Here is a 223,123-nt window from a genome sequence, read left to right on the forward strand (position 1 = left end):
CGGGAGCGATAGGTGATCTGCGAATCGATCAGCTCGAGCAGAGTGTCGAGACTGTCGATGGTCGCGCCCTCGTCGGCGAATTGGCGGGAGAAGCGGCAGGCGTTGATCGCCCGCTCGACCCGCTTGCCGAGATCGAGAAAGCACCAGCCGGCGACGCGGTTGAAATTCTCGTCGATGAGGCCGGAGAGCGCCGCCAATATATGCAGCGATTGCTCGACGCCCTCGAGCACTTCCGGCTCCGAGGCCGGGCCGTGCGAGAAATCGTCGAGCCGCGCCTCCAGCAGGCGGACGAGATGCCAAATATCCTGCGACAGGCGCTCGCGCACGATCGAGGCGGCGTGCTTGGCCGCGCGGGCGATGGAGAGGGCGGAGCCTGCCGTCTCGGCGCCGCTGGCGGCGGCGAGGGCGAGCTCGGCCGCCGAGAGGCGCGGGTCGCGCGTCGGCGCAGCGCCCCAGGCGAGCAGCACGCGCTCCAGCCGCTCGATCGGCTGGCGGCCGCTGTAATTGGGAGCGTCCGCCTCGGTCAGGCGATTGCAGAGCGAGCGCACCAGCCGCAGCGTCGCCTCGGCCCGCTCGAAATAGCGGCCCATCCAGAAGAGATTGTCGGCGGCGCGGCTCGGCAGATCGCCGACCATGCGGACGATCTCTATGTCGTCGCTCGTCGGCAGGAGAGTGGAGTTGCCGGTCGGCCGATCGCCGAGCACCCAGACATCGGCCGATTGCGCGCCCGCCCCCATGGAGATGGCGCGCACATCGAGACGATCCGACACGCGGCAGAAACCGCCCGGCATCACGCGCCAGCCATCCGCCGTGGCGGCGGCGAAGACACGCAGCGCGAAGGGGCGCGGAACCAGCGCGCCATCCTTCCAGACCGGCGTCGTGGAGAGCTGCACGACCTCCTGGCCGACATAATCCATGCCGCGGGCGCGCATCGCCTCGGTGAGACGCGCCCGCTCGGCGGCGTCGAACTCGGCCCCTAGCGCCACGCGGCGGCCGGGAAAGCCGGCGAGATGCTCGCCGAAGGCGGGGGCGACGGCGCGGTCCTCGAGCGAGCCGAGCACGGCGTCGCGGGCCTCGTCCTGCCCGCACCACCAAGTGGCGATATTGGCGAGGCGCAGATCCTCGCCGAGCAGCCGGCGCGCGATGGCCGGCAGGAAAGAGAGCAGAGCGCGCGATTCGATGAGGCCGGCGCCCGGCATGTTGGCAATGGTGACATTGCCCTCACGAATCGTGTCGAGCAGGCCCGGCACGCCGAGCTGCGAGGCGGCGTTCAGCTCCAGCGGATCGCACCAATCGGCGTCGACCCTGCGCCACACCACATCGACGCGCTTCAGCCCGGCGATGGTGCGCACATGCAGCTTGCGCTCGCTGGTGACGAGATCGGCGCCCTCGACCAGCAGTAGGCCGAGATAGCGCGCGAGGCTCACCTGCTCGGAATAGGATTCGCTGAACGGGCCGGGCGTCAGCAGGCAGATGCGCGGGTCCTTCTGCTGCGCGGCCTTGGCGAGGGCGGCGCGGAAATCGCGGAAGAAAGGCGCGAGCCGCTCGACCTTCATGTCGCGGTAGAGGCGCGGGAAGGTGCGCGCCATCACCAGCCGATTCTCCAGCGCATAGCCGGCGCCCGAGGGCGCCTGGGCGCGATCGCCCAGCACCCACCAGCGCCCGTCCGGACCCCGGCCGATCTCGGCGGCGTAGAAGCGCAGCCAGCGGCCGCCGGGCGGAGTCGCGCCGCTCATGGCGCGGACATAATCGGGCGAGCCGGCGACGACCGCCGCCGGCAGCGCGCCTTCCTCGACGAGGCGCTGCTCGCCATAGACGTCGCGCAGCACCATGTCGAGCAGCTCGGCGCGCTGGGCGACGCCGGCGGCGATCTCCCGCCATTCGGCCTGCGGCAGCAGCAGCGGCAACCGGCTCAACGGCCAAGTGCGCTCCTTGGTCTCGCCGAGCACGCGATAGGAGACGCCCATGTCGCGGATGCGCCGCCCGGCGGCGGCGAAGCGATCGTCTATATCCTCGCGGCTGAGGCCCCCGAGCGTGTCGAGCAGGCTCGCCCAATGGGCGCGCACGCGCCCGTCCGGCCCGACGAGCTCGTCCGGCACGCCGTCCAGCGGCGCATAGCGGGCGATCCAGGAGGCGACGCGACGCGACGCTTCTCCCGTGCTCGCATCGATAAACCGCTCAGCCGGCACAACTCCTCCGCAGGTCCAAAGTCAGCGGGAACTCGCCCGCCGGCTCCTCGCGCGGCGGCCGCACCCTGCCGGGCGTATGGCCGTGATCCTGGAACCGCGACAGCCTGCGAGCCTCCGCCTCATGCGAGTTTACCGGAAAAGTGTCGTAGCTGCGACCGCCCGGATGCGCCGTGTGATAGACGCAGCCCCCTAACGAGCGCTCGCTCCAGCTGTCGATGACATCGAAGGTCAGAGGCGCGTGATCGGGGATGGTCGGGTGCATGCCGGAGGGCGGCTGCCATGCCTTGAAGCGCACGCCCGCGACCGCCTCGCCCGAGGCGCCGGCGCTGGCCATCGGCACACGGCGGCCGTTGCAGGCGATGACATGCCGGCCGGGGACGAAGCCCTTGGCCTTCACCTCGACGCGCTCCACCGAGGAATCGACGAAACGCGCGGTGCCGCCGGCGACGCCTTCCTCACCCAGCACATTCCAGGGCTCCAGCGCCTGCCGGATTTCCAGCTCCACTCCGCCATGCTCGACGCGTCCGGCGAGCGGGCAGCGGAACTCCTTCTGCGCCTCGAACCATTCCGGCTCGAAAGCGTAGCCCGCCCCCTGCAGATCACCGAGCACGTCGAGGAAATCGCGCCAAACGAAATGCGGCAGCATGAAGCGGTCGTGCAGCGCCGTGCCCCAGCGCACGAAGCCGCCGCTCTGCGGCTCGCGCCAGAACCAGGCGACGAGCGCGCGCAGCAGCAATTGCTGCGCGAGGCTCATGCGCGCGTCGGGCGGCATCTCGAAGCTGCGGAACTCGACGAGGCCGAGCCGGCCGGTCGGCCCATCCGGCGAATAGAGCTTGTCGATGCAGATTTCGGCGCGATGCGTGTTGCCGGTGACGTCCACGAGCAGATTGCGGAACAGCCGATCGACGAGCCAGGGCGGGAAATTCGTTTCGCCCGCCGGCGGCACATTGGAGATGGCGATCTCCAGCTCGTAGAGCGCGTCGTGCCGCGCCTCGTCCACGCGCGGAGCCTGGCTGGTCGGGCCGATGAAGAGGCCCGAGAAGAAATAGGAGAGCGCGGGATGGCGCTGCCAATAGAGCACGAGGCTCTTCAATATGTCCGGACGGCGCAGGAAGGGCGAATCGAAGGGCGTCCGGCCGCCGAGCACGACATGATTGCCGCCGCCCGAGCCGGTCTGGCGCCCGTCGATGAGGAATTTGTCGGCGGTGAGCCGCGACTGCCGCGCATCCTCATAGAGGCCGGTCGTCGTCGCCACGGCGTCGCGCCATGTGTCGCCCGGATGGATGTTCACCTCGATGACGCCGGGATCGGGCGTCACCTTGATGACCTCGAGGCGCGGATCGACGGGCGGCGGATAGCCCTCGATATGGATGGGAAGGTCCATCGCCTTCGCCGTCGTCTCCACCGCCGTCAACAGCTCGAGATAACCCTCCAGCGTTTCGACCGGCGGCATGAAGACGCAGAGCGCGCCCTCGCGCGGCTCGATGGCGAGCGCCGTGCGCACCGCGCCCTCGACGATGACCTGCTCGCTGGGCTCCTGGCGGTCCTTCGGCTCCTGACGTTTCTGGAGTTCCTGGCGGTTCTGCAGCGCCCGGCTCTCGTAGATCTTCCGGAAAAGGGCGGGGTCCGGCAGCGGACCGCGCGGCTCGGTCGGGTCCTGCGGATAGGAGTAGGGATAGGCGCTCGGCGGCACCCAGGGCAGCGAGCTGATCGGCAGGCGCAGGCCGATCGGCGAATCGCCCGGCGCCAGAAAGAGCCGTCCGCGCCGCAAAGGCCAGCGCTCCGAGACCCAACGACGCCGGTCGGCGCGCGCGTTCCAGCGCTGCACCGGCAGAACATAGCCCACCGGATTGGCCAGGCCGCGCTCGAAGGCGCGCAACATGCGGACGCGCTCCTCGGCGTCGTCGATCTTCGAATCGAACGGATCGACATTGATGGGCAGCGCGCCCTCCTTCAGCAGCCAGTGCGAGGGGTCCTCATAGGCGGGGATCACATAGCCCCGCTCGAGACCGAGCCGCTCGGCGAGATCGACGGTGAACGCCTCGCTCTGCTGCGCCGTCGGCGCCGAGGACGCGCCGATGCGGGCGGCGAGCTCGGGATCGCGCCAGACGGGCAGGCCGTCCTTGCGCCAATAGATGGCGAAGGCCCAGCGCGGCAGGCTCTCCCCCGGATACCATTTGCCCTGCCCGTAATGAAGGAAGCCGCCCTTGGCGAAGCGTTGCTGCAGGCGGCGCACGAGATCGTCGGCGCGCGCCTTCTTGGTGGGGCCGACGGCGGCGATCGTCCATTCCGGCGCCTGGAAATCGTCGATGGAGACGAAGGTCGGCTCACCGCCCATGGTGAGGCGCACGTCTTGCGCCCGCAAATCCTCGTCGACCTTCTCGCCGAGCGCGTCGAGACGCGCCCAGGCTTCGTCCGAGAAAGGCGCGGTGATGCGCGGCGCCTCGCGAATGCGCTGCACCCACATCTCGAAGCCGAACTGGACCTCCGCCGGCTCGACGAGGCCGGAGAGCGGCGCCGCCGAGCGATAATGCGGCGCGCTGCATAGCGGCAAATGACCTTCGCCGCAGAAGAGGCCCGAGGTGGCGTCGAGGCCGATCCAGCCGGCGCCGGGGATATAGACCTCGGCCCAGGCGTGCAGATCGGTGAAATCGTGGTCGGTTCCCTTGGGACCCTCGATCGGATCGACATCCGCTTTCAATTGGATGAGATAGCCGGAGACGAAACGCGCCGCGAGGCCGAGGCTGCGGAATATCTGCACGAGCAGCCAGGCCGAATCGCGGCAGGAGCCCGTGCCGGCGGCGAGCGTCTCGTCCGGCGTCTGCACGCCGGGCTCCATGCGGATCACATAGCGAATGTCGCGCTGCAGCCTGGCGTTGAGATCGACGAGAAAGGGAACGATCGCCATCGCCTGCGACGGACGCACGCTGTTCACGAACGCCTTGGTCAGCGGCCCGAGCGGCTCCACCTCGAGGCAGGAGGCGAGCTCGGTCCGCAGCTCCTCCGGATAGGCGAAGGGGAAGGTCTCCGCATAGGGCTCGACGAAAAAGTCGAAGGGATTGTAGACGGCGATCTCGGCATGGAGGTCCACCTCGATGCGGAACTCCTCCGCCTTCTCCGGAAAGACGAGGCGCGCCAGCCAATTGCCGTGCGGGTCCTGCTGCCAGTTGATGAAATGATTGGCCGGCGCGATCTTGAGCGAATAGCTCGGCACGCGGGTGCGGCAATGCGGAGCGGGCCGCAGCCGGATCACCTGCGGCCCGAGCGCGACCGGCCGATCATATTTGTAATGGGTGAGATGGTGGAGCGCGACCTTGATCGACACGGAGCTGCTTCGCCTCCTCATAACGACGCCGGGAAAGCGGCGACAGGCGATTAGCTTACGCGCTCGGCGGCGTGTCAATCGCGCGCGCCGAAAAGCTCGGCTCTTTGCCGGAAATTGCCGCATGACGCATTCTGCCGGGGCGGCGGGCGCCGCGGCTTTCGGCGCCCGCTCTCCCCGTCACGAATCATTGGCGGCGGAGGGCGGGAGCGGCGCGTCCGCGAAGACGACGCCGCCGCGGCCGCCGCGCTTCATCTGGTAGAGCGCCGCATCGGCGCTGGCGATGAGCTGCTCGAGAGCGGCGCCGTCGCGGGGCGCGAGCGCGACGCCGATGCTCACGCCGATCTGAATGCTGCGGCCCTCGATCTCATAGGGGGCGCCGAGAACGCGGATGATGCGGCGGGCGAGCAGCAGCGCCTCGTCCGGGTGGCGGACGCCGGTCTGGACGATGACGAACTCGTCGCCGCCGAGCCGCGCCGCCGTATCCTCCCGCCGCACCATGGTCAGCAGACGCGAGGTGGCGGCGCAGAGCAGGAGATCGCCGGTCAAATGGCCATAGGCGTCGTTGACGGCCTTGAAACGGTCGAGGTCGAGGCAGTGAATCGCCAAATATTCATTCGGTCCGAGGCGCGCCGAAGCCTCGTCGAAACGGTCGCGCAGCTCGACGCGATTGGCGAGGCCGGTCAAATCGTCATGACGCGCCATTTTCGCGAAATCGAGCTTGGAGATGATTTGCCGGCGCGTCGCCGCATGCGTGTCGGCCGCCCAAAAGAGACCGACGACGGCGAAAGCGGAAAGAAGCACCGCCTGCAGGACGAAGCCCAAGAGAACGTGGATGTCGCTCGCCTCCATCGCGCGATCGACGAGGCCGATGACCGTCGGCGTCGCCGACAAGGCGAGGCCGATCGCGCAGAGAAGCGGGCGGAAGGCGACATTGGACACGACCCCGCCGGCGAAGACGAAGGCCAGCCCGGATGTCAGCATCGGCACCAGCGACGAGTCGGGCGGATGCGCTATCATCAGGCCGCGCGCGTTGATCGCGCCGAGCAGAGCGGCGAAAGAGAAGAGGCCGATGGCGTAGCGGCGCTCCCAGACCCGCGCCTCATCGGCGAGAATCGTCGCCTGCGCCACGCGCCTCCGATAGGCGAGAACCAGGAAAACGCTCGTTATGTCGACGGCGATTCCGGCCAGCGTCAGAGCGAGGAGCAATGCATCCTGCTTGCGCGAGGCGAGCAGCAGGCCGACGCAGGCGAGCGCCATGCCCATGAACGCCACCGGCATGACCGGCCGGGCGACCATATCGACCAGCTCGACATAAGCGGCGTCGGGAAGCGGCGCCGAATTTCGAGACGTATGTCCTAGCCGACGCCACATGCTCACCCCAACGCGGTCTCATCTATGGCCGCCGGCTCGCATTTCCAGCTCGGCGCACTGGACGGGCCGCGTCTTGATTTCCCGCGAGACGACGCATATAGATATCTTTATATCTAATCAGCGAAGCCCGTGGCCGACGCGAAATGACCGATATGAGGCGACCTCTTCTTCTCGAACCCGCGCTCGCCGCCCTCAATGCGGCGGGCGAGGAGACGCGTCTGCGCCTGCTCGGCCTGCTGGCCGAGACGGAGCTGACAGTGAGCGAGGCCGTGGCCATTCTCGGCCAGTCGCAGCCGCGCGTGTCCCGCCATTTGAAGCTGTTGGTGGAAGCCGGCCTGGTGGAGCGCCGCCGCGAGGGCGCCTGGGCCTTCTTCCGCCTCGCCTCCGCCGACGCGCCCGGCGAGATCGCCCGCAGCGTCGTCTCCTGGCTCGATCCGCTGGACCCCCGCATCGCCGGCGATCGCGCCCGTCTCGCCGAGGTGCGGCAGGCCCGCGCCGACGCCGCCGCCCGTTATTTCGCCGAGCATGCGCCCGAATGGGACGCGATCCGCTCGCTGCATGTGCCGGAGGCGCAGGTGGAGGCCGCCATGCGCGAGGCGGTGGGCGAGAAGCCGCTGCGCCGCCTGCTCGATCTCGGTGCCGGCGCCGGCCGCATGCTGGAGCTATTCGCCCCGCAGGCGGAGCAGGCCGTGGGCGTCGATCTCTCCTCCGCAATGCTCGGCGTCGCGCGCGGACGGCTGGAAAAAGCCGGCGCGCGCAATGTGCAGCTGCGCCAAGGCGACATGTATGCGCTGCCGATAGAACGGGGCAGCTGCGATCTCGTCATCGTGCATCAGGTTCTGCATTATCTCGACGATCCCGGCCGCGCCTTGCGCGAGGCGGCGCGCACGCTCGCGCCCGGCGGCAGGCTGCTTGTCGTCGATTTCGCGCCGCATCGCGAGGAGACCTTGCGCGACGAGCATGCGCATCGCCGCCTCGGCTTCTCGCAGCAGGAGGTCACGACTCTGCTGGAGCAGGCCGGGCTCGAGATTCTGCGCCATCGCGATCTCGCGCCTTCCGCCGACGACGGCGCGAAGCTCACCGTTTCCCTGTGGCTGGCGCAAGATCCTCGCGTCATCGCCGATCCCTTGCCCAAAGCCAGCTTCGAGACCGCATGATGTCCGACAATCGCAGCCTGTGGCCTCCGGGCCATTTCGATATTTCTTACGAATTCTTCCCGCCGAAGACGCCGGAGATGGAGGCGCAGCTCTGGGATTCGATCGCGCGGCTCGCGCCTTTGAAGCCCAAATTCGTCTCCGTCACTTACGGCGCCGGCGGCTCCACGCGCGAGCGCACGCATAATATCGTCGCGCGCCTCGCCGCCGAGACCGATATTCTGCCCGCCGCGCATCTCACCTGCGTCTCCGCCGCGCGCGCCGAGATCGACGAAATCGTGCGCGGCTATTGGAACGTCGGCGTCCGCCATATCGTGGCGTTGCGCGGCGATCCGCCGACCGGCGTCGGCACGCGTTTCGAGCCGCATCCGCAAGGCTATCGCAGCTCCACCGAGCTGGTGCGCGGCATTCGCGCCATCCGCGATTTCGAGATTTCCGTCTCCACCTATCCAGAAGGCCATCCCGAGAGCCGCACGATCGACGACGATCTCGACGCGCTCGAGGCGAAGATCGACGCCGGCGCGACGCGCGCCATCACGCAATTCTTCTTCGAGAACGACGTCTATTTCCGCTTTCTCGACAAGGCGCGCGCGCGGGGAATCAAAATTCCCATCGTGCCCGGCATCATGCCGGTGCAGAACTTCAAGCAGACGGCGAATTTCGCGCGCAAGGCGGGCGCGAGCGTGCCTGATTGGCTCGCGCATCGCTTCGAGGGATTGGACGATGATCCCGTCACGCGCCGGCTCATCGCCGCCGCTGTCGCCGCCGAGCAGGTGCTCGGCCTCGCCGAAGGCGGCGTGAAGGAATTCCATTTCTACACAAACAATCGCGCCGATCTCGTCTTCGCGATCTGCCATCTTCTGGGCGTGCGCCCCGTCACCGAGAAAGTCGCAGCATGAGTTTCGACAAGAACCACGGACCGAAGATTCTCGCAGCGCTGGAGAAGGCGGCGAGCGAGCGCATTCTCGTGCTCGACGGCGCCATGGGCACGATGATCCAGCGCCACAAATTCACCGAGGCCGATTTTCGCGGCGAGCGCTTCAAGGATCATGCGAAGGATTTGCGCGGCGACAATGATCTGCTGACGCTGACGCAGCCGGCGGCGATCAAGGCGATTCATCGCGCCTATCTCGAAGCCGGCGCCGACATTATCGAGACCAACACTTTCTCCTGCACCTCTATCGCGCAGGCCGATTACGGGCTCGAGCACATCGTCTATGAGCTCAATTACGAAGGCGCGCGCCTCGCTCGCGCAGCGGCCGATGAAGTCGCGCGCGAGACGGGCGTGCCGCGCTTCGTCGCCGGCTCCATGGGGCCGACCAATCGCACCGCCTCCATCTCGCCGGATGTCTCCAATCCCGGCTTTCGCGCCGTCACCTTCGACGATCTGCGCGCCGCCTATCTCGAGGAGGCGCTCGGCCTGTTGGAAGGCGGCGCCGATATTCTCTTGATCGAAACCATTTTCGACACGCTGAACGCCAAAGCGGCGATCTATGCCGTGGAGGACGCATTCGAGAAGGTCGGCACGCGCTTTCCGGTGATGATCTCCGGCACCATCACCGATCTCTCCGGCCGCACGCTCTCCGGCCAGACGGCGGCGGCCTTCTGGAACTCGATTCAGCACGCGAAGCCTTTCTCCATCGGCTTCAATTGCGCGCTCGGCGCGCGCGAAATGCGCCAGCACATCGCCGAGGTCGCGCGCATCGCCGACACGCGAATCTGCGCCTTCCCCAACGCCGGCCTGCCCAATGAATTCGGCCTCTATGACGAGAGCCCGGAATATATGGCCGAGCTGGTCGGCGAATTTGCGAAATCCGGTCTCGTCAATGTGGTCGGCGGCTGCTGCGGCACGACGCCGCCGCATATCGCCGCCATCGCCGGCGCCGTGAAAGGCGTCGCGCCGCGCGCGATTCCGACCATAGCGCCGCTGCTGCGCCTCGCCGGCCTCGAGCCTTTCACGCTGACGAAGGACATTCCTTTCGTCAATGTCGGCGAACGCACCAATGTCACCGGCTCGGCGAAATTCCGCAAGCTCATCACCGCCGGCGATTACGCCGCGGCGCTGGATGTGGCGCGCGATCAAGTGGCCAATGGCGCGCAGGTCATCGACATCAATATGGACGAGGGCCTGCTCGATTCGAAAAAGGCGATGGTCGAGTTCCTCAATCTGCTCGCCGCCGAGCCCGATATCGCGCGCGTGCCGGTGATGGTCGATTCGTCGAAATTCGAGGTGATCGAAGCCGGCCTGCAATGTCTGCAGGGCAAGGGCGTCGTCAACTCCATCTCGCTGAAGGAAGGCGAGGAGAAATTCATCGAGGCCGCGACCAAGGTGCGCCGCTATGGCGCCGCCGTCGTCGTCATGGCATTCGACGAAGCGGGACAGGCCGACACTTTCGCGCGCAAGGTGGAGATCTCCGGCCGCGCCTATAAGATCCTCGTGGAGCAAGTAGGCTTTCCGCCGCAGGACATCATCTTCGATCCAAATATTTTCGCGGTCGCGACGGGCATAGAAGAACATTGCAATTACGGCGTCGACTTCATCGACGCCGCGCGCGCGATCAAGACGACGCTGCCGCATGCGCATGTCTCCGGCGGCGTGTCCAATCTCTCCTTCTCCTTCCGCGGCAATGAGCCGGTGCGCGAGGCGATGCACTCCGTCTTCCTCTATCACGCCATTGCGGCGGGGATGGACATGGGCATCGTCAACGCCGGCCAGCTCGCCGTCTATGAGAAGATCGACCCCGAGCTGCGCGAAGCCTGCGAGGATGTGGTGCGGAATCGCCGTCCCGACGCGACAGAGCGCCTCGTCGAGATGGCCGAGCGCTTCAAAGGCGCGGGCGCGAAGACGGCGGAGAAGGATGCGGCGTGGCGCGAGGCCAGCGTCGAAAAGCGTTTGGAATATGCGCTGGTCAATGGCGTCGCCGATTATATCGAGCAGGATGTGGAAGAGGCGCGTCTCTCGAGCACACGTCCGCTCGATGTGATCGAAGGTCCGCTGATGGCCGGCATGAATGTCGTCGGCGATCTCTTCGGCCAGGGCAAAATGTTCCTGCCGCAAGTGGTGAAATCCGCGCGCGTGATGAAGCAGGCGGTGGCGCATCTCCTGCCCTTCATGGAAGAGAACAAGGAGACGCGCTCCACCGCCGGCAAGATTCTTCTCGCGACGGTGAAGGGCGACGTCCACGACATCGGCAAGAACATCGTCGGCGTCGTGCTCGGCTGCAATAATTTCGAGATCATCGATCTCGGCGTGATGGTGCCGACCGCCAAAATTCTCGAGACGGCGAAAGCCGAAAAGGTCGATATCATCGGCCTCTCCGGCCTCATCACGCCCTCGCTCGACGAAATGTGTTTCGTCGCCTCGGAGCTGGAGCGCGAAGGTTTCGACGCGCCGCTGCTCATCGGCGGCGCCACGACGAGCCGCGTGCATACGGCGGTGAAGATCAGCCCCAATTACACCAAGGGTCAGGCCGTCTATGTGACCGACGCCTCGCGCGCGGTGGGCGTCGCCCAGGCGCTGATGTCGCAATCGTCGCGCGCCGATTATGTCGCCAAGACGCGCGAGGAATATGAGAAGGTCGCCGACGCTCATGCGCGCGCGCAGGCCGACAAGCAACGCGTCTCCCTCGCTTCCGCGCGCGCCAATGCGCTGAAAATCGATTGGGCCGCCTATGCGCCGCCCAAGCCGACATTCCTCGGCGCGCGCGTCTTCGCGTCTTACGATGTCGCGGAGCTGGTTCCCTATATCGATTGGACGCCCTTCTTCCAGACATGGGAGTTCAAGGGCCGCTATCCCGCTTTGCTCGACGATCCCGAGCGCGGGCCGGCGGCGCGGCAATTGTTCGAGGATGCGCAGGCGATGCTGACGCGCATCGTGGAAGAGCGCTGGTTCAATCCCAAGGCGGTCATCGGCTTCTGGCCCGCCAACGCCGTGGGCGACGATATCGCGCTCTATACGGGCGAGGGCCGCGTCGAGCGGCTGGCGACGCTGCATACGCTGCGCCAGCAGCTCACGCGGCGCGACGGCAAGCCCAATGTCGCGCTCGCCGATTTCGTCGCGCCGGAAGGCTCCGGCAAGGCGGATTACATCGGCGCCTTTGTCGTCACCGCCGGCGCGCAGGAGGCGAAGATTTCCGAGCGCTTCGCCCGCGCCAATGACGACTATGGCGCGATCATGGTGAAGGCTCTCGCCGATCGTCTGGCCGAAGCTTTCGCCGAGCGCATGCATCAGCGCGTGCGCCGCGAGTTCTGGGCCTATGCGGCGGATGAGACGCTGACGCCGGAGCAGCTGGTCGGCGAGGATTATCGCGGCATTCGCCCGGCGCCCGGCTATCCGGCGCAGCCCGACCATACGGAGAAGGCGACGCTCTTCGATCTGCTGGAGGCGACGAAGCGCACAGGCGTCACGCTGACGGAGAGCTACGCCATGACGCCGGCCTCATCGGTCAGCGGGCTCTATTTCGCGCATCCGCAGGCGCATTATTTCGGCGTCGCCAAAGTGGAGCGCGATCAGGTCGAGGATTACGCCGCGCGCAAGGGCGTCTCCGCCACCGAGATCGAGCGCTGGCTCGCGCCGGTACTCAATTACGAGACGCGCGTCGCCGAGCCGGCGGAGTGAGGAGTGCCCACCCTCCCCTTCAGGGGGAGGGTCGGACCGCAAAGCGGTCCGGGGTGGGGTTCACTGCAAAGACTCGGGGCGTCACCCCCTCCCGATCGCCTTCGGCGCTCGACCTCCCCCCTCTAGGGTGAGGTGGCAACGCCTCTCGTTCACTCGATTGCCCTACCCGCCGAGCGCCGCCTTGACCGCGGCGCTCGCCTTGCCGAAATCGATGCGGCCCGTGTATTTTGCCTTGAGCGCGGCGACGACCTTGCCCATATCCTTGATCGAGGCGGCCCCGGTCTCGGCTATGGCCGCCTTAATCGCCTCGGCGACCTCGGCCTCGCCGAGCTGCTGGGGCAGATATTCCGTGATCACCGCGATCTCGGCGCGCTCCTTCTCGGCGAGCTCGGGGCGGCCGCCCTTCTCGTAGATTTCCACCGATTCCTGGCGGCTCTTCACCATTTTCTGCAGCAGAGCGAGAATATCGTCGTCGCCGAGCGTCTTGCCCGTGGCGCGCGCCTCAATGTCGCGATCCTTGAGCCCCGCTGTAATCATGCGGATCGTCTCGACCTTTTGCTTTTCGCCGCTCTTCATCGCCGCCTTGAGGTCGGCCGTGAAACGTTCGCGCATTGTATTTCCACTTCGCAGTGAAATGTTCTAGACGTGCTTGCGATCTGAAAGGATCGCGGCAATCTAGATTTTTCGAGGGATGGCGGGCGCCCGATGGCGGCGCGCCGGCGGATGAGGGTGAGGCATAGAGCGCGGATGAGCCCGGATCAAGACGCAGCGACGGGTTGGACGGTTCCGGTCCACACGGGGGTTCTGGTTCTCGCCAGCGGCGAGGCGATTTTCGGCTTCGGCTTCGGCGCCGTGGGCTCGGCCGTCGGCGAGGTCTGCTTCAACACCGCCATGACCGGCTATCAGGAAATCCTCACCGATCCTTCCTACGCCGGGCAGATCGTCACCTTCACCTTTCCCCATATCGGCAATGTCGGCGTCAATGACGAGGACGTCGAGACCGTCGATCTCGACAGCCGCTCCGGCGTGCGCGGCGTGATCGTCGCCGCGCCGTCGAGCGACCCGTCCAATTATCGCGCGCTGCGGCCGCTCGGCGAATGGCTCGCCGCGCGCGGGGTCATCGGCCTCTGCGGCCTGGACACGCGCGCGCTGACGGCTCTGATCCGCGAGAAGGGCATGCAGAACGCCGTCATCGCCTTCGCGCCGGACGGCGTGTTCGACCTCGCCGCGCTGCGCGCCGAGGCCGCCGCCTGGCCCGGCATTGATGGCATGGATCTCGTGCCCTCCGTCACCGCGCCCGCGCGCTATGAGTGGGACGAGACCGTCTGGCGGCAGGCCTCCGGCTATGGCAGGCGCGACGGGAAGAAGCTCCGCGTCGTCGCCGTGGATTATGGCGTGAAGCGCAATATTCTGCGGCTGCTGGCCGAGGCCGGCTGCGAGGTGATCGTGGTGCCGGCCACGACCAGCGCGACGGATATTCTCGCGCTCTCGCCCGATGGCGTGTTTCTCTCCAACGGGCCGGGCGATCCGGCCGAGACCGGCAAATACGCCGTGCCCACCATTCGCGAGCTATTGGCGGCGAAGGTTCCCACCTTCGGCATATGCCTCGGCCATCAGATGATGGCGCTCGCCGTCGGCGCGAAGACGCAGAAAATGCCGCAGGGCCATCACGGCGCCAATCATCCGGTGAAGGATTTCACCACCGGCAAGGTCGAGATCGTCTCGATGAACCATGGCTTCGCCGTGGATCGCGACAGCCTGCCGGCCAATGTCGCCGAGACGCATCGCTCGCTGTTCGACGGCTCCAATTGCGGCATCGCCCTCGCCGATCGCCCGGCCTTCTCCGTGCAGCACCACCCGGAAGCCTCCCCCGGCCCGCAGGACAGCCATTATCTCTTTGCGCGCTTCGTCGATATGATGGAGAAGGCGCGGGCGTGAGCCCTGCGCCGAGCCGGATTCATTCGAACCAATCGACGACGGGGAACAGGCCGCCCGCGCAATATTGCCGTTCGGCCCAGCCACGAAAGGCGGGTTCCTCATGCGGACGCAAATAGACCGCAATGAGCGCCTCGTCATTGTCCGACAGCGCGACCACAAAGCGGCCCTTGCCCAAATGGGCCACGAGAGCATTCATGGCTTCGAAGAAAGGCGTGAGATCAGGCCGTTTCTCGTCGCTGATTTCGATATCGCCGGAATGGCCGTCCGCCAGAACGACATGGCCGATGAGCCGATCCTGTAGATGCAACTCCGTCACTGACTGAACGACGAAATCGCCGCACGCCAAGGATTCGAGCTCGCCCACATGCTGCGGCAAATAGTCTCCGGGCGCGTGTTCATCGACGATGCAAATCTCCATTGCGTTTTCGAAAATCGAAAAGCTATGCGCTTCGAGCAGATCGCTCAGCTGCTCGTCGTCCAAGCTCGATAGGCGCGGCAATATCTCGCCTATATCGTCGAAGCCATCGAATGCAGCCGTTTCGCCGGCCAGAGACCATAGCATCAGAAGGTCGAACGCATTGGTTCCCTCTCTCGCCTCACCGGAGATATAATTCGCGAATTCGTCGCCATCATAGGAGTCCGCGATACTCACTATGAACCGAGTGACGATCAGCTCTCGATCGAGATCGGGGCGTATCCGCAGGCTGGCCGCCTCGAGCCTCTGCAGCGATTCGCGCACGAATTGCTTGTTCGTCTCGCTCGACAAGAGCGCGAGCGCCGTAGCATTCCGCTTCGCGAATATCGCTTCGGACGAGGCCGCGGCCCGGGCAGGAAAAATGCGTCCGATCAGCTTAGCCCAAATCGACATAATCTAATCTCCCGATACGCGGGGGCCGAAAATGCAGTTTACACCCATATCGAGCCGACGTCATTGCGAGCGAAGCGAAGCGATCCAGAGTCGCGGGACGGCTACTGGGGATTGCTTCGTCGCTAGGCTCCTCGCAATGACGACCCGATCGCGATCGCCGACAACAGCCTCCCGTAATCCGGCTCCTTGCGATGCACGCTGCGGCGATAGCTGAAGCAGCGCGCCTCGTCCGCATAAGTGTCGATGCGCAAATTCTCGAAAGAAGCGACATTCGCCGCCTCGACGCGCCGCGTGATGAAAGCGGGCAGATCGAACATGGAATGCCCATCGCGCGTCGAAGGCGTGAAGAAGCGCGAGAAACCCGCATCCTCGGCGAGGAACCGCTCGACGAACTCGCCGCCCACCTCGTAGCTCTCGCGTCCGATGGCCGGGCCGAGCGCGACATGAATATCGGCGCGATGCGCGCCGCGCGTCTCCATCAGAGCGATCGTCGCCTCGATCATGCCGGTGAGCGCGCCCTTCCATCCCGCATGGCAGGCGCCGATGACGCCGGCGCGCACATCGGCGAAGAGCAGCATGCCACAATCGGCGCCGGTGACGCCGAGCGCCAAGCCTTCGACATTGGTGACGAGGCCATCGCAACGCGGCCGCTCCGTCTCGGTCCAGGGCTCAGCGACAAAGAGCGCGTCGCGCGAATGAATCTGATAGGGCACGAGCAGCCGATGCGTATCCGCGCCGAGCCGCTGCGCCATGCGCGCGCGATTCTCGGCGACGCGCGCGGACTCATCGCTGGAGCCGACTCCGCCATTGAGCGAAGCGTAAACGCCCTCCGACACGCCGCCCGCGCGCGTGAAGAAAGCGTGGCGAACGCCCGGCAGAGCGAGATTGCCGGCGCCGAGCGCACCCGGCGCCTCCATCGTCTCGGTCATTGGAAAAACCCTGGCAGAAGCGGCAGATCGGGATGCGTCACGGCGATGACCTTGAACAATTCGCCCATGTCGCGCTTGGGATCGCCGGCGCCGATGAGACGCGCGAGCGCAATGTCGATCTCGGCGCTCTGCTCTGTGGTCGCGCGTTTCTTCAACGCTTCGGCGCGCTCGACGACGCCGAGCTGGCGCAGAAAGGCGCCCTGCGTCACCGGCCCTTGCACTTTCGCGCCGGCGGCCGTCGCGGCGCGCGCGAGCGCGGCGAAATCGACATGGGTGGTGAGATCGGCCTCGCCCGGCGCCTCCAGCGGATCGACATAGGCGTGGCGCGACACCGCCTGCAATGTCTCGCCCAGCGCCGTCTGCGTATAGCCATAATCGATGACGAGCAGCGCCCCGCCTTGCGCGACGAGACGCGCGGCGATATCGCGCATGATGCGCGCGCCGATCGCGCCGATCTCTATGATCGAGCCCTCCGGCGCCGCGACGGTCAGATCGGCCTCGACGCTTTCGCCGACGCCGAAAGCGAGCGCGTCATTCTCGTCCATGCCGACGAGCCGCTCGCTCCAGCCGCGCTCCGTCTGCACGAAATGGCGCACCGGCAGCGCGTCGAAAAACTCATTGGCGATGATGATCGCCGGCCCTTCGGGAATGCGCGCGACATCCGCGCTCCAGGAGACTTGCGCCGGCGCATTGGCGAGCGTCTGCCGCTGCCGCGCCTCGAGCACAGGGCTCGTCTCGACGAGATGAACATCCAGAGCGGAGAGAAAATCCGGCGCGATGCGCGCGACGCGCAGCGCATCCGCCATCAGCGTGCCGCGGCCCGGACCGAGCTCGACCAGCCGCAGCGGCGAGGGCGAGCGCGCGGCGCGCCACGCCTCTTGCGCGAAGAGGCCGATAAGCTCGCCGAACATTTGGCTGATCTCCGGCGCGGTGATGAAATCGCCGCCCGCGCCGAAGGGATCGCGCGTCGTGTAATAGCCCTTGGTGGGGTGCGACAGAGCGAGCGTCATGTAGCGCTCGAGCGTGATCGGCCCCTCTTGCGCGATGAGCTCGACGATATCTTGGCGCAGAGCGCTCATGCTTCGACTCTCTGCGGGCGCAGCGCGTAGAGGATCAATCCCGCGCCGATCACGATCATCGGCGCGGACAGCGCCATGCCCATTGTGAGGCCATTGTCCAACGCCTCCGACAGTGGATCCGGCTCGCGGAAGAATTCGCTGACGATGCGCGCCGCGCCATAGCCGACGCCGAAGAGTCCGGTGGCGAGGCCCGGCCGCTTCAGCGCGCCGCGCTGCGCGGCGATGGCGAGCAGAATATAGAGCGCGACGCCCTCGAGCCCCGCCTCATAGAGCTGGCTCGGATGGCGCGGCGCATCGCCGGCGCCGGGAAACACCATGGCCCAAGGAACGTCGCTCTCGCGGCCCCACATCTCCGGCTTGATGAAATTGGCGAGGCGGCCGAAGAAAATGCCGATCGGCGCGACGGTCGCGCAAATATCGGCGACAGTGAGCGCGAGAATCTTCTCGCGCCATGCGAACAGCGTCATGGCCACGATCGCGCCGATGAGGCCGCCGTGAAAGGCCATGCCGCCTTTCCAGGTTTTGATGATCTCTTCCGGGTGCGCGAAGTAGAAAGCGCGCTCATAGAAGAGCACATGACCGAGCCTGCCGCCGATGATGACGCCGAGCGCGACATAGACGAGGAGATCGTCCAGGCTCTCGCGCGAGGGATGCGCGACCTCGCCCCACAAATGCTCGCGCGAGACGAGGCGCCGCGCATAGAGCCAGCCGAGCGCGAGCCCGGCGATATAGGCGAGCGCATACCAGCGTATGGGCAGCGGTCCGAGCTCGACCAGAACCGGGTCGATCATCGGAAAGGGAAGCGCGAGAATAGGCATGACGACTCGTCGTTGCATCCGATGGCGGCGAGATTAGAGCGCTTTTGGCGCAAACGGAATCGCCGCTGCGCTCGGAAAGCGCCTCGAAGCGAAAAATCAGCCGGGATTTCGGCTCCGAAAGGGCAAAAGGCCCCCGGTCACTTCGCCTCGAAGGGACCGGGGCGGCGAAAAGCGCCCTGACGCTCCAGCATCCACCCGGGATATTCCGCGGGGAGCGCGCTCACCGCATCGAGCCGCGCAAGATCGTCGGCTGTGAGCTGCAGCTTCACTGCGGCGAGATTTTGCTCGAGCTGATCGATGCGCCTGGCGCCGATGATGACGCTGGTGACGAAAGGCTTGGCGAGAACATAGGCGAGCGCCACTTCGGCGACGCTGACGCCGTGCTTCGCGCCGATCTCGCGCATGGCGGCGACGCAGGCCCAGGCGCGATCCTTTTCGACGGGCGGGAAATCGAAGGAGACGCGGCGGCCCTCGGCGCCCTCCGGCGCGCCCGGCCCATATTTGCCCGAGAGCAGGCCGCCGGCGAGCGGCGACCACACCATGAGGCCGAGTTTTTCTTCTGCGAGCAGCGGGACGATCTCGCGCTCGAGATCGCGGCCGGCGATGGAATAATAGGCCTGCACCGTCTCATAGCGCGCAAAGCCCAGCCGCTCCGAGACGCCGAGCGCCTTGGCGATGCGCCACGCCTGCCAATTGGAGAGGCCGATGTAGCGCACCAGCCCGCGCGAGACGAGATCGTCCAGCGCGCGCAATGTCTCCTCTATCGGCGTCACGGCGTCATTGCCGTGGATCTGATAGAGATCGATATGATCGGTCTGCAGGCGCTCGAGGCTCGCCTCGACGCTGTCCATTATATGTCCGCGCGAGGCGCCGCGATCATTGGGACCGGCGCCGGTCTCGCCATAGAATTTGGTGGCGATAACGACATCCTTGCGCTTCACGCCGAGATCGACGAGCGCCTGCCCCACCATTTTCTCCGAGCGGCCGAAGGAATAGACATCGGCCGTATCGATGAAATTGACGCCGGCCGCAAAAGCGCGCTCGACGATGCGCGTCGCCGCCTGCTGATCGACATCGGCGATCGCGCCCCATATTCCAGCGCCGCCCGCCTCGCCGAACGTCATCGCGCCGAGGCAGATTTCCGAGACGAAAAGGCCTGTTCGGCCGAGCTGATTGTAACGCATCACGCCGCCTTCGCTTGCGCGCCGAACTTCCCGTAGAAGCTCTCGCCCTTCTTCGCCATCTCGCGCAGCTCGGCGGGCGCGGCGAAGCGCTCGCCATATTTCTGCGTGAGCGCGTCACAAATTGCGACGAAGGCCGCGGTTCCGAGGCCGTCGATGTAAGACAAAGTGCCGCCGGTGAAGGGCGCGAAACCGAAGCCGAGAATGGAGCCCACATCCGCCTCGCGCGGATCGGTAACGACGCCCTCGAACAAGACGCGCGCCGCTTCCACCGCCTGCACGACGAGGAAGCGCTGCTTCAGCTCTTCCACATCTATGGAGTCGGGATCGAGCTTCTCGTCGGCGAGCGCGGACAGGCCCGGCCACAGGCTCTTCTTTCCGCTCGCCGGATAATCATAGAAACCCTTGCCGTTCTTGCGGCCGAGACGCCCTTCCTGCTCCACCATGAAATGCAGCACGCGCTCCTGCGTCGGATCGACGGCGGCCTCGCCGAGATCCTTCTTGGTCGCGAGATGGATTTTCCAGGCGAGGTCGAGCGCGATCTCGTCATTGAGCGAGAGCGGGCCGACCGGCATTCCGGCCATGCGCGCGGCGGTCTCGATCATCGCCGGCGGCACGCCTTCGGTGAGCATGATCTGCCCTTCGCGCACGAAATTCAGCACGCAGCGATTGGCGTAGAAGCCGCGTGAATCATTGACGACGATCGGCGTCTTCCTCAGCACGCGCACGAAATCGAGCGCCGTCGCCACGGCGCGGTCATTCGTCTTCTTGCCGCGGATCACCTCGACGAGCAGCATTTTCTCGACCGGCGAGAAGAAATGAATGCCGACGAAATTCTCGGGGCGAAGCGACGTCTCGGCCAGCGAGCTGATCGGCAGAGTGGAGGTGTTGGACGCGAAGATCACATCCGGCCCGACCACCGCTTGCGCTTTCTTCGTCACTTCCGCCTTCACGCCGCGCTCCTCGAACACGGCCTCGACAATGAGATCGGCGCCGGCGAGCTTCTCATAATCGGGCGTCGCGGTGATGCGCGCGAGCAGCGCCTCCTTGTCCGCCGCAGTGGCGCGGCCGCGCGAGACTTGGCCGGAGATGAGCTTGTCGATCACCGCCTTGCCCTTGTCGGCGCTCTCCTGATCGCGATCGATCAGCACCACCTCTATGCCGGCGAGCGCGCTGACATAGGCGACGCCCGCGCCCATGAAGCCGGCGCCGAGCACGCCGATCTTGGTGAATTTCGCGGGCGGAATTTCCTTCGGCCGATGCGCGCCCTTCTCCAGCTCATTCTTGGAGAGGAAAAGCGAGCGGATCATCGCCGCCGCTTGTTTGGAGCGCAGAATATGCGCGAACCAGCGCGCCTCGACGCGCAGGCCGAGATCGAAAGGCAATTGCAGCCCCTCGAACACGCTGTGCAATATGGCCTTGGCGGCGGGATAATTGTCGAAGGTCTCGCGGCGATAGATGGCGTTGGCGGCGGGCCACACCATCATGCCGCCCGGCGAGAACACACGGCCCGACGGCGGCTTGAAGCCTTCGACGTCCCAAGGCGCCTTGCCCTTGCCGCCATTGACGATCCACGCGCGCGCCCGCTCGACGATCTCGGCTTGCGGCGCGAGCTCGTGAACGAGTCCAGCGGCCTTGGCTTTGGACGCCTTCAATTGCTCGCCCTTGAACAGCAATTGCAGTGCGTCGCCTGTCTGCATCAGCCGCGCGACGCGCTGCGTGCCGCCGGCGCCGGGGAACAATCCCACCTTGATCTCCGGCAGGCCGACCTTGGTCTTGTCCGAGTCGGAGAGCACGCGATAATGGCAGGCGAGCGCCAGCTCGAAAGCGCCGCCGAGACAGGCGCCGTGAATGGCGATGGCGATGGGTTTGCCATTGGTCTCGAGCTTGCGATAGAGCAGCGACAGTCTGCGCGCGCCTTCGAAGAACTGCTTCATCGCAGCCTCTTCGCCCTGCTCGCGCACGGCTTTGGCGTATTCCACCGCGCTCTTCTGCAGCATGGAAAGATCGGCGCCGCCGGAGAAAGCCGGCTTGCCCGACGCGATCACGCAGCCCTTGATCTGCGGATTGCTCGCCACCTCGTCGATGACTTTTTCCAGCTCGTCCATCACCTCGAAGGTGATGACATTCATCGAGCGGTCGGGGCTGTCCCAAGTGAGCAGGGCGACGCCGTCGGCGCCGGTCTCGAAACGGAAATTGACGAGGTTCATCGGGTCGCTCCCTGAAAACTAGACACGTCTCGCGACGAAGCGATCCAGGAGCCGCCTCGCTGCTCTGGATTGCTTCGCTTCGCTCGCAATGACGGCGCGGCTTTGCACATTCACACGCGCTCGATGATCGTCGCGGTTCCCATTCCCGCGCCGATGCAGAGCGTCACCAGCGCCGTGGACTTGCCGCTGCGCTCCAATTCGTCGAGCGCCGCGCCCACCAGCATCGCGCCCGTCGCGCCGAGCGGATGGCCGAGAGCGATGGCGCCGCCATTCACATTCACTTTGGAATCGTCGAGGCCGAAAGCCTGCATGAAGCGCAGCACCACGGCGGCGAAAGCCTCGTTGACCTCTATGAGGTCGATGTCGGAAAGGCTCATGCCCGCCTTGGCGAGCAGCTTCTTCGTCACATCCACCGGGCCGGTCAGCATCAGCGCCGGCTCGGAGCCGATATTGGCGAAAGCGCGCACGCGCGCGCGAGGCTTCAGCCCATGACGCTCGCCCGCTTCGCGCGAGCCGAGCAGCACCGCAGCGGCGCCGTCGACGATGCCGGACGAATTGCCGGCATGATGCACATGGGTCAATTTCTCGACGTCAGGATGCGCCTGAATGGCCACCGCGTCGAAGCCCGCCTGCTCGGCGAAGAATGCGAATGACGGCTTCAACGCGGCGAGCGACTGCATATCCGTCGCGGGGCGCATATGCTCGTCGCGATCGAGAATGGTAAGGCCGTTGACGTCCTTCACCGGCGCGATGGATTTGGCGAAGCGCTTCTCCTCCCAGGCGCGCGCGGCGCGCTGCTGCGACTGCACCGCATAAGCGTCGACATCGTCGCGCGAGAAACCATATTTCGTCGCGATAAGATCGGCGGAGACGCCTTGCGGCATGAAGTAAGAGGGAATGGCGATGGTCGGATCGACCGGCCAGGCGCCGCCGGAAGCGCCGATGCCGACGCGGCTCATGCTCTCGACGCCGCCGCCGATCGTCAGCTCATGCTGGCCGGACATGATCTGCGCAGCGGCGAAATTCACCGAGTCGAGGCCGGAAGCGCAGAAGCGATTGATCTGCACGCCGGGAACCCCATAGCCATAGCCGGCGGAGATCGCCGCGGCGCGCGCAATGTCGCCGCCCGCCTCGCCGACCGGATCGACGCAGCCGAGGATCACATCATCGACCGGCGCGCCGTCGAGATTGTTCCTCTCCTTCAGCGCGGAAAGAGCGGTGACGGCGAGGCCGAGGCTCGACACCTCATGCAGCGAGCCGTCGGGCTTGCCGCGCCCGCGCGGCGTGCGCACGGCGTCGTAGATATAGGCTTCGGGCATGAGGAACTCCTCTCAGAGCGAATAGGGAGTAGCGAATAGCGAATAGTTGCCCCTCTATTCGCTACTCGCTACTCCCTATTCGCTAAATTCAAAACATCTCCGCCGGCAGACTCATCAGCGTATCGACCCCTGCCGTGATGCGCGCCAGACGAAAGCCCGTCTCGGGCAGCATCTTCTCCATATAGAATTTGCCCGTCGTGAGCTTGGCGTCGAGCCAGGCGCCGTCGCCGGGCGCCTCCTTTTTCTTGGCGAGCGCCGCGCGGGCGATGCGCGCCCATGTGTAGCCGAGCGCCACGCGGCCGAAGAGATGCATGTAATCATAAGATGCGCCGGCGCCATTGTCGGGCTTGGCGAGCGCATTCTGCATCAGCCAGATCGTGGCCTTTTGCAAATCGCCGAGCGCGACCTTCAGCGGCTCCACGAAGGGCTTCATCTCGTCGGAGCTCTCATGGGCGATAAACTCGCTCACCTCGGCGAAATAGGCCATGGCGGCGCGGCCATTGTCCTTGGGCAATTTGCGGCCGACGAGATCGAGCGCCTGAATGCCATTGGCGCCCTCATAAATCATGGTGATGCGCGCGTCGCGCACGAATTGCTCGACGCCATTCTCGTCTATATAGCCGTGCCCGCCCCATATCTGCTGCGCCTTCACCGCGCTCTCGAAGCCGAGATCGGTGAGCACGCCTTTCAGCACCGGCGTCAGCAGCCCGAGACGATCCTCCGCGATCTGACGCGCCTTGGCGTCCTCGGACCGATGCGCGATATCGCTGTCCAGCGCGGTGGCGAGAGCGAGGCCGCGCGCCGCCTCGTTGAAGGCCTTCATCTCCATGAGGCCGCGCCGAATATCCGGATGCACGATGATGGGATCGGCGCCGCCGCCGGCGTTCTTCGCGCCGGTGAGCGCGCGTCCTTGCAGGCGCTCCTTGGCGTAGGCCGCCGCATTCTGATAGGCGACCTCCGATTGCGCGAGACCTTGCACGGCGACGCCGAGCCGCGCCTCGTTCATCATCACGAACATCGCATTGAGGCCCCGATTGGGCTCGCCGACCAGAAAGCCCCTGGCGCCGTCATAATTCATCACGCATGTGGCGTTGCCGTGAATGCCCATCTTATGCTCGAGCGCGCCGCAGCGCACCGCATTGCGCGCGCCGAGAGTCCCATCGGGATTCACCTCGTATTTCGGCACGATGAAAAGGGAAATGCCCTTCACCCCGGCCGGCGCGCCGTCGATGCGCGCGAGCACGAGATGAATGATATTCTCGGAAAGATCATGCTCGCCGGCGGAGATGAAAATCTTCTGGCCGCTGATGGCGTAGGAGCCATCCTCGCGCGGGCTCGCCTTGGTGGTGAGCAGGCCGAGATCGGTGCCGCATTGCGGCTCGGTGAGATTCATCGTGCCGGTCCAGCGGCCCGCCGCCATGGGCGGCGCGAAGAGGCGCTTCTGCTCCTCGCCGCCATGCCGCAGAAGCGCGGCGAGCGCGCCTTGCGTCAGGCCCGGATACATTGCGAAGGACATGTTGGCCGCCGAGGCGAACTCGTTCATCACCACGGCCAACGTATAAGGCAGGCCCTGTCCGTCATATTCGGGCGGAACCGCCAGCCCCACCCAGCCGCCGGCGACGAACTCGCGATAGGCCTCCTTGAAGCCCGCGGGAGTCGCGACATCGCCCGAGGCGTCGAGACGGCATCCCTCCTCATCGCCGCTGCGGTTCAAAGGCTGCAGCCGCTCCTCGCAGATTTTGCCCGCCTCGCCGATGATCTGCGCCAGAACGTCGGGCGTGGCGTCGGCGAATCCGGGCAGATTGCCATAGCGCTCGAAATGCAGGACGTCGTTCAAGAGGAAGAGAGTGTCGTCCACCGGGGCCTTGTAGATCGGCATGAGAGCCCTCCCTGCGCGGATCGCTTAGGTGATATCTCGATATAGGCGTTTTCCCGGCGCTCGGCCGGCTCATCGACGATCATGCGCCTGTCTCGGTTACGAAAACGCAACGTCGAACGCGTTTGGACGCCGAAAGACAAGTCGTTCATAATGCGTGCGAATCAGGGGTTCGTTAGGTGCGTCCTGCGCAGCAATAGGTAGAGAGCCGGCCCCTCCTGCGCAATAGGGGAGCCACGCGGTCGGCTCCACGCAAGCGTTAACCATTTATTTACCTTCTTCGAAGGAAAGTCCCCGGCGACGGCGTACCCCGCCCTCACAGCGTTCCGGCGCGATTCGCGCCTCTCGAGTCGTCGCTCGTCCAGTTTTCCCCAGCCAACACGGGTCGAGCCCGCCGGATATCCGATGACAGAGGCATTTCCCTGGAGCTTCAAGGGTATAGATCACGAAACCCGCGATGTCGCGCGCGCCGCCGCACGACGATCGGGCAAGAGCCTTTCCGCTTGGCTCGATGATGTGATCCAAGAAAAAGCCAATTTCGACGACCGCTCATCCGGCGTCGATGACGAGGAGCCGAACGCTCCGGCGCGCCGACGTGCGCTGCGCTCGCGTCTCTACGGACGCAATGATCGCGGCCGCATGCGCCGCGACGCCGCGCCGAGACGCGACATCCGCGACGAGGAGCCGGAAGACGATTTCCGCTCGCTCGCGCCGCGCGGCCGCGCCGAGGTCGACGCCAAAGCCATCGTCGACGACGCCGTCGCGCTCTTCGAGCGGCGCTCCGCCGAGAGCGAGCGCAAGACGGCCAACGCCCTCTCCGGCCTCGCCAAGCTGATCGACCGCAATCATACGAGCCGCGCTCGCCTCGGCGACGATATCGGCGCGGTGATGGATCGGCTCGGCCACATAGAGGAGCGCATCGCCACCCGCCCCGACGAGAGCGTGCGGCCGATCCGCAACGCGCTGGCCCGGCTCGAGGCGCGCATCGACAGCCTCTCCAACGACGATCGCGCCTATGAGTTCGAGAATGCGCTCGGCTCGCTCGATCAGCGGCTCGCCGAAATTGCGGCGCGGCTGGACGAGGAAGCCGAGGAGCGCCGCGCCGTCGAGCTACGCCGGCGTCAAGAACGAGAAAAGCAAGAGCGCGAGAATTCGGAGCGCGAGCAGCAGCAGGAACGCGAGAGACTGGAGCGCGACAGCCGGCAGGAGCGCGAGCGTCGCGCCGCCGCGCGGCGTCCGCTGTCGGAGGCCGTCGCCGAAATCACCGAGCGCCAGCGCGCGCTCGAGGACCAGGCGGGCGGCGATTTCGTCGCCAGAGCGGCAATCGAGGCGCGGCCGGCGATCTTCGACGGTCTCGCCGAATCGATCGAGTCGCTGTCGCGCCAGCTGATGTCGGCCCGCGCCGAGCAGAGCATTCAGGGCGAGCAGCAGGCGGCCGTCGTCGCCCAGATCGACCTGTTGCGCTGCGATCTCGAAGGCCTCTCCCGCGCGCTCGTCGATCTCGCGCCGCGGGCCTCCGTCGCCGCCGTCGAATCGGCGCTGCGCGAGCTGACCGAGCGCGTCGAGGCGCAGCGTCTCTATGGCGTCGAGGAGATGGTGCTGGCGCCAGTCGAGCGCCTCACCGCCGATCTCGCCTCCATCCTGCGCGAGCTCGATCCGAGCCGCATCGTCGCCGTCCTCTATGAGGAAGTGCGAACGCTGAACGACAAGCTCGCCGAGCATCACGCCGCCGGCGGCGCCGATCGCGCCGCCATAGACGCGATCGCCGGCGAGACGCGCGAGATTCACGAGCTGCTGAAGGCGGTTTCCCGCCGTCCTCTGCCGATCGAGAAGCTCGAGGCCGGCATCGCCGCGCTGACCACGCAGGTCGACGAGCTGAGCGCCGTCGGCGCCAATGTCGCCACGGCCAAGGATGTGAGCGAGCTGATCCATAGCATTCGCTCCATCGTCTCGACCGAGATCGGCGGCTCCTTCGCCGCCTTCGAGCGCCGGCTGGAGGAATTCGCCGCCAAGCTCGATTCCGTCTCGACCAAATCCGGCGGAGCCAAGCGCTTCGACGAGATCCACGAGCGCATCGAGCAGGTCCACAAATCGCTCGCAGCCCGCATCGAGCGCAGCGGCTCGGGCGTCGACGCGAGCAAGGTCGAGCAGCTCTTCGCCTCCTTCGCCAAGAAGATCGACGCGGCCGCGCAATCGAAGATCGTCGATCCTGTGGGCGAGCTCGGCCGCAAGATCGAGAAGCTCGAGCAGAGGCTCCAGCCCGCCACGGCGGCGCAGACATCCGCTGATTCCGAGCAGCTGCGCGAGATCGCCGCGGCGATGAACGCGCTGCGCTCCGAGGTCGAGCGCAAGGGCAATAGCGGCGCCAGCGTCGATCCCAATCAGTTCGAGCGGCTGTTCAGCTCCCTCTCCAAGAAGATCGACGCGGCGAGCGAGGCCCGGATCGTTCATCCGGGCTTCGACGAGCTCGGCCGCAAGATCGAGAAGCTCGAGCAGCGGCTCCAGCCCGTCGCCGCCAGCGCGCAGAAATCCGCCGGCTCCGAGCAATTGCGCGAGCTGGCCGAGCGCATCGACCATGTCCACGCAGAGCTGGCCGCGCGCATCGATTCGAGCGCGCGCCGGCGCGGCGACGACGCCAATCTGCAATTGGCGGAGCTGGTCGGGCAGCTGGCGCAGAAGATGGATGCGGCGCTCGATCCGGAGGCCGATCGCAGCGCCTTCGGCGCGCTCGAGCAGCAGATCGGCCGGCTCGCGGAACGGCTCGACCACTCCGACATGAACGCCGATTCCTTCGCCGCCATAGAGCGGGCGCTGGGCGCGCTGTCGACCAAGGTCGAGGAGACGCGCAGCTCCACCATGCGCGTCGCCGAGATCGCCGCACGCGAGGCGGCGCAGGACGCACTGCGCGATGCGACGGTTCACGGCGGCTTGCAGGACGCGCTGGAGAAGGAGCTGGTCGAGCTGCGTCATTTCCAGGACGAGGCCGGCCATCGCACCAATCAGACGCTCGCCGCCGTCCATGAGACGCTGCAGCGCGTCGTCGAGCGCCTCTCCATGTTCGAGGACGAGCTGACCGATCTGCGCAAGGCCAAGCCGGGCGCAGCGGCGGAGCCGCAGCGCGCCAAGGACGGGACCGATCCCCGCCGCGCCGCGCGCGTGAAATCCGCGGCGCCGGTCGGCGATGTGGAGGACATTCTGCTGGAGCCGGGCGGCCGCCCGCGCCGCGAGCCGATGGTCTCCCGCGACGACGATCGCTCCGGCTCCGTGCAGCAGGATTTCATCGCGGCCGCGCGCCGCGCCGCCCAGCAGGCCGCGGTCGACGCCCAGGCCGCAGCGGCGCAGGGCAAGGCCGCCCAAGGCAAGGCGGCCAAGAAGATCGCCGCCGAGCAGAAGCAGGAGCCCGAGCGCGTCGCCGCGACGGGCGGCGTCGGCGCGGCGCTGCAATCCCGCCGCCGGCCGCTGCTGCTCGGCGTCGGCGTGCTGGTGCTGCTCTATGGCGCCTATCAGATCGCCCGCGTCACGCTCGACAATCCGGCTCCGCAGGCCTCCGCCATTCAGGCGGAGCCGAACGAGGCGACCGCCTCCACCGAGCCTGCCGCCAAGGACGCGGCCGCCGAGCCCAAGGATGCGGCCGCCAAGGACGCCGCCTCCAAGGACGCCGCAGCCGCTGAGCCGAGCGCCCCCGCTCCCGCCACGGTCTCGTCCGCCGAGCCCGCCAAGGCGCCGGCCGCCGCGCCGAGGCCGATCGGTCTTCCGTCGCTCGCGCCCGGCGGCTCCGGCGTCGGCTCCTTCGCTCCCGGCCCGCAGGCTCCGGCGCCCGGACGTTTCGGCTCGCAGACGATCGATCCCATGCCGGTCGGCGCGATCGGAACGCCGGCGGCCAATGCGCCCGCCGCGCCGCGGCAGGACGTTTTCAGCGTCATCAAGGAGATCGCCGCGGCCGGCGACGCCAGCGCCCAATATGAGCTCGGCCTGCGCTACTCCGAGGGTCGCGGCGGCGCCCCGCGCGATCCCAAAATCGCCTTCCAATGGTTCGAGAAGGCGGCCGAAAAGGGCCTCGCTCCGGCGCAATACCGGCTCGGCTCCATCTATGAGAAGGGCATGGGCGTCGAGCGCGACTACGCCAAGGCGCTCTCCTGGTACAAGCGCGCCGCCGACGCCGGCAACGCCCGCGCGATGCATAATCTCGCCGTGCTGCACGCCGGCGGCGGCGACGGCAAGCCGGATTACGACCAGGCGGCGCTATGGTTCCGCAAGGCGGCCGAATATGGCGTGCGCGACAGCCAGTTCAATCTGGCCATTCTCTACGCCCGCGGGCTCGGCGTTCCGCAAAGTCTGACGCAGTCCTATCTGTGGTTCTCGGCCGCCGCCACTCAGGGCGACGAGGACGCCGGCAAGAAGCGCGACGAGGTCCGCGCCCGTCTCGACACCAAGGACATGGCGGCCGCCAAGGCGCTCGTCGACGGCTTCCGTCCCAAGCAGCCGGACAATGCGGCCAATGACGTCCCGCCGCCCCCCGGCGGCTGGGAGAACGCCAAGGCCCCCGCCAAGCCGGAGACGAAGCCCGCCGCCGGCAAGCCGAAAGTCTCCGCGCTTTGAAAAAGGCGCGATAGAACCGCGAAATAGAGAGAAACTTAGATCATAATGGCCGCGTCCACGCTGGACGCGGCCATTTTCGTTTCGCGGAAATGCCTGCGGCCGCAGCGCGGCCTCTATGAGACCAGCGCGCCCGGCCGAGACGGGATATCGGTCGTCCCCCTCCTCTGCAACTGACGACGGAAGCGCCGCTGTGTCGCCACGGCGACAGCGACCGGAAATTCGACGCCCCGCGCCAGCCGCGGGGCGTTTTGCCTCTTGACGCTCCTTCCGCCATTGCCGACCCTGCCGCCATGGTGAAGTTTCGGCCCGGCCTGTGGCGGTTCGCGCGCGCCCTCCTCACCAGGGGGATGGCGGCGCTGCTGCTGATTCAGATCGTCGCCCTCGCCTTTTCCGAGACTCGTCCCGCGCCAATGGAGCCGGGGCTCGCTTCAGCCGCCCGCCTCTGCAGCGTCACGCCCGAAGGCGGCCATGCGCCGACCGCGCCCGACCAGCCCGGCCATTGCCTCTACTGCCCGCTCTCCTGCGTCCATGGCGACGCCGGGCTCCCGACGCTGGTGGCGGTGACGCTCCTCCTGCTCCTCCCGCGCGACGCAGCGGCGACGGGCCGCGCGGTGGAGATCGATGCGCGGCCGGTGGCCGGAGCGACCGGCTTCCGGCAATTTTCGCGCGCGCCGCCGTCGCTCGTCTGAGCGTCAGCAGGCGGCCAGGCTCTCCCGGCCCGCAGCCGCCGACATTCGACAAGCGCATAGCGAGCCGCGCCGAGTCCTCCGCGCCGAGCGGAGCCGCTCCGCCGCCGAAAGGCGATCATGCCCGATCAAAAATCCGAACGTTTTCGCGAGCTGTTTCGCCGCAACAAGCGCGCGCTGCTCGACTATTTCAAGCGCCGCGTGGGGCCGGACCACGCCCCGGACCTGCTGCAGGAGACCTTCGTGCGCGCGATTCGCCGCGACGGGTTCGAGAACGTCGCCGATCCGCCGGCATTTCTGAAGCAGATCGCCATCAATCTCTCGCGCGATTTCGCCCGCCGCCGCGACAGCGAGGCCAAATATTTCGTTCCCGGCGACGCGCCCGAGGAGGTCATAGAGCCCGCCGTCGCGCCGGACGCGCTCTATGAGACGGAGGAGCTGGCCAGTCGCCTTCTGGAGGCGATAGAGGCGCTGCCGCCCAAATGCCGGCAGGCTTTCGTCATGCGCCGCTTCGAGGACCTCACCCATGAGGAGATCGCGGCGCGCATGGGCGTTTCCCGCAATATGGTGGAAAAGCATCTGCGGCTCGCCATGGAGCGCTGCCGGGCGGCGCTCGATTGACGGCGCCGACCTCCCCTTTTGCATGTCGGGCGCGTCCTACCCTATGAGAGCCTTGTTCTCGAGCCCTCTGCGGAGACCATGAGCGCGGACCACGCCCCCAGCGAAGCGGAATTGGAGCGACGGCGCGCCGCCATCGCCTGGTGGATGCGGCTCGACTCGGGCGCCTCGACGCCGGCGGAGCGCGAGGCCTTCGCCGCCTGGCTGACCGCCGACGCCGACAACAAGGCCGCCTTCGACGATATCTGCGGCCTGTGGGGCGATCTGGAAATCCTGCGCCCGCGCCTCCAGCCGGCGGCCCACGCGTCCAGCCCGCCCCATCTCACGCGGTTGCGCATCGGCGCAGCGCTGGCCGGCCTCGCTCTGGCCCTCGCGTTCTCCTATGACGAATTGGCGATCCGCTGGCGCGCCGGCCATCTCACCGGAACCGGCGAGCTGCGCAGCCTCGTCCTCGAGGACGGCTCGCGCGTGGAGCTCGGCCCCGATTCCGCTTTGGAGACGAATTTCGCCGGCGGCGAGCGGCGCGTGACGCTGCTCCGGGGCGAGGCCTGGTTCGCCGTGGCGCCCGACTCCGCCCGGCCCTTTTCGGTCGCCACTCCGGCGGGAACGGCGACCGCGCTCGGCACCGCCTTCGACGTCTCGATCCAGGGCGCACGCACCGAAGTCACGGTGACCGAGCATCGCGTGCGGCTGTCGGGCGCCGGCCCGAGCGTCATCGTCGAGCAAGGCGCGCAGAGCGCCTTCGCGCCGGGCGTGGCGGCGGTTTCGCCCTATCCGGTCGATATGGATCAGGTGACGGCATGGCGGCGCGGCAAGCTCATCTTCGACGACAAGCCGCTCGCCGAGGTGCTGGCGACTCTCTCTCGCTATCGCCGCGGATATGTGGCGCTCGTCGACCCTAGCCTGCGCGGGCGGCGCGTGACCGGCGTCTTCGAGACCCGCGATCCAGAGGCGGCGCTGCGCGCGATTCAAAAATCGCTCGGACTTCGCGCCGTCTCCCTGGGCTTCGTCACGCTGATCGGAGGCTGAGAGGAGCCGCGCAAAAAACTTCATCGAGCGACCTCCTCGCCGGACGCCGAGCCGCGTCCAACTCGGTGAGGGGACGTTCGAGCCCCCGAAAAGATGCGAGGGGGCGCCGATGGCGAGACGGGTTTCGAGGCGGCGCGGCGGCGACGCCGGGAGTGCGATCATGGGCGCAACGGCGCTGGCCACAGTGTTGGGCGCATTGGCGATCGGCGGCGCCGACGACGCCCGCGCGCATGCGCAAATTCCCGACAAAGAAATCGTCGAGATCGTCCGCGCCTATTCCATCCCCGCTGGCCGCATGTCGACGGCGCTGACGCGGCTCGCCGATACGAGCGGCGTGCTGATCGTCTATGACACGACGCTGACGCGAACGCTGACGACGCGCGGGCTCGAGGGAACGCATACGCTGAATGCGGCGCTGGAAAAGCTGCTGTCGGGCTCGGGGCTGAATTACGAGGTGGCGGCGGACGGAAAATCCGTGCTGATCGTGCTGGCGCAGAACGATGGCGTGCGCAGCGACGCTGTCGGCGCGGAGGCGCTGCCGCCGATCGACGTGGGGGCGGAGGCGAGGGCGCCGGCGGAGCGACGGGGTCGCGCCTATGGCGGCGCCGGCGCCGGACAGGACCCCTACAACAAGAGCTATGTGCTGCCGAACGCCTCGACGGGCACCAAGACCGACACGCCGGTGATGGAGACGCCGCTGAACATTCAATCGGTGACCCAGCAGGTGCTGCGAGATCAGCAGGCGATCACTATCGAGCAAGCACTGCAGAATGTCAGCGGCGTGGCGGTCGGCGGCGGCGGCGCTTTCGGCGGCGGCACGCCCTACGGCGACATCAATTTGCGCGGTTTCGCCAGTGACGTTTATTTCCGCAACGGGTTCCGCATGGGCCCCAACGGCAGCGGAATCGACGGCATCTCCACGATCCAGCTCGCCAATATCTCGAGCATAGAGGTGCTCAAGGGTCCCGGAGCCACGCTCTACGGGCTGCTCGAGCCCGGCGGCGTCGTCAATATCGTCACCAAAGAGCCGCTGAACGCGCCCTATTATTCGATCGACCAGCAGATCGGCTCTTTCGCCAATTACCGCACCACCATCGATGCAACCGGACCCGTCACCAAAGACGGGGACTGGCTCTATCGGCTGAACATGTCCTACCAGAACAATGGCGCGCCATTCGGCTCACCGATCGAGCTCATTCACGGCCAGGATATTTTCATCGCGCCGACGCTCAAATGGAACATCGATGCGGCGACGTCTGTGAAGCTCGAAGTCCAATATGATGAAAATCGCAGCGCGATCACTTTCGGCTCCACTCCTGCATTCAACGGGCAGTTCTTGTCGTTGCCGCGCAATCGAAATTATAGCGAGCATTCTCCAGACACGCTGAAAACCTTCTTTTCGGCGCTCACCTGGTCACACCAATTCGACAACGACTGGTCGATCAAGCAGCAGATCGCCTTTAAGCGCGCGGAAGACGCTAGCTCCTTCCGACTGCCCGCCTTCGTCCAAGATACCGGAACCAGATATCTCGTCGAGCGATACAGCGGAGAATCCGCCAGACAGCAAACCGCTTTTTCGACCAATGTCGATGTCGTCGGACATTTCGACACTTTCGGAGCGAAGCACACTTTGCTACTCGGCGGCGACTTCTACAGGTCCAGCACCGGAAGCCAGAACTTCATCAACTTCACGTCGTTCTCGGAAATCGACCTCTTCAATCCAGTCCATCCCGGCACGCCGTTTCTCGCCGCCCCGGTCCCTTCCGGCGCGGTCTCCAATCTGCAGGACACGGCGGGCTTTTATCTTCAGGATCAAATCAAGCTGCCGTATGATTTCTCGATCCTGGCGGGCGCGAGATATCAATATATCCAGCAAAAGAGCGCGTCCGGCCTGACCGCCGACGCATTGACGCCGAGCGACAAGGTGACGACGGCCGAAGCCGTGACGCCGCGCTTCGGTCTGTTGTGGCGGCCGGAACAATGGGTCAGCGTCTATGGCCATTACGCCGACGGCTTCGGCGCGGGCGCCGGCCGGATCTTCCCCGGAACGCCGGCGGCCCCGAGCAAAGCGCAGGAATTCGAGGCCGGCGTCAAGCTCGAATGGTTCGACGGGAGGCTGCGGGCGACCGCCGATTACTTCAATCTCGCCAAGACCAATGTCCCCTCGACCGATTATGCGCATCCGGGTCTCGGCTTCGTGGTCTTGACCGGCGAGGTGCGCAGCAAGGGAGTGGAAGTCGACATTCAGGGCGAGATTTTGCCCGGCTGGAGCATGATCGCGACCTACACCAATCAAGAGGTGCGCACCACCAAGGACGAAAATCCGGCCCAGATCGGCCAACGGTTCGGACGCGATCCGAGAAATATGGCGAGCCTCTGGTCGACCTATGAGTTCCAGACCGAAATGCTGAAAGGGCTGAAGATCGGCGGCGGAGCCATCTATCGCGACCGGCAGCCGATTTATGATTTGTCGGGCCTCGGCTTGCAGATGTCCAATCCCGCTTACGCCACGATCAATCTGATGGCGGCCTATAGCTTCACGTTTTCCGGACTGAAGCTCACGGCGCAGGTGAATGTCTCCAATCTCCTGGACACGACTTATTATGCGGAAACGGCTCTCGACCCGACCGCCTCGGGAATGGGATTAGGCTACCGCCTCTATGGCGCGCCGCGGACTATCCTCGGCTCGCTGCGCGCGGAGTTCTGAGCGCGCGCCCTGCCCGGCCGCGCGCCGCACAAAGCCAGTGGCTGGATAGCTGGGCAGGGCTGCTGATGACGTCCTCCTCGTCATCGTCGGACTCACAGGCCTTCAACACCGCGTTGGAGCATATCTTCGCGCAGCAGCTCTTCGCAAAGCCGCGGCCGGGCGCGGCGCCGCTCGAACTCGGGACGCTTGCCGGAGGCCGAGCGATGACGCGCCGCCGCATGCCCGCGCGGATAGCGTGACGACGAGCGCGCATCCGCATCCTCTGCTATAAGCCCCTCGCCCGCGCCATTCGCGCCGCAGCGAGGAGCCCTCATGTCGGAAGAAACCAAGCTCGCTCTGCTCGAGCGCATCGCCACAGCGCTCGAGCGGCTCGCCCCGCCGCCGCCGCGCGCGGTGGATTTTTCCGGCGCCGAGGCCTTCGTCTGGCGCGCCGCGCGCAGCGAATTCTCGCCCGTCGCGGAGATCAATCGCGTCGATCTCTCGCTGCTCGAGGGCGTCGAGCGGCAACGCGATCAACTGCTCGACAACACGCGCCGCTTCGCGCGCGGGCTGCCGGCCAATAATGCGCTGCTATGGGGCGCGCGCGGCATGGGCAAATCCTCGCTCGTCAAGGCGGCGCATGCGACGATCGCGCGCGAAAAGGAATGCGTGCGGCCGCTGAAGCTCATCGAGATTCATCGCGAGGACATAGAGAGCCTGCCCATGCTGCTCTCCACCTTGCGCGAAAAGCCGTTCGGCTTTCTGCTCTTTTGCGACGATCTCTCCTTCGACGCGGCGGAGACGAGCTACAAATCGCTGAAGTCCGCGCTCGAGGGCGGCGTCGAGGGACGGCCGCGCAATGCGCTGTTCTACGCCACCTCCAACCGGCGGCATCTGCTGCCGCGCGACATGATGGAGAATGAGCGCTCCTCGGCGATCAATCCCGGCGAGGCGGTGGAGGAGAAGGTCTCGCTCTCCGACCGTTTCGGCCTCTGGCTCGGCTTCCACAATTGCAGCCAGGCGGAATATCTCGCCATGGTTTTCGGCTATGCGCGCCATCACGGGCTCGACGCGCCGCAGGAGACGATCGAGCGCGAGGCGCTCGAATGGTCGATCACCCGCGGCGCGCGCTCCGGCCGCGTGGCGTGGCAATATGTGCAGGACCTCGCCGGGCGGCTGGGCAAGCGGCTCGACGGCTGATCAGCGCGCCTGCGCGTCGCGGATCGGCAGCACGATGAAGAAGGTCGCGCCGACGCCGGGCTCCGCCTCGACGCTGAGGCGCCAGCCATGGCGATCGGCGATCGCCTTGCAGATGGCGAGGCCGACGCCCGAGCCCGGATAATCGACCTTGCTGTGCAATTGCTTCAGCGGCTCGAATATCTTCTGCGCATATTGCGCCTCGAAGCCGATGCCGTCGTCGGCGATGGCGAGGCGGAGCGAGCTCTCGTCGCAAAAGCCCTTTATATCGACCGCCGCCGGTCGGCCGGGCTTTCTATATTTGATGGCGTTGGCGAGAATATTCTGCACCAGCCGCTGAAATTGCGTGGCGTCGGCCGTGATGGAGACTTCAGGCAGATCGATCTCCACCCGCGCCTCGGTCTCGGCGATCGTCGGCGACAAGGCCGCCAGCGAAAGCGCGATGGCGTCGCGCAGATCGAGCGAGGCGAGCTCCAGCTCGTCGTTCACGATGCGCGAGAAGGACAGAAGATCCTGCACCAGCGCGCGCGCGCGCAGCGCCGAAAAACGCATCACCTCATTGGCGCGGGCGATCTCGTCAGTATCGCCGCGCCGGATCGCCTCCTCCATCAGATCGCCGAAGACGGCGATCTTGCGCAGCGGCTCCTGAAGATCCTGCGAGGCGACGAAGGCGAAACGCGCCAGACGCTCATTGAGGCGCTCCAGCTCCTCCGCATGAGCGACGAGCGCGGCCTCCTCGGCGTTCGTCTCGTACAGATCGACGATCGTCGCCAGAACGAGGGGTTCGCCGTCGCGCGCAATGGCGGAGAAGCGCGCACCGACCGGAAAACGCGCGCCGTCGCGGCGGACGCCCTGCAGGCCGAGGCCAGAGCCTACGACCACTGGCGACGCCTGCGGCAGAAGGCGGGCGAGCGGCAGGCCGATGATCTCCGCCTCCGCGCCGAAGCCGAACATGCGCCGCGCGCAGGGATTGGCGCCGATGATCGCGCCGCGTTGGTCGACGAGCACGAGGCCCGCGACTGTCTCGTCGAACACGAGGCGACGCCAATCGTCGGCCGTCGCGGCCTCCGACATTCACCCTCCTCTGGTCGCCTCCGGCCGCGCTGCGGTTTCTCCGCGCGCATTGTCGAGCTCTCGTCTCGCCGGATGCAGTCTCCCGAGAGGGATATTGGCCCGTGGCGCCGCCGAGGTAAAGAAGAAATTGAGACCTCATTGCTTTCGAGGAAATGCAGCTTTCGTCGAATTCTATGATAGTTCGATTCAATTGTTAGAAACTCTCAGATTGTCTTCGGCTCCACAGTGGATGAGCGCGCCAGCCGCCCTTCGTCGTCGAGCGGCAAATCGCCGCGAAAAACGGCGAGCAGATTATCCGCGCCATCGCCCAACAGATGTCCCATAGGGCCGGTGTTGCGCCCGCCCTCGGTCTGACCATCGACCAGCAGAGCGGTTCGGCCGGTGCGATAGCAAATGAGGAACACTTCGAGATTGGGAAAATCGTCGCCATAGACGTGGCCGCTGACGCGCAGCCGCTTCGCCATGCCGAAATCGATCCGTGCGTCGATGAAGGTGTCTATGTCTGGAGCGCCGGGAACGAGCGGATTGCCTCCCGCTGTGCTCGCGCGAAATTCGAACAAACTCGGCCCTTCCAGCTTTGTCCGCACGAGGTTGCTCTTCACAACGGCCATGCCTTTGATGACGGAGCCTATGGCGGGATGGAACTCAGTGCCGCTGGAGCCGGCAAATTGATGCACGACGCCAGACTTGTTGAACATCACGGCCGCATAGGTCCGAGAAGTGTCCTTCAATGAGGTGGAGACGCCCCGGTCGTCTCCGGCGAAGTAGCCGAAGCCCATCGTCAGGGGATTGGCCCGGCCGAATTTGGCGAAAGGCGCGTAACGCCGAAAATGCAGCCCGAATACCGGATAGCGCTTGTCGATCTCGCACATGACGAACCTTCGAAAGATAGAACATGAAAATATGCGACTAGGAATTTCGGCAGATAAAATGGCTTTTCCATGAAGCTGGACGCGTATCACCGAGACAAAAAAACGGCCGCGCTCATCGCGCGGCCGTGAAATTCCAGCGGACGGGCCGAAAGGCCCGAAGCCTCAGCGGATCACGTAGGGCAGAAGGCCGAGGAAGCGGGCGCGCTTGATGGCCTGGGCCAATTCGCGCTGCTTCTTGGCCGAGACGGCCGTGATGCGCGAGGGCACGATCTTGCCGCGCTCGGAGATGTAGCGCGAGAGCAGGCGCGTGTCCTTATAGTCGATCTTCGGGGCGTTGGCGCCGGAGAAGGGGCAGGACTTGCGGCGGCGGAAGAAGGGGCGGCGGGCTGCGGCGCTCATCAGAAAGTCTCTCCTTCGGCGCGGGGTTCGTCACGGCGCGGGCGGCGGTCGCCACGGTCGCCTCTATCGCCACGGTCGGGGCGCGGACCGCCGGGGCCGCGGCGGTCGCCACGGTCGTCGTCGTCACGCTTGCGCAGCTGGGCGGAGGGGCCCTCCTCCAGCGCATCGACGCGCAGAGTGAGAAAGCGCAGAACGTCCTCGCTCAGGCCCTGCTGACGCTCGACCTCGGCGAGGGCCGCCGGCGGGGCGTCGATGTTGAGAAGGGTGAAATGCGCCTTGCGGTTCTTCTTGATCCGATAGGCGAGGGACTTGACGCCCCAATATTCGGTCTTCGTCACCTTGCCGCCGAGCGAGGCGATGATGCCCTTGAACTGCGTCGTCAGCGCTTCCACCTGCTGGGGCGAAACGTCCTGGCGCGCAAGATAGATATGCTCGTAGAGAGCCATTCTCTTGCCTTTCCTCATCGTCGCGAGCCCGCTCTCGGCGCAGAGCCCTTCGAGCCTTCAAAGGAAAGGCTCGATCGGGAAGTTCGAAGGCGGAGACACTGGAAGACGGGCGAACCCTGCCTGTGGCGGAGCCAAAGGCCTTCCGTTCAGCCCCCGGCCGGAAGCGTCGCGAAGCGCGCTTTATAGCGGCGTGGGCGCAGGATGCAAGGGCCGCGCTCAGCGGCCGTCGAACCAGGCCTTCCATTGCGGGACCGCGGTCGCGAAAGTGCCGCGATGCGTCGTCGGCCCGGTGGAGACGGCCTCGACGACCTTATTGCCGGAGCCGAAAGCCTGCGCATAGGTCATCGCCATGCGGCCAACGCCCTGGGTGATCGCCTCGTCCGCCTCGCCGTAATAGTTGCGAACCGGCGATTTTATCACCCAGCGATAGGCCTGCGTCGCCGCAATGAGCCGGCCGAAGGCCGAATTGGCGAAATAATGCGGATCGAAATAATCCGGCTTGATGAGCTTGCGCAGATCGGTCGGCACGGCGGCCGCATCGATCGGCTGGCGATCATAGGCCTTTTTGGCGATGTCGTAGTGCTCCTCGGCGAAGAGCGAGCGGGCGAGGCCCGGAACGCCATAGTAGTTCTCGTAGGAAAAGGCCGACAGGATGAAGATGCTGTTCAGCCAGACGGCGTCGTTCGGCCGCGGAAAGTCGAGAAAGCCCTCCATGGCGGCGTAGAGATCCAGCGGCGCGCTGGCGGTGGCCGCCCCGCGCACGGCGACGCCCGCGCTCTCGAGCTTCTCCAGAAAGGCCATGGTGACGAAGCCGCCTTGCGACCAGCCCGAGAGGAAAAGCTTGTCGCTCTTCAGCTTCAAATGGTCGAGCACGGCATGGCTGGCGACCAGCAGATCGTAGCAGGCCTGCTGATGGCTGGCCTTCACCATATAGCCCTCGGGCTCCCGCGAGACGCCGAGGCCGAAATAATCGGCGCCGATCACGGCATAGCCCTGCCCGGCGAATTGCGCGATCATCAGCTGCGTCTCGGGAGATTCCTCGGCGAAGGAGGGCACCTCGTGGCGCCCATAGACCGTGCCATGCTGGTAGGAGACCATGGGAAACGAGGTCTCCTTCGTGTCCGGCACGGCGAGCAGGCCGGAGGCGACGGTCGGGGCGTTGCCCTTCTCCGGTATGACGGAGGAATAAGTGATTCTATAGAGCCTCACGCCATTGCGCGCCGGCGTGTAGTCCACTTTGACGCCCGCGAATTTCGGCGTGTCGGTCTCCATTATCTGGTTCAGCCGATGTGCGTCCCAGCGCGCCACGAGCTCGTATTTCACGCCGGAAGAGACTTCGACCGGCGCATTTCGCGAGGCGGGCGCCGCCTGCGCGGCCGCGCCGAAGAGCAGCGCCGAGATTAGGATCAGCACACGAAGAGTGATCGGCATGAGGGAGCCTTTTCGGTTTCGGGGGTAGATAAGCCGTCGGCGCGCCGAGCGGCGCAAGTGATCTATAGACCGCAATATTTTCCAAATCGCATCCGTCGCCGAAAATGCGCCGTCGGCGTCGTCATCCCATTTCGGCCGCATTTGCTCCCGAGAAACGACGCGGACGTAAACGGAACGGAGAGCAATGGGCATGATCTCGAGCTGGGCGCGCTGCGCGGGCGCTATCGCATTCGGCCTCGTCCTTTCGGGGAGCGCGCAGGCGGCCAATTTTCTCGATCGCGGCCCAGTCGCGGATTTCGTCAATAATTTCCGCCTGCAGTCGATCCCGAGCCAGGAGGTGGCCTGGAGCCATCCGCAATATAAGAAGGGCACGATCGTCGTCTCCACCAAGGAGCGGCGGCTCTATTATGTGCTCGGCCCCACGCGGGCGATCGAATATGGCGTCGGCGTCGGCCGCGAGGGCTTCACCTGGTCCGGCGTGAAGACGATCACCGCCAAGAAGGAATGGCCCGATTGGCGCCCGCCCGCCGCCATGCTGAAGCGCCGGCCGGACCTGCCCCGCTATATGGCGGGCGGCCAGGACAATCCGCTCGGCGCGAGAGCGCTCTATCTCGGCTCCAGCGATTATCGCATCCACGGCTCCAATGAGGGCGAGACGATCGGCGAGGCCGTCTCCTCCGGCTGCATCCGCATGACCAATCGCGACGTCGCCGATCTCTATGATCGGGTGAAGGTCGGAACCCGCGTGGTCGTGCTGAAATGACAGGGGCGCCCTTCTCGAGCTATCAACCGCGCAGCCCTATTCACGGCGGCGGAGTTTCGAGGAAGAGGATCATGCGCAAGCTCTGCATTCTGGCGGGTCTCATCGTCGCCTATGCGCTGCTCGCGGGTTGCGACAAATGCACCCACGAGCTGCAGGACATACGCCTGCCGCTGCCGCCGCAGGCCTGCGCGCGCTGAACGCTTTTTCTGCGGCCGCCTTTGCTCTATAGAGCGCCCTGACGCGGATCGGGAAAGGTGAGCGCAGATGGCGGCTGGCCATTTCGTCGAGATGAAGAAGCGCGGCGAGAAATTCGTCGTGCTGACCGCCTATGACGCGCCGACCGCCCGACTCGAGGTGGAGGCGGGCGTCGATATCGTCATGGTGGGCGACAGCGTCGGCACCAATGTGCTGGGCTATGCCAGCGAGCGCGAGGTGACGCTGGACGATATGGCGCATCACATCGCCGCCGTGCGCCGCGGCGCGCCGGGCGTCTATCTCATCGGCGACCTCCCCTACGCCACCTATGACAGCGAGGCGCAGGCTCTCGCCAGCGCTGCGCGGCTCGCGCAGGCCGGCGCCGATTGCGTGAAATTCGAAGGCGCGCGGCCGGAAATCGTGCGCGCGCTGAAGCGCGAGGGATATGAGGTGTGCTGCCACATCGGGCTCGAGTCGCAGCATCAAGAGGGCAAGCGCCGCCAGGGCAAAACCGCCGAAGCCGCGGCCAAGCTCCTCGCCGACGCGCTGGCGCTAGATGCTGCGGGCGCCGATTTTCTCGTTCTCGAGCTCATCCCGCGCGAGCTCGCGGCGAAGATCACAGAGCGTCTGCGCGCGCCGACGATCGGAATCGGCGCCGGCGCCGATTGCGACGCGCAAGTGCTGGTCGTGCATGATCTCGCCGCGCTGGGAACCCGCGACTTCAAGCATAATCGCCGCTATGCGGAGCTGGGCGCCGCGCTGCGCGCGGCGGTCGCCTCTTACGCGCGCGATGTGCGCGAGGGGCGCTTTCCGGCCGAGGAAAATGGTTTCTCAATGGAGGCGGCGGAACTCGCGGCCTTGGAAAAGATCATCGCATGAGCGCGTCTCGAATAGGCCTTCTGCTCGTCAATCTCGGCACGCCGAAGGGCGCCGATTATTGGTCGGTGCGCCGCTATTTGCGCGAGTTTCTGTCGGATCGCCGCGTCGTCGATCTGCCGCCCGTGCTGTGGCGTCCCATTCTCGAGAGCTTCGTGCTCACCTTTCGGCCGCGCCGCTCCGCGCGCGCCTATCGCTCCGTCTGGAACAATGAACGTGACGAAGGCCCGCTGAAGACGATCACGCGCGCACAGGCGGAAAAGCTCGGCGCGCGCTTCACGGATACGGGCGTCATCGTCGATTTCGCCATGCGCTACGCCGGGCCTTCCATCGGCGAGAAGATCGACGCGCTGCGCGCAAAGGGCTGCGAGCGCATTCTTCTGTTTCCGCTCTATCCGCAATATGCGGCCTCGACGACGGCCTCCGTCTTCGACGATGCGGCGCGCGCGCTGGCGCTATTGCGCGAGCAGCCGACATTGCGCATCGTCCCGCCCTTCTATGACGATCCCGCCTATATAAAAGCGCTCGCCGCCTCGACGCGCGCGCAACTCGCCGCGCTGGATTTTACGCCGGATGTTCTGGTCGCGTCTTTCCACGGCCTGCCGCAGGCGCAGATCGACCGCGGCGATCCCTATCGCCGCCATTGCGAGGCGACGCTCGACGCTTTGCGCGCGGCGCTCGGCATGTCGCCGGAGCGTCTGCGTCTCGCTTTTCAATCGCGCTTCGGCCGCGCGCAATGGATCGGCCCCTATACGGCGAATGTGCTGCAGGAGCTGGCGCAGAGCGGCGTGAAACGCGTCGCCGTGCTGACGCCGGGCTTCGTCTCCGATTGCCTGGAGACGCTCGAGGAGATCGGCGTCGAGCTGCGTCATTCTTATTTGACAGCCGGCGGCGAAAAATTCGCGCGGCTCGATTGCCTCAACGACAGCGAGGATGGATTGCGCGCGCTAGAGACGATCGCGCGACGAGAGCTCGCCGGCTGGCTGGACTCGTGAGCAGCCTCAGGCTTCTGCCGAAATCTTTCCGCCGCTGATCGTGACGATGCGGTCGGCGGCGTCGAAATAGCGATCGTCATGGGAGATGACGACGAGCGTCTTGCCGCGCCGCTTCAGATCGGGAAGAATCTCGCGATAGAAAGCGCGGCGAAACGCCGGGTCCTGCTCCGCCGCCCATTCGTCGAAGACCATCACCGGCCGCCCCTCGGCGAAGGCGGACACGAGCGCGAGACGCTTGCGCCGTCCGGCGGAGAGCGCCGTGGTGGTATAGACGCCATTCTCGATCGCAGTCTTTTCCGAAATCTCCATGAGCGCGAGATAATCCTGCGCCGCGGCGGCCGACTCCTGCGAGACGCTCACATCGTCGAAAAGGAAATAATCGAAGAAAACGGCGGAGAAGAGCTGACGATAATCGTCGCGCTCGGCGTCGGAGACCGGCCGGCCATCGACGAGGATTTCGCCGCTCGTCGGCGGATAGACGCCGAGAATGAGCTTGAGCAGCGTGGTCTTGCCGCCGCCATTCTCGCCGACGATGAACACGATCTCGCCGGGGCGAATGTGAAAATCCGCCGGCCCGAGCGTGAAGCCGGCGACATTCTCCGCCTGCGAATATTGGAAGGTCACGCCGCGCAACTCCACCGAGCCGAAGAACGGCGAAGGCGGCTGCGCTGCGCTTTCGACGAGCAGCGGCTCCGCCGTCGTGAAGCTCTCGGAGAGATCGACGACACGGCGAAACGACGTCGCGGCGCGGCCGAACATCGGGACAGTGGCGATCATCGCAGTGACGGGCGCGCGCATATAGAGAAGCGCGACGATGAACGTCCCTGTCGTGGCGGGCGCTTCCCCCAGCGCCGATTGCGCGGCGGTCAGCGCGCCGATGACGATGAAGATAGACGTCGTGTCGATCGCCTCGACGGTGGAGAAAATCACGAAATTGCGCGTCGTCAAATCGCGTATGCGCTCGATCCGCGCAAACAGCCGATCATTGCGGAACGCCGCGCGCCGCACGCGATTGAGGCGCAGCTCCTTCGCGCCCTCGATCAGCGCGTCGTAATCCTTCTGCAGCTCGTCGCGCGCGCGTCTTTCGGCGTCGAATAGCTCGAAGCCGCTCGAAAGGGCGCGCCGCATGAGATAGATCGGCAGGCCGGCGAAGGCGACGGCGACCAGCGCGAGGCGCCAGGACAGAAAAACGAGATAGGCCGCGCAGCCGAGCGCGGTGAGCACGGACACGAATAGAAAGGGAAGTCCGCGCACGAACTCGCAGATTTCATCGACGTCGTGATTGAGCGCGGTGACGATGCGATGCCGCTGCAAGCGCTCGAGCGCCGCCACCGGCGCGCAGAGAATCTTGTCGACCAGCTCCTTGCGAAGATCGGCGACAGCGCCCTGGACGACCTCGCTGTTCGAGCGGTTCGCGACGATTTCGCCTGCGAGAATCGTCGCGCAGAGCCCGGCGAAAATCGCGATCTCGGCGGCGGCGAGGCCATTGCCGAGGGCGCGCTCGATCATGGCGAGAACACCGACTGTCGCGAGGCTCGCTGCGCCTCCCGTCAGCGCCGCGGCGAATGCCTGCCTTTTATAGGGCGCGAGCAGACGAGCGGACGCGCGCAGAAGAGACCTGTTCCGCATCTATGGCCTCGTTGAAATGAATGGAATAAAATCACTGCGTCCGCCCCGTCAGCCGCCGCCACAGCTCGTCGAAGGGCCGATAGACGAAACGCACCTCATGCTTGCCCTGCGACACGGCGACGGCGCGGAACATCACATTGGCGCGGAGAATTTCCGCCGGCTCGCCGTCGATTTCCGCCGTCCAGGACGGATGGAAAATATCGTTCAGCACCACATAGCCGCCGCCGCGCGGAACGTCGGCGTCGATGACCACCTCCGTATTGCCGTAAGAACGGATGCGCGCGCCGCTCGCCTCGCCCTCCTCCGGCCGCGAATGGCGGCAGACGGGCGGCTCCTGCAGCAGAACGCTGGCGCGATAATCGAGATCGGGCCAGACGCCATCCTCGATCATTTGCGCGAAATCGACGCGCGTGGCGCAGGTCGCGAGCAGCACACGCGGCAGCGCGCGCTTATTCTCATAGACATAGGCGTCCTTGGTGCGCGCGATGAATTCGAGATCGCCGGGCTTCAAACTCTTGTCGATCTCCTCGATCGGCACGCCGGTCGCGATGAAGCGCAGCCCGATGAGATCGGCGAGCGTCGAGCGATAGGAGGGATAGAGCTTGGAGAAGACGCGCTGATCGGGAAGCGCGAGATGATCGCCGACGCCGGTCGCATCCTCGAGCAGGCGCAGGCGCACCGGGTTGTAGCCGAACTCCTGATCGAAGCCATGCACGAGCGAGGCGTTGGGCCAGTGGAAATCTATGCCCGCGAGCTCGGCGCGGTCGCGCCGATCCGGCGCCGCCGTCGCGGCGAGACGCGCCCGCAGCAGAGCGATCGTGTCGTTTTGCGTGTCGGCGCGCAGCACGTCGAAATTCTGCGGCGGCAGCGCCGTCGATTCATTCGGGCCATTGTTGACGGCGAGATCGAGCGTCATCGTCGCGCCGACGGCGGCGAGCAGCGCATAGCGGCGCGCGGCGAGCCACGGCGCGAAGGCGATGACGAGAAAGGCCAGCGCCACGAAGCCGGCGCTCTCGGCGAGCGGCAGGAGCGCCGCCGCGAGATGATCCTTGCTCCAGGCGAGCGCAATGGCGAGCGCGAACAGCACGCCCAGCGCCGCCGCGAGATAGCGCAAGGGCGGTCTGCTCGGCGCATTGGCGACGACATTGAGGCCGAAGCCGGCGAGAATGGCGAGCACTGCGCAGAGCGGGAAGGTCGCGTCCGCCGGGCGGCGGAAGAGATCGACGCCCGGTATATGGAACATCAGCGCAAAGGCCGGCGTGAAGCGGCCGAGCGCATAGAGCAGCAGCGCCAGCGCCGCGGCGGAAAAGAAGCTGATCTCGCGATTGGACGGCAGGCCGTGACGCGTCAGAGCGATGAGCGAGAGCAGCGGCAGCGCGCCAATGTAGACGTCGCACATGTTGCGCGCGAGAAAGAGATCCGGCGAGCCGAAGACGAGCGCCGGCGGACCCCAGAAATTCGCGAGCGGACCATCCGTGCCGAAGAGATTGGCCGAGACGAAAGTGAGCAGCGCCGCCGGATGCAGCGAGCCGCGCAAGGCGCCTTCGAGATCGATGGCCGGCCGATTGGATTGCGACGCCAGCTCCATCGTCAGCAACAGCGGAACGATGATGATGGCGACGCCGCAGGCCGCGCCGGCCGCGAGCGGCGCGACGGCGGTGGAAATCTTCGCGTCGTCGGAAAAGACGCGGAAGACGGCGTAGGCCGAGAGGATGAGCACTTCGAGAAAGGCGACCTGATCGCGGCCGAGCACGAGAAAGGCCGCCGCCACGCCGGCATAGGCGCCCCATTGCGCCGAGCGGCGATCGAGCGCGCGCGCGAGCAGAAAGAGCGTCACCGGGAACCAGGCGAGGCTCATCACCTGCCCCGTATGCTGAATGCGCCAGGCGGCCGAGCCGCCGAAGGCGAAAGCCAGCGCGCAGAGCAGCGCGCCTTCCGCCGAGAATTTGCGGTCGCGGAAATAGGCGATGAAGGCGAGCCCGCCCATCGCCAGCATCGAGAAGACGATGCCGTCCTCGAGCGCGAAACTGGGCTCGGGAACGAGCCAGGCCGCGAGGAGGAAAAAGGGCGAGAAGATCAGCGATTGCGGATCGGCCAGCTGCGGCGAGCCGGTAAAGACATTGGGCGTCCAGAAGGGCGATTGGCCAGAATGCAGCGCATGGGCGAGAAAAGCGAATTGCGGCTGGAAATGCGCCTTGGCGTCCCAGGGGACGGTGACGCGGCCGGACAGCCACGGAAAAGCGAGCACCACCGCCGCCGCCAGAAAGACGAGCGCAGCGGCGCCATAGGAAACATTGGTCTGCGGACGCTCGGTCACTCTCGGCTCACTCCGACGAATCTCATTCGCGCTGCATTGCGCATGATTTTTTCAAAAGCGCAAAGGAGAAGGCCGCGCTGGCGCGCTCACGCGCCGACGGCGCGCTGCGGCCGTGGCGCCGCGGCCTGCTTTTCCGCCTCGCCATCGAAACGGCGCCGCGATTCCTCGATGGTCTCGACATTCTCGAGCGCCCAATCGCCCAGCCTATGCAGCGGCTCGCGCAAGGAGCGGCCGAGCGGCGTCAGCTCATAATCGACGCGGGGCGGAATTATGGGATAGACGGTGCGCGTCACGAAGCCGTCGCGCTCGGCCGCGCGCAGCGTCAGCGTCAGCATGCGCTGCGAAATGCCGCCGATGCGACGCCGCAGCTCGTTGAACCGCAAAGGCCCGTTCCCGAGCGATTCGACGACCAGCACAGTCCATTTGTCGCCGATGCGTGACAGAATGGCCGCAATGCGCCCGCATTGGGCAGGAACATGAATGTGACCCCGTTCCAAAAATGTGCCTCCTTGCGCGTCGCAGCGACAGGGGGCAACCTAGCCTAAGTTACCCTTTGATACCAGGAGCGAGCCGGATGACCCGCCTTTTGCAGATCGATTCGAGCATTATGGGAGAGAAATCGCTGAGCCGCCGGCTCACCGCCGAGCTGGTGGCGAAGCTGCGCGGCGATCGTCCCGGTCTCGAGGTCGTCTATCGCGACGTCGCCGCCGCGGCGCCGCCAATGCTCTCCAGCGCGCTTTTTTTTGCTCGCGGAGCCGGCTCGGAGCCGGAGGATGCGGCGCTGCGGGCCGAGCTTTCCACCGCCCGCACGATTCTGGAGGAATTTCTCGCCGCCGATATCGTCGTCATCGGCGCGCCAATGTATAATTTCTCCATTCCCACGCAATTGCGCGGCTGGATCGACCATCTCGTCGTGCCGGGCAAGACCTTCGCCTATACGGCCGACGGACTTCGGGGCCTCGTGACCGGCAAGCGCGTCATCGTCGTCTCGACGCGCGGCAGCCTCTATGCGGGCAATGCGACGCTTTCGGCGCAGGATCATCAGGAGGCCTATCTGCGCACGACCTTCGGCAATCTCGGCGTCACCGATTTCGCCTTCGTCCGCGCCGAGGGCGTCGGCCTCGGCCCGGCGCAGAAGGAGGAGGCGCTGGCCTCCGCCCGCCGTGATATCGCCGCGCTGGCGGCCGCCTGAAACAAAAAAACGGCCCCACGGGCGAACGTGGGGCCGCGACCTGAAGGGGAAATGACTACGTCCTAGAATTCCGCACAACCGCCCGAAGGGCGGCGACTCGCGACGCCACACACGACTGACGCGTTCAGTCGAACACGGAGCCCAGCGCTGCTCCGATGAGACCGAAAACCACTGCGCTGGCGAGGATGGCCGGGCCGCCCAACAGGCCATAGCCCACCACCCCGCCGATGACCGCGGCTATGCCGCCGACGATCAGCTTGCCAGTGTTATTGTCCTTCTTGCCGGCCTCGCCGGACTTTTCCGCGATATTGTCGGCCATTTGCGCTTCTCCTCGAGAAGAGTAAGCCCTCGGACGCCGCATCACGGCTCCTCTCCTAGCAGGCGCGTGTAATGCTCTCGTGTGAGTCTCTTGACGGGGGAGTGACAGGCCTTTCGCCCGGCGCGGCTTTCGCCCGGGACGAAAGCTTAGTAAAGTCGCGCCGCATTTTCGGCCGGCCCGAGGAGCCGGTCCCCAATCGAGGACAAAAGACGTGACAGGGACATTGGATACGAGCGGGCGCGCCACGGCGAGCGTCAATGCGCTGGCGGGCGAGATCGTCGACAGGCTCGTCGCAGGCGCGGAGCGCTATCGCCTCGCCGTTTCGCGCGGAAGCCTCGGAGAGCTGCTGATCGACGCCGGCGCCAAGGTGGCGGGCGGCATAGACGCCGGCCTTCTGCTCACGGAAATCTGCCTCGGCGGCCTCGGCAAGGTCACGCTCTCGCCGGCTCCGGGCCAGAAGAACTGGCCCTTCTGGCTCACCGTCTCCAGCAATGACCCGGTCGTCGCCTGCCTCGCCAGCCAATATGCCGGCTGGAGCCTCTCCCATGAGAAATTCTTCGCGCTCGGCTCCGGCCCCGGCCGCTCGCTGGCGCGCAAGGAGGCGCTGTTCCAGGAGCTTCCCTATAAGGACTCCGCCGATCGCTCGACCATCGTGCTCGAGGCCGGCGCGCCGCCGCCGGAGGCCGTCGTGGCCAAGGTCGCCAATGATTGCGGCGTCTCGCCGGACAAGCTCGCCTTCGTCTATGCGCCGACGCAGAGCCTCGCCGGCAGCGTGCAGGTCGTCGGCCGCGTGCTCGAGGTGGCGCTGCACAAGGCGCATGAGCTGAAATTCCCGCTCGAGCATATTGTGGACGGCATCGCCACCGCGCCGCTCTCGCCGCCGCATCCCGATTTCGTCACGGCCATGGGCCGCACCAATGACGCGATCATCTATTCCGGCCGCGCCCATCTCTTCGTGCGCGGATCGGCGGCGGCGGCCAAGGAGTTGGCCGAAAAGCTGCCGAGCTCGACCTCGCGCGACTACGGACGGCCTTTCGCGGAAATTTTCAAAGCGTATAAGGGCGACTTCTACAAGATCGACCCCAGCCTGTTCTCGCCCGCCGAGGCGATCGTGACGGCAGTGGAGACAGGCGAGACTTTCCGTGGCGGAGCCATCGACGAAAAACTGCTCGAAGCCTCTTTCGGCTGAGCCCGCGCGCCCCCGAGAGGGGGCGCTGCGCATCGCGATCTTCACCGACGAGCTCGACTGGCATGTCGAGCGTCTCATCAAGGGCTTCGCGCGTCACGGCGCGCGGGCCATTCCCGTGCGGCTCGGCGCCTGCAAGATCGACACGGCGCGGCCGCAGCACATCGCCATTCCTGGCTTTCACGGCGCGCTGCCGGACGCCGCCGTCGTACGCGCGATCGGCGACGGCTCGCTGGAGACGATCACGCTGCGGCTCGGCGTGCTGCACGCGCTCGACGCGCTCGGCGTTCCGCTGGTCAATAGTGCGCGCGCGATCGAGCGGTGCACCGACAAATCGGCCGCGAGCTTTCTGCTCGCCGCCGCGCGCATTCCGACTCCCGCCACCTTCGTGACCGGCTCGCGCAGCGAGGCGCTGCGCATCATCCGCAGCGAATGCGGGCTCGCGCCACTGGTGTTGAAGCCTTTGTTCGGCGCGCAGGGCTGGGGGCTGAAGCTCATCCGCCGCGAGGAGGATCTGCCGACGACGGAGGAGGCGCGCGGCGTCTTCTATCTGCAGCGCTTCGTCCCGCCGCGGGACGTCTGGTACGAGGATATGCGCATTCTCGTTTCCCATGGCGAGATCATCGGCGCGATGCGGCGCCGGTCGCGGCGCTGGATCACCAATATCCGCCAGGGCGCAAAGCCGACTCCCTGCGAGCCGAGCGCGCGCGAGCGCGAATTGGCGCTGCGCGCCGCCGCCGCGCTGGGCGCGGATTTCGCCGGCGTCGATATCATCAGCGGCGCCGACGGCCTGCCCATGGTGCTCGAGGTCAACAGCATGCCGGGATGGAGCGGGCTGCAGAGCGTCACCCCCTATCAGATCGCCGAGCGCATCGCCGGCGACATAATGGCGGCGATCGGCGCCGCGGCGCGCCGCGCCAATGGCTGAGTCCCTTTCGGAACAAATCGCGCGCGCCTTTATCGCCGCCTGCGAGGACGAGCTCGCCGCGCCGAAGCCCGGCAATGTCCATATATATGCGCCCGGCCATGGCATGGAGGCGCAGGACTTCATCGCCAGCGCCGCCGCCGCCGCTCCGCATCTCGCCGCGACGGGCGCGAGCGTCGGCGAGCGCATCTTCGGCGCGGTGGAGGCGACCTGGGCGCGCGTCGGCTGCAACACAAATCTCGGCATTATTCTCTTATGCGCGCCGCTCGCTCACGCCGCGCTGCGAGAGGGCGAAGGGGGACTCGCCGAAAAGCTCGCAGCGACGCTGGAATCGCTCGATTCGTCGGACGCCAATCTCGCCTTTCGCGCCATAATGCGCGCCGCGCCCGCCGGTCTCGGCTCGGCGCCACAGCATGATGTCGCCGCGCCGGCGCAAATCTCGCTGAGCGACGCCATGGCGCTCGCCGCCGACCGCGACCTCGTCGCACGGCAATATGCGAATGGATTCGCCGATATTTTCGCGCTGGGCCAGGAGGCGATCCGAGATGCGCGGGCGCACGGCCATGACCGCGAGACGGTGACGCTGCTTCTCTTCATGACTTACGCACGACATTTTGCCGACACGCATATCCAGCGGAAATTCGGCGAAAAAGTCGCTCTAGAGACCTTGACGCGCTTCCAAGAAGCGGCTTCTCTTCTAGACGCCGCGCGCGATAGAGAGTCCATGTTCCGGATCGCTCTGGAATTGGATCATTCTCTCAAAAAAAGCGGCTATAATCCGGGCGCCTGCGCGGACCTGACGGTCGCCGCGCTTTTTGTCGATTATCTCCTCGCCATCTTGCCGAACGTCCACAAAAATGGTTGAGTTCGCGCCGCGCGAGATGGTCTCGCGACCGGCTCGTCCGGCTCGGCCGCATTTCGGCCTGACGCCGGCGAGGAGAGGGAGGCGCCCGCGCCGGCAGCCGCGTGGGCGATAAGTCGAGTTTATCGAAAGGAAGAAACATGGCCCTGATCAACAAGCTCCTGGTCGGCGAGTCGCTCGTCGGCGAAGGCAATGAAGTCGCTCACATCGACCTCCTGATCGGACCGCGCGGCAGCGCGGCCGAGACCGCCTTCGCCAATGCGCTCGTCAACAACAAGGACGGCTTCACCACGCTGCTCGCCGTCGTTGCGCCGAATCTGCTGGCCAAGCCCAACACGATCCTCTTCAACAAGGTCACCATCAAGAACGCCAAGCAGGCCGTTCAGATGTTCGGACCGGCGCAGGCCGGCGTCGCCAAGGCCGTCGCCGACTCCGTCGCCGAAGGCGTGATCCCGCTCGCCGAGGCCGATGACCTGTTCATCTCGGTCGGCGTGTTCATCCATTGGGAAGCCAACGACGACAAGAAGATCCAGGAGTACAACTATCAGGCCACGAAGGAAGCCATCGCGCGCGCCGTCAAGGGCGAGCCGAAGGCCGCCGAGGTCGTCGCCAAGCGCAACGACGTCAAGCATCCTTTCGGCGCGAACTGAGCTCACGCTCGTTCGGCCGGCGAGCGTCGGCGCGCCTCGCGCGCGTCGTCGCCTCGCTGCGATGCGGCGCCTCGTCGCCGGATTTTCGAGGAGCCGTCCGCGGCTCCTCTTCGTCGACTCGAATTGAAGCGAATCGATCCGCGGTCGGCGCGTCACCAGTCGGCTTCCTGACGGAAGTTGCAGCGAGATTGGGGGGCCTCGCGCAGGCCGAGAACAACGCCGCCAAGGCGTGACGAACAGACCGAAAGGAAATCGAATATGGCTTCGATACTGGATAAGATTCTGGGCGCCCTCTTTCCGAAGGCCGGCGCCAGCTCCTCGACCCCCAAGCTGCTGGTCGGCGAATCGCTCGTCGGCGAGGGCAATGAGGTCGCGCATATCGATCTGCTGATCGGACCGCGCGGCAGCTCGGCCGAGACGGCTTTCGCCAATGCGCTCGTCAACAATAAGGACGGCTTCACGACGCTTCTCGCCGTCGTCGCGCCGAACCTCCTGGTCAAGCCCTACACGATCCTCTTCAACAAAGTGACGATCAAGAACGCCAAGCAGGCGGTTCAGATGTTCGGCCCGGCGCAATATGGCGTCGCCAAGGCCGTCGCCGACAGCGTCGCCGAAGGGATCATCCCGATCGAGCAGGCCGACGACCTCTTCATCTCGGTCGGCGTGTTCATTCATTGGGAAGCCAATGACGACCAGAAGATCCAGGACTTCAACTATCGCGCCACCAAGGAAGCCATCGCCCGCGCGCTGAAGGGCGATCCGAGCGCCACCAAGGTGCTCTCCGAGCGCGTGACCGCCAAGCACCCCTTCGCCGCCGCCGACTGAGGCGCAGCGCAGGCTTGCAATCGACTAAAGAGGAGCCGCCGACCGCGGCTCCTCTTTCTTTTTATGCTCTACGCAAATCGTCTGGCGACAGCCGCCCGTCATGCAGCGCCGAGGCGACGAGCACGCCGGCGACGCCGATACGCGCCAAGGCCTCGAGATCGCGCGCATCGCGCAGCCCGCCGGCGGCGTAGATTTCCCGGCCCGGCGCGCGGCGCGCCAGCGAGGATAAAAGCGCGACATCCGGCCCCGCGAAGGCGCCGACGCGCGCCAGAGTCATGGCGATGATTCGCGGCGGCCAGAGCCCCGCATCGTCGAGAAGCGCGCGCGGCCCGAGAAAAGCGTCGCCGCGAAAATCGAGCGAGAGAATCGCGCGCGCGTCATGCGAGAGATCGGGAGCGGCATGCTGCGCGAGACTCTCGCTGCCGACAACATGATCGATATTGCGCTCGGCATGAGCGAGCCTGAAGGCTCGCGGTCCAGGCGCCGCATCGGACCGCGAGCCTTCAGGCTCGCATGCGGCGCCATCATCGACCCAGAACGAGATTTGCGGAAAGCTCCGCGCCAGCGCGTCGATCGCCTCGGCGTGATCGCCACAACGCTCGATCGCGTCGAGATCGGCGATATAGATCGTATCGAAATCGAAGAGGCGCAGAAAGCCCGCGACGATCGCATCCGGCGCGCTGCCGGCGGCGAGCGGCGTCTCTATCGGCGCATAGGCGGCGCGCTCGCCGCGAAAGGCGCGCACGACATTGCCGCCTTTGAGATCGATGACGGGGATGATCCGCATGGGGCGAATTATAAGGGATAACGCGCGCCCGCGCGACGGCGGCGCCGCGATTTGAAATTCCGAGAGGCGCGATAAGGGGACCTTCGGGCTCGGCTACTTCGCGCTAAGGTGGGATTTGGAGTGCCCGGACCTCCCCCTTGACCCTGCGCCGAGAGCGTGGCCCCCTAGCGGAGCCAGCAACGCAGGCTCAGGATGCGAAGATTATGACGAGGACGATTTTGAGTGAGAAAAGAAACATCCCGGCTAGGCTCTATAAGTATCGAGGGTTCAATAACCTTACGTTAGACCAGCTGGTCTTTGACCAGCTATTTTTCGCCGATCCGAGCACTTTCAACGACCCACTGGACACAAAGCCATCTCTCTCGACCGATTTAGATGCAGATGCCCTGGAAGATATCCTCAGACAACTCATCGAGCAGCGCACCAATGCGGAGATGAGCGCCGCAGCCAAAGCGATCAGGTATCGCGGACCGAAGACACTGAACCACATTGCAATCCAATGTAAACAGCGCGCCGAAAATGTGATCGCGGACATCCGCTACCATGCAACCAACCCTGAATATGAGGTCGAGGACCCAGCGCGCTTTCTCTTCGGGCATTATGTCGAGGAGGAGTTGCTCCGCAGATACGACAAGGGGATCGTATCTCTCGCTGAGCGTGCGGAGTGCCCTCTAATGTGGAGCCACTATGGCGACCAGCACAAGGGGCTCTGCATAGGCTACTCCATACCCGAACGAGCCCAGCAAAGCCTCTACAAGATTACCTACGGCGGCAGCAGGCTCATCGCGGCGAGTGCCGTAGCTGCCATGCTTGACGGCGACGACTCAGCGCAGCGCGAAGTTGACGAGGCCGTTCTATCGCGAAAGGCGCCGGAATGGGGCTACGAGCGCGAGTGGCGTCTCGTTGGTCCTAGGGGCATCCAAGACTCACCTCTTGAGCTTGAGGAGGTTGTATTTGGAATACGCTGCTCGTCAACTGTCAAATATGCAATCGTAAAAGCTCTTGCCGACAGGGGTCGACGCATAAAATTTTACGAGATACGCGAGCGCCATGAAAATTTCCTCCTCGGCAAATACCCATTGGACACCGATGAGCTGACCGCTTTGTTACCGAGGCGCGCACTCACTACCTATGATTACTTCAAGCCGGTCGTTGACGACGAGTGAGACGCCCGGCCAGGACGAGGCCCGCTTGCGGGACAACGCGCGGCCATAGGGCGTCCGTGAGGACACCCGTCGTGCGAGCGTGTGAGGAGCCCCGCATTCGAGGAGGACGCCATGGAGCGACGAGGATTGCGCATTCGATCGCCCGCGAGCGGGAGAAGGAGATGCGTCCGCCTCTGCTGAAAACCCGAATCCCCCCACCGCCCGCCCCTTGACACATGCTGAAAATATTCCTATCTCCGCCCTCGCTCCCGCCGACGCAAGGGCGCGTTTCTCGGGTCAGGGAACGCGGGCGGGGGCCGGCTCCATCCGGGACGGCGACCCCCGTCCCTGGACAGGCGGCGCGTCGCCGGACCGGCGTTTCTCTCCCGTCCATAGGGAGAGCGAGAGCCGTTCCGTGAGCCCAGGCCATCGGAAGCGATCGGGTCCTGAATGTGAAAACCCAGGATTCGCGGGTCCGAATGCGCCTCGGGACGTCGACGAGAAGGCGAAGCCGCGTTTCGGGACGCTCCGGAACCGACAGAATTTCTTCGCGCTGCGGCCGAAAGGGGCCGGAGCGTCCCGAACCGCCCTTCCTCCCCCGCCGCCGCGAGGCGCCGGGCGCATCGGCGCGCCTTTGCGGCGCGCGGCGAAAAGGCGTAAACGAGGCCCGTCGCTCACAGCCGCAGATCGTTCCCCCATGAAGACTTACCTTTCCGCCGCTCTGGCTCTCGCTCTTTCTTGCGCCTTTGCTGCGCATGCGCAGCCGCAGGCGGCGGGGCAGAGCGATTGGCCCTGCCGTCAGGTGAAGGTGCAGAGCGTCGCCGTCGCTGGCGTCTGGACCGGCCCCTCGCTCGACGGCGCCAAGAGCTGGCGCGAGGATTCCGCGCTCGGCGATCTCGTGGCTCGCGTCAGCGCGCGGCGCACGCCGATCGAGACCGCGCAAAAGCTCGTCGCGGATCTCGCCGCGGCGGCGGGAGACAAGCGCAAGGAGCGGCTGACGGCGCTTTTTTCTGGCGTCTATGACACGCTCGAGGCCGAGCGCCGCGAAGTGCTCTCCGGGCTCGACCGCTATGGCGCCAAGCAGAAGCTGCTCGCCGAAAGGCTGCGCGAGGAGACGCAGGCGATGCGCGCCGAGCAGGACAAGCCGACGCAGGACGCGCAAAAGCTCAAGGACGCCAGCGAGGCGCTGCAATGGGATTTGCGCGTCTTCGACGAGCGGCGCCATGCGCTCTCCTATGTCTGCGAGACGCCCGCGCTCATCGAGCAGAGGCTCGGCGCGCTGGCGCGCGTCATAGAGGCGGCGATCGATTGACGTCGATGAGGGGAAGCGGCTCGCGCCCCTCCCCGGCCCAGATTCGGCGCTTCATCGAGATTTCGCGCAGCATTCGCCGCCCTTTCGGGGGAGGGTGAGGGAGGGACCTCCCAGCGCCGCGCTTTTGCTCGATTGCATGGAGAATTGCGATGCAGGAATATGGAGCCGCGCCTTCGCATCGGCTGGTCTTGGCGGAGCGCTATGCCGCCGGCAAGGAGCGGCGGCGCTTCGTGCCGCGCGAGAGCCTCGCGGATTTCTCGCCCGTCGAGCGCGACCCCACTGCTATTCTCGCCGCCACGGACGAAGGCCGCGTCGCCTCGCTGCTGCCCATTCGCTATGAGCGCATGGCGCATTCGCCGTTTTCGTTTCTGCGCGGCGCCGCCTCGATCATGGCGCAGGATCTCTCCGCTCTGCCGACGCCGGGCCTCTCCGCGCAATCTTGCGGCGACTGCCATTTGATGAATTTCGGCGCGCTTCTGTCGTCTGAAGGCAATGTGCTCTTCGACATCAATGATTTCGACGAGACTCTGCCCAATATCGACTTCACCGTCGATCTGCGGCGCCTCTGCGCGAGCTTCGCCGTCGCCGCTCTGGACGCCGGCCGCTCCGAAAAGCGCGCGCGCCATGCGGCCGAGCTCGCCGCGCGGGGCTATCGCCGACATATGCGCGGCCTCTCGCGTCTGTCGCCGCTGAAGGCGTGGCGCGACCGCATCGATCTCGTCCATGTCGCGGATGGGCTCGCCGAGCGGCTCGCGCGCAAATTGCGCGGTCTCGTCGCCGCGACGCGGCCCGATCGCGAGGACGATAATTTCCCGCATCTCGAATCGACGCCCATGGGCCTGCGCATAGAGGAGCGGCCGCCGCTCATCTATCACATCGGCAATGGCGGCTGCGACGCCACGCGTTTCGACATACCCGCGACTTTCACGAGCTGCGGCGCGACGCTCAATCCGGAGGTCGTCGCGCTGCTGCGCCGCTATGCGCTGACCGACACTGCGTTCAAGGTCGTGGGCATCGGCAGCGTCGGCACATTCTGCGCCATCGGCCTCTTCGCCACCGCCGACGACGAGCCATTGTTCCTGCAATTGAAGGAAGCGCGCCCCTCCGTGCTGGCGCGGCTCGCGCCGGAAGCCGCGGCGCAATGGAAGGACGCCGAGGGCAAGCGCGTCGTGCATGGCCAGCGCGTGATGCAGGCCTCGACCGATCTCTTCCTCGGCTGGACCAAGGACGAATCCACCGGCCGGCATTTCTATGTGCGCCATTTGAAGAACCGTCGCCTCGGCTCGGTCGCGGAGCTCTTCGAGGAGCATGCGCTCGACGATTACGCCGCGCTCTGCGGCAGCGTGCTGGCGCGCGCGCATGCGCGCTCCGCCGACCCTGCGATCATCTGCGGCTATATGGGCAAGAGCGCCGCCTTCGACGACGCGATGGCGTCCTTCGCCATGCTCTACGCGGCGCGCAACACATGCGATCACGCCGAATTCCTCGCCTGGCGCGCCAAGGCGAAAAACGAAACGCAAGGGAGCGACAAAGGCCGATGAGCGATTCGACACCGAAGCTGCACGCCGTCATCGCAGAGGGCGTCGCGCGCGTCCTCATCGACAATGGCGAGCGACGCAACGCTTTCGATTTCTCGATGTGGCGCGCATTGCCGCCGCTGCTGGCCGCGCTCGACGCGGACGAGACGGTGCGCGTCGTGGTGCTGACCGGCGCGCCCTCCCTGCCCTTTTGCTCCGGCGCCGATATTTCGGAATTCTCCACCGTGCGCGCGACGGCGGAAGGCGGCCGAGCCTATGAGCAGGCCAATGTCGAGGCTTTCGACGCGCTGTCGCGGCTGGGCAAGCCGGTGATCGCGGCGATCGCCGGCTATTGCATGGGCGGCGGCATGGGGCTCGCGGCGGCCTGCGATCTGCGCATAGCGGCGGAGGCTTGCGTGTTCGGCATTCCGGCGGGACGGCTCGGCGTCGGCTATCCGCCGGAAGCGATGAGCTATGTCGTCGCCGCCGTCGGCCCGCAGAACGCCATGGATCTCTTCTTCACCGCGCGGCGCATAAACGCCGAGGAAGCGCGCGCCGCGCGCTTCGTCTCGCGCGTGCTGCCGAAAGACGGATTCGACGCGACGATCATGACGATCGCGCGCGGGATCGCCGCCAATGCGCCGCTCACTCTCCGCGCGGCGAAGGCGGCGATAAGACGCGCGGCAGGATTGCCGCATGCGCTCTCGGCGGAAGACTGCGAGAAGCTCACCGCAGCCTGTTTCGACAGCGCCGATTATGCAGAAGGCCGCACGGCGTTTCTCGAGAAGCGCGAGCCGAAATTCAATGGGAAATGAGCTGGGGAAATGACATGAGCGCGCCGCTCACGATCGCCGATGTGGAAGCCTCAGCAAAACGCATCGCTCCTTATATCGAGGCGACGCCATTGCTCACGGCGCCGCTGCTCGACGAGGAGATCGGCTTTCGCCTTTTGGTGAAGGCGGAAAATCTGCAGCCGATCGGCGCCTTCAAGCTGCGCGGCGCCTTCAATCAAATATTGCAATTGACGGAAGACGAGCGGCGCCGTGGAATCATCGCCGTCTCCTCCGGCAATCATGCGCAGGCGGTCGCCTTCGCCGCGCGCGCGATGGGCGTCGCGGCGACGATCGTGATGCCGCGCGACGCGCCCCGCGTGAAGCTCGAGCGCACGAAGGCGCTGGGCGCGCGCGTCGAATTCTATGATCGTCTGAGCAATGATCGCGATGCGATGACGCGCCGCCTCGCCGAGCAGGACGGGCTGCGCTTCATTCACCCTTACGACGATCCACGCACCATCGCCGGACAAGGAACCATCGGCCTCGAGATATTCGCGCAGACGCGCGCGAAGGACATTGCGCCGGATGCGATCATCGCCTCCTGCAGCGGCGGCGGGCTCGCCTCCGGCATTGCGCTGACGTTGCAACTCTTCGAGCGCGCGCCGCTGATGTTCACAGCGGAGCCCGCGGGCTTCGACGACATGCGCCGCTCATTGGAGAGCGGCGCCGCGCAAGTGAATCCAGCGCTCACCGGCTCGATCTGCGACGCTCTGCTCGCGCCGACCCCCGGCCGTCACACTCTGCCGATTCTGCTCGCCTGTGGCGCGCGAGGACTCGCGGCGACAGATGCGCAAGTCGAAGCTGCGATGCGCATCGCCGCCGAGCATTTCCGCATCGTGCTGGAGCCGGGCGGCGCCGCGGCGCTCGCCTGCGCGCTCGAGGAGCGCGAGCGCTTCGCGGGAAAGACGGTGGTCGTCATCGCTTCCGGCGGCAATGTCGATCGCAAGGACTTTGCGGCAATTCTCGATCGTTCGAGCTGAAGCGCCCCCTCCCTCACCCTCCCCCGCTTTCGCGGGAGAGGGAAGCGGCAAACGCTACGCGAAACCTTTATGAAACGCGCAATCTGCCCCCTCTCCCGCGCAGCGGAGGAGGGCCGTTGCCGCACATCACTTGCGACGTGGGCCAGCCGCGCTCTTCCTCACGCCGCGCGCGGGCGCTGTAGACGCTTTCGCTTTCACCGCCGGCGCGGACTCCGCCAAAAACCCCTCGAGCGCGCGGGCGAGGCTGCGGAAAGTTTCCTTGCGCGCCGAGGAGGCGCGAAAGACGAGGCCGATGCGGCGAAAAGGCGCCTCGCCCGAGAGCGGCCGCACCACGAGATCGAGCCCGCGCAATATTCCGGCGTCCAGCGCCATTTGCGGCAGCAACGTCACGCCCAGCCCATTGGCCACCATTTGCGCCAGCGTGTGCAGGCTGGTGCCCTGAAAGGCCACATTGCGCCGCGCGCCCTCGAGCGCGCAGGCGGCGAGCGCATGATCGCGCAGGCAATGGCCCTCCTCGAGCAGCAGAAGATCCTCGGCCGCCATATCGTCATGGCCGACCGCCGCCATTCCGCTCAGCCTATGCCCCGGCAGGCAGACGACGACGAAAGGGTCTACGCCTATGTCGATCGTCTCCATGCCGCGTGAGGGATAGGGCAGCGCCAGCACGGCCGCGTCCAATTCGCCGGCGTCGAGACGCGCCAGCAGAGGCTCGGTCTGCTCCTCGCGCAGATAGAGCTTCAGCTCTGGAAAGGCGGAGCGCAGCCGCGGCAGCACGCGCGGAAACAGAAACGGTCCTATGGTCGGTATGACGCCGAGCCGCAGCGGCCCGGACATGGGCGCCTGGGCGGCGCGCGCCAGCTCGACGATATCCTGCGCCTCGCGTAGCAGCGTGCGTGCGCGCTCGGCCAATTCGCGCCCCACCGGCGTCGGCGAGACCTTGCGCTTGGTGCGCTCGAAGAGGCGCACGCCGAGCAATTGCTCGAGCTCCAATATTCCGGCGCTGAGCGTCGATTGGCCGACGAGGCAGACCTCGGCCGCGCGGCCGAAATGCCGCTCGTCCACGACGGCGACCAGAAAACGCAGCTGCCTGAGGGTGGGCAAAACCGCCATCCGCACAGCATAATCGTTAAATTCGATTATTGAAGCCTGTTTTTTTCGCTTTTATCGATGGTGAAACCCCTCTAGGTTCCCGGGCGTCTTCCCCGAAGGCCCGCGGACTCATCCGCCTCTCGCGCGCCTTCACCACTCGAGGAGAAAATCGAATGTCTCTCATCGGCTCCGAGATCAAGCCGTTCAAGGCGACCGCCTTCCACGCCGGCAAGTTCGTCGACGTCACCGAAGCCACGCTCAAGGGCAAGTGGTCGGTGTTCTTCTTCTATCCGGCCGACTTCACCTTCGTCTGCCCGACCGAGCTCGAGGACCTCGCCACCAACTACGCCGCCTTCAAGGCGGTCGGCGTCGAGATCTACGGCGTCTCCACCGACACGCATTTCGCGCATAAGGCTTGGCACGACACCTCGCCGGCGATCGGCAAGATCGAGTATCCGCTGGTCGGCGATCCGACGCTGACGCTGAGCCGCAATTTCGACGTGCTGATCGAAGAGGCCGGCCTCGCCGACCGCGGCACTTTCGTCATCGATCCGGACGGCAAGATTCAGATCGTCGAGATCAACGCGGGCGGCGTCGGCCGCAATGCGCTCGAGCTGCTGCGCAAGATCAAGGCTGCGCAGTATGTCGCGGCGCATCCGGGCGAGGTTTGCCCGGCCAAGTGGGAAGAGGGTCAGAAGACGCTCGCTCCCTCGCTCGACCTCGTCGGCAAGATCTGATTTCGCTTCACGCCTCCGGCCGGTTCGCCGGCCGGGGGCGCTCTACCCGCCCCTCGCCCGCAGCTTCCGTCCCTCATCCTGAGGCGCTTTTTGCGGAACGCAAAAAGCCTCGAAGGATGCTCCAGAACGCGCTGCGGCGCACCCTTCGAGACGCCTGCTGCGCAGGCTCCTCAGGGTGAGGGGATTGTTCTCGAAAATCGGGAGTCGAAGATGCTGGACGCCGCTCTGAAAACCCAGTTGCAGGCCTATTTCGCGCGCATCGTCACGCCCATCACGCTCCGCGCCTCGCTCGACGACAGCGAGAAATCCACAGAGCTCGCCGAACTGCTGCAGGAGGTCGCGAGCGTCTCGGACAATATCTCCTATGTGCGCAGCGACGATGATTCGCGCCGCCCCTCTTTCGCGATCGAGCGTCAGGGCGCCGATATCGGCCTGCGCTTCGCCGCCATTCCGGGCGGACATGAATTCAACTCCTTCGTGCTGGCGCTGCTGCATGTCGGCGGCCATCCGCCCAAGGAGGACGAGGAGACTCTCGCGCGCATAAAGGCGCTCGATGGCGAATATCGCTTCGAGACCTATTTCTCGCTCACCTGCCAGAACTGCCCCGAGGTGGTGCAGGCTCTCGACACTATGGCGGCGCTCAATCCGCGCGTGCGCCATGTGGCGATCGACGGCGGGCTCTTCCCCAAGGAGGTGGAGGAGCGCGGCATTATGGCGGTGCCCGCCGTCTATCTGAATGGCGAGCCCTTCCAGCACGGCCGCGCGACGCTGGAGCAGATTCTCGACAAGCTCGACGCCGGCGCCGGCGCCGGCGAGAAGAAGGCCGCGTCCATTTCCGCCAAGGAACCCTTCGACGTGCTGGTGGTGGGCGGCGGCCCGGCGGGCGCCGCGGCGGCGATCTACGCCGCGCGCAAGGGCGTGCGCACCGGCATTGTCGCCGAGCGTTTCGGCGGCCAGGTGCAGGACACGGCGGGCATAGAGAATTTCATCTCGGTTCCGCATACGGAAGGGCCGCAAATGGCGGCGGCGCTGGAGCGTCACGTCGCGGAGTATTCCGTCGATGTGATGAACGGCCAGATCGCCTCCGCGCTGGTTCCGGCGGCGGAGGCCGGCGGCCTCGCGGAGCTGAAGCTCGCCAATGGCGCCTCGCTGAAGTCGAAGACGATCATTCTGGCGCCGGGCGCGCGCTGGCGGCGCATAAATGTGCCGGGCGAGACGGAATATATGACCAAGGGCGTCGCCTATTGCCCGCATTGCGACGGGCCTTTGTTCAAGGGCAAGCGCGTCGCCGTGATCGGCGGCGGCAATTCCGGCGTGGAAGCCGCGATCGATCTCGCCGGCCTCGCCTCGCATGTGACGCTGCTCGAATTCGACGCGAAGCTGCGCGCCGATGGAATCTTGCAGGAGAAGCTGCGCTCGCTGCCCAATGTGACGATTCTCGTCTCGGCCCAGACAACGGAGATTCTCGGCGACGGCGCCAAGGTGACGGGTCTCGTCTATCGCGACCGCGAGAGCGAGGCGACGCGCACTGTCGAATTGGAAGGAGTGTTCGTGCAGATCGGACTGCTGCCCAACACGGAATGGCTGAATGGCGCGGTGACGCTCTCGCAATATAAGGAGATCGAGATCGACCGCCGCTGCCACACTTCCGCGCCGGGCGTGTTCGCGGCCGGCGACGCGACGACCGTTCCCTATAAGCAGATCGTCATCGCCATGGGCGAAGGCGCGACGGCGGCGCTGTCGGCCTTCGATCATCTGGTGAGAATGTGATGCGAGTTCGCTTCTCGGTCTCTGCGAGAAGCGTGAGCCGCGAAGCAATCCAGAGCGCCCCTCGTCTCTGGGTTGCTTCGCTCCGCTCGCAGTGACGACGGCGCGCGCCGGTCAGATCTGGCCTTTGATTTCCAAGAGCTCGACATCGAAAATGAGCGTGGCGTTGGGCGGAATCACGCCGCCGGCGCCGCGCGCGCCATAGCCCAGCTCGGGCGGAATGACGAGCGTGCGCTTGCCGCCCACCTTCATGCCGAGAATGCCCTGATCCCAGCCGGGAATCACTTGTCCGGCCGAGAGGCGGAACTCGAAGGGCTGGCCGCGGTCCAGCGAGCTGTCGAACTTCTTGCCCTTGGCGCCGTTCTGCGCGACCCAGCCGGTGTAATGCATCTTCAGCATCTGCCCCGGCTCCGCGCCGGCTCCGGTCCCGACCTTTGTGTCGGTGATCTTGATTCCGGTGGCGGTGGTGGTCGTCGCAGGGCTCTGCGCGATCACCGGGAGCGGCGCGGCGACGAGCGCCAATGCGGCGAGGACGGGCAGAGCGTGGAAACGGAATACGGCGCGCATGTCGGGTCCTTTGGGAATAGGGCGCGGCGAGCAGCCCTGCGCGCATCGGCGAGGGCGGCGGCGAGAGGGCGGGTGAACGGCGCCGCCGATCATTCGGCCCGCCTATCGGCCTTCATGACCTTTCCGCAGAGCGTCGCCACGGCCTGTCTGCCCGCGACGCAGGCGGGTGTCAACCAACGGCAAATGACGCGAGGCGAGGCTCGAGGGCGGGAAAGTCGTGCGGGGTGTGATGGTGCTGCAAGAGAGGATTGAACTCTCGACCTCTCCCTTACCAAGGGAGTGCTCTACCACTGAGCTACTGCAGCGTCGGGCGGCCTTGTGCCACAGTGATCGCGACTGCGCAAGACATTCGCCGCGCCTATCCGCCGAGCGGAAGGAGGAAAATCGTCGAAAGGGGAAAAGTGGAGCAAATGGTGGGCGGCACAGGGATTGAACCTGTGACCCCTCCCGTGTGAAGGGAGTGCTCTCCCGCTGAGCTAGCCGCCCGAGGGCCTCACCGAGGCCGAACAGTTCTGTAAGAGACGACGGCGTCTCCCGTCAAGTGCATGCGGAGGCTTCCAGCACGCCGAGCGAGGCCACGGCCTCCCATAATTCGTCGAAATGCGAGATCACCCGGTCGGGGCCGAAGGACGAGACCGGGGTCTCCGTATAGCCGAAATCCACCGCGACCACAGGCACGCCGGCGTTTTTGGCCGTCGCTATGTCGGTCTGCGAATCGCCGACCATCACCGCGCGCGCCGCATGGCCGCCGGCTCTTTCGATCGTCAGCGTCAGCGCGCTCGCGTCGGGCTTGTGCGCGGGAAAAGTGTCGCGGCCGCAAATGGCCGCGAATCGCCCGGCGACGCCCAGGCGCTCCAGCAGCAGAACGGCCAGCTCCTCGGATTTATTGGTGCAGACGGCGAGCGCGAAGCCGGCCTCGGCGAATCGCTCCAGCGCCGCTTCCGCTCCGGGGAAGAGCCGCGTCTCGACGGCGATTCGCTCGCGATAATGGGCGATAAACTCGGGAAACAGCGCCTCGACCCGCTCCGGCGGGAGCGGCGCGCCCGTGGCCGCAAAACCACGCTCGATCATCGCCCGCGCGCCGGCCCCGGCCAGCGTGCGCACGGCGGAGAGAGGCACGGGCATGCGGCCGTCGCGCTCCAGCAGCACGCCCAAGGTCGCGATGAGATCGCCGGCCGTGTCCGCCAACGTGCCGTCGAGATCGAAGACCAGAGTCGGCGCGCCGACCATTCGCTGCCCCTACCCTATTCGGCGCCGTCTCGCGATTGCCGCATCGGCGTGTAGACTGCGCCCTGTGATTCGTCGAAGGAGTGTAACCTTGCGCGCAGCCATTCGTCTCCTCTCTCTCGGGGCCGCCCTGGCGGCGCCGGCGGCGCTCGCCGGCAATTACGAGTTTCTCGCCGCCCCGCAGACCGATCTCAACCGCGTGTTTCGCCTGGACCGCGCCAGCGGCGAGGTGGGGGCCTGCCAATATGGGCTGAAGGAGGGCGCCGCCGTCGGCGTGACGCTGTGCTATCCGCCGGGCGAGGGCGCCAAGGCGGGGCAATTCAGCGAATATGCGCTGATCGCCTCCCGCCATACGGGCGAGGGCGGCGTGTTCCGCGTCGATCTGCGCTCGGGACAGATGTCGATCTGCTTCGTCTTGAACGAAAGCTCGGTGGTCTGCACGCCGCCGGCGAAATAGCGAGACCCCGAATAGGAGACAGCGAGCCCGAAGGCTCGCTTTCGCCGATCAATTGTTGAAGCGGAAATGCAGCACGTCGCCGTCGGCGACGACATATTCCTTGCCCTCGAGCCGGAACTTCCCCGCCTCGCGCGCGCCCGCTTCGCCGCGCAGCGCGACATAATCCTCATAGGCGATCGTCTCGGCGCGGATGAAGCCCTTCTCGAAATCGGTATGGATCACCGCCGCCGCCTGCGGCGCGCGCGTGCCCTGCTCGATCGTCCAGGCGCGCGCCTCCTTCGGACCCACGGTGAAATAGGTGACGAGGCGCAGCAGCGTATAGCCGGCCCGGATGACGCGGTTGAGGCCCGGCTCCTCGAGCCCGACCGCCTCGAGATAGTCCTTCTGCTCCTCGGCCGGCAGCACGGCGATCTCGCTCTCGATCTTGGCCGAGACGACGACGCTCGCAGCGCCCTCCTCGCGCGCGCGCGCCGCGACCTTCTGCGAGAAGGAATTGCCCTCCGCTGCGGCGCCCTCCTCGACATTGCAGACATAGAGAACGGGCTTGGACGACAGCAGGCCGAGACCGGCGAGCGCTTCTCGCTCCTCCGGCGCGATCACGACGAGGCGGGCGGGACGGCCCTCGCGCACCAGATCGAGGCAGCGGCGCATCAGATCGAGCAGCTCCTTGGCGTCCTTGTCGCCGCCCTTGGCCTTCTTCTCGAGCGGAACGACGCGCTTTTCCAGGCTCTCGAGATCGGCGAGCATCAGCTCGGTCTCGATCGTCTCGATGTCGCGGATCGGATCGACGTCGCCCTCGACATGGGTGATGTCGCCGTCCTCGAAGCAGCGCACCACATGGGCGATGGCGTCGCATTCACGGATATTGGCCAAAAACTGATTGCCGAGCCCCTCGCCCTTGGAGGCGCCGCGCACGAGGCCGGCGATGTCCACGAAGGTGAGGCGCGTCGGGATGATCTGCTTGGAGCCGGCGATCTCGCAGAGCTTTTCGAGGCGCGGATCGGGCACGGCGACGTCGCCGACATTGGGCTCGATCGTGCAGAAGGGGTAATTGGCCGCCTGCGCGGCCGCCGTCTGCGTCAGCGCGTTGAAGAGGGTCGACTTGCCGACATTCGGCAGGCCGACGATTCCACATTTGAAGCCCATGGCGTCCCGTTTCCTCGCGCAATCTCGCTGCGGCGCGGTATGGGCGGGACCGGCGCAAAAGGCAAGGGGCGCGGCGCGGCGGGGCGCGGCGGGTCGCCGCGTCTCCATAATTCCGCCCCGCAGAAAGGCGCATCGTCGCCGCGCGGGTTGACCGCGCGCCTCGCAAGGCGGAAAAGCTTCGACAAAAGCAGAGCGTCGGCGAATTTCAAGGGCGCGATTCTGGCGCGGAACGACATGCGAAACAAGTCACAGGCACGGATCGGGCAGGCTGGTCGCGCAATCGCGACATTCGCGGCGGCGGGATTGCTCGCCGCGCCGCTCTTTCCCGCGCTGGCGCAGACGGCCGCAGAGCCGCCGGCTCCTCCCGTGGCCCCGGCCGCTCCCGCCGCGCCGGCGCCGGTCCCCGTGGCTCCTCCGGCGGCCCAAGCCCCGGCTCCTGCTCCTGCCTCTGCGCCCGCCGCCCCGGCCGAGCCCGGAGCCGCGCCGGCGGCCCCGCAGACGGCCGCCGCGCCCAAGCCCAAACCAAAGCCGAAGCCCAAGCCCTCGCCGCCGCGCGAGATGGCGCTCTCCGACGATCCGACCCCTGCGCTGCAACCCGAGACCTTCTTCGCCACCTCGCTCGCCTCCGAGCGCTATGCGGCCATCGCCGACGCCGGCGGCTGGCCAAAGGTGGGGACGCCATTGCAGCCCGGCGCGCGCGGCAAGGCGGTGGCGGCGCTGCGCAAGCGCCTCGCCGCAGAGGGCGATCTGCCGGCGGAAGCCTCCGGCGGCGAGGCCTGGGACGCGGGCCTCACCCAAGCGGTGAAGCATTTTCAATTCCGCATGGGGCTGAGGCAGACCGGCGTGGTCGCCGGCGCGACGCTACGCGAATTGGACGTGCCGGCCTCGGTGCGCTTTCGCCAACTGGCCTCCTCGGCGCAGCGGCTCGCCGGCAATGATTTCCCCTTCGGCCCACGCTATATCGTCGTCAACATCCCCTCTGCAGCGGTCGACGCCGTGGAGAACGGCCATGTCGCGCGGCGCTATACGGCGATCGTCGGCGATGTCGAGCATCCTTCGCCCGAGGTCGAGGCGAAGATCGGCGCGGTCAATCTCAACCCCACATGGACAGTCCCGGTCTCGATCATCAAGAACGAGATCATGCCCAAAATGCAGAAGGACCCGTCCTATCTCGCCAAGGCGCGCATTCGCGTCTTCGACAATCACGGGACCGAGATCGAGCCGAAATCGATCAATTGGGCCAGCGAGCGGGCCGTCAATTACACGCTGCGCCAGGACAGCGGCGCGCAGAACTCGCTGGGCTCGATCCGCATCGCAATGCCCAACAAGCATGCGGTCTATATGCACGACACGCCGAGCAAGCGGCTCTTCGCCAGCGACTACCGCTTTCTCTCGCATGGCTGCGTGCGCGTCGAGGGCGTCTATGACCTCGCGACCTGGCTGCTGGAAGGCGCGCCGGGCCAATGGGACAGAGCCGCGATCATGTCCAAGATCGGCGGCGAGCGTCAGGACGTGACCCTGCCCAAGCCCGTGCCGGTCGTATGGGTGTATATGACCGGATGGGCTTCCGCGAATGGAACCGTTCACTTCCGCAACGATATATATGGGGTGGACGCGGTGGGCGAAGCGCGCGGAGAGCGCTGATTCGCTCGTCCCTTCGGAGGAACGATGCGCGGCGCTTCGATCGTTTTCGCCCTGGCCTTCTCAGGCGCTCTCTGTGCGGCAGCCGCAGAGCGGCGCTCCCCTCCGCCGCGGACGGCGGAGACCGTCGTCGTCCTCCCCGTGCAATATTGCGAGAAAATGTGCCCGCAGGACTTCGCGCCCTGTGATCCGCCTTATTTCAAGACCGCCGATGCGCGCTGCGCACAGGTCGGCGCGGGGCGATGAGGCGCGACTCCTTCTCCCGCGAAGGGGGAGAAGGTGGCCTCGCGAAGCGAGGTCGGATGAGGGCATGCCCCACCTCGCTCGAAAACACTCTAATCGTCCAGCCCACGCGCGCTCTCGTGCCAGCGTGAGAGGGCGAGGCGCGACAGCGCCGTCAGCCCCGCATAGATGACGATTCCCGCCAGCGAGACCAGCGCCAGCGCCGCGAACATGCGCGGAATGTCGAGGCGATAGCCCGCCTCCGAAATGCGGAAGGCGAGGCCCGCCCCCTGCCCCGCGGCGCCGGCCGCGAGCTCCGCCGCAATGGCGCCGATGAGCGCCAGCCCGCCGCCGATGCGCAGCCCGGTGAAAAATTGCGGCAGCGCCGCCGGAGCGCGCAGATAGACGAGCTTGCGCCAGGGCGAGGCGCGATAGAGATCGAAAAGCTCGACCAATGAGCGATCGACCGAGGCGAGGCCGAGCGACGTATTGGCGAGAATGGGGAAGAAGGCGACGAGAAACGCGCAGACCAGCACAGCCTCGGCGGGGGCGAGATAGACCAGCAGCAGCGGCGCTATGGCGATGATGGGCGTCACCTGCAGCACGATGGCGAAGGGCATCAGCGCGCGCTCCATCCAGCGCGAGCGCGAGATGAGCAGCGCGAGGGCCACGCCGCCGATCGTCGCCAGCGCCAGCGCCTCCAGCGCCGTCGTCAGCGTGACGAGGAGCGAGGCGAAGAGAATGTCCCTGTCCTTCACCAGAGTCTCGGCGATGAGGCTCGGCGCCGGCAGCACATAGGCCGGAATGGCCCAGAAGCGCACCGCCGCCTCCCAAGCGGCGAGCGCGGCCGCCAGCACGGCCAGCGGCAACAACGCCTCGCGAAGCGGACTCGTTTGCTTCATCGCAGCTCCTCCCCATAGGCGCTGCGCAGAGCGGCGGAAGCGCGCCGGCAATATTGCGCGAACTGGGGACTCGTGCGGAATTCTTCGTCGCGCGCGATGGCCGCATCTATGTCGATCGTATCGACGATCGCGCCGCCGCGCGCGGCGAGCGCGAGAATGCGCGTCGAGAGATAGACGCTCTCGTAAATGGAATGCGTGACGAAGACGATCGTCGTCTCCAATCTCTGCTTCATCGCGAGAAGATCGTCGCCGAGACGAAAGCGCGTCACCTCGTCGAGCGCGGCGAAGGGCTCGTCCATCAGCAGCAATTTCGGCCGCGTCACCAAGCCGCGCGCTATGGCGACGCGCATCTTCATGCCGCCGGAGAGCTGACGCGGCAGCGCCGTCTCGAAATCGGCGAGGCCGACGAGAGCGAGCGTCTCGCGCACCAGCGGAGCCGCGGCCTCGCGCGTCTTGCCGGCGAGGCGCAGCGGCAGATAGACATTGGCGAAGACATCGGCCCAGGGCAGCAGCGTCGCCTCCTGAAACACGAAGCCGATGTTATGCGCCGCGGCCGAGTCGCGCCAATCGATGACGCCGGCGCTGGGCGTCGCGAGGCCGGCGATGAGCCGCAGCGCCGTGGATTTGCCGCAGCCCGACGGGCCGAGCAAGGTCAGAAACTCGCCCTCGCGAAGGTCGAGATGGAAATTCTCGAGCGCCGCGACGCCATTGGCGAAGCTTTTGCCGATCCCGCGCAGCGAGACCAGAGGCTCCGCGACGCCCACCGTCACTGCGCCCCCGCCGCATGCGAAGGTCGCAGCTCCAGCCCGACCTTCTTGTTCACGAAGCGCGTCGTATAGCCCTGGGCGATGGGAAGATCGGCGGGGAAGACGCCGGCCTTGGCCATTTTGTCGAAGAAGCTGCGCAAGCGCGCGTCGGTCATCGCGCCAATGCCGAGGCTGAGCGAATCGCCGGAGTCGACGATGCCGCGCTCCTTCAGCTTCTCGACGGAATAAGCGAGCTGGCCCTCGGACATTTCGGGATTGTCCTTGCGGATGGCGGCGTTGGCGGCGCTATTGTCGCCATAGATGTAATGATACCAGCCGATGATCGACGCGTCGACGAAACGCTGCACGAGATCGGCCTTGGTCTCGATCGTCTCCTTGCGCGTCTCGATCGTCGTCGAATAGCTGTCATAGCCGTAATCGGCGAGCAGAAACACATTGGGCGTGAAGCCGCCCTGGCGCGCGATCTCGAAAGGCTCGGAGGTCAGATAGCCCTGCTGAATCGATTTCTTGTCGGCGAGGAAGGGCGCCGAGTTGAAAGTGTAGGGCTTGATCTTCTCTTCCTTGAAGCCATAGGCCTGCTTCAGCCATTGATAGACCGAGACGAGATTGTCATTGCCGATGAAGGCCGTCGCCTTGGGCAGATCCTCGAAGCGATCTAGCCCCTCGCCCGGATGCGACATGAAGATGATCGGGTCCTTCTGGAACATGCTGGCGACGGCGACGATGGGCGCCTTCTGCTGCACGGCGGAGAAGGTCTGGATGAGATTGGCGCCCATGCAGAAATCGACGCGGCCGGCGGCGAGCAGCAGCCGCGCGTTGGATTGCGGACCGCCCTGCAATATTGTGACGTCCAGGCCGTATTTGGCGTAAGTGCCGTCGACGAGGGCCTGATAAAAGCCGCCATGCTCGGCCTGCGCCCGCCAATTGGTGGCAAAGGAGACCTTGTCCAGCGCCAGCGCCGGAAGGGCGGAGAGGAAGAAAGCCAAAGCCGCGATCTGTGCTGCGAAGCGTTTCGTCATCGATTGCCTCACCTCGATTTTTCCAACGATCTTCGGGTTCTCCCTTCTCCCACTCTGTGGGAGAAGGGCGGTGAAGAAGCATATCCCCAACCCTCGTCCTGAGGAGCCGCCGTAGGCGGCGTCTCGAAGGACGGCCGCGAGCTGAAATCAAAGGATACGGCCCGCTGCCGTCCTTCGAGACGCCCGCTTCGCGGGCTCCTCAGGACGAGGGTTGCAGTCATTATTCCTCCACCCGGTCGGATTCGCCCCCGCTATGGCGATCCGCATCCGAAAGGTCTACCCTCTCCGCCATGCTGCCGTCCCGCTATTGGACCGACCTCGCCACCACCGACTACCGCGACCTCGAGATGGAGCGCGTCATCGCCGTGCTGCCCATCGCCGCCGTCGAGCAGCATGGGCCGCATCTACCGGTCGGCGTCGATTCGCAGATCATGCGCGGCATGATCGAGCGCGTCGTGGACCGCCTGCCGGACGATCTCGACGCGCTGTTCCTGCCATTGCAGGCGATCGGCGTCTCCATCGAGCATGGCGATTTTCCCGGCACGCTCAGCCTCTCGCATGAGACGGCGCTGCGCCTTCTCTGTGAGATCGGCGAAGGCGTCGCCCGCGCCGGCTGCCGCAAGCTCGTACTCCTCAATTCGCATGGGGGCAACTCGGCGCTCATCTCCCAGGCGGCGCTCGAGCTGCGCATTCGCCACGAGCTGCTCGCCGTCGCCTGCTCCTGGCATCGCTTCGGCTATCCCGACGGGCTGTTCGGCGAGGAGGAGATCCGCCTCGGCATCCATGGCGGAGAGATCGAGACCTCGCTGATGCTCGCGCTCGCGCCGGATTTCGTCGATATGGCGCGGGCGCGGCATTTTCGCTCCGCCAGCGCCGATTTCGAGCGCGATTTCACCTGGTTGCGCGCCGACCGGCCGATCGGCTTCGGCTGGAAGACGCAGGACCTCTCGAAGGAAGGGGCGATCGGCGACGCCGCGGCGGCCAGCGCCGCCAAGGGCGAGGCCGCGGCCGATTATTGGGCGACCGCCTTCGTCGAGCTGCTGCGCGACGTCGAGGCCTTCGATCTCGAGCGTTTCGCCGGCGCGCCGCCGAAATAGCGCCGGAAACGCAACAGGGAACCGGCCTTTCGCCGTCTTTGGAGGCTTTCGCCTCGGCGCGGTTCGGTCTACAACGCGCGCAACTGCGCAGCCAGACGCTCCAAAGAGGCCCCGATATGACCGAAATCATCGATATTCACGCTCGCGAGATACTCGATTCGCGCGGCAATCCCACGGTCGAGGTCGAGGTCGTGCTGGAGGACGGCTCCTTCGGCCGCGCCGCCGTGCCGTCGGGCGCCTCCACCGGCGCCCATGAGGCGGTGGAGAAGCGCGACGGCGACAAGACCCGCTATCTCGGCAAGGGCGTGCTGGACGCCGTGCAGAGCGTCAATGAGGACATAGCGGGCGAGCTCGTCGGCTTCGAGGCCGAGGATCAAGTGGCGGTCGACGAGGCGCTGATCGAGCTCGACGACACGCCGAACAAGTCGCGGCTCGGCGCCAACGCCATTCTGGGCGTCTCGCTGGCCGTCGCCAAGGCGGCCGCCGACGCCTCCTCTCTGCCGCTCTATCGCTATATCGGCGGCGTGCAGGCGCGCGTGCTGCCAGTGCCGATGATGAACATTATCAATGGCGGCGCCCACGCCGACAATCCGATCGACTTTCAGGAATTCATGATCCTGCCGGTCGGCGCGCCCACCGTGCGCGAGGCGATCCGCTGGGGCGCGGAAGTTTTCCACACGCTGAAAGCCGCGCTGAAGAAGGCCGGCCTCTCCACCTCCGTGGGCGACGAAGGGGGCTTTGCCCCCAATCTCCCCTCCGCCGAGGCGGCGCTCGACATCATCGTCGAGGCGATCGTCACGGCGGGATTCGTGCCGGGCGAGGACATCTATCTCGGCGCCGACGTCGCCTCGACCGAGTTCTTCAAGAACGGCAAATATGTCTATGAGGGCGAGAAGGTCACGCGCACCATAGAGGAGCAGGTCGCCTATCTCGCCAAGCTCGCCGAGGCCTATCCGATCGTCACGATCGAGGACGGCATGGCCGAGGACGATTGGGAGGGCTGGCGCCTCCTCACCGACACGCTCGGCGACAAGATCCAGCTCGTCGGCGACGATGTCTTCGTCACCAATGTCGAGCGCCTGGCGCGCGGCATCGACGAGGACGTCGCCAATTCGCTGCTGGTGAAGGTCAATCAGATCGGCACGCTGACCGAGACGCTCGCCGCCGTGGAGATGGCGCATCGCGCCGCCTATACGACGGTGATCTCGCATCGCTCCGGCGAGACGGAAGATTCGACCATCGCCGACATCGCCGTCGCCACCAATAGCGGGCAGATCAAGACCGGCTCGCTGGCGCGCTCGGACAGAGTCGCGAAGTATAATCAGCTCATCCGCATCGAGGAGGAGCTGGGATCGGCGGCCATCTACGCCGGCCGCAGCGCGCTGAAGGCGCTGGTATAAAGCCCTCACCCTCCCCCGCTCACGCGGGAGAGGGAAGTCGGCGACATTGCGCGAACTTTGGATGAAGGCCCGAATCTGCTCCCTCTCCCGCAAAGCGGGGGAGGGTTGGGGAGGGGGCCTTCGACACGGATATTCGGCTCTCCCCCATGCCCATGGAAAAGACCTTCGACCCCTCGACCATCGAAGCGCGGATGCGCGAGCTCTGGGAAGAGGCGGGCGCCTTTCGCGCCGGCCGGCCGGAGCGCGCCGGCGCGAAGCCTTTTTCCATCGTCATTCCGCCGCCGAACGTCACCGGCTCGCTGCATATGGGCCATGCGCTCAACAATACGCTGCAGGATATTCTCGCGCGCTATCATCGCATGCGCGGCGACGATGTCCTGTGGCAGCCGGGCACCGACCATGCAGGCATAGCGACGCAGATGGTGGTCGAGCGCAAGCTGATGGAGCGCCAGCAGCATCGCCGCGAATTGGGCCGCGCCAAATTCTTGGAAGAGGTCTGGGCCTGGAAGGCGGAGTCGGGCGGCGTCATTGTCGAGCAATTGAAGCGGCTCGGCGCCTCCTGCGACTGGTCGCGCGAGCGCTTCACGCTGGACGAAGGGCTTTCCCGCGCCGTGGTGAAAGTCTTCGTGCAGCTCTATCGCGATGGGCTCATCTATAAGGACAAGCGCCTCGTCAATTGGGACCCGAAGCTGCTGACCGCCATCTCCGATCTCGAGGTGCAGCAGATCGAGGTGAAGGGCCATTTGTGGCACTTCAAATATCCGGTGGTCTATCACGACGGCCAGCCGACCGGCGAGTTCATCACCGTGGCGACGACGCGCCCCGAGACCATGCTCGGCGACACGGCGGTGGCCGTGCATCCCGAGGACGAGCGCTACACGAAATTGGTCGGCAAGAATGTGCGCCTGCCGCTGGTCGGTCGCCTCATCCCTATCGTCGCGGATGAATATTCCGATCCCGAGAAGGGCACGGGCGCGGTGAAGATCACCCCCGCGCATGACTTCAACGATTTCGAGGTCGGCCGCCGGCATGGTCTGCGCCTCATCAATGTGCTCGACGCCGAAGGCGCGGTGACGCTGAAGGACAATGCGGATTTCTTCGAGCATGTCGCGCCCTCTCCCGAGCTCGACATGACGGTCGCCGCTCTGCACGGCCTCGACCGCAACGCCGCCCGCGCGCGCGTGGTGGCGATGATGGAGGAGCATGAGCTGCTCGCCGAAGTGTCGGACCATAAGCATATGGTGCCGCATGGCGACCGCTCCGGCGCCGTGCTGGAGCCGCGTCTCACCGACCAATGGTATGTCGACGCCAAGACTCTGGCGCAGCCGGCTCTCGCCGCGGTGCGCGAGGGCCGCACCAATTTCGTGCCGAAGAATTGGGAGAAGACCTATTTCGATTGGCTCGAGAACATCCAGCCCTGGTGCGTGTCGCGCCAGCTGTGGTGGGGCCATCGCATACCGGCCTGGTATGACGAGGACGGCAATGTCTTCGTCGAGGACAGCGAGGAGGCCGCCCTCGCCGCCGCACGCGCGAAGCACGGACGCGACGTGGCGCTGACGCGCGACGAGGATGTGCTCGACACGTGGTTCTCTTCCGCGCTCTGGCCCTTCTCGACGCTCGGCTGGCCCGACGAGACGAAGGAGCTCGATCGCTATTATCCCACCAATGTTCTGGTGACGGGCTTCGACATCATCTTCTTCTGGGTCGCCCGCATGATGATGATGGGCCTCTATTTCAAAAAGGAGGTCCCCTTCCACGACGTCTACATTCACGCCCTCGTCCGCGACGAGAAGGGCGCCAAGATGTCGAAGTCGAAGGGCAATGTCATCGATCCGGTGCACCTCATCAACGAATATGGTGCCGATGCGCTGCGCTTCACCCTCGCCGCCATGGCGGCGCAGGGGCGCGACATAAAGCTCTCGACGCAGCGCGTCGTGGGCTACCGCAATTTCGCGACCAAGCTGTGGAACGCCTCGCGCTTCGCCGAGATCAACGGCTGCGCCCGCGTCGCCGGCTTCGATCCGAAGAATAATCAGATCACGCTCAATCGCTGGATCGTCAGCGAGGCGGCGCGCGCCTCCGCCGAGATCGCCGCGGCGATCGAGGCCTATCGCTTCAACGACGCCGCCAATGCGGCCTACCGCTTCGTCTGGAACCAGCTCTGCGATTGGTATCTCGAGCTGGCCAAGCCCCTGCTGCAAGGCGAGGACGGCGCCGCCAAGGACGAGACGCGCGCCACCACGGCGTTCCTGCTCGATCAGACTTACGCGCTGCTGCATCCCTTCATGCCCTTCATCACCGAGGAGCTGTGGGGCGTCAAAGGTTTCGAAGGTCCCGCGCGCGAGACGCCGCTGGCGCTGGCGCAATGGCCCGATCTTTCCGGCCTCGAGGACGCCGCCGCGGAAGCCGAAATCGGCTGGATCGTCGATCTCGTCTCCGAAGTGCGCTCCGTGCGCTCGGAAATGAACCTGCCCGCCGGCGCGGAAGTTCCTCTCGTCCTCGTCGGCGCCGACGCTGATGTGCAGTCGCGGGTGACGCGCTGGGACGAGACGCTGCGCAAGCTCGCGCGCCTCTCGCAGATCGGCTTCGTCGACGCTGCTCCCAAGAGCAGCGCGCAATTGATCGTGCGCGGCGTTCTCGCCGCCATACCGCTGGAAGGCGTCATCGATTTCGCGGCGGAGAAGGTGCGTCTCGCCAAGGAGACCGCCAAGCTCGAAGGCGAGGCGAAGAAGATCGAGGCCAAGCTCGGCAACGCCGATTTCGTCGCCCGCGCGCCGGAGGAGGTGGTGGAGGAAAATCGCGAGCGCCTCGAGGAGACGCGCGAGCGCATCGAGAAACTGACAGCCGCGGCCAAGCGGCTCGGCTGAACCTCATCCCGAGTCCGGCCGTCGTCCCGAGAAGGACGGCGGCGCGGCCCTCGCAGAGACGGCCGCCCTAATCGGCGAGGCGAGGCGCGCCATTCCTTTCCATTGCGATCTCCTTCGCAATGTCGTCGATCGCGCGCCGCAACGTCTCCTCGAGCATCGCCGATCCGCCGCGCCCCAAGGCGTAGATCGCCTCATCCGTCTTTTGCTCGATTATCCGCAGCGTGAAAGCATTCGGCGACTCGCATCCCGATCGCGCCAAGGAGAGGTCACGCAGAGCGAGCGCGAATTGCCCGCGCGTCGCCAACAACATGCGCGCAAGCGAGAGAACCAGGGCGAATTGCCGATCGCCGGCGTCGCCCATCCGCGCGGCGCCCGGGAGTTCCCTCGCCTGATTGTCATTGCACAGCGGCGCGACGCCCGTTTCCGTGGGACGGCGACGGTCCCGACGCCCAAACCAATCCGCGTCACGCAGGCCGTCGCGTCGGACGAAATCTCTCCAACTGCAAATCATGGGCGCAACAAGCCGCACGGTGACACGCCACATCCGGCGTGTTAACCGTAAATGGAAACCAACTCCGCGCCGAAGGTCCCGCATTCGCGCGTCTCTGTCAAGCAAATATGAGAGAGTGCGTGCCGGAAACGAAGGCAAATCCCGTATTCGACAGAGCCGGCCTCGCGCAGAGATTGGGCCAGGCGGTCGATGCGGCGGGCGGTCCGGCCAGAATCTTGCGGGACGCGGGCGTCACCTCCTCCACTTATAGCCGTTATCTCAATGGTGAGACCGAAGCCTCCGCCGAGAAGCTCGGCCGCATCGCCGAGGTGACGGGCGTCTCGCTCGACTGGCTGGTGCTGGATCGCGGCGCTCCCATATTCGAGGCCGGCGCGCCGCCGGCGATTCCACTCGGCCCGGATATGGCGCAAATCCCGCCGCTGCGGATCGGCGAGGCGGCGGAGCGCGAAATCGCCGGCGAGCGGATCGCCTTTCCGCGCGCCCTGCTGCGACGCCTCGGAACTGAGATCGAGGCGCTCGAATTTTTGCGCGCGCGCGGCGATTCCATGCGGCCGACGATAGAGGATGGCGCGATCGTGCTGATCGACCGCTCGCAGCGCGACATTATCGGCGACGCCGTCTATCTCGTCTCGCTCGACGACGGCCCATTGATCCGTCGCGTGCGTCGCAATGTGGATGGCGCGATCACTCTGATCTCCGACAATCGCGCCTGCTACGAGCCCGAGAGGCTGGAGCGCGCCGACGCCGAGCGCCTCTGCGTCCACGGCCGCATTCGTTGGACCGAATCTCTGCTCTGACGCGCGCTGGACCCCTCCGCTTTCACGAATTGGCGGTGTCAAAGCCGCAGTCGTCTCGCCATCGTCAGCATGGCCGAGCCATTCGGCCGTGCGACCAATGAAGAAAAACCAACGGAGGGAACAATGGCGTTGAACGTTCATGGCGGCACGAATTACGGCAAGATCGTCATATGGGCGGTCGGCCTCGTCGCCTTCGTCGCCGTCGCGCTGACGAAGGTTCCAGAATGGATTTCCCCCAAGAGCGCGAGCGTGACCGGCGACACCGGCGCCACCACGCGCATGATCAATTGAGGAACGCGCGGCGAGCCGCAATTCATCTGAATTCGTCTCGTTTCGCTTCGCCCCGCGCGCCCGAGCGGGGCGATTTTTTTTGCGCGCGACGCTGGACCCGTCGCCGCTCGCCGATTGGCGGTTCAACGGCGCAGCGGAGACATTACCGTCGACGCCGTAAGTGTGACGATCCCCACTGCCTCGCCGGCTTCGGCCGCGCGAGGCCTTTTTGCCTGCGCTCCGCGGCCGAGCCGGGGGTATCCATGCCGAGGGATCGGGGCTATCTTGCGCGCGCCCTTTCCGCCCTCTCTATGAGGGCCTAGCGTTCATGCTCCTCGCGCGATGACTCTCACACATAAGCCCGTCGGTCCCGACAGCCGCGTCTTCCTCGTCGACGGCTCGTCCTTCGTCTTTCGCGCCTATTTCCAGTCGATACGGCAGGACGCGAAATATAATTATCGCACGGACCGCCTGCCGACCGGCGCGGTGCGGCTGTTCTGCGCCAAGCTGTTTCAGTTCATCCGCGAGGGCGCGGCCGATCTCACGCCGACGCATCTCGCCATCATCTTCGACAAATCGGAGAACTCCTTCCGCAAGGAGATCTACCCCGCTTACAAGGCGCATCGTCAGGACCCGCCCGACGATCTCATTCCGCAATTTCCGCTGATGCGCGCCGCCGTGCGCGCCTTCGGCCTGCTGCCGATCGAGCAGGACGTCTATGAGGCGGACGATCTCATCGCCACTTACGCCAAAGAGGCGCGGGCGCGCGGCGCCGATGTGCTGATCGTCTCCGCCGACAAGGACCTTATGCAGCTCATCGACGATAAAGTGTCGATGTATGATCCGGCTTCGGGCGCGCGCGAGGAGCGGCGCATTGGCTACAATGAGGTGGTCGATTATTTCGGCGTGCCGCCTTCGAGGGTCGTCGATGTGCAGGCGCTGGCTGGCGATTCCACCGATAATGTGCCGGGCGCCAAGGGCATTGGCGTGAAAACCGCCGCACAGCTCATCAATGAGTACGGCGATCTCGACACGCTGCTGGCGCGCGCCGGCGAGATCAAGCAGCCCAAACGCCGCGAGACGCTGACCGATCCTGCGAGCGTCGCGCTGATCCGCACGTCGGAGAGACTGGTGAAGCTCGTCGACGACGCGCCGCTGGAGATTCCGCTGGACGATCTCGGCCTGCATCAGCCGGACGGCAAGACGCTGGTCGCCTTTCTGCAGGCGATGGAGTTCACGCAACTGACGCGCCGCGCTGCGGAGACCTATAGCGTCGAGGCGAATGAGATCGAGCCGGACCCAGCCTTTGTCGGCCCGGCGGGATGGCGCGGCCGCAATGGCGAGGTCGCCGAGGCGCCCGCCCTGCCCGCGCCTCAGACCGCAGCGCCGGGCGCGCCCACCGCTCCGGCGGGAGAGAAGGGCGCGCTCGGGCCGGCCGCGCTCGCCGAGGCGCGGCGCGAGCAAGGCGTCGCGATGAAGATCGATCGCTCGCTCTATGAGACGGTGACGACGATCGAGCGGCTCGACGCCTGGATCGCGGAAGCCTTCGCCATAGGCGTCGTCGCGATGGATACGGAGACGACCTCTCTCGATCCCATGTCCTGCGATCTCGTCGGCGTCTCGCTGGCGACGGCGCCCGGACGCGCCTGCTATATTCCGCTGCAGCATGTCGCGCCCACCGGCGCCGATCTGCTCGGCGGCGATCCGCCGCCCGTGCAAATTCCCTTTGCGGAAGCGCTGGCGCGCTTGAAGCCGCTATTGGAAGCGCGCGGCGTGCTGAAGATCGCGCATAATATGAAATATGATCTCCTCGTTCTGGCCTGCTGCGGCATCGATGTCGCGCCGATCGAGGACACGATGCTGATCTCTTATGTGCTCGACGCCGGCCGCAATAATCACGGCCTCGACGAGCTTTCGAAGAAGCATCTCGGCCACGAATGCATTCCGTTTTCCGCCGTCGCCGGCTCCGGCCGCACCTTCATCGGCTTCGCGCGCGTGCCGCTCGACAGAGCGACCGAATATGCGGCGGAAGATTCCGATGTCGCTCTGCGCCTGTGGCGCGCGCTGAGGCCGCGCCTTGCCGCCGAGCATATGACCAGCGTCTATGAGACGCTGGAGCGCCCCATGGTGAGCGTGCTCGCGAAGATGGAGCGGCGCGGAATCGCGATCGATCGCAATATTCTCTCGCGCCTCTCCGGCGAATTCGCGCAGGATATGGCGCGGCTCGAGGCCGAGATCCACGAGCTCGCCGGCGAGAGCTTCAATCTCGGCTCGCCCAAGCAATTGGGCGATATTCTCTTCGGCAAGATGGGCCTGCCCGGCGCCAAGAAGACCGCGACCGGCGCCTGGTCCACCTCGGCCAGCGTGCTCGACGAATTGGCCGAGAGCGGCAATACATTCGCCGCGCGCATCTTGGATTGGCGACAGCTCTCCAAGCTCAAATCCACTTACACCGATGCGCTGCCTACTTTCGTCAATCCGACGACGCATCGCGTCCACACATCCTACGCGCTCGCCGCGACGACGACTGGGCGGCTCTCCTCGTCGGACCCCAATCTGCAGAACATCCCTGTGCGCAACGAGGCTGGGCGCAAGATTCGCACGGCCTTCGTCGCCGAACGCGGCAATGTGCTCATCTCGGCGGATTATTCGCAGATCGAATTGCGGCTGCTCGCGCATATCGCCGATATTCCGCAATTGCGGCAGGCCTTCGCCGATGGAATCGACATTCACGCGATGACGGCGAGCGAGATGTTCGGCGTGCCGGTGCAGGGCATGCCGTCGGAGGTGCGCCGCCGCGCCAAGGCGATCAATTTCGGCATCATCTATGGCATTTCCGCCTTCGGCCTCGCCAATCAGCTCTCCATTCCGCGCGAGGAGGCGGCCGCCTATATCAAGCGCTATTTCGAGCGCTTCCCCGGCATTCGCGCCTATATGGACAAGACGCGCAAGGCCGTGCGGGAGAACGGCCTCGTCACCACCATCTTCGGCCGCAAATGCCATTTCCCGCGCATCGGCTCGTCGAACGCCTCGGAGCGCGCTTTCTTCGAGCGCGCCGCGATCAATGCGCCGATCCAAGGCGCGGCCGCCGACATCATCCGCCGCGCCATGGCGCGCATGGACGAGGCGCTCGCGCATGAGAAGCTCAGCGCGCGCATGTTGCTGCAAGTGCATGACGAGCTGGTGTTCGAGGCGCCGAAGGAAGAGGCCGAGGCGACGATCCGCATCGTCAAGCGCGTGATGGAGGAGGCGCCGCATCCGGCGGTGACGCTCTCCGTGCCGCTGGAAGTGGAAGCCCGCGCCGCGCAGAATTGGGACGAGGCGCATTGATTTGAAGCGACGCCGCGGTCGCGCCAGCGAAGCGGGCTATCGAATGCGCGCATCCTCGTCGCCCCCCGACGTCATGGCCGGGCTTGTCCCGGCCATCCACGCCAGGACGCCGAAGCGTCTTAAGACATTTGGCGTGACGCCGAAGCTCCAGCGACACGCCGTGGGACGCATCCGTCGATAGCGGACGCTTTCCTTCGGTTCCTCGGCTGCGCGGCGTGGATGGCCGGGACAAGCCCGGCCATGACGGCCACAGGGCGAATCCAGGGCGCGCAAAAGCGCCCCGCCGCGTTGCGCAGGTGATGCAAGGTCGCTCGCGACGCCGCGGCCGCCATCGGCTATTCCCGCGCGCGCCTGGGATATTCGGCCGGCTTTTGCATTTGTTCCCAAATGCCTCCGCGCGAAGGAGAAGCCGCGCCGGCGGAGCGGCGTCGAGCGCGTGAACGAGGGTAGCCGCCGCGCGTCTCTCGAAACCGCGCACCTGCCCAGAGAGAGGCCCTTACGTTCGGATCAGCGACGGGACCGGACCTCGCGTAAGAGGTCCGCGAGCGTGGTTTCATCCTTCGGCAGGATGAAACGCGGACGCGAGGCGCGCGACAGGCCGAGAATATCGCCGGGCGCGCGTTCGCGAATGCGCCGCATCCGACTGTCGACATTTCGGCAGGACCACTTCTCGCCCGGCTCTCCGGTCGATGGATTGATGCCGGACACGGGATAGCGGTAGCAGAGATCGTCACCGTTGAATTGCCAGTATCCATGCAGAATCACGGTGTTGCCGGGATACCAGAGATAGCAGTTTCCATTCGGCACATGATATTCGACCTGCGTTCCGTGAAACGGATCGTAGCCACGGATCGTCGCGCCGGCGAAGTAAGCGCGTCCACGCGCGGCGGCCTCCTGAGCGATCGCTCCGCCGGTCATGGAAAAAAGGGCGAGGGCGGCGAAGGAGAATTTCTGGATACGCGCAGGATCAATTCGCATGTCGTAATTCCGCGAACCAAGCAACAAATGCAAATTAGCCGAAAACTCACGAATAGCCACGCGGTTGCTGCGATCGTCGGCGGCCCACCGCGAGAGGTCCGCGCGTCTGGCGCAGACGAGACGCCGGCCGCTATCACCCGTACTTTGCTGAACCCCACCCCGGATGGCTTCGCCATCCGACCCTCCCCCTGAAGGGGAGGGTGGAAACCGCCCTATGAATGTCGGGGGCGCTTCAGCGTCTCGTCGCGAGAGCGCCCTTACAGCCCCGTATCGTCGTGCGGCGGTTCGTTCTTGGTGAGGCCGACGGCGAAGCGCGTCCACAGGCGCTCGTGCAGATAATAGAGCACGATTTTGGAGACGATCTCCGTGCCGGTGATCGCGGCCGATATGCCCGTGTCTTGCGTGAACAGGAAGGCCGCGCCGAAAGTGATGACGCTGCCGGGCACGCGCCAGGACAGAGATTTCACCAGGCTGCGCAAAGGCGTCGGATGCAGCAGCTGATCGGGCGACGGCACGCCTTCCATGGAGGCGTAGCTCGCCTCCACGCCATTGCGCGCGCTGCGCTCGGTCCAGGCCGATTGCTTCACCATGCCGACGGCGACCGTCTCATTGGTCACGCGATCGATGAGGATGAAGCCGCCGGTCTCGCGATTGTCCTCATAGAGATCGCAGGCGATGGCGGTGTCGAGCCACAGTTCCGCCTCGCCGATCTCGTTGAAGGCGAGCGTCTGCGACGCATCGGCGAGCGGCTCGGCGAGGCCGGTCTCGATCTGTATGTGCGAGGCGACCTGCTTCACAAAGGCCGGCGTCATGCGCGCGCCGAGCTTTAAAAGATAGCTCTTATCCAGCGTGAGCGGCTCGCGCACCAGCCATAGCAGCCGGGCCGACAGGCGATCGCCGATCTTGGCCGGCGACACCGGCGAGACGAGCATGTCGCCGCGGGAAATGTCGATCTCTTCGGTGAGGGTCAGCGTCACCGACTGGCCGGCCACCGCATGGGTGAGATCGCCGTCATAGGTGACGATGCGCGCAATCGTCGTGTCGCGGCCGGACGGCAAAATGCGAACGATGTCGCCCGGCTTTACGTTGCCGCCGGCGATGAAGCCGGAGAAGCCGCGGAAATCATGGGACGGCCGGTTCACCCATTGCACGGGGAAACGGAAGGGCAGCACGCGGGCGTTGTCGTCCGAGGCGACGCTCTCGAGATAGGCGAGCAGCGGCGGACCGGAATACCAGTCCATTTTCTTGCTCGCATGAACGAGATTGTCGCCGTCCTTGGCGACGAGCGGAATCACCTGAATGGTGAGAAAGCGCAAATGCTCGGCGAAGGCGCGGAAGTCGCGCTCTATGTCGGCGAAAATCTCCTGCGAATAGGAGACGAGGTCCATCTTGTTGACGGCGACGACGACATGCCGCACGCCGAGCATGGACACGATGACGCTGTGACGGCGCGTCTGATCCAGCAGGCCTCTGCGCGCATCGACGAGCAGAACGGCGAGCTCGGCCGTCGAGGCGCCGGTCGCCATATTGCGCGTGTATTGCACATGGCCGGGCGTGTCGGCGACGATGAACTTGCGCTTCTCCGTCGCGAAATAGCGATAGGCGACATCGATGGTGATGCCCTGCTCGCGCTCCGCCGCGAGGCCGTCGACGAGCAGCGCGAAATCGAGATCGTCGCCCTGCGTGCCGTGCTTCTTCGAATCCTGCTCGAGCGCGGCGATGAGATCGTCGGCCGCGAGATCGGCGTCATAGAGCAGACGGCCGATGAGCGTCGACTTGCCGTCGTCCACCGAGCCGCAAGTGATGAAGCGCAGCAAGGGCTTGTCGGCGGGCGCCGGCCCGACGGGGGCGCGCAGCGGCGCAGGCGTGGCGAGGCCGCCGTGCATCAAAAATAACCCTCCTGCTTCTTCTGCTCCATGGAGGAGGAGCCGTCGTGATCGATGAGGCGGCCCTGACGCTCGGAGGAGCGGCTCGCGCGCATTTCGGCGATGATCTCCTCCAGCGTCGCCGCGGAGCTCTCGATCGCGCCGGTCAGCGGATAGCAGCCGAGCGTGCGGAAGCGCACCAGCCTCTGCTGCACGGTCTCGCCGGGCTGCAGCTTCAGGCGATCGTCGTCCACCATGATGAGCATGCCGCCGCGATCGATCACCGGCCGCTCCTTGGCGTAATAGAGCGGCACGACGTCTATGCCCTCGCGCGCGATGTAATCCCACACATCGGCCTCGGTCCAATTGGACAGAGGAAACACGCGCAGGCTCTCGCCCGGACCCTTGCGGGCGTTGTAGAGGCGCCAGAACTCGGGCCGCTGCGCCTTCGGGTCCCAGCGATGCTGGGCGTTGCGGAAGGAGAGCACGCGCTCCTTGGCGCGGGACTTTTCTTCGTCGCGCCGCGCGCCGCCGAAGGCCGCGTCGAATTTCCATTTGTCGAGCGCCTGCTTCAGCGCGTCGGTCTTCATGATCTGCGTATGGAGCTGCGATCCATGCACGGTGGGATCGATATTCATCGCGACCCCTTCCGGATTGGTGTGGACGAGCAGCTCGAGGCCCGTCTCGGCCGCGCGGCGGTCGCGAAAGGCGATCATTTCCTTGAACTTCCATGTCGTGTCGACATGCAGAAGCGGGAATGGCGGCTTCGACGGATAGAAGGCCTTCATGGCGAGATGCAGCATCACCGCCGAATCCTTGCCGATGGAATAGAGCATCACCGGCCGCTCGCATTCGGCGACGACCTCGCGCATGATGTGGATGCTCTCCGCCTCCAGCCGATCCAAATGGCCGAGGGGCTTTGCCGCCAGCGCGTTCATTGCGAGCCCTCCGGCGCCGCGCCGCGCGTCAGCCGGCCGTCCGGCCCGACATGCAGGCCGCATTCTTTCTTCTCGTCCTCTTCCCACCACCAGCGGCCGGCGCGCTCGCTCTCGCCGGGCTCCAGCGCGCGCGTGCAGGGCGCGCAGCCGATGGAGAGAAAGCCTTTCTCGTGCAGCTCGTTCACCGGCACGCTGAATTCCTCCGTCGCGGCGGCGATAGCCTCGCGCGTGTAATCGGCGAGCGGATTGAGCTTGACCAGCCGACGCTCGGCGTCGCTCTCGATGAGATGCACGCCCTCGCGCGCCTGCGATTGATCGGCGCGCAGGCCCGTCACCCAGGCGGAGGCGCCGGCGAGCAGGCGCGACAGCGGCTCCACCTTGCGAATATGGCAGCAGCCCTTGCGATTCTCGACCGAGCGATAGAAGCCGTTGACGCCATGCTCGGCGACATAATCGGCGAGCGGCAGCGCCTGCGGATAGGCGGCGTGAATGCGCCGCGCATAACGCGCCTCGGTCTTCTCCCAAAGGGCGATCGTCTCCTCGAAGAGACGCCCCGTGTCGATCGTCACCACATCGATCTCGAGGCCCTGGGTGAAGATGGAATGGGTGACGAGCTGATCCTCTATGCCGAAGCTCGTCGTGAAGACGATGCGGCCGGGGATGACCTCGCGCGTGAGCTTCAAACGATGATCGAGATCGAGCGGCGCGAGGCGCGGCGCGAGCGTTTCGACGATCGACGTCTTCATGCCACGCCCTTTCGCCGGCGTTCGAGTATAGATGCGCCGCCCGCGACGCCGCGCTGATAGGAGAGGCTGCGCGCCTGACGCGCCTTTGCCCAATTGGCCTCGCCGTGATGCGCCGCGAGATCGTCGGGAATCTCGATCGTGTCGAAGCCGCCGCCGATCGCGTGCAAATATTGATCCGGCGTCAGCCGGCCGCTCGCCCGCAATTCGCCGGCGAAGCCCTCACGCCGCAGCAGCCGCGCGAGCGAGAAGCCGCGCCCATCGGTGAAGGCCGGAAAGGCGATGTCGATGAGCGCGAGACGCGCGAAATGAGGCGCCAGCGCCTTGGGATCCGTCGTATTGGCGACATAGACGCCGAGCGCCGTCAGCCGCGCATCTTCCCGCGCGGCGGGCAGCCGCCCGAGCGAGACGATCACCTTGCCGGAGCCGGGAAGCGATTCCTCATCGGCGAGACGGCGCCACTCGTCCGCGATGAAAGCGCCGTCAGATACCAGAGCCATCCTCGCCCTCCCGGCGCGCAGATTCCTTGAAACGCTTATGGCCCAAGCGCCGCCATGTGTCGATGAAAGCCTCGCCTTCGCGCCGCTCGGCGAGATAGAATTGCACCAGGCTCTCGATCACATCGGGAACCTCTTCCGCCGAGACGCCGGGACCGAGCAATTCGCCGATCGAGGCCGAGAGCGTCGGATCGCCGCCGAGCGTGATCTGATAGGATTCGACGCCCTTCTTCTCGAGGCCGAGAATGCCGATCGCGCCGATGTGATGATGTCCGCAGGCGTTGATGCAGCCGGAAATCTTGATCCCCAGCTTGCCGATGAGACGCTGGCGCTCGAGATCGGCGAAACGTTCCGAGATCGCCTGCGCGATCGGGATGGAGCGCGCCGTCGCCAGCGAGCAATAATCGAGCCCCGGGCAGGAGATGATGTCGCTGATGAGCCCGGCGTTGGCGGTCGCGAGGCCCGCCGCCGAAAGATCGCGCCACAGAGCGAGGAGATCATCCTTCTTCACATGCGGAAGAATGATGTTCTGCTCATGGCTGACGCGCAATTCGCCGAAACCATAGGTGTCGGCCGCGTCGGCCAGCGCGCGCATCTGCGCGGCGGTGGCGTCGCCCGGAATGCCGCCGATCGGCTTCAGCGAGACAGTGACGATGGCGTAGCCGGGAACCTTATGCGGCGCGACATTCACCGCAGCGAAAGCGGCGAATTCGGCGTTCTCCACCTTGACCTTTTCGAGCGCGTCCGAGCGCACAGGCAAGCTCTCGTAAGCCGGCGGCGCGAAGGCTGCGACGACGCGCTCCAGCTCCTGCGCGTCATAGGCGAAAGGCGCGCGGGCCATGGCGGCGAACTCCGCATCCACCTGCGCGCGAATTTCGTCGAGCCCGGTCTCGTGCACCAATATTTTGATGCGCGCCTTATATTTGTTGTCGCGGCGGCCGAAGCGATTATAGACGCGCAGAATCGCCTCGAGAAAAGCGAGCAGATCGGCGCGCGGCAGGAACTCCCGCAGCAGCTTGCCGACGAAAGGCGTGCGGCCGAGACCGCCGCCGACGATCACCTCATAGCCGATCTCACCTTGCGCATTCTTCACTATGCGCAGGCCGATATCGTGAATCTTGATCGCGGCGCGGTCATGCTCGGCGCCGCTCACCGCGATCTTGAACTTGCGCGGCAGGAAGCTGAATTCGGCATGAGCGCTCGACCATTGGCGCAGAAACTCCGCCGTCGGCCGCGGGTCCTCGAGCTCATCGGCGGCGACGCCGGCGAAATGATCGGCGGTCACATTACGGATGCAATTGCCGGAAGTCTGGATCGCGTGCATATCGACGTCGGCGAGCGCCTCGAGAATATCCGGCACATCGACGAGCTTCGGCCAATTATATTGCAGGTTCTGCCGCGTGGTGAAATGGCCGTAGCCCTTGTCCCATTTGTCGGCGATATAGGCGAGCTGGCGCATCTGCCGCGAGGTGAGCGAGCCATAGGGAATGGCGACGCGCAGCATATAGGCGTGCAGCTGCAGATAGAGCCCGTTCATCAGGCGGAACGGACGGAACTCCTCCTCCGTCAACGCGCCGGCGAGGCGCCGCTCCACCTGCCCACGGAATTCCGCCACGCGCTCGCGCACGAAGGCGCGGTCATATTCGTCATAGGCGTAGATCGTCGGCGCGGAATTGGGGCGCGGCGGCAGGGCCGGATCATGCGCAGTCATCGATTCCCCGCTCCTTGCAGCCACGCCTGCTTGCCGAGATCGCGCCGCACGCTCGGCCCGGCGGCGCGGAACTTCTCGCGAAAATGCGACGGAGCCGGCGCGCCGGCCGCATCCACCGTGACATCGACCAGATAGGCGTCGACGACGCGATTGGCGGCGACCGCCGCCTTGCCCTTCGCATCCAGCGTCGCCGCCTCGGCCTCGTCATAAGCAATTTTCGCGCGCAGGAGATCGCGCTCCCAGCCGTCCTGCCCCCAAAACACGACGTCGCCCTCGGCGAGATCAGAGGCGAGCAGAATCTTGGGCGAGAATTTCGGATTGGCGGGCCGCGTCATGTCGGCTCCTTGACCAGAGTGAGCTTCAGCCCGTCGAGCTCGTCCGACCAGATGATCTGGCAGGAGAGCCGCGAGGTCTCGTGCAGAAAGGGCAGCTCGTCGAGCTTGTCGATCTCGTCCTCGCGCGGCGGCGCGACCTTGTCGGCCCATTCGGGATCGAGCACGATGTGGCAGGAGGCGCAGGCGACCGCGCCGCCGCATGTGCCCTCCATGCCCATCCCATAATCCCGCAAAATCTCCATCAACCGCCAGCCTTCCACAGGCTCCAGCTCGTGGGTGACGCCGTCTGCGTCCTCGACACGGATCACGCTCATCCTTTTCTCCGAACAGGCGCTGTCGCCGCCGAGGCGCCCTTCCTTCGGCTGTCGGCCCTGCGCGACCCCCTCGCGCCGAGCAAAGCGGGCGCGCCGATCGCCGCAAAGCGCGGAGACCTCGGCACGAACCGCAATCCTTCGAAAATGTGAGACCTACTTATTCGAGGTCGCGTGAATGTCAATTCACTATAAGGTAGCCTCGCGCCTCGAAAAACTACAAACGCTACGCGTGGTATCAACCGAAAAGGCCTCGATCGCGCCAGTGGCGGCGAGAAAAGGCTCGGCGCGCGCAACTCATAAATGGTAAGAGTTTTATGTTCCTGCCGCCCGAAAGCGGGCGCGAGCGATATAGGTGCTAGGCCATGGCTCAAAGACCGACCAAAGAAACCAAGCAGAGTTCGGCCCGTGAGGAGCGGCCGCCGGTCGTGCGGGAGAAGGTTCCTCCGCTCGCCCCTCAGAGAGGCCGGCCGACGCTCATTCTGGTCGGAGCCGACAAGGGCGGCGTGGGCAAGACGACGATCGCGCGCGTGCTGCTCGACTATCTCGCCGCCAATAATGTCTTGACCCGGGCCTTCGACACGGAGACGCCGCGCGGCACGCTCTATCGGTTTCATCCCGACCAGACCAGCGTCGTCGATCTCACCTCGACCTCGGACCAGATGAAGATCATCGATACTCTCGCCACGGCTGAGATCAAGGTCAGCGTCGTCGATGTTCGCGCCGGCGGGCTGGAGCCGGCCCTGCAGGCGCTGCAGGACACGGGCTTTCTGGATGCGGTGGCGGAAGGAGAAGTCGGCTTCATTCTGTTCCATGTGCTCGGATCGTCCATCGCCTCGCTCGACGAGATCGCAGAAGTCGCGCCCTATGTCGAGGACGCGGACTATTTCCTCGTCAAGAACCATGTCAACGACACCACCTTTTTCGAATGGGACCCGGTGACGCACCGCAAATATTTCGAGAAAGTGGAGACGGCGGGCGAGATCACCATCCCCAAGCTCAACGAATTGTCCTATGAACAGGTGGAGATCGCCGGCGCGCCTTTTTCCACCTTCGTCGCCAATCGGACGGCGGAAGGGGAGCCGGCGGACCATTCCTTCGTCCTTCGCGGCTATGTCCGCACCTGGCAGAACAGGATCGCCGACGAGTTCGACCGCATCCATCTGCTGGATCGGATCGCCGGCAGGGAGGGCGCATAGCGCCGAACGTGGTTGAGCGGCAACATAGAGAGCCTCGGGCGGCGCCGAGAGAGTGAAAGATGAGTCGACGCACTTTGGTGTTCGTCGCCTGTTCCCCGCATCCGCGTTCGGGCGTTTCGACGACCGCGCGGCTGCTGACGGATTTCTATCTCTCGCGTCTCACCGAGGTCGAAGGCTTCGACACCGATCCGCATGCGCCGCGCTATCACGAATGGTTCCCGGACCGCACGCGCGTCATCGACACGGCCGACATACGTGGGCAGATCTCCTTGTTCGATCGGCTGCTGGTCGATGACGGAGTTCCCAAGATCGTCGATGTCTGGCAGCGCGCCTATGACCGTTTCTTCAAGACAGTGAAGGAGATCGGCTTCGTCGAGGAGGCGCGGGCGCGCGGCGTCGAGCCGATCGTGCTCTTCCATGTCGACCAGACCAACTCCGCTCTCGCCAGCGCGAAATCGCTTTCGGCGGCGTGGCGCGATGTCCCCATGGTGATCGTGCAGAACGAGGGCGCCGCGCCGCTCGGCGCCTATGCCCATGAGACGCTCGGACATTATCCTTCGACGCGCAGATTCCTCATCGGCGCGTTGGACGGCGCGGTGGCGAAGACTCTGGATGAGCCGGATCTATCGCTGAGCCGGCTGCTGGTCTCGCCGCCGCCGGAAATGTCGATCGTCATTCGCGCCGCGCTCAAAGCCTGGATCGCGCCGATCTTCACGCAATTCCGCAGCTTCGAGCTGCGGCATGAGCTGGATGGCGCGCAGTTCTTGAAATAAGCGCCACGCCGTCGCGCATTTTCATGACAGCCCCTGGTTCCGGCCGAAACTTCCGACAAAAAGAAACGAGCCTGTAGGCTCACGGTCCAAGGCAAATGCTGGACCGTGAGCCTACAGGCTCGCATTACGATCGGAGAGCCGCGGCCGGCGCCCGGAGACTTGCTCCAGGCGCCGATTGCGTCAGAGGCCGAGAGCGGCCTTCAGCTCCTGGAGCTGACCGAGCTTTTCCGAGGCGAGGCGACGCGCCTCGTCGGATTTGGCGTCGGCCACATCCTCGCTGGCGTCCTTGATGTCGGCGTCGATCTTAGCGGCGTCGAGGTCAGCCACCGGAATGGCATATTCGGCCAGAATGGTGAAGCCGCCGAGCCCGACGTCGGCGAAGCCGCCGCGCACGAACAGCTTCTCTTTCTTGCCGGCCCCGTCGATCTCGACGACGCCGGGCTTCAGCACCGTCATCACCGGCGCATGGTCTTTGAGAACCGTGAACACGCCCTCGGCGCCGGGGGCGACGACGGCGTCCACCTCTCCCGAGAACAGAAGCTTCTCGGGAGAGACGAGTTCGAAGTGGAACGTGGCCATGAAGGGCTCCGTCGTCTATGCCGGATTTCGGGAAAGCGGGAACCGGCTTTCCAAGAAAATCCTGCAAAACCAAAAAGCTCTGGGCGGACAGGCGTCGGCGGGCCCGACGCGCGTCCGCTCAGCGATTAACGGATCAAGCCGCTTCCTTGGCGAGCTTGGCGGCCTTCTCGACCGCTTCCTCGATCGTGCCGACCATGTAGAAGGCGGCCTCCGGGAGGTGATCGTATTGGCCTTCGACGAGGCCCTTGAAGCCCTTGATCGTGTCGGCGAGCGCGACGAGCTTGCCCGGCGCGCCGGTGAACGCTTCGGCGACATGGAAAGGCTGCGACAGGAAGCGCTCGATCTTGCGGGCGCGCGCCACGGTCAGCTTGTCCTCTTCCGAGAGCTCGTCCATGCCCAGAATGGCGATGATGTCCTGCAGCGACTTATAGCGCTGCAGCGTCGACTGCACCTTGCGGGCGACTTCGTAATGCTCCTCGCCGACGATGGCCGCGGAGAGCATGCGCGAGGTCGAGTCGAGCGGGTCGACGGCCGGATAAATGCCCTTTTCCGCGATCGAGCGGTTGAGCACGGTCGTCGCGTCGAGATGGGCGAAGGAGGTGGCCGGCGCCGGGTCGGTCAGATCGTCGGCCGGCACGTAAATGGCCTGCACCGAGGTGATCGAGCCCTTGGTCGTCGTGGTGATGCGCTCCTGCAGCGCGCCCATGTCGGTGGCGAGCGTCGGCTGATAGCCCACCGCCGAGGGAATGCGGCCGAGCAGAGCCGACACTTCCGAGCCCGCCTGGGTGAAGCGGAAGATGTTGTCGACGAAGAAGAGCACGTCCTGGCCCTTGTCGCGGAAGTCCTCGGCGACGGTGAGGCCGGTCAGAGCGACGCGGGCGCGGGCTCCCGGAGGCTCGTTCATCTGGCCATAGACCAGCGCGGCCTTGGAGCCGACGGCGGAGCCGTTCTCGGGCTTCTTGTTGACGCCGCCCTCGATCATCTCGTGATAGAGGTCGTTGCCCTCGCGGGTGCGCTCGCCGACGCCGGCGAAGACGGAATAGCCGCCGTGCGCCTTGGCGATATTGTTGATGAGCTCCATGATGATGACGGTCTTGCCGACGCCCGCGCCGCCGAACAGTCCGACCTTGCCGCCCTTGGCGTAGGGCGCGAGCAGGTCGACGACCTTGATGCCCGTCTCGAGGATCTGCGCCTCGGTCGCCTGCTCGGCGTAGGACGGAGCCGGCTGGTGGATGGCGCGCTTGGTCGCCGTCACGATCGGGCCGGCCTCGTCGACCGGCTCGCCGATGACATTGATGATGCGGCCGAGCATCTCGTCGCCGACCGGCACGGAGATCGGGGCGCCCGTGTCGCTCACCGGCGTGCCGCGCACGAGGCCTTCCGTCGAGTCCATGGCGATGGTGCGCACGGAGTTCTCGCCGAGATGCTGCGCCACTTCGAGGACGAGGCGCGCGCCCTGATTGGTGGTCTCCAGCGCGTTCAGGATTTCCGGCAGGTGATCGTCGAACTTCACGTCGACGACAGCGCCGATCACCTGCGTGATGTGACCCGTGGTCGTGGGGGTAGCCATTGTCTCGTCCTCTCGACTGTTGTTCCGATCAGAGCGCCTCGGCGCCCGAGATGATCTCGATGAGTTCCTTGGTGATGATCGCCTGGCGGGAACGATTGTAGAGCGTCGTCTGCTTCTTGATCATGTCGCCGGCGTTGCGCGTGGCGTTATCCATCGCGCTCATGCGCGCGCCCTGCTCGGAAGCGGCGTTCTCGAGCAATGCGCGGAAAATCTGCACCGATATGTTGCGGGGCAGCAGCGTCGCCAGAATCTCGTCCTGGCCGGGCTCATATTCATAATTGGCCTGAGGGCCGGCCACGGCCGCCTCGTTCTCATTGGCGGAAATCTGCGCCGGAATGAGCTGCAGCGCTGTCGGAAACTGCTGAATCACAGATTTGAAGCGCGAGAAGAACAGCGTCGCCACATCGAACTCGCCGCTCTCGAACAGATCGATGACCTTGCGGCCGATCGCGTCGCCCTGCTCGAAGCCGAGCTGGCGCACGCCGCGCAGCTCGATGAGCTCGATGATGTTCTTCTCATAATTGCGGCGGAGCTGGTCGTAGCCCTTCTTGCCGACGCAGAGAATCTTGACCGTCTTGCCCTGGCCCTGCAGGCGCTGGATGTGCTCGCGGGCGAGGCGGACGATCGAGGAGTTGAATGCGCCGCAGAGGCCGCGCTCGGCGGTCGCCACGACGAGAAGATGCGTCTCGTCGCGGCCATTGCCGGCGAGCAGCACCGGCGCGCCGGAGGAGACGCCCCCGGCGAGATTGGCGAGCACTTTCTCGATGCGCTCGGCATAGGGCCGCGCCGCCTCGGCCGCCGCCTGGGCGCGGCGCAGCTTGGCCGCCGCGACCATTTGCATGGCCTTGGTGATCTTCTGCGTCGCCTTGACGGAAGATATGCGGTTTCGAAGATCCTTCAACGAAGGCATGAGGGAACCCGTCTCATTCTGACCAGGACCACGCCGCCGTCATCGCGAGGAGCGAAGCGACGAAGCGAGCCAGAGCCGCGATGCGGCCCCTGGATTGCTTCGCTTCGCTCGCAATGACGGAGGCATTGTCTCTAGTCCTCGAGGTTGCGCGCGTCAGGCGAAGGATTTCGAGAAGGCGCCGAGGACGCTCTTCAGCTCGGCGGCCGTCGCATCCGGCAGATCCTTGGTCGTGCGGATCGTCTCGAGGATGTTCGGATGCTGCGTGCGCAGCAGCGCCAGCAGACCGTCCTCGAAAGCGCGCACGCGGCCGACCGGCAGCGGATCGAGATAGCCGTTGACGCCGGCGTAGATCACCACCGTCTGCTCTTCCATCTGCAGCGGCGAGAACTGCGGCTGCTTCAGCAGCTCGGTCAGGCGCGCGCCGCGATTGAGCAGACGCTGCGTCACCGCGTCCAGATCGGAGCCGAACTGAGCGAAGGCCGCCATCTCGCGATACTGAGCGAGCTCGCCCTTGATCTTGCCGGCGACCTTCTTCGTCGCTTTCGTCTGCGCCGAGGAGCCGACGCGCGACACCGAGAGGCCGACGTTCACCGCCGGGCGGACGCCCTGGTAGAAGAGGTCCGTCTCCAGGAAGATCTGACCGTCGGTGATGGAGATGACGTTCGTCGGAATATAGGCCGACACGTCATTGGCCTGCGTCTCGATGATCGGCAGAGCGGTCAGCGAGCCGGAGCCGCGCTCGTCATTGAGCTTGGCGGCGCGCTCGAGCAGACGGGAGTGGAGATAGAACACGTCGCCCGGATAGGCCTCGCGTCCCGGAGGACGGCGCAGCAGCAGCGACATCTGGCGATAGGCGACGGCCTGCTTGGAAAGGTCGTCATAAACGATCACGGCGTGCAGGCCGTTGTCGCGGAAATACTCGCCCATGGCGCAGCCGGCGAAGGGAGCCAGGAACTGCATCGGCGCCGGATCGGAGGCGGTGGCCGCCACGACGATCGAATAGTCGAGCGCGCCGCGCTCCTCCAGCACCTTCACGAATTGCGCGACGGTGGACCGCTTCTGACCCACCGCGACATAGACGCAGTAGAGCTTGGCCTTCTCGTCGTCGCCGTCGTTCAGCGACTTCTGGTTCAGGATGGTGTCGAGCGCCACGGCGGTCTTGCCGGTCTGGCGGTCGCCGATGATCAGCTCGCGCTGGCCGCGGCCGATCGGGATCAGCGCGTCGATGGCCTTGAGGCCGGTCGCCATCGGCTCATGCACCGACTTGCGCGGAATGATGCCGGGAGCCTTCACGTCGACGCGCGAGCGGCTCTCGTAGAAGATCGGGCCTTTGCCGTCGATCGGATTGCCGAGGGCGTCGACGACGCGGCCGAGCAGGCCCTTGCCGACCGGAACGTCGACGATGGTGCCGGTGCGCTTGACGGTCTGGCCTTCCTTGATGTCGCGGTCGGAGCCGAAGATCACGACGCCGACATTGTCGCTCTCGAGATTGAGCGCCATGCCGGTGATGCCGTTCTCGAACAGCACCGTCTCGCCGGCCTGGACATTGTCCAGACCATAAACGCGGGCGATGCCGTCGCCGACGGACAGAACCTGACCGACCTCTGCGACTTCGGCCTCATTGCCGAAATTGGCGATCTCATTCTTGAGGATCGCGGAAATCTCTGCGGCGCGGATAGCCATCAGCCGACCTCTTTCATGCGTGTTCGAATGGATTTGAGCTTGGTCTTCAGCGACGCATCGAGCATGCGCGAGCCGATTTTGACGACGAGACCCCCGATGATCGCCGGATCGACCTTCACCTCGAGGTCGATCGTCTTGCCGCTGGTGACGCCAGCGAGCGCATCGCGCAGCGCGCTCTCGTGATGAGAGGCGAGCGGCGCGGCCACCGTGACGTCGGCGCGCACAATGCCCTTGGCGGCGTCATGCAGCTTGCCATAGGCCTCGATGATGGCGGGGAGAACGAAGAGGCGACGTTTTGTCGCGACGAGCTTCACGAAATTGGCCGCGACGCCCGTGACGCCAGCGGCGTCGAGAATGGGAGAGAGAGCCTTGATCTGCGTTTCGGCAGAATAGATCGGGCTCTCGATCAGGCGCTCGAGATCCGCGCTCTCTTGGATCAGCGCGGCAAAGCCGCGCAGCGCCGTCGCGATCTCGTCCGTGGAGCCTTTCTCCACCGCGAGATCATAAAGGGCCGAGGCGTATCGCCCCGCTACTCCGGATAGATCGTCTCCGCCTGAAGCCACTTGCGTATCGCTCTCGGATCGCCGTTACTCGAGGCGCCTCGCGCGCAACGCAGGTCTGCGTGCGACGAAATCCGCAATGGCCTCGAACAACGTATTGTCGGGGGAAGGAGCCAAGGGCGACGCCCCAGCTCCAAGGCGATCGTCCCCTAACACAGCATATTTTGCGGCGCAACCCTGCGACGGCTGCGGAGAGGGCAGTTTCGACGATCGCACAAAAAAGCGCCACCCTCGCTTCGTCACGCGCGAACCCTCGGCTTGGCCTTTGATGGCGTTGAATTTTTTAGCGCTTCGCGAATTTTCGGCGCAGGCCGCCGCGCTGTCGCCGCTTGCGCCGCACGCAAGGCCATGGCACTGCGAAATCCTATCCACAGTCGGAGACGAAAGATGACGCGAGCGGTGGTGGGCATCATCGGAGGATCGGGCGTCTATCATCTGCCCGGCCTGCAGGATCTGCGCGAGGAGCGCGTGACGACGCCTTGGGGCGATCCGTCCGACGCGCTGCATTTCGGCCGCATCGGCGAGACGCAGGTCGTTTTCCTGCCGCGGCATGGTCGCGGTCATGTGTTCTCGCCCTCGGGCATAAATTATCGCGCCAATATTTTTGCGCTGAAGCAGGCGGGCGTCACCGATCTCGTGTCCGTCTCGGCCTGCGGCTCGTTCAAATCGGAGTTCTATCCAGGGCTCTTCGTGCTGCCGGATCAATTCGTCGATCGCACTTTCGGCCGGCAATCCTCCTTCTTCGGCAATGGTTGCGTCGCGCATGTGTCCATGGCGCATCCGGTGGCGCCCTTGCTGGCGAAGCGCATCGCCGCCGCGGCGAAAGCGGAAGGCATAGAGCACTCCGTCGGCGGAACCTATGTCTGCATGGAAGGTCCGCAATTTTCCTCTTACGCGGAATCGCTGACCTATAAGGCCGCGGGCTATGACGTCATCGGCATGACCGCAATGCCGGAGGCCAAGCTGGCGCGCGAGGCGGAGCTGTCTTACGCGACCATCGCAATGGTCACGGATTTCGATTGCTGGCATCCAGAGCACGACAATGTCGATGTCGCTGCGGTTATCGCAGTGGTGCGCGACAACGCCGACAAGGCGAGCCGTCTGCTCGCGCGACTGCTCACGGATTTCCCGCAAGAGCACGAGCCCTGCCCCATCGGCTCCGACCGCGCGCTCGACACCGCCATTCTGACAGCGCCCGAGGCGCGCGATCCGGCGCTGATGGAGAAGCTCGGCGTCATCGTCGCGCGGGCGAGCGGCGCGGTGGGGTGAAGACGACGTGCGCGGCCGCACAGACGCGAAGCGATCGATGATCCAAGCTTTGATTCGCGCCTTTTTTTGAAAGGCGGAGTCCCGCCATCCGCGCGGTGGCGCGACGCCGAACCAGGAGCGAGCTTTCGTGTCCATATCGTCGAACAAGATCGCCTTTTCCCTCGTCGCCTGCCTGCTGACGACCCCCGCTCTCGGCAAGGATGCAGCGGGCGGCAAGGATCATCCATTGGTCGGCCGCTACACGGGCGCGGAGATCACGAGATATGTCTCGGCGGAGTTCGACGAGCAGCGCTTCGTGCGGGCGCCGCTCGACATCAAGACCGACGGCGAAGCCTTCACCGAAGCGAATAGTTTCGCCGTCAGAGGCAAAGTCGCGCGCATCTGGTACGACGCGCCCAAGGAGCGCTCGTCGCTCGAGATCATCGCCAATTACGAAGAATCCCTGAAATCCAAAGGGTTCGAGATCGTCTACAGCTGCGCCGACGCCAGCTGCTTCAAAGGCCAGACGAGCGCCTACCGCTTCAATTTCGTCGGCGGCGACAGCGCCATCAACTACCGCTATGGCGACGGCGTGCGCTATCTGCTCGCCAAGGCGACGCGTCCCACCGGCGACGTCTATGCGGCGATCATCATCGGCGACAGCAAGAGCGGACCGCTGGTGCGCGTGATCGCCGTCGATATGAAGCCGATGCAGAGCGGCCAGATCGCCTTCATCGACGCCGACGCCATGGCGCGCGCGATAGCGAGCAATGGACGCGTCGCGCTCTACGGAATTCAATTCGATTTCGACGATGCGCAGATCAAGCCGGAATCACGCGCGACGCTCGACGAGATCGCCAAATTTCTGAAAGCGAATCCGTCCATTTCCGTCGTCGTGGCCGGCCACACCGACGGCAAGGGCCAGTTCGACTACAATGTGGATTTGTCGAAGCGGCGCGCCGCTGCGGTGGTCGCCGATCTCGCGCAGCGCTATGGCGTCGCGGCGCAGCGCCTCACGCCCTTCGGCGCCGGCATGGCGTCGCCGATCGCCGCCAATGACGACGAAGCCGGCCGCGCCAAAAATCGCCGCGTCGAGCTGGTCGAGCGCTGATCGAGGCGGCTCAATCCGCGCAGCTCTCCAGCCACACATCGGCGAAGCCGCGCCGCGCGCAGAGGCCGGCAAGATATTTCTCGATGCGGCGCACACGCTCGGCGTTGGCGGGCGTGCCCGGCGCGTAATCCTTCGGCTCATTGCCGGCGGCGACGAGGGCGAGAAACTCATCGTCGTCCAATTCCGCGAGCGGCTTGCCGAACCATTGCCGCGATGCGGAATCGAATCCGCTCACATCGATGAAGGCGGCGATCTGCGCGCTCTTGGAGGTCAGCGGGCCGACGGCGAATTGCGCGATCAGCGTCTGCCGAATCTTGCCGAAGCCCGGCTTGAAATCGGCGAAATAGAGCTTCTTCGTCACCGATTGCGCGAGCGTGTTGGCGTGCGGCGCGCTCCAATCGACGCCGCCATGCGTCCAGAAGCCGGGGTCCTGCACCGCGAGCAGCGTCTCTATGCGCTCGCGCGAGAAGCCGGGCGGCAATTTCGCGCCGTGATTCGTCTCCGCCTCATAGCGCGCGAACAGCGCCGGCGTGGCGACGCGGGCGAGCGCGACAGAGACGGCCTCATAGCCGACGACGGCCGCGAAAGCCGCCCCGGCGAAGGCGGCCAGCGCCGAGCCGGCCGTCGCCGCCGCGAATGAGCGCGCCCGTAATTTCGCTTCCCGCATCAGAACAAACTCCCGCCGCAACTCCCCGCCGCGCCTCTCCTGACGAGGAGCTTTGCGAGGAAAAAGGGCGGCGGCGCGACATGGCCGTGGCCATCTCGCGGCCGCCGCCGACGCGAATGCGGCGGGACGAGCGGAGGATCACCCCCCGCAGCTCTCCAGCCACACATCGGAAAAGCCGCGCCGCTCGCAGAGGCCGGCGAGATATTTCTCGATGCGGCGCACACGCTCGGCGTTGGCTTGCGTGCCGGGCGCATAATCCTTCGGATTATTGTTGGTGGCGACGAGCGAGAGAAACTCGTCGTCGTCCAATTCCGCCAGCTTCTTGCCGAACCATTTTTGTGCGGCGGGCTCCAATCCGTTCACATCGATGAAAGCGGCGAGCTGCGCATTCTTGGAGGTCAGCGGCCCGACCGCGAATTGCGCGATCAGCGTCTGGCGGATTTTCGAGAAGCCCTTTTGGAAGTTCTCGAAATAGAGCCGCTTGACGACGGATTGCGTTACCGTCGTCGCGGTGAGCGGCGCGCTCCAATCGACGCCGCCATGGGTCCAGAAGCTCGGATCCTGCACGGCGAGCAGCGTTTCCACCCGCTCGCTCGAGAGCCCGGCGGGCAATGTGGCGCCATTGTCGGTCGCCGCCTCATAGCGTGCGAAAATCTCCGGCGTCGCGACGCGGGCGAGCGCGACAGAGACCGCCTCGTATCCGAAGAGGCCGAGAAACGCCGCGACGGCGACCGCCACGACGACGAAGAAAGTTTTGCGTTTCCAATTCGCCATGTGAAGAAATCCTCTCGAAAACTTGAACCTGGCGATCGTTGCACCGAAAAGGGGTATCGTCTCGGCGATCCCGCGGCCACAATGAGGCGGGGCGGCCGAGATGCGCCTCGCGCCGAGCAAGATGCGTTTCGGCCGAGAATGAGCTATGAACCGAAGTGCCGAACCCATTTCCGACGAGATCCCGAACATGACCCTCGCCTCCTCGATTCGCACGATTCCCGATTATCCCAAGCCCGGCATCATGTTCCGCGACATCACCACTCTGCTCGGCGACGCCAGAGCGTTTCGCCGCGCGGTGGACGAATTGGTGCAGCCCTGGGCCGGCACGAAGATCGACAAGGTGGCGGGCATGGAGGCGCGCGGCTTCATTCTGGGCGGCGCGGTGGCGCATCAATTGTCGGCCGGCTTCGTGCCCGTGCGTAAGAAGGGCAAGCTGCCGCACACCACCGTCTCCATCGCCTATTCGCTGGAATATGGCGTGGACGAGATGGAGGTGCATGAGGATGCGGTGGTGAAGGGCGAGCGCGTCATTCTCGTCGACGATCTCATCGCCACCGGCGGCACGGCGGAAGGCGCGGTGAAGCTGCTGCAGAAGATCGGCGCCGAGGTCATCGCCGCCTGCTTCGTCATCGATCTGCCCGAGCTCGGCGGCGCCAAGAAGATCGAATCGCTCGGCGTGCCGGTGCGTCGGCTCGTCACCTTCGAAGGGCATTGATTTACATGGCCGGGCGCGCTTTTGGCCGCGCCTCGGCCGTTCCTTCGCCAATATCGCGTTTCGTAATGTGTTTTTCACCGATTCCGTAACGACCCCATGCCGTCGAAACCGTCGCGTCCCTTTCTCCTCGCCACGGCGCTGGCTCTGAGCCTCGTCGAGATCGGCGTTTTCGTCGCCTTCGCCTCGCGCGGCCCGGCGCGGCCAGCGGAGGCGCGCGAGGCCGTCGCGGAAAGACGCGCCAATCCCTTTGGCGCGCTGGTGCAAAATCTGCGCGGCGCCATCATCGAGACGGCGCGGCTGGAAGAGCCGGCCCCGATCGAGGAGCCGCCGCCGGCGATCGCCGCTGCGCCAGCGGCGCCGGATGCGCGGCCGCCCTCCTTCCTCGCGGCGCTGCCTCCCTTGCGGCCGTCGGAGCCGGAGCCGGTCCTCGCCCTGCCGCCCGTCGATGCGCCGCTTCCGCCGGCGCGGCCGCGCAATCTCGCCGCCGTCGAGCCCGTGACCCCAGCCGAGACGCAAGCGGGGACGATCCCGCTGCCGCCGGTCGCCGTCTCGCCGCCGACACAGGCGCTCGCCCTCGCCGCCGCGCCGCCGGCCAATGAGCCGCCGCCGCTGATGAGCCGCGACGACGGCAACTTCCGCATGGGCTCTGCGGTCTATGTCCGCATCTTCAAAAAGGAAGGCGAGCTCGAGCTCTGGCGCCGGCAGAGCGGCCATTTCACGCTCTACCGGACCTATCCGATCTGCAAATGGTCCGGCCATCTCGGACCCAAGCTGAAATCCGGCGATTATCAATCGCCCGAGGGCTTCTACAGCGTCTCGGCGCGCCAGCTCAATCCGAACTCCCATTACCACCGCGCCTTCGACGTCGGCTTTCCCAACGCCTATGACAAGCAGAACGGCCGCACCGGCGGCGCGCTGATGGTCCATGGCGCCTGCAAATCGGTCGGCTGCTTCGCCATGACCGACAGAGTGATCGAGGAGATCTACGGCCTGGTGGAAGCCGCGCTGCGCGGCGGGCAGCACGAGGTGCCGGTCCACATCTTCCCATTCCGCATGACCGATGTGGCCCTGGCCAAGGAGACGCAGGGCGACTGGACCAATCTCTGGTCGGCGCCGCCGGAGCACCAGCAATGGAGCGGCTTCTGGCAGAATTTGAAAGAGGGGTACGACCTCTTCGAGCAGACCGGCGAGCCGCCGACCGCCTATGCCTGCGGATCGCGCTACGCCTTCGGCGCCGCCGGCGGCTCCTGCCGCCGCATCGCCGGCTGGTAATCAATCGAAAAAATCGAATGATTCGACAAGTTTAATGCGTTGGACCGAACGGTCTGCGGCTGCGATCTGAACCGAGCCCTGACAAAAAGGAGTTCGGTCCGATGGAAGCCGTATCGTCTCCGGCGCCCGCTTTCCCGAAAGCGGCGCCCTTCCTCCGCGCCCCGGCGTTTCTCGCCATCCTCCCCGGCGTCGCCCTCACCGCGGCCATAGCGGCGGCGGCCTATGCGCTGCGACTGCTCCCCGCGGTCGGCGCGCTCAGCCCGATGATCCTCGCCATTCTGCTCGGCGTCGGCCTGCGCAATCTCTTCGGCGCGCCGGCCTTCGCCGCGCCGGGCGTCGTCTTCTCGCTGCGCAAGATCCTGCGCTTCGCCATAGCGCTGCTCGGCCTGCAATTATCGGCGGCGCAGATCATCGATGTCGGCTTCACGGGCCTCGCGATCATCGCCGCGACGCTCGTCGCCACTTTCTGCTTCACCACGCGCCTCGGCCGCTGGCTGGGCGTCGAGCCCGAACTCGCCCGATTGATCGCCGCCGGCACGTCGATCTGCGGCGCCTCGGCCGTGGTGGCGGCCAACGCCATCACCCGCGCCCGCGACGAGGATGTCGCCTACGCCATCGCCTGCGTCACCGTCTTCGGCACGCTCGCAATGGTCTCCTATCCGGCGCTCGCCGATCTCGCGCGGCTCGGCCCGCGCGCCTATGGCCTATGGGCCGGCGCGTCGATCCATGAGGTCGCGCAAGTGATCGCCGCGAGCTTTCAGCACGGCCGCGAGGCCGGCGATTTCGGCGCCGTCGCCAAATTGTCGCGCGTGATGCTGCTGGCGCCGACGCTGCTGACGCTCGCTTTCATGGCTGGGCGCGGCGCGCGCGGCGCGGAAAAGTTTTCGCCGCCCTTCCCCTGGTTCGTGATAGGCTTTCTCGCCCTCGTTGGCGTCTCCAGCATCGTCGCCATTCCGCCGGACGCCAAGGCCGCCATCGCGACGGCGACCACCGTGCTGCTGTCGATGGCGCTGGCCGCCATGGGGCTCGAGACCGATATCGCCGCGCTGCGCGCCAAGGGGCTCCGGCCTCTGGCGCTGGGCCTGGCGGCCTCGGTCTTCGTCTCCGGCTTCAGCCTCGCGCTCATCGAGGCGTTCTTTCGCTGAGGCGTCATGACGCTCGAGCAATTGCGCATTTTCGTCGCCGTCGCCGAGCGCGAGCATGTGACTCGCGGCGCGCGCGAGCTCAACCTCACCCAATCGGCGACGAGCGCGGCCATCGCCGCGCTCGAGGCGCGCTACGCCGCCAAGCTGTTCGATCGCGTCGGCCGTCGCATCGCGCTCACCGAGGCGGGGCGTCTGTTTCTCGTCGAGGCCAAGGCCGTGCTGGCGCGCGCCGCGGCGGCGGAGGCGGTTCTCTTCGATCTCGCCGGGCTCGAATGCGGGGCGCTGAGCCTCGCCGCGAGCCAGACGGTCGGCAATTATTGGCTGCCGCCGATCCTGCATCGCTATCGCGCGCTCTATCCGAAGATCGCGATAGAGCTGAAAATCTGCAACACGCTGACCGCCGCCGATATGGCGCGCGAGGGCATTGTGGATTTCGCCATCGTCGAAGGCGAAATCGACGACAAATCCCTCGCAGTGGAGCCGGTCGCCTGGGACGAGCTGAAGCTCGTCGCCTTCCCCGGCCATCCCTGGACCGCTGCGGCGCCGAAGCGCGTCGAAGATTATCGATCCGCGAGCTGGGTGCTGCGCGAAAAAGGCTCCGGCACGCGCGCGATTTTCGAGGCGGTTCTACGCGAGAAGGGCGTCGACCCCGGCGAGCTGCGCATCGCGCTGGAGCTGCCGACGCATGAGGCGGTCGCCGCGGCCGTGGCGGCGGGCGCCGGCGTCGCCATGCTGCCGAGCCTCGTCGCCGGGGCCTCGGCCGGGGCGCTGGCGGCGATCGACATCGCTCTGCCGAAGCGGCGCTTTCTCGCCCTGCGCCGTGAGGGCCGCCACATCACCCATGCGGCGCAGGCGTTTTTGGCGCTGCTGCGCTGAGAGGCGCGTCGGCGCGCCGATCGCCCGCCGACGCGCGGCCGCCGGACTCTTCCCGGCGCCCGGCGGTCAACGGAACAATTGCGACAATTGGTGCATCACAATGAGGAAGAAGGCGAGCACCCCGCCAATTCCCATCAAAGCTTTCACGACGCCCGCGCTGCTCGTCTGCATGGCTCAAGCTCCTTGTTCGGTTGCGACAAAAGCGAGGCTAGCGGAGCGAAAACGGCGTTAAACCGCCAAGATTCGCGCGCCGACGGGTCCAAAGACGCGAGGCGGCCCCGTGACTTGACAGAGCCGGCGCGCCAGGAGGAAGCTGCCGGCGGCCCTGAGAAAAGAGCAATAATGCCGAGTGGAGGGGTCCAATGTCGCGACCCTTCGCCTATAGCCTGTCGCGCGAGATCGATCCGCGCCGCGGCGCGCCGCTCTATCTGCAGATCGTCCACGCGCTCATTCACGATGTGAGGAGCGGACGGCTCGCGCCGGGGGCGGCGCTGCCCAGCAGCCGCGAGCTCGCCGAATCGCTCGGCGTCAATCGCAAGACCATCGTGCTCGCCTATGACGAGCTGGTCGCCCAGGGCTGGTTCGCCACCCATGGCACGCGCGGCACTTTCGTCTCCGCCGAGCTGCCCGAGACGCTGCCGGCGCCGCGCAAAGCCTCCACCGATCCGCGCACGCCCGGCTTTCCCTTCCGCGCGACGCCCGACCCCGCCTTTGTTCCGGCCGGCGAGGGACTGGCCATAGACGACGGGCTTCCCGATGCGCGGCTCTTCTCGATCGACACTCTGCTCGGCGCCTATCGCGACGCCGGACGGCGCGCCGCGCGCTGCGGCGGGCTCGGCTATGGCGATCCGCGCGGAACCGGCGAGCTGCGCCGCGCCATAGCGGCGATGCTGGCCTCGCATCGCGGGCTCATCGTGGACGCGGAGGATGTGTGCGTCACGCGCGGCAGCCAGATGGGCATTTTCCTCGCCGCGCGCATTCTCGTCGCGCCGGGCGACGTCGTGCTGGTGGAAGGCCTCGGCTATTCGGCGGCGCGCGCGGCCTTCGCCGCCGCGGGCGCCGAGGTGATCGGCGTCCGCCTGGACGAGGACGGCGTCGATGTGGAGGATGTCGAGCGCCTGTGCCGCGGGCGGCCGGTGCGCGCGATCTATGTGACGCCGCACCATCAGTTTCCGACCACTGTTCCGCTGACCCCGGAGCGGCGGCTGCGCCTCTTGGATCTTTCCGCCAAATATGAGTTCGCGATCATCGAGGATGATTACGATCACGAATATCATTTCGAGCGCCAGCCCCTGCTGCCCATGGCGAGCTATGCGCCCGGACGGGTGATCTATGTCGGCTCCATGTCCAAGCTGCTGCTGCCGGGATTGCGCATCGGCTATGTCGTCGCGCCGCCGCCGGTGGTGAAATCCATGGCCAACGCCGCCGCCGGCGTGGATCGCCAAGGCAATGCGCTGACCGAGCTCGCCGTGGCCGCTCTCGTCGATTCCGGCGAGCTGCGCCGCCATGTGCGCAAGGCGCGCCAGATCTATGCGCAGAGGCGCGACGCTTTCGGCGCATCCCTCGCCCGCGCCTTCGGCGACGCCATCCGCTTCCGCATCCCGGCCGGCGGCCTCGCCTTCTGGACGACGTTCCGCGACGAGGCGACGCTCGACGCGCTGGAGCGCGACGCCCCCGCCAATGGTCTGCGCTTCCTTCCCTCCAGCTGCTTCGCGGCGCCGCCGCAGCGCGGGCGCGGGCTGCGGCTCGGCTTCGGCAGCCTCGACGCCGGCGAGGCGGAGCGCGTCATCGCGCGCCTACGCCGCGCGGCCGGCGCCAGCATCGCCGAAAGCGCGCTACCCTGCTGATCGTTCGGCCGATCTGGACGAAGCCGGCCGCTCGAGCCACATTGAGGACCTTCGAATGAGGAGACGCCCGATGGGAGCGACGCAGGAAAATAACCGCGCGATCATCGCCGACGCCACGGGTCGCGACGCGCTCTGGGAGCATATCCTCCGCGAGGCCGACGACATGCTGGCGCGCGAGCCGGCGATGGCGAGCCTGGCGCTGACCTTCGTCCTCAATCGCCGCTCCTTCGAGGATGCGGTCACGCGGCGTTGCGCCGCGCGGCTCGGCGGCGCGGTGACGGAAGATCTGCTCTTCGACGCCTTCGCCCGCGCGCTGGACGCCGATCCTGCGATCGGCGAAGCCTTTCGCGCCGACATAAAGGCCGTCGTCGAGCGCGACGCCGCCTGCGGAAGGCTGATCGAGCCGCTGCTCTTCTTCAAAGGCTTTCACGCGATACAGACCCATCGGCTGGCGCATTGGCTGTGGACCAATGGCCAGACCGATCTGGCGCTCTATCTGCAGAGCCGCTCCTCCGACGCGTTTCAGACCGACATTCACCCCGCGGCGCGTTTCGGCCGCGGCATATTCCTCGATCACGCGACGGGACTCGTCGTCGGCGCGACGGCGGTGGTGGAGGACGATGTCTCCATTCTGCAGAGCGTGACGCTGGGCGGCACCGGCAAGGAGAGCGGCGACCGCCATCCCAAGGTGCGGCGCGGCGTGATGATCGCCGCCGGCGCGAAGATTCTCGGCAATATAGAAATCGGCGCCTGCTCGCGCGTCGCGGCCGGCTCCGTCGTTCTGCATCCCGTGCCGCGCAACGCCACTGTGGCGGGCGTTCCGGCCAAAGTGGTGGGAACCGCCGGCTGCGCCGAGCCGGCGCGCGACATGGATCAGTTTCTGAACGGCCTGTCGTACGATTCGTTCAGCTATTCCATTTGACGCCTCACTGCGGCGGCGTCTCTTGTCACGGCGTCTCTCGTCAAGGCGTCTCCTGGCCGACGCGCCCGGCGAGCTGCGCAAAGGAGAAGCTTTCTCCAGCGGCCGATTCGCGCAGAGCGAGACGCAGCAGCCGCGCGGGAAAGCAGATCGCCTCCACATTGGAGTCGCGCATGTCGCGCGGCCGCAGCGGATCATTGGCGAGCGAAAGCTCGACATCGACGAGCAGAGCGTCGATCTCCTCCTGTCCGAGCGCGCCCTTGTCGCGCAATGCGCCGAACAGCGCCGCCAGTATGGCGTAGACGCCCTCGAGCTGAAGATTGGCCGTGTTCATATGTCGCCTCCGGCGCCCCTTCAGCGTAACCGCCGGCGGGGGGATTCGATCCATCGGCGGAGAAAATTCTTTGGGATGAGGGCGAGCACGCATGACGCTTCCCTCGTCCTTCGAGACGCCCGCGCCAAAGTCGGGCTTGCCCGACTTCGGCTCTTTGAATTGTCGATCTCGGGCAAGCCCGAGATCGATGCGGGCTCCTCAGGATGAGGGAAGCTTCGGATGGCGCGATGAATTACGAGGCGCTCCAGCGCAGCACAGGCTTGCGCGCCGCGGCGGTCTCGTCGAGGCGGCGGCGCGGAGCGTGGCGCGGCGCCTCGGTAAAGCGACGCGTCTCGCCGCGTTTCGCGCTAGCGATGAGATCACGCATCGTCGCGACGAACAAATCGAGCGAGCGTTTCGATTCCGATTCCGTCGGCTCGATCAGCATGGCGCCATGCACGACGAGCGGGAAATAAATCGTCATCGGATGATAGCCCTCGTCGATCATCGCCTTGGCGAAATCGAGCGTCGAGACGCCCGTCCCCTCGAGGAAGCTATCGTCGAACAAGACCTCATGCATGCAGAGGCGATCGCCGAAAGGCTGCGTCATCACATCGCGCAGCGCCACGCGCAGATAATTGGCCGAGAGCACGGCGTCGCGCGACGCCTGCGCGAGCCCGTCCGCGCCATGCGACAAAATATAGGCGAGCGCGCGCACGAAAGTTCCGAACTGACCATGAAATGCAGTGAGCCGGCCGAAGCTCTGCGCCCCATCGCCATGCTCGACGAGACGCAATGTCTCGCCTTCGCGCAGCAGGAACGGAACCGGCGCGAAAGGCGCGAGGCGTTCGGAAAAGACGACAGGACCAGAGCCCGGCCCACCGCCGCCATGCGGCGTCGAGAAGGTCTTGTGCAGATTGAGATGCATGGCGTCGACGCCCATATCGCCGGGCCGCGCGACGCCGGCGATAGCGTTGAAATTGGCGCCGTCACAATAGAAATAACCGCCCGCCTCATGCACGCGCCGCGCAATGGCGACGATATTGCGCTCGAACAATCCGCACGTATTCGGATTGGTGAGCATGATGGCCGCGACATCGGGGCCGAGCGCTTTGGCGACCGCCTCCTCGCTCACCACGCCATCGGCGCCGGCCTCGATCACGCGCGGCTGAAAGCCGAGCAGAGCGGCGCTCGCTGGATTTGTCCCATGCGCCGATTGCGGAATGAGAACCACCTTGCGCGTCTGCGCCTCGCCGCGCGCCGCGAGCGCCGACTCTATGGCCATGAGGCCGCAGAGCTCGCCATGCGCGCCGGCTTTCGGCGAGAGCGCTATGGCGCTCATTCCGGTGAGCGTCAGCAGCCAGCGCGACAGCTCCTCCATCAGCGCCAGCGCGCCCTGCGCCGTCGATTGCGGCTGCAGCGGATGCAGATCGGCGAAGCCCGCGAGCCGCGCGATCTTCTCATTGAGACGCGGATTATGCTTCATCGTGCAGGAGCCGAGCGGATAGAGGCCCGCGTCGATCGAATAATTCTTGCGCGACAGACGCACATAATGGCGCATCGCCTCCGGCTCCGAGAGGCCGGGCAGGCCGATCGGCCCTTTGCGCTCGAGCGCGCCGAGACGCGGCTCCAAATGCGCCGGCTCTTCTATATCGACGCCGCTCGTATCGGTGCGGCCGATCTCGAAGATCGGCGGCTCCTCCTGATCGAGCCCGCGATTTCCCGAGAAGGTCTCGAACGAAAAATCCTTCGGATGATCGAGCATCAGAGCGCTCCTCTCATTGCGGCGACGAAAGCCTCACGATCTTCCACCGTATCGACCTCTGTGCTGGCGACGATGAGGAGATCATCGAGCCCCGCATCTGGAAGCAGGCGCGAGACCGGAACGCCCGCAAGCACGCCCTGTTCCGCCATGGCTTCGACGAGACGCGCGGCGTCGCCCGGAACGCGCAGCGTGAATTCGTTGAAGAAGCTCTCATTGAGCGTCTCGACTCCGGCAACGCTCGCGAGCCGGTCGACGAGATCGACGGCGCTCGCATGATTTGCGCGCGCCAGACGACGCAGGCCCGCTTCGCCGAGCAGGCTCAAATGAATGCTGAAGGCGAGCGCGCAGAGATTGGAGTTGGTGCAGATGTTGGACGTCGCCTTGTCGCGACGAATGTGCTGCTCGCGCGCCGAGAGCGTCACGACATAGCCGCGGCGTCCGTCGGCGTCGACGGTCTCGCCGATGAGACGGCCGGGCGTCTGCCGCAGATGGGACTGCCGCGTCGCGAACAGGCCGAGATAAGGGCCGCCGAAGGAGAGCGGATTGCCGAGCGACTGGCCTTCGCCGACGGTGATATCGGCGCCCATCTCGCCGGGCGACTTCAGCAGGCCGAGCGAGACCGCCTCGGTGAAGACGGCGACGAGCAGCGCGCCATGCCGATGGCAGGCCTCGGCGATGGGCGCGAGATCGCGCAGATTGCCGAATACATCCGGCGTCTGCAGGATGACGCAGGAGACGCTGTCGTCGATCGCCGATGCAATGTCTTCCCGCGCCCGCACATCCGGCGCCAGCGCGACAATCTCATCGCCGGCGAAATGCGAGATCGTGCGCAGCACATCCGCATAATGCGGATGCAATCCGCCGGAGAGAATCGCCTTGCGCCGCTTGGTGATTCGATGCGCCATCAGCGCCGCCTCGGCGCAGGCGGTGGAGCCGTCATACATCGACGCATTGGCGATCTCCATGCCGGTGAGCATGGCGACCTGCGTCTGAAACTCGAAGAGATATTGCAACGTCCCTTGCGATATCTCCGGCTGATAGGGCGTGTAGCTGGTCAGAAATTCCGAGCGCTGGATCAGATGATCGACGCTCGCGGGAATATGATGGCGATAAGCGCCGGCGCCGATGAAGAAAGGCGCGCTCGCGGCCGAGAGATTGCGCTTCGCCATGGCGGAGAGCAGACGCTCCACCTCTATCTCCGATTTTGCGCGCGGGAGATCGAGCGGCGCTTCGAGCAGCAGCTCAGACGGCACATCGGCATAGAGCGCCGCGAAATCGGCGACGCCGATCGCCTCGCGCATTTGCGTGCGATCGACATCCGTCAAGGGCAGATAGCGCATGGCTCATCCCTCGCTTTCCAGAAAGGCGCGATAGGCGTCCTCGTCCATCAGATCTTCGAGCTCGGAGGCGTCGTCGACGCGCAAGGTCAGCAGCCAGCCTTCGCCGAGCGGCTCCTTATTGACGAGATCGGGCGACGATTCGAGGCGGTCATTGATCGCGACCACCTCGCCGGAAATCGGCGCATAGATTTCGCTCGCCGCCTTGACGCTTTCGATCGTCGCCAGCTGCTCGCCCTTGGCGACGCGCCGGCCCGGCGACGGCAGCTCGACAAAAACGATATCGCCGAGCTGCGACTGCGCGAAATCGGTGATTCCGACGATCGCGACATCATCCTCGACGCGCACGAAATCATGATCCTTGGTGTAACGCTCGCCGCTCATGATCTGTCCTTTCCGGCTGGGCCGCGGAAAAAGCGATGGGGAACGAAAGGCAGGGATGTGACCTCGACCGCGACAGGCTTGTCGCGAAGGCGGCTCTCCAGCGTGACGCCGGGCGTGGCGAAGCCGGATTCGACATAGCCCATGGCGATGGGACGCGAGAGCGTCGGCGAATAGCCGCCGGACGTGATTCGGCCGATGATTCGGCCATCCGGCGCCGCCAGCGCCGCGCCCTCGCGCAATGGCGCGCGGCCTGCCGGCAGCAGGCCGACGCGCAGACGCGCAGGGCCATGCTCCAGAGCGGCGCGGATGCGCTCATAGCCGGGGAAGCCGCCCTGCTCGCGGCGGCGCTTGCCGATCGACCAGGCGAGACCCGCCTCGACCGGATCGGTCGTCGCGTCGAGATCGTGGCCATAGAGGCAAAGGCCGGCCTCGAGCCGCAGCGAATCGCGGGCGGCGAGGCCGGCGGGCGCGACATCCGGATGCGCCAGCAGAGCCTCCGCCAGCGGCTCGGCGAGATGATTGGGAACAGAAATCTCGAAGCCGTCCTCGCCCGTGTAGCCGGAACGCGACACGAAAAGCCCGGCGCCGCGAAACTCGGCGGCGCGCCAGCCCATGAAGGGCATGCTCTCGAGGTCGAGCTCTTGCAGGACCGTCGCGAGCGCGGCGGCGGCGCGCGGTCCCTGCAGCGCGATCAGCGCGCGACCGGAGAGAACCGACAGGCCGAGCTGCGGCAACTGTTGGCGCAAAAGCGCGAAATCTTGCTGCTTGGCCGCGGCGTTGACGATGAGCAGCAACCGCTCGTCGCGCCCCGGCAGGCGGGTGATCATCAGATCGTCGAGAACCCCGCCATCCTCCGCGAGCAGCTGGCTATAGCGCGTGCGCTCGGTGTGAAGGTCCGCGATGGCGGCGGGGACCAGAGATTCGATCCGCTCCGCCGCTCCGCGGCCGCCGAGGATCGACTGGCCCATATGGGAGACATCGAAGAGGCTCGCCTTCTCGCGCGTGTGGGAATGCTCGGCGACGACGCCGGCCGGATAATGCAGCGGCAGCTCATAGCCGGCAAAAGGCGTCATTCGCGCGCCGAGAGCGCGATGCAGCGCATCGAGCGGCGTCTTCTCCGGCATCGTGGACGTGGGTGGGGCGTGGCTTTCGCTCAAAGGGCGCTCCGACAGTCGGCGTACGGCATTGGGCGGATTGCTCCGCCCGGCTCGCGCCCCCTCTGTCTGGAGACCTGAGAGATTTCCCTGCAGCGCAGGTTACGCCCTTCGGTGGGCGCGGATGGGCCGCGCCGCTTTCCAGAGTGTCTCTTTCCTCGCGGTCCTTTTGCCTGAGCGTTTCCGGGGCGGTTGCGCCTTCGGCTCCGGCGCGAACGCCGGCCTCTCCCGCGAAGATCGTCGAGACACTTCAAAAGATGAGATCGAAACGCGCGCTCGTCAAGCCTCGTCGGCGACGAGATCCTGCGTCGGACGGTCGCGCCCCGAGCGGGGCGGCCTTATTCTTCGCAGTCGGTGGACAGGACGACCTCGTCGGGCAATCCCACCATCACGCTTTTTTCCAAATTCACCCCGACGAGACGCGCCAAGGCGCCGTCTCCCTCGAGGATCACCACGGCTTCGCTCGGCATGTCCTTCAGCACTTCGATCAATTGCGCGACCGTCATCGAACATCCTCGCGTCTAGAGTCTTTCCACGTCTCAGCGGAACGGGAACAAGACTCTAGGCTCATGCTTCGAGGCGCATCGAACGCCGAACCGGCGTCTGCCTCGTCTGGAAATGCACACTTCGCCGACGCGCCGACGCGCGGCGCGTCGGTCGCGCTCAGCCGAATTTGAACAGCACGCCATAGCCGCCGCGCGGATAGTTCCACACGATATCGCCCTGCGGCTCGCAGAGAACACGACAAGTGCCGCATTCCAGACAACCGTCCGGCGTGATCTCGACCTGGCCCGAGGCGTTCTGCTCATAGCAGCCAGCCGGGCAGATCTTGGTCATCGCCACGAGATTCTTGGACGGCGTCGTGTGCGGTTGCACGACTATATGGGGTTTTCCTTGATCGACGAGATAGCGGTTCTGGAACAGCTTCTCCTCGACTCGCGCAGCTTGCGTCGACATCGCGATTCCTCCTCTCAGCGCCAGGCGCGCGCCAGACGCCATGCATCTCCGAACAGTCCCGTCAGCGAGCGCTTCTCACGGAAAGCACGGACTGACGCCTTTTCCTTCTCGATCTTCGGCGTGCCGTCGACGCGTAGGAAATTCTCCATCGCCTTCGACACGAGTGTCGGATAGGTGAGGAAGAAATTCTGCGCCTGCGTATGCAGCAACGCCGGCATGTCCTTGTATTTCTTCAGATCCTTCATGACGAAGCTGTCATCGAGGAATTTTTTGTAGAGCGCCAGATTCTGCTTCGTCATTGGATCGCGGCGGGACTTCACCTGGAAAATCGCCTCGCCCGCGAGCCTGCCGGACGTCATAGCAAGATTCGAGCCTTCTCTATGGATCGCATTGTTGAGCTGCGCGGCGTCGCCGACGACAACCCAACCATCGCCGAACAGCTCCGGAATCGTGTTGAAGCCGCCCTCGGGAATGAGATGCGCGGCATATTCCTTCACTTCCGAGCCCTCGAGCAGCGGCGCGATCGACGGATGCTTTTTGAAATTCTCCAGCATGCCGTAGGGCGTCTCCTGGTTTTCGGCGAAATCCGACACCAGGCAGCCAAACCCGACAGAAATGCTCTCTTTGTTCGTATAGACGAAGCCCATGCCGGTCATCCCCTTGGAGATGGTGCCGGCCGCCTCGATCACGACGCCTTCGTCGCCATGCAGATTGAAGCGGGCTTCGAGCGTCTCGCGCGGGAGAAAATGCATTTCTTTCACGGCGAGCGCGACATGCTCGGGCCGCGGCGTCGGCCGCAGACCAGCGCGCGCGCCGAGCAGGCCGTTGACGCCTTCCGCCAGCACGACGACATCGGCGAAGACCGTGCCGCCGGCGCGATCCGTGCGCACGCCGATCACCTTGCCATAAGCGTCGCTGACCAGCTCGGTGACGGTCGTCTCGCTGATGACGATCGCGCCCGCGCCCTGCACCTGCTTGTTGAACCAGCGATCGAACTGGGAGCGGATGATCGTGTAGCGGTTCGGCTTCTCTTCGTTGAAGTCATCCGAACGATATTGCATGCCCGTATGCGAGCGGTCGGTCATCATCCAGAACCGCTGCTCGATGAGATGCCGCTCAAGCGGCGCCTCCTCGCGGAAATCCGGAATGATCTTCTCCAGCATGTCGGCATAGAGAATGCCGCCCTGCACATTTTTGGAGCCGGCGTATTCGCCGCGCTCCAGCTGCAGGACGTTCAGACCGCGCGAGGCCATCGTATAGGCCGCAGCGTTGCCGGCCATGCCGGCCCCGATGACGATCGCGTCGAATTTCTCTTCGATCATGATGATCTCCTCGGGTTAGCCGGCGAGCCGGTCTGCGTTCTCGGGCGAGAGACGTTTGCGGAATGCTTCGGTCAGCGCCGGCAGCAGGCGAATGGCGTCGGTCACTATGCCGATATGCGCGAAGTCGAAGATGGGCGCATTCTTGTCGGTGTTGATCGCGACGATGCAATCGGCGCCTTCGACGCCGACGCGATGCTGGATCGCGCCGGAGATGCCGGCGGCGATATAGAGCTTGGGACGGATCGACTTGCCGGTCTGGCCGATCTGGCGATCGGAGCTGATCCAGCCCTTCTGCACCAGAGGACGCGAGCCGCCGAACTCGGCGCCGAGCACGGTCGCGAGATTGCGCACGAGCTGATAATTCTCCGCGCTCTGCAGGCCGAGCCCGCCGGCGACGACGACATCGGCAAAAGCGAGATTGCTCTTCGCCGACTCGCGGTCCGGAATGAACTTCAGCAGCTTGGTGATGATCGTGTCTTCGTCGAGATCGGCTTTGAACTCGATCACACGACCTGTGCGCGTCTCGTCGCGCACAGGAGTCGGCAGCTGACGCGGACGCACGGTCGCCATCTGCGGCCGATAGTTCAACGTATAGATCGTGCAGAGCAGCGAGCCGCCGAAGGTCGGCCGCGTCGCCGCCAGCGAACCATCGGCGTCGACCGCGAGCTCGGTGCAATCGGCGGTGAGGCCGGTGAGCAAGGTCGTCGCCACCGAGCCGGCGAGATCGCGGCCGAGCGTCGTCGCGCCCAGCAGCAGGATCTCGGGCTTATGCGTGTTGACGAGCTGCGTGACGGCCTTCGAGTAAGGCTCGTTGCGATAATCGCCGAGGATCGAATCCTCGACGAGATAGGCGAGATCGGCCCCGTAGAAGAAGGACTCGTTGACGGCCTTGCGCGTGGCGTCTCCCGGCGAGCCGAGCACGACGGCGGCGAGATCGACGTTCAGCTGATCCGCGAGCTTGCGGCCGGCGCCGAGCAGCTCCCAGGACACCGGATGCACCTCGCCGCGCTCCAGCTCGACGAACACCCAGACGTGCTTGTAGCCGCGGAAATGCTCCGGGAGCTCCTTTTTCGCGCTGGCGCGGCTCTGCTGCGGCGCGGCGGGGGCGGGCTTGTCGGACATTTTCGCTTCTCCTTTAGAACCCACTGGCCAGTTTCGTCATGTCGTCCTCGAGCGCAGGATGGCGCTTGAAGATCGCCTCGATCAGCACGTCGGCGGAATCGCCCGCGTTCTTTCCCGGCTCCACGAAGGCCGCGCGATCGGTCCGCACCGGCGGAGCGAAGACTTTCTTCACGATCGTCGGCGAGCCTTTCAGCCCGCATTTCGTGAGGTCTTCGATCTCCGCGTCTTTCGCGCTCCAGGTGATGATATCGGCGCGCGCCGCGCGCAGCGAATCCGAAATGGAGCCGCGACGCACCTCGTTCGTCCCCTCGAGCATGGCGATGAGGCAAGGCATTTTCGTCTTCAGAACCTGCGTGCCGCCTTCCGCGCGACGCTCGATCACGACCTCGCGCTTCTCCTCATCGGCTTCGACGATCTTGGAGACATAAGTCAACTGCAGAAGGCCGAGACGCTTCGCCACACCCGGACCGACCTGCGCCGTGTCGCCGTCGATCGTCTGCTTGCCGGTGAAGACGAGATCGAGAGCGCCCCAGGTCTTCTGAATCTTGTTGATCGCCTGAGCGAGCGCATAGGTCGTCGCCAGAGTGTCCGCGCCGGCGAAGAAACGATCGGTGAGCAGAATCGCGCGATCGGCGCCGATCGCCATCGTCTTGCGCAACGCATCGGCGGCCATGGGCGGACCCATGGTCAAGGTCGTGACCTCGCCGCCGAATTTGTCGCGCAGCTTCAGCGCTTCCTCTAGCGAGAAGAGGTCATAGGGATTGATGATCGTCGGCACGCCCTGCCGCATGATCGTGTTGGTGACGGGATGCACGCGGATCTGGGCGCTGTCGGGAACTTGCTTGATGCAGACAAGTATCTTCATGTGTCTCTTCCTCTCGCCATCCCGACTTGTGTTTCGATCTTCATCCGTTCGACGTCGTGACCGTTGTGAGCGGCACGAAGGGCTTCTTCGGCTCCTCTTTCGGCTTTACAGCGTCCTTGTGCACTTTGAAAAGCCGTTCTTCGATCGGAGACGATTTCGTGAAGTCCTGATACGCTTTCGCGAGAAATTCACGGCAGGCTTCGCGCACCTCGTCGTCGGACGCGCCCTCGGGCGCCGCCTTGTGAAGATACTCGCCCATGCGTCGCAGAATATGCAGACGCGAGTGCCGCACGATGTTGGGGTCGTATTCGACGCCGAGAAGGTCGAAGAATTCCTCGGCCGCCGACAATTTGCGCAGATCGTCCAATATGCTCATGGCTTGTTGTCTCCGACTTGCCGATGGGAGCCTTCGCTGACGCGCACTTGTAGATGTGCGAGCCGCGCTTCGAGAAAATCGATGCGGTCGATGAGCACGGAGATCGCGTCGCCGACCGGATCGGGAATGAGGTGATGCTCGAGATCGATGCGGCCATCGACCCCCGAGCGGCGCCGCTGCTCGCGCACCACGCGGCCGGGAATTCCGACCACAGTCATCTCTGGCGGAACATCCTCGATGACGACAGAATTGGCGCCGATGCGCGCGCGCGGGCCGACGCTGATCGGCCCTAATATCTTGGCGCCGGCGCCGATCAGCACGCCATCGCCGACTGTTGGATGGCGACGCCCCACGGACCAGGAGGTGCCGCCCAGAGTGACGCCGTGATACATGGTCACATCGTCGCCGATGGTCGCCGTCTCGCCGATGACGACGCCGGCGCCATGATCGATGAAGAAGCGTACGCCGATCGTCGCGCCGGGATGAATGTCGATATTGGTGACGAGACGGCCGAACCACGACAGCGCCCGCGCCGAGAACTTATGGCCGCCGCGCCACAGGCGATTGGCGATGCGATGCCATATCAGCGCATGCACGCCCGGATAGAGCAGAACCACCTCGAGCGTGCTACGCGCCGCCGGATCGCGCTGCGCGACGCAGCCGACATCCTCACGGATCAGCGCGAACAGGCCTTTGCTGGGCGCGACGCGCGGCGTGTCGACAATCGAAATGGGACTCATGACACGCCTCCGACATCATGCCGCGCCGCTATGGCCGCCTCCGCCTGCGCCCGATCGACGAGACGAATGAACTCTCCGCGATTGACTGGACCCTTCTGGTCCAGAGCGCGACGCTTGACATGATCGAGCAGGCGCGCGGCCGTCTCACGGTCGAGATCGACACCGATCTCGGCGCATTTCTTCTGAATCGCGCTCAAGCCCGAATGCTTGGCGATGATGATGCGGTGCCGCCGTCCGAGCCGCGCGGGATCGAGGCCCTGATAGGTGCGCACATCCTTCATCAGCGCCGCGACATGAATGCCGGATTCATGCGTGAATATGTCGGACCCGACCACCGCCTTGGCGCGGCCGATCTTGCGGCGCGCCGCCGCCGCCACGAGCCGCGCGACGCCTTGCAGACGCTTGAGATCGATATTGGTGCGCCCATGCGCGACATGGCCGAGCGCGAGCGCGACCTCCTCGAGCGCCGCATTGCCGGCGCGCTCGCCGAGACCGAGCATGGTGACGGAGGCATGCGTCGCGCCGCCGCGCACCGCTGCGAGCGTGTTGGCGGTGGCGAGGCCGACATCGTCATGGCCGTGAAACTCGATCGGCAGATCGGTCTCCTCGCGCACGCGCCGTATCGACTCATAGGTCGCGAAGGGATCGAGCGTCCCGAGCGTGTCGGCGAAGCGAAAACGCGTCGCGCCCGCCGCCGCGGCCGCCCGTGCGATGCGACCGATGTCGCGCGGGTCGGCGCGCGAGGAATCCTCGCCGCCGAGAGCCACGGTCAGCCCTTTCGAACGCGCATAGGCGACCACACGCTCCACCCGCGCCGCCGCGCCATCGACATCCGTCGACAGTTTCACGCCGATCTGCAATCGCGACATGGGCGACGACACGTTCACATGTGCGACATTCGCTGCGAGCGCGGCGTCGACGTCGCTCTCGCTCAGCCGACACCAGGCCATCACCCGACACGGCAGACCGTCCGTGGCGATCGCGGCGATCGACTGGATTTCGTCCCGGCCCATAGCCGGCGTCCCCGCCTCGATCTCATCGACGCCGAGGGCCGCAAGAGCGCGCGCGATCGCGAGCTTTTCCGCGGCGGTGAAGGCGACGCCCGGCGCCTGCTCACCGTCGCGAAGCGTCGTGTCATTGATGAAGATGCGGGGTTGATCGCCGTTCACGGGAGCCGCCTATCACGCAAAAACGGGCTTGGAGTCGTTGGTCTTCTTCTCCGCATCCGCCCAGAAAGGAGACATCTCGCGCAGCTTCTCGACAATCCCCGGCAGGGCTTCGACGACGCGATCGACATCCTCGGACACATTGTCCCGCGAGAAGGAGAAACGCACCGCGCCATGCAGCGCAGCCTCGGGAATCTCCATCGCCTTAAGCACATGGCTCGGCTCCATGGAGCCCGAGGTGCAGGCCGAGCCCGACGAAGCAGCGACGCCCCCGCGATTGAGATGCAGCAGGATCGCTTCGCTCTCGACATATTCGAAAGCGATATTGGTCGTGTTGGGCAGACGGTCATGGCGATCGCCATTGACGATGCAATTGGGAACGCGCTGCAGAACCGCTTTCTCCAGCCGATCGCGCAGCTCTTTCACGCGGCCCTGCTCCTCGGCCATGTGCTGGAGCGCGAGCTCCGCCGCCTTGCCGAGGCCGATGATCGCTGGCACATTCTCCGTGCCGCCGCGACGCGCTCGCTCTTGATGACCGCCGCGGATCAGCGGCTTGAAACGCGCGCCCTTCTTCACATAGAGCGCACCGATTCCCTTCGGACCGTGTAGCTTGTGGCCAGACAGCGACAACATGTCGATCGCGCTGTCCTTGAGCGAGATCGGGGTCTTGCCGACAGCTTGCACAGCGTCTGTATGGAACAGAGCGCCATGCTCCTTAGCTAGCTCGGCGAGGCCTTCGACCGGGAAAATCGTCCCGGTCTCATTATTCGCCCACATCAGAGACACGACGGCGACCTTGTCGGACAACGCGGCGCGATAGGCTTCGATATCGAGCTGGCCGGAACCGTCGACGCCGATGAAATGAACCTTGGCGCGGCCGGTTTTCTCGAGATGCTCGCAGAGCGACAGAATCGCGGGATGCTCGACCTTGGACGTCACGATCTCATTGCGATCCGGCAGCGCCTCGAGCGCCGATAGAATGGCTGCGTTGTCGCTCTCCGTGCCGCCCGAGGTGTAGATGATCTCGTGGTCATGCGTCGCGCCGAGCAGCTGCTGAAGCTGCTGCCGCGCGGCCTTCACCGCGGTCCCGACCTCCGCCCCGAAAGAGTGAGCCGAAGAGGCGTTGCCGAAATGCTCCGTGAAGAAGGGGAGCATCGCATCCACCACCGACGGATCGGTTCGGGTCGTCGCGTTATTGTCGAGATAAATCGCCTTCATGACGCACTCCTCAATGAGCGTTGCGACCGACCGGGATCACGCGAATCGGCACGCCCAATTTGGCCATGAGCCGCTCCTGAATTCCCGAGACAGTGACGCTCGCCATTTGACAGCCCACACATGCGCCGGTGAGACTGACCAGCACGTTGGAGCCGTCGACGTCGATCAGCTCACAGTCGCCGCCGTCCTTGCGCAGATAGACGCGGAGGTCTTCGATCGTTTCCTCGATCAGTCGAATCTTCTTCAGATTCGTCATACCGGCCGAAGGCGGCGGAAGCGGCGAGGCCGGGGAGAGCGGCGAAGATTCCGCAGCTGGCCGCACGATCGGCTTCGCAGGAGCCGGCGCTGTCGACGCGGCCCGCACGGCGGCGCTGAAAAGATTGAGCGAGCCCGGCCGCGGCGCGACAGGAGCCGGAGCCGGAGCGGCCGCCACCGTCTCTGGACGTGCGATTTCCGCCACCTGCGGAGCCGCTGAAGCGGCAGACGCAGCCGCAGCCTCGGTCGCTACCCGAAGCAAAATATCTTCGATCTGCTCATAGCAGGTCGTGCAGCCGGTGCCCGCCATGGTGAAGGCGCCGACCTGCTCGACCGTCGACAGACCATTGTCGCGGATCGCGCGCTCGATCGCCCTCGCATCGACGCCGTGACATTTGCAGACGAGCGCCGCCTCCTCGTGCTCCGGCCGCCAGACCTCGCCGCGAAAATTGGCGATCGCCGCTTGAAGCGCTTCATGCCCCATCACCGCGCAATGCATTTTCTCCGGCGGAAGCCCTCCGAGGAAATCCGCAATGTCGCGATTGGTGACCGCCCGCGCCTGCTCGAGCGTCTTGCCGATGACGAGCTCGGTCAGAGCCGAGGAGGAAGCGATCGAAGAGCCACAGCCATAAGTCTGGAATTTGGCTTCGAGAACGATCTCCGTCACAGGGTCGATATGGAGCATCAGCTTGAGCGCATCGCCGCAGGAAAGGGCGCCGACCTCGCCGATCGCATTGGCGCCGTCGAGAACGCCAGCGTTCTTAGGGTTGAAGAAATGCTCCTGGACCTTGTCGGAATATTCCCACATCGCCGCTCTCCCCCGAAGACGATCAACCGAACGACTTGCCGCAGGAACAGCTGGATTTGGCCTGGGGATTGTCGAAGGTGAAACCCGCGCCCTCGAGACCGCTGACGAAATCGACGCGCGTGCCGTCGAGATAAGCGAGCGAGCCCTCCTCCACGAAAACCTTCACGCCGTCGCGCTCGAAGACATGATCCGCGGGGTTGCTCTCATTGACGAGGCCCATCGTATACTGGAAACCCGCGCAGCCGCCCGCTTCGACCATGATGCGCAGACCCTCGACCTCCTGCCCGGCGCCCGAAATTGCCGAACGCACCGCGTTCAGCGCGTTGTCTGTGAGTTCGATCATTTGCTTAACCTCTTCCCGGAAAACTATCCGTCATAGAGGAAGCAACCGCTATGCCACACGGGTTTACCATCCTGAATCAGTCGATTCGCAGGGCTCGCGGCTGTTCGCATTCCCACAATGTCGGAGTTCCGACACGGATGGCGATTGTCCTTCGAAATGCACGAAATTCCGCGATTTCAGCGCCATTTGTCGCTGAAAAAGGGCGCCAAATCTCGAGATCGATCAGGAATTCGAGGGCTTGCCATGAGACAGGCGGGCTAAGGCGCTCTCGCCACTCTCGTCGCCGAAGCAGTCATGGAAATCGCTGCATTCCCGGCATGTCGGGGCCGCGCAAAGAACAAAGCCTTCCATCTCGCACAAGGAGCGATAAAAAAACTTTTTCCATTTCATATGATTGACATTACGCGATGCGAGGCTCGGAAAGCGCTCCTGCATCAAACGGCCGAGCTCGTCCCTCTTCGCGAGCCCGAGGTCCTGCCACAAATGCCGTGGGGACATAGACCGTTTTGTGAGGATCGAGGCGAGCCAGCCCGACTCCTCCGACGCGTCGCCGCGAAATCGCAACAATAGTTGCCGAATTTGATCTTCTTCGTCATCCAGCTCGATCGCCTCGGGCTCCGCCGCTAAATCCAGCAGCAAACGTGCCTCGGGCGCCCAACGATCTATCAGCCGGGCCATCTCTTCCCGCCCGAGCGCGAGAGACTGGGCGAGCCCACCGGGCCGCCCTGCCGCCTCGCTCAGACCCAGCGCCAACACGCAGCAGAACACATGGGCCGTAAACGGGTCGTCGCGTCCGAAATCACTCGGACGCGACCGCAAACGCACGTAAATGTCAGTCGAATCCAGACCGGGCTGCCCGAGCCTGCTCTCCGTGCGACGATCCTCGGAGAGAAAAGCCATCGGATCAGCCGGCCAGCTGGTCCACGGGGACGTGCGTCTGGCAGTCCTTCGGACACACCTTGGAACACGCGGAGCAGCCGATGCAATCCTGCTCCCTTTCGACCTTCATGATTTTCCGATTGAGCTCGCCGTCGAAATCATCGTCATCGTCACCGTCAGTGACGATTCCGAGGATGGTTCCCTCCGCATCGACGCCATAAAGCGCCATCACGTCCTGCGGGCAGACCTTGAAGCAACGTCCGCAGCCGATACAGGTCGCGGGGTTGATATCTGTCAGATAGGACGGCGTCCAATCGGCGCCGCCTCTCGTTTTGAACGCCCCCATCACGCCGTCTCCAATTCCTTGAGCTTCTGGCGCGCGGCCTCGAGAGCCGAATACGCCTCATAGGCCTCCTGCGCGACGGTGAGAATCGTGCCCCAGTTGATCGGCAGCTCTTCCGAGAGGTCGTGCAGATTCATCTTCATATTTGTCGCTTTGGCAGAGAGCTTCTTGATCTCGGCCTTCAGCTCGTCGACGGAGCTCATTTTCCACTCTCCTTCGAAATCAGTAACGCGCGACTTCCGGAAACTTCTCGACCATCTCGACGCCGGAGTTGACGAGCTTGGTGCCTTCCTCAGACAGCTTGTCGAGATTGTCGAAGCCGAAACGATGAACGTCGCGCAGCTGCTTATTGACGACGATGAGGCGTCCAGCGATGAGAACCTGACGACCAAAGCCTTCGTGGCTCATCTTGATCATCGGCTGAACCATCACGCCAGTGGCGCGCTCGATCGACAGAGCGACCGCATTGTAGAAGAGCTCGACGCGCCAGAGGATCTCGGGATCCGGATCGCCGATCAGCGGGAGCGCCTTACGCGCTTCCTTGTCGACGATATACGGCTTGATGAGATCGAGGTCCTTCTTGTTCTCCCAAGTGCCGTGCGTGTCCTGCGCGCGCCACTGCTTGATGAGTTCCTTGACGAAGATGCTGTCAGCCGCATCACTCGCCGTAATCGTCTCCGTCTCAGCCATTTGCAGCCTCTTCCTCGAAATCGAAGGTACGTTCCTGGCCCTTCGTGATCACCTTGCGCAGCCACGGCGGCGGCGCGCCCTGCAGGACAACCTTCAGCTTCTCCAGCAGATCGACGATGTTCTCGGGCTGCGCCACCTTCATCGGGTGGATGCCGGACGCCACCACGCGCGCAGCGCCGGAGCCGCCGATCGCCGCAATGTAGAGAATCGCGCAATCCTTGATCGCCTCGAGCTTCGGCTGAAGCTTGTCTTCGTTTCCGTCTTCCTGCAGATCGCCCTGGAACTGGATCGTCTCGACCAAGCTATATCCATCGGCCGTCAGCTCGTAGATCGCGATATTCTTCGCCCAACCGAAATGGGCGTCGACGCGTTCGAGGTCTTGGGTGGCGAATGCGACTTTCATGCTGCCTCCTCGTGGTCAGGCCATCGCGGTTATTTGAACCCGCTCGGGAGCCGGCTCGCCCCCGAAATGCGTGACATTCTCATCTTCGCGGCGCCAAGTGTCCGGACCGGGCTCATGCGCCTGCGAAATGAACATATTGCCGATATTGAAGATCAGCGTCCGCGTCCCTCTATAGCCGACCGTCAGCTCGTGACCTGCGCCGAGACGATCGAAAGTCGGAAGGCCGAGTCGGAAGAGCGGCACGCCGAGACGTTCCGACGCCTGACGCCCATGCGAATGGGTCATTATCAAATCGGCGCCCTTCGAACGATTTTCCAAATCTTCGAGATCGCCGATCAGAACCTCATCGATCGCGAGCTTTTCGAGCACGGCCGAATGGGTCGTCGTCACCGCGGCCGTAACGTTCGCGCCCATCTCGATCAGCCATGAACCGATCGCGAAGAGAAGATCCGGCTCGGCGCCGATGGTCACCTTCTTGGCGCCGAAATGGAAATGTCCGTCGAGCATGGCGTCGACGAGCTGCCCTCTCTGCCGCTTGAACTTCAACGGCACAGGACGGCCGCTGATGCGTGAGAGAAACTCGATAAGCTCATCATTGGGCGCGAGCCCGGTGAGGCGATCGAAGAGAACGAAGGGCACCCCGGCGCGCCGCTCCAATGTCGTCGCCGCCAAGCGCATCTGTTCTCCGACCGCGATCGTCCATGCGGCGGAACCCATCTGCGCCATAGCGTCACGAGTCGTGCCGCCGAGCGTCGTCGGCGTGAAATCCTCGGGCAGATGCCCGTCGAGCGATCCCGAGAGATCGGGCAAGAAGGTCGGCTCGAGCCCGAAGCTTTCGATAATGTCTCGCAGCTCGTCGATATCGCCGGGCGTTAGATGGCACCCAGGCAACACATTCACTCTCTGCGGCGCACGCTGAATGGGAGCTGCATTCGCCGGCACGAAAGCCTCGATGAGCTTCGAGACCGTCTTGCCCCAACCATCCTGGAAAGCGTCCTTGAAGTCGGGAGTCGACACATAGACGATGCCCATGTGATCGAGTTCCGGATGACGCTGCCGGATGAGCTGAATGTAGCCGTCTACGTCGTCGCCTTTGGTCTCGGTCACGCCGGTCGAGCAAATCCCGATGATCTCGGGCTTGGCGCGTTTCGCGATATTGACGACCGCCTCCTCGACATTCTCCAAACCACCCAGCACCGTGGCGACTTCGCTCATCGCGGTCGTCTGAAGTGGAATGGCTTCACGAAAATGTCGAACAAACAGCACAAGCCCAAAAGATGTGCATCCCTGTGACCCATGCAGCAGCGGCATGCATCCCTGAACGCCCATGAAGGCGAGCGCGCCGCCGATCGGCTGGCTCATCTTCAACGGGTTGACCGCGCAGGCCTTTTTGGAAACTTCGACTCTAGCCATCGGAGCGCCTCACGCCGCTTTCGATGCAGGAACCGCGCCACCGGCGTTGGCTGCCTCGATCATCTGTTCCATGGAGTCGCGGCAGCCGCCGCAACCCGTGCCTGCGTGGGTCGCCTCGGCCAGCGCATCGACAGTGGTCAACGAACCCGCCACGATCGCGTCCTCGAGGGCGCCGACATTCACATTGTGGCATTTGCAGACACGCTTCTCACGACGCACCTGCTCGGCCTTGACCGGATCAGCCGCGAGCTCGGCCGCTTCGGCGGCAATCGCGGCGTTCGCTCGCTCTTCCCAGGTCGTTTCCTGCCACGGCGGCGGACGACGAACCTGCTCCCATACGGGGTTGAACAGCGCCTTGTCGATCTCATGAACGAGCTCGACCATGCCCTCATAGCCGGCATAGGCGTGATGACGCTCCTGGTTGATATCGAGCCAGGGCATCTTGGCCTTGAGCGCGATGAACTGCGAGCGGCCGCCCGACAACATGATATCCGCCTGCGCGTCTTTGAGCATTTTATACATTTCGCGCGGCGTCATATCGTCGATCATATGGGCGTCCTGACCCATCAGCTCCTTGATGCGCTCCTTGTCCTCCTTGGTGGACTTCTTGACGCTGGTGCCGACGAGCTCCATGCCCGCTTCTTGCAGCGCGGCGACGACGGACCAGGATTTGACGCCGCCCGTGATGAGCAGAACCTTCTTGCCAGTGAGGCGCTCCTTATAGGGAGCGATGCGCGCCCAGGCGCGCGCTTCCTCGCGCTCGATGATTGCGTCGGTGCGATCCTTCAGCTCCGCCGGAGCGCCCCGCTCGACGAGAAGCCGCGCGATCTCACGAAGCGAATCGCTCATATCGCCGATGCCGTAGAACGACCCTTCGAAGAAGGGAATGTCGTAGCGCTCCTCCATCTTGCGAGCGACGTTGATCATGGCTTTCGAGCAAACCATCATCGACGCTTTGGCGCGATGGGAATAGGCGACCTCGTTATATTTGCCGTCGCCGGAAATGCAGGACAGGATGCGAATGCCGAGCTCGTCGAGCAGAGGCTTCACCTGCCACAACTCACCCGCCAGATTATATTCGCCAATGATGTTGATATCATAGGGCGTCGTATATTCCGGCTCCTGCGTCCCGATCACATGTTCGAGAATCGCCTCGCCCGCGAGCTTGTTGCCGAGATTCTTCGGCCCGACGAAGCCGGGCGAGTTCACGGGGATAACGGGCTTGTTGAATTTCTTCGCGGCAGCTTTGCAGACCGCATCGATATCGTCGCCGATCATCGCCGGAACGCAGGTCTGATAAACGAAGACCGCTGGCGGATCGTATTTGTCGATGATCTCTTTGATCGACTTGTAGAGGCGCTTCTCACCGCCGAAGACGACGTCGGTCTCGCCGATATCCGTCGTGAAGCCCGTGCGGTAGAGGCTGGAGCCAGATGTCTTGGCTCCGCGATTGTCCCAGGAGTTGCCTTCGCAGGCTATGGGACCGTGAACGAGATGGGCGACGTCGGTGATGGGCTGAAGAGCGATCTTGGCGCCATCGAAAGCGCATCCACCGGCTGCGGCGCCTGGCGCCAATTGCTTCGTGCAGCCTTTCTTTCGCTCTTTCTCGGATTTGCCCTTGTTCTTGTCGCAACCGGGCTCGTTGAAAACTTCTTGAACTTTTGCGGCCAGCGTGCTCATCCGCGCCTCCTGCAATGGCCATCGCCTCCCACTCGGCGCACTCATTGCGCTGGCGCGGCGATCAACCCGACGGATCAGGCTCTTGTTGTTCCGCCGGGTCGATTGCGACCCGGCGGAAGCTCGTGAAGGTCAGCGAATGATGTCGAAGCTGTAGTCCGACTTCGCGACAACGTTGGTGTTGCGGTCGATCTCGTCGAACACCTTGTCGAGCAGCCACACCAGGACGTTCAGGCCGCCCTGATAACCCCACACCGGATAGCGGTGATAGTGGTGGCGATCGAAGACCGGGAAGCCAATGCGGATCAGCGGCGTGCCGGTGTCGCGCTCGAGATACTTGCCGTAGGTGTTGCCGATCAGGAAGTCGACCGGCTCCGTGAACAGCAGCGAACGCAAATGCCAGAGATCCTTGCCGGCATACGCAGTGCAGTTCTTGCCGAACGGCGAGCTGGCGAACAATTGCTTCATCTGCTCTTCCCAGAGCTTGCCGCCATTGGAGGCGAGCACGGTGATCGGCTCGGCGCCGAGCTCCATCAGGAAGGCGGCCAGGCCATAGCAGAGGTCCGGATCGCCATAGATGGCGAAACGCTTGCCGTGCAGATGCGCGGAAGAGTCGGCGATCGCGTCGACGAGACGGCCACGCTCGCGAGTCAGCTCTTTCGAGATCGGCTTGCCGGTGACTTCCGAAACCTTCATCAGGAATTCGTCGGTCGCGCGGACACCCACCGGATGATGGAAGGAGTAGGTCTCCTGGCCGCTCGCGGCGATCAGCGGCAACGTCTTCTCGGTCGAGAAGTGCTGCATCGAGAAGGTCGCCTTCGCATGGATCGCGTTGGCCGCGTCCTCGAGCTTCGTCCCGCCGTCATACATGCGGAACTCGCCGTCGGTCGGCGTATCCCACACATCGCTCGGATCGCCGAGGATCGTATATTCGACGCCCATCGATTCGAAGATACGCTTCACTTCGCGGATATTGCCGACCACATAGCCGTCAAAGCCGCCGATGAAGTTGATCGAATTGTTCGGAACGCGCTCGAGCTTGGGAGCGGTGCCGGCCTTGCCGTTCCAGAAATGCTCGACGATGCCCTTCATCACATTGTCGTAGCCGGTGACGTGGCTGCCGACGAAGGCCGGGGTGTGAGCGAACGGAACGTCGTAATCGGCCGGGACCGAGCCCTTTTCCTTCGACGTCTTGATGAAGGCGTTCAGGTCGTCGCCGATGACTTCCGCCATGCAGGTGGTGGAGACGGAGATCATCTTCGGCTTATACATATTATAGGTGTTGGCGAGGCCGTCGATCATGTTGTTGAGGCCGCCGAACACCGCTGCGTCTTCCGTCATCGAGGAGGAGACGCAAGAGGTCGGCTCCTTGAAGTGACGCGAGAAGTGCGAACGATAATAGGCCACGCAGCCCTGCGAACCATGGACGAACGGGATCGTCTGCTCGAAACCGAGCGAGGCGAACACCGCGCCGAGCGGCTGGCAGGCCTTCGCCGGATTGACGGTCAGAGCTTCGCGAGCGAAGTTCTTTTCCTGATACTCTTTCGTCTTGGCCCACTCGCGGACGCGCTCGACTTCGGCGTCGGGGTGATGATTCTCGAACTCTTTCTTCTTCTTCTCGAACATCTCGAGGTATTCCGGCTGGCGGAATAGGTTGAAATGGTCGAGGACGTTATCTGCATTCTGTGGCATGTCGATTCCCCTCGTTGTCCGCGAGCGCCCGCCCTCTCGGACCGAGGCGGCGACCCGGCCTCGGTCTCTCCAACGCGAACGGGGGGATACCCCGTTCGCGAAGAGAGCGTTTGCAACTCAGTCGATCAAGCCGCCCAGGGCGCCTTGGCGAATTTCCAGACCGGCGAGTTGATCGCCATGTCCATGTCGCGAGCGAAGATCGCGAAGCCGTCATAGCCGTGATACGGGCCGGAGTAGTCCCAGCTGTGCATCTGACGGAAAGGAACGCCCATCTTCTGGAAGACGTACTTTTCCTTAATGCCAGAGCCGACCAGGTCGGGCTGGATCTTCTCGACGAACTTCTCGAACTCGTAGCCGGTCACGTCGTCATAGATCAGCGTGCCGTCCTTCACATAGTGAGTCGTGCGCTGATAGTCGTCGTTGTGGCCGAACTCATAACCAGTGCCGACGATCTCCATGCCGAGATCCTCGTAGGCGCCGATCACGTGACGCGGGCGGAGACCGCCGACGAACAGCATGACTTTCTTGCCTTCGAGGCGCGGACGGTACTTGGCGATCACCGCGTCCATCAGCGGACGATATTTGGCGATGACGCGCTCAGCGCCTTCCTTGATCTTGTCGTCGAAGTGGCTGGCGATCTTGCGCAGCGACTCTTCGATCTTCGACGGACCAAAGAAGTTGTACTCGACCCACGGAACCCCGTACTTTTCTTCCATGTGACGGGAGATGTAGTTCATCGAGCGGTAGCAGTGCAGCACGTTGAGCTTCGCGCGAGGCGTCGCCTCGAGCTCGGCGATCGTGCCGTCACCCGACCACTGCGCAACGACGCGGAGGCCCATTTCCTCGAGCAGAATGCGCGAAGACCAAGCGTCGCCGCCGATGTTGTAGTCGCCGATGATCGCAACGTCATAAGGCGTCGATTCGAAGAGAGCGGGCTTGCCCTCCATCTTGTCGAACACCCAGTCGCGGATCGCATCGTTGGCCAGATGATGGCCGAGCGACTGCGACACGCCACGGAAGCCTTCGCAGCGAACCGGGACGATCGTATGGCCGTTGTACTCCTTGGTTTTCGCCTTGGAGACCGCCTCGATATCGTCGCCGATCAGGCCGATCGGGCACTCGGACTGAACGGAGATGCCCTTGTTGAGGGGGAACAGCTCCTGGATTTCGTCGATCAGCTTGGCGAGCTTCTTGTCGCCGCCGAACACGATGTCCTTTTCCTGGAAGTCCGAGGTGAACTGCATCGTGCCGAAGGTGTCGATGCCCGTCACGCCGATGTAGTAGTTACGACGAGACGCCCAGGAATACTGACCGCAGCCGACCGGGCCGTGGCTGATGTGGATCATGTCCTTGATCGGGCCCCACACGACGCCCTTCGAACCGGCGTAAGCGCAGCCACGGATCGTCATCACGCCGGGGATCGACTTGATGTTGGACTTCACGCCGCAATCCGGCTTGCCATCCTCGAACGTGCCGAGGTGCTTCGCGCGGCGCTTGGCGGTCTTTTCAGGATAAACTTCGAGAACCTCTTTGATCAGCGCTTTATTGCGCGCCTTGAGGTCTTCGATCGATTCGGGTTGAGCCAGGCTCATGACGCCATCCCTTTCCAGTTAACCGTGTCTGAAAGAACGGCCCGGCCCCGTATGAGGCCGGGCCTTGGACTTTCAGGCGAATTACGCGATCGCGGCCAGATCAGCCGCGGTCTTGCCGACCTGCGACTCGTCGACGGCCTTCATCACGCCATGCTCCATGAGGAGATCTTCGAGCTCGTCCATGGTGATCGGGGTCGGGATGATGCCATTGCCCTTGTTGGCATGGACCTTCTCGGCCAGCGAACGATAGTGACCGGCCTGCACGGAATCGGGCGCATACTCGATGACCGTCATGCGGCGCAGCTCGGCGTGCTGAACGATATTGTCGCGCGGCACGAAGTAGATCAGCTGAGTGCCGAGCTTCTTGGCCAGGGACTCGGCCAGCTCGTACTCCTTGTCGGTCTGGCGCTCGTTGCAGACCAGCCCGCCCAGGCGCACGCCGCCGGAGTTGGCATACTTCAGAATGCCCTTGGAGATGTTGTTGCCAGCATACATGGCCATCATCTCGCCGGACATGACGATGTAGATCTCCTGAGCCTTGTTCTCACGGATCGGCATCGCGAAGCCGCCGCAGACCACGTCGCCGAGCACGTCATAAGAAACGTAGTCGACGCCGTCGTAAGCGCCCTGCTCCTCGAGGAAGTTGATCGAGGTGATAACGCCACGGCCGGCGCAGCCAACTCCCGGCTCCGGACCACCGGACTCGACGCAACGGATGTCTTCGAAGCCGACCTTCATGACGTCTTCGAGCTCGAGATCCTCGACCGAACCGGCTTCGGCGGCCAGGGAAAGGATGGTGTCCTGAGCCTTGGCGTGCAGGATCAGACGGGTCGAGTCGGCCTTGGGATCGCAGCCGACGATCAGGATTTTCTTGCCCTGCTGGGCGAGAGCCGCGAGAGTGTTCTGGGAGGTCGTGGACTTGCCAATACCGCCCTTGCCGTAGAACGCGATCTGTCGAAGTTCTGACATTTCTGTCTCCTTAAGATACCGTTTCATTGCGATCGGCGCGCACGGTGCGCAGGCCGAAGTCGTCTTTACCGACCGAGCCCGGCGCCGGTTGCTTGATCGCCCCCTTTGTGATCGGGGCCGCCCAATCCGCAGCCACTCGCCTTGCGGGCCCTGTCTCGCAAGCAGCGTGCCAGCCCCTCGGAGGGGTCAATAGACGACAGTAAATCAAATAGTTAGCTTTGCGGGTCGGAGCGCCTGCGGGGGTGTGTCAAAGCCGACAGTGATGCTCGGAATCGGACGAAGGGCATTTAGGCGACAGGCTCGTTCGGAACTATTGTAAGAATCGGACAAGCGTCGTCGGGATTGTCGGCATTGGCACGGCATAGCGATTGCTTACAAAGCGGGCAGTCAAACTACGGAGCAGGCGAGATGCAAATCGGCGTCGAAACGTCCAGGGCGGTCGAAAACAAGCGCATTTTCGTCGTCGACGACGACGAGATCATTCGGGCGGCGCTTCAGTTCATGCTGCACGACGAATACGAGACCCATGAGGTCGGAAGCCTCGACGCCGCCTTCGACAAGGCCGCCTCGGCGAAGCCCGATCTTTTGATTTTGGCGGAAAATGTCGTGAAGGCGGCGGGCCTTCCTATGTTGAAGGAAATTCCGCAACGCATATCCGGCGTGAAGGTGCTGGTGATCGTCGACTCGCTTCAGAGCGGCTTCGGCAAAGAGAGCCAGGCCGCGGGCGCTCACGGCTATATCGTGAAGCCGCTGACCGTCGAGTTCGTGCGGCAGAAAGTGGACGTTCTTCTGGGCCGTCGCCAAGGAGTCGCCATTCCGTTGACTGTTCTCTGACATTCGACGAACGTATTCGAATGCGATCGAGGCCGGAGCCGCTTGCTCCGGCCTTTTTGTTTTGGGCGCGCCAATTTTGCGCGCCTCACAAACGAAAAGCGCCCGCGGAGACCGCGGGCGTTTTCGAACTCTCTTTACGTCGTCGTTAGAGCTGCGGCACGATAATCAAGCGCTCGACAGGATTTCCGTCGATGAAATGCGACTGAACGATTTCATCGATATCCGCCTCGGTCCGCGGCGCATACCAAACGCCTTGCGGATAGACGACCATCAGCGGGCCGGCGCGGCAGAAGCCGAGGCATCCCGTCGCCGTCATCGAGACATCGGGCAAAGGCTGAGCGCCGAGCTTGGCCTGCAGCCGATCCCACAACGGCTTCGCGCCGGAAGTGGTGCAGCTACCGCGGGGATGTCCCGGCGGACGTTGCTGAAAGCATGTGAACACATGGTATTTGAACACGACCGGAAGTTCTTCGAGCATTTTTCTGTCCTGGATTTGACTGATCTCCGACGACGCTGGCGCCGATCAAGCCGCTGCGTCGGCGGTCGAGACGACGACCGGCTGCCCGGTGAGGCTCGCGACGAATTCGGCGAGCGGCGTCTCGATGCGCGTGATGTTCTGCTCCGCGAGGAACTTCGCTTCGTTTTTCGTCAACGGGCCTTCGATCACAGCCCAATGCTGATCCGAAGAACGCTTCATGATCTGCCGAGCGAAATTGCGCTCGAGCTGCGTGGCGAAGCGACACCCGAGGAAGAGAAAGCTGCGACCCTTGCGGATCGATTGAACCGCTTCCGGGATCGGCGTCTGAATGTCGATCTCTGTCAGGACCTCGACATAGTCGGAGTCCGAGATGACGAAATTCGCAGCCGGTGTGACTGAGCCGATCGGCTGATAGAGCAGCGTCTCCCAAGACAACGTTTCTTCGGGAGCCTCCGCCGGAGCCTTCGCGCCAGACCCGTCTCGGACGAATTCCTTATTTGGCACGAGCGACAAGTCGGGTCGGAAATAATTCACCCAATAGCCGAAATGTTCGGCTTGCGACACGCCTTGCACAACGCCCCAGCTCTTGCGCACCGCGAGAGACTTCTGCGGAAGATCATCGTACCACGCATTGACGACCAGCGGCAGATGCGGCCGCTCGGCGATCCAATTGTGCAGGACGCTCGGATCGGGCGAGACCTCGAAAGCTTTCTTCATCGCGGCGGAGATTGTTTTGCGATGCTTGAAATTCTCGATGTATTGCGCCGCAGCGGTCAGATTATTGCGGATTTTGTGCGGAACGGTCGCAGCCTTGGTCAGCTGCACGACCAGTTCTTCGGGGGAGGCGGGAACAGGGTTCCCGCCCGTCGCCAGCGTCAGCACGCCGGGTCCGAGATAGGGTATCACGAGGCCTCGCTCAAACCCCGTTTTGATTGCGCTCAGCACTTGTGTTTCTCCTCTCGTCGAACCCGGATTGCCTGTTCTGTCACTGAAGCGTGGCGCTCTTGGCGACGTCCAGCTTTTCCGGCGTCAGCTTGAAGGCGCCGCGACCGCCCGACAGCGCCATGTAGTCCATGGCGTATGCGTTCGTCAGCTTGGTGAACCACTCCTGGCTGGAAAGGCTCGCCGGACGCTCACCGATCTCTTGCACGGTGCCGTCATTGAAAAAGCGGACATGAATGATGACAGTTGCGTCGCTCATCTTGATTCCCCCTCCAGTTGTCAGCGGCCCGAGTCGAAGCCGAGCAGCTCGACCGTGACGTTCTCGGTTCCGAAATTGGCTTGGCAAGCGAGACGCGATTTCGAGCCCACGCCGACGATCGTGTCCAACTGCTCGTTTTCGGCGCGAGTTGTCTTCGACAGGCTCTTCTTTCCTTCCTGGACGAAAAGATGGCAGGTGCCACATTTGGCCTCGCCACCGCATTTGCTTTGGATCTTCTCTTCCGCTTTGAGAATCGCGTCCAGGAGTCTGCTGCCCGGCTCAACTTCGATGGTTTTGCCCGACGGCAGAATGGTCAGTACCGGCATGTCGTTCACTCCTCCTTGCCAAAGGTCCTCACGCCCTCTTTCCAGCAAGTTTCGAACCACTCTAAATTTCGTGCAGCTGCGCGCGCGACAGGACACATCGCAGGCAAAAATGCGCAGCATTTTGGTGTGATGGGAGTTTTCGTTCGCGCGTTTCGGCCACTCTCGGCCACTCGCGCATCAGGTCTCGTCCGTTTCTGGACAATGACGTCACGGCAATGGACGCGCCGGCTCGAGGCCGGCGCGACTTTTACAGATAAATAGCGGCTCCTGCGCCGATATTGATCGAAGCGTCCTTCATCGTGCCGACGATGAAAGCGATCTGGCTTTCGGTCAGATGAGCGTGGAACGGCAGCGCGACGGCGCGATCCGCGACTTTCTCGGTCACGAAGAAATTGCCGCGCCGATAGCCGAGATCGAAATAGTAGCGTTGCAAATGCAGCGGATGCGAATAGGCCGCGGCGTCGATCTTCTCCGTCTGCAAATCTTCGATGATCTGATCGCGGCTGGAGCGCGAGAAACGCGTGCCGAGATGCACGACATAGAGGAACCAGTGAACCTCCTCGACGTCGGGCGCGATATAGGGATCTTTGATCCCTTCGAATGACTTCACATATTGGTAGAACCAGCGCTCGACCCTGGTGCGGCGCGCGAGCAGCAGCTCCAGGCGTCGAAACTGCGCGAGACCGAGCGCCGCGGTGATGTCGCTCATCGCCGCCTGCATCGGAGGATAGGCGCCGAGCACCACCGAGGACCGTTCCGCGATCCGCCGGCTGCGAAGATTACGGATCGCCGAGGCGCGATCGTCGTCATCGGTGACGATCATGCCTCCCTCGCCACAGGCGATGACGCCGGGCTGAGAAAAGTCGAACACCGAGCAATCGCCGAACGAGCCGACCAGCTTGCCCTTGTATATGGAGCCGATGGCCTCGGTCGAATCTTCGATGAGGATCAGCTTTTTCGCTTCGGCGAGCTGGCGAAACGGCTCCCAAGGCGCCGGATGTCCGTTGGAATTGCCGGCGACGATCGCCTTGGTCTTGTCGGTAATGACCGCTTCCGCCTTTTCAGGCGCCAAAGTGCCGGCCCAATAGTCGATGTCCGCGAACACCGGCCGCGCGCCCGAGAGCGCGATCGCATGCGTCGTCTCACGGAAAGAATGAGCGGAGGCGACAACCTCGTCGCCAGGGCCGATGCCATAGGCGCGCAAGGTCAGCAAAAGGCCGATCGTCCCACTGGACACGGCGATCGCATGCTTGCGGCCGAGATATGCGGCGAACTCCGCCTCGAATTCTTCGACTTTGGGTCCCGCGGAAAGTCGCGGGGAAGTGATCGTCTCGACGACCGCATCCAGATCACTCTGGGCGAGGTCCGGATCATTCATCGGCAGAAGGGACGTCTGCATGCTCGCTCACCTTTTCGGGGCAACCACCAATCCTGTGGCGACGGTCGGATCCGCTGTGATCTTGACGCAATGGTCGCGGGCGTCGATCAGGAACAAATCGCAGTTCTCATAGGTGCGAAACGGCGTCTCGTCCTGAATATCCGCCTTGTCGCATCTCATCGCCGTGAGGCCGGGTGCGACTTGTCTCAGAGCGGAAACGGCCGCCTGATCGGCGGCCGCCGTCGCGAGCGTCGCGTCGATCGCCTCGAGTTGCTCGGTCGCGATCGGCATTTTTCAGTCTCCACTTATTTTCTTGGCTTCGACCGTGATCGGAAGCGACGTTTCCGCCGCCATCTCCGGCAGCTGAAGCACCCAACCATTGGCGAGGGTCACTGTGCCGCCCCACAATTGAGGGCTCCCCTGTTCGACGATCGGCTCTTCGAGATCCTTCTTCGGCACATAGGCCGAAAGAATGCCGTCGGAGCCTCTGCGGATCATGACTTTCACACTGCGCCTCGCTGTTAGGTTGACCCTTGTCGTTTAGCAATGTTCATACCGCGAGTCGTGTGGAAAATCCGCGCGTCAAACGGGCTCGATCTCCTCTTCTAAGCAGCCGATCACCGTCTTCTCGCCGAACTCGACGATATAGACTGGCGTGTCGCTCTCGACATGCTGGCCGATCTGAACGATCTCGCCGGGGTCGCCCGCCTTGACGAGCAGCGCATCGGGCTCATGCCCCGGATGAGAGCCGTCGTTGAAGAGATCAACGGTGGCGCGCACCCGCATGCCCCAGTCATATTTGATCATTGAGCCGCCTCTTGGGTCGCGACCTCGACGGGCTCGAGCTCCTTTTTACGCATGCCGACCTTATAGCCAGTCTCCACGAACTCGACGCCGTAGATGTAGAATTGCTGCAAAAACGTGCCGATGCTCGAGACATAGCCGATCTCGCCTTTTTTTACGAGAATCTCGCCGACGTCCTTCCCCGGGAAGGTGCCGTCGTTTCGCACCACCTTCTTCGACTTGACCTTTTCGCCATAGTTGAAGGCGGGCGGATCGTTCAGCTCGACGGAGCCGTCGTCACGGTTGATGTTGCTCATATCCGTTCCTCGATGTGGCTGTGGTTGCGCTCCAAAACTTTCCGGCCGGACGGATCGGGCGTTTTGCCGAGCCGCGCTTCAGCGGTCTCGCGCACGATCGGGTCCTCGTCGGAGAGAAGCAGTCGAATGTCTGTGAGGGCTGCGCGTTGCGCCACCTCATAGCGCACGCGCCAGTCCGGATCGCTGATGAGATCCGGCAGCTGCGCGACGTCGAGTCGCTGCGCCGCCTCGAAGCGAACGGCCGCGTCCACGTCGGTCGTCATCCGCTTCAGCGCTTGCGGCGCGATGCGCTGCGCGACGACGCGTCGTACCTCGACCTCGTCGTCGTCGATCATCAGAACGAGCAAATCCGGCGAGATGCGACGCGCGACGACCTGGCGGACATAATAGTCGCGATCCTCGATCATCGGCAGCAGATCGACGGGGTCGAGCCGATGCGCCACTCTGATCCTCACCTCGCGATGCGGATCATTGCGAAGCTTGAGGAGATAGCGATCAGGAAGGCGCCGCGCGGCGCTCCAGCGAACAGTTTCTTCGGGATCGTCCAAAAGCGCCGGAAGGAGGAATATCTCGGCGGCTTTGGCGGCCCAGGCGCGCACTTCGAAATAGGGATGCGCGAGAAAATGACGCGCCAGCTCCGGATTCCAATCGAAGAAACGGTCGATCCGACGCGCATAGCGGTCGAAGACACAGGCCCGGAGCGGCTTGCAACGCTCCTCGGCCAAGAGCTCTTTATGGGGGCATGCCCCGCAATCGACGGGAACGCCTTGCCAGTCGATGGCCTCGTCGATCTCGTCAGTCGGCATCCTCGGCCTCCCGTTGCGCGAGAACGGTGAGCAGCAAGGTCGCGCCGACCTTATCGGTCGGGTCTAGCTCGAGCAGCTTTTGCGCCGCCTCTCGCCCCTCCTCATGCTCGCCCATGCGCATCTGCAGATACGCATAGCCTTTGAGCACAAACATGAAGAAGCGCGGCAGCACCGCCTCGTAATTGGCGAAGTCGGCGTCGCCTTTTCGGACCTCGCGCCAGTCGAGCGGCAGCGAATTATCGATCGCCGCCCTAGTGAGGCACGTCTTGGCGATCTCGAGCGTATCCTCGAGACGGTTCTTGTAGAAGTAAAACCGGTAGAGTCCGATCAGCACCGCCACATGGGTCGGGGCCGCGCGACGCGCCTCGAACAAATGCTGTTCTGCGACATCGCCGAGATGGTAGGAAAGCGCCGCTTCGCGGAGATGACGCTCGGCTTCCGCCGGCAATCCGGCGCCGAAGACGGGAGAAGAAAGAATCTCGTCTCCCGTATCGAAGGCCTCGTTGCGTAGAGCGCCATCTCCGTTCAACATGAAGCGTTCCTATCCACTCACGCCACGGGAAGCTCCGGCAGCTCGACGACGGTCTGCGTCGTCGAGGAGCACCCACAGGCTTTCGCTTTGGGATCGATGAAGGAGAAGCCGGTGGAGGTGGCCGTCTCTTTGAAGTCGATCGTCACGCCATCGAGCAGCAGGCGGCTCTGCGCCGGCAGAAACAGCTTGAAGCTCGGGAAGTCGAACGCCTGCTCGCCCTCACGCGGAGCCGGCTGAACCGAGAATTCCGCGCTCATGCCCGAGCAGCCGCCCGGAGAGACGTGGAGGCTCAGACCGAAGCCCGGACCGCCGTCGAACGTGACGAGGCGGCGGATGAATTTTTCCGCGGCGGGAGTGAATTGAATATTCATGCCGCGCCCCCGGCCGCCTGATACCGCGGGAGCGAGTTGTCGATGACGCAGGTGTCATCGACCGGGCACACCGCGACGCACTGCGGCACATCGAAATAGCCGATGCACTCGGTGCACTTCTTGGGATTGATGACGAAGGTTCCGTTCTTCTCGGAGATCGCCACATTGGGGCATTCCGCCTCGCACGCCGAGCAGGACGTGCATTGCGAAGCAACGATCTTGTAGGTCATTTGCTTGCTCCTCCATCGAGCCGTCACTGAGCTGAAGAATCGCCGATTCTCTCGAGCTCTAATTCTCCGCGCATCCGCGGTCTTGACTGAAGCGCGGGCCGCTCGGCGGCTCGCGCTTCTTTAGTGGCGAATGCCGATCGCTTCCGTGTCAGGCCGTGATGAAGGCGCCCTGACGGAGAGTCGCGTCACCACGCTCCTTGTGCTCGATCTCGCCGGTCTTCACCTTGTCGAGATAGCGCTTGAAGTAGGTGATCGCCGACTGCTCGATGAACTCGAAGGCGAATTCATCGACCGGATCGATGCCGGCCTTGACCAGATCGTTCTTCGGGCAACCACCGATCTTCGCGACGAACACGGCCGTGCAATCGTTGATCGCGCGGATGATCGTGTCGAGGCTGTCCTCCTCGCCATAGCCGCCCTGGCAATACAGGTCGACACGACGATGACCGACGAACTTCGCGCCATGGGTGCTGAGCTCGTAGATCTGGAACTCCTTGGCGTGGCCAAAGTGCTCGTTGACGCGGCCAGAGCCCTTGGTCGCCACGGCGATCAGGATCTTGATGTCGACATTGTCCTCGCCGGCGAGCGTCGCCAGCTCGGCGTTCTTGGCGGCGGCGACCTTCAGACGCTCTTCCTCGACCTTCGTCTGATAAGCCTTGCGGCTCTCGAGATCATAGGTCACTTCCATGGCCATGATCTTGTCGGTCGTGAACTCAGCGCTGCGATCCTCGCCGAGCAGCCCGACCGCGTCGGCGCGGCACTGGCGGCAATGGCGCATCATGTTCATCTCGCCTTCACAGCTGTCCTGCAGCGCCTTCAGCTCTTGAGCCGTCGGGCCGCGCTGGCCGTTGAGGCCGAACACGGTGCCGTGCTCGGGGGAGGAGATGAGCGGCATGATGTTGTGCAGGAACGCCCCGCGCGACTTCACGGCCTTGTTCACCTCGACGAGATGCTTGTCGTTGATGCCCGGGATCATGACCGAGTTGACCTTGCACAGAATGCCGCGCTCGGTCAGCATCTCGAGGCCGCGCATCTGGTGCTGCGTCAGGATCTCGGCGGCCTCGCGGCCATAGATGCGCTTATGCTGCCAGTAGATCCAGGGATAGATCTGCGCGCCGACGTCCGGATCGACCATGTTGATGGTGATCGTGACGTGATCGACATTGTACTTGGCGATCGTATCGACATGCTCCGGCAGAGCCAGACCATTCGTCGACAGGCAGAGCTTGATGTCCGGCGCAGTCGCGGCGATCAGCTCGAAGGTCTTGAAGGTCTTCTCCGGATTGGCGAGCGGGTCGCCCGGGCCGGCGATGCCGAGAACGGTCATCTGCGGGATCGTCGACGCGACGGCCAGAACCTTCTTGGAGGCCTGCTCGGGCGTCAGCTTCTCGGAGACGACGCCGGGGCGCGACTCATTGGCGCAATCATATTTGCGATTGCAGTAGTTGCACTGGATGTTGCACGCCGGAGCGACAGCGACGTGCATGCGGGCGTAGTGGTGATGCGCCTCCTCGCTGTAGCAAGGATGGTTCTTGACCTTGTCCCAGATTTCCTGCGGCAGGTCGTTTTCACCAGCCGCCGTGCCGCAGCTCGCCTTGCCGCTGCCGCCCGAGGTGCCGCAGCCCTTATGCTCAGCGACCTTCTGCATCACGTCGTCGATCGATTCAGCCCCGCCGATGTCGACGGTTTCAGTAGATAGAGATTCCATGTTCGGTTCCTCACGATTTGAAGAGTTTCAAACCCTTGCGGAACGCAGTCGCGACATATCCGTCTGCCATTGCACCGGCGCTGTCGCGGAAGCGGTGTCCGGGCACGAGGTTCGCAACAAGCATGCCATGCTGATTTGATGACCTAAAGACCTGAAATTATGAGAAAACTGTCGTTTGTTTGGAACCTGTCCAAATACCGACACATGTCGGAAAGCGTCAGAACCAGCTGTCGCGAACGCGACACTTCGACGCAAAACCCGCGCGAGCCCAGGGAAACGGCGCAATATCGCTCTCTCCATGTGGCCTTGATCGCCCTCGTTTCGGGCGTTGCGCTCGGTCCCTCGATCGCGCGCGGCGCCCGGCGGCCTTTTATTGGCGCGAGATTTGCTCGCGGGCGCGTTATGAACGACCTCACCCGTGAAAACGATCTCGTCGACTTCGGCGAGCTTTCGCCCGCCGTCAATGAACTCTTGCAAAAAGGCGTCCTGGCCTATCGGAACGATCGAGCGCGCGCGGACGAATTGTTCCGTGAGGCGCTAGAGCTGTCTCCCCATGAGCTGCCGGCCTATTACTGCCTTTATAAGATTCATACTTATATGGGGAATCTGGAAGTCGCCTGGACCGTGGCCAATCAGGGCCTCGCCGAGGCGACGCGGCAAGCTGGCTGGGCGCTCGACCCGCATAGCTGGCCGCCGAAAGAAACGGCGCCGGGCACGGCCGAGCGCTTCGCATTGTACACTTTAAAGGCTTTGAGCTTCATTCAGCTGAAGCGGGGCAACAAGGCGGAAGCGATGGAAAACCTCGGGATTTTGCAGGTGCTGGACCCGCCGGGCCACGTCGGCTGGACGGTAATCTACGAGCTCGCGCAAGGGGTTGCGTGAAGCCGGGGTGGCGCGCCGCCGGGAGCGGAGCGAAGAATTGCCACGGCGACGGCATGTTAGTTGCTAAACATTCCAGGGTGAACTATCGAATTCCCGCGGAACGTCAGGCACGTCGATGGGATACGAAGCTGGAAGCAGCATGAACACGGCTCAGGCTCGCGCGTTCGACCCGAGCGAATCTGCTCTCGTCGGAATCTACGAAATTTCGAAATTACTGGCCTCGCCCAACCGGCTCGAGAAGACGCTGGCGGGCGTGCTGGCGCTGCTGTCGAGCTTTCTCGACATGCGGCACGGCCTCATCGCTCTGCTCGACACGCATGGCGACCCGGAAGTGGTCGTCGGCTCGGGATGGAGCGAAGGGAACGCCAAGAAGTTTTTCGAGCATCTTCCCGAGCGGGCGGTCGGCCAGATCGTCGCGACCAAGATGCCGCTGGTGGTCGAGAATGTCGCCGCCTCGCCTCTGTTCGAAGGCACGGATCTCTCCGAATGGGGTCCGACTGACGGACAGCCCTTCTCGCTGATCGGCGTGCCGATCAAGGAGGCGGACGCGGTGGTCGGCACATTGACGGTCGATCGCGTCTATAGCGATCGGTCTTCCGTTCGCTTCGACCACGACGTGCGATTCCTGACAATGATCGCCAATCTGGTCGGCCAGACCTTGCGGCTGCACAAGCTGATCGCGCGAGACCGCGAGCGGCTGATGCAGGAGAAGGCCAGGCTGGAGAAGGGCGATCGGCCGGCGGCGCATTCGGCGCATATAGAGGCGCGGCTGGACGGCATCAAAGGGATCGTCGGCGAGAGTCCGGCGGTGCGTGCGGTCGTCGACAAGATCCGCATTGTCGCCAAGGCCAAATCAACCGTGCTGCTGCGCGGCGAGTCGGGCACCGGCAAGGAGCTGTTCGCGGCCGCGCTCCACAATCTTTCGCCACGGCAGAGCAAGCCTTTCGTCAAGCTGAACTGCGCGGCCCTGCCCGAGAGCGTGCTAGAGTCCGAGCTGTTCGGCCATGAGCGCGGCGCCTTCACCGGCGCGGCGGCCCTGCGCAAAGGGCGTTTCGAGCTCGCGGACGGCGGCACGCTGTTCCTGGACGAGATCGGCGACATCACGCCCGCCTTCCAGGCCAAGCTGCTGCGCGTGCTGCAAGAGGGCGAGTTCGAGCGCGTCGGCGGCACCCGCACGATGAAGGTCGACGTGCGCTTCGTCTGCGCCACCAATCGCAATCTCGAGGAAGCGGTGCAGAAGGGCGAGTTCCGCGCGGATCTCTATTACCGCATCAGCGTCGTTCCGATCTTCCTGCCGCCGCTGCGCGACCGAAGAGGCGATCTGGCGCCCCTCGCCAATGAATTCCTGCGGCGCTTCAACAATGAGCAGAATGTCCATCTGAGCTTCTCCGATTCGGCGATGGAAGTGCTCAGCGAATGCAATTTCCCGGGCAATATTCGCGAGCTCGAGAATTGCGTTTATCGGACAGCGACTTTGGCGCGCAACGACTCGATCGTGGACAAAGACTTCTCTTGCCGCAATGACGGCTGCCTCTCCTCCGTTCTGTGGAACGGCTCGCGCGAGTCGACGATCGGCGGATTGCACCCGCCGAGCTTCACGCCTCTGCCGATCGTCTCCAAGCCGCAGGCGCCCCCGCCGCCGCCGGCGCGGCCTCCCGTGGCGCGACCGCCGGTCGTCGAAGAGCCCGCGCCTGTCGTCGCGGCGCAACCCGCGGCGGCGTGTCCAGGCGCAGAGAACTGTACGGTCATCGAGACGGATCATCGGTCCGATCGCGACAAGCTCATCGAGGCGATGGAACAGGCCGGATGGGTGAAAGCCAAAGCGGCTCGCCTGCTCGGGCTTACCCCCAGACAAATCGGCTATGCGCTGCAAAAATATGATATCCCTGTAAAGAAGTTTTGATTCCTGGAAAGAAGACGGCTCCACAATGGCCGCAGAACCGGAAAGAATAAGCGACGATCCGCTCGACTGGCGCGGTCGCCCCATCCGCTGCAGGGAATGCTCCCATGTGGCGCTCAATCTCGAGGGGCTCTGCCGCAAGGGATCCGCCTGTGTGCGCGATCGCCGGGCCAAGCGTGTCGATCTCTTCTTCCGCGGACATCCGCATCTCGCGGATTCCTACCTCGATCACGCCTATTTCGAGGTGCGCGCCCGTGCGGCGCGCTACGCCTCGGTGCTGCGTCTGCCGCCGCTGCTCGACGATCCAGAGCCGGAGGTGCGGGCCACGGTCGCATCGCGCCTGCCGGCGTCGCGCATCGCCCATCTCGCGCATGATCCAGAACCACGCGTGCGCATCGTGGCCGCCAATCGGCTCGAAGGCGCCGCGCTCGTCGCAATGTATTCGGACCCGGATTATCTGGTCCGCATCCATGTCGTGCGGCGCATCGCGCCGGATTTGCTGAGCATGGCCGTCCATGACGAGGACCCGGAGGTGCGCCGCTGGGTCGCGCGCCGCATTCCGTTGGAGCGGCTGCATCTTCTCGTGAAGGATCCGGAGCCGCTCGTGCGCCTCGTCGTCGCCGAGCGCCTGCCGGAAGATCGCCTCGCCGCCATGAGCAAGGACGAGGATTTGCGTATTCGCTTCACTGTCGCGGAACGCTGCTCAGCGGAACAGCTGCCCTCTTTCCTCGATGACGAGGACGAGCTGGTCCGCGCCTGCGCGCAAGCGCGGCTGGAAGGCAATTGATCATCACTGTCGATCAACGAACCAGGCAGGGCGTATTCTGACAATCATGTCGGAATACGCGCACGCTTTCTCTCGGCCCCGCCGGCGCCTCGCCAGACATAAAAAAGCAATCCAGAGCCGGTGCGGCCCCTGGATTGCGTGGTCGTGTGCGAGCGTAAGGTCGTGTCAGACCGGACGATTCTCGTTGCGGTTGCGCACCGGGCCCATGACTTCCAGGCCCTTCTCGAAGGTGATCTTCTCGAAAGTCTGATCGAAGGCTATGCCCGCGTTGGCCACGGCGTCGATCTTGCCACCGATCGACAGCTTCTTGAGATCGTTCTTCTCGATGTAGAACAGCTCGAGCAGCTCGTTATAGACCGTCGATTCGTCGATCGGCAGCACGTAGAAATTAATGCCGTCGATCTCGACCTGATATTTGCTGAGCAGGTCGATATTGTTGGCAAAGATGAAATATTTGCCATCCGGGGCGAGCAGCCCCTTCAGCACTTCGGCGACGTATCCGAGATGCTCGAAGGAGAGGAGCCACTGCGCGAAGAAGTCGAAGGTGGGCTTGCCGGCTTCCGCCACCGCAATGACCTGATCGGAGCAGAGCTCCGGCGGGCGCGCCTCATCGGCGAACTGTTGGGCGAATTTCAGGGCGAGCTTGCCGCGGAAGCCGAAGCGCCCGGCCTTCTCCGTCGGTCCCTTGTGAACCGGGCTGAGCAGCCGCTTCTGCTCGTCCAAAGTCGCAAACGCCGTTTCAGTGATGCTTGTCATGTTGATTATCCGGATCGTTACGTAGCCAATCCGCCAGTTTGGCGAAGTTCTGCTTCAGGGAGTCACGCAGTCTCACATCATCGACCACCTCATCGAGCGCGCCAGTCATGCAGGCCATCCACGCGTCGCGCTCGGCGGCTCCGATCGCGAAGCCCATGTGACGCATGCGCAGCCGGGGATGTCCCCGCTGTTCCGAATAGCTCTTCGGTCCGCCCAGCCATTCGGCCAGATAGAGCTTCAGAACCGCCTTTGTGGGGCCGAGATCGATCGCATGCATGGCGCGAATGCCCCGCGCCTGCGGCAGCTCGTCCATATTGCGGTAGAACGTCTCGACCAGACGGTCGACCGCCTCCTGGCCTCCGATGACGTCGAATGCGGTCTTTGTCGATTGCACGGCGTCCATTGTCATGCCTCGCGAGCTAGCAATTCATATGCCGAAGCATGGGCCTACCACAGGGCGCTCGGCGGCGCGACGCCCCTGCCCAAAACCGCGAATGCGCCGCCCGATTTCGGCCGCGTCACGAGAATAAAGAGGCACGGCAAGACGCAATTTTATGCATTTGCGCGGCCGGCGCCCGAATTCGGCGCTGCTCGCCCTTGACAGGGCCGGGGGCTGCTTCCTATGTCATCGCCAGCCTGCTGGCACTCACCCCTCATGAGTGCTAATAGGCATTTTATTCAATCTTTCGCCCGCGCGCTCCGGCCGGGCAGCAACGAAGGAAGACGACATGGCGTTCCGTCCCCTCCACGACCGCGTCGTGGTCAAGCGCCTCGAAGGCGAAGACAAGACCAAAGGCGGCATCATCATTCCGGACACCGCGAAAGAGAAGCCCGCCGAGGGCAAGATCATCGCCGTCGGCCCCGGCGCCCGCGACGAGAGCGGCAAGCTCGTCGCCCTCGACGTGAAGGAAGGCGACCGCGTGCTGTTCGGCAAATGGTCCGGCACCGAGGTCAAGATCGACGGCGAAGATCTCCTCATCATGAAGGAAAGCGACATTCTGGGCGTGATCGCCTGAGCCGCTAGACCCTCGCACCTTATTCTCTTCAACGGAGCCGAACGAAAATGGCAGCCAAGGACATTCGTTTTTCCTCCGACGCGCGCGACCGTATCCTGCGCGGCGTCGAAATCCTCGCCAATGCGGTGAAGGTCACTCTCGGCCCCAAGGGCCGCAACGTCGTCATCGAGAAGAGCTTCGGCGCTCCCCGCATCACCAAGGACGGCGTCACCGTCGCCAAGGAGATCGAGCTCGCCGACAAGTTCGAGAATCTCGGCGCGCAGCTCGTTCGTGAGGTCGCCTCCAAGCAGAACGACACCGCCGGCGACGGCACCACGACGGCGACCGTGCTCGCCGCCGCCATCGCCAGGGAAGGCGCCAAGGCCGTCGCGGCCGGCCTCAACCCGCAGGATCTCAAGCGCGGCATCGACCTCGCGGTCGAGGCGGTCGTCGCCGATCTGAAGAAGAACTCCAAGAAGGTCACCTCCAACGACGAGATCGCCCAGGTCGGCACCATCTCGGCCAATGGCGACAGCTTCATCGGCCAGGAGATCGCCAAGGCGGTGCAGAAGGTCGGCAATGAGGGCGTGATCACGGTGGAAGAGGCCAAGAGCCTCGACTCCGAGACCGTCATCGTCGAGGGCCTGCAGTTCGACCGCGGCTATCTCTCCCCCTACTTCATCACCAACGCCGAGCGTCTCGTCGCGGAGCTCGAGGACCCCTACATCCTCATCCACGAGAAGAAGCTGTCGAGCCTGCAGCCGCTGCTGCCGGTCCTCGAGGCCGTTGTGCAGACCGGCAAGCCGCTGCTCATCATCGCCGAGGACGTCGAGGGCGAGGCTCTGGCCACGCTCGTCGTCAACAAGCTGCGCGGCGGCCTGAAGATCGCGGCCGTGAAGGCTCCGGGCTTCGGCGATCGTCGCAAGGCTCAGCTCGAGGACATCGCCATCCTCACGGGCGGCCAGGTCGTCTCCGAGGATCTCGGCATCAAGCTCGAGAACGTCACGCTTCCGCTGCTCGGCAAGGCCAAGCGTATTCGCATCGACAAAGAGAATACGACGATCATCGACGGCGCCGGCGAGAAGAAGGACATCGAGGCTCGCGTCGCTCAGATCAAGGCTCAGGTCGAGGAAGTCACCTCGGACTATGACCGCGAGAAGCTCCAGGAGCGTCTCGCCAAGCTCGCGGGCGGCGTCGCGGTGATCCGCGTCGGCGGCGCGACCGAGGTCGAGGTGAAGGAGAAGAAGGACCGCGTCGACGACGCGCTGAACGCCACCCGCGCCGCGGTGCAGGAAGGCATCTCCCCCGGCGGCGGCGTCGCCCTGCTGCGCGCCATCGCCGCTCTCGCCGATGTCAAGGTCGCCAATTCCGACCAGCAGACCGGCATCGCGATCGTCCGCAAGGCGATCCAGGCTCCGGCTCGTCAGATCGTCGACAATGCCGGCGGCGACGGCGCGGTCGTGGTCGGCAAGCTGCTCGAGTCCACGGACTACAGCTTCGGCTATGACGCCCAGACCGGCGAATATGGCGATCTCGTCAAGCTCGGCATCATCGACCCGACCAAGGTCGTCCGCACCGCCCTGCAGGATGCTGCTTCCATCGCCGGCCTCATCGTCACCACCGAGGCGACGATCACCGAGCAGCCGAAGAAGGACGCCGGCCCGGCTCTGCCGCCTGGCGGCGGCATGGGCGGCATGGACTTCTGATCCTCGCTACCCTCGCAAGAGACAAAGAAGGCCCCGGAGAAATCCGGGGCCTTTTTTGATTCCCGCCCCCTCGACCTGTGTGCGGCGGCACAGCGGCAGGACCGAAAATCTTCATATTGGGCAATGTTCAAACGGTCGGACGCCGAAGGGCGCGACGCAAGGAACAAAGCAAAAGCGGCCTTCGGCCACAGCTCGAATGAAGAGGTCTCACAATGTTCAAGCGCATGATTTTGACCCTTGGTCTCGTCACCATCGCCGGCTCGGCGTCCGCTGCCGTTCAGCTGAACGGCTTAACGCTTAACGCGCTCAGCAAGAACGCGCTCACGCAGAACGCGCTCACGAAGAACGGGCTCACGGTAAATGGCCGCGACCTCAACGCCCTCGCGAAGAACGCGCTCGTCGATAATGGCGTGAAAGCCAACGGAGTGAGCTCGAATCCGTCCCGCCAGAATGGGCTGCGCGTCATCTCGATCGAGCTGCCGCAGGCGAAGTGATTTTTCGGCGAACCGACGAAAGAGGTCTTACGATGTTCAAGCGAGTCATTTTCACTCTCGGTCTTTTCGCTTTCAGCGGCTCCGCCATGGCGGCTGTGTGCACGAGCTGCGGTTACAACACCATCTCGACCAATGGAGTCTCGCTCAACGCGGTCGCCGCCACGGGCGGGAAGACCGCCGGCGCGAACGGCTGGCGCATCCTCTCGGTCGAGCTGCCGGCCGGCGCCTCGACCGCGAAATAATCTTCCGCGATCCTGGGACGGCCGGCTCGCGCCGGCCGCCGCCACCGCCGAGAAAGCAAAGAACCATGCACAGCAAGCTCTTCTCCCGGCTCTCGCTCGTCTGCGCCGCGCTTTCCCTCTGCGCGAGCGCGCGAGCCGCCGAATTGCAGTCGCTCGACGTCGTCGGCACGCATTTCAAGGCGACATTGTCGGACGAGCGCGTGCTCGACTCCGCGCAGTTGGTCGGCGCGACGCTGACCGTCGCCGGCGCCGCCGGAGGAACGAAGATTCGCATCGACGCGGTCGAGCCGGATCCCCTCCTCGCGGCGCATCCGGAAGCCGAGCGCGACGCGGTCCTGCTGCACAGCTTCTCCGTCCAAGGCGCCGACGGCGAATGGACAAATCTATGCGAGGCGGGTCCTGACGGACGCCGCCAGGGCTTTCCCATCGCCGGACGCGCCCGCGGCGACGGCACGATCGCGCCGGCCGAGCGGGGCGTCTTCGAGCTCACCTGCACCGGCGGCGCGCAGGGCAAATGCGTGCGCTTCGGCTATCATCCTTGGGAGACGCGCGCCGGCGGACCCTCGGCGCGGGCGCTCTACGACGCCTGCATACGTCTCGTGCGCGCCGATTATTCGGGCGACGGCAAGGGCACGACGCGCAACGGCCAGCCGATCGACATTTATGATTTCCTCGGCGTCCAATCGCCCGGCAATGATCCGGCGCATGACTTCGAAGCGGGCTTCTCGCCCGAGGGGGCCGTCTGCGTGCGCCATGTCCGCGTCAAGGAGAATACGAGCCTCGACGCGCTGGCGACGAGCAGCGCGCGGCTGAAAGGACGAACGGGGGACATCTGCACGGAAGAATTCGCCCGCGCCAATGGCGCGATCCTCTTCGTCCGCTCCCCGCCTTGAGTCGCCTTGCGGCGCGCTCGATCGGCGCTGGAGTTCGGAGCGAATTCCGATCGATCGAGCCGGGCCGCCGCTCGCGCCGACGCGGTCGCCGTCCCATCCGCTGCGCAGGCCGCGACCGCGACGATTGCGACATTGCAGGAAGGCGCGCGCTCGTCTAGCATGATTCTGCTTCGCCCCTCGACGGGCGAGGCGCAAGCGCAAGAGCACGAGGGGAGAGCAATGGCCGATCATCACGAGACTTCGTCAGACATTGCGGAGCATCTCGCCACCTATAACGGCTTTCTGACGCTGCTGAAGGTGGGAACGGCGGCCAGCGTCGTGACCCTGGCGCTGATGTATTTCTTCCTCGCGCGCTAAAGACCCGGCGCGTCGATCGCCGACGCGCCGCTCCACGGGTTCCCTCTACAGTTTCTGACCGAATGCGAACCGCGCGGCCATCCGGCCACGCGAAACCGATTCTCCGCAAAATGGAGTTTCGTCAATGCGCATTGCTGTTCAAGCCGAGACTGACAAGAACGAGACGCGCGTCGCTGCGACGCCGGAAACCGTCAAAAAGTTCAAGAACCTCGGCGCAGAAGTCGTGGTCCAATCGGGCGCCGGAGCCATATCCGGCTTTTCCGACGCCGATTACGCCGCCGCCGGCGCGGCCATAGCGCCGAGCGCAGCCGCCGCCTCCGACAATGCCGAAGTGGTGCTGCGCGTGCGCCGACCGGCGCCGGGCGAGCTGTCCGGCATAGCGCGCGGCGCCGCAATCGTCGCCATCGCCGATCCTTTCGGACATGAGAAAGAGCTGGCCACGCTCGCGCAAACCGGCGCAACGCTCTTCGCCATGGAATTCATGCCGCGCATCACTCGCGCGCAGGTCATGGACGTCCTCTCCTCCCAGGCCAATATCGCTGGCTATCGCGCCGTCATCGACGCCGCGGCGGAATATAGCCGCGCCATTCCGATGATGATGACGGCGGCAGGCACGGTCCCGGCCGCCAAAATTTTCATCATGGGCGTCGGCGTCGCCGGCCTGCAGGCGATCGCAACGGCGCGCCGGCTCGGCGGCATCGTCTCGGCCACCGATGTGCGGCCCGCCACCAAGGAGCAGGTGGAATCGCTCGGCGCGAAATTCATCGCGGTCGAGAATGACGAATTCCGCCAGGCCGAGACCTCCGGCGGCTACGCCAAGGAAATGTCGCCGGAATACCAAGCCGCGCAGGCGGAGCTGGTCGCGGCGCATATCGCCAAGCAAGACATTGTGATCACGACGGCGCTGATCCCCGGCCGGCCGGCTCCGAGACTCATTTCGGCGGCGGCGGCGCGATCGATGCGCGCGGGCTCGGTCATCATTGATCTCGCGGCCGAGCGTGGCGGCAATTGCGAGCTGACCAAGCCCGGCGACACGATCATCGACAATGGCGTGAAGATCGTCGGCGCGGTCAATCTCGCCGGCCGCCTGCCGGCGACGGCCTCCAGCCTCTACGCAAAAAACCTGCTCGCCTTCGTCGAGACTCTCATCTCCAAAGAGACGAAGACTCTCGCCATCGATTGGAACGACGAATTGGTGAAGGCGACGGCCCTCACCCGCGACGGCGCCGTCATCGATTCGCGATTTGCGGCTTGATCACGCCGGCCCCGCGAGGGCCGCGCGAAGAAAGGGCGTTGGCACATGGCATCCGACACGACTCAGCAAATGCTCGAAACGGCCCGCCGCGCAGCCGAAGCGACGCGGCAGCTCGCCGATCAGGCGCAATCCTATTCCGATCAGCTGGCGCAAGTGGCGGCGGCGGCCTCCTCGCACGGGCTCACCGGCGGCGTCGATCCGGTCGTCTTCCGCCTCGCGATTTTCGCGCTGGCGGTTTTCGTCGGCTATTATGTCGTCTGGTCGGTGACGCCCGCGCTGCACACGCCGCTGATGTCCGTCACCAACGCCGTCTCCTCGGTCATCGTGGTCGGCGCGCTGCTCGCAGTCGGCGTCGACCCAAAGGCCGACGCCAGCGGCGGCGCGTGGTGGGCGCAATGGTTCGGCTTCGTCGCGCTCGGCCTCGTCAGCGTGAATATTTTCGGCGGCTTCATGGTCACCGAACGTATGCTGTCGATGTACAAGAAGAAGGGCTGAGCCATGAGCGGCAATCTCGCGGTCCTTCTCTATCTCGCCGCCGGAATTTTGTTCATTCTGGCGCTGCGCGGCCTGTCCTCGCCGGCGACGTCGCGACAGGGCAATCTCTACGGCATGATTGGCATGGGCGTCGCCGTGGCGACGACGCTGCTGCTGCGCGCGCCGAGCTTCAGCGGATTTCTATTGATGGTGTCGGGCGTCGCCATCGGCGGCGGAATCGGGGCGTGGCAGGCGCGCACCGTGCTGATGACGGAAATGCCGCAGCTCGTCGCCTTGTTCCATTCCTTCGTCGGCCTCGCCGCGGTTCTGGTGGCGGGCGCGGCGTTCAATGCGCCGCAGGCTTTCGGCATAGGCGCGCCCGGCCACATCGAAGGGGGAAGCCTCTTCGAAATGTCGCTCGGCGCGGCGATCGGCGCGATCACATTCTCCGGCTCGATCATCGCTTATATGAAGCTCGCCGAAAAGATGAGCGGCAAGCCGTTCCTGCTCGCCGAGCGTCACACGATCAATATTCTGCTCGGGCTGGCGCTGCTCGGCTTCATCGTCCTGTTCGCGACGACGGAGAGCGGCTTCTGGCTGTTTCTCATCATTCTCGTCGCTTTCGTGCTCGGCGTGACGCTCATCATCCCCATCGGCGGCGCCGACATGCCGGTCGTCGTGTCCATGCTCAATTCCTATTCGGGATGGGCGGCGGCGGGCATCGGCTTCACGCTCGGCAATCTCGCGCTCATCATCACCGGCGCGCTGGTCGGCTCCTCGGGAGCCATCCTCTCCTACATAATGTGCAAGGGGATGAACCGCTCCTTCGTCTCCGTCATTCTCGGCGGCTTCGGCGGCGAGACGGTGGCGGCGACAGGCGCGGTGGAGAAGCGCCCGGTCAAGCAGGGCTCGGCGGAGGACGCCGCTTACATCATGCAGAACGCCGGCAAGATCATCATCGTGCCGGGCTATGGCATGGCGGTGGCGCAGGCGCAGCATGCGCTGCGCGAGATGGCGGACCTTTTGAAAAAGGAAGGCGTCGAGGTGAAATACGCCATTCATCCCGTCGCCGGCCGCATGCCCGGCCATATGAATGTGCTGCTGGCCGAGGCCAATGTTCCTTACGACGAGGTCTTCGAGCTCGAGGACATAAATTCGGAATTCGCCCAGGCGGATGTCGCCTTCGTCATCGGCGCCAATGACGTGACCAATCCTTCCGCCAAGACCGATCCGCAATCGCCGATCTATGGCATGCCGATCCTCGATGTCGAGAAGGCGAAGACGGTTCTGTTTTTAAAGCGTGGCATGGGCTCCGGCTATGCCGGCGTCGAGAATGAGCTGTTCTTCCGGCCCAATACGATGATGCTGTTCGGCGACGCGAAGAAGACCGTGGAGCAGATCGTCAAGGCGCTGGCGCATTGATCGAAGGCAGCGGAAGCGCCCCCTCCCTCACCCTCCCCCGCTGATGCGGGAGAGGGAAACGGCAAGCATTTCGCGAAATCTCGATGAAACGCGCAATCTGCCCCCTCTCCCGCGAAACGGGGGAGGGTTGGGGAGGGGGCGCTCAGCGCCGCGCGGCCTGACTGGCTATGCGCAACAGCGCGCGTCCCGCTTCCATCTCCGCCAGAGCGGCATTGGCGCGGGCGCGATGATTGGCGTCGCGCAAGGCCGGCAGCAGCGCCGCCACTTTCGCCGCGGACCAGATGCGCAAATGCTGCTCGAGCTGCGGCCGCTGCGAGAAGCCGAAACCGCTGCGCATCAAAATGGTGATGCCGAAATCTGGCCGCCCCTCGCGATCCACGGTGAGCCGCGCGCGATGCAGCGCCATCGCGTAGCGCAGCGCGCCGTTCAATAGCTGTCCGGCGTCGCCGCCACCGGCGACCGCTCTGTCGAAGGCTTCGCCCGCGGCGTCGGCCTGCCCCGAGAAAGCGTCCAGCACCAAGCGATCGGAGGCGATATTGGAGGCGTGCGCGACAATGTCCTCGACATCGCCGGCCTCGATCGCGCTCGCGCCATGCTTATAGAGCATCAGCTTGGCGAGCTCGGAACGGCTCATGCGGCGATCCTCGCCGAGCGCCGCCTGCAACAGCAGCCGCGCCTCCGACGTGACGGAAAAACCCGCCTCGCGCAGGCTGTTGTCGATCAGCGCATGCAGATCCTGCTCATCGTCTGGATTGCATTCGACAGCGGCGGCGATTTTGGACGGCTCGATCAGCTTGCGCAGCGGCGCATCGCGCTTCAGCGCGCCGGCGGTGAGCACGACGGCGCAATCCACAGGCGGCGCGGCGAGCAATTGCTCGAGCGGCGAGAGAATGGATTTGCCGCCCGTCTCGACGATGATCGCACGCCTGCCGCCGAACAGCGGAATCGTATTGGCCTCGTCGAGCAGCGACAGCGGATCCGCGGCCACGGCGTCGCCGCTCATCTCCACACATTGGAACGGATCATGCCGATCGTCGACGCGCTGCGCGACAATGGCGAGCGCGCGCTCGCGCACGAGGCCGGCGTCGGCGCCGTGGAGCAGGAACAGGAAGATATTGGCCGGCGGCGCCTTCACGAAGCGCTCGGCGTCGCGGGTCTTGATGGCGGTCATGGGCGCTCGGGTAACGGCGAGTAGCGAGTAGCTCTACTCGCTATTCTCTCTCACTTCGCCAAAGCCGTCGACACCCGCGTGCGGATCATATCGGAGATGACCTTGGCGTCGCGAATCTCGCCGTCGCGCGCGGCGCGCACATTGGCGAGACGATTGCTGAAACGGTCGTAGCTGGCGACGCCGAAAGCGACGCCTTTGGTGATGACCTGCTCGTCGGCGATATTGATCAGCCTATATTCGGCGTCGACGATCACCGTCGCCGATGTCGCGCGGCCGGTGACCGTATCGAGGATCGGCGTCTGCACGCGCTCCTTCAGCTCGACCTTGAGCCGATAGCGCGGCGGAACCTCCGAGCCCGTGCCGTTCAAGGCGAAGATCAGCTCGTTGCGGACGTAATGCCCGACGCGGTCGGGAATGGGATCGACCGCGACCGCCTGCAGCTCCGCCGTGAGCGGGGCGTCGGTTCCGATGGGGCCATAGAGCGGCTGCACCGTGCAGGCCGAGAGCGCCAGAGCGGCAAAGACAGCCGGGCCACCGCTGGAAAGGGCGCGCCACACCCTCCCCTTCAGGGGGAGGGTCGGACCGCGAAGCGGTCTGGGGTGGGGTCGCTCCCGAGACTCGGGCGTCACCCCCTCCCGCTCGCCTGCGGCGATCGACCTCCCCCCTCCAGGGGGAGGTGGAAACGCCTCTTCACCCGAGGCCCCGGACAGGAGAGCACGTCGCCGTTCAAACGACCACATTGACGATCCTCTTGGGAACGAGAATGAATTTCTTCAACGGCTTGCCTTCCATGGCGCGCAGCACGGCCTCCTGCGTCAACGCCTCCTCGCGGATCGTCGCCTCATCGGCGTCATGGGCCACGAGAATCTCCGCGCGCTTCTTGCCGTTCACCTGCACCGGCAAGCTTATCATGTCCTGCGCGACGAGAGTAGGATCGGCCTCAGGCCAGGGCGCCAGCGAGACGATCTCGGAATGGCCGAGATCGCTCCAGCATTCTTCCGCCACATGCGGCGTCATCGGCGCGATCAGCTGCACGAACACATCCGCCGCCTCGCGGAAGGCGAAGGCGAGATCGGCGGAGACCGGAACCGTCTCCACCTTGTCGAGCGCCGCGGTCAGCTCATTGGCGTATTCGCGAATGCGGGCGATCGCCGTGTTGAAGCGCAGACGCTCGATATTGTCGCCGACGGCGGCGATGGTGCGATGCGTCGCCTTGCGCACATCGAGCGCCGCCGCGCCAAATTCGGCCGGCGCGCTGGCGCCGACGGGCGCTGCGGCATTGGCCAGCTCGCCAGCGAGGCGATAAACGCGCTGCACGAAGCGCCAGGCGCCCTGCACGCCCTCCTCCGTCCATACGACATCGCGGTCGGGCGGCGAATCGGAGAGCACGAAGAGCCGCGCGGTGTCGGCGCCATAGCTGGCGATAATGTCGTCTGGGTCGACCGTATTGCGCTTCGACTTGGACATTTTCTCGATCGCGCCGATCGCGACCTCCTCGCCCCCCTCGATGAGGAAGGCGCGACGGCCCTTGTCGCCGGTCTCGAAACGCAGCTCGCTGGGCGCGACCCATTTGCCGGAGGCGGCGCGATAGGTCTCATGCACCACCATGCCCTGGGTGAAGAGGCCGGCGAAGGGCTCGGCGACGCCGCCATGGCCGGTGTCGCGAATGGCGCGCGAGAAGAAGCGCGAATAGAGCAGATGCAGAATCGCGTGCTCAATGCCGCCGATATATTGATCCACCGGCAGCCAGCGTGAGAGCTGCTCCGGCGCGGCGGGCGCCGACTCATTGTGCGGATCGGTGAAGCGCGCGTAATACCAGGACGAATCGACGAAAGTGTCCATCGTGTCGGTTTCGCGCCGCGCGGCGGCTCCGCATTTCGGACAGGCGACATTCTTCCATGTCGGATGATGGTCGAGCGGATTGCCCGGCTTGTCGAAGGTCACATCCTCCGGCAGCTTCACGGGAAGATCGGCGTCCGGCACGGGCACGACGCCGCAATCCGGGCAATGGATAATGGGGATCGGACAGCCCCAATAGCGCTGCCGCGAAATGCCCCAATCGCGCAGCTTGTAATTGATCTTGCGCTCGCCCTGCGGACGGCCGTGCAGCTGCGCGGTCTCGAGGCGCTTGGCGACCTCCTCCTTCGCCTCTGCGACGGTGAGCCCGTCGAGGAAGCGCGAATTGACGAGCCGCCCCTCGCCGTCGAAAGCCGTCTCACTGACGATGAGAGTCGCAGGATCGACGCCCTCCGGGCAGACGACCGGCGTCGCGCCGAGGCCGTAAGCATTGGCGAAATCGAGATCGCGCTGGTCATGCGCCGGGCAACCGAAGATCGCGCCCGTGCCGTAATCCATCAGGATGAAATTGGCGACATAGACGGGCAGCACCCAAGAGGGATCGAAGGGATGCACGACGCGCAGGCCCGTGTCATAGCCCTTCTTCTCGGCGGTCTCGATCGCCGCCACCGACGTGCCGATATGGCGGCACTCTTCCGCAAAGGCGGCGAGCGCCGGGTCGCTGGAAGCCGCGGCGCGGGCAACCGGATGGTCCGGCGCCAGCGCGACGAATTTCGCGCCGAACAAAGTGTCCGGCCGCGTGGTGAAGACCTCGATCTCGCCTGTCGGATCGCCGGCGATGGCGAAGCGCGCCAGCAGCCCTTCCGAGCGGCCGATCCAATTGCGCTGCATCAGCCGCACCTTCTCCGGCCAGCGATCGAGCGTGTCCAACGAGGTGAGAAGATCGTCGGCGTATTTGCCGATGCGCAGGAACCATTGCGTCAGCTCGCGCTGCTCCACCAGCGCGCCAGAGCGCCAGCCACGGCCCTCCACCACCTGCTCATTGGCGAGCACCGTATGGTCGACCGGATCCCAATTCACCTTGGACTGCTTGCGATCGACGAGGCCGCCGGCGAGGAAATCCAGGAACAGCTTCTGCTGATGCTTGTAATAGGCCGGATCGCAAGTGGCGATCTCGCGCGACCAGTCGAGCGACAGCCCCATGGATTTGAGCTGCGTCCGCATCGAGGCGATATTGGCGTAGGTCCAGGTCGCCGGATGCGAGCCGCTCTGCTGGGCGGCGTTCTCCGCCGGCAGGCCGAAAGCGTCCCAACCCATGGGATGCAGCACGTCGAAGCCCATGGCGCGCTTATAGCGGGCGATGACGTCGCCCATGGAGTAGTTGCGCACATGGCCGACATGAATGCGCCCCGACGGATAGGGGAACATTTCGAGCACGTAATATTTCGGCTTCGCCGCATCCCCGGAGGTGAAAACCTGCCGCTCGTCCCAAATCTTTCGCCATTTGGGCTCGGCCGCGGCGAAGTCGTAGCGTTCTGGTCTCATGGGTCCGAGCGGTCCTGATCGAATTGTGGAGTTTCGCCTGTAATGCCGGGCGGGGCGGGGCTTGTCAAAGGCGCCTCTCGCCGGGAAGCAGGGCGCGTGCTATATCCGGGCCATGTCGGCGCAAGTGCTCTTCAACCCCCTCGCCTATATCGACCGTCTCACCCGCGGCGGCTTCTCGCCCGAGCAGGCGCGCGCCTCCGCCGAGGCGTTGGAGACGGCTTTCTCCGAGAGCGTGGCCACAAAGGCGGACGTCGGGGATGTTCGGCACGACATGGAATTGCTGAAGCGCGACCTCGCCGAGGTGGAAGGACGGCTAAAGCTGGAAATCTCTCAGTCCAAGACGGATATTCTCCGGTGGGTGTTCGGCTTCAATCTGGTTCTCATCGGCGCTATTTTCACTATTTTGAAATTCGTCCGCTGAGGCCGAAACTCCCATGACCGTCGTCGATCGGCTGAACGCCGCCAAGGACGCCATCTCCACTCGCGCCCGCGATTGCGGCCGCGATCCGGCCGAGATCACCCTCGTCTGCGTCACCAAGACCTTTCCGGCCGAGGCGGCGGTTCCGCTGCTCGAGGCCGGGCATCGCGTCTATGGGGAGAACAAAGTGCAGGAGGCGCGCGCCAAATGGGGCGAGCTGCGCCAGCGCTTTTCCGGCGTCGAGCTGCATCTCATCGGCCCGCTGCAATCCAATAAGACGCGCGAGGCGGTCGAGACCTTCGACGTCATAGAAAGCGTCGACCGCCCCAAGATCGCCGAGGCCCTCGCCGAAGAAATGCGCCGCCAGGGCAAGCGCTTGCGCCTGCTCGTGCAGGTCAACACCGGCGCCGAGCCGCAAAAGGCCGGCGTCTTGCCGCAGGAGGCCGACGCCTTCATCGCGGAGTGCCGCGAGAAGCATGGGCTGGAGATCGCCGGGCTGATGTGCGTTCCGCCGGTCGGCGAGCAGGCCTCGCCGCATTTCGCCCTGCTCGCCGAGATCGCCGCCCGCAACGGGCTGAAAGAGCTTTCCATGGGCATGAGCTCGGATTACGAGCTCGCCATTCAGCTGGGCGCCACGCATGTCCGCATCGGCTCGGCCATTATGGGCGAGCGCGACTATTCGAAGCCTTAATCGACGACAATGCGGACGCCGGCGGCGAGACGCGGCAGCAGCCGCGCCATATCGCGCGCCCGCAGCGCCACGCAGCCCGCGGTCGGCCCCAGCGTCTGCGTCGCTATATGGAAGAAAATGGCGCTGCCGCGCCCCAGCACGCGCGGACGGATATTGTAGTCGAGCACGCCGACGACGTCATAGAGCCGATCCGCCCGCCAGAGCCGCTCATGACTGAGCGGCGTTTTCCCGCGCAAGGGACGATTATAGAGAAAGGACCGCGCATCGTCGCACCAGAGATCGTCCGGGCGAACGAAACGCGCTGCGACGGAGCGGGGCTTTTCCGCCCGGCCGCGTCGCAGATAGATAGAGAGCAGCGTGAAGCTCCCGGCCGGCGTCGCGCCATCGCCCTCGCGCTTGCGGCGCGTAATCCCAGAGCGGCCGAGCGCGCAGGCAAGGACGAGATCGCCGGCGATCAGCCGACCCTCATGTGGGCGGCCGCCGATCCGCCGCGCGACCCTCAGCATCGACACGCCGCCGTGATGGCGGGAAGCCCCCTGCGTCATGAACCTCCTCCGTCGCCGCGCGCGCCTTGAATGGCGCTCGTCCTTGGCCGATCATGGGCGCGAGAACCCAGTCCCGGAAGCGCCAATGACGGAAGCGCCGACGCCGCGCAAGCGCAACATATTGCTCCTCGCCGCCGCGGGATTACGCGCTTCTCTCACGGAGCAGCTCGCCCGCTATCCCGAATTCGCGGTCGCGCCCGCCGCTTCCGCGCAGGAGGCGACGCGCCTCTTGGCCGAGGGCGGCTGTGACATAGTGCTCGCCGAGGCAGAGATCGGCGAGGCCTTCGCCCGCGCGGCGAGCCAGCGCTTCCATGGTCTGGTGCTTCTCATCGGCGCGCCGAGCATCCCCGACGCCTGCGACTATATCGCGCGGCCGTTTCGTTTCGCCCATCTTCTCGCACGGCTGCGGGCGACGGACGAGCGCGAGCCGCCCATTGTCGCGATCGGCGACTTCCGCTACCGGCCCGGCGCCTTCGAGCTGACCGACGCCACGCAAAGGCGCCTGCCGCTCACCGAGAAGGAGGCCGAGATATTGACGCGCCTCGCCGCGGCGCGCGGCGCGGTAGTGACGAAAGACATGTTGCTGCGCGAGGTTTGGGGCTATCATCCGACGGTGACGACGCGCACGCTGGAGACTCATGTCAGCCGGCTGCGCCGCAAGATCGAAACCGACCCCGCCGAGGCCCGCCTTCTTCTCACCGAAAAGAACGGCTATCGGCTGGTCTTCTCCCCCGCGCGCTGACCGCGCGGCGAGACGCCCCGAGGAAAGCAGCCGGGACATGGCTCTCGACGACGATATCGCCAATCTGAGGCGCATTCCTCTGTTCGAGGATTTCGAGGTCGAGGCGCTGCGCCTTCTGACCTTCAGCGCCGAGACGAAATTGCTGCGCGCCGGCGACGCGCTGTTCCGCCGCGGCGAGCCTTCCGACGGCGGCTATATTCTGACCAATGGCTCCATCGCGCTCGAGAAGCACGATGACGGACGCCCCGCCGCTAAAGTGCTGCGGCCCTTCGCGCTGATCGGCGAGACCGCGCTCATCACGCAGACGACGCGCCCGGTCACGGCCATAGCGCGCGAGCCGGCGACGATCCTCAAGATCACCCGCGCGCTGTTCCTGCGCATATTGGAGGAGTTTCCCACCACGGCGACGCGCGTGCGCGCCCGTGTCGCCACGCGCCTGACGCAGCTGGCGCAGGAGCTGAAATTCGAGGCCTGAGCGGGCCGCTGCGAAACAGAAAAATCCGTCTCGTGTGTCGTCGTAAGGAGGAGAAAATGCGAAATCCGTTGAAATCCGGCGTTTTCGCCGCGATCGGCGTGACGATCTCCCTCGTTCTGCTGTCTCCGGCCGATGCGCTCGCCGGCGTCACCAGCGTCGCGAGCAAATCGGTCGTCTCGCCGCCGTCCGCGGTCGAAGCGGCGCATTACAGCAGCCGCCAGCATCGTCACTATGTGCGCTACGCAAAGCATTGTCGGCCGATTCGCCGGCATCATGCGCTGCGCTACTACCGCTATGGCTATGATCCCACGGCCGCGGTGATCACCTCGGCGGCCGCCGGCGTCATCGCCGCGGGAGCCTATTCCGCCTATCCCTATGACTATGGATATGGATATGGCTACGGCTACCGCTATCCCTCTTACGGCTATGGATGGGGCGGCGGGCCGGTCGTCGGCGGCGGCGGCTGGGGTTATCGTCCGCGCTATTACGGCGGCTGGGGCGGCGGCTACCATCGCGTCGGCGGATGGGGCGGCGGATGGGGCCATGGCGGCTTCCACCACGGCGGATTCGGTCATGGCGGCTTTGGTCATGGCGGCTTCGGTCATGGCGGATGGGGCGGCGGCGGCTTCCATCACGGCGGATTCGGCGGGGGCTTCCATGGCGGCGGCTTCCATCATCGCTGAACGGCAACTCTGACGGCGAGGCGGCGACGCCTCGCCTTTTCGTTCGTTTTGTCGCATTCCCGCGGCAAGCTCCCTCGCTATTCTCGAAAGCGATTCGGCGAGGCCCGCGCCCGCCGGGGAAAAGCGAAACGAAACGAAAGAGAGAGAAATGGCGTCAGACCAGGAGAGCGACGCGCCCATCGCCGGACGCTTCGCCGAGCACGAGGCCCGCGCCGCCGTTCTCGCCGAGCTGCATGCGCGGCCTTTCCTGCCGATCACGCTGCCGCAGCGCGTCTATCATTTCGCCTTCGCCACCAATGAGGAGGAGGCGCGCGCCGATCGCGCGGCCCTCGCCGATCTCTGCCGCGCCCATATGCTGGTTCCGCGCCCCGGAGACGCCAAATTCCAGCGCCTCTCGATCGGCGATTGGCGGCTGCGCTGGGAGCAGCATACGGAGTTCACCACATACACTTGGTCGACAGACAAGGACTCCGGCGAGCCCTTCACCCATCCCGATCCGCTCGGGACCGGGGAAATCGCCTTTCGCGCGCCGGGCCGGCTGATCGTCGCCACCCATCTCTGCGCGCTCGAGAGCGGCCATTCGCACGAGCCCTATGTGGGGCTGTTCAACTCGCAGAGCCTCTGCGTGATCCGCGCCGCCAAGGGCGCGGCCCATGTGATGACCGATTTCGCGGTCGATCCTTTCGGCTTCACGCGCCTTTTGGTGAAGGAGAGCGCCATTGGCGCGCTGGAGACCGGACGGCTGATCCAGCGTGTGCTGGAGATCGAGACCTATCGGACGATGGCGCTGCTCGGCCTGCCGGAGGCGCGCAGCGCCGGGCCGGAGCTGCGGGCCATGGAGCGCGAGATCTCCGACATCACCCAGGCGCTGAGCCAGACGCAGGACATGCGCACCAGCCGCGAGCTGCTGAAGCGGCTGAGCGATCTTCTGGCGCAGAGCGAGGCGCTGTCGACGCGCACGGCCTTTCGCTTCGGCGCGAGCCGCGCCTATCACGCCATCGTCAAGAACCGCCTCAACCTCCTGCAGGAGGCGAAGGAGAGCCAATATACGACCATCTCGGCCTTCTTCAGCGCGCGGCTCGATCCGGCGATCGAGACCTGCAACGCCTTTGAAACGAGACAGGCGCGCCTCGCCCGCCAGGTGGAGCGCGCCACCGATCTGATGCGCACCGGCATCACCTTCGAGATGGAGCAGCAGAACCGCGACCTGCTCGACGATATGAATCGCCGCGCGCGGCTGCAGATGCGCCTGCAAAAGCTGGTCGGCGGCCTCTCCATCGCGGCGCTCAGCTATTATGTCGCCGGCCTCTCGCTGTATTTCTTCAAAGGCCTGAAGGACGCCGGCGCCCTGCCCTTCGGCTTCACTGGCGAGGAGGCGGCCGCGGCGGCCATGCCCTTCGTCATTCTCGGCGCCTGGGCCTTCTGGCAGCGCGTGAAGCGCCTCTCCGCCAAGGCGCAGGAAGAAGAGAAGGTGAGCTGACGCGCGTCAACGCTTGGGCCATTCCCAGCGCGGCCGGAAGCCCTCGCCGGCGAGGCGCGTCTCGCCGAAATCCTTGGTCAGCTCGATCGCGCGCGACTCCGGCTCGCTTACGAGAAGATCGGCCAGCTCGCGGCAATGCGTCACCACGACGATCTGCGATCGCTGCGCCGCGGCGGCGATGAGCCGCGCCAGGGCGGGAATGAGATCTGGATGTAGGCTCGCCTCGGGCTCGTCCAGCGCCAGCAGCTCGGGCGGGCGGGGCGTCAGCAGCGCCGCCACCAGCATCAGATAGCGCAAGGTTCCGTCCGAAAGCTCCGCCGCTTTCAACGGCCGCAGCAGCCCGTGCTGGCGCATGGCGAGCTCGAACCAGCCGTCGCGCGTCTCGATTTCTATGGCGGCGCCGGGAAAAGCGTCGTCCACGGCCCGCGCGAGCCCCGCCTCATCGCCGATTTCGAGAATGGTCTGCAACGCTGCGGCGATGTCCGCCCCATCGTCGGCGAGGATGGGCGTATGCGTGCCGACCTGCGGCCTTCGGCAGGGCGCCTCAACATCGGTCCGCAGGCAATCATAGAAACGCCAGGACTGCAGCTTTCGGCGCACGGAAATCATCTCCGGCGCGGCGCGCGGATCGGAAAATTCCGTCATCATGCTCTCGAAATCCGCGATCGGCGTCGGGATAACGCGCCAAGCGCCGCTGTCGTCCACGGCGCGCAGCCCCGGCCCATGGCGATCGACCAGCAGGGCGGAAGGGCGGAACAAAGGCCCGGACCAGACGCATTCGCGCTTGATCGCCGGATCGAGCAGAAAGGCCGATGTGCTGAGGCCGGGCGGCGGGAAGCCGAGATCGACGGCGTAGGAGAGATCGGCGGCGCCGAAGCCGAGCCGCAAATGCACCGACCTCTTGCGCACCAGCCCTTGCACCGGATGGCTGCCGGCGCGCACCGCCCGACCGATCTGCTCTGGCCCGGCCCAGAGGGTGGACTGAATGCCGCCCTCCCGCGCCAGAGAACTCACCAGCCGGCCGCGGGCTGTGTCGGCGAGAAGGCGCAAAGCACGGTAGAGGCTGGACTTTCCGCTACCGTTGGCGCCCGTCACGACATTGAGCCGCGCGAGCGGAAGGGTGAGATCCCTCAGCGAGCGATAGCCGGAGACCGCGAGGATCTCGAGCATTGCGCGATCCTCACGTCAGCCGCTCGTCAGAGCGAGCGCGTAAAGCGCAGCACGCCGCCCTTGGCGCCCTTGAGAATGAGGTCGGAGCCCTGCAGGTCCCAGAAGGGGCCGGACAGCATCACCTGCCAGAAATCGCGCTCGATCGCCTGCAGCGCCGGATCGCATTTGGCGTCGGCGACGGCGGGCATGGCCTTGGGTCCGAGCCGATTGCCGCCGACGACGAAAACGCCGGACCATGACTTGCAGCCCGAAAAACCCGTGCCGCGCATCGTCGTGTCGATGCGAATCCAAATGTCGGCCGGCGGCGCCTTGCCGTTTATGTCCTTGAGATTGAAAATATAATTATGCGGGAACGGCTTGTAGTTCGGCGGCGGCTCCTGCGCGGTCGCCTCCTGCTGATCCTTCTCCTTTTGCGCCGGCTTGCCCTTGGCCAGCGCGGGGCCGCAGGCGGCGAGGCCGACCAGAAGCACGGTCAGAAATCGTCTCATCCTTCGATCCTTGTTGAGAGCGACTCTCGAGCGAATCGCATCAGGAGAATGGCGCGCGTCTTGTGGTTTTTTTCCGAACGGAAAAGCGCCGGAAAAACTCCGACGCGCGCGGGCGAGAAGCGGAAACGCGCCCTCACAACATGCTGGGCAGAACGCGATCGGGCGGGCGGTGCCCGTCCATGAAAGTCTTGATGTTGATGATGACTTTCTCGCCCATGTCGACGCGGCCCTCATTGGTGGCCGAGCCCATATGCGGCAGCAGCGTGACCTTGCCGGCCTTGGCGAGCTTGACGAGCTTGGGCGAGACGGCCGGCTCATGCTCGAAGACGTCGAGGCCGGCGCCGGAAATCTCATCCGCCTCCAGCATGCGGATCAGCGCATTCTCGTCCACGATCTCGCCGCGGGCGGTGTTCACGATGATGGCGTGCGGGCGCAGCTGCTTCAGCCGCCGGGCCGAGAGCAGATGATAGGTCGCCGGCGTATGCGGGCAGTGGATCGACAGAATGTCGATGCGCGCCAGCATCTGGTCCAGCGATTCCCAATAGGTCGCCTCGAGCTGATCCTCGATCTCGACCGGCAGGCGGCGGCGGTTGTGATAATGGATGGAGAGGCCGAAAGCGCTGGCGCGGCGGGCCAGCGCCTGGCCGATGCGGCCCATGCCGACAATGCCGAGGCGCTTGCCGGTGATGCGATGGCCGAGCATCCAAGTGGGCGACCAGCCGCCCCAGGAGCCGTCCGGAATCGTGCGGGCGCCCTCGACGAGGCGGCGCGCCACGGCCAGGATGAGGCCCATTGTGAGATCGGCCGTGTCCTCGGTGAGGACGCCGGGCGTGTTGGTGACGGTGATGGAGCGGCGCAGCGCCGAGGCGACGTCTATGTGGTCGACGCCATTGCCGAAATTGGCGATGAGCTTCAACTGGTCGCCGGCCTGGCCGATGAGGCCGGAATCGATGCGGTCGGTGATCGTCGGCACCAGCACATCCGCCGTGCGGACGGCCTCGACGAGCTCCTCATGGGTCGCCGGCCGGTCGCTCACATTGAGGCGCGTGTCGAAAAGCTCGCACATGCGGGTTTCGATCACCTCGGGGAGCCGACGTGTCACCACGACGAGCGGCTTCTTTTTCGCCATCTTCCCCTTCGTCCTCCCGCCTCGCGCGACTAAGCTCTCCGGCGCGCCCGAAGGCACGTTCCGCCGGATCGAGCCTTCGGAGCGGTTTCGACGTCTCTTCAACCAGGTCTTAACGACGATGGATGAAAAGAGCCTTTCGCCGCCCGCGCCCCTTTCCCATCGGACTTCCTAGCAGATGGCGGGACAAAGACAAGACGAGGCGTCGTTCGCAACTGCGAAGGGCGCGCTCCGGGAGAAGAGTAGAAATGGACGCAAAGCCCCTTTTGAGCCGACGCGCGGCCGCCGCGATCCGCCTCGCCGTCGATCTGCTCGCCGTCTTGACGCTGCTCGCCATCGCGCCGGCGAGCGCCGACGCGCAGCAGCAGGTCGGCTCGGCGTCCGGCCTGCCGCTGCCGCGTTATGTCAGCCTCAAATCGGACCGCGTCAATCTGCACGAGGGGCCAAGCAAGGAGCATCCGACGCTCTGGGTCTTCGAGCGCGCCGGCCTGCCGGTTGAAATCACCGCCGAATTCGAGACCTGGCGAAAAATTCGCGATTCGGAGGGAACCGAGGGCTGGGTGCTGCATTCGCTGCTCTCCGGCCGCCGCACCGCCCTCGTCGCACCCTGGAAGAAAGAGCCGGTCCTCGCCTACGCCAGCGATCATGCGACGGCGGTGGCGAAACTCTCGCCCGGCGTCGTCGCCAGCCTACGCCGCTGCGACGGAGCCTGGTGCCGTGTCTCGGGCGACGGTTTCGACGCCTATGTGAAGCAGGAGGGCCTTTGGGGCGTCTATCCGGGGGAGAAGATCGAGTGAGCGCCAGCTCAGCGCGCCGCCTCGGCTGCAGCGCGTCGACGCCCATCCTCGCGCACACGATCGAGGAATCTCAAAAACTCCAGCGAGTCGTAACAGCGCCCCCGCCTGCCGCGGATCGGAAGCCGAAGCTCTCGACCGTCGTTCAGCCGTAGCGACAGCGCCTCGCTTTGTTTCTCTCGAGGAAGCGACACATCGACGATTTCCGCGAACCGAACGCTGATCTCTCCTTCGGCCTCGGTCCAGGACATGCCGTCTGCGAACACCGCGACCAATTCGCCCGCGACGCCCGGATTTCGATAACATCCGACAGGCGTCCCGAGACGCAGAACATTCGGCTCGAAAATCTCGAAACCTGCAATTTCAGCGATTTGGTAGTTTGCGAGAGCGGCCAGAATGCGGTGAGCGCGAATGGCGGTCGTCATCATGTTCCGCCGCCCTGGAAGGTCGCCGAGTCGGTCCTCGCCCTCGTCAGTCCTCATCCTTGCACAGGCGAACCACCACATCGACGCGGGCGATTCTCATGCCCGGCGGCGGCGCCGGCAGGCTGGCGACGTCCACATGGGCGCCGGGGATATCGACGAGCCCCTCGCCCTCGACCAGGAAATGATGATGCTCCGACACATTGGTGTCGAAATAGACGCGCGCGCCGTCCACCGCGATCTCGCGCAGCAGGCCGACATCGGTGAATTGATGCAGCGTGTTGTAGACGGTGGCGAGCGAGACCGGCAGATCGGCGGCCAGCGCCTCCTCGAAGAGCTTCTCGGCCGTCACATGGCGATCGCCCTTGCCGAACAGCAGCCCGCCCAGCGCCACGCGCTGACGCGTCGGCCGCATGCCGGCCGCCATCAAGCGGCTGCGCAGCCGCCGCATGGCGTCGCTCGGCGCCCGCTCGGAGGTTTCGATCGTGAATTGCTCGACCGTCATTCGCCCGTGCTTCCCGCCCCGCATCTTGTCTCTTTCGTTACAATAGGGAAGCTCGGCGGCAGAGACAATCTTTTCCTCCGCGGGCCGCTGTGGACCGATGAAAGCGCTCTTGAAAGCGCTCTTGGAGCCGCGCGCCCCCTTTGACCCGGCCGGCGCCTATGTTAACGAATGCGGCTTCCGGCCCACGACGCGGCCGGAAATCGTCACGTCAGAGACGCAAGAAGGAACATCATGAGCGAACGGCGCTCGTCTTTCGGATATGAGGATCTGCTCGCCTGCGCGCGGGAAGAGCTTTTCGGCCCGGGCAACGCCCAGCTTCCGCTGCCGCCCATGCTCATGTTCGACCGAATCACGGAAATTTTCGAAGAGGGCGGCGCCCATGGCAAAGGCTATGTGCGCGCCGAGCTCGACATCAATCCGAGCCTCTGGTTCTTCGACTGCCATTTCAAGGGCAATCCGGTGATGCCGGGGTGCCTCGGAGTCGATTCGCTGTGGCAGCTCACCGGCTTTTTTCTGGGCTGGCTGGATCTGCCCGGCCGCGGCATGGCGCTCGGCGTCGGCGAGGTGAAATTCAGCGGCCAGGTGCGGCCGCACAATAAGCTCGTCCGCTACGGCGTCGATTTCAAGCGCGTGTTCAAATCCAAGCTCGTCCTCGGCATCGCCGACGGCTGGGTGGAGGTGGACGGCGAACGTATTTACGAAGCGAAAGACCTGAAGGTCGGTCTCGCCAAGCCCGAAGCCGCGTGACGGCCTGACGGAACGCCGATCGAGGGCGCGCGAGACAATCGCCAAATCCAGACGGGACAGACTAAAGAGCCCGCCGGCGCGAGGGAGTTCGGACATGAGAAGAGTGGTCGTGACCGGCATGGGCGTCGTTTCGTCCATCGGCAACAATACGCAGGAAGTCGTCGCCTCTCTGCATGAGGCGAAGTCGGGCATCGTCAAGGCGGACAAATATGCCGAGCTCGGCTTCCGCTGCCAGGTGCATGGCGCGCCGACTCTCGACCCGTCGACGATCCTCGACCGCCGCGCCATGCGCTTCCACGCCATGGGCACGGCCTGGAATCATGTCGCCATGGATCAGGCGATTCTCGACTCCGGCCTCGCGCCGGACGAAATCTCCAATGAGCGCACCGGCATCATCATGGGCTCGGGCGGTCCTTCGACCAAAGTGGTCGTCGAATCGGCCGATATCGCCCGCACCAAGGGGCCGAAGAAGGTCGGCCCCTTCGCCGTGCCCAAGGCCATGTCCTCCACCGCCTCGGCGACGCTCGCTACCTGGTTCAAGATCAAAGGCGTGAACTATTCCATCTCCTCGGCCTGCGCGACGTCGAATCATTGCGTCGGCAACGCCTATGAGATGATCCAATGGGGCAAGCAGGACATTATGTTCGCCGGCGGCTGCGAGGAGCTGGAATGGGAGCTCTCCGTTCTGTTCGACGCCATGGGCGCAATGTCCTCCTCCTATAACGACCGCCCGGCCACCGCCTCGCGCGCCTATGACAAGAATCGCGACGGCTTCGTCATCGCCGGCGGCGCCGGCGTGCTGGTCCTGGAGGAATATGAGCGGGCCAAGGCGCGCGGCGCGAAAATCTACGCCGAGATCGCCGGCTATGGCGCGACCTCGGACGGCCATGACATGGTCGCCCCTTCCGGCGAAGGCGCGATGCGTTGCATGCGCCAGGCGCTCGCTGGCGTGAAGACGCCGATCGACTACATCAATCCGCACGCCACCTCGACGCCCGTCGGCGATCAGAAAGAGATCGAGGCGATCCGCGAGATCTTCGGCCGCGGCGACAAATGCCCGCCGATCTCGGCGACGAAATCGCTGACCGGCCATTCGCTCGGCGCGACCGGCGTGCAGGAGGCGATCTATTCGCTGCTGATGATGCAGAACGGCTTTATCTGCGAGAGCGCCAATATCGAGGAGCTCGATCCCGAATTCGCCGATATGCCGATCCTGCGCCAGCGGCGCGACAATGTCGCTCTGCGCGCCGTGCTCTCCAACTCCTTCGGTTTCGGCGGCACCAATGCGTCGCTGGTGTTCAAGCACCCCGACGCCTGACGAGAATAGGACCAATCAAAGATGACGGTTTCAACGGGCCTCATGCAGGGCAAACGCGGCCTTGTCATGGGAGTCGCGAATGATCATTCCATCGCCTATGGCATAGCGCGAGCGCTGGCGCGGCACGGGGCCTCGCTCGCCTTCACCTATCAGGGCGAGGCGCTCGGCAAGCGCGTCCGCCCGATCGCCGAGGAGCTCGGCTCCAATCTGGTGATCCCCTGCGATGTGGAAGATATCGCGTCCCTCGATTCCGTCTTCGCGCGGCTGCAGGAGGAATGGGGCGAGCTGGATTTTCTGGTCCATTCGCTCGCCTATTCCGACAAGAGCGAGCTGAAAGGCCTCTACGCCGACACATCGCGCGAGAATTTCATCCGCACCATGGTCATCTCCTGCTTCTCCTTCACCGAGGCGGCGAAACGCGCCGCGGCGATGATGAAGAATGGTGGGACCATGCTGACCGTCTCCTTCGGCGGCGGCACGCATGTGATGCCCAATTATAACGTCATGGGCGTCGCCAAGGCGGCGCTCGATTCCTCCGTGCGCTATCTCGCGGCCGATTATGGCGCGCGCGGCATTCGCGTGAACGCCATCTCGCCCGGCCCTGTCCGCACCATGGCCGGCGCCGGCATCACCGGCGCGCGCGCGATGGGCGCCTTCCAAAAGGCGCATGCGCCTTTGCGCCGCATGATCACGCTGGACGAGATCGGCGGCTCGGCGCTCTATTTCCTGTCGGAGCTGTCGGGCGGCGTGACCGGCGAGATTCACGTCGTCGACGCCGGCTACAACATCATGCTGCAGCCGCGCCCCGAAGATTTGAACGGCGGCGCCGCATCGGCGGATTAGGCTCGCGCCCTTCGCTCGCCTTGACGCTGGCGGCGATCACCGAGAGCCGCGCCAGCTCGACCAGCGTGCCGATATTGGCCTTGGCCATGATATTGGCGCGGTGCAGCTCCACCGCGCGCAATTCGAGGCCGAGCCCTTCCGCTATGTCGCGGCTCGGCCGGCCTTTGGCGACGCCGGCCAGCACGCGCCGCTCATCCTCGCTCAGCCCGCCGAATCGCGCGAGCGCGGCGCGAGTCTCGGCGTCGATGTCGCCCTCGCCGCGCCGCGCCGCCAGCGCGCGCCGCACGGAGGCGAGCAGCGCCTCGTCGTCGAAGGGCTTTTCCAAAAGATCGCTGGCGCCGGCCGCCATCGCCTCCACCGCGAGAGAAGCCCCGGCGCAAGCGGTGATGATGACGACGGGAGGCGTCGCCCCGGAGGCGCGCAGGCGCCGCGTCAGCTCGACGCCGGACATATCCGGCAGCCGCATATCGGCGACGATGCAGCCCGTTGTCTTCGGCCCCGCCTCGGCGAGACATTCCTCCGCCGCGCGATAGGCGCGCGAGCGAAAGCCTCGCGAGCGGAACATCAGCGTCAGCGCGTCGCGGATCGCCGGATCATCGTCCACGAGGTGCACGAGCGGCGCTGGTCTCATAGGCTGGCCCTTTCCGCGAGAGGAAGTGTGAAGCTGAAAATCGCGCCGCCGCGCGGATTGGGCTCGGCCCAAATGCGTCCGCCATGCGCCTCGACAATCGAGCGGGAAATCGAAAGCCCTATGCCCATTCCGCTCGCCTTGCTGCTGCGGAAGGGCTGAAACAGCGCGCCGGCGCCGTCCTTCAGACCATGGCCGGTGTCGGCCACGTCGAGCCGCGCATAGCCGTCGGCGGCGGAGGTGGAGAGCGACAGCTCGCGCCGCGGCGCGCCCTCCATCGCCTCGACGGCGTTGCGCATGAGATTGACGATGACCTGCTGGATCTGCACGCGATCGGCGAGAACCTCGTCATTCTCGGCCTTGGCGGCGACGCTGATCTGCGCGCCGACCTGGCGAGCGCTGGCGACGCCCAGCGATTTCGCCTCCTCGACCAGAGCGCTGAGGCTCTGAACCGTCTTCACCGATTCGCCGCGGGTGACGAACTCGCGCAAGCGGCGCACGATATCGCCGGCGCGCATCGCCTGCGCCCCGGCCTTGTCGAGAATATCCTCGACCTCGCCGCTCTGCTTGGGTTTACGCTGCAACAGCCAGCGCGCGGTGCGGACATAAGTGGCGATGGCGGAAAAGGGCTGGTTGATCTCATGCGCCAGCGCGGCGGCCAGTTCGCCCATTGCGGCGAGCCGCCCGGCATAGGCGAGCTCCGAGCGCAGCTCGCAGAGCAGCGCCTCGGCGGCGCGCTCCTCGGTGAGATCGCGAATCACGGCGATGCGTTGGCGAACGGGGCCGCGCGTCTCATTGACGGCGAGCGAGATCGGGAAGGTCGAGCCGTCGTCGCGGCGAGCGAGACCATCCGACCGCCGCTCCCCCGCCACGATACGGCTCTGGGGCAGCAGAAGCGCGGCCTCCCGGCCGAGCAGCGCCTCGGCGGAGCAGTGAAACAGCGCGCCCGCGGCGCCATTGACGCCGACCACCACGCCCTTGTGGTCGATCGACAAGACAGCGTCCGACAGACATGCGAGGACGGCCTCCAGCCGCGCCGCCTCGGCATGGCGCAAATCGTCCCCGCTCCCCGCGGCGCGGCGCGAAGGCCGCGTCGACGCAGAAGTCTCTCGGAGCTCGGCGTGCGAATCGCTCGACGATCGGTCCATCGGCGAGTTCCCTCGAAACCTATTCGCTCTCGAAAAAGCCGGCGCGCCGCCAAACCATCGCCACGGTCGCCGCCCCGGAGTATTCTCCTCTGCCAGCGGGTTTCAATTCCGCAATCACGCGCAATACACAGAATTCAGATGTGAATTGCTCCGCTTGTGCTTTCTTTCCACCCGCCGAGTAGGAAAAATGGCGCCTCGCTACGTATTTTCCATAGCTCCTGGCGCCTCCTTTCTCGGCGCCTTCACGCGAGCGCTGCTGGATGGCGCGATCATCCCCGGCCTCTCGCGCGAGAGCGGCCCGCTGGCTCTGGCCGCCACCACGATCTATGTGCCGACTCAGCGCGCCGCGCGGGCGTTGGCGGCGCAATTCTCGGCCGCGATCGAGGCGCCGGCGGCGCTGCTGCCGCGCATATTGCCGCTCGGCGATCTCGACGAGCAGGAGGCCTCGGCTCTGTTCCACGCCGATCTCGATTCCGGCGAGGCGGCGCTGGAACTGGCGCTGGCGCCGGCGATCGAAGAGCTCGACCGTCGGCTGATTCTGGCCGAGCTGGTGCTGCAATGGGCGCGCGCGCTGCGCCATGCCATCGTCTCCATCGACCCGACCGGCGCGGTCGAGCACGACCCGCGCGAAATGCTGCTGATCGCCCCCTCCCCCACCAGCGCCTATGCGCTCTCCGGCGAGCTGGCGCGACTCATCGACGAATTCGCGATCGAGAAACTCAGCGCCGGCGCGCTCGCCGGCCTCGCCGAGGAGGCCTATGATCGCTTCTTCGCGATCACCGCCCATTTTCTGAAAATCGCGCTCGAGGATTGGCCGAATATTCTCGGCCGTCGCGGCCTCATCGACCGCGCCGCGCGGCAGACGGCTCTGATCGAGGCGCAGATCGCGCATCTCGAGCGCGGCGGCGCGCGCGGCCCGGTGATCGCGCTCGGCTCCACCGGCGCGCATCCGGCGACGGCGCGCCTTTTGGCGGCGATCGCCCGGCTGGAGCGCGGCGCGGTGATTCTGCCCGGCCTCGATCTCGAGCTGGACGAAGCCGCCTGGCGCCGCGTCGGCGACGATGGCGAGAATGAGCGCGACGAGCCGAGCTTCACCCATCCGCAGACTTTGCTGAAGCGCCTCCTCTCCACCCTGGGCGTCACGCGCGAGGAGGTCCGGCCCCTCGGCTCCGCTCCGCCCGTGCTACAGGCGCGGGTGCGGCTGCTGGCCGAGGCGCTGCGCCCCGCCGATTGCACCGATTATTGGCGCGAGTTCCGCGCCGCTGCGGCCGAGGGCTTCAGGGATGCGCTCGCCGGCGTCTCCTTCGTCGAGGCGGCGGACGAGCGCGAGGAGGCGCTGGCCCTCGCCCTTTCCATGCGCGAGGCGCTGGAAACGCCGGGCCGCACGGCGGCGCTCATCACGCCCGATCGCGACATCGCCCGCCGCGTCTGCGCCGAGCTGGCGCGCTGGGGCGTGGAGGTCGACGATTCGGCCGGCCGCCCGCTCGGCGCGACGCCGATCGGCGCGCTGGCGCGGCTCGTCGCCGCCACCGCGGAGGACGGCGCCTCAGCCATAGACGCGGCGGCGCTGCTCGCCCATCCGCTGACGCGCCTCGGCCTCGAGCTCGCGGAGATCGAGCGCCTCGCTCCGCTGGTCGAAATCGCCGTGCTGCGCAATGTCGAGAGCGGCGGCTCCTTCGCCGCCATGGCCGCGCCGGCGCGCCGGCTCGCCGAAGAGACGCACGCCCATCCGGCGCTGAAACGTATTTCCGAGGAAGACTGGCGCGCGATCGACGACCTCCTCGCCCGCCTCGACGAGGCGCTTCTCCCACTCGCCGCGCTCACGCCGGAGGCGCGCCTCGGCGAGCGGGCGCGCGCCCATGCGCTGGCGCTGGAGAAAATCGCCGGCGAGGAGCCCGCGGGCGAGGGCGTCGAGCAATTGCTGCAGCTCTTCGACGCGCTCGAGGCCTCGGACAGCGCGCTCGTCTTCGACGCCGGCGGCTACGCCTCCTTCTTCGATCGCCTCACCTTCGAGGCGAGCGCGCCCAGCCCGCGCCGCGCGCATCCGCGTCTCAAAATTCTCGGCCTGCTGGAAGCGCGCCTGCTCGACGCCGATCTCGTCCTGCTCGCCGGGCTCGACGAGACGATCTGGCCGCCGCAGGCCGAATCCGGCGCCTTTCTCAATCGCGCCATGCGCCGGCAATTGGGCCTCTCGCCGCCGGAGCGCCGCATCGGCCAGACGGCGCATGATTTCGCCATGGCCTTCGGCGCCCCGGAGGTCGTCGTGAGCCGCGCGAAAAAGCGCGACGGCGCGCCGACCGTGGTGTCGCGCCTCATCGCGCGATTGGCGGCGCTTTCTGGCGAGGCCTTTGCCGCCTGCAAGGCGCGCGGCGATGAAAAATGCGCGCTCGCCGCCGCACTGGATCGCCCGCAGGAGATTCGCGCCATCTCGCGCCCACTGCCGCGCCCGCCCGTGGAGCTGCGGCCGACGCGGCTCAGCGTCACGCGCGTCGAAAAATTGCGCCGAGATCCCTATTCCGTCTTCGCCGAATATATTCTGCGCCTGCCGCCCTTGCCGCCGCTCGGCGCGCCCAAGGGCGCCCGCGAGATCGGCGTCGCCGTTCACGCGGCGCTGGCGAAATTCCAAGAGGCGCATCCAAAAGGCCCGCTGCCGGACGATGCGCGCGCGCTGCTCGTCGATATCGCGCGCTCGGAGCTGGGCGAGTTCCTGGACGATCCGTCCTTCCTCGCCTTCGATTGGCCGCGCATAGACGCCGGCCTCGATCATGCGCTCGCTTTCGAGCGTGAACGCCGCGAGCAGGCGCGCGAGATTTTCATCGAGAAAGGCGCCGCCTGGCGGCTGACGCTCGCCGACGGCAGCGTCTTCACCCTCTCCTGCGTCGCCGATCGCATAGAGGTGGACGCGAGCGGTGAAGCTTTCGTCTTCGATTACAAGACCGGCAATCCGCCGACCGCCTCACAGGTCGGCGCGGGCTTCTCGCCACAGCTCACATTGGAGGCGGCGATGATCGAGGCCGGCGCCTTCGAATCCATCGGCGCGCCGCGCGTCGCAGGCGCCGCCTATGTGCGGCTCGGCGGCAAGACCGGCGGCGAGACGCAATGGCTGAAATTCAAGGACAAGAGCTTTGGCGACGTCGTCGCCGAGCATCGCGCCAATCTCTTCGTGCTGCTGAATCAGTTTCGTCTCGCCGACACGCCCTATCCCTCGCGGCCATGGGTGGAGTTCGCCTCGCGCTACAGCGATTACGACCATCTCGCACGCGTGAAGGAATGGTCGCGCGAGGGCGGCGGCGGAGAGGAGTGACGCTTCGCCGCGAAGTCACGAAGCGTTCACCATGTTCCTCGAGGCTTCGGCAAGGAATCGGCGGGCGCATTTTCGGCGCTCCCGATTCGGACGGGGTTTGTGCGCCTCTCGTGCTGCAATTCTACTTTCGGGACGAAGCGAAGAGACCGACCATTCACAACTCGCTAAGCCTATGAAGGCGCTGACGCGACGAGCCACGAAGACACCGCATTTACGAAGCGTTCACCATGATGATTGACGCTTCGGCAAGGAATCGACGGCCCATTTTCGGCGCCCCCAATTCGGACAGGGTTTGTGCGCGTCTCGTGCTGCAATTCTACTTTCGGGACGGCGCGAAGAGGCCGACCATTCACCACTCGCTAAGCCTATGAAGGCGCTGACGCGACGAGCCGCGAATACACAGCGTTTACGAAGCCTTCACCATGATGATTGACGCTTCGGCAAGGAATCGGCGGCCCATTTTCGCCGCTCCCGATTCGGACGGGGTTTGTCCACGTCTCGTGCTGCAATTCCACTTTCGGGACGGCGCGAAGAGGCCGACGATTCACCACTCGCTAAGCCTGTGAAGGCGGTGACGAGCCGAGACGCGAAGACACCGCATTTACGAAGCCTTCACCATGATGATTGACGCTTCGGCAAGGAATCGACGGCCGATTTTCGACGCCCCCGATTCGGACAGGGTTTGTCCACCTCTCGTGCTGCAATTCCACTTTCGAGACGGCGGAAGCGGCGCCGCATTCACTTTTCGCTGAGCCTATCGACGCGACATCTCGCGCCTTGCGCGCGGCGGCGACGCCAGACACGGGGCCTCGCACCGCGTCGCTTCCGAGGTCGCGAAATGACGCTTGCGCCGTCCCTTGGGTCATAGATTAGACCCTGAGGAACAGGAGGGCTCGTCCGGTGAGAGAGTCGAGACGCAAGGACATGTTGCTGACCGCGGCGGAATGCGCAGAACGCATCGGCGTCACGGTTCGCGGTCTCAGAACCTATGAGCAGCGCGGCCTGCTGACGCCGGCCCGTTCGGCGAAGGGCTGGAGGCTGTACGGGGAAAAAGAGATCGCCCGCCTTCACGAGGTGCTCGCTCTAAAGCGCTTCGGCCTCAGCCTCTCCCGCATCGCCGCGCTGCTCGAGGGCCGCGCAATCGATCTCGACCGAACTCTGGGAATGCAACAGTCGGCGCTCACCGAACAACGCCAGCGCATCGGCGAGAAGCTGGCGCTCGTCTGCGCCGCCCGAACGAAACTCTCCACGGGCGGGACGCTCTCGCTCGACGAACTCATAACGCTCGCAAAGGAGACGACCATGACGCAGACATCGCTCGACCTGATCGCGCAGCGCCGCTACGAGCAGGCGCGTCCACGCAAGATGACGCCCATAGATCCAGAACTCTACGATCGCTACGTCGGCGCCTACCAATTCGACGCCATCAGGGGCGGGATCACGATCACGCGCAACGATGACCGGCTTTTCAGTCAAGTGACCGGGCAGGCTGCCTATGAAATTTTTCCAGAGAGCGAGACCGAGTTCTTTCTGAAGGTCGTCCCGGCTCAGCTCGTCTTTTCCGTAGACCGCGACCAAACAGCGAATGCGCTGACGATCCATCAGAACGGCGTCGAATTGGTCGCGCGGCGGATCGACGAAACGGAGGCCCGACGCGCAGAGGAGGAGCTGGCGCGCAGAATCCGCGAAAATCGGCCGCAGCCGGACAGCGAAGAGGCGATCCGCCGAACGATCGACGAAGCGCGGTGCGGAGAGGTCGAGTCCACGCGCATGACGGAGCCGCTCGCCACATTGGCGCGAGAGCGAGCCGAGGCGATCGCGGAGGAGCTCTCGGCCAAAGGTGAGTTGAAGGACATTCGCTTCGTCGGCGTCGGCGTGGACGGCTGGGACGTCTACCGCGCGCAATTCGAAAAAAGCGAGACCGAATGGCGCATCGACCTCGCGCCCGACGGCCGGGTCAGGGGCCTTTTCTTCCGCACGCTGCCCTGAGAGGCCCTCGCAGCAGGCCGCGCCGCCACGGTGAGTGAGCGGCGCGACGATGGCGGCGTGTAGAGGCGAGCGACGGTCGCCCGGCCATGGCGAGAGCCGCGCGGTCGAGCGCCCAGACGCGGCGTTCACGAAGCACTCACCACGCTGGTTGACGCTTCGGCAAGGAATCGGCTGCCGCTTTTCAGTGCTCCCGATTCGGACGCTGTTTGTCCACATCTCGTGCCGCCGCTCTCACTTCGGGACGGCGGAAACGGGCGCCGGATTCACTTTCCGCTAAGCCTATCGACGCGGCTTCCTGCCGTCGAAGACACGAAGCCTTCACCACGCTTTTTGAAGTTTCGGCAAGGAATCGGCCGCCGATTTTCGGCGCCCCCGATTCGGACGGGCTTTGTCCACCTCTCGTGCCATTCTTCCCGCTTCGGGACGACGCGACGCCGCGGAGGATTCACGTCTCGCTAAGCAAAAGATCGGAGCCGGGGGCGGCGACCGCCTTCGATAGCGGTCAAACTACATTTCTTGTATGGTTTCCCAAAACGGCCTTCGATCCTCATAAACGCCGGATCGACGCGCAGCATTCGAACATTGGCGAGGAATTTGAAAATGGCTCTCGAAGGGTCGGATAAAAGCTACAGAAATCGCATCATCTTCGCGAGCCTCGTCGGCACGACGATCGAATTCTTCGACTTCTACATCTACGCCACCGCCGCCGTATCGGTGTTTCCGCTCTTGTTCTTCCCCGCCGGCGCGGGCAGCGCGGCGCTGCTCGCCTCCATGGCGACATTCGGCGTCGCCTTTGTCGCGCGGCCGATCGGCTCCGTCCTCTTCGGCCATTTCGGCGATCGCGTCGGGCGAAAAGCGACGCTTGTCGGCTCGCTGCTGCTGATGGGCCTCGCCACTTTCGCCATTGGGCTTCTGCCGACCTATCATCAGATCGGCCTGTTCGCGCCCGTCTTGCTCACCATTTTCCGTTTCAGCCAGGGCGTCGGCCTCGGCGGCGAATGGTCGGGCGCGGCCCTGCTCGCCACCGAGACCGCCGACAAGGGCAAACGCGCCTGGGCGGCCATGTGGCCGCAACTCGGCGCGCCATTCGGCTTCATTCTCGCAAATGGATTTTTTCTGACGCTCACCATTCTCTTCGCCTTCGATTCGACACGCGCGACGCCGGACGAGCATTTCCTCGCCTGGGGATGGCGGCTGCCCTTCCTGCTCTCCATTCTGCTGGTGACGCTCGGCCTCTATGTGCGCTTGAAGCTGCATGAGACGCCGGTGTTCGCGCGCGCATTGGAGCGCGGCGAGAAATTGAAATCGCCGCTCGCCCATGTGTTTCGCAACAATGCGAAAGAGCTTCTGCTCGGCACATTCATAATGGTCGCGACCTATGGTCTCTTCTATCTGATGACGACGTGGATTCTCTCCTATGGCATAGGCAAGGTCGCGCTCGGCAATCTCGGCATAGGCTATCGCGATTTTCTCGTCTTGCAGCTCATATCCGTGCTGTTCTTCGCCGGCTTCATCCCCGTCTCGGGACATCTCGCCGACAGGATCGGTCGCCGCAAGCTATTGCTCATCGTGACGACGGGCATTGTGCTGTTCGGCCTCTCCTTCCGCTTCTTCCTCTCCAAGGATCTCATCGGAACCGGCGAGAGCGCCAATCGCGGGCTCATTTTGGTTTTCCTCAGCATAGGCATGTCGCTGATGGGCCTCACCTTCGGGCCTATGTCGGCCATATTGCCGGAGCTTTTCCCTACCAACACGCGCTATACGGGCTCGGGCGTCTCCTATAATCTCGCCTCCATACTCGGCGCGGCGCTGACGCCCTTCGTGGCGACATGGATCGCGCAAAATTACGGAGCGGAATCGGTCGGCCTCTATCTCGCCGCGCTCGGCGCCTCGACGATCGTCGCGCTCCTCTTCACCAAGGAGACGAAGGCGACCGATCTCGACAGCATGATCGACGAGGTGGTGGCCGAGAATATCGAGAAGACATCGCCTTAAGAGCGAGAGATGAGCGACAGACGCCCCATCGCCAAGGACACGCGGGAGCGGCAGCGGGCCGCTTCCGATCCCGCGCAATCGGCCTGGGTCGCGGCCCATGCGGGCTCGGGCAAGACGCATGTCCTCTCACAGCGCGTGGTGCGGCTGCTGCTCGCCGGCGCGCCGCCCTCGCGCATTCTCTGCCTCACCTATACGAAGGCGGCGGCTGCCAATATGGCGGCGCGCATTTTCGATATTCTCGCCGGCTGGGCGCTGCTCGACGATGAAGCGCTGACCGCCGCCATTCTCGCGACCGGCGCGCCGCAGCCGTCGCGCGCGGAGCTGGTCTTCGCGCGGCGCCTGTTCGCGCGCACGGTGGAGACGCCCGGCGGGCTGAAGATTCAAACGATCCACGCCTTTTGCGAAAGGATTCTGCATCTCTTTCCCTTCGAAGCCAATGTCGCCGCCTCCTTCCGCGTGCTCGACGATCTCGAGCGCGCCGAGCTTTTGGAGCGCGCGCGGCGGCAGACGCTCGCCCGCGCCGTGCTGGACGAAGGCGAATTGCGCGCGGCGCTGGAGACGGTGTCACGGCTCTGCTCGGGCGGCGGCTTCGACGAACTGATCGCGGAATTGCTCGGCCATAGGGCGGCGCATCGCAATCTGTCGTCGGACGATTATGCGGAACTGCTGCGCGAGCGGCTGGGGCTGCGCGAGGGCGAGACGCTCGAGGCGATCGAAAGCGAGATCGTCGAAGGCGAGCTTTCGCCTCGTGACTGGCCGGGGATAGCGCAGGCGCTGCGCGGCGGCGGAGCGAATGATGGGAAGCTCGCGACGCAATTGATGATCGCTGCAGGGCTGGCAGGCCCCCTCCCCGGCCCTCCTCCGCTGCGCGGGAGAGGGGGCGCTAACGATCGGCTCAGCGCATGTGTCGAAGAATATCTCGCCGTCTTCTTCAAGAAGGACGGCGAGCCGCGCGGCTTAGGCAAGCAGAAGATCATTTCTTCCGCGCTTCAAAAACAGCAGCCAGCATTGCTGGCGCGGCTCGAGGATGAGCGCGATCGTCTCGTTCCGCTGATGGAAAAGCGCAAGGCGGCGGCGGCGCTGGATCGCTCCATGGCGCTGGCGCGGATCGGCGACGCCATTCTCTCCGCCTATGAGCGGATGAAGAGCAATCGCGGCCTCTTCGATTTCGACGATCTCATCGAGCGCACGCGCCGGCTGTTTCAAAGCTCCAGCCCGTCCTGGGTGCTCTACAAGCTCGATTCGCGCATCGATCATATTCTCGTCGACGAGGCGCAGGACACGAGCGCGGCGCAATGGGACATATTGGCGGCGCTCGCCGATGAATTCTGCGCCGGCGCCGGCGCCACGCGGCGCATCCGCACCTTCTTCGCCGTGGGCGACGAGAAGCAGTCGATCTTCTCCTTTCAAGGCGCCGCGCCAGAGAAATTCGACGCCATGCGCCGCGATTTCGAGCGCCGCTTTCGCGACGCCGAGCTCGGCTTCGAGCCTGTGCGGCTGACACGCTCCTTCCGCTCCTCGCCGCAAATTCTAGGAGCGGTGGATATCGTCTTCTCCGTCGAGGAGAATCGCCGTGGCCTCGCGGCGGACCGAGAGGAACCCAGGCCTGTGCACGAGGCCTGGAAGACCGATGTTCCGGGCCTCGTCGAAATATGGGAGCCGGAGGCGTCCCAGGGCGCGGAGACGCCACAGGATTGGCGCCTGCCGCTCGATTATGTGAACGAGGCCGGCCCGCCGGCGCGGCTCGCGCGCAAGATCGCGCGCAAGGTGAAGGCGCTGCTCGCGCCGCAAAATGGCGAATGCGTCGAGGACAAGGGCGCGATGCGCGCCGTGCGGCCGGGCGATGTGATGATCCTCGTGCGCAAGCGCGACGCTTTTTTCGAAGGCGTCATTCGCGCGCTGAAAGCGGAGGCCATTCCCGTCGCCGGCGCCGATCGGCTCGATCTCTCCGGCCATATTGCGGTGATGGATCTCGTCGCGCTCGGCCGCGTCGCGCTGCTGCGCGAGGATGATCTCACCCTCGCGACATTGCTGAAATCGCCGCTCCTCGGCTTCACCGACGATGATCTCATCGCGCTCGCGCCCAAACGCGAGGGCGCGCTCGTCGATGCGCTCGCCGCCTCGCCGGAGCCAGCGCATAGAGAGGCGGCGGCGCGCGTCGAAGCTTGGGCGCGCGAGGCGCGCGCACGCGCGCCATTCGATTTCTACAGCCATATTCTCAGCGCCGGCGGCGGGCGCGAGAGACTGGTCGGGCGGCTCGGCCAGGAGGCCAATGACGCGATCGACGAATTTCTGCGCCTCGCGCTCACCTTCGAGCGCGAGCAGGCGCAGGGCCTCGCCGGATTTTTGGCGAGCGTCGAGAGCTTGCAGCTTTCCGTCAAGCGCGACATGGAAGCGGCCGGCGACGCCGTGCGCGTGATGACCGTGCACGCCTCCAAGGGGCTGGAGGCGAAGGTCGTCTTTCTGCCGGATACGTGCGGCGGCCCCTCCGGCCGGCACGACCCGAAGATATTCCGGCTCGGCGAGGAGGATGGCGCGACGCTGGTCTGGTCCGGCGCTATGGCCGCCGATCCGCCCGCCGTGGCCAACGCGCGCGAGGCGCTACGCGAGGCGGCGCGGGAGGAACATCGCAGGCTGCTCTATGTGGCGCTGACGCGCGCCGAGGAGCGGCTCTATGTCGGCGGCTTCCACGGGCCGGCGGGCCGCGGCGCCGGCTGCTGGTACGACGCGATCCGCAACGCGCTCGAGCCCGCCTGCGACAACGCGCCAGACCCGCTGGACGAGACGAAGCAGATTTTGCGCTATGGCGTCACGGCGCATGGCGCGACGGCGGCGAACGAGACGCGAGAGGCCGCGGCGACCATGGTCCCGCTTTATGCGCGCACGCCGGCGCCGGAAGAGCGCGCGCCGGCCCCGCCCTTGCGCCCGGCGACGGCGCTGGCGGCGGCCGATCCTTTCACCGGCGAGGAGACCGCAGCGCCGACGCGGCGCGACCGCGAGCGTCTGCTGGTCGGCCGGCTCACCCATGCGCTGCTGCAGCGCCTGCCGGACACGCCGCCGGAGCGGCGCGTCGAGGCGGCGCTGCGCTTTCTGGAGCTGCGCGCCGCCCCGCTCGACGCCGCGCAACGCGAGCGGCTCGTTTCCGCAGTGCTCGCGGTCATCGGCCAAGGCTCGCTCGCGCCTTTGTTCGGGCCGGGCTCGGCGCCGGAGGTGGAGATCGTCGCCCGGCTCGACAGCCCGCGCGGCGAGATCGCCATTTGCGGCCGCATCGATCGGCTCGCCGAGACGGAAACCGACGTCATCGTCGCCGATTTCAAGACCGGCGCGCCGCGCCATCCGGCGACGCCGGCGCAATTGCGCCAGCTCGCCGTCTATCGCGCCGCTGCGCTGCGGCTCTATCCGCACAAAAATGTGCGCTGCGCGCTGATCTTCACGCAGAGCGCGACGATAGAGGAGCCGGAGCCCGAGGCGCTGGACGCCGCGCTCGAGGAGATTTTGCGGGAGGTCTGAGGCGAGGGAAACGCCGGACGCGCTTTCGCCGCGATCGTCTGCGACTGCTTTCGGCGACGGCGCTTCGTCGAGCGGAACCGGATTGAAAAGCGGGTTCCGCTCGGCCGATTATAGAATCATATTCATTTCGAGGAGGTCGACGCGATGCGGCTCCCGGTTCCGATCGCGATTTGCGCGATCCTGTTTTTCCTGATCGAGACCTCCGCCTCCGGCGGGGTCGCGGAGGGCGAGGCGGCGTTGCAGGCGGGGGACATTCCCCGCGCGATCGGCGAGCTCACTCCGGCCGCCGAAAAGGGGGACGCCGTCGCGCAATTGCGACTGGCTTTCGCCTACGAGGCTCTCGTCGCCCTGAACTTCCGTGACGCGGCCGCATCCGCACGCTATCGGGCCTCGGCTTTCACATGGTCTTCCCGCGCGGCGGAGCAGAATGTCGTGAGCGCGCAACGGCGCGTCGCGCAATTGCTTCGTGCGGGAGGGGGCGCGCCCGTGGATGTGGCGAAGGCCGATGAATGGGATCGCCGGGCCAATGCGATCCTGCGCGAGCGCGCAGAAAATGGCGACGCCGCCGCGCAAGAGGCCTTGGCCAGCGCCTACAGCCTCGGCCAAGGAGTTCTGAAAGACCCGAAAGAAGCCGCGAAATGGCGCCGCGCCGCAGGCCGCCAAGGATATGCGGAGGCGATAAACGCTCTCGGCGTCCAATACGGCCGCGGCGATGGCGTCCAAAAAGATCCGGCCCTCGCCTATGCGCTCTTCGTGCTGGCGAGCCGCATCACGCGCGGCAAAGGGGAAGACGACATCGGCTATCGTGAAAATCAGGACGGATTAGCCGCCGGGCTCTCCCGGGAACAAAAAGACAGAGCGCTCGCCATTGCGGATGAGTGGCGCCCCGGCGTCGAACTGCCCGAAAGCTCCGACAAGAATTGAACCCGCCGAGGCGCCTCGGTAAAACTCAGAGAGGAATTGGCGTCATGGAGATCGACCGCGGGGACCGCATCGCCCCGCCGCCTTCGCCGGAAAGAAGCCGCGTCTGGATCGGCGCGATCGTCGCGATTTTGGCCGCGCTCGGGCTCGCTGTCGTCATCGCGCCGGAGTTCGGCGACTTTCTGCGCCGCCAAGCCTATGCGGCGGCGAGCGCCATCGGCGCCCCGACCCCGGCCGATGAATATGCGCCCGTCTACGCCCGGCTGGAGATGGAGCCGCTGCGGGCAGGCCTCGTCGCCTCGCCTAAAATTTCCGAGCCGCTCGCCAAGCTGCTGCGCGAGCCCTGCGACAAGCGCGCGATCGCCGCTCTCGCCGAGGCGCTGATCGTCGAAGGAGAGGAGCGCGTCGCCGCGCGCGGTTATAGCGGCTTCGCCGCAGCCTGCCCGGACAGCGCTGTGGAGAAAGGCCGCGCCGGCGAATTGTTCCTGCGCATCGGCGACGCGGAGGGCGCGCTGAAAATCGCCGATGCGCTGATCTCCGAACAGCCGATCTACCCGGATTTTCATTATCTGCGCGCGCGGGCGCTCTTTGCGGCCAAACGCTATGACGCATCGATCGGCGAATATAAGACGGCGATCGAATTGTTCCACGATCGCGCCAAAGTGCATGAGCGATTATTCGTCGAGCTGGCCAACGCCTATGTCGCCGTGGGTAAGCCTTGCGACGCGGCCTTCACCCTCTTTGCCTGGATCGCGCTCGATCCCACGCGGCGCGGCACGCCGGGAGCGCGCAAGCGCGTCGAGGAATATGGCGCGCTCGGCTGCCGCAATCTGCCGGCCTTCGACGAGCCGAAGAAATTGTAAGAGATTTCGGATGCAGGAACGATCGAAATGAAACTTCCCGCGTGCCGAGGAGCGGCGGAAGGCCGCGTCTCGAAGCACGAGGGAAATTTCACGCGCCGCCTTCTTGGGAACTCCCCCGCGCGCTTCGAGACGGTCGCTTCGCGACCTCCTCAGCATGAGGGGGGGGGAGGGTTGCTGTTTCCTCTGGAAATTTAAGCTGCGTTTCGCGCGAGGGTCGCTGTTTACAGCTTGCCGACGACGACCAGGCGCTTGATCTCGCCGCGCTCGAAGGCGCGCAGGAAAGCGGCGTAATTCTTGAACGACACACAGCCATTGGAGTCGCCGCGCGGGCCGAGCATGTAAGTATGCGCGAGCAGGCCGGCGCGGCCGAAGATCGCGCCCTCGCCGCCGATCGGCGTCAGCCTGATCGCGCGCACGCCATGGAACAGGCTCTCGCGGAAGGTGAGATCGTAAGTATGCGGCGGCGTGACGCCGCGCATGCGCACATGGGCGAAGCGCGGATCGTCGAATTTGTCGCCGAGGCCCGAATGCGCCTCGAGACGCGTGCCGTCCGGCAGATAGACCGTATGCGCGCTGATGTCGTAGACGGCGGTCTGATTGTCATAGGCCGTCGTCGGATTGCCGCGCGTCACATTGCGCAGGCCGTCGAAGAGCCCCGTCTCCGGCGCGGCATAGGCCAGCGCCTTGCCGGTCGGCTGCAACGGGCCGAACACTTTCTCGAAGAAGGAGGGGCTGCTCTCCTCTTCCGACGCCGGCGCGGAGGCCGTCTTGCGCGCGCTGCGGATGACGGGCAGATGGACGCGCAGGCCGAATTCGGAGGGACGCGGCGGCGGCAGCGGCGCGCTGTCTTCTTCCTCTTCCGCGACCTGCTGCTCCAGACCCGCATCCTTGCGGGCGGGCGGCGTCGGCGCAGCCACAGGCGCCAGCAGGGATTGCGGCGCCTCGAGCGTAGCGACGACCGTCTTGGGCGCCGCATGGGAGCGCAGATCGCCGACCAGCACGCCGAAGGGAATGGAGAAGGAGGGCGACTCGATCGAGGCCGTCGTCTCGGCCGGCGAGTCTATCGTGAGCGCGGCTGCCGCGGGCGGCTCGGGCTTCTGCTCGGCGCTCCGCATCGCGAGCCCCGCCAGTCCGCCCACGGTGAGGGCGCCGGCGAGAAAAAGAGTCGAGAGCAGAATGCGGCGAGAGACTTCACGGCGAGGCAATGAATTGGAAGAGCATCGTTCACCGGGATTCTTACGCATCCACCCCCACTTTCGGAAGGACTTCCGTTACGCACACTGTCGAAGCGTCTCCATAAGCGAGCCGCTCGACTACGCCACACGCGCCCAGAATGAAGCTTCTTCTCTCCAATCCCGAGCATTGTTCGAGAAACTGAAGTTACAATTTGGCGGTTTTTTGTCCGCGCTACGTAGCTTCAGCGTAAGTATTCGCAAGCTCGACTTCTCGGACCTTTCGGTTCGACCAACGCGAGCTTCGCTGACCATGGAGGTGAATTACGCCGCAATATAGTAAACATTTTCGTAAATCCTTCGCATAATCTCGCCGGCCGAAATGCGGCGCAGGGACGCGTGCGCGGGACGCGCTTTCCCTCTATAGTCGCAGCGTCAAAGGGAGCTTCGCATGAGCGGAGACGTCGCCAATTCACATTTGGACCGCGTGCGCTCGGTGGTCGCGGACGAGACCGCGCCGGCGCGCTCGGCGGTCGCCGCCTCCTGGCGCCGCTGCGTCACGCTGCATAAGCTCGATCCGGCGGCGAGCCTCGCGCCCGCCATTCTCACCGCCACGGAATTTCGCGAGGCGCACGACAGGCTGGAGCCGCTGGCGCGCGTCGCGCAGAGCGTGATGGAGCGGCTTTCCGCCGCAATCGGCGATCTCGGCTGCTGCGTTCTATTGGCCGATGCGCGCGGCGTCCCGCTGGAGCGGCGCGGCGCCCCCGCCGACGCCGAGATTTTCGACCGGCGCGGATTGCTGGCCGGCGCGCAATGGAGCGAGGCGCATCAGGGCACCAACGCCATCGGCGCCTGCATCGTCGAGGAGCGCGCGCTGACGATCCATCGCGACCAGCATTTTCATACGCAGAACACCGGGCTGAGCTGCACGGCCGCGCCGATCTTCGATCATTTGGGACGGCTGGCCGCGGCGCTCGACGTCTCCTCCTGCCGCGAGACCTTGGCCGACGGGCTGACCAATCTATTGTCCGTCGCCGTCGTCGACGCCGCGCGCACGATAGAGGCGCTGAACTTCCGCCGCGCTTTCGCCGACGCGCGCATTCTGCTCTCGCCGCAGGCCGATCGAAACGCCGCCTCGCTGATCGCCGTCGATCGGCACGATCTCGTCATCGGCGCGACGCGCGCGGCGCGGCTCGAGCTCGGCGTCACAGATGCGCGCATAGCGGCGCAGCTGCCGGCCGCCGATCTGCTGAGCGGCGGCGGCGAGACGGAGCTGCAGAACGGGGAGTTGCAGAGAAGTGAGCTGGAGGACGCCGAGCGCGGCGCCATTCGCCGCGCGCTCGCCCGCGCCAATGGCAATGTGACCGCCGCCGCGCGGCTGCTCGGCGTCAGCCGCGCCACTCTGCATCGCAAGCTCGGGCGGCTCGGATTGTCGCAGTGACCGGGGTGAGAGCTATTTCATCTCGAACACGTAACGCACGCAGAGCCTGACGAGCACATAAAAGAAAACAAAAACCGGTAAAAACAGCACCAAGAGCGACACGTCCGCATAAACCGACAGAAGCACCCACGACACGAAATTCAGCGCCGTCGCGCCCATGTAGAATGCGGTGCGGTCGATTTCTATTTTTTTCAAATCACATCTCCCAATATTTTTTGATGCTATTCGGGTCTATTTCGGTGAATGCTTTTGAAAAAAGCTCATTGCTGATTTGACCATTCTGAAATTTATCCAAGATGACGATCTTTAGCTTACGCATTTCCTCGAGCAGCGAAACATACAATGCGGTAGCTGCGGTAACGATCAAGAACAGCGCGACGCCCCCTCCCACAGGAAGCTTGCCGTATCGCGCTTCGATGCCCTCGAATATCGCGCCTTTTCCCGACATGCGGCTCAAGGTCGTCTTGGCCCCGGCTTTGGCCATCTCGGCGCCTCCCTTCGCCTTGAGCGCCTCTTTCATTCCGGCGGCGATGGCCCCGGATCCCGCGCCCACCCCGATGAACTTCAGCGCGGTGACGACGCGCTGCATGCTCTGATATGAACGAATAAGCTCTTCGGGCGATCGCGCCATTTCCGCGTACCAGGAGCGAAACTCTTGAATCTCGATCACACGGGCTGATATGAGCGCGAAAAATTGTGACGACTTCGGCTCCGACGACGAAGAATGCGCATGGGCGCTCTGTAAAATCTGATTGCCAAAGCGGCGCCGCTCGAAATGATCCGCGATGACCGGCATCGAATAAAGGCATGTCGTGACCGACAATGCGCCGGGAAGATTGTCCTCCGTAAGACGGAAGTCGATCGAAAACAAATTGCACAGATTCCGCAATCTCGCAGTTTCGCCTGGGTTCAAAGGCATGATCGCCTCCCCTCGAAAATCGACGTTGAAAATCTCGTCCCGCATCTTCCCGGATCATTCGCGGTCCCGCCGAAGACGCGTCCGCCAGCCTCGCCGAGAAGAGAACAGCTAATCAAAACAATGTGAATTTTTGAGGCGCGGCGGCATGACTCCGATACGGGCTTTCCCTGTCGCCTCGCGCGGGGAATTCGCGCCAGAGCCGTCGCTGTGACGTCTTCGCCCGCCCCGACTGTCGCAAATCTGCGACACCTCGAGGCCGTTCATGCGTTCCCCCTCTGGCGCCGTCGACCGCGCGGGCGGATGATCTCCCCCGACGCCGCAAAGGCGCAGAGACACAAAGGGGAAACGTCATGACGAGGCCCGAATTCCTCCGCTCCACGACACCGAAGTTCGAGGCGCGCTACGAGAATTTCATCGGCGGCCGCTGGGTGGCGCCGCGCGCCGGCCGCTATTTCGAGAATGTGACTCCGGTCAATGGACAGATTCTCTGCGAGGTCCCGCGTTCCGACGCGACCGACATAGAGCTCGCGCTCGACGCCGCCCATGCCGCCAAGGACGCGTGGGGCCGCGCCAGCGTCGGCGAACGCGCGCGCGTTCTCCACGCCGTCGCCGATCGCATGGAACAAAATCTCGCGGCGCTGGCGGAGGCCGAGAGCTGGGACAATGGCAAGCCGATCCGCGAGACGACGGCCGCCGACATTCCGCTCGCCATCGATCATTTTCGCTACTTCGCCTCGGCGATCCGCGCGCAGGAAGGCGGCGTATCGGAAATCGACCACGACACGGTCGCCTATCATTTCCACGAGCCGCTCGGCGTTGTCGGCCAGATCATTCCTTGGAATTTTCCCTTGCTGATGGCGGCGTGGAAGCTCGCTCCCGCTATCGCGGCGGGCAATTGCGTGGTGCTGAAACCGGCCGAGCAGACGCCCGCCTCCATACTCGTATGGGCGAAGATCGTCGGCGATCTTCTGCCGGCTGGCGTCATCAATATCGTCAATGGATTCGGCCTCGAGGCGGGCAAGCCGCTCGCCTCCTCGCCGCGCATCGCCAAGATCGCCTTCACCGGCGAGACCAGCACGGGACGGCTGATCGGCGAATATGCCGCGCGCAATCTCATCCCCACGACATTGGAGCTCGGCGGCAAATCGCCGAACATCTTCTTCGCCGATGTGGCGGCGGAAGACGACGCATTCCTCGACAAGGCGCTGGAAGGCTTCGCCATGTTCGCGCTCAATCAGGGCGAGGTCTGCACCTGCCCGAGCCGCGCTCTGGTGCACCGAAGCATCTATGACAAATTCATCGAGAAAGCGGTGAAGCGCGTCGGCGCCATCGTGCAAGGCGACCCGCTCGACGCGCGGACGATGATCGGCGCGCAGGCCTCCAAGGAGCAGATGGAGAAGATCCTCGGCTATATCGACATCGGCCAGAAGGAAGGCGCGGACATATTGATCGGCGGCGGACGCGCCGAGCTCGGCGGCGATCTTTCCGGCGGCTATTATGTGAAGCCCACAGTGCTCGCCGGCAACAACAAGATGCGCGTGTTCCAGGAGGAGATCTTCGGACCCGTGGTGTCGGTGACGGTCTTCGACACGGATGAAGAGGCGGTGGCGATCGCCAATGACACGATCTTCGGCCTCGGCGCCGGCGTGTGGACCCGCGACATCAACCGCGCCTATCGCGTCGGCCGCGCCGTGCAGGCGGGACGCGTGTGGACCAATTGCTATCACGCCTATCCGGCGCATGCAGCCTTTGGCGGCTACAAGCAGTCCGGCATCGGCCGCGAGAATCATCGCATGATGCTCGATCACTACCAGCAGACGAAGAATCTGCTGGTCAGCTATAGCCCGGACAAGCTCGGCTTCTTCTGAGCGTCCGGCCGGGGCGGCCGTTTCCCTCCCTGCGGTCGCCCCGCTCCCTTCAAATTATTGCTCTAGCGCCACGAGACTGAACGAGCTCGATGACCCATTACGTCGCCATTGTCGAAGAGGAAGAGGGAAAGGCGGTCGGCGTCTGGTTTCCCGATCTGCCCGGCTGCGTCTCCGCGGGCGATAGTCTCGACGAGGCGATGGCCAACGCCGCCGAGGCGCTGACGCTCTGGGTGGATGTCGCGCTCGAGCACGGCCAGCCGATCCCCGCGCCGCGCAGCCTCGTCGATTTGAAGCGCGATCCAGCAATCTCACCGGAACTGTCGCAGTTCATGGTGGCGCTGATCCCGCTGCGGCCGCAGCTCGACGCCGCGCAATAACTCCCCTCGCGACCCTCCCCATGCGACAGCCCGCCCCGGAACTGGGTCTTGACCGCGTCACCGGCGCGACTTAACAGCCTGACCTCGGGGAAAGTTCGGATCGAGCGCATTGGGCTGGCCGGCCCGCTCCGTCCGCCGTTGCGAGGACGGAAATGCGACGCTGGCTCCTGCTCGTCTTGCTGATCCCCCTCGCGCTCGGCCTCTGGCGCCTGCGCGGCGACGGCTATGGCTCCGGCGCCTTCCTCGGCTATGTCGAGGGCGAGCTACTCTATATCGGCCCGGTGGAAGGCGAACGTCTCGCCCGGCTCGACGTCGCGGCCGGCAGAGCGGTGACGGAGGGCGAGCCGCTCTTCTCCATGGCTACCCCCGTGCTCGATCGCCAGCGCGCCGAAGCCGCCGCGCGGCTGGCGCAAATGCAGGCGCAGCTCGAAAATCTGCGCGCCTCCATGAACCGTCCACAGCAGATCGCCGTGCTGCAGGCCGCCGTCGAACGCGCCCGCGCCTCGCTCGCTCTGTCGTCCGCCGAATATGAGCGCAAGCGCATTCTCACTTCGCATGGCAATGCGCCAAAATCGGCGCTCGATCAGGCGGTGATGGCGCGGGATCGCGACAAGGCCGCGCTCGCCGAGGCGGAGCGCCAGATCGAGGTCGCGCGCCTGCCGAGCCGCAATCAGGAGATCGAGGCCGCGCAATCGGCGATCGTCATGGCGCGCGCGCAGATCGAGCAGCTCGACACGCGCATCGCGCGACAAAAGGTCGTCGCGCCGGCGGCGGGCGTGGTGCAGGATATTTTCTTCCGCGCCGGCGAGATGGTCGTCGCCGGCCAGCCGGCGCTCTCCCTGCTGCCGCCGGAGAATCGCAAAGTGCGCTTCTATGTCCCGCAGGCGCGGCTCGTCGAGGCGCGGCTCGGCGCGCGCGTCGCCGTCGAATGCGACGGCTGCGAGAAGGGTCTTTCGGGCCGCATCAGCTTCATCGCTCAACGCGAGGAATATACGCCGCCCGTGATCTTCAGCGATCAGGAGCGCGCCAAGCTCGTCTTCAAAGTGGAGGCGCAGCTCGAGGAGAAGGCGCTGCTGCTGCCGCTGGGCCTGCCGGTCCAAGTGCGCCTCTCCGCCGAGAGCGCGGCGCCGTGAGCGCCGCCGGCGTCGCCATAGAGGCCGAGGGGCTCACCAAATCCTTCGGCGGCCGCAAGGTGGTCGACAATCTCACAATGCGCGTCGAGCGCGGCCGCATTCACGGCTTTCTCGGCCCCAATGGCAGCGGCAAGACGACGACGATCCGCATGCTCTGCGGATTGCTGACGCCCGATTCCGGTCGCGGCTCCTGTCTCGGCTACGACATTCGCACGCAGCAGAACGAGATCAAGCGCCAGGTCGGCTATATGACGCAGCGCTTCTCTCTCTATGGCGATCTGTCGATCCGCGAAAATCTCGAATTCGTCGCGCGCATCTATGGCCTTCCGCGGCCCGTCGAAGCGGCTCGCGAGGCGATCATTCGCTTAGGGTTGGACAAGCGCGCCGAGCAGCTCGCTGGTGAGCTCTCTGGCGGCTGGAAGCAGCGGCTGGCGCTCGCCGCCTGCATATTGCCCGGTCCGGCGCTGCTGCTGCTCGACGAGCCGACGGCGGGAGTCGATCCAAAAGCGCGCCGCGATTTCTGGGACGAGATTCATTCGCTCGCCGCCGGCGGGCTCACTGTGCTGGTCTCCACCCATTACATGGACGAGGCGGAGCGCTGCCACGAGATCGCCTATATCGCCGATGGACGTCTGTTGGCGCAAGGGACGATCGCCGAGATCGTCGCCCGCTCCGGCCTCTCCACTTACGTCGTGACCGGCCCCGATCTCGGCGCGCTCGCCACGCGGCTGAAGACGACGAAGGGCGTCGATATGGTCGCGCCCTTCGGCATGGCGCTGCATGTCGCCGGCCGCGACGCCGCGCGCCTTTCCGAGATCGTGCGCGAGTTCGGCGAGCGCGCGCCGCAGCTGTGGACGCGCGGCGAGCCCTCGCTCGAAGATGTGTTCATCGACCTCATGACGCATATAGAGGCGCGACGATGATGTGGACGCCGCAGGCGCGCGCCTCGCTCGGGCGTCTCTATGCGATGTTCGTGAAGGAGCTGATCCAGCTGCGCCGTGATCGCGTGACGCTGGCGATGATCGTCGGCATTCCGCTCATTCAGCTCTTGCTGTTCGGCTACGCCATCAACGCCGATCCCAAGCATCTCGCCACGGCGCTGCTGGTGCAGGACGACGGGCCGCTGGCGCGCTCCTTCATCGCCGCGCTGCGGGCGACCGATTATTTCGACATCATCGCCGCAGCCACGGATGAAACGGATGCGGAGAAGCTGATCCTCTCCAATCGCGTGCAATTCGTCATCGAGATTCCGCCCGACTTCGGCCGCCGCGTGATCCGCGGCGAGAAGCCGCCGCTGCTGCTCGTCGCCGACGCCACCGATCCGACCGCGACCGGCGGCGCCGTCTCGGCCGTGACGGCGGCGGCCGCGAGCGCGCTAGACCGCGAGCTGACGGGTCCGCTCGCGCGGCTCGCGCAAGGGCCGGCGCCCTTCGAGGTGCGGGTGCATCGGCGCTACAACGCCGCAGGCGAGACGCGGCGCAATATCGTGCCCGGCCTCGTCGGCACGATTCTCACAATGACCATGCTGATCTATACCGCGCTCTCGGTGACGCGCGAGATCGAGCGCGGCACGATGGAGTCGCTGCTCGCCATGCCGGTGCGGCCGACCGAGATCATGCTCGGCAAGATCGCGCCTTATGTCGTCGTCGGCGGCGTGCAGATGGGCATCATCCTCGTCGTCGCGACAATGCTGTTCGGCGTGCCGATCGTCGGCTCGCTTTTCGTGCTCGGCCCGCTGACGCTCTTGTTCATCACCGCCAATCTCTCGGTCGGCTACACATTCTCGACGATCGCCATCAATCAATTGCAGGCGATCCAGATGACCTTCTTCTTCTTTCTGCCCAATATGCTGCTCTCGGGCTTCTTCTTCCCCTTCCGCGGCATGCCGCAATGGGCGCAATATGTCGGCGAGGCGCTGCCGCTCACCCATTATCTGCGCATCGTTCGCTCCATCATGCTGAAAGGCTCGAGCTTCAGCGATTTGACCAGCGACACTCTGGCGCTCGGCGTCTTCACCCTGGTGGCGATGAGCGTCGCGGTGATGCGTTTCCGCCAGACTTTGGACTGACGGGAACGCGCTTGACCCGGCCATGCGCTCGCGCCAGGATGACAGGGCAGAGGGCTTCACGCCGCATCGGCGCGAAAGGGCGATCATGAACGCTTTTAGTCGCAACATGCTGCTGGCGTTGGGCGTCGCCGGCTTCGGCTATTTTCTGTGGTCGATCTTCGTGGCCAGCCGCTATCAGGCCCTTTGCGAAATCTCCTATTGGTCTGCGACCGAGGCGCAATTGCGCGCCTGCGACGAGATGCGCTCCTCCCTGCCGAGAAATTGACGAGGCCGCGCCGCGCGCGCATTGCGGAAAATAGAATGAACGCCAGACTCTACGCTTTTGTGGCCCTAGCGCTGCTGCTCGCGCCGCATGCCCACGCCTCGGAAATTCATCTCGATTGCGGACGCACCAATCGAACGGTCGCGATCGACGTCGACACCGGCCGGCGCTTTGTGCAGCTCATTTGGGAGGACGGCGTCGCCGAGGAATATCGCGATGGCGATTCCTATGTCTCCGGCGCGAGCGGCTCCAGCGAGACGCAAAAGGTCACTTATGCGGTCAGCGTGGATAAGGATGCGGTGAGCTTCGGACAGGACCGCGTCTGCGTCGCCGCGACCGGCAAATGCCGAGATCAGCATATTCGCAACCTGCTCGACATGACCGCGGGCACGTTGAAATATGACGATGGCGGCGTCATCGCCGTGATGAAATGCGCGCCTGCGCCGCCGGGCCGCAAATTCTAGAGCGCGTTCCGATCGAACGGTATCGTTCGATCGATCAGAATTCGCTCCAAAAGAGAGATACCTAGAGCATTATCCGATCCGATCGGATCGGATAATGCTCTAGAGACGTCGCCCCATAGAAACGCATCGCTCCGCTCCACCTTGCGCCGGGGCGGCGCGGTCGCCTAAGAGAGCGCATCCGATGCGCGGCTCTCGCGCGCGGCGTTCAATCGAAAAGAGGTTCGCGTGGCCGACGACGAAGACTATGTCTATGACGAAGCGAGCGGCGAATGGGTTCCGGCGTCGCAGCTCGCCGCGGCGGCGGCGCAGGCGAAAGTCGTGAAGGATTCGGCCGGCAATGCGCTCGCCGACGGCGACTCCGTCACCCTCATCAAGGATCTGAAGGTGAAGGGCGCCAATCAGACGTTGAAGCAGGGCACGGTGATCAAATCGATCCGCCTCACCGACGATCCGGAGGAGATCGACTGCCGGCACGACACCATCAAAGGATTGGTGCTGCGGACGGAATTCGTGAAGAAACGCTGAGCCGGTCTTCCGGCTCGCTCGTCAATGCGCCTCCTCGTCGTGGTTTTTTCCATGGCCGCCGGCGAGGCGCTCCGACAGAGCGAAGGCCAGCGTCGAGACGACGAAGACCATATGAATGCCGAGATAGAAATACAGATCCCGGTCATTCATATGCGGCACGTCCATGAAGGCTTCGAGCAATTTGATCGCCGAAATGGCGACGATGGTCGAGAGCAGCTTCAGCTTCAGCTCGGAGAAATCGATCGAGCCCATCCAGTCCGGCCAGCCGGGCTGGCTGTCCGTGTCGACCCTGGAGACGAAATTCTCATAGACCGACAGCATGACCGTCACCACCAGAGCGCCGGTCAGAGTCATGTCGATGAGGTCCAGCACCAGCAGGGTCATGTCGGATTCGGCGGCGGTGAGGAGATGCGCCGTCGCCTCGTAGAGATGGACGCCCGCTTTATAGAGCAGCTCCAAGAGCCCAACCGCCAGCATGACGAAGAAGGGCGCGAGCAGCCAGCGCGACATGAACAGGAAGGATTCGAAAAAGCGCTTCATCTTCGACTCGTTCTCGTGGGGAGGCGACGGAGCCGTACACGAATTCGCCGCGCCGGCCAAGCTCAGGGGACCGGCGCGCGCGCCGATCGCCCCTATGCCCGCGGAATCGCCTTGACCCCTGCGGTCGTCTCCCGTAACGTCTACTCCGTTATTTCACCTGGAGCGGGCCGTGAAGGGCATTCTTCTCGTAGGCAGGGCGCTGGAGACGGAGCGGGTCTGAACCCGAGCTTCCGCCGCTGGCGCTTATCCGAGGCCCTCCAGGGGGCCTTTTTTATTGCCTATGGGGGCGCGCCCGCGCAGTCCTATGTCTCGAGGGTCGAGAAAAGCGGAGCTGGAGAGAATGGCGAAGCAGATGACCGGAGCGGAAATGGTGGTCGAGGCCCTGAAGGATCAGGGCGTCGAAGTGCTTTTCGGCTATCCCGGCGGCGCCGTCCTTCCGATCTATGACGTGCTCTTCCATCAAGAGAAGGTGCGGCACATTCTCGTGCGTCACGAGCAGGGCGCGGCCCATGCGGCGGAGGGCTACGCCCGCTCCTCCGGCAAGCCGGGCGTGCTGCTCGTCACCTCCGGCCCCGGCGCCACCAACACCATCACCGGCCTCACCGATGCGCTGATGGACTCCATTCCGCTGGTCTGCATCACCGGCCAGGTGCCGACGCATCTCATCGGCTCCGACGCCTTTCAGGAATGCGACACGGTCGGCATCACGCGCCACTGCACCAAGCATAATTATCTGGTGAAGAATATCGCCGATCTGCCGCGCATCCTGCACGAGGCGTTTTACGTCGCCTCCAGCGGGCGGCCCGGGCCGGTGGTCATCGATATTCCGAAGGATGTGCAATTCGCGTCCGGGACCTATACAGGCCCGCGCAATGTGCATCACAAGACCTATAAGCCCAAGCTCGACGCCGACACGGACGCCATTCGCCGCGCGGTGAAGATGATGGCCGCCGCCAAGCGCCCCATCTTGTACACGGGCGGCGGCGTCATCAATTCCGGCCCGGCGGCCTCGACGCTGCTGCGCGAATTGGTGTCGCTGACCGGCTTCCCGATCACCTCCACGCTGATGGGCCTCGGCGCCTATCCGGGCTCCGGGCCGAACTGGCTCGGAATGCTCGGCATGCACGGCACTTTCGAGGCCAATAACGCCATGCACGACTGCGATCTGATGATCGCCGTCGGCTCGCGTTTCGACGATCGCATCACCGGAAGGCTCGACGCTTTCTCGCCCGGCTCGAAGAAGATCCACATCGATATCGATCGTTCCTCGATCAATAAGAATGTGAAGGTCGATCTGCCCATCGTCGGCGATTGCGGCCATGTGCTGGAGAGCATGGTGCGCATCTGGCGCGCCGAGGCGATGCACGCCGAGAAGCAGCCGCTCGACGCCTGGTGGAAGAAGATCGACGAATGGCGCGACCGCAAGTCGCTGGCCTTCCGCAATTCGGACAAGGTCATCAAGCCGCAATACGCCGTGCAGCGTCTCTATGCGCTGACCAAGGATCGCGATCCTTACGTCACCACCGAGGTCGGCCAGCATCAGATGTGGGCCGCGCAGCATTATCATTTCGACGAGCCCAATCGCTGGATGACCTCCGGCGGGCTCGGCACCATGGGCTATGGCCTGCCGGCGGCGATCGGCGCGCAGCTCGCGCATCCCAAATCGCTGGTCGTCGACATCGCCGGCGAGGCGTCCATTCTGATGAACATTCAGGAGATGTCGACGGCGATCCAATATCGCCTGCCGGTCAAGGTGTTCATCCTCAACAATGAATATATGGGCATGGTGCGCCAGTGGCAGGAGCTGCTGCACGGCGGGCGCTACTCGCATTCCTATTCGGAGGCGCTGCCCGATTTCGTGAAGCTCGCCGAGGCCTTCGGCGCCAAGGGCATTCGCTGCTCCGACCCCGCCGATCTCGATCGCGCTATTCAGGAAATGATCGACTATGACGGGCCGGTGATTTTCGACTGCCTCGTCGAGAAGGGCGAGAATTGCTTCCCGATGATCCCCTCGGGCAAGGCGCATAACGACATGCTGCTCGCCGATCTCTCCGACGACGCCGGAATCGAGCTCGGCTCGATCATCGACGAAAAGGGCAAGATGCTGGTGTGAGACGAGCGAATAGCGAGTAGCGAATAGAGCTGCTCCGCTTTCGACTACTCGCTACTCGCTATTCGCTGGAAACGGACACATGAACGCTCCCCTCTCCCCGCCCTCGCCCTATTCCTCGCCGACGTCGCGCTCCAATGTGGAGACGCATACGCTCGCCGTGCTGGTCGACAATGAGCCGGGCGTGCTGGCGCGCGTCGTCGGCCTGTTCTCGGGCCGCGGCTATAATATCGAGAGCCTGACAGTGGCGGAGGTCGCCCATGGCGAGCATCTCTCGCGCATCACCGTCGTCACCTCCGGCACGCCGGAGACGATCGAGCAGATACAGCATCAGCTCGAGCGGCTGGTGCCGGTTCATAAAGTCACCGATCTCACCGTCTCCGCCCGCTCGCTCGAGCGCGAGCTGGCCATGGTGAAGGTGCGCGGCAAGGGCGAGGAGCGCAACGCCGCGCTGCAGCTTGCCGAGGCCTTCCGCGCCCGCGTCGTCGACGCCACGACCGAGAGCTTCATCTTCGAGCTGACCGGAAAGCCCAATAAGATCGACGAATTCGTCGATCTGATGCGCCCGATCGGCCTCGTCGAGGTCTCGCGCACCGGCGTGGCGGCGATCTCCCGCGGGCCAGACCCGATCTGACCGCGCAAATCCTTAATTTTTGACCTTCGCGCGCTGGACGCGTAGAAAGGTCTGCGAAATGCGCTCTCGTCCTGCGGTTCTTCCCGAGACGAGAGAAAAGCCACGTAAAATCAATCAGGAAACCGACTCCACCGGCGCGACCGGCGGTTGCGGAGTTCTTGAAGACTAGCGACGGCCGACTGTCGTCCTGCGGGGGAAAGCGAGAATATGCGCGTCTATTATGATCGGGATGCCGACATCAATCTGATCAAGGGCAAGAAGGTCGCTGTGGTCGGCTATGGCAGCCAGGGCCACGCCCATGTCCTGAACCTCAAGGATTCCGGCGTCACCGAGGTCGCGGTCGCGCTGCGCAAGGGCTCCGCCTCCGCCAAAAAGGCCGAGGGCGCCGGCGTCAAGGTGCTGGAGGTGGCCGAGGCCGCCAAATGGGCCGATGTCGTCATGATGCTGACGCCGGACGAGCTGCAGGGCGAGATCTACGCCGCCGAGCTCGAGCCGAATCTCAAGCCCGGCGCCGCGCTGTTCTTCGCCCATGGCCTCAACATCCACTTCAACCTCATCGAGCCGCGCAAGGATCTCGACGTCATCATGGTCGCGCCCAAGGGTCCCGGCCATACGGTGCGCGGCGAATATCTGAAGGGCGGCGGCGTGCCCTGCCTCATCGCCGTGCATCAGAACGCCTCCGGCAATGCGCTCGAGCTCGGCCTCTCCTACGCTTCGGCGATCGGCGGCGGCCGGGCGGGCGTCATCGAGACCAGCTTCCGCGAGGAATGCGAGACCGATCTCTTCGGCGAGCAGGTGGTGCTCTGCGGCGGTCTCGTCGAGCTGATCCGCAATGGCTTCGAGACTTTGGTCGAGGCCGGCTATGCGCCGGAAATGGCCTATTTCGAGTGCCTTCACGAGGTGAAGCTGATCGTCGACCTCATCTATGAGGGCGGCATCGCCAATATGAATTATTCGGTCTCCAACACTGCCGAATATGGCGAATATGTCACCGGCCCGCGCATCGTCACCAAGGACACCAAGGCCGAGATGAAGCGCGTGCTCGAGGATATTCAGTCCGGCAAGTTCACCCGCGACTGGATGCTCGAGAACAAGGTGAGCCAGACATCCTTCAAGGCGACCCGCGCCCGCAACGCCGCCCATCCGATCGAGGAGGTCGGCGGACGCCTGCGCGCGATGATGCCCTGGATCGGCAAGAACCGGCTGGTCGACAAGGACCGCAATTAGAGCGCTTCCGATCGGGCGCACGATCCGATCCGATTGGATCGTGCTCTCGTGGAGCGTGCGAAGGAGAGCGCCATAGGGAAGTTCAGCTCGGATCGAACGCAACGTCGAGAGAGGAGCGGCCGGGGCGCCGCCCTTGCGACGGAGAAGCGCGATGCAGCCGAAAATCGACGCGCCTGACGAAGAGGAACGTCGCAAATTGAGACGCAATGTCTTCGAGATCACACGCCTGCGCATGTCGGGGCAGATCGAGGAGATGTTGCGCTATTTTGCGCCGGACGTGATCGTTCGCTATCACGCCACCAAAGAGGGCTTGTTTCTTCCCGGCGTCCTTCACGGCCGCGAGGCGTTTCGCGAGAATATTCGTCTCACCGACGTCGACTACGAGCCCCTCGGCAGCGAGGTGCTGGACATTTTGGTGGACGGCTCCATGACGGCGGTGCGGTGGCGCAACTCCTGGCGCCATCGCAATTCCGGCCGCACGGCGACGATGGACATGGCGCATTTCCTGTCTTGGCGAAACGGCATGGTCATCGAAGTGTTCGAGTATCTCGATTATCACGGCTGGAATCCCTTCAGCGACGAAGCGCTCATCGAAAGGGACTAGCGCCGCCCCTGAGAAGAAAGCGCGAATCGAGGCGCGTATGACCGATATCGAAGAGCTTTTCACCCATCGCCCGCCGGGGCTGGAGCGCGACGAAATCCGTCGCCGCCTCGATTTGCTCGCCTCGCAGCCGGCCGAGAACGGCGATTTCAGCGTGATCCACGAGCTGTTCTCGCCGGATGTCGTCTGCGAGTTCGTCGGCGACAAGACGCGCATCCCCTATGCCGGGCGCCATACGGGCATCGACGCGCTGCTCAATATATTGCGCGCCATCAACGTCGACTTCTGCCAGTCGGAGCCGATGATCGACGATGTCGTCATCGACGGCGGCCGCGTCGCGCTCCGGCGCAGCGTGCGCTGGCGCCATCGCGGCACCGGCCTCGAGGGCCGCGTCGACCTCGCCGATTTCGTACGTTTCGAGCACGGGCTCATCGTCGAATTGATCGAGTTCCGCGATTCGATCAGCATTCTCAACATTCAGGGCGAGCCCTCCTGGCCCTGACCCTGCCGTCCAGATCCTGAGCCGCCCCTTCTGGCCCTAGCCGAGGCTCCGCCCCACCCATGCGATTGCGCTTTTTCACGCTCGACGTCTTCACGACGCATCGTTTCGCCGGCAATCCGCTCGCCGTCGTGCTCGGCGCGGACGGGCTCGACGCTGCGACGATGCAGTCCATCGCCCGCGAGCTCAATCTGAGTGAGACCGTCTTCGTGCTGGAGCCGCGCGATTCCATCAATACGGCGCGGCTGCGCATCTTCACGCCGCTGCGCGAATTGCCCTTCGCCGGCCATCCGACGATCGGCGCGGCGATCCTGCTCGCGACGCAGCGCGCGCCGGAGATGCTGACCCGCAATGGAATCGTCATCGCGCTCGAGGAGGAAATCGGGCTCGTCCGTTGCGACGTGGTGAGGGACGCCTCCCGCGCCATTCTCGCGCGCTTCGTCGCGCCGCGCCTGCCCCTCCCCGGAGCGCCGGCGCCGGAGACCGAACCGCTGGCCCACGCGCTCGGCCTCTCGGCCGCGGACATAGGCTTCGCCCGCCACATCCCCTCGCGCTTCTCCGCCGGGGTGGAGTTCGTCTTCGTTCCGCTCTCCTCCCGCGCGGCGCTGGATCGCGCGCGGCCGGACCCGGCGCTCTTTCCGGCCGTCATGGGCGAGGCGGTCGGCGCCTATCTCTACACGAGCGAGACAGTGGAGCCTGCGAGCGCGGTCTGCGCGCGAATGTTCGCCAATGGCGTCGGCATAGGCGAGGACCCGGCCACCGGCTCGGCCGCCGCGGCCTTTGCCGGCGTCGCTCACGCCTTCGAGGCGCCGGAGGATGGCGAGCACGAATTCGTCATCGAGCAGGGCTACGCCATGGGCCGCCCCTCCCGCATCATCCTCGGCTCGCGGATCGAGGCGGGCCGTCTCGTCGCAGTCACAGTGGCGGGACATGCGGTGGAAATGCAACGCGGAGAATTGGAATTATGAGCGGCGAGATCGAGATCGCCAGCGCCGCCGCCCTGCATTGCGTGCTCGAGCCTCATGATTGGGCCTTCGATCGGCTGCGCGGCGCGGAGATCGACGCCCATTGGGCCACGCGCCGCGCCGCTGTCCCCTCGCTCTATGATGGGCCTGTGCTGCTCGCCCATGGAGTCTCGCGCGGGGAGAATGGGACGCTCGGCGTCAGATTCTTCACGACGCGCTTCTCGCGCTTCCTCGCCTGGCGGGATTTCGGCTTTCCGGGCGGCGGCGTGCATAATTGCTTCTCCATGCCGGCGCTGCGCTCGTCGGACGGCGCCTTTCTGCTCGGCGAGATGGGGGCGGATCATTCCGCCGCCGGGGCGATCTATTTCCCCGCCGGAACGCCGGACCCGAGCGATCTGCGCGACGGGATCGTCGATCTCGAGGCCAATCTGCTCCGCGAGCTGGAGGAGGAGACCGGCATTGCGGCGCATGAGGTGCGGCTTTCGCCCGACTGGACCATCGTCTTCGCCGGGCCGCGCGTCGCTTGCATGCGAATCGCGCAATCGCCGCTTTCCGCCGCCGCGCTGGAAGAGCGCGTGACCGCCTTTATCGCCGCGCAAAACAAGCCGGAGCTGGCCGGCGTGCGCATGGCCGCGCGGCGCGCCGACCTCGCCGAGCCGCGAATGCTTCACTTCATCCGCCGTTTTCTCGAGCCGCTGCTGCCCACATGAGCAAATGGGGGCTGAATTTCCTTGCGGCGCGGTGTAGATTGTACGTCATGAGCAAAGTGCAAGCGATCGGCGGCCATGTGGCGCGGCCGGGCGGACAGACTCCGCCCGAGGACTGCGCGCGCGCCATTCGCGGCGCTCTGCTCGGCCGCTCGCTCGTGCTCGTCGGCATGATGGGCTCCGGCAAGACCTCCATCGGCCAGCGCCTGGCCCAGCGCCTTGGCCTGCCCTTCAAGGACGCCGACGCCGAGATCGTCGCCGCCGCGGCCGGCATGTCGATCCCCGATATTTTCGCCAAATATGGCGAAGCGCATTTCCGCGATTGCGAGCGCCGCGTCATCGCCCGCCTGCTGGCCGGCGAGCCCTGCGTGCTGGCGACCGGCGGCGGCGCCTTCATGGACGAGACCACCCGCCTGCGGGTGAAGGAGCGCGGCGTCTCGCTGTGGTTCGACGCCGCCCATGACGTGCTGCTGCGCCGCGTGCGCCGCAAGGGCGACCGGCCGCTGCTGCAGACGAGCGATCCCGCCGCCGTGCTGCGCCGGCTGATGGACGAGCGCTATCCGGTCTACCGCCAGGCCGACATCGCCGTGCTCTCCCGCGATGTGGCGCATGAGGTGATGGTCGAGGAGACCATCGCCGCGCTGCTGGCCTTTGCGCATGGCGCGCCGGAGAGCGCGACCACACGAGGATTCGACAGATTCATGACGTCACGCACGCCGCCCGCCCCCGTCGAGCCGCAGACTGTCGAAGTGGGGCTCGGCGACCGCGCCTATGACATCATCATCGGCGCCGGGCTGCTCGAGCAGGCGGGCGAGCATCTCGCGCGCATCGCGCCGGGCGCCGCCTGCGCCGTCGTCACCGACGCCAATGTCGCGCGGCTGCAGCTCCCCGTGCTGCGCCACAGCCTGGCGAAAGCCGGTATACGCACCGCCTCGATCATCGTCGAGCCGGGCGAAGCCTCCAAATCCTTCCCCGTCTTCCAGCGCGTCTGCGAGGAGATTTTGGAGGCCCGCATCGAGCGCGGCGATGTGGTGCTGGCGCTCGGCGGCGGCGTGGTCGGCGATCTCGCCGGCTTCGCGGCGGCGAGCGTGCGGCGCGGCTCGCGCTTCGTGCAAGTGCCGACGACTCTGCTGGCGCAGGTCGACTCTTCCGTCGGCGGCAAGACCGGCATCAACACGCCGCAGGGCAAGAATCTCGTCGGCGCCTTCTATCAGCCCTCGCTGGTGCTGGCCGATGTCGACGCTCTGGCGACGCTGCCGCTGCGCGAGTTCCGCGCCGGCTACGCCGAGGTCGTCAAATACGGCCTCATCGACGACGCCTTCTTCTTCGAATGGCTGGAGAACAACGCCTCCGCCGTCTTCGCCGACCGCGCCGCGCGCGTCGAGGCGATTTCGGTGAGCTGCCGCTCTAAGGCCAAGATCGTCGCCCGCGACGAGACCGAGCAGGGCGATCGCGCTCTGCTCAATCTCGGCCATACTTTCGGCCATGCGCTGGAGCGGCTCGTGCGTTACGACGGCGAGCGCCTCGTCCATGGCGAAGGCGTCGCCATCGGCCTCGTCTGCGCCTTCCGCTTCTCGGCGCGGCTCGGCCTGTGCAGCCTGCAGGACGCCGAGCGGGTCGGCCGCCATCTCACTCGCGTCGGCCTGCCGACTCGCATTCGCGACATTTCCGGCTGGCGCGACGACGCCGACGCCATGCTCGACGCCATGTTCCAGGACAAGAAAGTCGAGAAAGGCGCGCTCACCTTCATTCTGGCGCGCGGCATCGGACGCTCCTTCGTCGCCAAGGGCATAGACGTGGATCAGCTGCGCAGCTTCCTCAAAGACGAAATCGCGCGCGAGTAGCCCTATGCATGGCGGAGCGGAGGCTGGCCTCGAGAATGTCGACATCTGGGTCGCGTCCCTGGTGGTTTTGCTGTGCGTGCTTCTCTCGGCCTTCTTCTCCGCCTCCGAGACGGCGCTGACCGCCGCCTCCCATGCGCATATGCACTCGCTGGAGAAGGAGGGCGACCGCCGCGCGGTGGTGGTCAATCGCCTGCTGCGCCAGCGCAATCGCATGATCGCGGCGCTGCTGCTCGGCTCCACTCTGGTCAATATCGGCGGCTCGGCCTTCACCACCAGCGTGCTCGTCTATCTCACCGGCGAGAGCGGCGCCGTCTACGCCACCATCATCATGACGGTGCTGCTGCTGGTCTTCGCCGAAGTCCTGCCCAAGACGGTGGCGATCAACCATCCCGACCGGCTGTCGCTGCGCGTCGCCCGCATCATCAGCGTGTTCGTCGCCGTCTTCGGCCCGCTGCTCTTTGCGGTGGAGGCCTTCGTGCGCGGCGTGCTGAAGCTCGCCGGCGTCGAGATCGGCCATGGCCGCACGCTGCTCTCGCCCTATGACGAGTTGAAGAGCGCCGTCGACATCATGCATGAGGAAGGAACCGTCGAGCGCAATTGGCGCGACATGTTCGGCGGCGTGCTCGATCTTCAGGTGCTGCATGTCGCCGATGTGATGATCCATCGCACCAAAATGCGCACCATAGACGCCGATCTGCCGCCCGAGCAGATCGTGCGCGAGGTTCTCGCCTCGCCCTTCACGCGCATGCCCTTGTGGCGCGACCGGCCCGATAATTTCATCGGCGTCATCCACTCCAAGGATTTGCTGCGCGCGCTGGATGCGGCGGGAGCGGATTTTTCCAAGCTCAGCATAGACGATGTCGCGCTCGAGCCCTGGTTCGTCCCGGAATCGACGACGCTCGAGGATCAGCTCGAGGCCTTTCTCAAGCGCAAGACGCATTTTGCGCTCGTCGTCGACGAATATGGCGAGGTGATGGGCCTCGTCACGCTCGAGGATATTCTCGAGGAGATCGTCGGCGATATTCGCGACGAGCACGATCTCGCCATGCAGGGCGTTCGCCCGCAGGAGGACGGCTCGGTGCTCGTCGACGGCGCCGTGCCGGTGCGCGATCTCAATCGCGTCATGGAGTGGAGCCTCCCCGACGAAGAGGCGACGACGATCGCCGGCCTCGTCATCCATGAGGCGGCGGCCATTCCCGAGGCGGGGCAGGTGTTCAACTTCCACGGTTTCCGCTTCGAGGTGCTGCGCAAGATGCGCAACCGCATCACCGTGCTGAAAGTGACCCCGACCGAGGCCCGAGAGCCCGACTGACGCGCGCCGGACTGACGCGCGCCCGGCTCACGCAGCGCTCTCTTCGGCAGGCCCTTCGTCGAAGCGCCGCCGCGCCGCGACAATCGCCGGATGGCTCTGCTCCGCCCAGCGAATGAGCGCGGCCAGCGGCTCCATCATGGCGACGCCGAGCGGCGTCAGCCGATAATCCACGCTCGGCGGCTTGGTCGGATAGACACTGCGCGCGACCAGCCCGTCCCGCTCCAGCGTGCGCAGCGTCTGCGTCAGCATGCGCTTGGAAATATCCGGCGTCGCACGGTTGAGCGCGCCGAAGCGCTGCGGCCCGGCGGCCAGCGCGATCAAAATCAGAGTCGTCCATTTGTCGCCGACGCGATCCAGCACATCGCGCACCGGACAGCGGCTCGCATCCAGCGCCAACTCTCGCCATTCGTCGAATTTGCGCGCGAGCTCCTCCCGCGCAGTCATCGAGACGGTTCCCTCGGCGTCGCCTTGTCCCAAAAAACTGCCTCCTTCACGGGCTCAATAGTCTCGTCTAGAGACCTTATATCAGAAACGAGACCGAAAGGAACGCCGCCATGACCTCCTCCGCTCACCCGCGCATTTTCGTCACCGGCGCGACCGGCCAGCTCGGCCGGCTCGTCATTGGCGCGCTGCTGCGAAGCGTTCCGGCGACGCGCATCGTCGCCGGCGTGCGCCGGACCGACAGCGACGCCGCCCGCGATCTCGCCGCCCTCGGCGTGGAGCTGCGCATCGCCGATTATTCCCGCCCGGAGACGCTGACCCCGGCCTTCGCGGGCGTGGAACGGCTGCTGCTGATCTCCTCGAGCGAGGTGGGCCAGCGAACGGCGCAGCACCGCAATGTCATCGAGGCGGCGACGCGGGCCGGCGTCGGCCTCCTCGCCTATACGAGCCTGCTGCGCGCCGATGTTTCGCCGCTGGCGCTGGCGCAGGAGCATCGCGAGACGGAAGCGCTCCTGCGCGCCTCGGGAACGCCTTTCGCGTTGCTGCGCAACGGCTGGTATACGGAAAATTACGCCGCCTCCATCGCCCCGGCGCTGGCGCATGGGGTCTTCATCGGCGCCGCCGGCGAGGGCCGGATCGCCTCCGCCGCGCGCGCCGATTACGCCGAGGCCGCGGCCGCCGTGCTGACGGGCGCGGATCAGGCCGGCCGCATCTATGAGCTGGCCGGAGACGAGGCCTATACGCTCGGCGAATTCGCGGCCGCGATCAGCGATGTCTCGGGACGAAAGATCGCCTATCAGAACCTGCCCGAAGCCGATTTCGCCGGCGCTCTCGTCGGCGCCGGCCTGCCGGGCGCATTCGCCGCTATGCTGGCCGATTCCGACGCAGGCGCGGCGAAAGGCGCGCTGTTCGACAATGGCCTCCAGCTCAGCGCGCTGATCGGCCGGCCGACGACGCCCGACGCCGTCACCATCGCGCAGACATGGGCGCCTCTCGCCGCCGCCCACAAATGACGCCTCGTCGTGATCGGTGATAAGCTTCTCGGATGAACAAAGCGGCGGATTTCTCCACGGTCACGGTCGGCTCTTCTCGCCGCGTCGCCTTCGGCGATCATCTGCCGCTCGCCCTCATCGCCGGCCCCTGCGCGCTGGAGAGCCGCGCGCAGGGCCTCGAAATCGCACAGGCGCTGGCCGAGCTCGCCGAGCGGCTGAGCATTGGCGTGGTCTTCAAAGCCTCTTTCGACAAGGCCAATCGCAGCTCCGGCTCCGCGGGACGCGGCCTCGGCCTTGCCGCCTCTCTGCCGATCTTCGCCGAGATCAAGGAGCGCTTCGGCCTTCCCATCCTCACCGACGTGCATGAGACGACGCAATGCGCGCCTGTCGCAGAGGTTGCGGATATTCTGCAAATCCCCGCCTTCCTCTGCCGGCAGACCGACCTTCTGGCGGCGGCGGCGCGCACGGGGCGCGTCGTCAATGTGAAGAAGGGCCAGTTTCTCGCGCCCTGGGACATGCGCCACGCGATCGACAAGCTGCGCGCCGAGGGCGCCGCCGGCGCGCTGGCGACCGAGCGCGGAACCAGCTTCGGCTATAACACCCTCGTCTCCGATATGCGCGCGCTCCCCATTCTCGCCGAGACGACCGGCGTTCCGGTCATTTTCGACGCCACACATTCCGTGCAGCAGCCGGGCGGTCTCGGCGCGGCCTCCGGTGGTGAGCGGCGCTTCGTCCCCGTGCTGGCGCGCGCGGCTGTGGCGGTGGGCGTCGCCGGCCTCTTCATCGAGACGCATCCCGATCCAGAAAGCGCTGTCTCCGACGGACCGAACATGATCGCGCTGCGCGATCTGCCGGCGCTGATCGAGGCGCTTCTCTCCTTCGATCGGCTGGCGAAGGCGCTCGCGTCATAATCGCGCGCGTCATTGCGAGCGAAGCGAAACAATCCAGAGCCATGGGCGGCCCCTGGATCGCTTCGTCGCTTCGCTCCTCGCGACGACGGCGAGATTGCGCGACGTGTGCTGTTTTTCACCCCCGCCCGCGATAGGGCGGCACGCCCTGATCCGGCAACCACAGGCCGGCGGGCGGCTCGCCCGTCTGCCAGAAGACGTCGATCGGTATGCCGCCGCGCGGATACCAATAGCCGCCGATGCGCAGCCAACGCGGCGTCATCGCGGCCACGAGGTCCTTGGCGATGCGGATGGTGCAATCCTCATGGAAGGCGCCGTGATTGCGATAGCTGCCGAGATAGAGCTTCAGCGACTTCGATTCGACGAGCCATTCCATCGGCGCATAATCGATGACGATATGCGCGAAATCCGGCTGGCCGGTGACCGGGCACAGCGAGGTGAATTCCGGCGCGGCGAAACGGACGAGATAGGTCTCGCCCGGATGCGGATTGGCGACGAGGTCGAGCTCGGCCTCTTCGGGCGATTGCGGCAGCGGCGCCTTCTGCCCGAGAAGCGCGGCGCCCTTATGCGTCTTCGTCATGCCGAAAGCTCTTAACCCGACGCGAGCGCGCGTCAATCGGGAATGAGGTCCGCGCGACATCGCCGCGCCAGCTCGATCATCGCGCCCGCAGCCACGGCCGCGCCGGCGATCAGCGCGAAAAAGCCCGCGGCCGACAGGCCGGACCAGAAGCCGCCGAGCCAGCCGCCGAGAAAATTGCCGGCGAACATTGTGAGGAACCAGGCGCCCATGGCCATGGAGCGCGAGCGCGGCGGCGCGAGACGCGAAACCAGCGAGAGCGTGATCGGCGAAAAGCATAATTCGCCGAGCGTGAGCAGGGCGAAATAGGCCGCGAGCCACAGCCAGCTCGATAGGCCCTCCCCGCGCGTCTCCGCGGCGAAGGCGAGGATGAGATAGGAGAGGCCTAGGCAAAAGCAGCCGAGTGACAGCTTGACGATGGTCGAAGGTTCCCGCCCCGCCGCCGCGAGCCGCGCCCATAGCGCCACCAGCGGCGGCGTGAAGAGGAAGATCATCAGCGGATTGACGGCCTGAAACCAGGTGACGGGAATTTCGCCACGCCAGAACAGAAGATCGACATGGCGATCGGTGAAGCGCTCCGCCCACAGCGCGATGGTGTTGCCCTGCTGCTCATAGGCCGCCCAAAAGAGAATCGCCGGCGGCGCCAGCAGCAGCAGGCCGAGCAATGCGCGCCCATCGCTGCGCAATTCCGCGCGCTCGTCGACGATGCGCGTCGGCGCGGTCTCGACGGGCAGGCTGGGCAGGCCCGCGAGATAGGTCGCGAGGCCGATCGCCATGCCGACTCCGGCGCTGACGAAGCCATAATGCCAGCCGAGCGTCTCCCCGAGCGTTCCGCTCACCAGCGGCGCGAAGAAGCCGCCGACATTTATGCCGACATAGAAGATCGAGAAGGCGCGGTCGCGACGCGGATCATTCGGCGCATAGAGCCCGCCGACTTGCGTGACGATATTGGGCTTGAAGGCGCCATTGCCGAGCGCCAGCGTGACGAGCGCCAGCAGAAACAGGCCTTCTGACGCCATCATGAAATGGCCGGCCATCATCAGCGCCGCGCCGAGGATCACCGTGTAGCGGCGCCCGAGCCAGCGATCGGCGAGCCATCCGCCAAGAATGGGCGTCAGATAGACGAAGCCGGTGTAGAGCCCGTAGATTTGCGAGGCGAAGGGCTGCGGCGCCAGCGGGCCGAGCAGAAATTCGAGCCCCTGCTTCAGCGCGCCGAGGCCGATGACGCTCTGCGCTCGCTCGGGCGCGAGCAGATGATCGACCATATAGAGGACGAGCAGAGCGCGCATTCCATAATAGGAGAAGCGCTCCCACATCTCGGTCGTGAAGAGAAATGCGAGGCCGCGCGGGTGGCCGAACAGCTCGGCCCTTCGCGCAGAGCCGATCACAGACGCTCGCCCGCATCCGGCCGCAGGATCTTTTTCAAAATATCCGGCGGGATGCGAATATCGGCGACCTTCCAGGTCCAATCCGCGAGCGCGAAGACGATGGCGACGCCATCCTTATGGGTGATCCGGAACCGCGTCGGCGAAAGAAGCTCGAAGCGATGCGCGAAGCGACGCAGATCGAGCTCCTTCGGCTCTTGTCCGCCGGCTTCGCTCCCACCGCCGCCGGCCGCCGGCGCGCGCCGCGCCAGCAGAGCGCCGATGGCGGCGGGCGAGACGAAGCGATCGACCGCCGTGTCGATGAGAGCGGGGCCGATCGCCGCCAGCAGTCCGGCGCCGAGCCGCGCCCCGGCGCTGCGATGCTTATCCGCCTCGTCCAGCGCGCGGGACATGACGATCGCCGAAAGCTGCTCCTTGATCGAGGCCCGCACGGCGGGGAAATCGACATGATCGGAAATGGCCGCGGCGTCGCCCGCTTTCACGCCCGCCTCGAGCTGGCGCAGCGAGAGAAAGGCGTAGCCGGCGTAGAGAAGCGTAAGAGCGAGAAGGGCGAAAACGGCGATTAGGGCGCGTCGCATGATCGTTCCCCCGGAAGCCACCCCGAAACAGGGCCGCAGGACGGTCTCCGCTTCTCGTCCCGTCGGGGCCGGGTTGCAAGCCCCTCCGGCGCGGCCTCACTCTCGATCGGCGCGGCCGCTCATCGCGCCACCCAATTCGTTCCGTTGCAGATAGCGAGCGTCTTCGTCGAGCCGCCGCCAGCGACCCTCGCGCCCCATATGGCCGCGCTCGCGTCGGTCACATAGGCGATTTGGCCGAGAGCGCTGGAATTGCAGCCGGGCAGAGAGCCGACCGTCGAGCCGAGCAGCGTCGCCAGTCCCTTCGCCTCGGACGGGCCGTCGGCCGAAGAGCGCGGCCACAGCCCCGAAAGGTCGATCCCCGTCCCGCGCGACGAATTGGACGAAGGAGTCCTGACGCAGCTGGAGACGGCGGAGGGCGAAACCTTCACATTGCTGACCGTGTCCTGCGCCACGACGGCGTGATCATAGAGATACGGCGCGAGGCAATATTGCATGTCGAGATGAATCGTCACATCCGAGGTCGATCCTTCCAGCCGAACAGCGGTCTGTCCGACGAACCCGGACGAGGCGAAAATCGCGTCGATTTTTAATCCGCGGACATTATGCGCGAGTACCCCGCCGGCCGAATCATTGGCGATCCATGTCCCCTCCATGCTTATTGAATTCACGCCCGCGCCGGCGGCGGCGTCCGCGTCGGCAGAGAAAGTGAAGGCGCTGCCGATATGCTTGGGCGAGGACGCCCGCGCATAAATATTGCCGATGTTGATATTCTGAATGATCGACCCCGTCCCGGTCGCCGTCGCTTCGACAATTCCGCCATTGACGGGACCGCCCTCCTCGCCGTGGCCGTCGAATTGAGAGCCGGTCTCGATCCATATGTCCGAGATCGCGGCGCCGTTCGAAGCCGCTATCTCCACATTCTTCGCGGAGTAATATCCGATCCACGCATGGAAGCGCAGGCCCGCGACGCCCGTTCCGGCATGATCGGCCTTGATCCAAATGTTGCGCGTATAGCTTCCGCCGGTGGAGCAGGACGCCATCGTCCCGCGGCAAGGCGTGCAGTTCATTTGATAAAAATCAGCGTCGCCGACGAATGAGCCGGCGCTCGACGTCGGGTCGATGTTCAGACAATAGGCGCGCGGCGCGGTCGAGAACATTCCGATGCGCCGAAATTCGATCAAGCGCCCATTGCGCCATTCGATGGCGTTGACGAAATTCTCGAAGTCTATGTCGTGAATGCGGTTCTGCTGCGTGGGGTTGAACGACGTCCCATCATCCTTGCCGATGCGCAGAAGGCTCGTCGCCGAATAGGCGGAATTATTGACGAGCTGGAATTGGCCGACATCGAATGACGCGTTTTGCTCGGAGGCGGACGAAGGCGCGACGAGATCGACGAGCGCGTCGCCCTCGAATGTCTCGGAGGCCATGATTCGCGTGCCGCCGAGAGCCGCCGCGCAACCGGTGAATTGAAGCGGAAACCAAGTCACCGGGGAAAGCGCGACCGTACGGGCGAATGTATAAAATCCGCAGCCGAGATCGACGCCATATTTCGTGTTCCGCGGCGTCAGGACGCCGCGGTTGAGCGCGGCGAATTTCGCGCTGTCATGCGCGGCCTGGACCGACGCCGCCTGATCGGCGCCCCCCCACCATTCCGGCTTGGGAAAAGCCAGCCCCCTGACGGCGCCGGGGCCGCTGAAAATCTGGTACGGGCCGGCGACGACCGTCGCCCCGTCCGCAAAGGTCAGCGCTTTCCGATTCGCGACCCGAAACCCTCCGCCGCGCTCGACGAACCACATCGTCATGCCGGACAAAGCGAGGTCGTTCGAGACCGCGCATATTCTGTCGATGACGATCGTGCGCCCGGCCGCCGCAGCCGCTGCGAGCGCCGCGTCATCGCAGGTCGCGCCAAAGGCGGAAATGGACGCGATCGCGCTCGGCGCGCCGAAATCCTCGAGGCGGAGATCCCTCGCATGCGCCGACAGGGCGCCCGCGATGGTCGCCGCGCCTGCGAGAAGAACTCTCTTCATTTTCGGCCTCGGCTCGGCTCGTGGATGGCGAGTCTGCTCGCCTTTCGGAGCCGAGACGTCCGTCGCTTCGCGCGCGCCCGGCCGCAGTCTCTGAATATGCGCTACGGCGGAGTTCAGGCTCATTTGCCGCTCAGCGGCGCTCTATGACACTCTGCGCGAGTGGACACTCTGCGAGAGTGAGATGGTGCCCAGGAGAGGACTCGAACCTCCACGGCTTTCACCACTGGTACCTGAAACCAGCGCGTCTACCAATTCCGCCACCTGGGCAACGCGGCTCTCTTACGAGGACGACGCTCTGCTTGTCAATGGCGCTCGTGACGCTTCGTTCACGTTCGTGCGGCGCATTCCCTTTCCGGCCAAATCGCGCTAGAGCATCCGCCCGAAACGGAGCGATATTCTCGAGCGCTCCGAGCGAAGCGGCGTGGGGCGAAGAATGAGCGCAGATGTGAAGGATGCCGGGCGGATCGTGACGGTGTTCGGCGGGTCGGGATTCATCGGGCGCCATGTGGTGGCGGCCCTGGCGCGGGACGGCTGGCGCGTGCGCGTCGCCTGCCGGCGGCCGGACCTCGCCTTTTTCCTGCAGCCTCTCGGCAAGGTGGGGCAGATTTTCCCGGTGCAGGCCAATCTGCGCAATCCGGCCTCCGTCGCCGCCGCCGTGCGCGGGGCCGAGGCGGTCGTCAATCTGGTCGGCGTGCTGGCCGAGGGCGGCAAGCAGAAATTCTCCACCCTGCACGCGCAGGGCGCCAAGGCCGTCGCCGAGGCCGCCGTCGCGGCGGGCGTGAAGCATCTGGTCCATGTCTCCGCCATCGGCGCGGACAAGAATTCCCATTCCGTCTACGCCCGCACCAAGGCGGAGGGCGAGGCCGCAATTCGCGCCGCCTTCCCCAGCGCGATGATCTTGCGCCCGTCCGTCGTCTTCGGCCCGGAGGACGAATTCTTCAACCGATTCGGCGCGCTGGCGCGCTATCTGCCGATCGAGCCGGTCATCGGCGAGGCGACGCGCTTCCAGCCCGTCTATGTCGGCGATGTGGCGCAGGCCGTCGCGCTGGCGGTGGACGGCCGCGCCCAGGCCGGCGCGACCTATGAGCTCGGCGGCCCGGAGGTGAAGACCTTCCGCGCGCTGGTCGAATATGCGCTGAAGGTCGCCGAGCGCGACGTCAAGATCTGGCCGCTCTCCTTCGCGACGGGGGCGCTCATCGCGCGCATCACCCAGACGCTGCATTCTCTTTCGCTCGGCCTCTTCCCCAGCCTGCTGACGACGACCGTCGATCAGGTGGAGCTGCTGCGCCACGACAATGTCGTCTCCGCCGACGCCAAGGCCACCGGGTTGACGCTGCAAGGGCTCGGAATCACGCCGACGGCGATCGAGGCGATCGTCCCCAGCTATCTCTACCGCTACCGTAAGACCGGCCAATATCAGGCGCAGCGGCTCGCCTGAGCCGCCCGACGCCTCTCCAGCCTCAGCGCGCCCGCGCTTCAGCGCGGGCCGCAGGGGCGGCGAGCCGCCTGTGCAGGCGCACCATGAAGGCCACGCCGAACAGCGGCGTGAACAGATTGAGGCCCGGCACGGCGACGAAGCCGGCGATGAACAGGCCCGCGAGGAACAAGGTCGTCGCATGGCGACGGGTCAGCTCGCGGGCTTCCTCCAGCGAGCAATAGCGCGTCGCGGCGAAGGCGAAATATTCCCGGCCGAACAGATAGGCGTTGGCCAGCACGAAGACGATGGCGTTGACGCCGGGCACGAGCAGCAGCAAGAGCGCGACGAGATTGACGCCCGCAGAGACCAGCGCGAAGCGCAGCGCCATCACCATCGCCTGACCGGCCGGCAGCGGACGCCCGCGCGGCCCGTGAGGGTCGATCTCCTCCTCGACCACATCGGCGAGATCGTCGAGGAAAAATCCCGCGACGAGGATGGAGATCGGCGCGATGAGAAAAGCGAGGCCGACGACGAGCCCGGCGCCGGTCGCGAAACCGACGATCGTCCGCAACCAATAGTTGTCGGCCGTGAGAAACGACAGCGCGGCCTTGTCCAGCCCGGTCCAGGCCAGCGCCAGCAGGACGAAAGTCAGGCCGAGGCTTTTGAGCAGGACATTGCGAAAGGGCGGCGAGAAGATTTGACGGGCGGCGTCCAGGGCGGCTTGCAGCATGAGGGCTCCGAGGCGGAATTCGCCGACAAGATGGGGGGCGCCGGGCGCAGGCGCAAGCCGGGCCGAGACCGCCCCGCCCGAGACAACCGCCAGCAGGGGCAGGCGCGGCCGCAGAATTTGTGCTAGGGGCTGCGCCGCGGCCCGGATTCGAAAGGCGAGGTTTTCGCATTGATAGGACGAAATTGGTTCAGACGGCGCACCCGCTCCGAGGAAGTCGCGGTCGCCAGCCTGTTTTCCGGCGATGAGACCCGCGCGCCGTCGCACCAAAACGCCATCGACGCCATTCCGGGCTGGAACTGCCATTTTCCCGTCGAATTGGGGCTTACGGCCGGACGGCTGCCGGCCTTCGACGATCCGCGCATCACCTGGTGCATCGAGCGCTATGGCGATCTTACAGGACGCCGCGTGCTGGAGCTCGGTCCGCTGGAGGGGGCTCACACCTATATGCTGGCGAAGGCCGGCGCCCATATCCACGCGGTGGAAGCCAACCGACTCGCCTTTCTGAAATGTCTGGTGACGCGGGAAGTCCTCGATTTTCCCGACACGCGCTTCTATCTGGGCGATTTCGTGCAATGGCTCGAGCAGGCCGGCCCGCGCTATGATCTCGTCGTGGCGAGCGGCGTGCTCTATCACATGCGCGAGCCGCTGCGGCTGCTGCGCGCCCTGTCCGAGCGCGCCGACGCCATCTATCTGTGGACGGTCATGGTCGACGACGACCAGCTTCCTCACACATTCACGCAGAAGTTCGAAAATCTGGACGTGCGCCTCTATGCGCGCGGCTATGGGGATCGCAGCGTCGCCTTTTGCGGCGGCGCGATGGATTTTCCCAATTGGATGCACAGGGACGACATACTCGCCGTGCTCGCGGCGCTCGGCTATGACGACGTCACCGTGCTGAACGACATTATCGGGACGGCGGGCAATGTCCTGCCGACATTTTCCGTTTTCGCCAGACGGAGCGCTTCGGTCGGCTGACGACGCGGCGCGGCGCGGCGGTGCTTCCATCGCGCCGCGGATAGATTCGAAGGCGCGCGCGGCGAGCGGGCGCCTCTTCACAGAGGAATGGCATGAGCAGTCAGGACAACGCCAAGAAGCTCCCCATCGGCCGCCGCATCGTGCGCGCGCTTCGTTCGCTGGTCGGGCTGAAGAACGACCCCATCCCCGTGGAGCACGTCAAGCTCAACCGCAGCCAATACAAGAACATTTGGAACGCCGTCTCGGTCTCCGAGAATGACGCGAAAATGGCCGTCTCCGGCTATATCGACGAAGACCTCTATCGCCAGATGGGCGAAGGCACGCGCGACATGCTGCAGTCCTATGTCGGCATCGGCCCGGACGATGTGGTGCTGGAGATCGGCGCCGGCGTCGGCCGCGTCGGCGCCGCGCTCGCGCCGATCTGCAAGGAATGGATCGGCGCCGATGTCGCCGAGAACATGCTCGGCCATATTCGCCAGCGTCTCGCCGCTTTCGACAATGTGCGCACGGTGGCGACCAGCGGCTTCGATCTCTCCGCCGTGCCGGATGCTTCCGTCGACGTCGTCTACAGCACGGTCGTCTTCATGCATCTCGAGGAATGGGATCGCTATAATTACATCAAGGAAGGCTTCCGCATTCTGCGGCCGGGCGGACGCATGCTCGTCGACAATGTGGACATCACCTCCGATCTCGGCTGGAAATTCTTCGAGGAGCATTGCGCGGTGCCGCCCTTCGAGCGGCCGGCGCAGATCAGCAAGACCTCGACGCCGCAGGAGCTCGAGACCTATTTCAAGCGCGCCGGCTATGAGGCGATAGAGCAGGTCCGCGCCAGCCTCTGGATCATCACCTATGGCCGCAAGCCCGCGGCGCAGGAGCAGCCGCAAGAGCAGGCCGCCGAAGCGCAGGCCGCGGTCCCGGCCGAGGAAGCCCACGCCGCCGTCTGACGGCGCGAATATTGCTAACATGCCGCCCGAGGACACGGGCGGCATGAAGACATTTCTCGACTGGTCGGCTTACGACACTTACGGAATAGGCGACGCCTATTCCGGCATTCCGGCGACGGGCGGCAATTACGCCAAGGCGGTTGCGGTCTGCATGCACAGCCGCGACTGCCAGAAGACCGCCAAGGGCGTCATGTGCCCGAGCTATCGCGTCACCGGCGAGGTCAAGCATTCCACCGAGGCGCGCGTCGCCGCCTTCAAGGCCGCGCTCAATGACGGCACGGATGAGCGCGCTTTCGCCGATCCGCGCCTCGACGAGGCGATGGACCTCTGCGTCTCCTGCAAGGCCTGCAAGAAGGAATGTCCCAGCGCCGTCGATATGACGCTGATCAAGACCGAATATCTCGCCCAGCGTCATGAGATCGTCGGCGTGCCGAAGCGCCTGCGCCTGTTCGGCGGCGTGCCGGAATGGACGGGTCGCCATCGCGCTCTCCTGCGCTTCGCCATTCGCCTGCGCAATCGCTCGCGCCTTCTCTCCAAGCTCGCGGAAAAATGGATCGGCGTCACCGCCCGCCGTCCCCTTCCCGAACCGGCCCCCGAGGCTTTCGCCCGCTCCGCCCCCGCGGCCGGCGTCGGCGCGCGCGGCGAGGTGATCCTCTTCGTCGATACGTTCTGCCATCACTTCGATCCGCATGTGGCCGAGGCCGCCGTCGAGGTGCTGGAGCACGCCGGCTATAGCGTGCGCATCGCCAAGCCGGCGCCGACCGATGCCGAGCCGGACCGTCCGCTGTGCTGCGGCCGCACGTACCTCACCACGGGAATGGTGAAAAAGGCCCGCGGCGAGGCGGAGCGCGTGCTTGCCGCCTTCCGCGACGAGATCGCCGCCAAAACGCCGATCATCGGCCTCGAGCCCTCCTGCCTGCTATCGCTGCGCGACGAGCTCTACAGTCTCGGCCTCGGGCCGGAGGTCGGCGATCTCGGCAAGCAGCTCTTTCTGCTCGAGGAGTTTCTGGCCCGCGAATATCAGAACAAAGGCCTGCGCCTTTCGCTGAAGCCGCTCGATCTGCCCAAGGCGGTCGTGCATGGCCATTGCCATCAGAAGGCCTTCGGCGTGATGAAGGCGACCAAGAAAGTGCTCGGCTGGATTCCGGGCTTTACCTTCGACATTGTCGAGACGAGCTGCTGCGGCATGGCCGGCAGCTTCGGTCTCGAGGCCGAGCATTACGAGACCTCGATGAAAATGGCGGAACTGTCGTTGCTGCCGGCGATGCGCGACGCCGCGCCCGACGCGCCGCTGATCGCCAATGGTTTTTCGTGCCGCCACCAGATCGAGCATGGCAGCGGCCGCCAGGCGCGCCATATCGCGCTGCTGTTGCGCGACGCGCTAGAGCCGGCGCCGCAGGCCGCGGAATAGAGCTGCAGAAGCCTGAGCAGAAAGGGCCACTCGCACCTCCCCCTCGAGGGGGGAGGTCGATCGCCGAAGGCGAGCGGGAGGGGGTGACCGCCCGAGTCTTTGCCGTTGAACCCCACCCCGTCCGGCTATCGCCGGCCGACCCTCCCCCTGAAGGGGAGGGTGGAGCGCGCGCCGGGAGAAAAGGCTCGCCTCGCGCGCAATCGTCCAGAATTGTCCGCTAACCGACAGAATTGAACGCCGCGTGCTCAGCTCTCCCCGGCCCGACGCTGGGACAGCTCCTCCATCAGCGCCGACACGGTGTCGAGCAGGCGGATCGCGCCCGGCAGACGGGAATGCGCGTTCTGCTGCGCCTCGCCCTCGGGATCCATGCCGCGCCACCAATCGATCAGGTCGCCGATCAGCGCGCGCCCCGGAATTTGCTCGAAGGGAACGCCCGGATAAGCGTCGAGTCCGAAAGCCGCCTCGAAATCGCGCAGGCAGGCTTCGATATAGCGGGCGTCGGCGCCATTGAGCGCGAAAGGCCGCTCCGGCGCGCGACGCACCATGCGCACCTCGCTCAGCTCCGGGATGTAGTCCTTTATCACCGCCCCGCTCCGTCTCCGCAGTTCCCGCGAGAGACGCTCCATCAATTGCGGCGCCAGTCTCGCCGGACGGCAATGGCGCGACGCTTGCATTTTTGAACGTATGACCACAAACGCGACCGAGAGAGGGCCGGTTCCGCCGGCGCTGAAACGATTCATCTGGGATATTCAGTCGATGGTCGAGCTCGCCGACAGCGAGCGGGAGATTCTTCTCATCGGCCGCGATCTCATGACCCGCCTCGTCGCCAGCGACGATTGCCTGCCGGCGGTTTTCGCCGACGCTTTGCCCGGGCGCGGGCGGCAATTCCAGCTCTATAGCGACGGCGAGGAACGCTTTGCCGTCGTCGCCTCCGTGCTCGCCGGCGGCGCCGGCCTGTCGCTGGAGCAGCCAGGGGTCTGGGAGATCGCCGGCGTCTTGCGCGGCGCAGTGTCGCGGCGCCCACCCGGCGGGACGGAAGAAGCGCGCACGCTGGAGAAAGGCGCGGTCGAAGCGCGACTCTCCAAGACCGGCCCCTCCGCCGCCCTCGCCAATACGCTGGCCGAGGAGGTTTCGATCACGATCCAGGTCTATGGAGGGCCGATCACCGGCATCGTCCGCCGCTCGGTCGCGCCCGACGGCGCGGTCGGCGAGGCCGAGCCCTACGCCAATGGCGAGGCGACGCCGCCCTATGACATCTACACCATTCAGACCGAGATAAATGACTGATTTAGCGCGAGGAACGCTCCCTCCCTCACCTTGCGGGAGAGGGGGCTTCCGGCATTGCGCGAAATCCCGATGAAGCGCGGAATCTGCTCCCTCTCCCGCAAAGCGAGGGAGGGTTGGGGAGGGGGCCTCAGCGCGCCGAGACGAACCGATCCGTCGGAAGAATCGCCGCCTGTCCAGCGAAAGCCTGCGACTGTCCGCTCGAGGTCGTGGGCGCGAAGAGCCCCGTGTCGGCGCGGGCGGCGGAGCGCGGCGCAGCGAAAGTGGTTCCGAGCGCCGTGCCGCCGGGCAGCCGGCTCGCGGACACGCCCGTCGTCAGCGCTTGGAAATTGGAGCGGTCGAGACGCGCCGGCACCAGCTCCACCTTGGCGGGCTTGGGCGCCGGCTTGGCGGTGGGCAGACGCAGCTCCGGAGCGAGATCGCTTCCATAGGGAAGCGATTGCGCGGCGGAGGGCGCATAGGCGAGCAGCGGCTCCGGCTTGGCGACGGCCTGCTGCGCCGGGCGGGCCGGCGGCGGCGGGACATTATGCGCCTCCTCGCTGACGCCGCCGCGCAGGCTGGCGGCGCTGAGATCGACGAGGCTGGCGATGGCGCCTCCGGCCCGGCGGGCGGGCGGAGCGGCGGGAATGCTGGCCAGAGCGCCGAACTCGCTCGGCCGCGTGGGCGGCAGCGGCGCGCCGGCGACGGTGAGGAACATGGGCCGCCGGGGCGGCAGAGGCGCGGCCAGAGCAGCGTCGAGCTTGGCGTCGATCTTCGCCTCCTCGGCGGAGGGTCCGAGCGCGGCCATGGCGACCGGCTTTTGCCGCTCGGCCGGACGCTCGACGGGGACCGGCTCGGCGCGCATCTGAGTCTCGCCGCGCGGCAGATTGCGCTCGGCCACGGCGATGCGCTCCTGCTCGCGGCGGCTCGGCGCCGGAATCGGCGCGGCTTCGGCGCTCTCCTCCTCGGCGTCGGCGGAGACGCGGCCCGAGCGGCGCGGCGCGAGCGACGCCCATTGCTTGCGCGCTGTGGGCGGCGGAGCGGCGGCGATCGCGCTGTCCTCGTCCTCCTCGCCGCCGCCGAACAGCATGGCGAAGAGACCCTTGCTCTGGCGCTCGACGGCCGGAACATAGGCGCCATTGCCGCGCGCCTCGATCTCGGCCTTGGCTTCCTCATAGCGCGCGAGCGGCTGGTTGTTGGTCGGCAGATGCACCGTCTTGCCGTCCGGGAACAGGCGCGCGAGCTGGTCGTAGCTCATGCGCGGCCAGGAGCGGACGCCGCCGACGTCGAGATGCACGAAAGGCGTGCCGGCGGTGGGATAATAGCCGACGCCGCCGCGCTGCATGCGCATGCCGATCTCGCGGATCTGCTCCATGGACATGCCCGGCATCGTGGTGTCCATCGCCTTGCCGAGCATGTGCTGCGAAAACTTCGCCACGGCGCGCGAGCGGCGGCGCAGCATGGCGTTGGTCTCCGGCGAGCGATAGGCGGAGACGACATGGACCGGCTCGCTCGCCCCGGCCTGCCGATAGGCCTCCCACACCACATCGAACAAATGCGGGTCCATCTTGGTCGGCTCGTCGCGGCGCCAGTCGCGCAGGAACCAGTTCAACTGCTCCAGCACCGAGGAATCATAGCGGCCGCCCACCAGATAGGTCGCGGCGATCTGCTCCTTGGTGTGGCTGTGGAAGAGATAGAGCGTGCGCGTCTCGCCATTGGCGACCGCATTCTCGGTGAAGGACGGAGCCAGCGCCGTGATCAGCGCCGCAGCGGCGCTCGCGAGCCGCGCGATAGACCGTCGTGAGAGGAGAGGCGCGCCTTCCCGCCGATCGTCCAAAACGTCTCTTCTTTCCGCTGGTCGACGGGCGAGAAGGCCCGACGAAATGAATTGCAAGACGCGAGCGCCGAACGCACGGACGACCGATCGGGAGATCGATCGTGGCTCGGTCCCTATCGGCGCCTCGGCGTCGCGGGACCCGGCCTCCTCTTGTGAGGGGCGAATCGGATTCGCCCGTAAGGCAAGGACGGTATTTCGACATAATGGCGAAAAATTGCCCAGCCGTCATAGTGACACAATGTCGAGTTCCCGTTGAAAGTCAATGCGCCACGCCTCCGGCGAGGGGCAGGACGAAGGCGCCGGAGGCCAAAATCGGCTGCCCGCCGGGGATCAGCGGCGCCGAGGCCGCCATCTCCGGCAAAGGCTCCGAATGCGCCTCTTTCTGCGCATCCGCGCTGGTGAAGGCGACGGAAGGCGGGCGGCGGGGCGGCTCGGGCGCTTGGACCGGCGCAGGCTCATTGGCTCGGATAGAGGCGGTCGGCGTCGCATCGATCGCCCGGTTCGCCGACAGCCGATCGCGCTCGGCGAGGGCGAGGCGGATCGGCCCCTGCGGCGGCGACGTGGGGTCGGCGAAGGCTTGCGACACCGCGCCCCGGACCTTTTGCGCGAGATCGCCGAGCGGATCGGCGGCCGGCGCGGCGGAAGCGACCGTCTGCGCGCCGCGGCGGGCGCGGCTGGCGACCACCGTGCGGTCGCTGCCGTTGCAATTGCGAATGCCGAGCGAGATCAGCTCATTGCCGCTCAGCACCCGATATTGCCGGGTGAGATAGCCGAGCCGCTCGCGCACCGCCGCCGGATAGTAATTGAACAGCTCGGCGGAGACGCCGGCGTCGGTCTGATGGTCTATCGGATTATAGGCCAAATGGAATTTGACCTGCGAATCCGGATAGACGCAGACATTGGGAAGGCTGAGCGCCATTGTGCAGGCGGATCGGCATTCGTGCAGTCGAACCTCGCGGCCCTCGCGGCGATAGACTTCCGTTTGCGCCTGATACTCCGAGACGAAACCGCCCACGTCCTTATAGACGATGACCGGCGCCGGAGCAGGCGGCGGCGACAGATAACTCAAGCAAGCACCCCTACGCTCTACTGACGTCCGACAAGAGAAAATTCACCATGACAGGGTGAATAGTCTCTTAACGGCCGGATCATCCTCGAGCGGTCGGGTGGACGGCGACCCATCCGATCGCCCGTCGGATCATCCTCTGATTCCGACCCTGAGGCCGGGCGCAGGACGTTCTTGCAAGACATTGCGGCGAAAATGAAAAAGCGCCGCGGGGCGGCCGCCCGTCTTCAGCGACACCTCCCCCGTCGGCTCCACGGCGGCGGAGGTTTCCACGAGGCGGCGGAAGTTCTGCTTGTGCAAATGGCGGCCGGCGATGGCCTCCACCGTCCGCTGCAGCTCGGTGAGCGTGAAGGCCGGCGGCATCAGCTCGAAGATCACCGGGCGGTATTTCATCTTGGCGCGCAGCCGGCCCATGGCCGTCGCCAGAATGCGCCGATGATCGTGCTGCATGGGCGCGCCGAGCGGCGGCGGCTTCACGCCGCGCTTCAACGCCGCCTCGCGCCCGTCGCGCCAGGCCTCCTCGACCAAGCCAGCCTCATAGAGCAGCTCATAGCGCTCGAGCGCATTCTCCTCGTCGAGCCCCCTGCCCTGCGGGCGGAACAGAAGATTGACGCGGTCGCGCCGCCGCAGGCCGGAGGAGGAGAGCGCATCCGGCGCCTCCTCCACCCAGGCCGAGAGGCCGGGCAGAATGGTCGTCTCCATCGCCTCGGGCCGGCCGCCGCGCCAATCTTCCCAAGGGAAGAACTCGTACCAGCTGCGAAAGCCGCGAATTTCGTCCGCCTGCTCCTCGGCTATGCGGGTCAGCGCGAGATAGCCGACGGAGACCACATGCGGATCGCGGTCGCCGGCGCGGGCGTGGCGGCCGCGATCGCCGAAAGTGTAGAGCTGCTCGACATAGCCCAGCGTCATGCCGGTCTGCTCGGCGACCCAGGCGCGCAGGCCGATCTCGAAAGTGCGGTGATGCACCGGATCGAAAGGGCCGGAGGGCAGAGCGGCGCGCGCGTCCTCACCGTGGGCGGCGACAGTGAGGATGAGCGGCTCGTCCTCCTGCGCCGCGACGATCGCCGCCGTCAGGCCGATGGCGACCGGCAGCGGTCCTTCAGAGTCGCGCGAAGATGCCGGCGGCTCGCGCCGATGATCGAAGCTCGTCATCGTCTATGGGTCAGGCGAGCTCGAGCGCGAAGGGCGCCCCCTCGTAGCAATCCGCGCCGCGGCCGATCTCGGCTATGGCCGCCGACATGCGGCCTTCGCGAGAAAGAATGCGATCGGCCAGAGCGACGAGACGGCGGTTGGGCGTGGCGGTCGGCGAGGCGCGGCGCAGCTCGGACGCCAATTCGCTCTCCGCGCGCTGCGGCGCGAGCGCGCAAGCGAGAATAAAGGCAGCCGCCGGCGAGCGGCTGACTCCGGCGTAGCAATGGATGACCAGCGGCTCACGCCGGTCCCATGCGCCGGCGAAGGCGAGAAGGTTCTCTATATGCGCGCGATTGGCGAGCACATGGCCGTCCTGATCCGCCTCTATGTCGGAGACGGTGAGACGCAAATGTCGCTCGGGCTTGATCTCGCTCGGCCGCGCCAGCGAAGAGCCGGCGGTGAGAATTGTGATGAGTGAGCGCGCGCCACTGGCGCGCACCGTGTCGACGACCTTCGTAAGCGAACAGACATAGAGGTGCGCCATGTCTCACCCGTTCTGTGTCACTTCGATGCCTCACACTCTGATGCGTCGCTACGCGCCTCGCTCGATCGTGGCGAAGCGCGCGAGAAAGCGCTGCTGCGCCTCCTCGACCGAGAGCGGCTCCAACGCCTGCGCGCAAGCGTCGGGCGCCAGCGCCGGACGGCCGAAGATGCGCTCGGCCTCTCCGCGTGTAAAGCCGGCGAGACCCACCGCCTCGAAAAAAGCCGAGGCGCGATCCGCCCGCTTGGCGAGACGCAAGAGAGCCGCGTCCGGCTCCGGCGACAATGAGAAGCGCAGCAGGATCGCCGTCAAAATTCGTTTCTCCACGCTCTTGTATGTGTCGCCGATGACCGCCTTGAAGGGGGAGATCATGTCGCCGATCACATATTCCGGCGCGTCATGGAGCAGCATGAACAGCCGCCCCTCGCGTCCGAGCCCGGGCGAGAGCGCGCAGGCGATCTCCTCGACGAGCAGGCTGTGCTGGGCGACCGAGAATATATGTGGGCCATGCGTCTGACCGTTCCAGCGGGCGACGCGGGCCAGCCCATGGGCGATATCCTCGATTTCCACATCCAGCGGCGAGGGATCGAGCAGATCGAGCCGCCGGCCGGACAGCATGCGCTGCCAGGCGCGGGGCGCCGCCTCGGCCTTCACTCCGCGCATCTGTGGCACTCCGCCAGATGGTCGTCCACCATGCCCACCGCCTGCATGAAGGCGTAGACGATCGTCGGGCCGCAGAAGGCGAAGCCGCGCGCCTTCAGATCCTTGGCGAGGCGGCGGGAGATGTCCGTCTGCGTCGGAATGTCGGCCGTCGTGCGCGGACGGCGGACGATGGGAGCTCCATCGACGAAATCCCAGAGATAATTGGAAAATCCCACGCTCTCCTCGAGCTCCAGATAGGCGCGCGCGGAGGCGATGGCGCCTTCGATCTTGGCGCGGTTGCGGATGATTGCCTGGTTTTGCATCAGAGCTTCGACGCGAGCGGAGTCGAAGCGCGCGATTCGCTCGGGATCGAATCCCTCGAAAGCGGCGCGGAAGCCCTCGCGGCGACGCAGGATGGAAATCCAGGAGAGGCCGGCCTGGAAGCCATCGAGAATCAGCTTCTCGTAGAGCGCGCGCGAATCACGCTCCGGACGGCCCCATTCTTCGTCGTGATAGGCGACATAGAGCGAATCGTAACCGGCCCACGGACAACGCAAAACGCCATCTGGATGACGCAGCGCGGCAGCATCGCGCCAAGCGCGCGGATTTTCTCTTTCGGCGGCCATCGCCCCTTCCCTCACGCTTTCCGTGCGCCATCTGAGCCCAAAGAGTGTTTCATAACATCCGGATTGCGGTCCCGGCGAGCTTGCGGCCCTTGCCTCGATGCATGACAATTGGCACAGGCCGTGCTCGCAGTGCGGCCGTCGGGAGCCGTTTGCGCTGAGGAATCTTCATCGGCGACGGCGCTCACCAAGGAGAAATTTGATGTCGATCCGTCTCGTCTCTTACGCTGCCGTCGGCGCCCTCGCGGTCGGCTTGGCGGTCGCCGCCGCGGGTGAAGCGAAAGCGCAGGCGAATGTTTTGAAGGAATGCGGCACGCAATATCAAGCCGCCAAGGCCGCCAATGAGCTGAAGGGTCAGAGCTGGCAGGACTTTCTGAAAGCCTGCCGCGTGCGCCTGTCCGAGCAGCCCGCCGAGACCGCGCCGGCCGCCGCCGCTCCCGCACCGACACCTGCCCCCGCCCCTGCTCCGGCCGCCGCAGC

At 65.2% G+C, this 223,123-nt stretch carries 215 protein-coding genes, 3 tRNA genes and 1 riboswitch (2 of these 219 running past the window's edge); of the genes, 100 read left to right on the top strand and 118 right to left on the bottom strand.

Going from position 1 to position 223,123, the window contains the following annotated elements; translation table 11 throughout:
• The 3 genes from METLW3_RS0116930 to METLW3_RS0116940 all read right to left on the bottom strand — a co-directional run.
• Positions 1 to 2,189, bottom strand: partial view of a circularly permuted type 2 ATP-grasp protein gene (locus tag METLW3_RS0116930; RefSeq protein WP_024881026.1) — the 5' portion only. 331 nt of this gene lie to the left of the window's left edge; 2,189 of the gene's 2,520 nt are visible here — the first part of the coding sequence; the start codon lies at positions 2,187 to 2,189; its stop codon lies beyond the left edge, outside the window.
• The gene (locus tag METLW3_RS0116935; protein WP_024881027.1) at positions 2,179 to 5,514 is read right to left on the bottom strand and encodes a transglutaminase family protein; all 3,336 of its coding nucleotides are present in this window, start codon (positions 5,512 to 5,514) and stop codon (positions 2,179 to 2,181) included. The genes METLW3_RS0116930 and METLW3_RS0116935 overlap by 11 nt, the downstream gene beginning before the upstream one ends.
• Before the next feature lie 177 nt (positions 5,515 to 5,691).
• On the bottom strand, positions 5,692 to 6,885 hold the full coding sequence (locus METLW3_RS0116940; RefSeq protein ID WP_024881028.1) for a GGDEF domain-containing protein: 1,194 nt from the start codon (positions 6,883 to 6,885) through the stop codon (positions 5,692 to 5,694).
• Positions 6,886 to 7,028: 143 nt separating this feature from the next.
• Between METLW3_RS0116940 and METLW3_RS0116945 the strand changes: the two genes are divergently transcribed.
• Genes METLW3_RS0116945 through metH form a run of 3 tightly spaced genes read left to right on the top strand, consistent with a single transcriptional unit; the run spans position 7,029 to position 12,657 of the window.
• Positions 7,029 to 8,042 (top strand): metalloregulator ArsR/SmtB family transcription factor, encoded by a 1,014-nt coding sequence (locus tag METLW3_RS0116945; protein WP_024881029.1) that lies wholly within the window; start codon positions 7,029 to 7,031, stop codon positions 8,040 to 8,042.
• Complete coding sequence (metF, locus tag METLW3_RS0116950; RefSeq protein ID WP_157096305.1) at positions 8,042 to 8,938, top strand: methylenetetrahydrofolate reductase [NAD(P)H]; 897 nt, start codon at positions 8,042 to 8,044, stop codon at positions 8,936 to 8,938. Before METLW3_RS0116945 ends, metF begins: the two co-directional genes overlap by 1 nt.
• On the top strand, positions 8,935 to 12,657 hold the full coding sequence (metH, locus tag METLW3_RS0116955; RefSeq protein ID WP_024881031.1) for a methionine synthase: 3,723 nt from the start codon (positions 8,935 to 8,937) through the stop codon (positions 12,655 to 12,657). Before metF ends, metH begins: the two co-directional genes overlap by 4 nt.
• A gap of 162 nt (positions 12,658 to 12,819) precedes the next feature.
• On the opposite strand, the gene METLW3_RS0116960 is transcribed toward metH, so the two are convergent.
• Positions 12,820 to 13,269 carry a GatB/YqeY domain-containing protein gene (locus METLW3_RS0116960; protein ID WP_024881032.1) on the bottom strand — a complete coding sequence of 150 codons (450 nt, stop codon included), beginning with the start codon at positions 13,267 to 13,269 and terminating at the stop codon, positions 12,820 to 12,822.
• Between the two features lie 135 nt (positions 13,270 to 13,404).
• Here METLW3_RS0116960 and carA point away from each other — a divergent pair, with 135 nt between their 5' ends.
• Positions 13,405 to 14,595, top strand: coding sequence for a glutamine-hydrolyzing carbamoyl-phosphate synthase small subunit (gene carA / locus METLW3_RS0116965; RefSeq protein ID WP_024881033.1), 1,191 nt, complete (start codon positions 13,405 to 13,407; stop codon positions 14,593 to 14,595).
• A 19-nt stretch (positions 14,596 to 14,614) separates the two neighbouring features.
• Here carA and METLW3_RS0116970 read toward each other — a convergent pair whose 3' ends face one another.
• From METLW3_RS0116970 to METLW3_RS0117005, 8 genes are all read right to left on the bottom strand, one after another.
• Positions 14,615 to 15,361 (bottom strand): hypothetical protein, encoded by a 747-nt coding sequence (locus tag METLW3_RS0116970; protein WP_157516588.1) that lies wholly within the window; start codon positions 15,359 to 15,361, stop codon positions 14,615 to 14,617.
• A gap of 224 nt (positions 15,362 to 15,585) precedes the next feature.
• Positions 15,586 to 16,392, bottom strand: coding sequence for a peptidoglycan editing factor PgeF (gene pgeF / locus METLW3_RS0116975; protein ID WP_084484856.1), 807 nt, complete (start codon positions 16,390 to 16,392; stop codon positions 15,586 to 15,588).
• Entirely contained in the window at positions 16,389 to 17,471 is a 1,083-nt protein-coding gene (locus METLW3_RS0116980; RefSeq protein ID WP_024881036.1) for an SAM-dependent methyltransferase, read from the bottom strand. Before METLW3_RS0116980 ends, pgeF begins: the two co-directional genes overlap by 4 nt.
• On the bottom strand, positions 17,468 to 18,289 hold the full coding sequence (gene lgt / locus METLW3_RS0116985) for a prolipoprotein diacylglyceryl transferase (RefSeq protein WP_024881037.1): 822 nt from the start codon (positions 18,287 to 18,289) through the stop codon (positions 17,468 to 17,470). Before lgt ends, METLW3_RS0116980 begins: the two co-directional genes overlap by 4 nt.
• A 137-nt stretch (positions 18,290 to 18,426) precedes the next feature.
• Positions 18,427 to 19,473 (bottom strand): aldo/keto reductase, encoded by a 1,047-nt coding sequence (locus METLW3_RS0116990; RefSeq protein WP_024881038.1) that lies wholly within the window; start codon positions 19,471 to 19,473, stop codon positions 18,427 to 18,429.
• Positions 19,473 to 21,680, bottom strand: coding sequence for a 3-hydroxyacyl-CoA dehydrogenase NAD-binding domain-containing protein (locus METLW3_RS0116995; protein WP_024881039.1), 2,208 nt, complete (start codon positions 21,678 to 21,680; stop codon positions 19,473 to 19,475). Before METLW3_RS0116995 ends, METLW3_RS0116990 begins: the two co-directional genes overlap by 1 nt.
• 110 nt (positions 21,681 to 21,790) lie before the next feature.
• Positions 21,791 to 22,999, bottom strand: a complete 1,209-nt coding sequence (locus METLW3_RS0117000) for an acetyl-CoA C-acetyltransferase (protein WP_024881040.1) — start codon at positions 22,997 to 22,999, stop codon at positions 21,791 to 21,793.
• Positions 23,000 to 23,087: 88 nt separating this feature from the next.
• Complete coding sequence (locus tag METLW3_RS0117005) at positions 23,088 to 24,878, bottom strand: acyl-CoA dehydrogenase C-terminal domain-containing protein (protein ID WP_024881041.1); 1,791 nt, start codon at positions 24,876 to 24,878, stop codon at positions 23,088 to 23,090.
• A gap of 402 nt (positions 24,879 to 25,280) precedes the next feature.
• Here METLW3_RS0117005 and METLW3_RS29295 point away from each other — a divergent pair, with 402 nt between their 5' ends.
• The 6 genes from METLW3_RS29295 to METLW3_RS0117045 all read left to right on the top strand — a co-directional run bounded on the left by METLW3_RS29295 (position 25,281) and on the right by METLW3_RS0117045 (position 35,693).
• Positions 25,281 to 29,474: an SEL1-like repeat protein gene (locus METLW3_RS29295; RefSeq protein WP_024881042.1), complete on the top strand. Its 4,194-nt coding sequence runs from the start codon at positions 25,281 to 25,283 to the stop codon at positions 29,472 to 29,474.
• A 290-nt stretch (positions 29,475 to 29,764) separates the two neighbouring features.
• The gene (locus METLW3_RS0117020) at positions 29,765 to 30,163 is read left to right on the top strand and encodes a DUF2946 family protein (RefSeq protein ID WP_157516589.1); all 399 of its coding nucleotides are present in this window, start codon (positions 29,765 to 29,767) and stop codon (positions 30,161 to 30,163) included.
• A 117-nt stretch (positions 30,164 to 30,280) separates the two neighbouring features.
• Positions 30,281 to 30,781: an RNA polymerase sigma factor gene (locus tag METLW3_RS0117025; protein WP_024881044.1), complete on the top strand. Its 501-nt coding sequence runs from the start codon at positions 30,281 to 30,283 to the stop codon at positions 30,779 to 30,781.
• A gap of 78 nt (positions 30,782 to 30,859) precedes the next feature.
• A complete protein-coding gene (locus tag METLW3_RS0117030; protein ID WP_024881045.1) occupies positions 30,860 to 31,807 on the top strand; it encodes a FecR family protein in 948 nt (315 codons plus the stop codon).
• A 160-nt stretch (positions 31,808 to 31,967) separates the two neighbouring features.
• Positions 31,968 to 34,514, top strand: a complete 2,547-nt coding sequence (locus METLW3_RS0117035; protein ID WP_024881046.1) for a TonB-dependent siderophore receptor — start codon at positions 31,968 to 31,970, stop codon at positions 34,512 to 34,514.
• 312 nt (positions 34,515 to 34,826) lie between these two features.
• Positions 34,827 to 35,693, top strand: coding sequence for an ATP-binding protein (locus METLW3_RS0117045; RefSeq protein ID WP_024881048.1), 867 nt, complete (start codon positions 34,827 to 34,829; stop codon positions 35,691 to 35,693).
• On the opposite strand, the gene METLW3_RS0117050 is transcribed toward METLW3_RS0117045, so the two are convergent.
• The 5 genes from METLW3_RS0117050 to METLW3_RS0117070 all read right to left on the bottom strand — a co-directional run bounded on the left by METLW3_RS0117050 (position 35,694) and on the right by METLW3_RS0117070 (position 39,912).
• Positions 35,694 to 36,764 carry an ATP-binding protein gene (locus tag METLW3_RS0117050; RefSeq protein WP_024881049.1) on the bottom strand — a complete coding sequence of 357 codons (1,071 nt, stop codon included), beginning with the start codon at positions 36,762 to 36,764 and terminating at the stop codon, positions 35,694 to 35,696.
• A gap of 203 nt (positions 36,765 to 36,967) precedes the next feature.
• A complete protein-coding gene (locus METLW3_RS0117055) occupies positions 36,968 to 37,636 on the bottom strand; it encodes a hypothetical protein (protein WP_024881050.1) in 669 nt (222 codons plus the stop codon).
• A gap of 162 nt (positions 37,637 to 37,798) precedes the next feature.
• A complete protein-coding gene (gene rpsR, locus METLW3_RS0117060; RefSeq protein ID WP_018266677.1) occupies positions 37,799 to 38,035 on the bottom strand; it encodes a 30S ribosomal protein S18 in 237 nt (78 codons plus the stop codon).
• The gene (rpsF, locus tag METLW3_RS0117065; protein WP_024881051.1) at positions 38,035 to 38,481 is read right to left on the bottom strand and encodes a 30S ribosomal protein S6; all 447 of its coding nucleotides are present in this window, start codon (positions 38,479 to 38,481) and stop codon (positions 38,035 to 38,037) included. The genes rpsR and rpsF overlap by 1 nt, the downstream gene beginning before the upstream one ends.
• Before the next feature lie 216 nt (positions 38,482 to 38,697).
• Complete coding sequence (locus METLW3_RS0117070; protein ID WP_024881052.1) at positions 38,698 to 39,912, bottom strand: alpha/beta hydrolase; 1,215 nt, start codon at positions 39,910 to 39,912, stop codon at positions 38,698 to 38,700.
• A gap of 184 nt (positions 39,913 to 40,096) precedes the next feature.
• Here METLW3_RS0117070 and METLW3_RS0117075 point away from each other — a divergent pair, with 184 nt between their 5' ends.
• From METLW3_RS0117075 to hemH, 4 genes are all read left to right on the top strand, one after another.
• The gene (locus METLW3_RS0117075; protein ID WP_198022777.1) at positions 40,097 to 40,675 is read left to right on the top strand and encodes a L,D-transpeptidase; all 579 of its coding nucleotides are present in this window, start codon (positions 40,097 to 40,099) and stop codon (positions 40,673 to 40,675) included.
• Positions 40,676 to 40,746: 71 nt separating this feature from the next.
• Positions 40,747 to 40,872, top strand: coding sequence for a hypothetical protein (locus tag METLW3_RS29300; RefSeq protein WP_280949434.1), 126 nt, complete (start codon positions 40,747 to 40,749; stop codon positions 40,870 to 40,872).
• A gap of 67 nt (positions 40,873 to 40,939) precedes the next feature.
• Positions 40,940 to 41,749, top strand: coding sequence for a 3-methyl-2-oxobutanoate hydroxymethyltransferase (gene panB, locus METLW3_RS0117085; protein WP_024881054.1), 810 nt, complete (start codon positions 40,940 to 40,942; stop codon positions 41,747 to 41,749).
• Positions 41,746 to 42,741 carry a ferrochelatase gene (gene hemH / locus METLW3_RS0117090; protein ID WP_024881055.1) on the top strand — a complete coding sequence of 332 codons (996 nt, stop codon included), beginning with the start codon at positions 41,746 to 41,748 and terminating at the stop codon, positions 42,739 to 42,741. Before panB ends, hemH begins: the two co-directional genes overlap by 4 nt.
• A gap of 6 nt (positions 42,742 to 42,747) precedes the next feature.
• On the opposite strand, the gene METLW3_RS0117095 is transcribed toward hemH, so the two are convergent.
• The 3 genes from METLW3_RS0117095 to METLW3_RS0117105 form a co-directional block, all read right to left on the bottom strand.
• A complete protein-coding gene (locus METLW3_RS0117095) occupies positions 42,748 to 44,370 on the bottom strand; it encodes a cyclic peptide export ABC transporter (protein ID WP_024881056.1) in 1,623 nt (540 codons plus the stop codon).
• A 31-nt stretch (positions 44,371 to 44,401) separates the two neighbouring features.
• The gene (locus METLW3_RS0117100) at positions 44,402 to 46,687 is read right to left on the bottom strand and encodes a membrane protein (RefSeq protein WP_024881057.1); all 2,286 of its coding nucleotides are present in this window, start codon (positions 46,685 to 46,687) and stop codon (positions 44,402 to 44,404) included.
• An 86-nt stretch (positions 46,688 to 46,773) separates the two neighbouring features.
• Entirely contained in the window at positions 46,774 to 47,184 is a 411-nt protein-coding gene (locus METLW3_RS0117105) for a helix-turn-helix domain-containing protein (protein ID WP_024881058.1), read from the bottom strand.
• 77 nt (positions 47,185 to 47,261) lie between these two features.
• On the opposite strand from METLW3_RS0117105, the gene METLW3_RS0117110 reads away from it, so the two are divergent.
• Positions 47,262 to 47,879 (top strand): FMN-dependent NADH-azoreductase, encoded by a 618-nt coding sequence (locus METLW3_RS0117110; protein WP_024881059.1) that lies wholly within the window; start codon positions 47,262 to 47,264, stop codon positions 47,877 to 47,879.
• 124 nt (positions 47,880 to 48,003) lie between these two features.
• On the opposite strand, the gene METLW3_RS0117115 is transcribed toward METLW3_RS0117110, so the two are convergent.
• Positions 48,004 to 48,198 carry a hypothetical protein gene (locus METLW3_RS0117115; protein WP_024881060.1) on the bottom strand — a complete coding sequence of 65 codons (195 nt, stop codon included), beginning with the start codon at positions 48,196 to 48,198 and terminating at the stop codon, positions 48,004 to 48,006.
• A 211-nt stretch (positions 48,199 to 48,409) separates the two neighbouring features.
• Here METLW3_RS0117115 and mch point away from each other — a divergent pair, with 211 nt between their 5' ends.
• The 5 genes from mch (at position 48,410) to fae (METLW3_RS0117140) (ending at position 52,646) form a co-directional block, all read left to right on the top strand.
• Positions 48,410 to 49,387, top strand: coding sequence for a methenyltetrahydromethanopterin cyclohydrolase (gene mch / locus METLW3_RS0117120; protein WP_024881061.1), 978 nt, complete (start codon positions 48,410 to 48,412; stop codon positions 49,385 to 49,387).
• Positions 49,341 to 50,312 (top strand): RimK family alpha-L-glutamate ligase, encoded by a 972-nt coding sequence (locus METLW3_RS0117125; protein WP_051465451.1) that lies wholly within the window; start codon positions 49,341 to 49,343, stop codon positions 50,310 to 50,312. The genes mch and METLW3_RS0117125 overlap by 47 nt, the downstream gene beginning before the upstream one ends.
• The gene (locus tag METLW3_RS0117130; protein WP_024881063.1) at positions 50,305 to 51,174 is read left to right on the top strand and encodes a triphosphoribosyl-dephospho-CoA synthase; all 870 of its coding nucleotides are present in this window, start codon (positions 50,305 to 50,307) and stop codon (positions 51,172 to 51,174) included. Before METLW3_RS0117125 ends, METLW3_RS0117130 begins: the two co-directional genes overlap by 8 nt.
• Before the next feature lie 137 nt (positions 51,175 to 51,311).
• Positions 51,312 to 51,821 carry a formaldehyde-activating enzyme gene (gene fae, locus METLW3_RS0117135; protein ID WP_018266692.1) on the top strand — a complete coding sequence of 170 codons (510 nt, stop codon included), beginning with the start codon at positions 51,312 to 51,314 and terminating at the stop codon, positions 51,819 to 51,821.
• Between the two features lie 258 nt (positions 51,822 to 52,079).
• On the top strand, positions 52,080 to 52,646 hold the full coding sequence (fae, locus tag METLW3_RS0117140) for a formaldehyde-activating enzyme (protein ID WP_024881064.1): 567 nt from the start codon (positions 52,080 to 52,082) through the stop codon (positions 52,644 to 52,646).
• 61 nt (positions 52,647 to 52,707) lie between these two features.
• On the opposite strand, the gene METLW3_RS0117145 is transcribed toward fae (METLW3_RS0117140), so the two are convergent.
• The gene (locus tag METLW3_RS0117145; RefSeq protein WP_024881065.1) at positions 52,708 to 53,433 is read right to left on the bottom strand and encodes a HisA/HisF-related TIM barrel protein; all 726 of its coding nucleotides are present in this window, start codon (positions 53,431 to 53,433) and stop codon (positions 52,708 to 52,710) included.
• Positions 53,434 to 53,636: 203 nt separating this feature from the next.
• Between METLW3_RS0117145 and METLW3_RS0117150 the strand changes: the two genes are divergently transcribed.
• The 5 genes from METLW3_RS0117150 (at position 53,637) to METLW3_RS0117170 (ending at position 59,220) form a co-directional block, all read left to right on the top strand.
• Positions 53,637 to 54,599: a DUF2971 domain-containing protein gene (locus tag METLW3_RS0117150; protein ID WP_036309743.1), complete on the top strand. Its 963-nt coding sequence runs from the start codon at positions 53,637 to 53,639 to the stop codon at positions 54,597 to 54,599.
• A gap of 676 nt (positions 54,600 to 55,275) precedes the next feature.
• On the top strand, positions 55,276 to 55,890 hold the full coding sequence (locus METLW3_RS0117155; RefSeq protein ID WP_024881067.1) for a hypothetical protein: 615 nt from the start codon (positions 55,276 to 55,278) through the stop codon (positions 55,888 to 55,890).
• Positions 55,891 to 56,039: 149 nt separating this feature from the next.
• Positions 56,040 to 57,431: a DUF2252 domain-containing protein gene (locus METLW3_RS0117160; protein WP_024881068.1), complete on the top strand. Its 1,392-nt coding sequence runs from the start codon at positions 56,040 to 56,042 to the stop codon at positions 57,429 to 57,431.
• A complete protein-coding gene (locus METLW3_RS0117165) occupies positions 57,428 to 58,222 on the top strand; it encodes an enoyl-CoA hydratase (RefSeq protein WP_024881069.1) in 795 nt (264 codons plus the stop codon). Before METLW3_RS0117160 ends, METLW3_RS0117165 begins: the two co-directional genes overlap by 4 nt.
• A 14-nt stretch (positions 58,223 to 58,236) precedes the next feature.
• Positions 58,237 to 59,220 carry a threonine/serine dehydratase gene (locus METLW3_RS0117170; protein WP_026599404.1) on the top strand — a complete coding sequence of 328 codons (984 nt, stop codon included), beginning with the start codon at positions 58,237 to 58,239 and terminating at the stop codon, positions 59,218 to 59,220.
• 126 nt (positions 59,221 to 59,346) lie between these two features.
• On the opposite strand, the gene METLW3_RS0117175 is transcribed toward METLW3_RS0117170, so the two are convergent.
• Positions 59,347 to 60,330, bottom strand: coding sequence for a hydrogen peroxide-inducible genes activator (locus tag METLW3_RS0117175; RefSeq protein WP_024881071.1), 984 nt, complete (start codon positions 60,328 to 60,330; stop codon positions 59,347 to 59,349).
• 152 nt (positions 60,331 to 60,482) lie between these two features.
• On the opposite strand from METLW3_RS0117175, the gene ahpC reads away from it, so the two are divergent.
• Together ahpC and ahpF are read left to right on the top strand one after the other, a co-directional pair.
• Positions 60,483 to 61,046, top strand: a complete 564-nt coding sequence (gene ahpC, locus METLW3_RS0117180; RefSeq protein ID WP_024881072.1) for an alkyl hydroperoxide reductase subunit C — start codon at positions 60,483 to 60,485, stop codon at positions 61,044 to 61,046.
• Between the two features lie 210 nt (positions 61,047 to 61,256).
• The gene (gene ahpF / locus METLW3_RS0117185; protein WP_024881073.1) at positions 61,257 to 62,816 is read left to right on the top strand and encodes an alkyl hydroperoxide reductase subunit F; all 1,560 of its coding nucleotides are present in this window, start codon (positions 61,257 to 61,259) and stop codon (positions 62,814 to 62,816) included.
• Between the two features lie 111 nt (positions 62,817 to 62,927).
• Here the strand turns inward: ahpF and METLW3_RS0117190 are convergent, their stop codons facing one another.
• From METLW3_RS0117190 to METLW3_RS0117205, 4 genes are all read right to left on the bottom strand, one after another.
• Positions 62,928 to 63,380, bottom strand: coding sequence for an FKBP-type peptidyl-prolyl cis-trans isomerase (locus METLW3_RS0117190; RefSeq protein WP_024881074.1), 453 nt, complete (start codon positions 63,378 to 63,380; stop codon positions 62,928 to 62,930).
• A gap of 230 nt (positions 63,381 to 63,610) precedes the next feature.
• A tRNA-Thr gene (locus METLW3_RS0117195) sits at positions 63,611 to 63,685 on the bottom strand.
• A 106-nt stretch (positions 63,686 to 63,791) separates the two neighbouring features.
• Positions 63,792 to 63,866: transfer RNA gene (locus METLW3_RS0117200), tRNA-Val, on the bottom strand.
• A 51-nt stretch (positions 63,867 to 63,917) separates the two neighbouring features.
• Entirely contained in the window at positions 63,918 to 64,610 is a 693-nt protein-coding gene (locus tag METLW3_RS0117205) for an HAD-IA family hydrolase (protein WP_024881075.1), read from the bottom strand.
• A gap of 88 nt (positions 64,611 to 64,698) precedes the next feature.
• Here METLW3_RS0117205 and METLW3_RS0117210 point away from each other — a divergent pair, with 88 nt between their 5' ends.
• Entirely contained in the window at positions 64,699 to 65,064 is a 366-nt protein-coding gene (locus METLW3_RS0117210; RefSeq protein WP_018266706.1) for a hypothetical protein, read from the top strand.
• A 48-nt stretch (positions 65,065 to 65,112) separates the two neighbouring features.
• On the opposite strand, the gene ychF is transcribed toward METLW3_RS0117210, so the two are convergent.
• Positions 65,113 to 66,210 carry a redox-regulated ATPase YchF gene (gene ychF, locus METLW3_RS0117215; RefSeq protein ID WP_024881076.1) on the bottom strand — a complete coding sequence of 366 codons (1,098 nt, stop codon included), beginning with the start codon at positions 66,208 to 66,210 and terminating at the stop codon, positions 65,113 to 65,115.
• A gap of 234 nt (positions 66,211 to 66,444) precedes the next feature.
• Here ychF and METLW3_RS0117220 point away from each other — a divergent pair, with 234 nt between their 5' ends.
• Entirely contained in the window at positions 66,445 to 67,854 is a 1,410-nt protein-coding gene (locus tag METLW3_RS0117220) for a L,D-transpeptidase family protein (RefSeq protein WP_024881077.1), read from the top strand.
• A gap of 332 nt (positions 67,855 to 68,186) precedes the next feature.
• Here the strand turns inward: METLW3_RS0117220 and METLW3_RS0117230 are convergent, their stop codons facing one another.
• Genes METLW3_RS0117230 through METLW3_RS0117240 form a run of 3 tightly spaced genes read right to left on the bottom strand, consistent with a single transcriptional unit; the run spans position 68,187 to position 70,761 of the window.
• A complete protein-coding gene (locus METLW3_RS0117230; protein WP_024881079.1) occupies positions 68,187 to 68,975 on the bottom strand; it encodes an ABC transporter permease subunit in 789 nt (262 codons plus the stop codon).
• Positions 68,972 to 69,739 (bottom strand): ABC transporter ATP-binding protein, encoded by a 768-nt coding sequence (locus tag METLW3_RS0117235; protein WP_051465452.1) that lies wholly within the window; start codon positions 69,737 to 69,739, stop codon positions 68,972 to 68,974. The genes METLW3_RS0117230 and METLW3_RS0117235 overlap by 4 nt, the downstream gene beginning before the upstream one ends.
• 2 nt (positions 69,740 to 69,741) lie before the next feature.
• Positions 69,742 to 70,761: an ABC transporter substrate-binding protein gene (locus METLW3_RS0117240; protein WP_024881081.1), complete on the bottom strand. Its 1,020-nt coding sequence runs from the start codon at positions 70,759 to 70,761 to the stop codon at positions 69,742 to 69,744.
• Between the two features lie 290 nt (positions 70,762 to 71,051).
• On the opposite strand from METLW3_RS0117240, the gene METLW3_RS0117245 reads away from it, so the two are divergent.
• The 3 genes from METLW3_RS0117245 (at position 71,052) to METLW3_RS0117255 (ending at position 76,125) form a co-directional block, all read left to right on the top strand.
• Positions 71,052 to 71,858 carry a creatininase family protein gene (locus METLW3_RS0117245; protein ID WP_024881082.1) on the top strand — a complete coding sequence of 269 codons (807 nt, stop codon included), beginning with the start codon at positions 71,052 to 71,054 and terminating at the stop codon, positions 71,856 to 71,858.
• A 116-nt stretch (positions 71,859 to 71,974) separates the two neighbouring features.
• A complete protein-coding gene (eno, locus tag METLW3_RS0117250) occupies positions 71,975 to 73,258 on the top strand; it encodes a phosphopyruvate hydratase (protein WP_024881083.1) in 1,284 nt (427 codons plus the stop codon).
• Positions 73,259 to 73,410: 152 nt separating this feature from the next.
• A complete protein-coding gene (locus tag METLW3_RS0117255; protein ID WP_024881084.1) occupies positions 73,411 to 76,125 on the top strand; it encodes a valine--tRNA ligase in 2,715 nt (904 codons plus the stop codon).
• A gap of 67 nt (positions 76,126 to 76,192) precedes the next feature.
• Here the strand turns inward: METLW3_RS0117255 and METLW3_RS0117260 are convergent, their stop codons facing one another.
• Positions 76,193 to 76,486, bottom strand: a complete 294-nt coding sequence (locus METLW3_RS0117260; protein ID WP_024881085.1) for a hypothetical protein — start codon at positions 76,484 to 76,486, stop codon at positions 76,193 to 76,195.
• A 269-nt stretch (positions 76,487 to 76,755) separates the two neighbouring features.
• Between METLW3_RS0117260 and METLW3_RS0117265 the strand changes: the two genes are divergently transcribed.
• The 3 genes from METLW3_RS0117265 to polA all read left to right on the top strand — a co-directional run bounded on the left by METLW3_RS0117265 (position 76,756) and on the right by polA (position 81,033).
• Positions 76,756 to 77,433: a LexA family transcriptional regulator gene (locus METLW3_RS0117265; RefSeq protein WP_245267393.1), complete on the top strand. Its 678-nt coding sequence runs from the start codon at positions 76,756 to 76,758 to the stop codon at positions 77,431 to 77,433.
• Between the two features lie 123 nt (positions 77,434 to 77,556).
• A complete protein-coding gene (locus METLW3_RS28855) occupies positions 77,557 to 77,724 on the top strand; it encodes a hypothetical protein (protein WP_018267973.1) in 168 nt (55 codons plus the stop codon).
• 321 nt (positions 77,725 to 78,045) lie between these two features.
• On the top strand, positions 78,046 to 81,033 hold the full coding sequence (gene polA / locus METLW3_RS0117275; protein WP_024881087.1) for a DNA polymerase I: 2,988 nt from the start codon (positions 78,046 to 78,048) through the stop codon (positions 81,031 to 81,033).
• A gap of 507 nt (positions 81,034 to 81,540) precedes the next feature.
• Here the strand turns inward: polA and METLW3_RS27005 are convergent.
• The 8 genes from METLW3_RS27005 to METLW3_RS0117315 form a co-directional block, all read right to left on the bottom strand.
• A complete protein-coding gene (locus METLW3_RS27005; protein WP_024881088.1) occupies positions 81,541 to 82,011 on the bottom strand; it encodes a hypothetical protein in 471 nt (156 codons plus the stop codon).
• A gap of 257 nt (positions 82,012 to 82,268) precedes the next feature.
• A complete protein-coding gene (cysN, locus tag METLW3_RS0117285; RefSeq protein ID WP_024881089.1) occupies positions 82,269 to 83,897 on the bottom strand; it encodes a sulfate adenylyltransferase subunit CysN in 1,629 nt (542 codons plus the stop codon).
• Complete coding sequence (gene cysD, locus METLW3_RS0117290) at positions 83,897 to 84,814, bottom strand: sulfate adenylyltransferase subunit CysD (RefSeq protein WP_024881090.1); 918 nt, start codon at positions 84,812 to 84,814, stop codon at positions 83,897 to 83,899. Before cysD ends, cysN begins: the two co-directional genes overlap by 1 nt.
• Positions 84,811 to 85,560, bottom strand: a complete 750-nt coding sequence (locus METLW3_RS0117295) for a phosphoadenylyl-sulfate reductase (protein ID WP_024881091.1) — start codon at positions 85,558 to 85,560, stop codon at positions 84,811 to 84,813. The genes cysD and METLW3_RS0117295 overlap by 4 nt, the downstream gene beginning before the upstream one ends.
• Complete coding sequence (locus tag METLW3_RS0117300) at positions 85,557 to 86,057, bottom strand: DUF934 domain-containing protein (RefSeq protein ID WP_024881092.1); 501 nt, start codon at positions 86,055 to 86,057, stop codon at positions 85,557 to 85,559. Before METLW3_RS0117300 ends, METLW3_RS0117295 begins: the two co-directional genes overlap by 4 nt.
• Positions 86,041 to 87,765, bottom strand: coding sequence for a nitrite/sulfite reductase (locus METLW3_RS0117305; protein ID WP_024881093.1), 1,725 nt, complete (start codon positions 87,763 to 87,765; stop codon positions 86,041 to 86,043). Before METLW3_RS0117305 ends, METLW3_RS0117300 begins: the two co-directional genes overlap by 17 nt.
• Positions 87,762 to 88,100: a DUF2849 domain-containing protein gene (locus METLW3_RS0117310; RefSeq protein WP_024881094.1), complete on the bottom strand. Its 339-nt coding sequence runs from the start codon at positions 88,098 to 88,100 to the stop codon at positions 87,762 to 87,764. The genes METLW3_RS0117305 and METLW3_RS0117310 overlap by 4 nt, the downstream gene beginning before the upstream one ends.
• Positions 88,097 to 88,414, bottom strand: a complete 318-nt coding sequence (locus METLW3_RS0117315; protein ID WP_018267966.1) for a 2Fe-2S iron-sulfur cluster-binding protein — start codon at positions 88,412 to 88,414, stop codon at positions 88,097 to 88,099. Before METLW3_RS0117315 ends, METLW3_RS0117310 begins: the two co-directional genes overlap by 4 nt.
• 362 nt (positions 88,415 to 88,776) lie before the next feature.
• Here METLW3_RS0117315 and METLW3_RS0117320 point away from each other — a divergent pair, with 362 nt between their 5' ends.
• Together METLW3_RS0117320 and METLW3_RS0117325 are read left to right on the top strand one after the other, a co-directional pair.
• Entirely contained in the window at positions 88,777 to 89,610 is an 834-nt protein-coding gene (locus METLW3_RS0117320; protein WP_024881095.1) for a hypothetical protein, read from the top strand.
• 59 nt (positions 89,611 to 89,669) lie between these two features.
• Positions 89,670 to 90,383, top strand: coding sequence for a hypothetical protein (locus METLW3_RS0117325; protein WP_024881096.1), 714 nt, complete (start codon positions 89,670 to 89,672; stop codon positions 90,381 to 90,383).
• Between the two features lie 180 nt (positions 90,384 to 90,563).
• Here the strand turns inward: METLW3_RS0117325 and METLW3_RS0117330 are convergent, their stop codons facing one another.
• The 5 genes from METLW3_RS0117330 to METLW3_RS0117350 all read right to left on the bottom strand — a co-directional run bounded on the left by METLW3_RS0117330 (position 90,564) and on the right by METLW3_RS0117350 (position 95,688).
• Positions 90,564 to 90,962 (bottom strand): F0F1 ATP synthase subunit epsilon, encoded by a 399-nt coding sequence (locus tag METLW3_RS0117330; RefSeq protein WP_024881097.1) that lies wholly within the window; start codon positions 90,960 to 90,962, stop codon positions 90,564 to 90,566.
• A gap of 133 nt (positions 90,963 to 91,095) precedes the next feature.
• On the bottom strand, positions 91,096 to 92,532 hold the full coding sequence (atpD, locus tag METLW3_RS0117335; protein WP_024881098.1) for a F0F1 ATP synthase subunit beta: 1,437 nt from the start codon (positions 92,530 to 92,532) through the stop codon (positions 91,096 to 91,098).
• Between the two features lie 28 nt (positions 92,533 to 92,560).
• Positions 92,561 to 93,442: a F0F1 ATP synthase subunit gamma gene (locus tag METLW3_RS0117340; RefSeq protein ID WP_024881099.1), complete on the bottom strand. Its 882-nt coding sequence runs from the start codon at positions 93,440 to 93,442 to the stop codon at positions 92,561 to 92,563.
• Positions 93,443 to 93,595: 153 nt separating this feature from the next.
• Positions 93,596 to 95,125, bottom strand: coding sequence for a F0F1 ATP synthase subunit alpha (gene atpA / locus METLW3_RS0117345; RefSeq protein WP_024881100.1), 1,530 nt, complete (start codon positions 95,123 to 95,125; stop codon positions 93,596 to 93,598).
• Positions 95,125 to 95,688: a F0F1 ATP synthase subunit delta gene (locus tag METLW3_RS0117350; protein ID WP_024881101.1), complete on the bottom strand. Its 564-nt coding sequence runs from the start codon at positions 95,686 to 95,688 to the stop codon at positions 95,125 to 95,127. The genes atpA and METLW3_RS0117350 overlap by 1 nt, the downstream gene beginning before the upstream one ends.
• 384 nt (positions 95,689 to 96,072) lie before the next feature.
• Between METLW3_RS0117350 and METLW3_RS0117355 the strand changes: the two genes are divergently transcribed.
• Together METLW3_RS0117355 and METLW3_RS0117360 are read left to right on the top strand one after the other, a co-directional pair.
• Positions 96,073 to 96,954, top strand: a complete 882-nt coding sequence (locus METLW3_RS0117355; protein ID WP_024881102.1) for an S-methyl-5'-thioadenosine phosphorylase — start codon at positions 96,073 to 96,075, stop codon at positions 96,952 to 96,954.
• Positions 96,955 to 97,081: 127 nt separating this feature from the next.
• Positions 97,082 to 98,044, top strand: a complete 963-nt coding sequence (locus tag METLW3_RS0117360) for an OmpA family protein (protein WP_024881103.1) — start codon at positions 97,082 to 97,084, stop codon at positions 98,042 to 98,044.
• Positions 98,045 to 98,054: 10 nt separating this feature from the next.
• Here METLW3_RS0117360 and METLW3_RS25800 read toward each other — a convergent pair whose 3' ends face one another.
• Together METLW3_RS25800 and METLW3_RS25805 are read right to left on the bottom strand one after the other, a co-directional pair.
• Positions 98,055 to 98,711, bottom strand: coding sequence for a transglycosylase domain-containing protein (locus METLW3_RS25800; RefSeq protein ID WP_024881104.1), 657 nt, complete (start codon positions 98,709 to 98,711; stop codon positions 98,055 to 98,057).
• Positions 98,712 to 98,849: 138 nt separating this feature from the next.
• Positions 98,850 to 99,485 carry a transglycosylase domain-containing protein gene (locus tag METLW3_RS25805; RefSeq protein ID WP_024881105.1) on the bottom strand — a complete coding sequence of 212 codons (636 nt, stop codon included), beginning with the start codon at positions 99,483 to 99,485 and terminating at the stop codon, positions 98,850 to 98,852.
• A gap of 187 nt (positions 99,486 to 99,672) precedes the next feature.
• Between METLW3_RS25805 and METLW3_RS0117375 the strand changes: the two genes are divergently transcribed.
• From METLW3_RS0117375 to cysE (METLW3_RS0117405), 6 genes are all read left to right on the top strand, one after another.
• Entirely contained in the window at positions 99,673 to 100,200 is a 528-nt protein-coding gene (locus METLW3_RS0117375) for an adenine phosphoribosyltransferase (protein ID WP_024881106.1), read from the top strand.
• A gap of 96 nt (positions 100,201 to 100,296) precedes the next feature.
• Entirely contained in the window at positions 100,297 to 101,472 is a 1,176-nt protein-coding gene (locus METLW3_RS0117380) for a murein L,D-transpeptidase family protein (RefSeq protein WP_024881107.1), read from the top strand.
• 101 nt (positions 101,473 to 101,573) lie between these two features.
• Positions 101,574 to 102,617 (top strand): putative sulfate exporter family transporter, encoded by a 1,044-nt coding sequence (locus METLW3_RS0117385; protein WP_024881108.1) that lies wholly within the window; start codon positions 101,574 to 101,576, stop codon positions 102,615 to 102,617.
• A gap of 6 nt (positions 102,618 to 102,623) precedes the next feature.
• Positions 102,624 to 103,493 carry a LysR family transcriptional regulator gene (locus tag METLW3_RS0117390; RefSeq protein ID WP_024881109.1) on the top strand — a complete coding sequence of 290 codons (870 nt, stop codon included), beginning with the start codon at positions 102,624 to 102,626 and terminating at the stop codon, positions 103,491 to 103,493.
• Between the two features lie 362 nt (positions 103,494 to 103,855).
• The gene (locus tag METLW3_RS0117400; RefSeq protein WP_024881110.1) at positions 103,856 to 105,340 is read left to right on the top strand and encodes a PLP-dependent aminotransferase family protein; all 1,485 of its coding nucleotides are present in this window, start codon (positions 103,856 to 103,858) and stop codon (positions 105,338 to 105,340) included.
• 70 nt (positions 105,341 to 105,410) lie between these two features.
• A complete protein-coding gene (gene cysE, locus METLW3_RS0117405; RefSeq protein WP_024881111.1) occupies positions 105,411 to 106,262 on the top strand; it encodes a serine O-acetyltransferase in 852 nt (283 codons plus the stop codon).
• A gap of 40 nt (positions 106,263 to 106,302) precedes the next feature.
• Here the strand turns inward: cysE (METLW3_RS0117405) and METLW3_RS25810 are convergent, their stop codons facing one another.
• The 26 genes from METLW3_RS25810 to nifH all read right to left on the bottom strand — a co-directional run bounded on the left by METLW3_RS25810 (position 106,303) and on the right by nifH (position 130,042).
• On the bottom strand, positions 106,303 to 106,593 hold the full coding sequence (locus METLW3_RS25810) for a hypothetical protein (protein ID WP_026599429.1): 291 nt from the start codon (positions 106,591 to 106,593) through the stop codon (positions 106,303 to 106,305).
• A gap of 232 nt (positions 106,594 to 106,825) precedes the next feature.
• Positions 106,826 to 108,337 carry an aminomethyl-transferring glycine dehydrogenase subunit GcvPB gene (gene gcvPB / locus METLW3_RS0117420; RefSeq protein ID WP_024881112.1) on the bottom strand — a complete coding sequence of 504 codons (1,512 nt, stop codon included), beginning with the start codon at positions 108,335 to 108,337 and terminating at the stop codon, positions 106,826 to 106,828.
• Positions 108,337 to 109,677: an aminomethyl-transferring glycine dehydrogenase subunit GcvPA gene (gene gcvPA / locus METLW3_RS0117425; protein WP_024881113.1), complete on the bottom strand. Its 1,341-nt coding sequence runs from the start codon at positions 109,675 to 109,677 to the stop codon at positions 108,337 to 108,339. Before gcvPA ends, gcvPB begins: the two co-directional genes overlap by 1 nt.
• A gap of 3 nt (positions 109,678 to 109,680) precedes the next feature.
• Positions 109,681 to 110,058 carry a glycine cleavage system protein GcvH gene (gene gcvH / locus METLW3_RS0117430; protein ID WP_024881114.1) on the bottom strand — a complete coding sequence of 126 codons (378 nt, stop codon included), beginning with the start codon at positions 110,056 to 110,058 and terminating at the stop codon, positions 109,681 to 109,683.
• Positions 110,055 to 111,182 carry a glycine cleavage system aminomethyltransferase GcvT gene (gcvT, locus tag METLW3_RS0117435; RefSeq protein ID WP_026599430.1) on the bottom strand — a complete coding sequence of 376 codons (1,128 nt, stop codon included), beginning with the start codon at positions 111,180 to 111,182 and terminating at the stop codon, positions 110,055 to 110,057. The genes gcvH and gcvT overlap by 4 nt, the downstream gene beginning before the upstream one ends.
• A 181-nt stretch (positions 111,183 to 111,363) precedes the next feature.
• Positions 111,364 to 111,453: riboswitch (glycine riboswitch) on the bottom strand.
• Positions 111,454 to 111,550: 97 nt separating this feature from the next.
• Complete coding sequence (locus tag METLW3_RS28860) at positions 111,551 to 111,718, bottom strand: hypothetical protein (RefSeq protein WP_166671825.1); 168 nt, start codon at positions 111,716 to 111,718, stop codon at positions 111,551 to 111,553.
• A 157-nt stretch (positions 111,719 to 111,875) separates the two neighbouring features.
• Positions 111,876 to 112,169, bottom strand: coding sequence for a ferredoxin family protein (locus METLW3_RS0117445; protein WP_024881116.1), 294 nt, complete (start codon positions 112,167 to 112,169; stop codon positions 111,876 to 111,878).
• 14 nt (positions 112,170 to 112,183) lie between these two features.
• Entirely contained in the window at positions 112,184 to 113,491 is a 1,308-nt protein-coding gene (locus tag METLW3_RS0117450; protein WP_018267938.1) for an FAD-dependent oxidoreductase, read from the bottom strand.
• Positions 113,492 to 113,506: 15 nt separating this feature from the next.
• Complete coding sequence (locus METLW3_RS0117455) at positions 113,507 to 114,613, bottom strand: electron transfer flavoprotein subunit alpha/FixB family protein (protein WP_024881117.1); 1,107 nt, start codon at positions 114,611 to 114,613, stop codon at positions 113,507 to 113,509.
• Between the two features lie 13 nt (positions 114,614 to 114,626).
• Positions 114,627 to 115,478 (bottom strand): electron transfer flavoprotein subunit beta/FixA family protein, encoded by an 852-nt coding sequence (locus tag METLW3_RS0117460; RefSeq protein ID WP_024881118.1) that lies wholly within the window; start codon positions 115,476 to 115,478, stop codon positions 114,627 to 114,629.
• A 40-nt stretch (positions 115,479 to 115,518) separates the two neighbouring features.
• Complete coding sequence (nifW, locus tag METLW3_RS0117465; RefSeq protein ID WP_018267935.1) at positions 115,519 to 115,854, bottom strand: nitrogenase stabilizing/protective protein NifW; 336 nt, start codon at positions 115,852 to 115,854, stop codon at positions 115,519 to 115,521.
• Positions 115,851 to 116,594 carry a serine O-acetyltransferase gene (gene cysE, locus METLW3_RS0117470; protein ID WP_024881119.1) on the bottom strand — a complete coding sequence of 248 codons (744 nt, stop codon included), beginning with the start codon at positions 116,592 to 116,594 and terminating at the stop codon, positions 115,851 to 115,853. Before cysE (METLW3_RS0117470) ends, nifW begins: the two co-directional genes overlap by 4 nt.
• Entirely contained in the window at positions 116,591 to 117,763 is a 1,173-nt protein-coding gene (gene nifV, locus METLW3_RS0117475; RefSeq protein ID WP_024881120.1) for a homocitrate synthase, read from the bottom strand. The genes cysE (METLW3_RS0117470) and nifV overlap by 4 nt, the downstream gene beginning before the upstream one ends.
• A 12-nt stretch (positions 117,764 to 117,775) precedes the next feature.
• The gene (gene nifS, locus METLW3_RS0117480; protein WP_024881121.1) at positions 117,776 to 118,978 is read right to left on the bottom strand and encodes a cysteine desulfurase NifS; all 1,203 of its coding nucleotides are present in this window, start codon (positions 118,976 to 118,978) and stop codon (positions 117,776 to 117,778) included.
• A gap of 10 nt (positions 118,979 to 118,988) precedes the next feature.
• A complete protein-coding gene (nifU, locus tag METLW3_RS0117485; RefSeq protein ID WP_024881122.1) occupies positions 118,989 to 120,041 on the bottom strand; it encodes a Fe-S cluster assembly protein NifU in 1,053 nt (350 codons plus the stop codon).
• A gap of 22 nt (positions 120,042 to 120,063) precedes the next feature.
• The gene (locus METLW3_RS0117490; RefSeq protein WP_024881123.1) at positions 120,064 to 120,384 is read right to left on the bottom strand and encodes an iron-sulfur cluster assembly accessory protein; all 321 of its coding nucleotides are present in this window, start codon (positions 120,382 to 120,384) and stop codon (positions 120,064 to 120,066) included.
• A gap of 222 nt (positions 120,385 to 120,606) precedes the next feature.
• Complete coding sequence (locus METLW3_RS0117495) at positions 120,607 to 121,284, bottom strand: nitrogen fixation protein NifQ (protein ID WP_024881124.1); 678 nt, start codon at positions 121,282 to 121,284, stop codon at positions 120,607 to 120,609.
• A gap of 4 nt (positions 121,285 to 121,288) precedes the next feature.
• Positions 121,289 to 121,609 (bottom strand): ferredoxin III, nif-specific, encoded by a 321-nt coding sequence (gene fdxB, locus METLW3_RS0117500; protein WP_083967343.1) that lies wholly within the window; start codon positions 121,607 to 121,609, stop codon positions 121,289 to 121,291.
• A complete protein-coding gene (locus tag METLW3_RS0117505) occupies positions 121,609 to 121,809 on the bottom strand; it encodes a CCE_0567 family metalloprotein (protein ID WP_024881126.1) in 201 nt (66 codons plus the stop codon). The genes fdxB and METLW3_RS0117505 overlap by 1 nt, the downstream gene beginning before the upstream one ends.
• A gap of 19 nt (positions 121,810 to 121,828) precedes the next feature.
• Positions 121,829 to 122,296 carry a NifX-associated nitrogen fixation protein gene (locus METLW3_RS0117510; RefSeq protein ID WP_024881127.1) on the bottom strand — a complete coding sequence of 156 codons (468 nt, stop codon included), beginning with the start codon at positions 122,294 to 122,296 and terminating at the stop codon, positions 121,829 to 121,831.
• Positions 122,289 to 122,699 carry a nitrogen fixation protein NifX gene (nifX, locus tag METLW3_RS0117515; protein WP_024881128.1) on the bottom strand — a complete coding sequence of 137 codons (411 nt, stop codon included), beginning with the start codon at positions 122,697 to 122,699 and terminating at the stop codon, positions 122,289 to 122,291. The genes METLW3_RS0117510 and nifX overlap by 8 nt, the downstream gene beginning before the upstream one ends.
• A gap of 15 nt (positions 122,700 to 122,714) precedes the next feature.
• A complete protein-coding gene (nifN, locus tag METLW3_RS0117520; RefSeq protein ID WP_024881129.1) occupies positions 122,715 to 124,112 on the bottom strand; it encodes a nitrogenase iron-molybdenum cofactor biosynthesis protein NifN in 1,398 nt (465 codons plus the stop codon).
• A 9-nt stretch (positions 124,113 to 124,121) separates the two neighbouring features.
• Complete coding sequence (gene nifE / locus METLW3_RS0117525) at positions 124,122 to 125,792, bottom strand: nitrogenase iron-molybdenum cofactor biosynthesis protein NifE (protein WP_024881130.1); 1,671 nt, start codon at positions 125,790 to 125,792, stop codon at positions 124,122 to 124,124.
• A gap of 129 nt (positions 125,793 to 125,921) precedes the next feature.
• A complete protein-coding gene (gene nifK, locus METLW3_RS0117530) occupies positions 125,922 to 127,481 on the bottom strand; it encodes a nitrogenase molybdenum-iron protein subunit beta (protein WP_024881131.1) in 1,560 nt (519 codons plus the stop codon).
• A gap of 125 nt (positions 127,482 to 127,606) precedes the next feature.
• Positions 127,607 to 129,073 (bottom strand): nitrogenase molybdenum-iron protein alpha chain, encoded by a 1,467-nt coding sequence (gene nifD, locus METLW3_RS0117535; RefSeq protein ID WP_024881132.1) that lies wholly within the window; start codon positions 129,071 to 129,073, stop codon positions 127,607 to 127,609.
• Positions 129,074 to 129,154: 81 nt separating this feature from the next.
• On the bottom strand, positions 129,155 to 130,042 hold the full coding sequence (gene nifH / locus METLW3_RS0117540; RefSeq protein ID WP_024881133.1) for a nitrogenase iron protein: 888 nt from the start codon (positions 130,040 to 130,042) through the stop codon (positions 129,155 to 129,157).
• A 408-nt stretch (positions 130,043 to 130,450) separates the two neighbouring features.
• Here nifH and METLW3_RS0117545 point away from each other — a divergent pair, with 408 nt between their 5' ends.
• Entirely contained in the window at positions 130,451 to 130,876 is a 426-nt protein-coding gene (locus tag METLW3_RS0117545; protein WP_024881134.1) for a response regulator, read from the top strand.
• Positions 130,877 to 131,021: 145 nt separating this feature from the next.
• On the opposite strand, the gene METLW3_RS0117550 is transcribed toward METLW3_RS0117545, so the two are convergent.
• The 14 genes from METLW3_RS0117550 to nifB form a co-directional block, all read right to left on the bottom strand.
• Complete coding sequence (locus METLW3_RS0117550) at positions 131,022 to 131,354, bottom strand: (2Fe-2S) ferredoxin domain-containing protein (protein ID WP_024881135.1); 333 nt, start codon at positions 131,352 to 131,354, stop codon at positions 131,022 to 131,024.
• Positions 131,355 to 131,399: 45 nt separating this feature from the next.
• Positions 131,400 to 132,260 carry an SIR2 family protein gene (locus tag METLW3_RS0117555; RefSeq protein ID WP_245267395.1) on the bottom strand — a complete coding sequence of 287 codons (861 nt, stop codon included), beginning with the start codon at positions 132,258 to 132,260 and terminating at the stop codon, positions 131,400 to 131,402.
• 79 nt (positions 132,261 to 132,339) lie between these two features.
• On the bottom strand, positions 132,340 to 132,555 hold the full coding sequence (locus METLW3_RS0117560; protein ID WP_024881137.1) for a hypothetical protein: 216 nt from the start codon (positions 132,553 to 132,555) through the stop codon (positions 132,340 to 132,342).
• A gap of 20 nt (positions 132,556 to 132,575) precedes the next feature.
• Positions 132,576 to 132,881 (bottom strand): 2Fe-2S iron-sulfur cluster-binding protein, encoded by a 306-nt coding sequence (locus tag METLW3_RS0117565; RefSeq protein WP_024881138.1) that lies wholly within the window; start codon positions 132,879 to 132,881, stop codon positions 132,576 to 132,578.
• A gap of 247 nt (positions 132,882 to 133,128) precedes the next feature.
• Positions 133,129 to 134,280: a DegT/DnrJ/EryC1/StrS family aminotransferase gene (locus METLW3_RS0117570; protein ID WP_024881139.1), complete on the bottom strand. Its 1,152-nt coding sequence runs from the start codon at positions 134,278 to 134,280 to the stop codon at positions 133,129 to 133,131.
• 6 nt (positions 134,281 to 134,286) lie between these two features.
• The gene (locus METLW3_RS0117575; protein ID WP_024881140.1) at positions 134,287 to 134,550 is read right to left on the bottom strand and encodes a hypothetical protein; all 264 of its coding nucleotides are present in this window, start codon (positions 134,548 to 134,550) and stop codon (positions 134,287 to 134,289) included.
• Positions 134,551 to 134,553: 3 nt separating this feature from the next.
• Positions 134,554 to 134,766 (bottom strand): putative nitrogen fixation protein NifT, encoded by a 213-nt coding sequence (gene nifT / locus METLW3_RS0117580; RefSeq protein WP_036292550.1) that lies wholly within the window; start codon positions 134,764 to 134,766, stop codon positions 134,554 to 134,556.
• A gap of 75 nt (positions 134,767 to 134,841) precedes the next feature.
• Entirely contained in the window at positions 134,842 to 135,066 is a 225-nt protein-coding gene (locus tag METLW3_RS0117585; protein ID WP_024881142.1) for a nitrogen fixation protein NifZ, read from the bottom strand.
• Positions 135,063 to 135,359 (bottom strand): nitrogen fixation protein NifZ, encoded by a 297-nt coding sequence (locus METLW3_RS0117590; protein ID WP_024881143.1) that lies wholly within the window; start codon positions 135,357 to 135,359, stop codon positions 135,063 to 135,065. Before METLW3_RS0117590 ends, METLW3_RS0117585 begins: the two co-directional genes overlap by 4 nt.
• Positions 135,356 to 136,165: a 4Fe4S-binding leucine-rich repeat protein gene (locus METLW3_RS0117595; protein ID WP_024881144.1), complete on the bottom strand. Its 810-nt coding sequence runs from the start codon at positions 136,163 to 136,165 to the stop codon at positions 135,356 to 135,358. The genes METLW3_RS0117590 and METLW3_RS0117595 overlap by 4 nt, the downstream gene beginning before the upstream one ends.
• Complete coding sequence (locus tag METLW3_RS0117600; RefSeq protein ID WP_024881145.1) at positions 136,155 to 136,697, bottom strand: hypothetical protein; 543 nt, start codon at positions 136,695 to 136,697, stop codon at positions 136,155 to 136,157. The genes METLW3_RS0117595 and METLW3_RS0117600 overlap by 11 nt, the downstream gene beginning before the upstream one ends.
• A 17-nt stretch (positions 136,698 to 136,714) precedes the next feature.
• On the bottom strand, positions 136,715 to 137,068 hold the full coding sequence (locus METLW3_RS0117605) for an iron-sulfur cluster assembly accessory protein (protein WP_024881146.1): 354 nt from the start codon (positions 137,066 to 137,068) through the stop codon (positions 136,715 to 136,717).
• A complete protein-coding gene (locus METLW3_RS0117610) occupies positions 137,065 to 137,361 on the bottom strand; it encodes a 4Fe-4S dicluster domain-containing protein (protein WP_348625823.1) in 297 nt (98 codons plus the stop codon). Before METLW3_RS0117610 ends, METLW3_RS0117605 begins: the two co-directional genes overlap by 4 nt.
• Before the next feature lie 85 nt (positions 137,362 to 137,446).
• Complete coding sequence (gene nifB, locus METLW3_RS0117615) at positions 137,447 to 139,006, bottom strand: nitrogenase cofactor biosynthesis protein NifB (protein WP_024881147.1); 1,560 nt, start codon at positions 139,004 to 139,006, stop codon at positions 137,447 to 137,449.
• Positions 139,007 to 139,408: 402 nt separating this feature from the next.
• Between nifB and METLW3_RS0117620 the strand changes: the two genes are divergently transcribed.
• The 3 genes from METLW3_RS0117620 to METLW3_RS0117630 all read left to right on the top strand — a co-directional run bounded on the left by METLW3_RS0117620 (position 139,409) and on the right by METLW3_RS0117630 (position 142,575).
• Positions 139,409 to 139,888, top strand: a complete 480-nt coding sequence (locus tag METLW3_RS0117620; protein ID WP_024881148.1) for a hypothetical protein — start codon at positions 139,409 to 139,411, stop codon at positions 139,886 to 139,888.
• A gap of 139 nt (positions 139,889 to 140,027) precedes the next feature.
• Positions 140,028 to 141,791 (top strand): nif-specific transcriptional activator NifA, encoded by a 1,764-nt coding sequence (nifA, locus tag METLW3_RS0117625; protein WP_026599439.1) that lies wholly within the window; start codon positions 140,028 to 140,030, stop codon positions 141,789 to 141,791.
• 25 nt (positions 141,792 to 141,816) lie between these two features.
• Entirely contained in the window at positions 141,817 to 142,575 is a 759-nt protein-coding gene (locus tag METLW3_RS0117630) for a 4Fe4S-binding leucine-rich repeat protein (RefSeq protein ID WP_026599440.1), read from the top strand.
• A gap of 165 nt (positions 142,576 to 142,740) precedes the next feature.
• Here METLW3_RS0117630 and METLW3_RS0117635 read toward each other — a convergent pair whose 3' ends face one another.
• Both METLW3_RS0117635 and METLW3_RS0117640 read right to left on the bottom strand, forming a co-directional pair.
• Complete coding sequence (locus tag METLW3_RS0117635; protein ID WP_024881151.1) at positions 142,741 to 143,331, bottom strand: hypothetical protein; 591 nt, start codon at positions 143,329 to 143,331, stop codon at positions 142,741 to 142,743.
• Complete coding sequence (locus METLW3_RS0117640) at positions 143,315 to 143,734, bottom strand: group II truncated hemoglobin (RefSeq protein ID WP_036308997.1); 420 nt, start codon at positions 143,732 to 143,734, stop codon at positions 143,315 to 143,317. Before METLW3_RS0117640 ends, METLW3_RS0117635 begins: the two co-directional genes overlap by 17 nt.
• 325 nt (positions 143,735 to 144,059) lie before the next feature.
• Here METLW3_RS0117640 and groES point away from each other — a divergent pair, with 325 nt between their 5' ends.
• The 9 genes from groES (at position 144,060) to METLW3_RS0117685 (ending at position 151,169) form a co-directional block, all read left to right on the top strand.
• Positions 144,060 to 144,347: a co-chaperone GroES gene (groES, locus tag METLW3_RS0117645; protein ID WP_018267899.1), complete on the top strand. Its 288-nt coding sequence runs from the start codon at positions 144,060 to 144,062 to the stop codon at positions 144,345 to 144,347.
• Between the two features lie 47 nt (positions 144,348 to 144,394).
• Positions 144,395 to 146,032 carry a chaperonin GroEL gene (gene groL / locus METLW3_RS0117650; RefSeq protein WP_024881153.1) on the top strand — a complete coding sequence of 546 codons (1,638 nt, stop codon included), beginning with the start codon at positions 144,395 to 144,397 and terminating at the stop codon, positions 146,030 to 146,032.
• 212 nt (positions 146,033 to 146,244) lie between these two features.
• On the top strand, positions 146,245 to 146,526 hold the full coding sequence (locus METLW3_RS0117655) for a hypothetical protein (RefSeq protein ID WP_024881154.1): 282 nt from the start codon (positions 146,245 to 146,247) through the stop codon (positions 146,524 to 146,526).
• Between the two features lie 32 nt (positions 146,527 to 146,558).
• Entirely contained in the window at positions 146,559 to 146,768 is a 210-nt protein-coding gene (locus METLW3_RS0117660; protein ID WP_024881155.1) for a hypothetical protein, read from the top strand.
• A 65-nt stretch (positions 146,769 to 146,833) separates the two neighbouring features.
• Positions 146,834 to 147,661, top strand: coding sequence for an ADYC domain-containing protein (locus tag METLW3_RS27010; RefSeq protein WP_024881156.1), 828 nt, complete (start codon positions 146,834 to 146,836; stop codon positions 147,659 to 147,661).
• 159 nt (positions 147,662 to 147,820) lie between these two features.
• Positions 147,821 to 148,018, top strand: coding sequence for an aa3-type cytochrome c oxidase subunit IV (locus tag METLW3_RS0117670; protein ID WP_245267397.1), 198 nt, complete (start codon positions 147,821 to 147,823; stop codon positions 148,016 to 148,018).
• 124 nt (positions 148,019 to 148,142) lie between these two features.
• Positions 148,143 to 149,273, top strand: coding sequence for a Re/Si-specific NAD(P)(+) transhydrogenase subunit alpha (locus METLW3_RS0117675; RefSeq protein WP_024881158.1), 1,131 nt, complete (start codon positions 148,143 to 148,145; stop codon positions 149,271 to 149,273).
• Positions 149,274 to 149,318: 45 nt separating this feature from the next.
• Positions 149,319 to 149,768: an NAD(P) transhydrogenase subunit alpha gene (locus tag METLW3_RS0117680; RefSeq protein WP_024881159.1), complete on the top strand. Its 450-nt coding sequence runs from the start codon at positions 149,319 to 149,321 to the stop codon at positions 149,766 to 149,768.
• A gap of 3 nt (positions 149,769 to 149,771) precedes the next feature.
• On the top strand, positions 149,772 to 151,169 hold the full coding sequence (locus tag METLW3_RS0117685; protein WP_024881160.1) for an NAD(P)(+) transhydrogenase (Re/Si-specific) subunit beta: 1,398 nt from the start codon (positions 149,772 to 149,774) through the stop codon (positions 151,167 to 151,169).
• 142 nt (positions 151,170 to 151,311) lie between these two features.
• Here the strand turns inward: METLW3_RS0117685 and holA are convergent, their stop codons facing one another.
• The 3 genes from holA to leuS form a co-directional block, all read right to left on the bottom strand.
• Positions 151,312 to 152,340 carry a DNA polymerase III subunit delta gene (gene holA, locus METLW3_RS0117690; RefSeq protein ID WP_024881161.1) on the bottom strand — a complete coding sequence of 343 codons (1,029 nt, stop codon included), beginning with the start codon at positions 152,338 to 152,340 and terminating at the stop codon, positions 151,312 to 151,314.
• A 50-nt stretch (positions 152,341 to 152,390) separates the two neighbouring features.
• Positions 152,391 to 152,897, bottom strand: a complete 507-nt coding sequence (gene lptE / locus METLW3_RS0117695; protein WP_024881162.1) for an LPS assembly lipoprotein LptE — start codon at positions 152,895 to 152,897, stop codon at positions 152,391 to 152,393.
• Positions 152,898 to 153,066: 169 nt separating this feature from the next.
• Entirely contained in the window at positions 153,067 to 155,682 is a 2,616-nt protein-coding gene (gene leuS / locus METLW3_RS0117700) for a leucine--tRNA ligase (protein ID WP_024881163.1), read from the bottom strand.
• A gap of 61 nt (positions 155,683 to 155,743) precedes the next feature.
• Here leuS and METLW3_RS0117705 point away from each other — a divergent pair, with 61 nt between their 5' ends.
• Positions 155,744 to 156,103, top strand: coding sequence for a hypothetical protein (locus tag METLW3_RS0117705; RefSeq protein WP_036309001.1), 360 nt, complete (start codon positions 155,744 to 155,746; stop codon positions 156,101 to 156,103).
• A gap of 13 nt (positions 156,104 to 156,116) precedes the next feature.
• A complete protein-coding gene (locus tag METLW3_RS0117710) occupies positions 156,117 to 156,791 on the top strand; it encodes a YggS family pyridoxal phosphate-dependent enzyme (protein WP_024881165.1) in 675 nt (224 codons plus the stop codon).
• Here METLW3_RS0117710 and METLW3_RS0117715 read toward each other — a convergent pair.
• Positions 156,788 to 157,336 carry a L,D-transpeptidase family protein gene (locus tag METLW3_RS0117715; protein ID WP_024881166.1) on the bottom strand — a complete coding sequence of 183 codons (549 nt, stop codon included), beginning with the start codon at positions 157,334 to 157,336 and terminating at the stop codon, positions 156,788 to 156,790. The two genes, METLW3_RS0117710 and METLW3_RS0117715, sit on opposite strands and share 4 nt — an antisense overlap.
• An 85-nt stretch (positions 157,337 to 157,421) precedes the next feature.
• On the opposite strand from METLW3_RS0117715, the gene METLW3_RS0117720 reads away from it, so the two are divergent.
• From METLW3_RS0117720 to METLW3_RS0117735, 4 genes are all read left to right on the top strand, one after another.
• Positions 157,422 to 158,078 (top strand): response regulator transcription factor, encoded by a 657-nt coding sequence (locus METLW3_RS0117720; protein WP_036309752.1) that lies wholly within the window; start codon positions 157,422 to 157,424, stop codon positions 158,076 to 158,078.
• Positions 158,079 to 158,115: 37 nt separating this feature from the next.
• A complete protein-coding gene (locus tag METLW3_RS0117725; protein ID WP_024881168.1) occupies positions 158,116 to 158,553 on the top strand; it encodes a cyclic nucleotide-binding domain-containing protein in 438 nt (145 codons plus the stop codon).
• Between the two features lie 56 nt (positions 158,554 to 158,609).
• On the top strand, positions 158,610 to 159,236 hold the full coding sequence (locus METLW3_RS28865) for a hypothetical protein (RefSeq protein ID WP_024881169.1): 627 nt from the start codon (positions 158,610 to 158,612) through the stop codon (positions 159,234 to 159,236).
• 148 nt (positions 159,237 to 159,384) lie between these two features.
• Positions 159,385 to 160,716 (top strand): DUF3422 domain-containing protein, encoded by a 1,332-nt coding sequence (locus METLW3_RS0117735; RefSeq protein WP_024881170.1) that lies wholly within the window; start codon positions 159,385 to 159,387, stop codon positions 160,714 to 160,716.
• A gap of 6 nt (positions 160,717 to 160,722) precedes the next feature.
• On the opposite strand, the gene METLW3_RS0117740 is transcribed toward METLW3_RS0117735, so the two are convergent.
• From METLW3_RS0117740 to METLW3_RS0117750, 3 genes are all read right to left on the bottom strand, one after another.
• Positions 160,723 to 161,886, bottom strand: coding sequence for an AAA family ATPase (locus METLW3_RS0117740; RefSeq protein ID WP_024881171.1), 1,164 nt, complete (start codon positions 161,884 to 161,886; stop codon positions 160,723 to 160,725).
• Positions 161,887 to 161,912: 26 nt separating this feature from the next.
• Positions 161,913 to 162,374 (bottom strand): META domain-containing protein, encoded by a 462-nt coding sequence (locus METLW3_RS0117745; RefSeq protein ID WP_024881172.1) that lies wholly within the window; start codon positions 162,372 to 162,374, stop codon positions 161,913 to 161,915.
• A 133-nt stretch (positions 162,375 to 162,507) separates the two neighbouring features.
• Entirely contained in the window at positions 162,508 to 163,503 is a 996-nt protein-coding gene (locus tag METLW3_RS0117750) for a D-glycerate dehydrogenase (protein ID WP_024881173.1), read from the bottom strand.
• 245 nt (positions 163,504 to 163,748) lie between these two features.
• Here METLW3_RS0117750 and METLW3_RS0117755 point away from each other — a divergent pair, with 245 nt between their 5' ends.
• The gene (locus METLW3_RS0117755; protein WP_024881174.1) at positions 163,749 to 164,297 is read left to right on the top strand and encodes an SH3 domain-containing protein; all 549 of its coding nucleotides are present in this window, start codon (positions 163,749 to 163,751) and stop codon (positions 164,295 to 164,297) included.
• Between the two features lie 8 nt (positions 164,298 to 164,305).
• Here METLW3_RS0117755 and METLW3_RS0117760 read toward each other — a convergent pair whose 3' ends face one another.
• Both METLW3_RS0117760 and irrA read right to left on the bottom strand, forming a co-directional pair.
• Positions 164,306 to 164,722, bottom strand: a complete 417-nt coding sequence (locus METLW3_RS0117760; RefSeq protein ID WP_024881175.1) for a hypothetical protein — start codon at positions 164,720 to 164,722, stop codon at positions 164,306 to 164,308.
• 43 nt (positions 164,723 to 164,765) lie between these two features.
• The gene (gene irrA, locus METLW3_RS0117765; RefSeq protein WP_051465546.1) at positions 164,766 to 165,167 is read right to left on the bottom strand and encodes an iron response transcriptional regulator IrrA; all 402 of its coding nucleotides are present in this window, start codon (positions 165,165 to 165,167) and stop codon (positions 164,766 to 164,768) included.
• A gap of 285 nt (positions 165,168 to 165,452) precedes the next feature.
• Here irrA and fabA point away from each other — a divergent pair, with 285 nt between their 5' ends.
• The 3 genes from fabA (at position 165,453) to fabI (ending at position 168,129) form a co-directional block, all read left to right on the top strand.
• Positions 165,453 to 165,968: a 3-hydroxyacyl-[acyl-carrier-protein] dehydratase FabA gene (gene fabA, locus METLW3_RS0117770; RefSeq protein ID WP_018267877.1), complete on the top strand. Its 516-nt coding sequence runs from the start codon at positions 165,453 to 165,455 to the stop codon at positions 165,966 to 165,968.
• Between the two features lie 94 nt (positions 165,969 to 166,062).
• Positions 166,063 to 167,286, top strand: a complete 1,224-nt coding sequence (gene fabB / locus METLW3_RS0117775; RefSeq protein WP_024881177.1) for a beta-ketoacyl-ACP synthase I — start codon at positions 166,063 to 166,065, stop codon at positions 167,284 to 167,286.
• A 21-nt stretch (positions 167,287 to 167,307) separates the two neighbouring features.
• The gene (gene fabI, locus METLW3_RS0117780) at positions 167,308 to 168,129 is read left to right on the top strand and encodes an enoyl-ACP reductase FabI (RefSeq protein ID WP_024881178.1); all 822 of its coding nucleotides are present in this window, start codon (positions 167,308 to 167,310) and stop codon (positions 168,127 to 168,129) included.
• Here fabI and METLW3_RS0117785 read toward each other — a convergent pair.
• Together METLW3_RS0117785 and METLW3_RS0117790 are read right to left on the bottom strand one after the other, a co-directional pair.
• Entirely contained in the window at positions 168,074 to 168,760 is a 687-nt protein-coding gene (locus tag METLW3_RS0117785; RefSeq protein WP_024881179.1) for a response regulator, read from the bottom strand. The two genes, fabI and METLW3_RS0117785, sit on opposite strands and share 56 nt — an antisense overlap.
• On the bottom strand, positions 168,757 to 169,812 hold the full coding sequence (locus METLW3_RS0117790) for an ATP-binding protein (RefSeq protein ID WP_245267398.1): 1,056 nt from the start codon (positions 169,810 to 169,812) through the stop codon (positions 168,757 to 168,759). Before METLW3_RS0117790 ends, METLW3_RS0117785 begins: the two co-directional genes overlap by 4 nt.
• Positions 169,813 to 170,092: 280 nt before the next feature.
• On the opposite strand from METLW3_RS0117790, the gene addB reads away from it, so the two are divergent.
• From addB to METLW3_RS0117820, 6 genes are all read left to right on the top strand, one after another.
• The gene (gene addB, locus METLW3_RS0117795; protein WP_024881181.1) at positions 170,093 to 173,209 is read left to right on the top strand and encodes a double-strand break repair protein AddB; all 3,117 of its coding nucleotides are present in this window, start codon (positions 170,093 to 170,095) and stop codon (positions 173,207 to 173,209) included.
• A 900-nt stretch (positions 173,210 to 174,109) separates the two neighbouring features.
• A complete protein-coding gene (locus METLW3_RS0117800) occupies positions 174,110 to 175,198 on the top strand; it encodes a MerR family transcriptional regulator (RefSeq protein WP_157096320.1) in 1,089 nt (362 codons plus the stop codon).
• Positions 175,199 to 175,798: 600 nt separating this feature from the next.
• Positions 175,799 to 177,193: an MFS transporter gene (locus tag METLW3_RS0117805; RefSeq protein WP_024881183.1), complete on the top strand. Its 1,395-nt coding sequence runs from the start codon at positions 175,799 to 175,801 to the stop codon at positions 177,191 to 177,193.
• Positions 177,194 to 177,202: 9 nt separating this feature from the next.
• On the top strand, positions 177,203 to 180,703 hold the full coding sequence (gene addA, locus METLW3_RS0117810) for a double-strand break repair helicase AddA (RefSeq protein ID WP_024881184.1): 3,501 nt from the start codon (positions 177,203 to 177,205) through the stop codon (positions 180,701 to 180,703).
• Between the two features lie 144 nt (positions 180,704 to 180,847).
• Positions 180,848 to 181,627, top strand: coding sequence for a tetratricopeptide repeat protein (locus tag METLW3_RS0117815; RefSeq protein ID WP_024881185.1), 780 nt, complete (start codon positions 180,848 to 180,850; stop codon positions 181,625 to 181,627).
• A 44-nt stretch (positions 181,628 to 181,671) separates the two neighbouring features.
• Entirely contained in the window at positions 181,672 to 182,487 is an 816-nt protein-coding gene (locus tag METLW3_RS0117820) for a hypothetical protein (protein ID WP_024881186.1), read from the top strand.
• A gap of 221 nt (positions 182,488 to 182,708) precedes the next feature.
• Here METLW3_RS0117820 and METLW3_RS25825 read toward each other — a convergent pair whose 3' ends face one another.
• On the bottom strand, positions 182,709 to 183,692 hold the full coding sequence (locus tag METLW3_RS25825; protein WP_024881187.1) for a DUF2778 domain-containing protein: 984 nt from the start codon (positions 183,690 to 183,692) through the stop codon (positions 182,709 to 182,711).
• A gap of 418 nt (positions 183,693 to 184,110) precedes the next feature.
• Between METLW3_RS25825 and METLW3_RS0117830 the strand changes: the two genes are divergently transcribed.
• Positions 184,111 to 185,100, top strand: coding sequence for a helix-turn-helix domain-containing protein (locus METLW3_RS0117830; RefSeq protein WP_024881188.1), 990 nt, complete (start codon positions 184,111 to 184,113; stop codon positions 185,098 to 185,100).
• A 12-nt stretch (positions 185,101 to 185,112) separates the two neighbouring features.
• Here the strand turns inward: METLW3_RS0117830 and METLW3_RS25830 are convergent, their stop codons facing one another.
• Together METLW3_RS25830 and METLW3_RS0117840 are read right to left on the bottom strand one after the other, a co-directional pair.
• Complete coding sequence (locus METLW3_RS25830; protein ID WP_036309003.1) at positions 185,113 to 185,295, bottom strand: hypothetical protein; 183 nt, start codon at positions 185,293 to 185,295, stop codon at positions 185,113 to 185,115.
• 1 nt (position 185,296) lies between these two features.
• Entirely contained in the window at positions 185,297 to 186,064 is a 768-nt protein-coding gene (locus METLW3_RS0117840) for a hypothetical protein (RefSeq protein ID WP_024881189.1), read from the bottom strand.
• Positions 186,065 to 186,369: 305 nt separating this feature from the next.
• On the opposite strand from METLW3_RS0117840, the gene adh reads away from it, so the two are divergent.
• From adh to METLW3_RS0117880, 8 genes are all read left to right on the top strand, one after another.
• Positions 186,370 to 187,887, top strand: a complete 1,518-nt coding sequence (adh, locus tag METLW3_RS0117845) for an aldehyde dehydrogenase (protein WP_024881190.1) — start codon at positions 186,370 to 186,372, stop codon at positions 187,885 to 187,887.
• An 89-nt stretch (positions 187,888 to 187,976) separates the two neighbouring features.
• The gene (locus METLW3_RS0117850; protein WP_024881191.1) at positions 187,977 to 188,264 is read left to right on the top strand and encodes a type II toxin-antitoxin system HicB family antitoxin; all 288 of its coding nucleotides are present in this window, start codon (positions 187,977 to 187,979) and stop codon (positions 188,262 to 188,264) included.
• A 152-nt stretch (positions 188,265 to 188,416) separates the two neighbouring features.
• The gene (locus tag METLW3_RS0117855) at positions 188,417 to 189,397 is read left to right on the top strand and encodes an HlyD family efflux transporter periplasmic adaptor subunit (protein WP_024881192.1); all 981 of its coding nucleotides are present in this window, start codon (positions 188,417 to 188,419) and stop codon (positions 189,395 to 189,397) included.
• Positions 189,394 to 190,320, top strand: a complete 927-nt coding sequence (locus tag METLW3_RS0117860; protein WP_024881193.1) for an ABC transporter ATP-binding protein — start codon at positions 189,394 to 189,396, stop codon at positions 190,318 to 190,320. Before METLW3_RS0117855 ends, METLW3_RS0117860 begins: the two co-directional genes overlap by 4 nt.
• On the top strand, positions 190,317 to 191,465 hold the full coding sequence (locus METLW3_RS0117865; protein WP_024881194.1) for an ABC transporter permease: 1,149 nt from the start codon (positions 190,317 to 190,319) through the stop codon (positions 191,463 to 191,465). The genes METLW3_RS0117860 and METLW3_RS0117865 overlap by 4 nt, the downstream gene beginning before the upstream one ends.
• Before the next feature lie 85 nt (positions 191,466 to 191,550).
• Positions 191,551 to 191,730 carry a hypothetical protein gene (locus METLW3_RS0117870; protein WP_108917330.1) on the top strand — a complete coding sequence of 60 codons (180 nt, stop codon included), beginning with the start codon at positions 191,551 to 191,553 and terminating at the stop codon, positions 191,728 to 191,730.
• Between the two features lie 35 nt (positions 191,731 to 191,765).
• On the top strand, positions 191,766 to 192,191 hold the full coding sequence (locus METLW3_RS0117875) for a hypothetical protein (RefSeq protein WP_036309006.1): 426 nt from the start codon (positions 191,766 to 191,768) through the stop codon (positions 192,189 to 192,191).
• 225 nt (positions 192,192 to 192,416) lie between these two features.
• Positions 192,417 to 192,716: an alkylphosphonate utilization protein gene (locus METLW3_RS0117880; RefSeq protein ID WP_024881197.1), complete on the top strand. Its 300-nt coding sequence runs from the start codon at positions 192,417 to 192,419 to the stop codon at positions 192,714 to 192,716.
• Positions 192,717 to 192,737: 21 nt separating this feature from the next.
• Here the strand turns inward: METLW3_RS0117880 and METLW3_RS0117885 are convergent, their stop codons facing one another.
• Complete coding sequence (locus METLW3_RS0117885; RefSeq protein WP_024881198.1) at positions 192,738 to 193,256, bottom strand: TIGR00645 family protein; 519 nt, start codon at positions 193,254 to 193,256, stop codon at positions 192,738 to 192,740.
• A 340-nt stretch (positions 193,257 to 193,596) separates the two neighbouring features.
• Between METLW3_RS0117885 and METLW3_RS0117890 the strand changes: the two genes are divergently transcribed.
• The 9 genes from METLW3_RS0117890 to METLW3_RS0117930 all read left to right on the top strand — a co-directional run bounded on the left by METLW3_RS0117890 (position 193,597) and on the right by METLW3_RS0117930 (position 203,155).
• A complete protein-coding gene (locus METLW3_RS0117890; RefSeq protein ID WP_024881199.1) occupies positions 193,597 to 195,369 on the top strand; it encodes an acetolactate synthase 3 large subunit in 1,773 nt (590 codons plus the stop codon).
• A gap of 79 nt (positions 195,370 to 195,448) precedes the next feature.
• Positions 195,449 to 196,000 (top strand): acetolactate synthase small subunit, encoded by a 552-nt coding sequence (gene ilvN / locus METLW3_RS0117895; protein ID WP_024881200.1) that lies wholly within the window; start codon positions 195,449 to 195,451, stop codon positions 195,998 to 196,000.
• Between the two features lie 207 nt (positions 196,001 to 196,207).
• Positions 196,208 to 197,227, top strand: coding sequence for a ketol-acid reductoisomerase (ilvC, locus tag METLW3_RS0117900; protein ID WP_024881201.1), 1,020 nt, complete (start codon positions 196,208 to 196,210; stop codon positions 197,225 to 197,227).
• Positions 197,228 to 197,378: 151 nt separating this feature from the next.
• On the top strand, positions 197,379 to 197,831 hold the full coding sequence (locus METLW3_RS25835) for a nuclear transport factor 2 family protein (protein ID WP_036309010.1): 453 nt from the start codon (positions 197,379 to 197,381) through the stop codon (positions 197,829 to 197,831).
• A gap of 37 nt (positions 197,832 to 197,868) precedes the next feature.
• Positions 197,869 to 198,330: a nuclear transport factor 2 family protein gene (locus tag METLW3_RS0117910; RefSeq protein WP_024881202.1), complete on the top strand. Its 462-nt coding sequence runs from the start codon at positions 197,869 to 197,871 to the stop codon at positions 198,328 to 198,330.
• Positions 198,331 to 198,389: 59 nt separating this feature from the next.
• The gene (locus METLW3_RS0117915) at positions 198,390 to 199,295 is read left to right on the top strand and encodes a PhzF family phenazine biosynthesis protein (protein ID WP_024881203.1); all 906 of its coding nucleotides are present in this window, start codon (positions 198,390 to 198,392) and stop codon (positions 199,293 to 199,295) included.
• Positions 199,292 to 200,002 (top strand): NUDIX hydrolase, encoded by a 711-nt coding sequence (locus METLW3_RS0117920; RefSeq protein ID WP_024881204.1) that lies wholly within the window; start codon positions 199,292 to 199,294, stop codon positions 200,000 to 200,002. Before METLW3_RS0117915 ends, METLW3_RS0117920 begins: the two co-directional genes overlap by 4 nt.
• A 47-nt stretch (positions 200,003 to 200,049) precedes the next feature.
• Positions 200,050 to 201,843 (top strand): 3-dehydroquinate synthase, encoded by a 1,794-nt coding sequence (aroB, locus tag METLW3_RS27635; RefSeq protein ID WP_024881205.1) that lies wholly within the window; start codon positions 200,050 to 200,052, stop codon positions 201,841 to 201,843.
• A 4-nt stretch (positions 201,844 to 201,847) separates the two neighbouring features.
• On the top strand, positions 201,848 to 203,155 hold the full coding sequence (locus tag METLW3_RS0117930) for an HlyC/CorC family transporter (RefSeq protein ID WP_024881206.1): 1,308 nt from the start codon (positions 201,848 to 201,850) through the stop codon (positions 203,153 to 203,155).
• 27 nt (positions 203,156 to 203,182) lie between these two features.
• On the opposite strand, the gene METLW3_RS0117935 is transcribed toward METLW3_RS0117930, so the two are convergent.
• On the bottom strand, positions 203,183 to 203,599 hold the full coding sequence (locus tag METLW3_RS0117935) for a helix-turn-helix domain-containing protein (protein WP_198022802.1): 417 nt from the start codon (positions 203,597 to 203,599) through the stop codon (positions 203,183 to 203,185).
• A gap of 110 nt (positions 203,600 to 203,709) precedes the next feature.
• Between METLW3_RS0117935 and METLW3_RS0117940 the strand changes: the two genes are divergently transcribed.
• Positions 203,710 to 204,609, top strand: a complete 900-nt coding sequence (locus METLW3_RS0117940) for an SDR family oxidoreductase (protein WP_024881208.1) — start codon at positions 203,710 to 203,712, stop codon at positions 204,607 to 204,609.
• Between the two features lie 32 nt (positions 204,610 to 204,641).
• Entirely contained in the window at positions 204,642 to 205,499 is an 858-nt protein-coding gene (gene kdsA / locus METLW3_RS0117945; protein ID WP_024881209.1) for a 3-deoxy-8-phosphooctulonate synthase, read from the top strand.
• A 115-nt stretch (positions 205,500 to 205,614) separates the two neighbouring features.
• On the opposite strand, the gene queF is transcribed toward kdsA, so the two are convergent.
• From queF to METLW3_RS0117970, 5 genes are all read right to left on the bottom strand, one after another.
• The gene (gene queF, locus METLW3_RS0117950; RefSeq protein WP_024881210.1) at positions 205,615 to 206,076 is read right to left on the bottom strand and encodes a preQ(1) synthase; all 462 of its coding nucleotides are present in this window, start codon (positions 206,074 to 206,076) and stop codon (positions 205,615 to 205,617) included.
• Positions 206,077 to 206,108: 32 nt separating this feature from the next.
• Entirely contained in the window at positions 206,109 to 207,461 is a 1,353-nt protein-coding gene (locus METLW3_RS0117955) for a peptide MFS transporter (protein ID WP_245267399.1), read from the bottom strand.
• Entirely contained in the window at positions 207,458 to 208,036 is a 579-nt protein-coding gene (locus METLW3_RS27015; protein ID WP_051465453.1) for a DUF2939 domain-containing protein, read from the bottom strand. Before METLW3_RS27015 ends, METLW3_RS0117955 begins: the two co-directional genes overlap by 4 nt.
• A 119-nt stretch (positions 208,037 to 208,155) precedes the next feature.
• A complete protein-coding gene (locus METLW3_RS0117965) occupies positions 208,156 to 210,063 on the bottom strand; it encodes a hypothetical protein (protein ID WP_157516590.1) in 1,908 nt (635 codons plus the stop codon).
• 182 nt (positions 210,064 to 210,245) lie between these two features.
• A tRNA-Leu gene (locus tag METLW3_RS0117970) sits at positions 210,246 to 210,330 on the bottom strand.
• 166 nt (positions 210,331 to 210,496) lie between these two features.
• Here METLW3_RS0117970 and METLW3_RS0117975 point away from each other — a divergent pair.
• A complete protein-coding gene (locus METLW3_RS0117975; RefSeq protein ID WP_024881214.1) occupies positions 210,497 to 211,501 on the top strand; it encodes a complex I NDUFA9 subunit family protein in 1,005 nt (334 codons plus the stop codon).
• A gap of 22 nt (positions 211,502 to 211,523) precedes the next feature.
• Here METLW3_RS0117975 and METLW3_RS0117980 read toward each other — a convergent pair whose 3' ends face one another.
• Complete coding sequence (locus tag METLW3_RS0117980) at positions 211,524 to 212,210, bottom strand: sulfate transporter family protein (protein ID WP_024881215.1); 687 nt, start codon at positions 212,208 to 212,210, stop codon at positions 211,524 to 211,526.
• Positions 212,211 to 212,378: 168 nt separating this feature from the next.
• On the opposite strand from METLW3_RS0117980, the gene METLW3_RS0117990 reads away from it, so the two are divergent.
• From METLW3_RS0117990 to METLW3_RS0118000, 3 genes are all read left to right on the top strand, one after another.
• Positions 212,379 to 213,185 carry a class I SAM-dependent methyltransferase gene (locus METLW3_RS0117990; RefSeq protein WP_024881216.1) on the top strand — a complete coding sequence of 269 codons (807 nt, stop codon included), beginning with the start codon at positions 212,379 to 212,381 and terminating at the stop codon, positions 213,183 to 213,185.
• A gap of 92 nt (positions 213,186 to 213,277) precedes the next feature.
• Positions 213,278 to 214,129, top strand: coding sequence for a class I SAM-dependent methyltransferase (locus METLW3_RS25850; RefSeq protein ID WP_024881217.1), 852 nt, complete (start codon positions 213,278 to 213,280; stop codon positions 214,127 to 214,129).
• 43 nt (positions 214,130 to 214,172) lie between these two features.
• Positions 214,173 to 215,540: a 4Fe-4S dicluster domain-containing protein gene (locus tag METLW3_RS0118000; RefSeq protein ID WP_024881218.1), complete on the top strand. Its 1,368-nt coding sequence runs from the start codon at positions 214,173 to 214,175 to the stop codon at positions 215,538 to 215,540.
• 245 nt (positions 215,541 to 215,785) lie between these two features.
• Here the strand turns inward: METLW3_RS0118000 and METLW3_RS0118005 are convergent, their stop codons facing one another.
• The gene (locus METLW3_RS0118005; protein WP_024881219.1) at positions 215,786 to 216,124 is read right to left on the bottom strand and encodes a hypothetical protein; all 339 of its coding nucleotides are present in this window, start codon (positions 216,122 to 216,124) and stop codon (positions 215,786 to 215,788) included.
• Positions 216,125 to 216,296: 172 nt separating this feature from the next.
• Between METLW3_RS0118005 and METLW3_RS0118010 the strand changes: the two genes are divergently transcribed.
• Positions 216,297 to 216,827 carry a hypothetical protein gene (locus METLW3_RS0118010; RefSeq protein WP_024881220.1) on the top strand — a complete coding sequence of 177 codons (531 nt, stop codon included), beginning with the start codon at positions 216,297 to 216,299 and terminating at the stop codon, positions 216,825 to 216,827.
• 127 nt (positions 216,828 to 216,954) lie between these two features.
• Here the strand turns inward: METLW3_RS0118010 and METLW3_RS0118015 are convergent, their stop codons facing one another.
• The 6 genes from METLW3_RS0118015 to METLW3_RS0118040 form a co-directional block, all read right to left on the bottom strand.
• Positions 216,955 to 218,640, bottom strand: a complete 1,686-nt coding sequence (locus tag METLW3_RS0118015) for a DUF882 domain-containing protein (protein ID WP_024881221.1) — start codon at positions 218,638 to 218,640, stop codon at positions 216,955 to 216,957.
• A 259-nt stretch (positions 218,641 to 218,899) separates the two neighbouring features.
• Complete coding sequence (locus METLW3_RS0118020) at positions 218,900 to 219,709, bottom strand: hypothetical protein (protein WP_024881222.1); 810 nt, start codon at positions 219,707 to 219,709, stop codon at positions 218,900 to 218,902.
• A gap of 129 nt (positions 219,710 to 219,838) precedes the next feature.
• Positions 219,839 to 220,858, bottom strand: a complete 1,020-nt coding sequence (locus METLW3_RS0118025; RefSeq protein WP_024881223.1) for an NAD regulator — start codon at positions 220,856 to 220,858, stop codon at positions 219,839 to 219,841.
• A 10-nt stretch (positions 220,859 to 220,868) separates the two neighbouring features.
• Positions 220,869 to 221,381, bottom strand: coding sequence for a protein-tyrosine-phosphatase (locus tag METLW3_RS0118030; protein ID WP_024881224.1), 513 nt, complete (start codon positions 221,379 to 221,381; stop codon positions 220,869 to 220,871).
• Between the two features lie 48 nt (positions 221,382 to 221,429).
• Positions 221,430 to 222,041 (bottom strand): HD family hydrolase, encoded by a 612-nt coding sequence (locus METLW3_RS0118035; protein WP_024881225.1) that lies wholly within the window; start codon positions 222,039 to 222,041, stop codon positions 221,430 to 221,432.
• Complete coding sequence (locus METLW3_RS0118040) at positions 222,029 to 222,646, bottom strand: DNA-3-methyladenine glycosylase I (protein ID WP_024881226.1); 618 nt, start codon at positions 222,644 to 222,646, stop codon at positions 222,029 to 222,031. Before METLW3_RS0118040 ends, METLW3_RS0118035 begins: the two co-directional genes overlap by 13 nt.
• 199 nt (positions 222,647 to 222,845) lie before the next feature.
• On the opposite strand from METLW3_RS0118040, the gene METLW3_RS28340 reads away from it, so the two are divergent.
• On the top strand, positions 222,846 to 223,123 hold the 5' portion of the coding sequence (locus METLW3_RS28340; protein WP_024881227.1) for a hypothetical protein. Its footprint extends 256 nt past the window's final position; only the first 278 of its 534 coding nucleotides appear in the window; the start codon lies at positions 222,846 to 222,848; the stop codon falls past the right edge of the window.

The sequence above is a fragment of the Methylosinus sp. LW3 genome (assembly GCF_000527115.1).
Classification (GTDB): Bacteria; Pseudomonadota; Alphaproteobacteria; order Rhizobiales; family Beijerinckiaceae; genus Methylosinus.

What these genes read in the sequence shown, in the direction of transcription:
- METLW3_RS0117385 (WP_024881108.1), top strand. Translation starts at nt 101,574, where the DNA reads ATGGAAGCCGTATCGTCTCCGGCGCCCGCTTTCCCGAAAGCGGCGCCC.
- METLW3_RS0117325 (WP_024881096.1), top strand. Translation starts at nt 89,670, where the DNA reads ATGAGTCGACGCACTTTGGTGTTCGTCGCCTGTTCCCCGCATCCGCGT.
- METLW3_RS0117965 (WP_157516590.1), bottom strand. Translation starts at nt 210,063, where the DNA reads ATGAAGAGAGTTCTTCTCGCAGGCGCGGCGACCATCGCGGGCGCCCTG.
- METLW3_RS0117050 (WP_024881049.1), bottom strand. Translation starts at nt 36,764, where the DNA reads ATGTCGGAGGCCGCGACGGCCGACGATTGGCGTCGCCTCGTGTTCGAC.
- METLW3_RS0117070 (WP_024881052.1), bottom strand. Translation starts at nt 39,912, where the DNA reads ATGCCGATCACTCTTCGTGTGCTGATCCTAATCTCGGCGCTGCTCTTC.
- METLW3_RS0117590 (WP_024881143.1), bottom strand. Translation starts at nt 135,359, where the DNA reads ATGAGCAACATCAACCGTGACGACGGCTCCGTCGAGCTGAACGATCCG.
- METLW3_RS0117000 (WP_024881040.1), bottom strand. Translation starts at nt 22,999, where the DNA reads ATGCCCGAAGCCTATATCTACGACGCCGTGCGCACGCCGCGCGGGCGC.
- METLW3_RS0117510 (WP_024881127.1), bottom strand. Translation starts at nt 122,296, where the DNA reads ATGGCTGAGACGGAGACGATTACGGCGAGTGATGCGGCTGACAGCATC.
- cysE (WP_024881111.1), top strand. Translation starts at nt 105,411, where the DNA reads ATGGGAGCGACGCAGGAAAATAACCGCGCGATCATCGCCGACGCCACG.
- METLW3_RS0117750 (WP_024881173.1), bottom strand. Translation starts at nt 163,503, where the DNA reads ATGGCGAAAAAGAAGCCGCTCGTCGTGGTGACACGTCGGCTCCCCGAG.
- eno (WP_024881083.1), top strand. Translation starts at nt 71,975, where the DNA reads ATGACCGAAATCATCGATATTCACGCTCGCGAGATACTCGATTCGCGC.
- kdsA (WP_024881209.1), top strand. Translation starts at nt 204,642, where the DNA reads ATGAACAAAGCGGCGGATTTCTCCACGGTCACGGTCGGCTCTTCTCGC.
- METLW3_RS0117980 (WP_024881215.1), bottom strand. Translation starts at nt 212,210, where the DNA reads ATGCTGCAAGCCGCCCTGGACGCCGCCCGTCAAATCTTCTCGCCGCCC.
- ahpC (WP_024881072.1), top strand. Translation starts at nt 60,483, where the DNA reads ATGTCTCTCATCGGCTCCGAGATCAAGCCGTTCAAGGCGACCGCCTTC.
- METLW3_RS0117400 (WP_024881110.1), top strand. Translation starts at nt 103,856, where the DNA reads ATGTCGCGACCCTTCGCCTATAGCCTGTCGCGCGAGATCGATCCGCGC.
- METLW3_RS25850 (WP_024881217.1), top strand. Translation starts at nt 213,278, where the DNA reads ATGAGCAGTCAGGACAACGCCAAGAAGCTCCCCATCGGCCGCCGCATC.
- METLW3_RS25835 (WP_036309010.1), top strand. Translation starts at nt 197,379, where the DNA reads ATGCAGCCGAAAATCGACGCGCCTGACGAAGAGGAACGTCGCAAATTG.
- METLW3_RS0117075 (WP_198022777.1), top strand. Translation starts at nt 40,097, where the DNA reads ATGGGCATGATCTCGAGCTGGGCGCGCTGCGCGGGCGCTATCGCATTC.
- nifE (WP_024881130.1), bottom strand. Translation starts at nt 125,792, where the DNA reads ATGAGCACGCTGGCCGCAAAAGTTCAAGAAGTTTTCAACGAGCCCGGT.
- leuS (WP_024881163.1), bottom strand. Translation starts at nt 155,682, where the DNA reads ATGAGACCAGAACGCTACGACTTCGCCGCGGCCGAGCCCAAATGGCGA.
- METLW3_RS0117160 (WP_024881068.1), top strand. Translation starts at nt 56,040, where the DNA reads ATGCAGGAATATGGAGCCGCGCCTTCGCATCGGCTGGTCTTGGCGGAG.
- METLW3_RS0117670 (WP_245267397.1), top strand. Translation starts at nt 147,821, where the DNA reads ATGATTCTGCTTCGCCCCTCGACGGGCGAGGCGCAAGCGCAAGAGCAC.
- nifD (WP_024881132.1), bottom strand. Translation starts at nt 129,073, where the DNA reads ATGAGCCTGGCTCAACCCGAATCGATCGAAGACCTCAAGGCGCGCAAT.
- METLW3_RS0117175 (WP_024881071.1), bottom strand. Translation starts at nt 60,330, where the DNA reads ATGGCGGTTTTGCCCACCCTCAGGCAGCTGCGTTTTCTGGTCGCCGTC.
- METLW3_RS0117545 (WP_024881134.1), top strand. Translation starts at nt 130,451, where the DNA reads ATGCAAATCGGCGTCGAAACGTCCAGGGCGGTCGAAAACAAGCGCATT.
- METLW3_RS0117830 (WP_024881188.1), top strand. Translation starts at nt 184,111, where the DNA reads ATGAGCGGAGACGTCGCCAATTCACATTTGGACCGCGTGCGCTCGGTG.
- METLW3_RS25800 (WP_024881104.1), bottom strand. Translation starts at nt 98,711, where the DNA reads ATGCGGGAAGCGAAATTACGGGCGCGCTCATTCGCGGCGGCGACGGCC.
- adh (WP_024881190.1), top strand. Translation starts at nt 186,370, where the DNA reads ATGACGAGGCCCGAATTCCTCCGCTCCACGACACCGAAGTTCGAGGCG.
- METLW3_RS25810 (WP_026599429.1), bottom strand. Translation starts at nt 106,593, where the DNA reads ATGAACACGGCCAATCTTCAGCTCGAGGGCGTCTACGCCATACTGGCG.
- METLW3_RS0117260 (WP_024881085.1), bottom strand. Translation starts at nt 76,486, where the DNA reads ATGGGCGACGCCGGCGATCGGCAATTCGCCCTGGTTCTCTCGCTTGCG.
- METLW3_RS0117355 (WP_024881102.1), top strand. Translation starts at nt 96,073, where the DNA reads ATGACGCGAGCGGTGGTGGGCATCATCGGAGGATCGGGCGTCTATCAT.
- METLW3_RS0117630 (WP_026599440.1), top strand. Translation starts at nt 141,817, where the DNA reads ATGGCCGCAGAACCGGAAAGAATAAGCGACGATCCGCTCGACTGGCGC.
- METLW3_RS0117855 (WP_024881192.1), top strand. Translation starts at nt 188,417, where the DNA reads ATGCGACGCTGGCTCCTGCTCGTCTTGCTGATCCCCCTCGCGCTCGGC.
- METLW3_RS0117890 (WP_024881199.1), top strand. Translation starts at nt 193,597, where the DNA reads ATGGCGAAGCAGATGACCGGAGCGGAAATGGTGGTCGAGGCCCTGAAG.
- nifW (WP_018267935.1), bottom strand. Translation starts at nt 115,854, where the DNA reads ATGAGCATATTGGACGATCTGCGCAAATTGTCGGCGGCCGAGGAATTC.
- METLW3_RS0118025 (WP_024881223.1), bottom strand. Translation starts at nt 220,858, where the DNA reads ATGACGAGCTTCGATCATCGGCGCGAGCCGCCGGCATCTTCGCGCGAC.
- METLW3_RS0117605 (WP_024881146.1), bottom strand. Translation starts at nt 137,068, where the DNA reads ATGAATATTCAATTCACTCCCGCCGCGGAAAAATTCATCCGCCGCCTC.
- METLW3_RS0117390 (WP_024881109.1), top strand. Translation starts at nt 102,624, where the DNA reads ATGACGCTCGAGCAATTGCGCATTTTCGTCGCCGTCGCCGAGCGCGAG.
- METLW3_RS0117230 (WP_024881079.1), bottom strand. Translation starts at nt 68,975, where the DNA reads ATGAAGCAAACGAGTCCGCTTCGCGAGGCGTTGTTGCCGCTGGCCGTG.
- holA (WP_024881161.1), bottom strand. Translation starts at nt 152,340, where the DNA reads ATGACCGCCATCAAGACCCGCGACGCCGAGCGCTTCGTGAAGGCGCCG.
- METLW3_RS0117170 (WP_026599404.1), top strand. Translation starts at nt 58,237, where the DNA reads ATGAGCGCGCCGCTCACGATCGCCGATGTGGAAGCCTCAGCAAAACGC.
- nifA (WP_026599439.1), top strand. Translation starts at nt 140,028, where the DNA reads ATGAACACGGCTCAGGCTCGCGCGTTCGACCCGAGCGAATCTGCTCTC.
- METLW3_RS0117310 (WP_024881094.1), bottom strand. Translation starts at nt 88,100, where the DNA reads ATGACGCGGCCCGCCAATCCGAAATTCTCGCCCAAGATTCTGCTCGCC.
- METLW3_RS0118000 (WP_024881218.1), top strand. Translation starts at nt 214,173, where the DNA reads ATGAAGACATTTCTCGACTGGTCGGCTTACGACACTTACGGAATAGGC.
- METLW3_RS0117915 (WP_024881203.1), top strand. Translation starts at nt 198,390, where the DNA reads ATGCGATTGCGCTTTTTCACGCTCGACGTCTTCACGACGCATCGTTTC.
- METLW3_RS0117935 (WP_198022802.1), bottom strand. Translation starts at nt 203,599, where the DNA reads ATGACTGCGCGGGAGGAGCTCGCGCGCAAATTCGACGAATGGCGAGAG.
- METLW3_RS0117685 (WP_024881160.1), top strand. Translation starts at nt 149,772, where the DNA reads ATGAGCGGCAATCTCGCGGTCCTTCTCTATCTCGCCGCCGGAATTTTG.
- groES (WP_018267899.1), top strand. Translation starts at nt 144,060, where the DNA reads ATGGCGTTCCGTCCCCTCCACGACCGCGTCGTGGTCAAGCGCCTCGAA.
- METLW3_RS0117975 (WP_024881214.1), top strand. Translation starts at nt 210,497, where the DNA reads ATGAGCGCAGATGTGAAGGATGCCGGGCGGATCGTGACGGTGTTCGGC.
- METLW3_RS28855 (WP_018267973.1), top strand. Translation starts at nt 77,557, where the DNA reads ATGGCGTTGAACGTTCATGGCGGCACGAATTACGGCAAGATCGTCATA.
- aroB (WP_024881205.1), top strand. Translation starts at nt 200,050, where the DNA reads ATGAGCAAAGTGCAAGCGATCGGCGGCCATGTGGCGCGGCCGGGCGGA.
- METLW3_RS0116940 (WP_024881028.1), bottom strand. Translation starts at nt 6,885, where the DNA reads ATGTGGCGTCGGCTAGGACATACGTCTCGAAATTCGGCGCCGCTTCCC.
- METLW3_RS0117245 (WP_024881082.1), top strand. Translation starts at nt 71,052, where the DNA reads ATGCTGCCGTCCCGCTATTGGACCGACCTCGCCACCACCGACTACCGC.
- METLW3_RS0117190 (WP_024881074.1), bottom strand. Translation starts at nt 63,380, where the DNA reads ATGCGCGCCGTATTCCGTTTCCACGCTCTGCCCGTCCTCGCCGCATTG.
- METLW3_RS0117745 (WP_024881172.1), bottom strand. Translation starts at nt 162,374, where the DNA reads ATGAGACGATTTCTGACCGTGCTTCTGGTCGGCCTCGCCGCCTGCGGC.
- fabI (WP_024881178.1), top strand. Translation starts at nt 167,308, where the DNA reads ATGACGGTTTCAACGGGCCTCATGCAGGGCAAACGCGGCCTTGTCATG.
- lgt (WP_024881037.1), bottom strand. Translation starts at nt 18,289, where the DNA reads ATGCCTATTCTCGCGCTTCCCTTTCCGATGATCGACCCGGTTCTGGTC.
- METLW3_RS0117445 (WP_024881116.1), bottom strand. Translation starts at nt 112,169, where the DNA reads ATGTCGACGCAAGCTGCGCGAGTCGAGGAGAAGCTGTTCCAGAACCGC.
- METLW3_RS0117505 (WP_024881126.1), bottom strand. Translation starts at nt 121,809, where the DNA reads ATGAGCTCCGTCGACGAGCTGAAGGCCGAGATCAAGAAGCTCTCTGCC.
- METLW3_RS0117820 (WP_024881186.1), top strand. Translation starts at nt 181,672, where the DNA reads ATGGAGATCGACCGCGGGGACCGCATCGCCCCGCCGCCTTCGCCGGAA.
- fae (WP_018266692.1), top strand. Translation starts at nt 51,312, where the DNA reads ATGGCCCTGATCAACAAGCTCCTGGTCGGCGAGTCGCTCGTCGGCGAA.
- cysE (WP_024881119.1), bottom strand. Translation starts at nt 116,594, where the DNA reads ATGAGTCCCATTTCGATTGTCGACACGCCGCGCGTCGCGCCCAGCAAA.
- METLW3_RS0117150 (WP_036309743.1), top strand. Translation starts at nt 53,637, where the DNA reads ATGACGAGGACGATTTTGAGTGAGAAAAGAAACATCCCGGCTAGGCTC.
- METLW3_RS0117460 (WP_024881118.1), bottom strand. Translation starts at nt 115,478, where the DNA reads ATGAAGATACTTGTCTGCATCAAGCAAGTTCCCGACAGCGCCCAGATC.
- METLW3_RS0117595 (WP_024881144.1), bottom strand. Translation starts at nt 136,165, where the DNA reads ATGCCGACTGACGAGATCGACGAGGCCATCGACTGGCAAGGCGTTCCC.
- cysD (WP_024881090.1), bottom strand. Translation starts at nt 84,814, where the DNA reads ATGAACGCGCTGGCGGCAAAGCCCCTCGGCCATTTGGATCGGCTGGAG.
- rpsF (WP_024881051.1), bottom strand. Translation starts at nt 38,481, where the DNA reads ATGGCTCTCTACGAGCATATCTATCTTGCGCGCCAGGACGTTTCGCCC.
- METLW3_RS0117375 (WP_024881106.1), top strand. Translation starts at nt 99,673, where the DNA reads ATGACCCTCGCCTCCTCGATTCGCACGATTCCCGATTATCCCAAGCCC.
- METLW3_RS0116980 (WP_024881036.1), bottom strand. Translation starts at nt 17,471, where the DNA reads ATGAGCGCTCTGCGCCAAGATATCGTCGAGCTCATCGCGCAAGAGGGG.
- METLW3_RS0117320 (WP_024881095.1), top strand. Translation starts at nt 88,777, where the DNA reads ATGGCTCAAAGACCGACCAAAGAAACCAAGCAGAGTTCGGCCCGTGAG.
- nifX (WP_024881128.1), bottom strand. Translation starts at nt 122,699, where the DNA reads ATGAAAGTCGCATTCGCCACCCAAGACCTCGAACGCGTCGACGCCCAT.
- rpsR (WP_018266677.1), bottom strand. Translation starts at nt 38,035, where the DNA reads ATGAGCGCCGCAGCCCGCCGCCCCTTCTTCCGCCGCCGCAAGTCCTGC.
- METLW3_RS0117755 (WP_024881174.1), top strand. Translation starts at nt 163,749, where the DNA reads ATGGACGCAAAGCCCCTTTTGAGCCGACGCGCGGCCGCCGCGATCCGC.
- METLW3_RS0117550 (WP_024881135.1), bottom strand. Translation starts at nt 131,354, where the DNA reads ATGCTCGAAGAACTTCCGGTCGTGTTCAAATACCATGTGTTCACATGC.
- METLW3_RS0117875 (WP_036309006.1), top strand. Translation starts at nt 191,766, where the DNA reads ATGAACGCCAGACTCTACGCTTTTGTGGCCCTAGCGCTGCTGCTCGCG.
- METLW3_RS0117640 (WP_036308997.1), bottom strand. Translation starts at nt 143,734, where the DNA reads ATGGACGCCGTGCAATCGACAAAGACCGCATTCGACGTCATCGGAGGC.
- atpD (WP_024881098.1), bottom strand. Translation starts at nt 92,532, where the DNA reads ATGGCTACCCCCACGACCACGGGTCACATCACGCAGGTGATCGGCGCT.
- polA (WP_024881087.1), top strand. Translation starts at nt 78,046, where the DNA reads ATGACTCTCACACATAAGCCCGTCGGTCCCGACAGCCGCGTCTTCCTC.
- METLW3_RS28865 (WP_024881169.1), top strand. Translation starts at nt 158,610, where the DNA reads ATGCGAAATCCGTTGAAATCCGGCGTTTTCGCCGCGATCGGCGTGACG.
- metF (WP_157096305.1), top strand. Translation starts at nt 8,042, where the DNA reads ATGTCCGACAATCGCAGCCTGTGGCCTCCGGGCCATTTCGATATTTCT.
- metH (WP_024881031.1), top strand. Translation starts at nt 8,935, where the DNA reads ATGAGTTTCGACAAGAACCACGGACCGAAGATTCTCGCAGCGCTGGAG.
- METLW3_RS0117020 (WP_157516589.1), top strand. Translation starts at nt 29,765, where the DNA reads ATGGTGAAGTTTCGGCCCGGCCTGTGGCGGTTCGCGCGCGCCCTCCTC.
- METLW3_RS28860 (WP_166671825.1), bottom strand. Translation starts at nt 111,718, where the DNA reads ATGACGGTCGCGCAATTGATCGAAGTGCTGAAGGACATGCCGAGCGAA.
- METLW3_RS25805 (WP_024881105.1), bottom strand. Translation starts at nt 99,485, where the DNA reads ATGGCGAATTGGAAACGCAAAACTTTCTTCGTCGTCGTGGCGGTCGCC.
- METLW3_RS0117095 (WP_024881056.1), bottom strand. Translation starts at nt 44,370, where the DNA reads ATGCGGAACAGGTCTCTTCTGCGCGCGTCCGCTCGTCTGCTCGCGCCC.
- METLW3_RS0116960 (WP_024881032.1), bottom strand. Translation starts at nt 13,269, where the DNA reads ATGCGCGAACGTTTCACGGCCGACCTCAAGGCGGCGATGAAGAGCGGC.
- METLW3_RS0117910 (WP_024881202.1), top strand. Translation starts at nt 197,869, where the DNA reads ATGACCGATATCGAAGAGCTTTTCACCCATCGCCCGCCGGGGCTGGAG.
- METLW3_RS0117255 (WP_024881084.1), top strand. Translation starts at nt 73,411, where the DNA reads ATGGAAAAGACCTTCGACCCCTCGACCATCGAAGCGCGGATGCGCGAG.
- METLW3_RS0117025 (WP_024881044.1), top strand. Translation starts at nt 30,281, where the DNA reads ATGCCCGATCAAAAATCCGAACGTTTTCGCGAGCTGTTTCGCCGCAAC.
- METLW3_RS27005 (WP_024881088.1), bottom strand. Translation starts at nt 82,011, where the DNA reads ATGCGAATTGATCCTGCGCGTATCCAGAAATTCTCCTTCGCCGCCCTC.
- METLW3_RS0116995 (WP_024881039.1), bottom strand. Translation starts at nt 21,680, where the DNA reads ATGAACCTCGTCAATTTCCGTTTCGAGACCGGCGCCGACGGCGTCGCC.
- METLW3_RS0117315 (WP_018267966.1), bottom strand. Translation starts at nt 88,414, where the DNA reads ATGAGCGTGATCCGTGTCGAGGACGCAGACGGCGTCACCCACGAGCTG.
- METLW3_RS0117600 (WP_024881145.1), bottom strand. Translation starts at nt 136,697, where the DNA reads ATGTTGAACGGAGATGGCGCTCTACGCAACGAGGCCTTCGATACGGGA.
- METLW3_RS0117380 (WP_024881107.1), top strand. Translation starts at nt 100,297, where the DNA reads ATGCCGTCGAAACCGTCGCGTCCCTTTCTCCTCGCCACGGCGCTGGCT.
- METLW3_RS0118035 (WP_024881225.1), bottom strand. Translation starts at nt 222,041, where the DNA reads ATGCGCGGAGTGAAGGCCGAGGCGGCGCCCCGCGCCTGGCAGCGCATG.
- METLW3_RS29300 (WP_280949434.1), top strand. Translation starts at nt 40,747, where the DNA reads ATGCGCAAGCTCTGCATTCTGGCGGGTCTCATCGTCGCCTATGCGCTG.
- METLW3_RS0118010 (WP_024881220.1), top strand. Translation starts at nt 216,297, where the DNA reads ATGGTCGAGCTCGCCGACAGCGAGCGGGAGATTCTTCTCATCGGCCGC.
- ilvC (WP_024881201.1), top strand. Translation starts at nt 196,208, where the DNA reads ATGCGCGTCTATTATGATCGGGATGCCGACATCAATCTGATCAAGGGC.
- nifU (WP_024881122.1), bottom strand. Translation starts at nt 120,041, where the DNA reads ATGTGGGAATATTCCGACAAGGTCCAGGAGCATTTCTTCAACCCTAAG.
- ychF (WP_024881076.1), bottom strand. Translation starts at nt 66,210, where the DNA reads ATGGGCTTCAAATGTGGAATCGTCGGCCTGCCGAATGTCGGCAAGTCG.
- METLW3_RS0117130 (WP_024881063.1), top strand. Translation starts at nt 50,305, where the DNA reads ATGGCTGAGTCCCTTTCGGAACAAATCGCGCGCGCCTTTATCGCCGCC.
- METLW3_RS27015 (WP_051465453.1), bottom strand. Translation starts at nt 208,036, where the DNA reads ATGCGACGCGCCCTAATCGCCGTTTTCGCCCTTCTCGCTCTTACGCTT.
- METLW3_RS0117620 (WP_024881148.1), top strand. Translation starts at nt 139,409, where the DNA reads ATGAACGACCTCACCCGTGAAAACGATCTCGTCGACTTCGGCGAGCTT.
- gcvT (WP_026599430.1), bottom strand. Translation starts at nt 111,182, where the DNA reads ATGCCGGAGAAGACGCCGCTCGATGCGCTGCATCGCGCTCTCGGCGCG.
- METLW3_RS0117110 (WP_024881059.1), top strand. Translation starts at nt 47,262, where the DNA reads ATGACCCGCCTTTTGCAGATCGATTCGAGCATTATGGGAGAGAAATCG.
- METLW3_RS0117735 (WP_024881170.1), top strand. Translation starts at nt 159,385, where the DNA reads ATGGCGTCAGACCAGGAGAGCGACGCGCCCATCGCCGGACGCTTCGCC.
- METLW3_RS0117035 (WP_024881046.1), top strand. Translation starts at nt 31,968, where the DNA reads ATGGGCGCAACGGCGCTGGCCACAGTGTTGGGCGCATTGGCGATCGGC.
- METLW3_RS0117655 (WP_024881154.1), top strand. Translation starts at nt 146,245, where the DNA reads ATGTTCAAGCGCATGATTTTGACCCTTGGTCTCGTCACCATCGCCGGC.
- METLW3_RS0117330 (WP_024881097.1), bottom strand. Translation starts at nt 90,962, where the DNA reads ATGGCCACGTTCCACTTCGAACTCGTCTCTCCCGAGAAGCTTCTGTTC.
- METLW3_RS0117300 (WP_024881092.1), bottom strand. Translation starts at nt 86,057, where the DNA reads ATGGCTCTGGTATCTGACGGCGCTTTCATCGCGGACGAGTGGCGCCGT.
- METLW3_RS0117760 (WP_024881175.1), bottom strand. Translation starts at nt 164,722, where the DNA reads ATGATGACGACCGCCATTCGCGCTCACCGCATTCTGGCCGCTCTCGCA.
- fae (WP_024881064.1), top strand. Translation starts at nt 52,080, where the DNA reads ATGGCTTCGATACTGGATAAGATTCTGGGCGCCCTCTTTCCGAAGGCC.
- METLW3_RS0117585 (WP_024881142.1), bottom strand. Translation starts at nt 135,066, where the DNA reads ATGATCAAATATGACTGGGGCATGCGGGTGCGCGCCACCGTTGATCTC.
- METLW3_RS0117865 (WP_024881194.1), top strand. Translation starts at nt 190,317, where the DNA reads ATGATGTGGACGCCGCAGGCGCGCGCCTCGCTCGGGCGTCTCTATGCG.
- fdxB (WP_083967343.1), bottom strand. Translation starts at nt 121,609, where the DNA reads ATGGGGGCGTTCAAAACGAGAGGCGGCGCCGATTGGACGCCGTCCTAT.
- cysN (WP_024881089.1), bottom strand. Translation starts at nt 83,897, where the DNA reads ATGCACGGCGGCCTCGCCACGCCTGCGCCGCTGCGCGCCCCCGTCGGG.
- METLW3_RS0117805 (WP_024881183.1), top strand. Translation starts at nt 175,799, where the DNA reads ATGGCTCTCGAAGGGTCGGATAAAAGCTACAGAAATCGCATCATCTTC.
- METLW3_RS0117675 (WP_024881158.1), top strand. Translation starts at nt 148,143, where the DNA reads ATGCGCATTGCTGTTCAAGCCGAGACTGACAAGAACGAGACGCGCGTC.
- METLW3_RS0117030 (WP_024881045.1), top strand. Translation starts at nt 30,860, where the DNA reads ATGAGCGCGGACCACGCCCCCAGCGAAGCGGAATTGGAGCGACGGCGC.
- addA (WP_024881184.1), top strand. Translation starts at nt 177,203, where the DNA reads ATGAGCGACAGACGCCCCATCGCCAAGGACACGCGGGAGCGGCAGCGG.
- METLW3_RS0117720 (WP_036309752.1), top strand. Translation starts at nt 157,422, where the DNA reads ATGACGGAAGCGCCGACGCCGCGCAAGCGCAACATATTGCTCCTCGCC.
- METLW3_RS0117005 (WP_024881041.1), bottom strand. Translation starts at nt 24,878, where the DNA reads ATGCCGATCTACAAGGCCCCGGTGGACGACACTCTCTTCCTCTTGAAC.
- carA (WP_024881033.1), top strand. Translation starts at nt 13,405, where the DNA reads ATGAGCCCGGATCAAGACGCAGCGACGGGTTGGACGGTTCCGGTCCAC.
- METLW3_RS0117490 (WP_024881123.1), bottom strand. Translation starts at nt 120,384, where the DNA reads ATGATCGAACTCACAGACAACGCGCTGAACGCGGTGCGTTCGGCAATT.
- METLW3_RS0117115 (WP_024881060.1), bottom strand. Translation starts at nt 48,198, where the DNA reads ATGGCCGACAATATCGCGGAAAAGTCCGGCGAGGCCGGCAAGAAGGAC.
- METLW3_RS0117305 (WP_024881093.1), bottom strand. Translation starts at nt 87,765, where the DNA reads ATGACTGCGCATGATCCGGCCCTGCCGCCGCGCCCCAATTCCGCGCCG.
- METLW3_RS0117145 (WP_024881065.1), bottom strand. Translation starts at nt 53,433, where the DNA reads ATGCGGATCATCCCCGTCATCGATCTCAAAGGCGGCAATGTCGTGCGC.
- addB (WP_024881181.1), top strand. Translation starts at nt 170,093, where the DNA reads ATGGCGCCTCGCTACGTATTTTCCATAGCTCCTGGCGCCTCCTTTCTC.
- METLW3_RS0117575 (WP_024881140.1), bottom strand. Translation starts at nt 134,550, where the DNA reads ATGCCGATCGCGACCGAGCAACTCGAGGCGATCGACGCGACGCTCGCG.
- METLW3_RS0117785 (WP_024881179.1), bottom strand. Translation starts at nt 168,760, where the DNA reads ATGAGACCAGCGCCGCTCGTGCACCTCGTGGACGATGATCCGGCGATC.
- METLW3_RS0116990 (WP_024881038.1), bottom strand. Translation starts at nt 19,473, where the DNA reads ATGCGTTACAATCAGCTCGGCCGAACAGGCCTTTTCGTCTCGGAAATC.
- METLW3_RS0117055 (WP_024881050.1), bottom strand. Translation starts at nt 37,636, where the DNA reads ATGTGCGAGATCGACAAGCGCTATCCGGTATTCGGGCTGCATTTTCGG.
- METLW3_RS0117560 (WP_024881137.1), bottom strand. Translation starts at nt 132,555, where the DNA reads ATGAGCGACGCAACTGTCATCATTCATGTCCGCTTTTTCAATGACGGC.
- METLW3_RS29295 (WP_024881042.1), top strand. Translation starts at nt 25,281, where the DNA reads ATGACAGAGGCATTTCCCTGGAGCTTCAAGGGTATAGATCACGAAACC.
- nifK (WP_024881131.1), bottom strand. Translation starts at nt 127,481, where the DNA reads ATGCCACAGAATGCAGATAACGTCCTCGACCATTTCAACCTATTCCGC.
- METLW3_RS0117850 (WP_024881191.1), top strand. Translation starts at nt 187,977, where the DNA reads ATGACCCATTACGTCGCCATTGTCGAAGAGGAAGAGGGAAAGGCGGTC.
- METLW3_RS0117340 (WP_024881099.1), bottom strand. Translation starts at nt 93,442, where the DNA reads ATGCCTTCGTTGAAGGATCTTCGAAACCGCATATCTTCCGTCAAGGCG.
- METLW3_RS0117455 (WP_024881117.1), bottom strand. Translation starts at nt 114,613, where the DNA reads ATGTCCGACAAGCCCGCCCCCGCCGCGCCGCAGCAGAGCCGCGCCAGC.
- hemH (WP_024881055.1), top strand. Translation starts at nt 41,746, where the DNA reads ATGAGCGCGTCTCGAATAGGCCTTCTGCTCGTCAATCTCGGCACGCCG.
- METLW3_RS0117295 (WP_024881091.1), bottom strand. Translation starts at nt 85,560, where the DNA reads ATGAAGACGTCGATCGTCGAAACGCTCGCGCCGCGCCTCGCGCCGCTC.
- nifN (WP_024881129.1), bottom strand. Translation starts at nt 124,112, where the DNA reads ATGGCTAGAGTCGAAGTTTCCAAAAAGGCCTGCGCGGTCAACCCGTTG.
- atpA (WP_024881100.1), bottom strand. Translation starts at nt 95,125, where the DNA reads ATGGCTATCCGCGCCGCAGAGATTTCCGCGATCCTCAAGAATGAGATC.
- METLW3_RS0117660 (WP_024881155.1), top strand. Translation starts at nt 146,559, where the DNA reads ATGTTCAAGCGAGTCATTTTCACTCTCGGTCTTTTCGCTTTCAGCGGC.
- pgeF (WP_084484856.1), bottom strand. Translation starts at nt 16,392, where the DNA reads ATGACCGAGACGATGGAGGCGCCGGGTGCGCTCGGCGCCGGCAATCTC.
- METLW3_RS0117240 (WP_024881081.1), bottom strand. Translation starts at nt 70,761, where the DNA reads ATGACGAAACGCTTCGCAGCACAGATCGCGGCTTTGGCTTTCTTCCTC.
- METLW3_RS0117155 (WP_024881067.1), top strand. Translation starts at nt 55,276, where the DNA reads ATGAAGACTTACCTTTCCGCCGCTCTGGCTCTCGCTCTTTCTTGCGCC.
- METLW3_RS0117165 (WP_024881069.1), top strand. Translation starts at nt 57,428, where the DNA reads ATGAGCGATTCGACACCGAAGCTGCACGCCGTCATCGCAGAGGGCGTC.
- METLW3_RS0117815 (WP_024881185.1), top strand. Translation starts at nt 180,848, where the DNA reads ATGCGGCTCCCGGTTCCGATCGCGATTTGCGCGATCCTGTTTTTCCTG.
- gcvPB (WP_024881112.1), bottom strand. Translation starts at nt 108,337, where the DNA reads ATGCTCGATCATCCGAAGGATTTTTCGTTCGAGACCTTCTCGGGAAAT.
- METLW3_RS0118040 (WP_024881226.1), bottom strand. Translation starts at nt 222,646, where the DNA reads ATGGCCGCCGAAAGAGAAAATCCGCGCGCTTGGCGCGATGCTGCCGCG.
- queF (WP_024881210.1), bottom strand. Translation starts at nt 206,076, where the DNA reads ATGACGAAGACGCATAAGGGCGCCGCGCTTCTCGGGCAGAAGGCGCCG.
- METLW3_RS0117565 (WP_024881138.1), bottom strand. Translation starts at nt 132,881, where the DNA reads ATGCCGGTACTGACCATTCTGCCGTCGGGCAAAACCATCGAAGTTGAG.
- groL (WP_024881153.1), top strand. Translation starts at nt 144,395, where the DNA reads ATGGCAGCCAAGGACATTCGTTTTTCCTCCGACGCGCGCGACCGTATC.
- fabB (WP_024881177.1), top strand. Translation starts at nt 166,063, where the DNA reads ATGAGAAGAGTGGTCGTGACCGGCATGGGCGTCGTTTCGTCCATCGGC.
- METLW3_RS0117870 (WP_108917330.1), top strand. Translation starts at nt 191,551, where the DNA reads ATGAACGCTTTTAGTCGCAACATGCTGCTGGCGTTGGGCGTCGCCGGC.
- METLW3_RS0117930 (WP_024881206.1), top strand. Translation starts at nt 201,848, where the DNA reads ATGCATGGCGGAGCGGAGGCTGGCCTCGAGAATGTCGACATCTGGGTC.
- METLW3_RS27010 (WP_024881156.1), top strand. Translation starts at nt 146,834, where the DNA reads ATGCACAGCAAGCTCTTCTCCCGGCTCTCGCTCGTCTGCGCCGCGCTT.
- irrA (WP_051465546.1), bottom strand. Translation starts at nt 165,167, where the DNA reads ATGCGGCGGCTGCGCAGCCGCTTGATGGCGGCCGGCATGCGGCCGACG.
- fabA (WP_018267877.1), top strand. Translation starts at nt 165,453, where the DNA reads ATGAGCGAACGGCGCTCGTCTTTCGGATATGAGGATCTGCTCGCCTGC.
- METLW3_RS0117710 (WP_024881165.1), top strand. Translation starts at nt 156,117, where the DNA reads ATGACCGTCGTCGATCGGCTGAACGCCGCCAAGGACGCCATCTCCACT.
- METLW3_RS0117680 (WP_024881159.1), top strand. Translation starts at nt 149,319, where the DNA reads ATGGCATCCGACACGACTCAGCAAATGCTCGAAACGGCCCGCCGCGCA.
- nifH (WP_024881133.1), bottom strand. Translation starts at nt 130,042, where the DNA reads ATGTCAGAACTTCGACAGATCGCGTTCTACGGCAAGGGCGGTATTGGC.
- nifB (WP_024881147.1), bottom strand. Translation starts at nt 139,006, where the DNA reads ATGGAATCTCTATCTACTGAAACCGTCGACATCGGCGGGGCTGAATCG.
- gcvH (WP_024881114.1), bottom strand. Translation starts at nt 110,058, where the DNA reads ATGAGCGGCGAGCGTTACACCAAGGATCATGATTTCGTGCGCGTCGAG.
- nifS (WP_024881121.1), bottom strand. Translation starts at nt 118,978, where the DNA reads ATGAAGGCGATTTATCTCGACAATAACGCGACGACCCGAACCGATCCG.
- METLW3_RS0117220 (WP_024881077.1), top strand. Translation starts at nt 66,445, where the DNA reads ATGCGAAACAAGTCACAGGCACGGATCGGGCAGGCTGGTCGCGCAATC.
- METLW3_RS0117725 (WP_024881168.1), top strand. Translation starts at nt 158,116, where the DNA reads ATGGCTCTCGACGACGATATCGCCAATCTGAGGCGCATTCCTCTGTTC.
- METLW3_RS0116945 (WP_024881029.1), top strand. Translation starts at nt 7,029, where the DNA reads ATGACCGATATGAGGCGACCTCTTCTTCTCGAACCCGCGCTCGCCGCC.
- panB (WP_024881054.1), top strand. Translation starts at nt 40,940, where the DNA reads ATGGCGGCTGGCCATTTCGTCGAGATGAAGAAGCGCGGCGAGAAATTC.
- ilvN (WP_024881200.1), top strand. Translation starts at nt 195,449, where the DNA reads ATGAACGCTCCCCTCTCCCCGCCCTCGCCCTATTCCTCGCCGACGTCG.
- METLW3_RS0117635 (WP_024881151.1), bottom strand. Translation starts at nt 143,331, where the DNA reads ATGACAAGCATCACTGAAACGGCGTTTGCGACTTTGGACGAGCAGAAG.
- METLW3_RS0118030 (WP_024881224.1), bottom strand. Translation starts at nt 221,381, where the DNA reads ATGGCGCACCTCTATGTCTGTTCGCTTACGAAGGTCGTCGACACGGTG.
- METLW3_RS0117570 (WP_024881139.1), bottom strand. Translation starts at nt 134,280, where the DNA reads ATGCAGACGTCCCTTCTGCCGATGAATGATCCGGACCTCGCCCAGAGT.
- ahpF (WP_024881073.1), top strand. Translation starts at nt 61,257, where the DNA reads ATGCTGGACGCCGCTCTGAAAACCCAGTTGCAGGCCTATTTCGCGCGC.
- METLW3_RS0117920 (WP_024881204.1), top strand. Translation starts at nt 199,292, where the DNA reads ATGAGCGGCGAGATCGAGATCGCCAGCGCCGCCGCCCTGCATTGCGTG.
- METLW3_RS0117450 (WP_018267938.1), bottom strand. Translation starts at nt 113,491, where the DNA reads ATGATCGAAGAGAAATTCGACGCGATCGTCATCGGGGCCGGCATGGCC.
- gcvPA (WP_024881113.1), bottom strand. Translation starts at nt 109,677, where the DNA reads ATGCGCTATCTGCCCTTGACGGATGTCGATCGCACGCAAATGCGCGAG.
- METLW3_RS0117740 (WP_024881171.1), bottom strand. Translation starts at nt 161,886, where the DNA reads ATGCTCGAGATCCTCGCGGTCTCCGGCTATCGCTCGCTGAGGGATCTC.
- METLW3_RS0117205 (WP_024881075.1), bottom strand. Translation starts at nt 64,610, where the DNA reads ATGGTCGGCGCGCCGACTCTGGTCTTCGATCTCGACGGCACGTTGGCG.
- METLW3_RS0117495 (WP_024881124.1), bottom strand. Translation starts at nt 121,284, where the DNA reads ATGGCTTTTCTCTCCGAGGATCGTCGCACGGAGAGCAGGCTCGGGCAG.
- METLW3_RS0117885 (WP_024881198.1), bottom strand. Translation starts at nt 193,256, where the DNA reads ATGAAGCGCTTTTTCGAATCCTTCCTGTTCATGTCGCGCTGGCTGCTC.
- METLW3_RS0117940 (WP_024881208.1), top strand. Translation starts at nt 203,710, where the DNA reads ATGACCTCCTCCGCTCACCCGCGCATTTTCGTCACCGGCGCGACCGGC.
- METLW3_RS0117840 (WP_024881189.1), bottom strand. Translation starts at nt 186,064, where the DNA reads ATGCGGGACGAGATTTTCAACGTCGATTTTCGAGGGGAGGCGATCATG.
- METLW3_RS0117045 (WP_024881048.1), top strand. Translation starts at nt 34,827, where the DNA reads ATGTCGGAAGAAACCAAGCTCGCTCTGCTCGAGCGCATCGCCACAGCG.
- METLW3_RS0117715 (WP_024881166.1), bottom strand. Translation starts at nt 157,336, where the DNA reads ATGACGCAGGGGGCTTCCCGCCATCACGGCGGCGTGTCGATGCTGAGG.